Genomic DNA, 227,955 nt, shown 5'->3' on the forward strand with positions numbered 1-227,955 from the left:
CCGTGGCGGCCGATCACGCCCGGCTCGAAGCACTCGCCGTTCACGGTGGACGACAAGGCGCAGGGACACGCCCCGTTCTCGGTGGTGGAGTCGGCCGGCGGCGCGCTGGTCGGCACCGCAGCCCTGTGGGGCATCGACGACCACAACCGGTCCGCGCACATCGGGCTCGGGCTGCTGCCTTCCTCCCGCGGCAAGGGCTACGGCACCGACGTGGTCGCGGTGCTGTGCCACTACGGATTCGTCGTGCGCGGCCTGCGCCGGCTCCAGATCGAGACGCTGTCGGACAACACCGCGATGCTGCGTTCCGCCGAACGCAACGGCTTCGTGCGCGAGGGGGTGCTGCGTTCCTCGGCCTGGGTGATGGGCGAGTTCCTGGACGAGGTGCTGCTCGGCCTCCTGGTCCAGGACTGGAACCCGGACCAGCCCGGCCGGACCACACCCGACGCCGGCACCGGCGGCGGCGCCGACCTCGGGTGAACCATGACAGCGACACAGGACGGATCCGCGCCCGACGTCCCGCGGCGCCACGTCCCCTTGTCTCTGGAGGAGGCGGCGTGGCTCCATGGAGCCGGGCAGGGGCGTCCTGAAGACCTGCCGATGACCGCCGCCGAGGCGCTCGCAGCCGGGTGGGACACCCCGGCACTCCGTGAACTCGCCGGCCTGCCGCGCACAGCGGACTCTCGGTACATCGGCGAGGTGTTCGAGCAGGCGCTGTCGGAAGCGGGAATCGCCCTGCCGGATCACAACCTGGCCCGGCGTCACTTGCTCCGCAGGCTCGCCGTGGGATTCCTCGCCGGGGAGGTGGATCTCGCCGGACTGGCGTCGGACGACTGGTGGGAGACGGAGGCGGAGACCGCGCAGGAGCGTGCCCTCATGGCGCTGCTGCCGTACTGCGCGTGCTGCATCCCCCGCACGCCGGACCTCGACCAGGAGGCCTGGGAGAGACAGCTGCGAAGCGCTGCGCTCGCCCTGGCCTCCTGTCCCGCGATCGGGCCGGGTGCCTGAGCCGGGACGCCCGGCCGACGCCTCACCGAGGCCGTCCGTCCGCCTGTCTGTGTGCCGTCGGCAGCGGAGCACTCGCGTCTCGCCGCGCCGGGAACCGCCTTCACCGGCGTGTCCGCGGCTGCCGGCGGACTCCGGGGCGGCGCGGAGGCCGAACCGGACATCAGGACCGCGCGGCGGTGGTCGGGCCGTGCGTGTGTGGGGAGGTTGCGCGGGAGCGGGCAGGGAGTTGCACGGGCTGCCCCACTGGCTCGCGGAGGCGCACGGGCGTCTGAGGTCGGCCGGGACGCCGCCGGGCGCCGTCTCGGGTGGGATGGCGGGCCGTACGTTCGAAGCGCACCCTTCGCCCACCGGGGGCGGGGACGTGGTGTGGTGGCCGGTGGAGAACACCGAGCTCCGCCTGGCCGAGAAGGCGCTGCACGGTGAACGTGAGCGGGCCGCGCTGCTGGCGGAGATCTCCGGGCGCTGTTGTCGTCGTTGAACGTGGACCGGTGCACGGAAGTGACGGCACGGATGGCTGCTGATCATCTCGCTGAAGCGGCGGTCATCGTGGCTCCCGGCCAGGGACGCCGCCATTCGCTGACCCATGCGCAGGTGGGCGGCGAGGTCACCCAGACCGTGGTCCCGATCGACGCGGGTTCCGTACCCGGGCTTGCCGAGGCGCTCCAGGGGTTCCCGCCGGTCCCCACCCGGTGGATCGACCCGGACGACCTGCCGGGCTGGGTGGTCCCCCCGGGCTTCGACCGTCCGATCGGGTCGGTGATCGTCACGCCGCTGCCCGGTCACGGCATGCCGGCCGGAGTGCTACCGCCGTGCAGTCCCTGGGCATCCCCGTCATGGTCGGCGGCGCCGCCTTCGGCCCGGACGGCCGCCATGCCCGCCTCATCCAGGCGGACGCCTGGGCCCCCGACGCGCGCGCCGCCGCGGACCTCCTGGAACGCGGCCTGACCACGCACCGGGCGCAGCAACGGCAGCAGATCGACGACCTGCCCCATCTCGCCGATCAGGAGTACACCTTCATCAGACGGAGCCGCACCGTCCTGGTCCGGCAGTCGCTGGCCGTCATGGAGGAACGCTGGCCGGCCATGCGGTCGTACAGCACGGCGCAGCGCGAACGCACCGCCGAGGACGTCGCCCACATCGTGGATTTTCTCGCCACCACCCTCTACGTCGACGACGCGGCCCTGTTCACGACGTTCATCACCTGGACAGCCGACATCCTCACCGCCCGCCAGGTGCCCGCGTTGAGCCTGCGCCTGGGGCTGGACATCCTGGCCGGGCAACTGCACGACCACCCCCGCGCCCTCACCTTCCTCGCGGCCGCGGCCGGCGCCCTGCCCTCGACGCCGACTCGCCCCGGTCCGGGAATCACCGCGTGAGAACCCGTCTGCCGGCCGAGTTCTCCGTGACCGTCCAGCCGGCAGGCGCCGGCCCGGGTCGGCCGGCCGCGGCGATCCGCGCCGTTCATGTTCATCCGGCGTTGAAGCGGTAGGACCCCGCCCGGGCCCGGTAGACCTTGTAGGCGGCGCCGCCTGACGTGTCGTCGCGGACGAAGGCCACACCCCGGGGCGCGGTGACGGGCTTGTCCTGGGTGGGAACCCAGATCTCGGCGTCCGTGTTGTACGGGACGGTGACCGCGAAGTCGATCCGGCCGTCAGCGCGGCGGCGCCACTGCGAGGACACCCTGCCGCGCACCGTGTCGATCGAGGCGCTGACGTGGTCGAGGGTCGCCGGTGACAGGTCGGTGTCCTCGGTGTTGTCCGGGACGCGGCTGTTGACCGCGGCCGAGGGGATGCGGGGGCGGATGCGCAGCGTCTCGTAGGCGGCCGAGGTCGGTCTGATACCGGCCAGTGACTGGTAGAACCAGGTGGCCACGTTGGAGCGGTAGTGGTGGTCGACGGAGAGCCGGTCGGTCCACTGCTCCCACAGCGAGGTCGCGCCCTTGGCGATCTGGTGGACGTAGCCGGGGACACCGGTCCGGGTGACGGCCTTGAGGGCGATGTCCGTGTAGCCGTGGTCGCTGAGGATGTTGAACTCGTAGCGCGAGCCGTACATGTCGTTCTGGATGTGCTGGTCCGCGGCCACGATGCGATCGGCGAGCAGCTTGGCGAGGGCCTTCCTGTTCTCCGCGAGGGATCCGGTGCCGGCGAGGTGGCGGGGGTCGCCGGCGCCGAGGTCCGAGCCGGGGACCAGGTCGAAGGCGATGGCCAGGGCGTTCTCGTTGGAGATGCTGCCCCGGGTGAAGCAGCCCTTGTCCGTGTCCCAGTAGTGCGCGATGAACGCCCGGCGGAGTGTGCCCGCCAACCGCGCGTAGTGGGCGGCGCGTTCGGTACGGCCCAGACCGCGGCCCACCTCGTCCATGTAGTCGCAGAAGTGGATGTAGAAGGCGAGGCTGATGACGGCGTTGCTGCCGGGCGCCTCGGCTCCGGAGTAGGCACCGAGCGAGGCTTCGAACGTGTAGTCGTTCTCGGGGGTGAACAGTGTCTCGTAGTACTTCAGGAGCGTGTCCTGGTGGTCGTACAGCTCGGCGAACAGGCTGCTGTTGCCGTAGTACGTGTACAGCTCTCTCGGAATGACGAAGTACGCCGAGTCCCAGGCCGGCACCGCCTTCCACGCGGCGTTCCAGCCGGGGGTGCGGTCGTAGCCGTAACCGCCCTTGGCTACGGGGACGAACATGGGCAGCTGGCCGGTGGAGATCTGGGTGTCGGGGAAGTGGCGCAGGTAGGTGGTGAGGACGCCGTTGACGTCCCAGGTGAGGGACTCGGACTCGGAGCTGGCCATGGCGTCGCCGGTCCAGCCGTTCTTCTCCCGGGACGGCGTGTCGGTGGGCTTTTGCACCAGGTTGTTCCGCTCGGCCCACTCCAGATTGCGCTGGAGACGGTTGAGGAGGGCGTTGTCCGTGGTGAAGGTGCCGGTGCGGGTGAAGCCGGTGCGGGCGACGCCGACGGTCAGCAGATCGGCGTCCCGCTCCGGGTCGGGCTCGCGGCCCAGGACCGCTTCGAGGTTCATGACCTCCAGGTAGCGGAAGCCGAAGTGACTGAACTGCTGCTCCCAGGTCTGCGCCGACTGCGCGCCGAGGGTGTAGTAGTGCGTCTGGAGGTTGGCGTCGTGCTGGAAGTTCTCCTCCTCGACGGAGAGCGGGGAGCCGGCCGAGCCGTCGCCTGCGACGATCCGGTTGCCGCCGCGGACGCGCAGGGTGACGCCGGCTGCGCCGGGGCGTATGCCGGTCAGCCGGAGCCGGACGAGGCCCGTCAGGATCTGGCCGTAGTCCAGGACCCAGGTTCCCGAGCCGGGAGCCGACTCGGTGATCGAGACCGGGCGGAGCGTCCGGTCCACGAGCACCGGTTCCGCCTCGTGGGCCCGCAGCACGGCGGGTTCGAAGCCCTCGGGGATCGTCGTGGCGGGAAGCGCGCCGTGGTACTTCGGCGCGGGGCCGGAGCAACTGCCCGGCGGGATCAGCACGGTGGCGGGGCGCCAGTCGCGGCCGGTCGTGCGGTAGCCGGCCGAGCGCCACTCCCCCAGTTCCTCCGCGCGCCGGGCGTCGTACTTCTCGCCGGAGTACACGGAGTCGAACGTGGTGGGGCCGTCCGCAGCGAGCCAGTCCTCGTCGGTGACCAATGTGATGACCGAGCCGTCGGCGCAGGTCACGACGAGCTTGGCGCGCAGACGGGGCTGGCCCGCGTAGGGGGCGAGCTGCCAGTACCACTCCTGGGGTGTCGTCACCCCGTACCAGCCGCGTCCCAGTTCGGCGGCCAGCACGTTCTGCCCGCCGGCCCGCAGCAGCGCGGTGACGTCGAAGGTGTCGTAGAGGACCGTGCGGTCGTAGGTGCTCTGGTCGGTGAGCAGCCGGGGCACGTTGGTGCGGCCGCGGTCGGCCCGCTTGCCGTCGACGGTGAGCGCATCGCCGTTGACGGTGAAGGTGACGTTGCCCGCGGCGCTCAGGTGCAACCGGGCCCTGGCGATGCGGCGCCCGCGGGGCAGAGTGAACGCGCGGCGCAGCACCGGGGCCGGGTTGGCGATCGGCAGCACACTGTTCTTGGACGGGATGAAGGGGTTCTTCGGCGGGAAGGTCAGGCCGGCGAGGGTGCCGATGCCGTTCTCGAACGGGTTGGCGCCCTTGGTCAGGTCGGCGGAGAAGTCCCGGGCGCCGGTGCCGGTCACCTTCACGCTGCGGACGGTGGCGGAGGTGCCGCCGCCGAACCCGAAGCTGCCGTGCCGTCGTATCTGGTCGCCGGTGAGCGTACGGCTGTCCACCTGGACGCCGTTGACGGTGGTGGTCACGGTGAGCCCGCTGACGGCGACCGCCACCGTGTGGTCGCGGCCGGCCCAGGTGTCCTTGGTCAGCCCGGTGGAGGCGGGCAGGGTGACCGTTCCGACCGGGACGCTGCGGGTGCCGGCGACGGTGGGGTTGGTCTCGCTCTGGGGGTCGTAGTGGTCGACGCCCCAGTCGGGTTCGGATGTGCCGTCGTCCACCCAGGTGTTGCCGGCGTAGTGGCTGGTCCTCATGACCAGCTGCATGTCGTCGCCGCTCTGCCGGACGGTCCAGTTGAGGCCCTCGCCCCAGGTCTTGCCGATGGGTTCGGCGCGCAGGAGCAGGGACAGGCCGCCCGCGGTGTCGGAACCGCCGCGGAAGACGACGGTCGCGGTGAGGTCCTTCCAGTCGTGGTCCTGTGCGTCACGGCCGCCGATCCACCGCGCGCCCGACCAGTCCTTCTCCCCTTTCAGCAGCCCGGTCTCCCATGTCGCGGGCTCGCTCCAAGCGCCGAGTGCGCCCTTTTCGTCCCAGGTCCGCACCCGCCAGAAGTACGCCTGTTCCGACCGCAGCGCACTGCCCCGGTAGGCCACCTCGGTGCTGTTCGAACCGGCCACCCTGCCGCTGCGCCAGACGTCAGCCGCGTCGGGCGCCGTGCCGACCTGGATCTCGTACGCGGTCTGCCTGGCCACCGGAGGAACCCAGCTGAACGCCGGCGCGGTCTGCGTGCCCAGGGGCGCGATGCGGGAGTTGACCTGCGGGTCCACGGGCGCGGTACCCCGCCTGTCTGGCGCTGCCGCGCTCGCCGCCGCGGCGTTCGGGGCGGCGCTCAGCGGCAGCGACGCCCCGGCTGCCGCGGCCGTCATGATGCCGAGCAGGTGTCGGCGGCTCAACGCACTTCTGTGATCCTCGGCCACGGTTCGGATTCCTTTCGTGAGCGCACACGCGCTGGAACAGGGGTGTCCCTCCCCCGCAAGGCGTTGAATCGTTTCAATACCTTCCAAGTGGAAAGCTTACGAACACCATCGGCCGAAACACAATGATTCTGAGCCGACGACGCTCACGCCGTACGCCTCACCGGCCCTGCACCTCACCGGCCGGCCGCCGAAGACCCCGGCCGCCCGGGGCAGTTCGCGCGCATCGACCACGGACGCCACCTCCGGCCCGCCACCCCGGGCCTTAGCATTCGATCCGGTGCGCGAGAAGCGAACAAATTACTACCATATGGTATGTTTTTGGGCTCAGCTGCTGCGCAGAACCGTGCCGTACCGGCATCTACGAGGAGAGTGAGCGCACCGTGGCTGAGCCAAAGGCGCGGGGGCCGTACGCCAAGACAGCAGCCCGCAAGGCCGAGATCGTACGAGCGGCACGCGACAGCTTCGCCGAGAACGGCTACGCCAATGCCTCCCTGCGAGACATCGCCGAGCGAGCCGGCATCACGCACGCCGGCCTCCTGCACCACTTCCGCAACAAGGACGAACTCCTCACCGAGGTGCTCGCCCGCCGTGACGCGGAGGAATGGCGGCAGGGCCTGGAGGAGGTGGAAGGACCGCACCAGCTCGCCCCCTATCTCGGCGGTCTCATGCGCCACCACCAGCAGGCGCCGGAGCTGATGCGCCTGTGGATCGAGCTCGCCGCGGCCGCCTCACGCCCGGATCATCCCGCCCACACCTACTTCGTCGAGCGCTACGAGCGCGGGCGCATCCAGTTCGCCGACGGCCTCGACGACGAGACCGCCCGCGGCAGTCTGCGGGAAAGCATCAGCCCCGAGAGCGCGGCGGTCCTCTTCCACGCCGTACTCAACGGGCTCCAGTTGCAGTGGGTTCTCGACCAGGACCTCGACATCGTCGGGCCCGTCACCGACTTCGTACGCCTGCTCTTCGACGACGGCCACGCCGACGAGTGAGCGCATGCCACCGTGCAGGACGGGCCGCCTGCCCAGGTGAACAGCGGTGCCCCTCCCGCCGTATACGACGAGGTGAACGCCCGTGACCTCCACCCGCCGGCTCGTCCGCGACGAACGGCCGGACCGCCCGAGGCGCTCGGCGCGCGGCGTGACCTCGCTGACCGGGCGTCGTCGACGGCCGGGCGTACGGCGCCCGGCCTACGGGGGATGATGGGCGACCGTGCCACCTGATCACCCGCGCGGACACCGGAAACATGCCGGAGCAGACCGGCCCGGCCGCACGGGAGCGTGCGCGCGGGCCGGTCTGTTCGCCGTGCTCGGCACCGTGCTCGCCGTTTTCGGCCACCACGCGGTCGCCGAAGGCACGGTGCCCTGGCGACTGGTGACCGTCCTGGTCGTGGCGCAGTTCGCGGCGGTCCGGCCGCTCGCACGACGCCGTTACGGCCCGGCGGCGACCGTCGGGACCACGCTGGCGATGCAAGGGGTGCTGCACCTCGCGCTGGCCTGCGCCGACGGCGACACCCCGAGGGGCGCCTCCCCCGGGCCCACCATGCATGCCGGGCACATGGCCGCGACGACCGGGGACGGCCACGCCTGGCATCACGCCGGCGCGGCGATGACCACGCTGCACACGACCGCCGCTGTGGTCGTGGCCTGGCTGCTGCACCGGGCGGACACACGGATGACGGCGGCGCTCGACGCGCTGCGCACACTCGCCAGGGCCGCCGCGGCCGCTCTGGTCCAGTTGCCGCCGTCGACGAGCGCCGCTCACGACCCGGTGACGGGCCGGCTGCCTCGCCGGTGGACCGGCGTGTTCCTCGAAGCGGTCGCGCAGGCACGGCAGGAGGCACTGGAGCACGCGGTGGTGCGCAGGGGACCGCCGCGACGGGAGCACTCTTCGGTCCTTCACCGGCCCCGGTGTCCGCGGGGCCGGATTCTCCCGTATCCGCAAGGAGTTGCCCTGTGTCCACGCCCACCCGTCCGTCGGCGCGTACCGGCCGTCGTCTCGTCCTCGCCGCCGCCGTCGCGCTGACGGCCGGCCTCGCCCTGGCCACCCCGGCCGCCGCGCACGCCGAGGTCGAGGCCGACAAGCCCCAGGCCCTGGCCGAGAACGTCACCCTGAGCTTCGTGTCCGAGGCCGAGTCCGAGGCCGCCGGCTTCACCGAACTGCGCGTCGTCCTGCCCGAGGGGATCGTCCCCGCGGACGTCACCCTCGGCGAGGGCCCCAAGGGCTGGAAGTTCACAGCCACCAAGGACGGCTACACCGTCGCCGGCCCGGCGCTGAAGGCCGGTGTCGACGCCGAGCACAAGATCAGGATCCGGCAGCTGCCGGACGCCGAGGAGCTAGCGTTCAAGACCGTCGAGACCTACAGCGACGGGGAGATCTCCCGCTGGATCGAACTGCCCGCGGACGGCAAGGAGGCCGAGCAGCCTGCGCCGCTTCTGAAGCTGAAGGCCGCGGCCCCCGGCGCCAAGGCGGTCGGTCCCAGCCCCACGGCGGCGCAGAGCGCGACAGCCGGTGCGGCCGCCCCCACTCCCTCCGCCGCCGCTCCCTCCGCCGCCGCGAGCGCGGCGGACACCTCGTCGGCTGCCGCTGACACTGCCTCCGACGAGGAGAGCGGCATGTCGTCCGCCACCCTGGTCACCGGCATCGTCGTCGTCCTGCTCGTGCTCGGCGGCGGAGCCTGGTGGCTGCTCAGGCGCCGGACCGCCTCCTCCGGCGAGAGCTGACGTACGCCGTAGGCGCCCGGGGCGGCACGGCCGCTGCCCCGGGCGCCTACGGGCACACCGAGAACGTGCGAGCGCCGTCCGGGAAACACGGCGCACTCCCGGCGCCCCCGGACGGGCGCTCCCGGAGCCCCGGACGCGGGGAGCCGGCCGTCCGGTCAGTCCTGGCTTCACTTCTCGGCGCGCGCGACCGCCTCCGCGAGGAGGGCGGCGACCACGTCGGTACGGGACGGGTGCGGTGAGTACCCGGGCTGCTGGCGATGCCCGGCCGGGCCGGGCAGATGTACCCGCGTGGCCACCGCGCCGACGGACCGCTCACGCCGCGCACCCACGGGGCGGCCCGCACCCCTCGAAAGGTGCGGGCCGCGTCCGCCAGTGCCCCGGTTCTGCGCGCGATCCTCGGATCGGCGCCGTGCCCGGACCGGTGCTCAGTGCCCGGATCCGTGCCGGCCGCCCAGCTGGTCGCGGTGGCGCGGGTCGCCCAGGAAGGTGTCCGGGTCGAAGACGGGTGCCGACTTGGCCTGCGCCTTCGTCCGGGACAGCTGCACGATGCGGGTGTCGTGGTCGATGCCCATGACGGCGTCCGACGCGATCACCACGTCCTTGCCCACGACCCACGGACCGGTGTGTACGACCAGGAACCGCGGTCCGAGGTCCCTGGAGTACTTGCTGACCTTGCCGACGTGACCGTCCGTGGCGTCCACCTGGTAGCCGGTCAGGTCGTCGTCCGGGGTGTGGCCGGCGGTCGGCACGTGCTGTGCGGAGTGTCGGGTCACGATGTCCTCCCTGTCGTCCTGTTCCTGCGGGTGCCCGCTGAGGCGCACGGCAGACATGCGAGAGACAACGCGGCAGACAACGCGGCAGACATCCGACCGGCGTGCGGGCCCGTCGGCGCCCGGGTCGACGGCTACGCCGATGACACCCGTTCCGCGGGGTCGACGACGTCGCGACCCATGGGCGGCAGGTCGCCCGTCGCGTCGCTGCGCCGGGCGCCGTCGGGCCTCACGAACGGCGCGCGGCACCCGTGCGCAGGACTCGACCCGCGCCTCACCGCGCGGCACCGCCGTACCCTCGTCACACCGTCCACTCCCACAACATCCGAGGTCAGCGCGGTGCAGCGGTCCTCACCAGGGAGTTCGTCCAAGTCTCTGCGCGCGGTCCCACGCCCGCATAACGTGCGCTCACCCGAACAGTTGAACCGCTCTCCCATTTTCGCCCGGTCCGCACCTGGGGCCCACGACCCGGTAGGAGACCTTGGGATGTCCTCCGACAGCTCGGAGTTATACCCGGCGCGGCACCGGCCCGGACGCCACGCCTCCCCTGCCGCGCCTCCGCGGTGGGCCGTCCCCCAGGACGATGCCCGCCCTCCGACCAGCGACCGGTCCTGGACCGGCACACCTCGCGACCTGCGCCGTCTGCGCCGGGCCAGCCGCTGGCAGCGGCGCGTCGCCACGTTCGCCGCGCTCGGCTACTTCGCCGTCTTCCTGATCCTCACCGTCGAAGCGCCCGCCGTCATGACCCGCCCCGCACCGGGCGGCCTTCCCACCGGCCTCCTTCTGGCCCTGGTGCAACTGCCCGTCACCTGGCTGGCCGTGATCCTCTACGAGTACACCGCGCGCCGCTACGTCGACCCGCTGGCCCGGCGTGTGCACCGCCGGCCCGACCCCGCCCCGCACGAGGAGCCACGGCCGTGACGGACTTCGACGGCACCGCGCAGTCCTGGTCCCTGGTGGCGTTCTGCAGTGTCGTGACCCTGACGCTCATGCTGTGCGTGCTCACCGGTCCCGACCGCGACGACCTCGACGAGTTCTACACCGGCTACCGCTCCCTGTCGCCCCTGCGCAACGGCCTGGCCATCGCCGGCGACTACATCTCAGCCGCCACCGTCCTCACCATCGGCGGAGTCATCGCGCTGTGCGGCTACGACGGGGTCGTACTGGCCCTGAGCACCGTCCTGTCCCTGCTGCTCCTGATGGTGCTGCTGGCCGAACCCCTGCATCACACCGGCCGGTTCACCATGGCCGACGCACTCGGCAGACGGCTGCCCGGCCGCGCGGTGCGCATCACCGCGTGCCTGGTCACCCTCGCCTCGCTGGTGCCGATGATGGTCGTGCAACTGGCCGGCGTGGGCCAGTTGCTGGCGTACGTCCTCGGGTTCCCCGACGGCGCCATGCGGACCGGCTGCGTCATCGGGGCCGGCACCCTGATGATCAGCTATGCGGCCATCGGGGGCATGAGGGGCACCGCGCTGATCCAGATCCTCAAGACGGTCATCCTGCTCGGGTCGGGTCTGGTCGTCGCCGGCCTCATCCTGCACACCTTCGGATGGAGCCCGCGTACCCTGTTCCGGGCCGCCGCCCACGGCAGCGGCGCCGAGGACGACTTCCTGCACTACGGCCTGCAGTTCGCCAGCGGGCCGCACCGCGGACTCGACATGGTGAGCACCCAGTGCGCCATCGTGCTGGGCGGCGCCTGTCTGCCCCACGTCACCATGCGCATGTACACCGCGGGCAGCGCTCCACAGGTGCGCCGCGCGATGTCCTGGGCGATCTCGACGGTCACCCTCTTCATCGCCGTGATCACCGTGATCGGTGTGGGCGCCACGGCTCTCATCGGGCGGGCGGGCGTCGCCGGCGCCGACGCCCGCGGCAACACCGCCTACCTGCTCGGCTCGCGAGCCGCCTTCGGCATGCATCTCTCCCGTCCGGAGAGCCTGCTGTTCGCCACCGTCACGACGGCGATCTTCCTGACGCTGCTGGCGTCCGTGGCCAGCATGACGCTGGCCTGCGCCAACTCGCTGGCCCACGACATCGCCGCCGCGCGCCCGAACGTCTCGCCGCTGCGCGAGATGGCCCTGGCGCGGGTGGCCGCCCTGGCCGTGGGCCTCCCGGTCATCGCACTGGCCGTCCTCGCCCAGCACCGCAGCCTCCAGCCGCTCGCCACCGTCTCCTTCTGCCTGGGCGCCTCGGCCATCGCCCCGGCGCTCGTCTACAGCCTCTTCTGGCGGCGCTTCACACGCGCCGGTCTGCTGTGCACCCTCATCGGCGGAACCGTCAGCGTCCTCGTCCTCATGACCGGCACCAACCTCGTCTCCGGTTCTCCGGGATCGGCCTTCCCGGAAGCCGACTTCAACTGGTTCCCCTTCACCACCACCGCGCTCGTCTCGGTGCCGGCGGGCTTCCTGTGCGGTCTGCTCGGCACCGTCCTGTCCGGCAGGAAGGCGATCGCCCGCGAACGCGAACGCTATGCGGCCATCGAACCCGTCCTCCTCGCCGGCCCGCCCCGCCCCGAGCGGCGGTGAACCCGCGCACCGGCCCGACACGGTCCGGGCATGGCCTGCCGGGCCACGCAATGGGCTCGGGCGGCCCTCGCGTGGTGAACACGGGGGCCGCCCGGAGCGACGTGGCCATGGACGAGCAAAGCGAGGGAGAGCTCAGCCGGAGCCGGACTGCCGCGCCTCGTCCGCGACCTGCCTGCCCGATGCGCGGGCCTGATCGGTCACCCGCGTGGCCTGGTCGCGTGCCTCGTCCTGCGTGGTGCGCACCGCTTCCGCGGCGGTGTCCTTCACCTCCTGCGCCGCGTCCTGCGTCGCCTCCTTGGCGCCTTCCTTCAGGGTCTGCGCGGATTCGAGGGCGGCCTCCTTCACCGGCTCCAGCGCCTCGCCGCCGCGTCCCATCAGCTCGCTCGCCTTCTCCTGTTCGACCTCGGTGGCCGGCAGCAGCGACGAGGCCAGCAGGCCGGCGCCGAACGCGATCAGACCGGCGGCCAGCGGGTTGCCCTGGGTCTGTCGCAGTGCCTGGTCGGGCGCCTGCCGTATCGCTTCGCCCGCCTCGCCGGCCGCGTCGCGTGCCGTGCCGGCCGCTTGCTGGGTGCTCACTTGCAGGGACCCGGCCGCCGAGCGGGCGCCGCCCGTGACGCCATGGGCGGTGTCCGAGGCCGTTCCCATGACCCGCTCACGCACTCCCGAGACGGCTCCGCGCATCCTTCGGGTGCGCCGCCGGACCACCCGTCGGGGGCTGGCCCGGTCCGCGAGCCGGTCCACGTCGGCGGACAGCCGGCTGCGAGTGGCGTCGATCTCGGCCTTCATCCGGTCGGGTGACGTGCCCATTGCGCATTCTCCTTCATCGTCTCGAGGGTCTGTTCCGGCTTGGGTTCCACCGTGCGCATGCGGGTCCTGCCCCGCTGGTACAGGACGGCTGCGACCACGGCCCACACGGCGGCCACGATCAGCGCGGCCCAGCCCCCGTCGATCACGTTGGCCAGTCCGAGCACGGCGGCCAGGGACAGGAAGAGGAGAACCATGTAGCCGGCGAACCCCGCGCCGCCGTACATGCCGGCGGCCTTGCCTGCCTTGGCCGCTTCCTGCCGGACCTCGGTCTTGGCCAGCTCGACCTCCTGACGGAACAGGGTCTGAACGTCCGACGTCACGACGGACAGCAGCTCGCCCAGCGATCGGTCCTCACCGACGGGCGTCGCCGACGGGCGGGAAAGGAAGGAGGTCATCGCTCACACCCCCGACCCCGGCCGACCCGGCGCATCACCCGAGGTCCTGCCGGCGGACGGCGGGAACTGCGGCGGAGCGGGCGACACCGCCGGCATCGGCTCCCGTGCGACGCCCGCCGAAGGAGTGGACGGGAGCGCGGGGGACGGTGGCTCGTACCGCCCCGCCCCTTCGGGGTCCCCGACCGCTTCCTGCTGTTGCGTCCCGGAAGACGTCTGAGCCTTGGCCCCCACCTTCACCAGCCGTCCGACGGCGAACCCCGCCAGCAGGGCGCCGCCCAGGAAGGCCGCGGGACGACGGCGGGCGAAGCTCTGCACATCGGAGAGGACTCCGTCGACTCCCTGCTTCTCCAGATAGTCGGCCGCCCGGTGCCCGCCGTCGGCCGCCTGGGCCGCCAGACTCCGCGCGGGTGAGTCGCTCCGCGCGTTCTCGGCCAGTCCCGCCAGGTCGTCCGCCCACTCGTGCAGCGTCCCGGCGGCCCGCCTGGTCTGTCCCTCGGCCTCCTCCATGACACGGCCTCGCAGGTCGTCGGCGACCACGCCCACCTGCTGCCGCGCCTCTCCCGCAACGGACTTGGCCTGGTCCGTGGCGGTACCCGCCACCTGTCCCGCGGCCTGCTGGGCCTGACCGGCCGTGGCCGATGCCTCCGCCCTGGCCGTCTCACCGGTCTGTTGCAACCTCGTGCTGTCGCCCTGCGCTGCCTCACTCATCAGCCACTCCTCCTCTTCATCTCCGTGCGTTGCTTGCCGGTATGTACACAAGTGGCCGTTTCGTCACCTTTTACACCCGTCGAGGGACGGCATCGTGGTTCGCTCTCGACTCCTTCCGGCGAACGCGGGCGCGGGACCGCACGCGCGCTGACCGGCTGAGGGGGGCGCGCGAGTCACTGCATCGCGCGACCGTTCACGCCGGTGCCCGGAAGGGCCGCAGGCCGGGGTGACAGGGGCGCACAGGCGCGCAGGGCGCCGTCGAGGACGAGCCGAGGGGCCGCCTATAGAGTCCACCGACATGACCGTCGCTCGTTCCGTCGCCCTGTTCGCCGTCGCCGCCCTCTTCGAGATCGGCGGTGCCTGGCTCGTGTGGCAGGGCGTCCGCGAGCACAAGGGGTGGCTCTGGACCGGCGCCGGATTCATCGCCCTCGGTGTCTACGGTGTGGTGGCCACCTGGCAGAACGACGACGACTTCGGGCGCATCCTGGCCGCCTACGGCGGAGTCTTCGTGGCCGGGTCGATCGCCTGGGGCATGGTCGCGGACGGCTACCGGCCGGACCGCTACGACGTGACCGGCGCGCTGATCTGCCTCGCCGGGATGGCCGTGATCATGTACGCACCCCGCCGGCACTGAACTTCCCCGGTTCCCCGGGTGCGAGACGCCCGGAACCGAGGGCCCGGCCGCGACGAGCCGGCCTCGACGCGGCACCGGGCCTGCGCCCCCGGTCCTGGACGTCCGCGGTCCTGCGGTCGTCCTACGGTCGAGCCGGACTGTCGAGGGAAGCCGTGACGTCGGCGGTCTCCGTGCGGTTCACGGCCAGCCGCAGCGTCACGGCAGCGGCAACTCCCGACAGCAGGCCCCAGGTCAGCGCGGCCGGGACGCCGTCGCCGACAGCGGCGGACAGGTACATCAGGCCGTAGCGCAGGCCCGTGCCGTCCGTCGTGACCCGCAGCAACTGGCTCGCCAGCAGGCCGAGAACGGTCGCACAGACCGCACCGACGGCCATCGCCGGGACAGAGGTCCGGGTGAGCAGGCCGGGCAACCACCGCAGTGCGCACCACACCACGGCGAGCAGCAGCACGTCGGCGGCCCGGTACAGGAGCCAGTCACCCAACGGCGAGCTCGCCGGGCCGGTCCAGGCTCCCAGCAGCAGCCACTGGCGCAGCAGATCGCCCGGTTCGCCGAACAACCCGTCGCCGGTGAAGGCCGTCTGGAGATCGGCGGCGACCGACTGGTACGACAGGACCACCAGAGACAGGGCGACGACCGCGGTCCCGGCGGAGGCGGCCAGACGTGCGGCACGCGCCGGTACGTCCTCTCGCGGCAGCGGACCGGCGCTCTTGGCGGTGACCCGTGCCGCGAGCACCGTCGCGACCGCCGCGAGCAGCGCGGTCATCACCACGATCTGCCGCCCGGTGGAGATCACGCTCGCGAGCTGCGGCAGGAAGCGGTAACTGCCGTGCCCCTGCGAGGCGATCAGCCAGGGCGCCGAGACGGTCACCGCGAGAGTTCCGGCCACCAGGCCCCAGGCCCATACCGCGAGCAGCGCGGCGGGCGCCCGGCCGTGCACCGGCGGCAGCCTGCGGATCAGGAGCAGCGCCCCGGGCACGAAGAAGACGAAGACGGCGGCGAAGCGGATCTGGAGCGCGGTCGCGTACAGATCGAGGTAGCGCCTGCCGTCGCCACCGGCCGCGTCCCCGGTCCGGCCGGACGCCCCGGCGCCGAAGCCGACCGAGGCCGGGGGGTCGTACGACCAGGGGGTGAGCCAGTGCTGGAGATCGGCCGCGGCCCGGCCGCCGAGCACGTCGGCGGTGCCCGGCAGGTGCAGCGCCTGCGCACTCGCCCCCGCCCACCACAGGAGCGCCGTGAGCAGCAGCCCTCCGATCAGTGCCGGTATCGCCGCACGCCCGTACCCCATGTGTCGCCCCCGTGTCGGTCGCGTGTTCCGCGAATCCCCTTGATCCGGTGGAGACTACGGGGAGCGGATCACATACGGATCACGGGCCTGCGCCTGCCGGTCCGAGGCCCTGACGAGGAGCGGCCGGGCGCGCTCCGCGAGCGTGGGCCCGTGATCCTGTGGCGCCTGGTCCTGCGCGAGCCGGACGGTGGAGCCCCGGGGCCGCTATGTCTCCTGTCCCTGCGGGCCCCGTGCGTAGCCGATCCGCAGGAGCTGCCTCAGCAGGTCGGCGCGGCGCAGCAGTGGTTCGACCACTTCCTGTGTGACGTGTACGGGTTCGCCGGTGGGCTGCGGGCTCCCGGGGGGAGCCTCGCCGTACGGACGGGAGCGCGCCCGGAATCCCCGTGGACCGTCACGACGTGCGGCCATCCCCTACCTCCTCGCAGAACGGCCCGTCGCGGCTCTCCCGCGCCGGCCGTCTGCCGACGGGGCGGGGGACGCAAGACCAGTGGTTGTCCTCTACTCCTGGGGCACCTGGTGCCCGTAAGGGAGACAGTCGACTCCACCCGGAGGTTGCGCTGTCCAGCCGATCGTCATCGGACGTCCGCGGCATCCGCTCCGCACGGAGTGGAACTCCTCACCGGCACACAGAGGTCACCGACACAGCGACCGCCCGCGGGAGGCGTCGCCCTGGTCCGGGAACCGCACGGCACCACATCCCGAGGACAGGGGAAGTCGGGCACGGCGGTACGGCGCGGCCTCCGGCTGCCGGGGCCTTCGGGACCTGCGGGGCGTCGGTACAGGCGCCTCGCAGGTCCTGCCGCGGTGATGCTCCGGGGGCTCACCCAGCGTCGGCCCCTTGCACGCCGGAGCGGACCACCGGTTCCGGCGAAGCGGAGCGAGGGATTCATTCGATTGTGCGATCATGCGCCCGTGAAAGCACCGTCCAGCCCTTCCACGGGCGCATCCTCCCCCGAGCGCGACGCCAAGTCGCCTGGTTTCGCTGCCGAGTTCAAGGACGCCGTCACACTCCGGGCCTTCGGGCTCGTGCTCGGCGGCCTGCTCGTCCAGCTCGCCTTCGTCGTCTCCTACGTCGGAGCCTTCCACTCGCCCGTACCGCACCGGATACCGGTGGCGGTCGCCGCTCCGCAGCAGGTGTCGGCCAAGATCGTCGCCCAGCTCGACGCCCTCGACGGCGACCCGGTCGACGCGACTGCGGCACCGAGCACCGCGGCGGCCCGCCAGTGGGTCCTGACGAGAAAGGCGGACGCCGCCTTCCTCTTCGACCCGACCGGCACCGAGGACACCCTCCTGGTCGCCTCGGCGGGCGGCCCGTCGGTGTCGCAGACCGCCACACAGATCGCCCAGAAGATCGAGACGGCGCAGAAGCGCCGGATCACCGTCACGGACATCCGGCCCCCGAACGCCGGGGACGGACGCGGCATGACGTCCTTCTACCTGGTGCTGGGCTGGGTCATCGGCGGCTATCTGACCGCGACGATCATGGGCATGGCGGCTGGTTCCCGCCCCGCCAACCGGCAGCGCACCTTGATCCGACTCGCCGTACTCGTGCTGTACGCGGTCGTGTCGGGAATCGCCGGGGCCGTCGTCGTGGGTCCGGTGTACGGCGCACTCGGCGGTCATTTCTGGACCCTGAGCGGCATCGGCGCCCTGGTCGTGCTCGCCTCGGCGGCGACCGCGCTCGCCTTGCAGACCCTGCTGGGTCTCCTGGGCACCGGCCTCGTCATCCTGCTCTTCGTGGTGCTGGGCAATCCGAGTTCGGGCGGCGTCTACCCGGCGCCGCTGCTGCCGTCGTTCTGGAGCGCGGTCGGACAGATTCTGCCACCGGGGGCCGGTACCACCCTGGTCCGCAACACGATGTACTTCTCGGGTCATGCCATCACGTCGGCGCTCTGGGTTCTCGGCGCCTACGCGGTGGGGGGCGCGGTGCTCGCCTGGGCGGCTTCGTGGCGAAACGAGGGCCGCCGCTCGGACACTCCCGTCACGGAATCCGGTACGCCCGCACGGGCCGCCGACGCCTCCTGACGCGATATCCGGACGCGCCGGAGTCCGCGCCCGGCCCCGCCCGGCGCACCGCCGTCACGGTCCGGCCCGGCCCCGTGCCACGCAGGGTCCGGCGCGGCTCCAGCGCCCTCGGCCCGGCTCCTGCGTCGTGGTCATGCGTCATGCACGCCGGAGGTCTCCCGGTCGCCCGGTTTCCGTCCGTTCCTCGCGGAGGCCGTAGGCCGAGGCCGGTTCCGGCACCTGCGGCTCCTCTGCCATCCCGACCGAAGCCCGTGGGACCTTCCGCGGACCGACCGGAGCCCTGAGGCCGGCCCGGAAGGCGAAACGGCCTTGGTGTGTCAGGGCCGGTCTTCGCCCTCGGGCCGCCCCTCGGTCTTCCGCAACAGTCCCAGCAGCGCCTCGCGCTCCGTCTCCGACAGACCCTCGAAGCACTCCGCGAGGACGGAGTCCGCCACCTCGTGACCCGCCTTCAGCACCCGCTGCCCCTCGGCGGTGAGGTGGTGCTCGATGCGCCGGCCGTACCCGGGGCGCCGGTCGACCAGCCCCTGCGCCACCAGTCGCCCGGCGAGCGTGCCGAACGCCTGCTCGCTCTGGAACGTCCCCGCCGCCAGTTCCCGCGCGCTGGCCCCCGGCGATCGACCGATCGCACGGAGCGCGTCCCACTGCGCGAGCGTGCTGCCGATCGCCGCGAGGCGGCTGTCGAGCGAGCGGTGCTGACGGTACTGGGCGGCCTTCACGGCCCGTCCGAGGATCTGCAGTTCAACGGCCATGCCCACCAGGCTAACATTCGAACTAAACTTGCTTATCTAAACATGCTTAGTTAGAGTCGGATCATGACTTCGCAACCGACACTCATCGAATCCGGCCCCGCCGCCGGCCGCCCCGTCCTCGTCCTGCACGGCGGAGGCGGCCCCTTCACCGTCGCCCCGATCGCCGAGCACTTCGCCTCGGCCGCGCACACCCTGCTGCCGACCCATCCGGGCTGGAACGGCACCCCCCGGCCCGACCACCTCACCACCGTGGCCGACCTCGCCGCCCTGTACCTGCGCCTGCTGCGCGAGCGCGACCTGTCCGACGTCCTGGTCATCGGCTCCTCGCTGGGCGGCTGGATCGGCGCCGAGCTGGCAGCCGCCGACACCGAGGGCAGGATCAGCGGGACGGCCCTGCTGAACTCGGTCGGCATCGAGGTCGACGGCGAACCCGTCCGCGACTTCTTCAGCCTCGACGCGCGGGGCGTCGCCGAGTACGCGTACCACGACTCCGAGCGCTTCTACGTCGACCCGGCGACCTTCCCGGCCGAGCGACGCGCTCTCATCCAGGCCAACATGGCGGCCCTGCGGGTCTTTTCAGGCGGCCCCGCCATGAACGATCCCGCACTGCGCCCCCGCCTCGCGACCGTCACCGTCCCCACCCTCGTACTGTGGGGCGAGAGCGACCGCATCGCGACCCCGGCCTACGGCAAGGAGTACGCCGCGTCGCTGGGGAACGCCCGCTTCGAGCTGGTACCGGAGGCGGGCCACCTGCCCCATCTCGAGCAGCCCGCGCACACCTTCGCGCTACTCGACGCCTTCGCCGCGGAGACCGCGCGCGACTAGGGGTGGCACTCACCGCGTCCGAAGCCACCGCTCGCGAGCGGCCGACCGGTCGGGAACCGGGCTCGGAGCGGGAGTTCGAGGTGGGGGACAGCAGTGCCCGCAGGGCGCGGATCCTGGATGAGCAGACTCCTCCGGACACGAGACGAGTGGCGACCGGCGGACGGGCCACGGGCGGCGCAGCGCGCGAAGTGGCGGGTGCCACCGGCCGGCTGCCGAGCACCTCCGGGTTGGTTCCTCGCCGCTCGATACAGGATGACGGGAATCCCGCAGCGATCGTCAATACCTTCCGCAGCATTCGGATCCACACGCCCTCATGGATGCGCCTCTTCCGGCCATCGAACCCCGCCAGGACCGACAGCCCTGGGCGGCAGCCCTCCTGGTCTGCACCAAAGCGGACGCATCATCGACTCCGGTCCGAAACATTTCGACGCCATCAACGAATGATGCGAGAGGGATTGACGCCCCGTCAGGGACTCCTATGATCCGAGGACGTTCATAGAGTCAATCGGCGTTCGAAATACGGAACGAAGCCATATCCGTACGCACCCCGACGCAGGGGCGGATCTCCATGACCAAGGGCGGGTTCTCATGACGAACGATGAGCTCGAACTGCCCCCTCACGCCTGCCCGACCGGACCGCCGCACCCCTGCGCCGCAGACGAGCCCCGCCCCACCCGCTGACCCCCGGCAGCCGGTCGCACCCCCGCTCGCGCGGTGGACGGCCACCGCCGACCCGTCGTCCGCAGGACGCGGTCCGCGTTGCCCGCTCCCACGAGCGGTCCGGCTGTCCCGCACCGTTTCACCGCTCGTCCCACCCGCACTCGTCCGTACGAGGAGAGAATCATGAACCCTCTCAAGAGAGTCGGCCGGCGCCGGAACCGAGGCTTGGGCCTCATGGTCGCCGGCGCCCTGCTGGCCACCGGGACGGCCGCCGGCACGCAGGCGGCCTCCGCGGAGCCCGCCCCGCCCGCTGCGGCTGCCGCGACCACCCTCGGCGCCCAAGCGGCCCAGTCGGGGCGCTACTTCGGGGCGGCGGTTGCCGCAGGAAAGCTCGGCGACGGGACATACACCGGTGTCCTCGACCGCGAGTTCAACGCGGTCACGCCGGAGAACGAGATGAAGTGGGACGCCACGGAACGCTCGCGCGGCTCGTTCACGTTCGGTCCCGCCGACCAGATCGCCAACCGCGCCCAGAGCCACGGTCAGCGCCTGCGCGGCCACACCCTCGTGTGGCACTCGCAACTGCCCTCCTGGGTCCGTGGTATCGGCGACGCGGCCACCCTGCGCAGCGTGATGAACAACCACATCACCACGCTCATGTCGCGCTACCGCGGCAAGATCTACGCCTGGGACGTGGTCAACGAGGCCTTCGCCGACGGCGGCAGCGGCCAGCACCGCGCCTCGGTGTTCCAGAACGTGCTGGGCAACGGCTTCATCGAGGAGGCGTTCCGCACCGCGCGCTCCGCCGACCCGTCGGCCAAGCTCTGCTACAACGACTACAGCATCGAGAACTGGAGCGACGCCAAGACCCAGGGCGTCTACCGCATGGTCAAGGACTTCAAGGCGCGCGGTGTCCCCCTCGACTGCGTCGGCTTCCAGGCCCACTTCGGCGCAGGGGGCCCGCCGGCCAGCTTCCAGACGACGCTGTCCGGTTTCGCCGCGCTGGGCGTCGACGTACAGATCACCGAACTGGACATCGCCCAGGCGTCGCCCTCGGCCTACGCGAGCAGCGTGCGAGCGTGTATGAACGTCGCACGCTGCAAGGGGGTCACGGTGTGGGGCATCCGGGACAGCGACTCCTGGCGCGGCGGCGAGAATCCGCTGCTGTTCGACAACAACGGCAACAAGAAGGCCGCCTACCAGGCCGTGCTGTCCGCCCTGGGCGGCACAACGGCGACCCGGTCGGCCGGCGCCGCGGAGCAGGGACCGGCCGGAGCGCATGACGCGGCGGGCGGCCCGGCCACTCGGTCACAGCCGCAGGCGGGGGCGGCAGCGGCGCTGCCCTCCTCATTCCGCTGGAGCTCCAGCGGTGCGCTGATCGCGCCGAAGCCGGACGCGACCCACGCCATCGCCGGGATCAAGGACCCGACGGTCGTCTACCACAACGGCAGGTGGCACGTCTTCGCCAGCACCGCTCAGGCGTCCGGCTACAACCTGGTCTATCTGAGCTTCTCCGACTGGTCGCAGGCCGGTTCGGCCACGCACCACTACCTGGACCGCACCGCCATCGGCTCCGGTTACCGGGCGGCGCCGCAGGTGTTCTACAACGCGCCGCAGGGCCTGTGGTACCTCGTCTACCAGACGGGCAACGCCTCGTACTCGACGAACCCCGACATCAGCAACCCCAACGGGTGGAGCGCGCCGCGCAACTTCTACTCGTCGATGCCGGACATCATCCGGCAGAACATCGGCAACGGTTACTGGGTCGACATGTGGGTGATCTGCGACAGCGCCAACTGCTATCTGTTCTCGTCCGACGACAACGGTCACCTGTACCGCTCGCAAACGACCGTCGGGCAGTTCCCCAACGGCTTCACGAACACCGTCATCGCGCTTCGGGACTCCAAAAACGCGTTGTTCGAGGCGAGCAACGTCTACAAGGTGCAGGGCAGCAACCAGTACCTGCTCCTCGTCGAGGCCATCGGATCCGACGGCCGGCGCTACTTCCGTTCCTGGACCGCCACCAGTCTCACCGGTTCCTGGACGCAACTCGCCGCGTCCGAGGGCAACCCCTTCGCCCGGGCGAACAACGTCACCTTCCCCGCGGGCGCCTGGACCCGGGACATCAGCCACGGCGAGATGATCCGCGCGGGCAACGACCAGACACTGACGATCAACTCATGCCGTCCGCAGTATCTGTACCAGGGGCTCAACCCGAACGCGAGCGGCGACTACAACAGTCTGCCGTGGCGGCTCGGCCTGCTCACCCAGACGAACTCGACCTGCTGACGTCCCCGCGGGCCGTCACCCGTGCGGGGCCCGCACCCTCGCCCGCCCGCCCCCGAATTCGCCCCTGCACGAGCGCGACGGCCGGTTCGTGAGCGCGTCCCCGCGTGCGCCCGTACGCCGCGACGCTCAGGCGCCGCGGCGTGCGGGTGGTGGTGCGGGTGGGTGGTCGTGCGGGTGGGTCAGTCGGTCATCGCGTCGCGGACGAGCGCGGTGTCGACGAACTGCTCGAAGCGGACGATGAGTCCGCCGCGTACGACGAAGTGGTGGGCGACACGCACGTCGATCGGCTTGCCGGTGGCCTTGTTGACGGCCGTGTAGCGGGCGAGGACGACGACGTTCTCGCCGTCGACGACGTAGGTGTCGTCGTGAGCGGCCCAGCCGTCCCAGTCCTGGCCGAGCTTCTCCATCACGTTCGCGGTGACGCCGTCGGGGGTGCGGTAGGTGCCGGCCAGGGGGAAGCCGGCCATCTCGGTCCACTCCACGTCGGGAGCGAGGGTGGCCCGGAGCGCTTCCAGGTCACCGGCCGCGGACGCCAGGTACTGGCGGCGTACGACGTCGGCGGGGGCGGTGGAGGTCGCGAACTCGCTCATGGTCAGCCCCACTTCATCTCGCCCTTGGCGACCTTCGCACCGATCTGGGCGGCGATCAGCATGCCGTTGCCGGGGTAGCGCTTGACGAGCGCCTCGGTCAGCGCGGCCCCGTCGGCGGCCCGGTCGAGCTCCTCCTCGAAGGCGACCAGGTAGTCGCGGGTGGCGGCGATGGCGGACGCGTCCGCCGCCGTGCCGGGCAGGCGGTGCCCGGGGACGACCAACTCCGGCTCCAGGGCGGCCATCTCGTCGAGCAGGCCGATCCAGGCGGCGCGGTCGCCGGGGGTGGGGGTGTCGGCGACCCAGACGTGCTCCTGCTGGAAGAGCAGGACGCCGCCGAGGAGGGCGCGATGCCCGGCCTGCCACAGGTAGTGGCGGTCGGGCAGCGCGGCCGGGCCGCCCTTGAGTTCGAAGGTGTGGCCTTCCAGGGTGAGATCGCCGGTGAGCGGGGTGAGATCGACCAGGCGGGTGGGGAGGTTGGGGCCGAGGGCCGCCCAGGCCTTGAGCTTGCCCTCGTAGGAGTGCTGGATGTGCTCGATGACGAGCGGGGTCGCGACGAACTCCGCCTCCGGGAAGGCGTCGGCGAGGACCTCCGCGCCGAAGTAGAAGTCGGGGTCGGCGTGGCTGACGAAGACGGTGGTCAGCTTCTTGCCGGAGTCGAGGACCGCGGCGGCGAGGCGGTGGCCGTCGGCGCGGGTGAAGGCGGCGTCGACCAGCAGCGCCTCGTTCTCGCCGGTGACGAGGGTGGCGGTCTTGTTCTTGCTGCCGGCCGGGAAGTCCAGGTCGAGGACCGTGAAGTCGAGCGTGCTCATGGTGGTTCCTTCCAAGGGGGTGGTCGGGGTCAGGAGGTGGGCGTGGAGGCGAACGCCGCGAGACGCGACGTCACGTCGTCAGCGCCGGCCCGGCCGCGCGCCAGGACGTCGGCGCGGCCGCCGTCCACGGCGAGGAGCGTAGGGAAGGCGTTGACACCCAGCTCGGCGGCGCGTGCGAAGTCGGCTTCGGCCGCGGCTCGCGTCTCGGGCGCTTCGAAGGCGGCGGTGACGGCGTCCGCGTCCAGACCGGTCCGCTCGGCGACCTTCCGGTAGGTCGTGGGTTCGGACAGGCTGAGACCGTCGACGTAGAAGGCGTGCTGGAGCGCCACGGCCAGTTCCACCGCCCGCTCGGGGGCGGTCCTGCGCAGGGCGGCGAGTCCACGTGCGGCGGCGTCCGAGTCCATGACGAACGAACCGTCGGCGATCAGCCGCCCGTACGCCTCGCCGAACTCGGCGCCGGTCAGCTCGGCGATCTGGGCGTTGGCGCCCTGGACGTATCCGAACTCGCGGATCGGCACCTTGCGCGATCCGGTGAACAGGCCTCCGGAGACCACGTCCACTGCGAGCCCCGGATGCCGCGCGGTCACCTCTCGCAGCGTCGGGGAGAAGCCGTGCGACCAACCGCAGTAGGCGTCGAAAACGTAGATCAGCTTCATCGGGGACCTCGGCAGAAAGGGTGCGGCGCCCGCCCGGTGCGAACGGTTCACCGGCCCAACAATACCTGATTAGTCAGATATTCCTCCGCCGACGCGAAGATCGTCACGCACCCGCCTCCGTTTGCCTTCGCACACACTTCTCGCACGTTTCGCGCACCGCGTCGAGCATCGGCCCGCCGCCACGCGCCGGCCCCGGCGGGCGACCTCCGCCGCCACGGTGCGGCCGCCGGGACCATCGACACCGGCGCTTCACGGCGGCTTCCGAGACACGCCCGGCCGCCGCACCGAGGGGGCGCCGATCCCGCGGCAGCCCGGAGGCGCTCCGAGAGGTTCACCTTCCCGACACCGGAGGGTCGGCCGAAGCCGGCCGCCTGGACCGGACCACAGGGTCAAATTTCGATCTCCCCCGACCGAGCCGGCGACAAATCAGCGTTACCAGCGGTAAGTTCCCGCTGCCCCTCCCCACTTCACAGGAGTGCCGCTTCATGCGCCGTCTTCTCACCTGCCTCACGGCCGCAGCCGTCACCTGCGGCGGCTTCATCGCGACCGCGTCCCCCGCGGCCGCCGCCGCGGACCCGGTTTCCGGGTCCTTCAGCACCCTCACCTACAACGTCGCGGGCCTGCCGGCGATCCTCTCCAGCGCCTCCACACCCCGCGACACCAGCACCACCACCATCGGCCAGCGCATCGCGCCGTACGACATCGTGCACGTCGAGGAGGACTTCAACTACCACTCCTACCTCTACGCCGCGGACACCGCGCACGCCTACCGCACCCCCACCAGCGGCGGCGCGGGCATCGGCAGCGGACTGAACACGCTCGCGAAACTCCCTTACGACAGCGACGACTTCGAGCGGGTGCACTGGAACTCCTGCCAGCTCGACTCCGGCGACTGCCTGACGCCCAAGGGCTTCAGCTTCATGCGGGAGCGGCTGGCGGAAGGCGTCTACGTCGACCTCTACAACCTGCACACCAACGCAGGCACCAACGACGGCGACCTGGCCTCGCGCGCCGACAACCTCGCTCAGCTGACGGCCTTCATCAAGACCCACTCGGCCGGCAACGCCGTCGTGGTCATGGGTGACACCAACACCCGCTACACCCGCAGCGGCGACACCATCGCCGAGTTCGCAGCAGCCAACGGCCTCACCGACCCCTGGGTGAAGCTCGTCCGCGGCGGCACCCCGCCCGTCAAGGGCAGCGACGCCCTCGTCTGCGACCAGAGCGGGCCCACCGTGCCCAACACCTGCGAGGTCGTCGACAAGGTCCTCTACCGTGGCAGCAAGCTCGTGTCGCTCGACGCCACGTCCTACACCAACGAGCACGCCAAGTTCCTCACCGACGGCGGTCTCATGCTGTCCGACCACGACCCGATCGCGGTCGGCTTCTCCTGGTCGCGCAACGCGGACTTCCAGCTCAGCGACCAGTACGGCGGGCCGCACGGCGACTACTACACCGACATCGACGCGGTACCGGCGGGCGCCCGCCCGGTCAGCCTCTCGCTGCGCAGCGGCTCGCGCGTCGACGGCGTCGGCCTGACCCTCGACAACGGCAAGGTCCTCACGCACGGCGGAACCGGTGGCACGGCGTCCTCCCTCACCCTGGGCAGCGGGGAGTACGTCACCTCCGCCCAACTGTGCCAGGGCGCGAAGGACGGCCACACGCGGATCTTCTACGCCAAGTTCAGCACCAACCTCGGCCGGAGCCTGTCCGGCGGAACCACCACGTCGGACTGCGTGACCCGTACCGCGCCCTCGGGCTGGCAGCTCGCCGGGTTCCACGGACGCGCTGCCGCCGAGGTCGACAAGCTCGGCTTCATCTTCACGAAGCGCTGACCCGCTCCCGCGCACCGGACCCGCGTCGGCGGCCTCAGGGCCGTCGCCGCCCGGTGCCCTTCGGCCACCTCAAACCGCTCGCGGCCGTCCTTGCGACCGTGATCTACTTCCGGCACCGCGTCGATCGACAAGAAGCCGAGATCATGAACCACCACTGCTGCGAGGCGATGAGCAGCCGCGTGAACCCGCGGTGCGACCGCCACGAGGACCTCTTCGCCTGCCCGGACGCACTGATCCACTTCAGTGCCAGGTTCCAGGAGTACGGGCTGATCGTCCACGACGGCGGCACATCGAGCATCACGATCGGGTTCTGTCCCTGGTGCGGACGGCGTCTGCCCGCTTCGCAGCGGGACCGCTGGTTCGACGAACTGGAGCAACGCGGCGTCGATCCGTGGGAGGACGAGATTCCGGCCGAGTTCCAGGACGGCCGCTGGCTCGCCGCAGCGCCTCGGGACTGACGGACGCGCAGCCCCCCGGCCGCTACCGGGAGGGCCGCCCGACGGTCGCGGGGGTCGGTCACGGCTGCCCTCGCACCGCACCACCAGCCCGATCGGCGCAGGCGCGGCGCGCCTCGACCGTGGGCGCGGCAGCCGGTGGAGGATCGATGGGCGGCGGCCCCGGGACGGCCGCCCGGCACCGCCCCAGCGCTTGAAGAGGTCCGGCCATGACACTGTTCGACGACCCGCTGCTCCAGCCCCCGGCCGACCGGCCACCGCAGATCGTCGCGGACGACGCCCCCGGCACCGCGCCGGCCACGACATGAGCACCGCTGCGAGCGACGGCGCACCAGGGGGCGACGCGCCGGACGGTGGACGCTACGGCGAGGCCGTCTTCCGGCCGGAGCAGCCGGGCGAGGGCGAGCGCATCGACTTCGGTGCCCTCGCGTACGACGACACCACCGTGGCGCGACTACGGGCGCTCGGGGCCGGCCCGGGATGGCACTGCCTCGACGTGGGGGCGGGAACGGGCACGGTCTCTCGTCGTCTGCTGAGCGAGGCCGGGGTCTCCCGTGTGCTGGCCGTGGACCGGGACGTACGTTTCCTCGGCGCGCGGCCCGTGCCCGGACTCGACGTACTGGAGGCCGACATCACCGCCCCGGAGGCGATCCCCGGCCGGTTCTCGCTCGTCCACGCCCGCTTCGTGCTGATGCACCTGCCCGAGCGCGACCGCGTGATCAGGGCGCTGGCCGACATGGTCGCGCCCGGCGGCGTGCTGGTGCTCAGCGACGCGGTCGACCTGACGGGCGGCCGGACACCCGACACGCCGTACAGCGCGGCGATGCGGGCGATGTGGGAAGGGCTGCGGGACACCATCGGGACCGATGTCTCCTGGGTACCGTCGTACCCGCAGCTGCTGCGTGAGGCGGGGCTGCTGTCCGTGGGCGCCGAGGTCCATGTCCCGCCGCTGCTGCCCGGCAGTCCCATCAGCCGCTTCTGGGCGGACACGTGGGAGCGGAGCAGGACCGCGATGCTCGCCACCGGCCTGGTCGACGACCCCGCCGTGGACGCGGCGATCCGCTACCTGGGCTCCGAGGACTGCGCCGCGCTGTCGGCCGGCATGCTCACCGCCTGGGGCCGGAAACCCGCGCGGGCATGACCGCACGGGGTGCCCGAGAGGGCGGAGGAGGTCGCGAGGGGTGTGGCGGCCGCGTGCGACGTCGTCCCACTGGCCGCGGGACGCAGGCCGCAGGCCGCAGGGCCTCGTCGTCGTCGCTCGGCCGAGCGGCTCGGCCGGAGGGGGGCGAAGTTGCCGCGGAGCGGACGGTCCCGTGTCCGCCGGGTGGCCGCGCGGGCGCGGTCGCGTCCACGCGGCCCGTGGGCCACTCGCCACGGCGTCCCCGAGGGAGAGGACGCCGGACATGCACCGCTCACGGTCCCGCGGCGGCGAGATGCTTCGAGCCCTTCGCCGACGCGGGAGTGGCTCAGCCCTGCGTGCGGGCCGGAAGCCGCCATCCCGGGCGCGGGAAGTGGCAGGTGTAACCCTCGGGGTACCGCTCGAGGTAGTCCTGGTGCTCGGGCTCGGCCTCCCAGAAGGGGCCGACGGGCTCGACCTCGGTGACGGCCACGCCCGGCCAGAGTCCAGAGGCGTTCACGTCCGCGATGGTGTCCTCGGCGATCCGCTTCTGCTCGTCGTCCACGTAGTAGATCGCCGAGCGGTAGCTGAGGCCGATGTCGTTGCCCTGCCGGTTCTTGGTGCTCGGGTCGTGGATCTGGAAGAAGAACTCCAGGATCGCGCGGAAGTCGGTCTTCTCGGGATCGAAGAGGATCTCGATGGCCTCCGCGTGGGTGCCGTGGTTGCGGTACGTGGCGTTCGGCACGTCACCCCCGGTGTATCCGACGCGGGTCGCCGTCACGCCCGGGAGCCGGCGGATCAGGTCCTGCATCCCCCAGAAGCATCCGCCCGCAAGCACGGCCCTCTGCGTCTGCGCTGCCATGTCGGCACCTTTCTGTCTGTCGCCTCGGCGACTTCCACTACTCGCTCGCACACCGTCGGCGTCGCCGCCTCCGTGCCTACAAGAGCACGTGAGAGGCCCGAACAATTCCTCGCCCCCGCCGGCCTGGTTCCGCCGTCGCCGGCCGGTCGACATCGTGAGACCCGCGCCGTGTTTCCTCCCTGCCGGCCGAGGAGTTCGGGGCGCGTGCCGAGCCGGTCTGCCCGACGAGCCGGTGCCGCATCCGGTACCTGCCGTGCTCGGCGCGGGAGAGCGTCTCCTCGACGGCCTCGCCGGACCGACCAGGACGCCGACCGACGTGATCAGTTCGCCGACTGTCACGCGGCTGCGCCATCGGATCGCACGGCAGGGGTGACCTGCCCGCAGGTCACCCCTGCCGTGGGTAGACCTGCCCACAGGACGAAGTCCCCGGCGCTCCGGCGCGCCTGCCGCCCGCGGGTGCACCCGTCGAGTCAGTTCCCCGGCGTGATCGGGCTGCCTTCTCGGGTCTGCTCGGAGCCGGTGAACATGTCGATCAGGCTGTGGGGCGCGTTGTCGCCGTACAGCAGCTCGTGCAGGTGGGCGCCGTCGGTGGCGGCCGCGGCGCTGCGGGGGAACATGGCCTGCTCGTACTCGGTGAGCGCGGTCTCGATGTCGTCGGGGTGCGCGGCTATGGCCTTGCCGAGTTCGGCGCCGTCGTACAGGGCCAGGTTGGCGCCTTCGCCGTTCGGGATCGACAGGTGGGCGGCGTCGCCGAGCAGGGTCACCCCCGGTACGCGATCCCACCGGTGCGCGAGGGGCAGGGCGTGCAGGGGGCGCAGGACCGGTGCGGTCTCACCGTCGGTGATCAGCGCGGTGAGTTCGGGGGCCCAGCCGTCGAACTCCCGCGCGATCCGCGTGGTGGCCGCGGTGGAGTCGGTGAAGTCGATGCCGGAGAACCAGGCCGGCGACCCGGTGAGCATCACGTAGGTGTGCAGGGTGCCGCCGCTCTCCCGGTGAGCCAGCAATCCCCTTCCGGGCAGCAGAGCGAACAGTGCCCCGCCGCCGACCGCCTTCGCGGTGGCCGGGTGACGGTTGTCGGCGTCGAACAGGTAGGTCTCCACGCACGACATACCGACGTACGCGGGTGCCGCCTCGGAGAGCAGGGGGCGGACCCGTGACCACGCGCCGTCGGCGCCGACCAGCAGGTCGCTGACGACGGTGGCGCCGTCGTCGAAGGTCACCTCGTGCCGGCCGGCACCGAGGGCGCGGACGGCGCTCACCTTGCTCCCCCAGCGGACGGTGCCGGGCGGGAGCGAGTCGAGCAGGAGTCGGCGCAGCTCACCGCGCTGCACCTCGGGGCGGCCACCCGTGCCGTCGTCCCCCTGGTCGAAGAGGACGGCTCCGTCCCGGTCGAGGACCCGTATCGCCTGGCGGCCCTCCAGGACCAGGTCGCGGAACTCGTCGATCAGGCCGGCCGCCCGCAGAGCGGGCTGGCCGTTGTAGTCGTGGATGTCGAGCATCCCGCCCTGCGAACGCGCCGTCGGGGACGCCTCCGCCTCGTAGACCGTCGACGGGACGCCGTGGACGTGGAGAACGCGGGCGAGGGTGAGCCCTCCGAGCCCTGCGCCGATGATCGTGACGTGACTGGTCATGGTGGTTCCTCTGGGATCGCGCGTCCATCGGGTGGGCCACCCGGCGGAACATTTCTGGAATGCCGTTCCAGAAGCAGACTGGAGCGCCGTTCCAGAGATGTCAAGCTGGAACGGCATTCCAGGCTGTGCCAGGATGTGCGCATGGCAACCAGGAGTCGTCGTACCGAGCGACGTGAGGAACCGCTCTCACGGGACCGGATCGTCGAGGCCGCGATCGGGATTCTCGACACGGCGGGCGAGAGCGGACTCACGTTCCGCGCACTGGCCGGGCGTCTCGCCACCGGGCCCGGCGCGATCTACTGGCATGTCACGGGCAAGGACGAACTGCTCCACGCCGCCACGGACGCCGTCGTCACCGCCACGATGACCGTCGGCGCCGCCGGGTCGACACCGCAGGAAACGATCCGCGTCCTCGCCCTCGGCGTGTTCGACGCGATCGACGCCCACCCGTGGATCGGCACCCAACTCGCCCGCGTCCCCTCGCAGTCACCGATGCTGCGCGTCTTCGAACACCTCGGGCGCCAGGTGCAGGCGCTCGGCGTGCCGCACCACGCCCGGTTCACCGCGGCCTCCGCGCTGCTGAACTACATCCTCGGAGTGGGCGGACAGAACGCGGCCAACGCCCGCGTCGTCCAGCCGGACACGGACCGGACCGAGTTCCTGCGCCGTACGGCCGCCGCCTGGGCCGACCTCGATGCCGACGAGTACGCCTTCACCCGCGACGTCGCGGACCAACTGCGCGACCACGACGACCGGACGGAGTTCCTCGCCGGCATCGACCTCATCCTCGCCGGAATCACCGCCGGCCTGTAGCGCTGTCCGCCCCGGGCCGGCCGCTCCGGCGCGTCCACCGGGCTGCGGCCCGCCCCGCGGGGCGTCACTCGCCGGTCGTCCTGTCCACCAGCGCCGCATACGCCAGTTGCAGGGCGTCCGCACCGGCCAGGGCGGTGAAGGCGCCCATGGCGGTGCGGGTGGCGCGGGGCCAGAGCAGCTGGCCCGCGGTCAGGGTGGAGACCACCCACACGCTCGTGCAGAACGGACAGGTCACCAGCTCTGCGAGGGTGTCCTTGCCGTCGTCGGTCCGCGCCTCCTCGTGCAGTTCCGCCGGGCCCTGCGGGCCGACGTAGCGGGTGAACGGGGCCCGGAGCGGACTGGTCACCGACGCCTTGCTCAGCAGCCGGCTGATCCGGAAGGCGGCCACCGCCGTCAGCACCACGTCCGAGGGAGCGGGCCGGTCGGGCAGCGGGCGCCCGCGCAGGCGCACCGCCGACGCCCAGGCCGCCGTGTACGCCCCGAACCCGATCATGGCCGCCGCGTAACCCTCCAGGGGCCGCTCGGGCTCCGCGGAGTACGCGCGCTTGGTGCTGCGGAGAAATCCGTGCAGCCGCCGCGCGAAGCGGTTGTCAACTGCCGTGCCCATGCACCGCTCCCGTCCCGCTCGTCCACCGGTCAGTCCCGTCACCGCTCTCCTGTTCCGCCTCGTCCCGGCCGGGCAGACGCACCTCGACACGTCCGTCCACGATCCGCGTCTCGAAGGCCGGTTGGGGCGCTGTCGCGGGGCCGCGGACGTTCCAGCCGTCCGAGAGCCGGAAGACGCTGCCGTGCCAGGGACACTCGACACAGCCGTCCGAGACCGTCCCCTCGGAGAGGGGTCCCGCGAGATGGCTGCACCGGTCGGCCAGCGCGTGGATCGTCCCGCCCGGTTCCCGCACCACCACGAGCGGCACATCGTCCACGCTGCGCCGTACGGCCTCGCCGACCGGGAAGTCGGCCACGCTGCCGATACGGTGCCAGCCCTCGGTGACGACGTGCGGGACCTCTTCCGCGTGGTTGGCCCCGGCAGCCTGCCGGTAGGCCATGTGGCCGCCCAGCATGCCGCCGGCCCCGACCACCGTCAGTCCCAGGAACCCGAGCGTGCGGCCCGCTGCCGTACGCCCCTTGATCCGGCAGGCCAGCGAGGCCGCGTAGAGGCCGACGGCCGCCGTGTTGGCCAGGGCGTGCACCAGCCCCACGCGTTGCTGCTCGTGGTGCAGTTCCGCCCAGTCGACCGCCCCGGTCAGCGCCGCCGGGGCCGCTGCGGCCAGCCCCACGCCGACCAGGAGGCCCGCCTCACGCGAGCGGCCGGGAAGCGCGTCGAGCACCGCCGCGGACAGCCAGCTGCCGATCGGGACCTGCACCAACAGCGGGTGCACCGGGTGTCCCAGCCACCTGCCGTGCAGGACGTCCCGGCCGCGTCCCAGCGGCAGGGACCGTACGCCCGTGCTGAGCGTGTCGATCACTTTGTCCGCCCGCGGCTCCCGCTCGAGGCGATCGAGCAGCCACAGGGCCCGGTTCTGCTTCGTCCGGCGACGAGGAGACGTTGTACTCATGCGCAGCCGGGTCCCCACCAGGACGGCACGGCAAACGGACGGGCGGTCGCCCGCGGCGGTCTCTCCTCCGCACCCCGGTGTCGAGTCGGGAGCCGCGAAACATGACGCCGGGCCGGTCGCCGCGCTCATGGACCGCACCGAGGACGCCGTCCGCAAGGCGAGGGGCGAGGACCGCTGACAAAAGCGGAAGGAACCGGACAGAAGGCACCGGCGGGCGGACGGCGGCCGGCCACCTACCGGCCGGACCGCCGTCCGCTCACGGGTTCTCGCGGGTTCCCGCGGGTTCAGCGTCGCACCACCCGCAGCGTCCGCAGGGACGGGTCGGCCGCGTCCGGGATCAGGACGCCGTGCTCGACGCCGCTGCGCAGATAGTCGAGGACCTCGTCGGTGATCACCTCTCCCGGGGCGATCACCGGCACTCCGGGCGGGTACGGGCTGATCATCTCCGCGGCGATCCGGCCCGCCGCGCGTTCGGCGGGTACGTGGTCGGCCTCGGCGAAGAACGCCTCGCGCGGCAGCATGGCCTGTTCCAGCTCCAGGGTGGAGGGCGCCGGCAGGTGGACCGGCGTCTGCCGTTCGATGGAGTCGGCGCCCTCGACGAGGGCACGCAGGGCGTCCAGCAGGACCTTCTCGGTCTCGTCGTCGTCGGCGCACGTGATGGAGGCGCTGATGCGGCAGCTGTCGGAGCCTCCGAGGTCGACGTGCCGATGGGCGCGCAGCCACTCGGCCGCCTGCATACCGGTGATGCCGAGTCCGCGTACGTCGATCACGATCTTCAGGGGGTCGAAGGACGCGGCGAAACCCTCGTCGACGATCTCCTGGCCCATCGGCCTGAGGCCGGACAGCTCGTCGGCCGCGGTACGGATCCGTTCCGCGCGGTGCAGCGCCTCCTCCAGGAGGCCGTACCCCTGTTCGACCATCTGCCGGCGCCAGCCGTCCATCGTCGCGTACACGAGGGACGAGGCGCTGGTGGTGCCGAGCAGGTCCTCCCGCTGTTTGAGGACCTCGGGCGACACCCGGTCGTACTGGAGGTGGAAGACGGAGCTCTGCTCGACGGCGCCACCCATTTTGTGGACGCTGGTGACCACCAGGTCGGCCTCGGCGTCCATGCCCCAGGGAGGCAATCGGGGATGGAACGGCAGCACCGCGCCCCACGCCTCGTCGACGATCAGGGGGACGTCGTACTCGTGACACACCCGGGCCACGCCCCGGATGTCGGCGCAGGTGCCCCAGTCCGTGGGCGTGATCAGCAGCATGCCCTTGGCGTCCGGGTGCTCCCGCAGCCGCCGGCGCACGTCGTCGGGCTCCGGCGGGTGGGCGATGTGCCGCTCGGTGTCGAACTTGGGATGCACCCAGATCGGTTCTACGCCGTTGACGATGACGGCCGCGATGACCGTCTTGTGCGCGTTGCGGGACAGCAGCAGCTTCTCGCCGGGGCCGGCCACCGCCAGCATGGCCGTCTTCACCGACAGGGAGCTGCCGCAGGTCGAGAAGAACGCGTGCTCGGCGCCGACGGCGTCCGCCATCAGCTCCTGGGCCTGGCTCAGCACGCCCTGGGACTGGCGGCGGTCGTCCAGCCCGTTGAGGGAGAGGACGTCCGAGCGGAACACGTCCATCCCGACGATCTCCGCGACCCTCGGGTCCGCACCGCGGCCCTGCTTGTGCCCGGGCGGACCGTAGGCGATGTCGCCACGGCGCCGGAACTCCTGCAACGCCTCCAACACGGGTACCCGTGAGTGATCCATCGTCTTCTCCCCAGTAAGCCCCCGGGAACGGCGGCGCATGCCTGCTTCGAACGCGGACCGGGTGCACCGCCGACGGACGGCGAAACTCCGGGGCGGGCAGGGGACCCCGGGTGGGACGGGGTGCCGTGTCGCCTGCCGTGCCGGTCACGGACAGGCCCCTGCCGGTCACCGGCAGGGGACCGTGAGGAGTCGGGTCAGGCGGTCAGGTGGCGTTGCAGCCAGTCCGCGGCGGCCCGGCGGAACAGCCGCCGGTTGTCCGCGCGCAGGAAGTCGTGGCCTTCGTCGCGCAGGGTGAGCAGCTCCGCCGGGATGCCGCGGTCGCGGGCCGCCCGTACGAACTGCTCGGACTCCCCCGGCGGCACGTTGGTGTCGTGTTCGCCGTGGACGGCGAGCAGGGGGACGCGCAGGGCGTCGATGCGGGTCATCGGCGAGAGCGCGCGCAGCAGTTCCCGGTCGCGCTCGGGGTGGCCGTACTTGTGGGCCGCCGACTCCGCGAGCCAGGGCTCCGTGCCGGCGAAGAAGGTCGCGAAGTCCGACATGCCGCAGACGGCGACGCCGGTGCGGAACAGGTCCGGGTGGTGCACGAGGGAGGCGAAGGTCAGGTAGCCGCCGTACGAGCGCCCCATGACCGCCAGCCGGGTCGGGTCGGCGGGTCCCGCGGCCACCGCGTGCGCGGCGCAGTCGGCGACGTCGTCCAGCGCTGCGAAGCGGCCTGTACCCAGGTCGGCGTCGACGAACGACCTGCCGTGCCCCGAGGAGCCTCGGACGTCGGGGGCGAAGACGTCCAGTCCGCGCCCGGTCAGCTCGTGGTACAGCGGGCTGAAGATCGGGCGTTCCTGCTCCTCCGGACCACCGTGCAGGTGGATCACACAGGGTGCCGGGGCACCGGGGGGCCGGCCCGGGGCCCTGTAGTACCAGCCGCTCAGGGGCAGCCCGTCCCGCGCCGTCAGGCGCAGGAGGACGGGGCGCACGGGCGGGCGGCCCGGTCCGACGGCGTCCTCGTCGCGGGACGACCAGGGGGTGCGCCGCAGGGACACGCCGTCGAAGGCGGACCAGACTCCGGGCCGGCGCTGGGAACCGGACAGCGCCGACAGCAGTCCCCGCGGTCCGGCCGCCTCGACGCGGGTGACGACCTCGTGGGGCAGACGCACGTGTGTCGTCGGCAGCGGCCCGTGGGGTGCCCGGCGGGCGGGCGGGATCTCGGCGAGTTCCAGCCGGCTCGCGCCCCGTTCGTTCCAGGACAGGGCGGCGGTGTGGCCGTCGCGCGAGAACGCGAGGAGGTCGAGGTCGCTGTCCTGCCGTTCCGTCACGACGGACCGGCCGTGCGGTCGGCCGTCGGCGCCGAGGGCGACGGCCACGAGCGCCGCGTACTCGCGGTCGGCGTCGCTGCGCAGCCAGAGCGTCCGCCCGTCGGGCGAGAACCGGCCGATCCACGGGTCGCCGTCGGCGACCGGCAGGGTGCACGTCGTCGCCGAGTCGGCGGTGCGGCGGACGACCGCCTCCCGCCGTCCGCGCGGCCCCCGGCGCAGCAGGACGAGCCGGCCGTCGCGACTGATGTCGCACACCCGGAGGGTGGCGGCGTGCGTCTCCGTGGCCAGCAGTACGGGGGACGCCGGACCGTCCGGATCGATCAGGTACGCCGACAGGCCGCCGTCGGACCGGACCGACGGCACCTCGGGTGCCAGGGCGTCGACCGAGGTCACGGCCCGTCCCGACGTCTTCACGCTCTCGTACGGGATCCCGCCCAGGAGCGTCGCCCGGCCGCCCCGGTCGGCCCAGTTGACGGGCGGGGCGGTGTCGGCGCGCGCCGGCCCCGCACCGTCGGTGAGCGGGCGGGCGGGCGGAGCGGCGAGCGTGACGGCGACGGCCGAGCCGTCGTGCGCCCAGCAGCCCAGGTAGGCGGTATGGCCCGGGTCGGCGCCGGCCAGGACGCGGCGGCCGGTGCCGTCGGGTCGTACGCACATCACCCGGGTGTGCTCGCCGCCGCCCGGCGCCGTGGTGTAGGCGATCCAGCGGCCGTCCGGTGACCAGGACACCTCTTTCACCGGGTCCGGCAGGGAGTCGAGGAGGTGCACCTCGTCCCCGTCCACGGGTCCGGCCCACAGCTGGGGGACACCTCCCCGGTCGCAGATGAAGGCCGCCTCGGTGCCGTCGGCACTGGCTGAGGGATACCAGCAGCCGTGGGAGCGCAGTCGCGTCACGGCGTCCCGCGGACCGCTCGCCTCGGGCAGGAGGACGGGGGCCGGGGCGGCGGCCGGAGCGGCGCCCCGCCCCTCCGCCGGGCGCCCGTCCGCCGGCCTGCCCTCCGGGGCCGCAGGGGCGACCGGCGCACCGGCTGTCCCGGTGCGGGCGACGACGGACGGCGAGCCGAAGACCGCGCCGGTCAGGGCCCCCGGCGTGCTTTCCTCGGTCACGTGATTCCGTGCGTCTGAAGCCATATCTCCAGCAACGCTACCTGCCACAGGGCGTTCGCTCCGCGTTTGGTGCGGTGCTCGTCGGGCGCCTCGAGGAGCTCGGTCACGTAGGACTCCTGGAAGAGGCCGCGCTGCCTCGCCTCGGGCGCTTCGAGCGCCTCGCTCACCCGCTTCAGGACGGGGCCCGCCATGTGCCTGATCGCCGGGACCGGGAAGTAGCCCTTCCGGCGGTCGACGACGTCCAGGGGCAGCAGCTGACGGCCCGCCGCCTTCAGCACGCCCTTGCCGCCGTCGGCCAGTTTGAGTTCCGGCGGACAGGCCGCGGCCAGTTCGACGAGTTCGTGGTCGAGGAACGGCACCCGGGCCTCCAGCCCCCAGGCCATGGTCATGTTGTCGACCCGCTTGACCGGGTCGTCGACGAGCATGACGTGCGTGTCCAGGCGCAGCGCCGCGTCCAGGGCCGTCTCGGCGCCCGGGACCGCCATGTGGTCCCGGACGAAGCGGCCCGAGACGTCTTCGTGGGGCAGCATCCCCGGGTCCAGGACCCGGGCCAGGTCGGCGTGCGGCCGGTCGAAGTAGGTGTCGGCGTAGCGCTCGGCCGCGTCGGCGCGGGCGACCTCGGCGAGCTGCGGGTACCAGTGGTACCCGGCGAGCACCTCGTCGGCGCCCTGTCCGCTCTGGACGACCTTGACCTCCTTGGACACCTGCTCGGACAGCAGATAGAAGGCGACCACGTCGTGGCTGGTCATCGGCTCGCTCATCGCCTCGACGGCACCGTCCAGGGCTGTCGACACCTGGTCGGAGGGAACCATCAGGCGACGGTGGTCGGTGCCGAACTCCCGGGCCACCAGATCCGAGTAGCGGAACTCGTCGCCCGCCTCTCCGCCCTCGGACTCGAACCCCACGCTGAACGTCATCAGGTCCCGCTGCCCCTCCTGGGCCAGCAGCGCGACGATCAGACTGGAGTCCAGGCCGCCGGAGAGCAGGACGCCGACCTGGACGTCGGAGACCATCCGCCGGCGTACGGCGGTGCGCAGCGCCCCCTGCATCGCGTCCCGCCAGTCGTGCGCGTCCATGTCCGTGTGCTCGGCCCTGCGCGTGTACGACGGCTGCCAGTAGTGGTGGTCGCGGTGGGTGCCGTCCGGTTCGACGACCCGCACGGTGGCCGGCGGCAGCTTGCGCACACCGTTCAGGACGGTGCGCGGGGCGGCGACCGTGGCGTGCCAGCTCATGTACTGGTGGACGGCCACCGGATCCAGTGAGGTGTCCACGTCGCCGGCGGCGAGGAGTGCGGGCAGGGTGGACGCGAACCGGAGCCGGCCCGGCGTCCGGGCCAGGTACAGGGGCTTGATGCCGAGCCGGTCACGCCCCAGCACGACCCGCCCGGTCCGGTGCTCGACGAGGGCGAAGGCGAACATGCCGTGGAAGTGCTCCACACAGGCGGTACCCCACTGCTGGTAGGCCTTCAGCACGACCTCGGTGTCGGAGGTCGAGGCGAACCGGTGACCCAGGGCCCGCAGCTCCTCACGCAGCTCCTGGTAGTTGTACACACAGCCGTTGAAGACTCCGGTGATCCCCGCGCGGGAGTCCGTCATCGGCTGAGCGCCGAGGTCCGACAGGTCGATGATCTTCAGGCGCCGGTGCCCCAGCGCCACCGCCCCGCGCGTCCAGATGCCCTCACCGTCGGGGCCGCGGGCGGCGAGCCGCTCGCTCATGCGCTCGACGGCCGCGAGGTCGGGTCGGCCACCGTCGAAGCGGATCTCACCGCTCAGACCACACATGTCGTGCCGCCTCCTTTTCGTTCGTCGTGGGCCGGGCACCGGGGCGTGGGTGCCGGGTCACCGGCGTGGGTGCAGTGGGGGTCGTCGGTGTGCATCGCGAGTCACCTGGAGGTCAGCGGCCGTGCGGGCAGGGGGGACGGGCCTGTCACGTCGGGGGCGCAGAGGTCGGTGCCGCGGGTGTCCGGCGCCCTGCGGGCGAGGCGTTCGCCCCGGGTCTCGGCGATCAGCATGTCGACACAGGCCAGCAGGTCCTCGTCCTGGGCGATACGGCGCATGCGGTCGGCCGCGCTGCCGTCGGCGAGGGCCTGGTCCGCCAGCTCGCGGACGGTGCGACAGTCGCCGTGCGCCTCCAGGGCGGGGCGCAGCCGGGCGAGCAGCTTGCGCACCACCTGCGCGGCGGGCACCTCGCGGTGGGTGTCGGGGTCGACCAGGCTGCCTTCGAGTCCGCACCGTGCGGCCCGCCAGGAGGCGCCGCGCAGCCACTCGTGCCGGCCCCCGCACTCCGGGGCGCTTCCCGAGCCGAGCCGTTCGCAGGCCTGGGTCACCAGGGCCCGGAACAGTCCGGCTACCAGCACGACGGTCTCGACGCGGGGGCAGGAGTCGCAGACGCGCAGTTCGAGCGTCTGAAGATGCGCCGAGGGGCGCATGTCGTAGTAGATCATCCCCGCGTCGCTGATGATCCCGGCCTGGACGAGGTCGCGGACGGTGGCGTCGTACTCGGCCGCGCTCGCGAAGCAGCCGACCGGGCCCGCGGTGGGCCAGCGGTGCCACAGCATGGTGCGCCAGCTCGCGTAGCCGGTGTCGGTCCCCTGCCAGAACGGCGAACTGGCGGAGAGCGCCAGCAGTACGGGGAGCCAGGGCGAGACCTCGCACATGACCCGCACCGCCGTGTCACGGTCGGGGACGTCCACATGCACCTGGGCCCCGCAGATGAGCTGTTCGTCGGCGACCGTGCGGTAGTCCTCGACCATGTGGCGGTAGCGCGCTCCCGCGGTGGGGTGCGCGGACGCGGCCGGCGCGAGTGGCGCCGTGCCGGCCGCCACCACCGCGAGACCCAGCGAGGAGGCCGCCGCGTCGAGCCGGCGTCTCGTCCCGGCGAGGTCGGTGTACAGGTCGCTGAGGGAGGTGTGCACCTCGCTGTTCGATTCCACGGTGGACTGATGCAGCTCGGTCGTGAATGTGCGCCGTGGGAGGCGTCGCAGAAGCGGATCGGCCCGCGGCACGAGCAGCCCGCTCTCCACCTCCAGGACGTGGAACTCCTCTTCCACTCCGATACGAACGCTCACGGTCACTCCTCGGGGCGGTGAACTGCGGCCCGCCGCAGGCGAGTGAGGCGCCTCACCGGCGGACACGACGGCATGTGCGATCTTCGAGTCACCAGAACGCCGTTTTGTAAGCCCGCGGAGCCCATGTGACGCAGGCAACCCTCGGATGAGCGGAAAGTTCACTCACCCCCGCGGGAGCCGGGGCGTTCTGGTCGGCCGGTGTCGCGGTCGCCTTCGGCGCGGAGGCGGATCGGACCGGGTCCGCACGCGATCCCGGACGCGGGCCGGGCAACGGCTGCCACACGGGCAGGTTCCTGACAACAGCACCGGAGCGGAGGAGGCCGGCCCGCGTGCCGATGGGGCATCGGGCGGACGCTGCGGCAGACCGTACGGGCGGTTCGACCCCGGGCCCCGTGTTCATGGGCAGCCACCACCTCACCGACCGGCCGCCGCCTGGTCGGGCGGCGAGGCGGCCTCTCCCGAGAGTAGGGACGACCGGGGCCGCTCGCATCCGGATCGGGATTCGGACTCGATCACATGTTCGATCACGTGCGCACTCGCGGTGCCGCTCACACGACGCGCGCGGCGCACGCGACGCACACGGACGCGAGGGCCCGCGCGTCACCCCACGTGCGGGACCCCGTGCCGGTGACAGCGCAGGTTCCCGCACCGGTGACACTTGCGGAAGTCCGGCAATGCCGAGCAGGCCCCGTCACGCACTGTGGAGCCGGCCTCCCGTCGTGGTCTCCGCGTGGCCGCAAGAGGGCCGCCCACCTCCGGGCGCGGCGCGGCTCCCCCGAGGGGCGGGAACACCGCCGCGCCGCCGCCGTCATCGGCCGCCGGCGACACCCGCCCCCGGCTGCCGGTACGGCCGCAGCGCGCGGCGCGCTATGGCGAACCGGTGCGTCTCCGAAGGGCCGTCGTAGATCCGGAAGGGCCGCACCTCCCTGAACAGCCGGGCCAGCGGTGCGTCGGCGGCCGAGATACCGAGGGCTCCGCAGATCTGCACCGCCCGGTCGACCACCCGGTTCACCGCCTCCGCCACGAACGTCTTCGACACCGAGGTGAGCTGCGAGGCGGCGGCGGATCCGGTGTCCAGCTCCCAGGCGGTGCGCAGGATCAGGGCCCGGCTCGCCTCGATGTCGATCTCGGAGTCGGCCAGCATCTGCTGGACCATCCCGAGGTCCCCCAGCGTCGAGCCGAACGCCGTCCGGCTGCCCGCCCGTTCCAGCGCGACCTCCTGGGCGCGGCGGGCCGCGCCCAGCCAGCGCATGCAGTGGGTCATCCGGGCGGGACCGAGCCGGACCTGCGCGCCTTCGAAACCGCGGTCCACCGCGCCGAGCACCTGCTCCTCCCCCACCACGCACCCGTCGAAGACGATCTCGCTGTGCCCGGCGAAGAGCGACTCGTCCAGGGTCTCGATGGTCCGCACGAGACGCATGCCGGGGTTGGCGGAGTCGACCAGGAACATGGTGGCGCCGCCCGGGTCTCCGGGGCTGCCGGAGGTCCGGGCCATGACGATCGCGAAACCGGCTCCGTCGGCGCCGGTGATGAACCACTTGCGTCCGTCGATGCGCCAGCCGCCGGGGACCCGGGTCGCGGTGGTCCGCAGGGAGCGCGGATCGGCGCCCGCCCCCGGAGCCGGTTCGGTCATGGCGAAGCAGGACCGGATCTCACCCGCGGCGAGCGGGCGCAGGTACTTCTGCTTCTGCTCCTCGGTGGCCACCTTCTCCAGCAGGTGCATGTTGCCCTCGTCCGGGGCCGCGCAGTTCAGCGCCAGCGGTCCGAGCAGCGAATAGCCCGCCGCTTCGAACACCGCCGCCTGGCCGCGCAGGTCGAGACCGTGTCCGCCCCACCTCGCCGGGACGTGCGGGGCGAACACACCCGCCTCCCGGGCGGCCTTCTGGAGCATCTCGCGCAGCGCTTCCGGGGCGTCGTGCACCGACCCGCGGCACTCACGCTCGGCCGGGACGACCACCTCGCGCACGAACGCGGCCGTCGCAGCCGTCAGTTGGGAGACAGTCGGATCGACATCGAACTGGATGGGCACGGGACCTCCCGGCGACGGGCGCACGGGCATCGGCTCCCGTCGCGTTCTAGAAACTGTATAGCGTCTTTAGTATCTTGCCGGGAAGCACCGGGGAGCACCCGGCGACGGGAAGACGACAGGAGAAACACCCATGAGCCTCCCCGTGAGCACCGAACCGGTCCGGATCGTCCGCCACCCCGACGGGGTCGTCGAACTCCTGCTGGACGACCCCGGGCGGGGAAACGCCCTCGACCTGAGGACGGCCGAAGCCCTGCGGGACAGGGTCGGTGAGGTGGCCGCGGACCCGGGCGGCGCGGTGCTGGTGCGCACGACGGGCGGCAGTTTCTGCGTGGGCGGTGACCTGCGCGCATTCGCCGGCCTCGGCACGGAGACCGGCGCCTACGTGCACGCCGTGGCGACCGCGGCGCACGCCGCGGTGCAGACGCTTTACGCACTTCCGGTGCCGCTGGTGACCGCCGTGCGCGGCGCCGCGGCGGGCGGCGGGATCGGGTTGGCGCTGGTGGGCGACATCGCCCTGGCCGCCCGCTCCGCGCGGTTCCGACTGGCGTACACCGCGATCGGGCTCACGCCGGACTGCGGTGCGTCCTGGTTCCTGCCGAGGCTGGTCGGCCCCCGCAGGGCGGCGGAGCTGATCCTCACCGATCGGATCCTGACCGGCGAGGACGCCGAGCGGTGGGGCCTGGTCACCCGCTGCGTGGACGACGGGGAACTGGACGAGGCGGCACACCGGACCGCGGCCGGTCTGGCCGCCGGTGCCACCGGCGCGCTGCGCGCCGCGAAGGGCCTGCTGCGCGCCGGTGACGGCGACGGACTGCGCCACCACCTCGCGGAGGAGGCACGGTCCATCGCCGACCTGGCCGACGGCCCGGAGGCCCAGGACCGCATGGCGTCGTTCCTGGCCTCGCGGGGGCGCCGGAAGACCGGTGACGGCCGGACGAAGGCCAGGGAAGCGGAAAGTGTTTCTTGAGTCCCTCTTCACTAACCAGCCCGTCGGGGCGTAACCTCCGGGCAACACAGAACCAAGGAACCGGTCACCACAGAACCGGGGAAAAGGTGTGGCGATGCAATCTGCTGCCGTGGACCTCCCGGACGCACACGACGAGCCGCTCACGGACGCCGCCGTCGACCTCGTTCTGCGCGGTATGTGGCGCGGTCGGCCGGAGTCCGAGCACCGCCCGCTGGTCGACGCCGGGCTGGCGATGGTGAAGGGGCCGGTGGTCCTGCCCACCGAACGCGCCAAGGCCGCCGCCGCGCGCATCCTGCGGGTCCCCGCCGGCTCCGAGCAGGAGGAGCGGATCACCGCGGTGTACGAGGCGTTCCTCCCGGTCAACCGGAAGATCCGCGATGTGTGCACGGCATGGCAGTGCCGTCCCGACGGCACGGCCAACGACCACTCCGACGACGTCTACGACGCCGGGGTGCGCGAGTCGCTGGAGGACGTGCACGAGGCCATCCAGCCCGTGCTGCGCCGGCTGGACCGGGTGCTCGCGGGCAGCGGGCAGTACCTGACCGCCCTGGAGGAGGCCCTCGACCAGTTCGACGACGGCGCGCCGGCGTGGCTGGCCTCGCCGTTGTGCGACTCGTACCACACCGTGTGGATGCGGCTGCACCAGGAGCTGCTGCTCGTGCTGGGAATCAGCCGGGCCGAGGACGAGGCCCGTGAAGAGGAGCTGGTCAGGAGGGACCGGGGTTGAGCGTCACCGACCGCGGGGCGGGTCCGCTCGCCCAGTCCGGCGGGCCCCTCGCGCCCGCCGCCGCCCCCGGGACCCCCGTCGCCCCGGAAGCCCGCGTTGTCTCAGCGGCCTCAGCGGCCTCAGCGCCCCCCGGACGCATCCTGGTGCCCTACGGGCAGGGACGGAGCCGGGGCCTCGACGCCGACGAGCTGGGCACGCACGGCGCGGCGATGGACCGGCTGGTCGCCCTCGGCCTGCCGGTCGTGCCCGGGCTCACCGTGCCGGCCGGCGCGGCCGCTTCGCTGTGCGCGACCGACACCGCCGAGGCCGCCGTGGAACTGGTCGAACAGCTCGCGGGGCGGCACATCGGGGACCCGGCCCGGCCGCTGCTGCTGCGCCTGTCGGCGAGCGCGCCGACCGAGATCGCCGGACTGCCCCCGGACCTGCCCTGTCTCGGAGCCGCCCCGGCGCGTGCCGACGACCTGTGCGCCGTCATCGGGCGCGAGGACGCGCTGTACGACGTGTGGGCCGCCACCGTGCGCATGATCGCCGAGTACGCGCTCGACGTGCCCGGCGACCTGCTCGACGACGCCCTCCTGGACACTCCCGGAGCACGGGCACGGGTGGAGGTGCTGCTGTCCCTGGTGGCCGAGCACGGCTCCCGGCCCTTCCCCGACGACCCCGCGCAGCAGCTCGCGCTGGCCGCCCGCGCCCTCCTCGCCCGGTGGGACTCACCGCGCGCGAGGAGGTCCCGCAGGGCCCAGCGCCTGCCCGCCGAACTGGCCGTCGCCCTGCATGTGCAGGCCCTGCGCATCGGCCCGGCGGACCACTCGGGTTACGGCACGGCCGTCAGCCGCGACCCGGAGACCGGACGTCTCTCCCCGCGCGGCTCCTTCTTCCGCGGAGTGCGCCGCAGCGCCCCGCCGCCGCACGCGGGCGAGCCACTGGACCGGCTCGCGGGCGGCACCGCGCTGCTCGAGCACTCCCTGCTCACCCTGGAGCGGCATCTGCGCGCACCCGTGTCGGTCGACTTCGAGGTGCGCGACGACGAGATCTCCCTGCTCGCGGCCTCGGCGCAGCCGCGCCCGCCGCTTCGGGCGTCGGTCTGTCTGGCGGCGGACCTGGCCCGGGACGGGGCACTCGGCCGCGAGGAGGCCGTAGGGCGGATCACCCCCGCGCAGGTGCAGGAACTCCTGCACCCCCAGCTCCGGCTGACCGGCGGTGAGGAGCTCCTGGTGCAGGGGCTTCCGGCGTCGCCGGGGGCGGCGGCCGGAGCGGTCGTGCTGTCCAGTGAACGCGCCCTCGAACTGGCCGCCGAGGGCACTCGCGTCGTGCTCGTGGCCGCCGAGACGACGCCGGCGGACGTCCCCGGGATGCTGGCCTCCGCCGCCGTGCTGACCGGCAGCGGAGGCATCGCCTCGCACGCCGCCGTGGTGGCGCGGGGCGCGGGCAGGCCCGCGGTGTGCGGTGCCGAGGGGCTGCGGGTGGACCGGGCCACGGGGACGGTCCACTTCGGCGAGCGCATCGTGCGTGAGGGCGACCCGGTCTCGCTCGACGGCCGTACCGGCGCCGTCTACGCGGGGACGCTGAGCGTCAGTGTGGCCGGACCACCGCCCGAGCTGTCCACCCTGCTGGGATGGGCCGACGGCGTGCGCCGGCTGGGCGTGCGGGTCAACGCCGACACGGCCGCCGAGGTGGAGACGGCCCTCGCGCTGGGCGCGGAGGGAGTCGGGCTGTGCCGTACGGAACACCAGTTCCTCGGCGAACGGTTGCCGCTGATCCGCCGGGTGCTCCTGGCTGCCGACCCGGCCGCCCGTGAGGACGCGCTGCGGGCGCTGGAGCACGCCCAGCACGAGGACTTCACGGCACTGCTGACCGCCGTGGGCGACCGCCCGGTGACCGTGCGCCTGCTCGACGCCCCGCTGCACGAGTTCCTGCCTGCCCCCGGGCAGGCCCTGGACGCGGCCGAGGAGCAGCGGGCCGAATCGCTTCGCGAGGCGAACCCGATGCTCGGGCTGCGCGGGGTGCGGCTGGCGCTGCTGCACGAGCGCCTCTACCCGGCGCAGGCCGAGGCGCTGTTCACCGCGTGGGCCGAGGTCGCCGCCACCGGCCCGCGGCCGGAGCTCGAGGTGATGATCCCGCTCGTCAGCCTGCCGGAGGAACTGGCGGCCGCGGCCGCCTACGTCCGCGCTGCCGCGGAAGCCGTCGCCGCCCGCACGGGTGTGGAGGTGCCGTACCGGCTCGGCACGATGATCGAGACCCCGAGGGCCGCGCTGCTGGCCGGCGAACTCGCCGAGCACGCCGAGTTCTTCTCCTTCGGCACCAACGACCTCACCCAGCTGACCTACGGGTTCTCCCGGGACGACGTCGAGCGCCAGGTGCTCGCCGCCTACCAGGAGCGCGGGTTCCTGACCGCCAGTCCGTTCGCCCGGCTCGACCCGCACGGGGTCGGCGCCCTGGTCGCCCTGGCGGCCGGGCGGGCCCGGGAGGTACGGCCCGGCATCAAGCTGGGCGTGTGCGGTGAGCACGGCGGGGATCCCGAGTCCATCGCGTTCTGCGACGGCCTCGGCCTCGACTACGTGTCCTGTTCCGCGCACCGGGTGCCGGTGGCGCGGATGGCGGCCGCGCACAGTGCCCTGCGGGTACGGCGGGATGAGGGCGGGGAGCGGCACGACGACGGCGGGAGCGCACCATGACGAGCACCGTGACCGACGGCACGGCTCTTTCGGAGACCGAGCTGGAGGATGTGCGCGAGACGGTTCGGTCGGTGTGCGCGGACGCGGGCGGCACCGCCGCGGTGCGCCGGCTGCGCGAGGAGGCCCCCGGCGTCGACGCCGCGCTGTGGGACGCCCTCGGCCGGCAGGTCGGTCTCGCGGCCCTGGGCCTGCCCGGGTCGGCGGGAGGCATGGGCGGCCTCGCCGGGATCGCCGTCGTCTGTGAGGAGCTCGGCAGGACCCTGGCCCCCGTGCCCCTGCTGTCCTCCACCGTGCTGGCCGGTCAGGTGCTGGCCGGCTGCGGTACGGCCGACAAGGCGCTGGCCGCACTGGCCGCGGGCACTGTGCACGCGCTGGCTGCCGTCGCACCCGACGGCGTCTGGCGGGCCGACGCCGTGCCCGTGGCCGTCTCCTGGCAGGGCAGTGTCCCGCTGCTGGACGGCACGGCGCCGTTCGTCCTCGACGGCGCGGACGCCGAGGCGCTGGTGGTGGCCGCGGCCGGCGCCGACGGTGTGGACCTCTTTCTGGCCGACCCGCGCGGGCCGGGCGTGACGGTGCGCCGGGTGCCCACCCTGGACCTCAGCCGGGGCCAGGCGGTGGTCGCCTTCCACGGCGCCCGGGTGCGGGCACTGACCGCCGGCGGCGAAGGGGCCGAGGTCGTCTCCCGCGCCCTGGACGTGGCCCTGGTGGCACTGGCGGCCGAGCAACTGGGCGGAGCGCAGGCCGCGTTGGACATGACGGTGGCCCATGTGCGCGACCGTACCCAGTTCGGCCGGGCCATCGGCGGCTTCCAGGCGGTCAAGCACGCCTGCGCGGACATGCTGCTCCAGGTGGAGGCCGCACGGTCGGCCGTGGTGCGCGCGGTCCGGGCCGACGGGTCGCCGCAAGCGCTGGCCGAGGCGGCGGCGGTGGCGCAGGCGTGGTGCTGCGAGGCGTTCGTCTCCGTCGCCGCCGAGTGCGTGCAGCTGCACGGCGGGATGGGCTTCACCTGGGAGCACGACGCGCACCTGTTCTTCCGGCGCGCCCAGTCCGACGCGGTGCTGCTCGGCGGTGCCGCACACCATCGGGAACGGCTGGCCGGCCTGCTCGGCTGGTGACGCGGATGAAGGGAGGGCCCATGACCACCAGACTGATCGACGAGTCGCTGTTCGAGAACCGGGAGCACCGCGGCGAGGGGTTCGCCGACGGGGATCCACCGCGGCTCGCGGGCGCCCGCTGTTCCGGGTGCGCCACCGTCGTCTTCCCCCGGCAGGACTCCTGCCCCAGGTGCCCGGACGGGACCATGGCCGCACACGTGCTGCCGGTGAGCGGGCGGCTGTGGTCGTGGACCCTCCAGGCGTTCCCGCCGAAACCGCCGTACCGGGCCCCGGAGGGCGGACACCGGCCGTACCACGTGGGCTATGTGGACCTCGGCGAGGTGCTGGTCGAGGCTCGGCTGGCGGTGCCCCGCGCCCAGATCCGGATCGGTCTGCCGGTGCGGCTGACCACGGTGCCCGCGTACCGGGACGAGGACGGGACCGACGTGGTGACCTTCGCGTTCCGCCCGGAACGGGACGGGGAGCGATGAGCCGGCCCGACGATGTGTACGTGGTCGGATGCGGGATGCATCCCTTCGGCCGCGACGAGAGCGTCACCGGCATGGACATGGCCGAGCGGGCGATACGCGCGGCCCTGGCCGACGCCGGCGTCGCCTGGGAGGACATCGGCTACGCGGCCGGCGGCTCCGACGTGTCCGGCAAGCCGGACACCCTGGTGGGCAGGATGGGTCTGACCGGAGTGCCGTTCGTCAATGTGCAGAACGGCTGCGCCACCGGTGCCTCCACCGTGCTCGCGGTGGCCAACGCGCTGCGCGCGGGCGAGGCGTCCCTGGGACTGGCGGTGGGCTTCGACAAGCACGAGCGGGGCGCGTTCCACGTCTCCGCGGCCCGCTACGGTCTGGGCGACTGGTACGCCGAGACCGGCATGATGCTGACGACCCAGTTCTTCGCGCTCAAGACCCGGCGCTACCTGTACGAGCACGGGATCTCGGAACGCGCGCTGGCGACGGTCGCCGCGCGGGCCTTCCGCAACGGCTCGCACCATCCCCTGGCCTGGCGGCGCAAACCGCTGACGGAGCAGGAGATCCTGGATTCCGCCGAGGTCAGCCCTCCGCTCACCCAGTACATGTTCTGCTCTCCCGGACAGGGCGCGGCGGCCCTGGTGCTCGCGCTCGGCGACCGTGCGTTCGATCTGTGCGAACGACCGGTCAGGCTGGCGTCGCTGGCCTTCCGCACCCGGCGCTTCGGCTCGTTCGAGGTGTTCTCGCCCTGGCTGCCGCCCGGACCGCACCACAGCCCCAGCGTCGACGCCGCGAAGGCCGCCTTCCGCACGGCGGGGGTGGGGCCGGCGGACGTGCGGGTCGCCCAGTTGCAGGACACCGACAGCGGCTCGGAGCTCATCCACCTCGCGGAGACCGGGCTGTGCGGCCACGGCGAGCAGGAGGAGCTGCTGGCCGCCGGGGCCACCGATCCCACGGGCCGGATACCGGTCAACACCGATGGCGGCTGTCTGGCCGGCGGTGAGCCCGTCGGCGCCTCCGGACTGCGCCAGTTCCACGAGGTGGTACGGCAGTTGCAGGGCCGGGCGCCCGGCGTGCAGGTACCCGGGGCTCCCCGGGTCGGCTTCACCCACGTGTACGGGGCGCCGGGGATCAGCGCGTGCTCCGTGCTGACGGTGTGAGAGGCGGCGGGCGGCCGTGCGGCACGAGAAGAGAACCGCGCTGGTGACGGGCGGGGCGCGCGGGATCGGCCTGGAGATCGGCAGACAGCTTGCGGATCTGGGGCTGCGGGTGCTGGTCGGGGCGCGACGGGCGTCGGCGGCCGAGGAGGGCTGCCGTGCCATCGGTCCGGCGGCGTTCCCGCTGGCGCTGGACGTGACCTCCGCGGCGAGCGTCGCCGAAGCGGTGCGGCGGGCACGGGACCTGACCGGCGGGATCGACGTCCTGGTCAACAACGCGGGAGTGTCGCTGGACGGGGAGCTGCGGCCCCCGTACGTCGACGAGGACGTCCTGCGCGCGACCCTGGACACGAACCTCACGGGCGCCTGGCGTGTCGTGGAGGCCGTCGTCCCGGGCATGGTGGAAGCGGGCTACGGCCGGGTCGTGAACGTCACCAGCTCGTACGGTTCGCTGTCGCTGATGGATTCCGGCCGGCACCCCGCCTACCGGATCTCCAAGGCGGCGCTCAACGCCCTGACCCGTATGCTCGCGGCTGAGCTGGCGGGTACGGGCGTCCTGGTCAATGCCGCCGACCCGGGCTGGACCCGCAGCGCGATGGGCGGCCCGTCCGCCCCGCGCGGCCCGAGGGAAGGCGCGGACACCCCGGTCTGGCTGGCGACCCTTCCCGAGGACGACGGGACGACGGGCGGGCTGTTCGCCGACCGCAGGCCACTGCCCTGGTGAAACGGCTCAGGTCCGTGACGCGGCCGGTTCCACCGGCTGCGCGGGCCCGGCCTGGCGCTGTTCGGCGGCGACGATGCGCAGCGCCAGCTCCCTGACCGCCTCGAGCACCGACCGGGAGGGCAGCTGGGACAGCGGTCCGCCCTCTGCCCGCAACGCGGTCACCAGCATGGTCGTACTGATCAGCGTGCGCACGGCGAGGGCCTGGGCCGCGTGCCGGGCCTTGGCCGCCCGGGGGCCACGTGTGGTGCCCTCGGGCAGGTAGTCGTAGCCACGCTGGATGTGCCGCTGCTCGAACTCGTCCCGCAGCACCTTGACGCTGCCGTTGGCGGAGGCGACCTGCACCTGGTAGAGCCGGGCCTCGTCGGGGTTGCGCTCCACCCACTCCCACACGGCGTCGATGACGCGGACCAGACCTTCGGCGTCGCCCGGCTCGGACTCCGGCCGGGCCGCCTCCACGACCGCGTTCAGCTGGTCGAAGACCCGGCGCATGGCGAGCTCCAGCAGCTCCTCCTTGCCGTCGAAGTGGTAGTAGACGGCCGTGGGGACCACCTGTGCCTCGTCGGCGATGTCCTGGATGCTGCTCTCGGCGAATCCGTTGCGCCCGAACACCCGCACGGCGGCGGTGATGATGTGCTGCCGCCGCGAAGGCCGGTGGGCGGGCTGCTTGCCGTTCTTCGTGGTGGCCATCATGCTCCCTGCCGACTGCCCGGTACCCGCGTTCACGGGCCCTGCGTACTGACCAGTGTATCGAGTAACTCCGACCCTTGGCCCGCGGAATTGCCGCTGCGCGTTGGCCTCCGGGGCGCCGGGGTCCCGGCATACTTGACATCATGACGACATCCGGAGCCCGCGCCGCCCACCGCCCCTCGCGCAAGCAGTGGGTGATCGAGGCGGCCACGGAGTTGTTCGCGACGCAGCCGCCGGACGAGGTGACGGTCGCCGACATCGCCGCGCGGGCCGAGATGACATCGGCCGCGGTGTACTACCACTTCTCCTCCAAGGACCAGGTCCTGGCGGAGGCCATGCGGGCGTTCGCCGCCTCGCTGCGCGAGCAGTTGCAGACGATCACCGAGGCCCACGGGCCCGGCTCGGACCTCGGAGCGGCGGTCACCGTGCTGCTGGCCTGGATGGGCGAACACCGGTCCGCCGCCACCGTGTTCTTCGTGTCGTCGGCCGGCATGAGCCAGGATGCGGAGGCGCTGCGCCAGGAGAGCCGTACGGAGCTGCTGGAGGAGCTGGTGCGGCTGATCCGCAAGGCCCGCGCGTCCGTCACCGACGCCGAGGCGGCGGTGATCGGCCTGGGCCTGCTGGCGCTGCTGGAGACCGCGGCGATCTCGCAGGTCCGGGGCGACGACGTGTACCGCTCGCTCGGGCACCGCTCCTTCGTCCGCGAGGTCGGCGAGCTCGCCGAGCGGATCGCCGACCCGGCCGCGTAGGGCTCCGCTCACACCAGCAGACGCAGGGGCCTGCTCAGCAACTCGCCGACCGTGCGCAGGTATTCGGCGGCGGGCGCCCCGTCGACGGCCCGGTGGTCGAAGGTGAGGCTCAGGGTGAGGACCCGCGTCCGCAGCGGTCTGTCCTCCCGCCACTCGACACCGTCCCTGAGCCTGCCCGCCCCGAGGATCGCGACATTGCCGGGGTTGATCACCGGGGTGAAGAAGTCGACGCCGTATCCGCCGAGCGAGGTGACGGTGAAGGTCGCCCCGTCCAGCTGTGCGGGGGAGATCCGGCCCTCGCGCGCGGCCTGGGCCAGGGCTTTCGACCGGCGGGCGATCTCGGGCAGCGGCAGGGCCGCCGCGTCCTCGATCACGGGGACCATGAGGCCGCCGGGAACGGCCACCGCGAAGCCCAGGTGGATGGCGTCGAGCAGATGGATGCCGTCCTCCCGCACGGTCGCGTTGAGCAGCGGGTGCTCGCGCAGGGCCAGGGCGGCCGCCTTCAGCAGGAAGTCGTTGAGGCTCGGCACCGGCAGTTCGCCGTCGGCCCACTCCTCCTTGAGCCGGTCGCGCAGGGACACCACGGCGTCCATCCGCACCTCGTAGCCGTGCGTCAGCTGGGCCATCTCCTGGAGGCTGGCGTGCATCCTGCGGGCGATGGTGCCGCGCATCCCGGTGAGCGGGAGGACGTCGCCGGGCTGCGGGACGGTGGTGCGGCGGACCGGCGCGGGGGTGACGGCGTCCAGGTCGGACCGGCGGATCCGGCCGCCCGGGCCGGTGCCGTTCACGCCGGCGAGGTCGATGCCCCGTTCCTTCGCCAGCTTGCGCACGAGCGGCGAGGAGGAGGTCCCGCTCGGCGGGACCGTTGCGACGAGGCCCTCGGGGAGGGCGGCGAGGACGTCCTCCACGTCCTCGGAGACGATCCGGCCGCCCGGCCCGGTGCCGCGTACGCCGGTGAGGTCGACGTCGGCGGCCGAGGCGACCCGCCGGGCGTTCGGCGAGGACAGGAGCCGGCCGGTGGCGCCGTCGACGGCGAGCGGCGTGGTGGCACCGCCGGAGCGGGCCGCACCGGTGCCGGTGAATGCCGGTGCGGCGCCCGCGCCGGCCAGGCCGCCGGGGGGCGGCATGGCGGCCGTACCCGCGGCGCCGCCCGGAGCAGGCGCGGCGGGCGCGTCCGCCGCCCGCGGTGGCTGCTCGCCCTCGGCCAGCAGCCAGCCGATGAGTGCTCCGGCGGGCACGGTGGCCCCGGCCGGGACCAGCGGGTGGAACAGCCCCCCGGCCTCCGCCTCGACGTCCACGTCGACCTTGTCGGTGGCCAGGCGCAGCAGCGAGTCGCCCTCGGCGACGGCCGCGCCGGTGGGCACCAGCCATTCGTCGATCGTGCCTTCCTGCATGGTCAGGCCGATCTTCGGCAGCAGAACCTCGACCGCCACGTCGGTCACGACCTTTCGAGGAGACGCCGGCAGCCCTGGGCGATGCGGGCGCGGTCGGGTACGTACGCCTTCTCCAGGACCGGGGAGAAGGGCACCGGGGAGAAGGGGGCGCCGATCCGCAGGACCGGCGCGTCCAGGTAGTCGAAGACCACGTCCTGGATCTGGGCGGCGATCTCCGCGCCGAGCCCGCCGAAGGTGACGGCCTCGTGCACCACGAGGACCCGGTTGGTGCGGCGCACGGAGGCGAACATCGTCTCGGTGTCCAGCGGCTGCACGGTCCGCGGGTCGATCACCTCGATCTCCACGCCCTGCGCGGCGAGCTCGTCGGCCGCCGCGAGGGCCTCCCCCACCATGCGGCCGAGGGCGATCACGGTGACGTCGGAGCCCTGCCGGGCGGTGTGCGCCTGGCCCAGCGGGATGCCGTAGATCTCCTCGGGCACCTCGCCCGTGCTGCCGAGGAGGACCTTGTTGAGCATCACGACGACCGGGTTGTCGTCGCGGATGGCCGAGACGGTCAGGCCCTTGGCGGTGTACGCGTCGCTCGGCATCACCACCTTCAGACCGGGCACATGGGCCAGCCATGCCTCGAGGCTCTGGCTGTGCTGGGCGGCGGCGCCGAGGCCCGCTCCGGAGGCGGTGGTGATGGTGAGCGGCACGGACAGCGCGCCGCCGAACATGTACTTCATCTTCGCCGCCTGGTTGACGATCTGGTCGAGGCAGACGCCGATGAAGTCCATGAACATCAGGTCGACGACGGGGCGCAGGCCCCGGGCGGCGGCTCCCACGCCGAGGCCGACGAGGGCGGCTTCGGAGATCGGGGTGTCGATCATGCGGCGGGGGCCGAACTCGTCGAGCAGGTTGTCGAACATGCGGAACACGCCGCCGTATCCGGCCACGTCCTCGCCGGCGACGAAGACGTTCTCGTCCTCGCGCATGGCCTGCGCGAGTCCCTCGTTGAAGGCCTTGACGTAGCTCAGCTTGCGGGAGGAGGCGGCCGGGGCGCCGACCGCGGCTTCGGTGGTGAGGGTCATGGCGGTCATCCTGAATAGACGTTGAGCAGCAGGTCGGCGGGGTCGGGCAGCGGGCTCGCCTCGGCGTACGCGATGGCCTCGGCGATCTCGTCGCGGGTGCGCTGCCATACGTCGTCCAGCTCCGCGCGGGTCGCGGTGCCGTCGGCGACCGCGCGGGCCTCGATCAGGTCGATGGGGTCGCGGGTCTTCCACTCGGCGACCTCCTCGTCCGAGCGGTAGGGGTGTCGCAGACCCTTGACGCCCTGGTGGTCGAAGAAGCGGTAGGTCTTGGCCTCGATCATCATCGGGCCCGCGCCGGACCGGGCCCGTTCGACGGCCTCGGCGGCGGCCCGGTGGACGGCCACGGCGTCCATGCCGTCGACGATCACGCTGGGCATGCCGTAGGCGGCCGCCCGGTCGGCGACGTCGGTGAGCAGCATGTGCCCGGACTGCGGGGTGAACTCGGCGTAGCCGTTGTTCTCGCAGACGAAGACGACGGGCAGGCCCAGGATCGCGGCCATGTTGGCGCCTTCGTGCCAGGCGCCGATGTTGGTGGCGCCGTCGCCGAAGAAGGTCACCGCGACGCTGTCCTCGCCCTTGTACCGGGCGGCGAAGGCGGCGCCCACGGCGATCGGGACACCGGCTCCGACGATGCCGTTGGCGCCGAGCATGCCGCGGGTGAGGTCGTTGATGTGCATGCTGCCGCCGCGACCGAGGCAGGCTCCGGTGACCCGGCCGTACAGCTCGGAGTACATCGCGCGAAAGCCCACGCCCTTGGCCACGGCATGCCCGTGGCCGCGGTGGGTGGAGGTGATCTGGTCGTCGTCGCGCAGGGCCGTCATGACGCCGGCGGCGACGGCTTCCTGGCCGACATACAGGTGCAGGAAGCCGGGCAGTCTGCCCGCCTCCATGAGCTTGCCCGCCTCGGTCTCGAACAGCCGGATGCGCACCATACGCTCGTGCAGGTCCCTGACGACCAGTGGGCTGAGTTCCGTGTTGACCTGCGGGGATTTCTTCGACGCCGTCGACGCTCGTTGAGCCATCGTCCGCCCCTTCGTCCGAGGGAGGTTGCCAAGCAATCGGACTTACTTGTGCCGGTCTACAGTAACCAGCTTGGGGCACCTTACTGAACAGTGTCTCTAATTACTATGCCCCGGACCCGGGTTGCCGCCCCGCGCGTCCACCAGCTCCACGACGTTGCCCTCGGGATCCGCCCAGAAGCTGATCCGCCGACCGCGCGCCAGGACCACCACGGGGTCCGACAACGGCCGGGCACCGGCGGCCGCGAGCGCCGCCACGACCGGGTCCACGTCGTCGAGATGGAAGGTGAGGTACGACAGCCCCGGCCGCCCGGCGGGCGAGGGCACCGCGGACGCCGGCGCCGGGACCGACACCTGGTCCGACCGGGGAAGGATCAGCTTGACACACCCCCCGGACGGCACCCGCAGCCATACGACGTCCAGTTCGCCGCCGAGGCCGGCCGGGCCCCCGACGGACTCCGGCACGCGCGAGCGGTGCTCGGCGCGACAGCCGAGGGCGCCGCAGTAGAAGCGCTCCATCGGCTCCAGGTCCCGCACCACCACGCCGACCTCGAACGGCCGCGTCATGACCATCACACCCACCCCACCGGACACCGAGTGGCGACTTCGACACTTTCTATTGACAGACCACACTAAGTCCTGTTGTCGTTTCGGACACAACCCAGCCGTCGCGTTCCGAAGCCGGTCACCGGCTCGCGGCTGGGAGGATTGTGAGGACATCGTGGTCCAGACCAGTTCGCCGGAGATGCGGGAAACAGGCGCCGAGCGCAGGTCGCCGGTCACGGCCCCCGCCACTCCGTCCGTCACCCCGACCCCCGAGTACGCGTCCTGGATCAGCCAGGACCGGTCCACCGACGCGGCATCCGAGACGATGCGGCGGGAGGCGGCCGAGCTCGTCGAACGGGTGATGGCGCACTACCGCGGCAACACCACGCACGAGGCACAGGACCAGTGGACGGAACCCGTCGCCCACTACCTCGACGCCGACCGCTGGCAGCGTGAGACCGACGCCGTCCACCGGAGCGTCCCGCTGCCCCTCGCCATGTCCTGCGAGCTTCCCGGACCCCACACCTACAAGGCGATCGACGTACTCGGCATCCCGGTGCTGATCACCCGCGACCGCCAGGGCACCGTGCACGCGATGATCAACGCCTGCCGGCACCGGGGGGCCAGGCTCCTCGAAGCCGGCTGCGGAGTGTCGAAGCGGCTCACCTGCCCGTACCACTCCTGGTCCTACGACCTGGCCGGCGAACTGCGCGGTGTCTACGCCGAGAAGACCTTCGGCGAGGTCCCGCGCGAGGGCCGCGGACTCGTCCGGCTTCCGGCCGGAGAGCGCGCGGGGATCGTCTTCGTCTCGCTGGACCCGGCGGCCGAACCCGACCTGGACGGCTGGTTGGGCGACCTGCTGCCGCTGCTGGAGGGCCTGCGGCTGGCCGAGTGCCACCACTACTCCACCGGCGAGCTGACCAGTCCCAACTGGAAGGTCACCCTCGACGGGTATCTGGAGACGTACCACTTCGCCTCGCTGCACCCGAAGACGGTGTTCGAGACGAACCTCTCCAACATGATGGCCCACGACACCTGGGGCCCCCACCAGCGCATCGCACCGGCCCTGCGCCCCATCGCGCGGGCGGTCGAACTACCGCCGGACCAGCGCGACCCCGGCGACTGCGTCGGGCCCATCTACTGGCTCTTCCCGGGACTGGCGATCGCCGGCGGCTGGCGCCAGAAGATCGCCGTCTCCCTGGTGCTCCCCCGCACGGCGACTGAGTCGGTGACCCAGCAGATCATCCTGCTGCGCGAACCGGCGGTGACCGAGGAGGAGCGCCACGCCGCCGACCGGTTCGGCGAGTGGTTCCACGAGGTGGTCCGCGACGAGGACTACGCGACCACCTACGGAGTCCAGCAGGGCCTGAAGGCCCTCGACGGGACCGACTTCGTCTTCGGACGCAACGAGCCCGGGCTCCAGCACTTCCACCGCACCATCCACCAGCACCTGGACAGCGGCGCCACAGCGGCACCCGGAGCCACCAGGTGAGCAACCAACAACACTCGCGGGAGAACACCATGGTGGCTACGGGCAGCCTCGACGGACGTGTCGCGGTGATCACGGGCAGCACGCGCAGCATCGGCCGCGCCATCGCCGAGGCCCTCCTCGCCGACGGCGCCACGGTCGTCGTCAGCGGCCGTTCCGAGATCAAGGGCAAGCAGGCCGTGGAGGAGATGGGCGGCGGCGACCGGGTCGTCTTCCACCCCTGCGACGCCAACAGCCAGGAGGACATCGAGGGCCTCGCCGACTTCGCCGCCGAGCGGTTCGGCAGACTCGACATCTGGGTCAACAACGTGGGCGGCAGCTCCGGCTTCGCCCCGATCCACCTGCTCAGCGACGAGGCCTGGCACGACGCGCTCAACCTGAACATCAACGGCTACTTCTACGGCACCCGCCGGGCGCTGCCGAAGATGCTGGAAGGCGGCTGGGGCCGCATCATCAACATCTCGTCCGTAGAGGGCAAGCAGGCCAACAAGCCCGCGATCAGCCACTACATCACCAACAAGCACGCCATCCACGGCCTGACCAAGGCGACCGCCTTCGAGTACGGCACCCAGGGCATCACCTGCAACGCCATCTGCCCCGGCGCCGTCGACACCGACCTCATGCGGGCCGCGGGCCCCGCCGCGGCGGAGGCCGAGGGCATCAGTTACGAGGAATGGCTGGGCCGGTTCGCCGAGCACGCCGCCACCAAGCAGATCACCACCGTGGAGCAGGTCGCGGCGGTCGCCTCGCTGCTCGCGAGTGACGCCGGGGCGGGTATCACCGGCACGCTGATCAGCGTCGACGGTGGAACGGCACAGTGGTAGGCGGCGGGCGGGCAGGGACGGGCACGGACAGCGGGAGACCTCGGTCATGAAGAGCTGGATCACGGACTGGCAGCGCAGTGAGCGCCTGCCGCACTACACCCGCGCCAACGCGGGCGAGACCCTGCCGGACCCGGCCAGCCCGCTGGGCTGGACCCTGGTCTGGGGGCGGGGCCTGCGGGGCTGGCGGGACGGCTTCGTCGGCTTCGGCATCTACCGCGACGAGGAGGTGGCCGGCCCCCGGCCGCCGTTCGTCGGCATGTTCGGCGGCCACTTCTACCTCAACCTGTCCCACATGCGCCTGTTCGGCATCCGGATGGGCCAGACAGCGGACCAGATCGACGCGGCCTTCGTCGGCCAGCGCTCGGACACGCCCGTGTACGTGGCGCACCCGGACGACCAGGACGAGGAACTGACCGGCAAGGCGGGCGCGACGCTTCAGCGGATGCTCGGCCAGGCCGGCTTCCCGGAAGCCGACGCCGACCGGGACAGGCTGCGCGCCCTGCGCCGCTCGCGCCCCGACCTGACGCAGCTCTCCGACGCCGAACTGGTGGCGCACGCGCGGTCGTTGCTGGACGAGGTGGAGACGACCTTCCGGCGGCACGTCGAGTCGTCGCTGCCCGCCTCCGTCGGACCGGCGATCCTCGGCCCGCTGTGCGCGGGCCTGGACCGTCCCGGCGCCATGCTCGACCTCATCGGCGGTCTCGGCGACGTCGACTCCGCCTCCCCCTCGACCGGCCTGTGGACGCTGTCCCGCCAGGTGGCGGCCTCGCCCGAGCTGACCGCGCTGTTCGACCGGGGTACGGCCGCGGTGGAGCAGGCGCTCGACGCCGCGACCGGGGACCTGAAGGCGTTCCGGGACTCCTTCGAGGAGTTCCTGGCGGAGTCCGGCGACCGCGGCCCCAACGAGTGGGACATCCACGCGCTGTCCTGGGAGGCGGCACCCGTCCAGGTCCTGGCCCTGGTCGACCGGATCCGGCACAGCGCCGACGACGACTCCCCGGCCGCCCGCCGCAGGCGGCTGACCGACGGCCGTGAGCGGACGGCGCGCGAGATCCGGGCCGCGCTGCCCGAGGAGACGCAGCCCCTGTTCGACGCCGGTATGCACGCCTCCCAGGTGTGGATCCCGGCCCGCGAGCGCACCAAGGCGAACTGCGTCACCGTCGTCAACGAGATCCGCATGGCCGTACGGGAACTCGGCCGCCGGGGCGTCGAGGCGGGGATCTTCGCCCGGCCCGAGGACGTGATGATGCTCCTGGACACCGAACTCGACGACTATGTCGCCGCCCCGGAGTCCTTCGGTCCCGTCATCGCGCAGCGGCTCGACGAGTACGCGGGCCTGCACGAGCTGGAGCCGCCGTTCTTCGTCGCCGACGACACGCAGACCGAGATCGACACCTGGCCGCGACGCGCCGAGGAGCGGACCCCCGCGGCCGTCGAGGGCGATGTGCTCGGCGGTGTGGGCGGCAGCCACGGCACCTACAAAGGCACCGTGCGGGTGGTCACCGACCCGGCCTCGTGCGAGGCGCTCGAGCCCGGCGAGGTGCTGGTCGCGCCGATCACGGACGCGGCCTGGACCCCGCTGTTCCTCGTCGCCGGGGCGGCCGTCGTGGACGTGGGCGCGCTCAACAGCCACGCCGTCGTGGTCTGCCGGGAGCTGGGCATCCCGGCGGTGATCTCCGTCGAGGGGGGCACCCGACGGCTGCGGGACGGCATGGTCATCACGGTCGACGGGGAGCGCGGCACGGTCACCGTGGACAGCGTCCCCGCGTCGCCCGGCAGCTGAGACTCCGCGGGCCCGTCGCCTCCCACGCAGGCGCGGCGGGCCCGCGGGCACGACCGTGAAAGGACAAGGCGTGGCTCCCGTGGCCGAGGAAATCATCGTCGCCGGCTGGATGGACTACGAACCCGGCGATCGCAGCACGATGCTCACCGCACTCGTCGAGCTGGGCCGGCGCACGCGGGAGGAAGAACCCGGCTGCCTGGACTACGCCATGACCGCCGACCCCGGCGACGAGCGGCGGATCCGGGTGTTCGAGCACTGGACCTCGCAGCAGGCCCTCGACGAGCACTTCGCCACCCCGCACATCAAGGACTTCCGGGACGCCGTGGCGGGGCTGACCCGGGTCGGGGTCTCCCTGACGGCCCATTCCGTCGCCGCGTCACGGCCCATGCGGTGAGACGGCGCATGCCGTGAAACGGCGCACGCGGTGAAAGGCAGCATGCGCGTGAGCGACCCATGTGCGTGAGCGGGCGGCCCATGTGTGTGAGCGGGCGGCCCATGTGTGTGAGCGGCACATGTGCCACACGCGCGTGAGCCCGACATGCGCTTGAGCCACATGCGTGGGCCCGACATGCGTGTGGGCGACATGCGTGGGCCCGACATGCGTGTGGGCCACATGCGCGGGCCCGACATGCGTGTGGGCCACATGCGCGGGCCCGACATGCGTGTGGGCCACATGCGCGGGCCCGACATGCGTGTGGGCCACATGCGTGTGGGCCACATGCGCGTGAGCCACATGCACATGGACGGCGCCCCCGGCGGGGGCGCCGTACCTTGTTGCGGCGGGTCGTCAGCGGTGGGAGTCGTCCAACCGGACCAGCATCTTGCCGACGTTGCCGCCGCCCAGCAGCGACAGCAGCGCCCCCGCGGCGTTCTCCAGGCCGTCCACCACCGTCTCGCGCGCGGTGATCCGGCCCTCGGCGAGCCAGCCCGCGACCCGCCGCTCGAACTCCGGCCGCAGGTCGTCGTGGTCGCGGACGATGAAACCGCACAGGGTCAGCCGCTTGAGGACCGCCTGGATCAGGTGGTTGATGTCCACGGTCCGCCGGTCGCCGCCGAACTGCGACATCATGCCGCACAGGGCTACCCGGCCACCGGGGCGCAGCGCGTGCAGCGCGGCGGCGAGCTGTTCGCCGCCGACGTTGTCGAAGTACACGTCGACGCCGTCGGGCGCCAGGAGGGCCAGCGCGTCACGGACGGGCCCCGCGCGGTAGTCCGCGGCGGCGTCGTAGCCGAACTCCTTCACCAGCAGGGCGCACTTGTCCGGCCCGCCGGCCGTGCCGACGACGCGTTCGGCGCCCAGCAGACGGGCGAACTGGCCTGCGGCCGTGCCGACGGCGCCGCCCGCGGCGGACACGAGGACGGTGTCGCCCGGACGCATCTCCGCGATCCGGGTCAGGCCCACGTAAGCGGTGAAGCCGGTCTGGCCGAGCAGCCCCAGCCAGGTGGGCAGCGGGGCGAGTCCGGGGTCGATGCGGCCCGCGCCGTCGGTCGCCGCCGCGTCCAGGACGGCCCGTTCACGCCAGCCGAGCTGATGGCGTACGTACGTGCCGGGCGGCACCGAGGCACAGCGGCTCTCCTCCACGACGCCGAGGGCGCGGCCGTCGAGCGGCGAGCCCGGGGTGAAGTTGTGCGTGTAGTGCTTCTCGGTGCTCTCCAGGCGCCCGCGCATGGACGGGTCGACGCTCATGTACAGGTTGCGCACCAGCAGTTGTCCCGCCCCGAGGTGCGGCAGCGGGCGGTCCTCGACGGCGAAGTCACTGAGCATCGGCTCCTTGTCGGGCCGGCGCACCAGACAGACCACCCGGGTCGTACGCGGCGGCGTCACCGGTCAGCGCTCCGGCTGCGGCGGCGTACGCCGCTGGGCGAGTCGGCCGACCCAGCCGGCCATCTGGAGGTCGGCGTGGCGCAGCTCGCCCGACTGCCACCGGGCCTGGAAGTCGAAGACGCCCTGTGCCCCGGTCGCGGGGTCGGTCACCTCGACCAGTCCGTCCTCGGTGAGCCGGTACACATGCCCGGTCAGCGGGTGGATCACTTGCTTGGGCATGGGGGCCTCACTCCTGCACTCGGCGGCGCACGCCGCGTTTGGTCACGGTCACCGGGCCCTCGACCCGGAGCCGGCAGGCGAGCCGGGTCAGGCCGTCCACCGGCCTGCGCAGGGCCTCGATGCCCTCGCGTTCCAGCGGGCCCACCGGGGAACAGTTCTCGGCGCCCTCCTCCACCCGGACGAAGCAGGTGCGGCAGGTGCCCTTGCCGTCGCAGATCGTGGGCCAGCGGTAGCCGAGCCGCCGGGCGGCGCTGAACAGGTCCTCGCCGTCGAGGACTTCGAGCTCCTCGCCCAGGGGCCTGACCGCCACCCGGTGGGTCACTTGTCCATCCACCGGTCGAGTGTCCGGTTGAAGTGACGGATGCGGCTCTCCTGGTAGTTGGCCAGGGTGATGCCCGGCTTGCGCATGGCCTTCAGGCCCTGCTGGACGTAGGGCAGGTTCTCGCAGTCCTGGTCGAAGACGGGTCCGAGCACGCCCAGTTCGGGGATGTCGGCGAAGAGCATGTCCTGCGGCACCCACCGGATCTTCGCGGGGGGCGGTGTCTCGCCGGGCTGCTTGGGGGACGACATGAAGATGATCTCGGCGGTGCAGGAGTCGGGGTCGAGGCCGTTGGGCCGGAACCGGTAGATGATGTTCGACTTGGCTCCGCCCCAGGGATTGAAGTTCGGGAACAGCAAGTAGTTGATGGCGTCGAGCAGTTCGGTGTCCGGGGTCCCGGAGAAGTCCTGTGTCGAGGTGGCCGCCAGCTGTGCGCGCATCCGCTCGGCGAGGACCTGCCGGGCCGTGCCGCCGGGCGGAATCGCCGGCAGTTCGTCGCCCTCCTGGATCACCAGGTCACGGCCTTCGGCCGCGGCGTAGAAGGCACGGGAGTCGTAGAAGGTCTCCAGCACGTCCTCCTCGGTGATCGAGTCCGCCACGTGCGGGCTGGGCGCCCCCTGGATGTTGATCATGCGGCTCCAGTTCGGCTGGTCCGCCATGACGTCGTACTGCGAGTTGGCGTCGGCCAGCCACGGCAGCATCTGCGGGTGCGTGGCGATCACGTGGAAGGACTCGATGAACGCGTCCTGGGCGATCTTCCAGTTGCAGGGCAGCACCTTGCCGATGTGCAGCGACTTGTAGCGGTTCTCCAGCGGCCAGATGTAGTAGTCGTCGAAGGTGCCGCGGTAGCTGTCGAAGGACTCGGCGCAGGGGTCCATGTTGATGAAGACGAAGCCGCGCCAGGTGGCCACACGGGCTTCGGGGAGGGCGAACTTCTCCGGGGTGACGTGCGGGAAGTCCCAGGCGCAGGGCGGGGTCCGCATCGTGCCGTCGAGGTTCCAGGCGAAGCCGTGGAACGAGCAGCGGAACTCGCTGACGTTGCCGCCGCCGGTACGCAGTTTGCGTCCGCGGTGCAGGCAGACGTTGACGAAGGCGCGGATCTCCTCGGGGGCCGTGCGGACGACGATGAGGGAGTCGTCGCCGATCTCGTAGACCTCGTGGTCCCCGACTTCGGGGATCTCGCTCTCCAGGCAGGCGAACTGCCAGACGCGCCGCCAGACCTGCCGCATCTCGCGCTCGGCCCACTCGCGGGAGGTGAAGCGGGCGGTGTCGATGTCCTCGCTGCCGAGGTGGTCGTTCCGCTCGAACCTCAGGGCGGGGGGAACGGGGCGGCTGTCCTGGTCGAGGTAGTCCTGGACGCTGGGCCCGGGGCACCGCGCTGTGGCCGGCTCCGATGTTTCGTCCATCATCTCTCCTCCGGCAGAAACTTTAGAGTGAGTGTAGTTATGGGTTCCGCCCATGAGCAACACTTCCGACGCCGACCGGGCACCACAAAACCCGATGTCGCGAGGGATCAGCGGTGTTCAGCTCGAATTTGTCGCACCTTCCCCCTCCCCAAGCCCGCCGACGCGTGTCACACTCCCTCGCATCTGAGGCTGTAGAGCCTCATAAGTTTCTCTCCGACCGAGGTGGTTTTTGCCCCGGTCGGCCCCAGCGCCGCCCGAGTCCCTCGGCGGCCCGCGCCGTACCCCACGCCGGCGAACCATGAAGGCGCTCGACCAGTCATGCGTGCCGTCCGGCCCGGGCGGCCCAGGACCCGCCTGCGCACCACCGGCCGCCACGGACGCGGGAGCGACGCGGACCGCGGCAGCGGCGCAGGCGCCACACCACGGGAGTACTCAACGATGAGTTCAAGACCCGGACGCGCGGTCCGTCGCGCGCTCACCTCGATCGTCCCCGTCACCGCCCTGCTCGCCCTGGCGGCGTGCGGCACCGACACGACGCCGGCCGCCGACTCCGCCAAAGCGGCGGCCTCGGACTCCCCCGGCCTGATCGCGGCCCGCAAGGCCGTGGAGAAGTACTCCGAGCACCCGGCCCGGATCCCGGTCACCACGCCGGTGGGCAAGAGCATCCCCGGGGACAAGAAGATCGACTTCATCCTGTGCGGCGTGCAGTCGTGCCAGGACCTGGCCAACTTCTTCACCGCGGGAGCCGAGCAGCTCGGCTGGCAGGTCAGGCAGATCGCCACCCAGGGCACGCCGGAGTCCGTGCAGGCCGCCTACGACCAGGCGCTGCGCGACAAGCCGGACGCCGTCGTCAGCTCCGGATTCCCGCGCGCGGTGTACGCCAAGCAGCTGGCGCAGCTGAAGGCGGCCGGCATCCCGGTCGTCCAGTCGAACGCCGACGACGTGGTGGGCGACGGCATCTCCCTGCTGAAGAACGGGCCCGGGGACGTCGCCGTCCAGGGCGAGATGCTGGCCTCGTGGGTGGTGTCCGACAGCGGCGCCCAGGCCGACACCGTCTACTTCGACCTGCCCGCCTACACCATCCTCAAGCCCGTCAAGGACAGCTTCGCGGCCAAGTACAAGGAGTGGTGCGCCGGCTGCGGGCTGGACAGCGTCGACGTGCCGATCACCTCGATCGGCAAGGACATGCCGGACCGGGTGGTGTCGTACCTGCGCTCGCACCCGAAGGTGACCCACGTCGTCTTCTCCCTCGGCCTGCTCAACGTGGGCGTCCCGGCCGCACTGAAGACCGCCGGCATCACCGGCAAGCACATCGCCGTGAACGTGGGCGACGGGCAGAACTACCAGTACATCCAGAGCGGACTCAGCGACGCCGCGATGGCACTGAACTCGCACGAGGCCGCATGGCTCCAGGTCGACGCGCTGGCCCGCCAGTTCACCGGCCAGTCCATGGACGTGGACCAGAAGGCGGTGCTGCCCAACATGCTCGTCACCAAGGACAACCTCCCCAAGGCCCTCGGCGACTTCCCCCTCGTCGAGGACTACCAGGCGCAGTTCAAGGCGCTCTGGGGCCTGAACTGAGCGACCCGCCCGCCGCCGGCGGCATGCCGGCGGCGGCCCACCCCACGGATGGAGCAGCAGTGCACGCTGACACGTCAACGGGGACGACCGAGCCGGCCTTTCCGGTGCGCGGGGCGGCCGGGACCGACCGTCCCGTCCTGCGGGTGTCCGCGCTGTCGAAGCGGTTCGGCGCGACCCAGGCGCTCGAGGACGTCGACCTCGACATCGCCCACGGCGAGATCCACGCCCTCATCGGGCCCAACGGATCCGGCAAGTCCACCCTCATCAAGATCCTCGCCGGGTACCACCACGCCGAGCCCGGAGCGGTAGCCGAACTCGACGGCGAACCCTTCGGCCTGGGGCACGTCACCGGCTCCCGGCACGCCCGGCTCCGCTTCGTCCACCAGGAGCTGGGGCTGGTGAACGAGCTGAACGCCACCGACAACCTCGCGCTCAGCCGAGGCTTCGCCCGCACCGCCCTCGGCAACATCCGCTGGCCGGAGATGGAACGGCGGACGACCGCCCTGGTCGAACGGTTCGGTCTCGGCATCGACGTACGCCGTCCCCTCTCGTCGGCCACTCCCGTCCAGCGGGCGGTGGTCGCCATCGCCGCCGCACTACAGGGCTGGGAGGGCCGGCGCGGGGTGCTCGTGCTCGACGAGCCGACCGCCGTGCTGCCGCCCGGGGAGGTGGCCCGGCTGTTCGACATCGTGCGGGAGATCCGCGACGCCGGCGCCAGCGTCCTGTATGTCTCGCACCGCATGGACGAGATCTTCGCGCTGGCCGACCGGGTCACCGTGATCCGCGGCGGACGCCGGATCGCCACCCGAGCGGTCGCCGGGCTCACCCCGCGCTCGCTCGCCGAACTGATGGCGGGTGAGGAGACGGAGACCGAGCACCGGCCGCGGCCGCCCTCCGGTCCCGCCACGCCCGTTCTGGAGGTCCGTGACCTGTGGGCCGGCTCGCTGCGCGGAGTCGGTTTCACGCTGGCCCGGGGCGAGCGGCTGGGCGTCACCGGCCTCGTCGGCTCCGGCCACGAGGTGCTGCCCTACGCGGTGTGCGGGGCCTACGGCGGTCCGGTGCGCGGCCAGGTGCGGGTGCCGGAGCACTCCCGGCGATGGACCGACGTGAAGGACGCGCGTGAGCTGGGCGTTCCCCTGGTCCCCGCGGACCGGGCCGCCGAGGGGGTGATCGGCGACTTCTCCGTCGGCGAGAACCTGACCCTCCCCCTGCTCGACCGGCTCCGGGCACGGGGCGGACGTCTTCAGCGGCGCCGCGAGTCCTCTCTCGCCGCGGACTGGATCCGACGGGTGGGGGTGCGCACGGCCGGGCCCGGGGCCCGGATCACCACCCTGAGCGGCGGCAACCAGCAGAAGGTCGTCATGGCCCGCTGCCTGGCCCAGCAGCCTGCGGTGCTGGTGCTGTGCGAACCCACCGCGGGCGTCGACATCGCCACCCGCCTCCAGCTGTACGACCTGATCGAGCGTCAGGCCGTCGGCGGTATGGGCGTGATCGTGTCCTCCTCCGACACGGAGGACCTGCTCGCGCTCTGCACCCGCGTCCTGGTGGTACGCGACGGCCGGATCGTACGGGAGATCAACGGCCGGGAGATCACCGAACCCGCGCTGGTCCACGCCATGGAAGGAACCGAGTGAGATGACATCCACCCCGACCCGGGCCGCACGGCTCCGGCCGACCGGCCCCGACGGACCCGCGGCCACCGCCGTGGGGACGCCCGGCGCGCTCGGCCGGCGGGCGGTGGCCGCCCTGTCGTTCCGCAACATCGGCGCCGTCTACGTGTGGCTGCTGATCGCCGTGATCTTCTCCGTGTGGGCGCCGGACACCTTCCCGACCGTCATCACGGTCAAGCAGGTACTGAACGGCAACGCCGTGGCCGGGCTGGTGGCGCTCAGCGTCGTACTGCCGCTGGCCGCCCGTGTCTTCGACCTGTCGGTCGCCTACACCATGTCCCTCACGAGTGTGCTGACCGCCCACTTCCTGGTCTCCACGGGTCTCGGCCCCACCGCCGCGATCACCCTGGCGATGACCGCGGCCCTGCTGGTCGGAGTGGTCAACGCCGTCGTGGTGGTGGTGCTGCGGGTCGACTCGTTCATCGCCACCCTGGCCACCGGTGCGCTGATCCAGTCCCTGATCACCATGGTCACCAACGACAGTTCGATCACCGGTGTGCAACTGCTCGCCAAGCCGTTCGCGGACATCGCCCAGCTGGACGCGGGCGGCATCACCCTGCCGGTGCTGTACCTGCTGCTCGCCGCCCTCGCCATCTGGTTCCTGCTGGAACACACCGCCACGGGGCGCCGGTTGTACGCGACCGGCTTCAACGCCGACGCGGCCCGGCTCCAGGGCGTGCGCACCGACCGGCTGCGCTGTCTGACGCTGGTGGTGTCCGCGCTGCTCTCCGGTTTCGCCGGCGTCGTCTTCGCGTCCTCGGTGGGATCCGGATCGCCCACCGCGGGCACCCCGTACCTGCTCTCGGCCTACGCGGCGGCCTTCGTCGGCGCGACGCAGCTGCGCGCGGGCCGTTTCAACGCCTGGGGCACGGTCATCGCGGTCCTTCTGCTGGGCACCGGCATCACGGGGCTCGGGCTCGCCACCAGCGCGCAGTGGGCCGCGAGCCTGTTCACCGGTTCGGTCCTCATCGTGGCGCTCGTTCTCACCGGAGGGCGGATCGCGCTGCCCGCCGTGCTGCGCCGCCGCACGGGGGCCCGGTCCGACACCACCGCCGACAAGGAGATCCGGGGATGAGGGCCGTTCAGTACCGCAGGGTGGGGCACGCTCCCGAGGTCGTGGAGGTGCCGGTGCCCGAACCCGGCCCGGGTCAGGTGCTGCTGAAGGTGACGGCGGCGGGGATCTGCCACTCGGACCTGGCGGTGATGGGCTGGCCGGAGGAGGTGTTCCCCTATCCGCTGCCGCTGGCGCTCGGTCACGAGGGGGTCGGGACGGTTGCGGCGGTCGGCGTCGGTGTCACCGGCGTGGCGGAGGGTGAGGCGGTGGCGGTGTACGGCCCGTGGGGCTGCGGGCGCTGCCCCAAGTGCGCCGAGGGCAAGGAGAACTGCTGTCCGCACGCCGCCGGGCTCGGCATCATGCCGCCGGGACTCGGCTCCCCCGGCGCGCTCGCGGAGTACATGCTGGTCGACTCGCCCCGTCATCTGGTGCCGCTGCACGGGGTCGACCCCGTGCAGGCCGCGCCGCTCACCGACGCGGGACTGACTCCGTATCACGCGATCCGCAGGTCGCTGCCCAAGCTGCTGCCCGGCAGCACGGCGGTGGTGATCGGCGTCGGCGGTCTGGGGCATCTCGCCGTGCAGCTGTTGCGCGCGCTGACCCCGGCCCGGGTGGTCGCCCTCGACGTGAGCGAGGAGAAGCTGGAGCTGGCCGGCAAGGTCGGCGCCCACGAGACGCTGCTGTCGGACGGCGAGGCCGTGGCGCGGCTGCGGCGCCTCACCGGCGGGACGGGAGCGGAGGTCGTCCTGGACTTCGTCGGGGCCGAGGCGACCCTGGCGATCGCCGCCGGGTCGGTGGCGGTCGAGGGCGATGTCACCGTCGTGGGCCTCGGCGGGGGCACCCTGGCCGTCGGTTTCGGGGGCGGGCTGCCGTTCGAGGTGTCCGCCGCCTTTCCTTACTGGGGCAGCCGGCCGGAGCTCATGGACGTGCTCGAACTGGCGCGGCAGGGGCTCGTGTCGGCCCACGTCGAGACTTTCACCCTGGAGCAGGCGCCCGCGGCGTACGAGCGTCTGCACGCCGGTGACATCCGCGGTCGCGCGGTGGTACTGCCACACGGCTGAGCCGGAGCCGTGGCCCCGGCCACGGGCCGGTGCAGGGCCGGCACCCGAGCCTCGCTCAGGTGCCGGCCCGCTCCTGTGCCCGGTCCCGACCGTCCACCGTGCGCTGCACGCACCGCCGAAGGACCGTCAGGAACTCCGGGGTCCGCCATGGCCCCATGTCGACCTGGCCGGTGTCGTCCACGCCGAGGTCCTGCATGTCGTAACGGCCGCGGCAGTGGCCGAGGGTGAAGTAGCAGACCTCGCCCCGACCGTGCCGCCTGAGGTACAGCACGGGGCGGGGTGCGTCGTCGAGGGCGGCCGTGTCGCCCTCCGCGAAACCGCGGCACGGGCCCGTGTACTCGGCGTGCAGCAGCACCTCGAGCTCTCCGTGCAGCTCGCACACGTACAGCTCGTCGGTGACCGTGAACGGTTCGATCCCGGCGACCAGCGGATGACCGGGCCGGGTGACGCGGACCTCGTACGGCTCGATCGGCGGGTGGGCCAGGAACTGGCTGCCGAGCACCTGTGCCAGCGGCCCGAGGAGCCGTGGTGTCGCGAAGATCCGCGCCCCGTCACTCCTCGACGGCTCGATCACCGAGTTGGTGCCGTGCAGGGCGAGCCAGCGTCCGCCCCGCTCGACGAAGCGGGCCAGCGCGGCCCGCTGGGCCGGGCGCGGCCGGACGTCGCAGGTGTAGGTGACCAGCAGGTCGGCCCGGTCGAGTGCGTCCAGGCAGTCGTAGTCCTGGTGCACGGTGGTGCGGACCCGCGGATGCTCACCGAGCAGTTCCAGCAGCCGCAGCCGCGCATGGTCGAAGTCGTGCCAGCGGCCGCCGCAGACGAGTACGGCGTCCAGGCGGCCGGCCGGGCCCGCCATGGCTCAGTACTGGACGCGGGTGAGCAGCCCGCCGTCCACCACGAGGTTGACCCCGACGCAGAAGGAGCCGGTCCGCCCGAGCAGGAACGCCACTGCCGCGGCCACGTCCTCGGCGGTGCCGTAGCGGCCGACCGGCAGCTTGGCGAGCACCTCCTCGTACACCTCCGGGCGGCTGGTGCGGATGGTCTCCCAGGCGCCGCCGGGGAAGTCGATCGGGCCGGGCGAGACGGTGTTCACGCGGATGCCCCGGGGCGCGAGGGCGTGCGCGAGGGCCGAGGCGTGCTGGACGACGGCCGCCTTGAGCGCGGAGTAGGAGTTCGCGCCGGCCGGGCGCGCCGTGTCGGAGGCGTTGGTGGTGCCGATGGCCACGACGGCTGCCCGGTCGGAGGCGTCCAGGTGCGGAAGGGCCGCCTCGACGAGTCCCGCGAAGGGGATCAGGTCTCCGCGCAGGCTGGCCTCCCAGGACTCGGGGCCCTTCACGTTGCCCGCCGACACGTTGGACACCAGCAGGTCGAGGCCGCCCAGTTCACCGGCCGCCCGCTCCACGAAGCCCGCGAGCGCCGCGGGGTCGGTGACGTCGACCGCTTCCGCGAAGACGGTCGCCCCCTCAGCCCGCAGTTCGGCGGCCGCCTTGGCCAGGTCTTCCTCACCTCTGGCGCACAGGGCCAGCGCGCAGCCCTCCGCCGCCAGCGTTACGGCGACGGCGCGCCCGATGCCCCGGCTCGCGCCGGTCACCAGCGCCTTCGCGCCCGTCAGTCCCAGATCCATGGATGTCACTCCTTCGTGATGGCCGGATGGCCGGATGGCCGGATGGCCGGATGGCCGGATGGCCGGATGGCCGGATGGCCGGGCGGGGTCCTCGGTCGCCGGGCAGGACCTCCGTTGCCGGCGAGAGCCCCGCGTGGCCGGGGCGGGAACTCAGTTGCCGGGTTGCTGAGAGAAGGGCGCACGGTCCGCCCGCGGTTCGGGCGGCAGTTTCAGCACCCGCTCGCCGATCAGGTTGCGCTGGATCTGGTCGGTGCCGCCGGCCAGCCGGTAGCCGGGGGCGCCCAGGAGATGCTGGGTCCAGGCGAAGGCGCCCGGTTCCCCGGTGTCGGCGCTGATGCGCGCCCCCATCAGCTCGGCGGCGACCTGTCCCGTGCGGGTGAGGAGGTCGGAGGCCATGAGTTTGGTGAGTGAGGCCTCGGGACCCGGCCGTCCGCCGGCGGCGCTCGTCCGGGCGACGCGCTCCACGGTGGCCGCGCGCAGGGCGGCCCGTACGTACAGGTCGGCCAGGCGCTGGCGGACCAGTGGGTCCGAAGCGCGGTCGAGGGAGCGGGCGAGTGCCAGCACGTCCGTGAAGGTGCCGCCCTTGCGGCGGTTGCCGCTGCCTGAGGCGGTCCGCTCGAAGGCGAGGGTGGTGGTGGCGACCTCCCAGCCCTGTCCCGGCCGCCCGATCCGCAGCCGGTCCGGGACGCGTACGCCGCTGAGGAAGACCTCGTTGAAGGAGGCGCCGCCGCTCATCTGACGGATGGGCCGCACCTCCACCCCGGGGGCGTCCATGGGGATCAGGAAGGCGGTGATGCCGGCCTGTTTGACCACGTCGGGGTCGGTGCGGGCGAGCAGCAGGCCGTAGTCGGCGAACTGGGCGCCCGAGGTCCACACCTTCTGACCGTCGATCACCCAGTCTCCGCCGCTTCCGGGTTCGCTCGAGCCGGACGTGTCCCCCTGCCCCTCCTGGCGGGCGCGGGTGCGCAGGGCCGCGAGGTCGGATCCGGCGCCGGGTTCGCTGAAGAGCTGGCAGGCGAGCAGGTCGGTGCGCAGGAAGGCGCGGGCCTGGTCCCGGCGCTGCTCGGCCGTCCCGAACAGGGAGACAGCCATCGCGACCAGGCGCACGGTGACGCTGATCAGCTCGGTGGACGGGGGCACCTCGAAGGCCGACTCCTCCTCGGCGAACGCCGCCACGTGGGCGGCGGTCAGGCCCGCCCCGCCCTTGTCCTCGGGCAGGGTCAGCGCCTGGTAGCCGGCGTCGAAGCGGGCCCGCTGGTAGGCGCGGCAGCGCTCCAGCAGCAGGCGTTCCTCGTCCTCGGGGAGGTTGTGGAACACGGCGAGGTCGGGGGTCTCCCCGGCCGAGCCGGGTGTCCTGGCCGGTTCGAGCACGTCGGCCAGCCACTGCCGGACCTGTGTGCGCCATGCGTCCGGATCGGGCTGGGACATGGCTCCTCCTCGGGTACTTACCAGATGACGGATTCAGTAAGGGTGGGTGGGGCGTCGATGCTCATCACCGCTGAACCATGCGGGAACGACTCCTTCCAGGATCAGAGTGTTCCGTACTTTCTTGATAAACGCTACAGTCTCCACATCCCCTCTCCCGTCGAATCGTGAGAGGACCACGGAGCCGCCGGAGGAGCCATGTCGCTGCTGCCACTCGACCGTCGCGCCCAGGAGACACCCGACGAGCCCGCCGTGGTGGACGACCTGGGCGTGCTGTCCTGGGCCGGCCTGACCGACCAGGTCGGACGGGCGGCGGCCCGGCTGCTGGAGTTCGCGCCGGGCCCCGACGACCGGATCGCCGTCCTCGGTGACAACGCGATCCCGACGCTGGTGGCCCACCTGGCGGGACTGCGCGCCGGGGTGGGGACCGTGGCCGCGTCCCGGAACCTCACCTCGGGCGAACTCGTCGACCAGATCATCGACGCGGGCGTGACCGGGATCATCGCCGGACCCGCCGGCGCGGGCGCCGCCCTCGACGCGGCGCGCGAACTGGGCCTGCCGGTCGTGACGCACGGAACCCCGGCGGCCGGGCACGCCTTCGACTGGGACCTGTGGCTGGCGGCCGCGCCCATCGGCCGGCCCCTCCCGGCGGACCGGCCCGCCCGGCCTCCGCTCGTCTACACCTCCGGCACCACCGGACGGGCACGCGGGACCGAGGTGCGCTGGGTGAGCGGTCCGGTGGCCGACAGCACCGCCTACCTCACCGCGATGTCCGCCCGGCCCGGCTTCCCGCCGGGGCCCCACCTGGTGTGCGGCCCCCTCCAGCACAACGCGCCGCTGACCTCGCTGCGGCACCTCGCGGCCGGCCGGCCGGTGGTCGTCCTCGGCAGGTACGACCCGGAGACCTTCCTCAGCCGTGTGCAGAAGTGGCAGGTCTCCTCGACGGTCATGGTGCCCACCCACTTCCAACGGCTGCTCGCCCTCCCGGACGAGGTCCGCGCCCGGTACGACCTCTCCAGCCTGCGTCAGGTCTCCCACACCGGCTCCGCGTGCCCGCCGGACGTGAAGCGGGCCATGATCGAGTGGTTCGGTCCGGTGCTGACGGAGTCGTACGGCGCCAGCGAGGCGGGGACCGTGGCCCGCATCAGCAGCGACGAGTGGCTCGCGCACCCGGGCTCGGTCGGACGCGTCCGGCCTCCGTTCGAGGTCCTGGTCACCGATGACGACGGCACGCAACTGGCGCCCGGAGAACGCGGGTTGCTGGCCTTCCGGGCGCCCGAGGACCAAGGGGTCCGCTACCACGCCGACCCGGACAAGACCAAGGCCGCCTATCTCTCCCCCGGCGTCTTCACGCTCGGCGACATCGGCTACGTCGACGAGAACGGCTACATCTTCATCACCGACCGGGCCGCCGACGTCGTGGTCTCCGGCGGCGTGAACCTCTACCCGGCCGAGAGCGAGGCGGTCCTGCGGCAGCACCCGGCGGTCGTCGAGGTCGCGGTGATCGGCGTGCCCGACCCGGACTTCGGCGAGTCGCTGCGGGCCCTCGTCGTGGCGGCGGGGGACGAACCGCCCGCCGACGAGCTGGACGCCTTCTGCCGCGAGCGCCTCGCCGCCTACAAGTGCCCGAAGTCGTACGAGTTCGTTCCCGAGCTCCTGCGCAACGCCATGGGCAAGCTCGACAAACGCGCGATGCGCCGCCCCTACTGGAGCTCGGAACGCACCATCGCCGGCTGAGCCTTCCCGACCGTTCCCCTGTGCACCCAAGGATCGTCATGACCGAACTCCTCCTCATCCGGCACGGACTCCCCGTGGCAGGCGTGTTCGACCCCGGGCTGTCGCCGGAGGGCGCCGCCCAGGCCGAACGCCTCGCCGCCTGGCTCACCCACGAGGACCTCGACGCCCTCTACTCCAGCCCGTTCCTGCGGGCCAGGGAGACCGTGGCCCCCCTGGAGCGCCTCACGGGTATGACCGCCACCGTCCTGGACGACCTGCGCGAGTGGGACACGGACGTGTCCCAGCCCTACACCCCACCGGAGCAGATCGGCGCGGACGATCCCCGGGCGGCGGCGCTCGCCGAGGGACGCTTCGAGGACTTCGTGCCCGACCTCGACCGGGACGCCTTCCGCGGGCGGGCCGTGCGGGCCATGGACGCCATCTTCGACGCGCATCCCGGCGGGCGGGTCGCGGCCGTGTGCCACGGCGGCATCACCAACACCTTTCTGGCGGCGGTGCTCGGCCTGCCCGCGATGTTCTGGTTCCACCCCGGCTACACGTCCGTCAGCCGGGTGCGGCGCATGCCCGGCGGCCGCATCGTTCTGCACTCGGTCAACGAGACGGCCCACATGATCGCCGAACGCACCGTCGACGCGGTCGCCTGACCCGTCCCACACCCCAGGAGGTTTCGGTCATGCCCGGATCCGTCATCGTCGCCGGAGCGAGGACACCCATCGGCAGGCTGACGGGCGCCCTCAGCACCCTGTCCGCGGTCGACCTCGGCGCCCGCGCCATCGGCTCGGCACTGGACGCCGTCCGGCTGGAGCCGGCCGCCGTGGAAGCCGTCGTCATGGGCCATGTCGTGCAGGCCGCGGCCGGCCCCAATCCGGCACGGCAGGCCGCGATCCGGGCCGGCATCCCGTTCTCCGTGCCCGCGAGCACCGTCAACAAGCTCTGCCTGTCCGGTCTGCACGCCATCGCCCTGGCCGACCTGCTGATCGCCTCCGGCCGCCACGAGGTGGTCGTCGCGGGCGGGATGGAGTCGATGTCGGGCGCCCCGCACCTGCTGCGCGGATCACGCACCGGGTGGAAGTACGGCCCGGCCGCGGTGGAGGACGCCCTCGACCGCGACGCCCTGACCTGTGCCTTCGACGGCGTCTCCATGGGCGCGGCCACCGAGCGCTACCAGCAGCCGTTCGCCCTGACCCGGGAGGAACAGGACGAGTACAGCGCGCTCTCCCATCAAAGGGCCGCCCGAGCCCAGGAGTCGGGCGTGCTGGCGGAGGAGATCACCCCGGTCACGGTGACCGGACGCGGCGGCGAGACCGTGGTCGACGCCGACGAGGGCGTACGGCCGGGGAGCAGCGCCGAGAGCCTGGGCCGTCTCAGGCCCGCCTTCTCCGGCTCGGGCACCATCACCGCGGGGAACTCCTCACAGCTCTCCGACGGCGCCGCGGCGGTCGTCGTGATGAGCGCGGAGCGGGCACGGCGGGAGGGGCTGACCCCGCTCGCCGAGATCGGCGCCTACGGCACGGTCGCCGGGCCCGACCCCTCGCTGCTCGTCCAGCCGGCCGGCGCCGTCCGTGACGCCCTCGTCCGGGACGGCCGGCTGAAGGCCGCGGACCTGGACCTGTTCGAGATCAACGAGGCGTTCGCCGGAGTGGCCCTGGCCTCCGTACGGGAGCTGGACATCCCGCTGGACAGGGTGAACGTCAACGGCGGAGCGATCGCGCTCGGGCACCCGGTCGGCATGACCGGAGCCCGCCTGGTGCTGACCCTCGCGGCGGAACTGCGACGGCGCGGAGGCGGCAGCGGAGCCGCCGCCCTGTGCGGGGGCGGCGGCCAGGGCGACGCACTGTTGCTGCACGTGCCCGCGCGGGCCTGAACACGGGAGCCGAACCATCATGGACACCCCACCTCCCCCGGTCGACACGACCCTCGCCGTGGCCGCCCGCACCCGGGCCGCCGACGGCGTCGTCTCCCTCACCCTGCGCCGCCCCGACGGCGGTCCGCTTCCGCCCTGGACGCCGGGCGCCCACATCGACGTGTTCCTGAACGGCGGGAACGGCAGCGGCGGTGAGCTGATCCGCCAGTACTCCCTGTGCGGGCATCCGGCGGCACGCGACGCGTGGCAGATCGCCGTGCTGCGCGAGCCGCAGAGCCGCGGCGGTTCCGCCCACGTCCACGACCACCTGCGCGAAGGCGCCACCGTCCGCGTGCGCGGACCGCGGAACAACTTTCCGCTGCGGCCCGCCGCACGTCACCTGTTCGTCGCGGGCGGCGTCGGCATCACGCCCATCCTGCCCATGGTCGAGGCCGCGGAGGCCGCGGGGGACGACTGGCGTCTGCTGTACGGCGGCCGTACCCGCACCTCCATGGCGTTCCTGGACCGTCTCGCCCGGCACGGGGACCGGGTGACGGTCCGTCCTCAGGACGAGTACGGCCTGCTGGACCTCGCCGCCCACCTCGGCTCGCCCGAGGAAGGCACCCTCGTACACGCCTGCGGTCCCGAGCCGCTGCTCCGGGCGGTGGAGGAGCAGTGCGCGGGGTGGCCGCCCGGCACCCTGGGCGTGGAGCGGTTCGCCCCCGCGCGAACGGCCGGCTCCGGCTCCGGCGAGACCTTCGAGGTGGAACTCGCCCGCTCCGGGCTCACCCTGACGGTGCCGGCGGACCGCTCGGTGCTGGAAACCCTGGAGGGGGCGGGCGTCGCGGTGGACTTCTCCTGCCGCGAGGGCACGTGCGGCACCTGCGAGACCGACGTCCTGGACGGCAGGCCCGACCACCGCGACTCGCTGCTGAGCGAGGAGGAGCGGGCGGCCGGGGACACCATGCTCATCTGCGTCTCCCGCTCGTGCGGCCCCCGCCTGGTCCTCGACCTGTAGGGGCCCTCGGGGAGCGCGCGGCCCAAGCCCCGGATTCCGTCCGCACCGCGCACGCCCGAAGCCCTTCCCGAAGCCCTTCCTGAAATCAGACATAAGTGATTAAGATGCTCGGAACCTCTGCCGGAGCTGCGGCGCCGACGTGCGCCGTGGCTGTCACTCGCCCTGCCTTCAGGCGGCTTTGTGGGAGGTGCACCATGACCGGCTCAGGTTGCGAACACCCGGAAACCCCCGACTGGCGCGATCAGGCCGCGTGCGTCGGAGAGGACCCGGAGATCTTCTTCCCTCTGTCGGATCTCGCGGCTCCCGGTACGGAAGCCGCACTGGCCAGAGCGGTGTGCCGCCGCTGCGCCGTGCTCGTCGCCTGCCGGGACTGGGCGCTCGAGCACGGCGAGGACGACGGGATCTGGGGCGCCACGACGGCTGCTCAGCGCCGCACCATACGACGAGCGACGATCGAGCCGGCCCCCGCGTCCGGGCGCCGCGGTGACCGGGCGGGACAGGTCGGCGACGGCGCCCTGCCCGGCTGAGGTGTGAAGCGGAGCGTGAACCGGCCGGCCGTTCGTCCGGCCGGCCCGGGCACCGCCCTTCCGGTCAGGCGTAGGTCTCGAACTCGGCCACCTTCGGGGTGGCGCTGGAACCCGTGATCTCGAAGGTGACCTTCTTCAGCGAGGTGGACGCGAAGGAGACGGCGCCCGCTCCGCTGCCCGAGGTCAGCAGCGCCCCGGTGTCGGCGTTCAGCAGGCGCCAGGAGCCGATGTTGCCGGTGGCGCCGGAGGCCTCACGGATGGTGATCCTGGAGAGGGTGGTCGCCGAGCCCCACTTGACGGAGATGGAGCCGGTCGAGCCGCTCGGCGACCAGTAGGTGGCCGTGTCGCCGTCACGGACGTTGCCGTAGCTGGTGCCGGCCGCCTTGCTGGAGCCGTCGGCGTCGGCGCCGAGACTCAGGTTGTTCCCGGTCGGCGGCGTCGGCGAAGCGGTGGCCGGCGGTGTCGCGGTGGCGGTCGGCGTGGGCGTCGAGGTGGCGGTCGCGGTGGGTGTCGTCGCCGCGCAGTTCCCGTCCGACACCTTCAGGCCGTTGTTGGCGCCCGCCGTCGCGGTCACGATCGACGGCACACAGGACGCGGCGTCCAGAGCGTAGGAGTAGGGGATGCTCACGGTCGTGTTCGACGTCGGGTCCGGCCCGGCGGGGTTGTTCTCCGCGCCCGGCGCCGACCACGTCACGTTGTCGAAGACATTGCCGCTGACCTGCCAGTATCCGGGCAGGTCGGTGTAGAAGGTGCCGAGGACGTCCTTGGAGTCCTTGAAGTAGTTGTTGTCGACCTTCGCCTTGCCGCCGGCCCTCGGGTTGATGCCCGATTCGTGCAGACCGACGTAGTAGTTGTCGTAGATGTGGGCGGTGGCGCCGCGCAGCAGGGGCGTACGGGAGTCGATGTTCTCGTACCGGTTGTGGTGGAAGGTGACCGGCCCGTTGGCGAGGTCGCTGTCGCCGGAGCCGACGAGCCCGCCGCGGCCGGAGTTGCGCAGGATGCTGTAGGACAGGGTCACGTACCGGGTGTTGTCCTTCATGTCGAACAGGGCGTCGAAGCCCTCCGACTCCCCGCCGGAGGCGATCAGGGTGGCGTGGTCCACCCAGACGTTGTGCACATCGCTCTCCATGCCGATGGCGTCTCCGCCGTTGGAGGTGGGCGATCCCGATTTCTTCACGTTCTGGACGGTCACGTTCTGGACGACGATGTTGCTCGACTGGCGGATGTGGATGCCGATCTGGTCGAACACGGCCCCGCCGCCGACGCCGACCAGGGTGACGTTGCTGATGCCCTTCAACTCGATCACGCCGGCGGCGGTGTTGCAGCCGGCGCCCGACACCTTCGCGGTGTTGCCGACGGTGATGGTCCCCTCGACCTGGATGGTGATCGGGGTGCTGGTGGCGGCCCGGCCGCACAGGGCCTGGTGGATCTGGGTGCCGGTGGTGGCTCTGACCGTCGTCCCGCCGGCGCCGCCGGTGGTGCCGCCGTTCTGGGTGGCGAACCCGGTCGCACCGGCGGCGGCCGCCGACGCGGTGGGCATGGACAGGACCACGCCCGTCGCCGCCGCCAGGGCCAGGGTGCCGAGTGCCGCGGAGAGTCGCAGAGCGACTGGCTTTGTCATTCTCGCCTCGTCTTTCGTCATCGCGTACGGGGTGCCGCGCACGTCCGGACCCGGATCAGGGCCGGCCAGGTCGCACACCCATGCCATGTACATGCCATGTTTTGGGCAGGAGCAGCCCCTGCCGGCCCGGTAAGGACGCCGTTCGGGCCCTCAGCCGGAAGGGACGGTGGTGCCGATGCGGTGCGGGCGGTAACTGTGGTGCGGGCGGTGCGGATGCCGCGCGGGCGACGGTGCGACGGGTGCCGTCTCCAGGTGCACGCATGCCGGGGCGACGCGGGTGGCAACGCCACGGGGAGCGAGACGACGTCCTGGAGTGCCGGGCGTCGGCGCCTTCATGCGGTCAGTCCGGGGCCGGCCCCACGCCGGATCGGTTGCGGCGTGGGGGGTGCCCCGAGGCCGACACCGCGGGCCGCTTTCCCCGGCAGGGTCGTCAGGCACCCGGGAAAGCGCTTTCTCCACTTCTCCACGCGAGAATAGGTCCGGCACCGAGGGCTGACAAGTATGTGAACGCCGATCGCCTCCGCGGGTTCGCGTCAGCGCCCGATCCCTGCCGAGCGACCCCACGCAGCCTCGCGACCGTGCCCCTCCTTGCCAGGCAGGCCATGTCGCCTCATTCGCATACATGAACGCGCCGGACGCCCCACCGTGGCGTTCACTTGCCATCCATTGCAACGAATCCATCACGCTTGTTGCGTTAACGACAAGCCCATTGCAACGATTTGACGTCATCCACCTGCGTCTATGACATTACTGCGCAATAATTCCGTTGCACGACCCATGAACGCAACGTAGCGTTTCCGATGCAGGAAACGAGTGGCTGCGTCGGGACGAGAGGGGCGCGTCCGAGCAGTGACCGATCACAGGGGGCGGATCATGAAAACAGCGCGCAGAGCGCGGCAGCCGTTACCCGCAGCCCTCGTCGCCTTCGCCCGCTTCGTGCTCTGTGGCGGCGCGGTGGGAGTCGCGTCCAGCTTCGCCGTGGCCGCCCTCGGCACCCTGATTCCCTGGGTCCTGGCCAACGCGGCGGTCACCGTGGCCTCCACTCTCCTCGCCACCGAGCTGCACGCCCGCTTCACCTTCGGCGCGGGCGGACGCGCGACCGGCCGACAGCATGCGCAGTCGGCCGGGTCCGCGGCCGCCGCGTTCGCGGTGACGGGCGCGGCGATGCTCGTCCTTCAGTCGCTGGCGGCGGCGCCCGGACCCGTGCTCGAACAGATCGTCTACCTGTCCGCCTCCGCGGCCGCCGGCGCCGCCCGGTTCGTGGTGCTGCGCCTCGTCGTCTTCGCACGCGACCGCTCGCAGGTCACGCCCGCTGTCCGCGCGGCCCGTCCGGTGCCCGCCACCGCGGCCCAGGTCCCGACGCCCGCCCGTCCGACGGTGCTCTGCCGCGCCGCCTGACCGTTGCGCAGGGAACCGGCTCCCCCAGGGACGTCGGGCCGTCGGGACCGCGCACGAAGGCGCACCGGACGGCGGCCACGTCCCGACGGCACGCCCGGGAGTCCGCCGTCCTGCCGGACGCCCGCAGGGAAGCGTCGTGCGGGAGCCCTTCAGCGGCTCCCGCGCTTTCGCCCTCCGGCACCTCCACGACCGCCGATCTCGTCGAAGGGCGGTCAGATGTATTCGGTCGCCGCGTCGAGCAGCCAGTCCGCCAGATAGCCCGCGAAGGACGACCGGACCAGGATCCAGAAGCCGGCTCGGGTCTCGTCGCGGGAGACCAGGACGATCTGGGTGCGGGCCAGGGTGGTCTGGGCGCAGCGTCCGGGGCCGAAGGCGCGCGGATGCAGGTCCAGCGCGCACCCGTGGGCGAGGAGGTCGCGGGCGCGGGGACCCGTCACGAGGAGCGTGGTGCGCTGGGCGGAGACGTCGGTGACGGACACGGGCTCGTCCCCGGCGGCCGCCCGGATCCGGCGCTCCGCATCATGCGAGCTGCCGGGCGGGCCCACCAGCAGCCATTCGTCCGGACCGAGCCAGAGCGCCGTCGACTCCCCCGCGCGTACGACGGTGTCGGCGTCGAGGGGGAGCGGAAGGCCCAGCGCCAGCCCGACGGCGTCCGCCGCCGCTCCCTTGGCGTCGAGGCGCACGTTCAGCTGCGTCAGGAAGGGGAGTTCGGCCAGCCGGACCGCGCCCCCGGAGGCGCGGGTCGCGCCCGCCAGGCGATCGGCGACGTGCGCCAGAGGGCTGCGAGGTGGGGAGGAAAGGGCGGTGTCAGCCATCGCGACGGGCTCCCTCGGGGTCGTAGAGGACGGGGCTTGCGACGGTCACCGCGACCATCCGGTCGCCCACCGGGGCGTACAGCCGCTCACCGACACGCTCCCGGCCGCCCTTGATCAGGGCCAGCGCGAAGGTCCGGCCCAGGGCGGCGCTGCGGTAGCTGGAGGTGACGTGGCCGAGCATCGGGACGGGCGGCGCGGGCAGCACGCTGTCGGCGATCAGCTGGGTGCCCTCCGGGAGGAAGGCGCCGGAGTCCTCCGGGAGCAGCCCGACCAGGTGCTTGCGGTCGGCACGCGCGGTGTCCGCACGCGCGTGGGAGCGCTTGCCGATGAAGTCGGGCTTCTTCTTCGACACCACCCAGCTCATGCCGAGGTCCTGCGGGGTGACGGTGCCGTCGGTGTCCTGGCCGATGATCGGGTACCCCTTCTCCGCCCTCAGGACGTGCATGGTCTCGGTGCCGTACGGGGTGATGCCGTACGGGGCGCCGACCTCGTACAGCGCTTCCCAGAGGGCGAGGGCCTCCCACGGTGACACGTTGATCTCGTAGGCCAGTTCACCGGAGAAGCTGATCCGGCACACCCTGGCCGCGATGCCCGCGACCTGCGTGTCACGCCACGCCATGAACGGGAAGTCCTCGTTGGCCACGGCGAGTTGCGGGGCGAGCGTGCCCAGGACCTCGCGGGAGCGCGGCCCGACCAGGGCGACCGTGGCCCACTGCTCGGTCACGGAGGTGCAGTGGACGTCCAGTTCGGGCCACTCCGTCTGGAGCCACTCCTCCATCCAGTCCAGTACGGCCGCCGCGTTGCCGGTCGTGGTGGTGACGAGGAAGCGGTTCTGGGCGACGCGGATGACCGTGCCGTCGTCGAAGATCATGCCGTCCGGCCGGCACATGACGCCGTAGCGGATCATGCCGACCTTCAGGGTGCTCATCATGTTGGTGTAGAGCCGGTCGAGGAAGACGCCGGCGTCCGCGCCCTGTACGTCGATCTTGCCGAGGGTGGAGGCGTCCATGAAGGCGACGCCCTCGCGCGCGGCGGCGCACTCGCGCAGCACGGCGGTTTCCATGTCCTCGCCGTCGTGCGGGTAGTACCAGGGGCGCTTCCACTGGCCAACGTTCTCGAACAGGGCGCCGTGTCCGGTGTGCCAGTCGTGCAGGGCGGTCACCCGGACCGGGTCGTGCAGCGCTCCCCGGTCGCGGCCGGCGAGCGTGGCGAAGGAGACGGGTGTGTAGGGCGGCCGGAACGTGGTGGTGCCGAGGGCCGACACGTCCACGCCGAGCAGTTCGGCGACGACGCCGCCCGCCAGGACGCCGGATGTCTTGCCCTGGTCGTTCGCGGTGCCGGCCGTGGTGTAGCGCTTGGTGTGCTCGACCGAGCGCATACCGGCGCCGGTCGCCCGGGCCAGATCGTCGACGGTGACGTCGCGCTGGAGGTCGACGAAGCGGCGGGGGCCGGAGGTGCCGGAGACCACGTAGACGTGCATGGGTGGTGTGTGCGGCTGTGCGGCCACCTCCGGGAGGCGCGGCGGCTCGCAGGTGTAGCCCTCGGCCTCGATCGCGCGCGCACCGGCCGCCGCGCCCTGGGCCAGGACGCGGCTCAGGTCCAGGACACCGCTCGCGCTGCCCGCGACCTCGACCGCCTGACGGCAGGCGTCGGGGACGAAGGAGCCCAGCGCCTCGTCGTAGCGCAGCCTGCCGCCTGCCTGGCTGAACAGATGCGTCACCGGGTTCCAGCCGCCGGAGACCAGCAACAGGTCGGCGGCGAACTCCCGTCGGACCCCGGCCTTTCCGTACGGGGCGACGGTCACAGCGGCGAGGCGGGTGCCGCCTTCCGTGCCGGTGACGGCATGTCCGCCGAACACCTCGATGCCGGCGGTCCGGGCACGCTCGGCCCACTCCCCCGGCTCGGAGCGGGTGTCGACGATCGCCGCGATGTCCACGCCCGCCGCGGCGAGGTCCAGCGCCGTCGCGTAGGCGCTGTCGTTGGTGGTGAAGACGACCGCGTGCCGACCGGGCAGCACGCCGTACCGATGGACATACGTCCGGGCCGAGGCGGCCAGCATCACGCCGGGGCGGTCGTTGTCCGCGAAGACCAGCGAACGTTCGTGGGCGCCGGTGGCGAGAACCACGCGACGGGCCCGGATGCGCCAGACGCGCTCGCGGGACATGGCCGCCGGGGCGTCCGCGCCGAGGTGGTTCGTGCGGCGTTCCACCGCGAGGAGATGGTTGTCGTCGTAGTAGCCGAAGACGGTGGTGCGGCGCAGGACGCGCACCTCCGGTTCGGCTTCGAGCAGTCCGGTGACCCCCTCCACCCAGTCGAGGTGTTCGCCCGAGCCCAGCAGACTGCCGCCCGGCTCCGGCCGGTCGTCGGCGAGGACGACGCGCGCGCCGCTCCTGGCTGCCGCCGCCGCGGCCGCGAGGCCGGCCGGGCCCGCGCCGACGACCAGCAGGTCGCAGTGCGCGTGCACGGCGTCGTAGCGGGCGGGGTCCGGTGCGGTGGAGAGGCGGCCCTGACCGGGCAGGCTGCTCGCGACCAGGCCGTCGTACAGCTCGACCGTTGTCGCGGGGAGCATCGGTTCGGGGAAGGGGGCCTCGATCTGAACGACCGCGTTGGGCTCCTCGGGACCCGCGGAGAAGATGCCGCGCGGGCGGCCGAGCTTGATGCTGGTGCCGGCCTGGACGACTCCGTTGGCGAGGAGGGCCGAGGCGAGGGTGTCGCCGCGGTGGCCCTGGTACTCGATTCCGTCGAAGATGAAGGTGAGGGTCGCCTCGCGGCGGATGCGGCCCCGGGTGGGGTGGCGGAACGGTTGGCCTGTGGCCGGGCCGCCGGCGGCTGTCACGTCCCCGCCGCTCCTGACCGTCCCGTCCTGAAGGGGCGCCGGCCCTTCGGCCCCGCCGGGGATTGCACCGGACCCGCGCTGCGGCCCCGCGAGGGCCTCGTCCGCGAACGCCGGACGGGCTGAAGTCACCGACCGTGGCTCGGTCCCGGTCGCCGGACGGGCCTCGGCCGCCGCCGGACGGGCCGGCACGGCGGGCCTCGGCGCGACAGCCGCCGGGCGTGTCTCACCCGTCCGGTAGACCGTCAGGATCTCGTTCGTCGAGGTGTCGCGGACCGCGTTGAACCAGCGGCGGCAGCCCGCCGCGTGGCTCCAGCGCTCGGCGAAGGGGCCCTTCGGGTTGTCGCGGAAGAACAAGTACCGGGCCCAGTCCTCGTCGCTGACGGCCGACGGGTCCTCGGGGTACGGCACGTGCGCCTGGCCGCCGTAGTGGAACTCGGCCTCGTCGCGGGGCCCGCACCACGGGCAGGGGATGAGCAGCATGGATCGGCTCCCTAGTGGGCCACCGCGGCCGCGCCGTGCTCGTCGACGAGCGCGCCGGTGGTGAAACGGTCGAGCGAGAAGGGGGCGTTGAGGGGGTGAGGGGTGTCGTGGGCGATGGTGTGGGCGTAGACCCAGCCGACGCCCGGGGTGGCCTTGAAACCGCCGGTTCCCCAGCCGCAGTTGAGGTAGAGGTTGTCCACCGGTGTGAGGCCGACGATCGGCGAGGCGTCGGGACTGACGTCGACGATGCCGCCCCAGGTGCGCAGCACATGGGCGCGGGCGAAGACGGGGAACAGCTCCAGCGCCGCCGCCATCTGCTCTTCGATGATGTGGAAAGCGCCGCGCTGCGTGTAGGAGTTGTACGAGTCGATGCCCGCGCCCATCACCAGCTCGCCCTTGTGGGCCTGGCTGACGTACACATGGACCGCGTTGGACATCACGACCGTCGGGTGCACCGGCTCCAGCAGTTCCGACACCAGCGCCTGCAACGGGTGGCTCTGCAGCGGGAGTTCGATGCCGGCCATGGCCGCGAGGACCGAGGTGTGACCGGCCGAGCAGAGTGCCACCTTGCCTGCCGCGATCGGGCCCAGGGTGGTCTGTACGCCGACGACCCGGCCGTCGACCACGTCCAGGCCGGTGACCTCGCAGTTCTGGATGATGTCGATCCCGGCGGCGTCGGCGGAGCGGGCCAGTCCCCAGGCGACGTGGTCGTGCTTGGCGATGCCGGCCCGGGGCTGGTAGGTGGCGCCCAGGACCGGATAGCGCACGTCCGGCGAGATGTTGACGATCGGGCAGACCTCTTTGACCTGCTCGGCGCCCAGCCATTCGGCGTCGACGCCGTTGAGCCGGTTCGCCTCGACCCGGCGCACGCTGTCACGGACGTCCTGGAGGCTGTGGGCGAGGTTCAGCACACCACGCTGCGAGAAGAGGATCGGGTAGTCGAGTTCCTCCGCCAGCCCCTCCCACAGCTTGAGCGCGTGCTCGTAGATGCCGGCGCTCTCGTCCCACAGGTAGTTGGAGCGGATGATGGTGGTGTTGCGGGCCATGTTGCCGCCCGCCAGCCAGCCCTTCTCCAGCACCGCGACGTCGGTGATGCCGTGGTTCTTCGCCAGGTAGTGGGCGGTGGCGAGGCCGTGACCGCCGCCGCCGACGATCACCACGTCGTACGACCGCTTCGGCTCCGGTGTGCGCCACAGCCGGTCGGGGTGCTCGGGGAGCTCGGAGCCGGGGGTGCGGGGGCTCATCGGACGTCTCCGTCTTCTGCGAGGGTCGGGTGATCAGGGGTCCGCGCGTGGGTCACCGGCGGTGCCCCTTCCCCGGGGTCAGCCACGGAGGCGGGACATGGTCGGGTCGAACAGGGGCTCCTCGGCGACGACGGCTTCGACGCGCCGGTCGAAGTAGCCGATGTGCAGGGTGGTGCCGGGGGTGGCGAGGGCGGCCGGGAGCCAGGCGTAGGCGATGCCCTTGCCGACGGTGTATCCGTAGGAGGCGCTGGTGACGTAGCCCACCGCGCGGTCGCCGTCGAGGACGGGTTCCTTGCCCAGGACGACCGATCGCGGATCGTCGATGGTCAGGCAGGTCAGCTTGCGCCGCACGTCGGCCTTGCGACGCTCCGACGCCGCCTTCCCGATGAAGTCGTCCTTGTCGGACTTGACGGCGAAGCCGACGCCCGCCTCGTAGGGGTCGTGCTCGTAGGTCATGTCGGTCCCGAAGGAGCGGTAGCCCTTCTCCAGGCGCAGGCTGTTGAAGGCGCCCCGGCCCGCCATGATGCCGCCGAGCGGTTCGGCGGCCTGCCAGAGCGTGTCCCACAGCTTCTGGCCCTGGTCGGCGGTGGTGTACAGCTCCCAGCCGAGTTCACCGACGTACGACAGGCGCATGGCGGTGACGGGCACCGATCCGATGTAGGCGCTCCTGGCGCGGAAGTACTTCAGGCCGTCGGCCGAGAAGTCCTCCGTCGTGAGCGGCTGGAGGACCTTGCGGGCCAGCGGGCCCCACAGGCCGACGCAGCAGGTGCCCGGGGTGATGTCACGGACCTGGACCGTGCCGTCGGCGGGGAGGTGCCGGGTGAACCAGTCCAGGTCCACGTTGCCGTTGGCGCCGACCTGGAAGAGGTCACGGCCGAGGCGGGCGACGGTGATGTCGCTGCGGATGCCGCCGTCGTGGTCGAGCAGCAGGGTGTACGTCACCGAGCCGACGGACTTGGCGACCTTACCGGTGCACAGGCGCTCCAGGAGGTCGGCGGCGCCGGGGCCGGCCACCTCCAGCCGCTTGAGGGCCGTCATGTCGTACATCGCGACGGTCTCGCGGGTGACCTGGGCCTCGGCGCCGACGATCGGCGACCAGAACCGCGCCGCCCAGTCGTCGGGGGTGGGGATGCTGCGGCCCTCGACGAGTCCCGCGTTGGCCTCGTACCACTGCGGGCGCTCCCAGCCGTTGGCCTCCAGGAAGAACGCGCCGTGTTCCTGCTGGCGGGCGTGGAAGGGGCTGGTGCGGATCGGGCGCGGGTGACCCGACGGCTGGAGCGGGTGGAGGATGTCGTACACCTCGACGAAGTTCTGGCAGTCGCGGGCCAGGACGTACTCCGGTGACAGCTGGTGCGGCTCGAAGCGGTTCACGTCGCACTCGTGCAGGTCGAAGGAGGAGCAGTGGCCGTCGACCAGCCATTCGGCTACGGCCCGTCCGACGCCCGCCGAGTGGGTGACCCAGACGGCCTCGGCGACCCAGAAGCCCTTGACGGCCGGGGATTCGCCGAGCAGCGGGAAGTTGTCGGTGGTGAAGGAGAACAGGCCGTTGATGCCCTCCTCGACCTTGGCGTCCTGCGTCGCGGGAAGCAGGGAGCGGGTCTCGGTCCAGGCGTCGGCGAAGTCGTCCTCGGTGAACTGCATGACCGACGGCATCCCGCCGGCCGCGTCGACGGAGAGGATGTCGTCGGCGGTGATGGGCATCGGGCGGTGGCCGTAGGAGCCGATGCCGATGGCGTCGAAGCGGTCGCGGTAGTAGAGGTCGGCGTCCTGGTGCCGCAGGATCGGGCGCACCGCCTCCTCGGTCTGGCCCGCGAGCGCCGGTACCGGGCCGGTCCAGGCGAGCTGGTGGGCGAGCGGGGTGAGCGGCAGATTCATGCCGACCATGCGGGCGATCCTCGGCCCCCAGATGCCGGCGCAGCACACGACGATGTCGGCCGGGATCTCGCCCTGGTCGGTGAGGACGCCGGTCACGCGGCCGTCGGTCTGCCGGACGTCCAGCACCTCGTGGCGGGCGAGGAAGGCGACGCCGCGCTCGGTGGCCCGGCGGATCTGCGCCTCGACGGCGAGCACCGCCTTGGCGAGGCCGTCGGTGGGGACGAGGAGGCCGCCGAGGACCCGGTCGGGGTTCAACAGCGGGTGCTGCTCGACGCACTCCTCGGGGCTCAGCAGCCGGGACTCGATGCCCCAGGCGGTGATCCAGCCGTGGCGGCGGTGGAGTTCGGTGAGGCGCTCGGGGGTGGTGGCCACCTCGAGTCCGCCGACCTGAAGGAAGCAGGGCTTGCCGTCGACGTCGAGGGAGCAGAACTTCTCGACGGTGTAGCGGGCCAGCTCCGTCATGGTCTTGGAGGAGTTCGTCTGGAAGACCAGGCCCGGGGCGTGTGACGAGGAGCCCCCGGTGGCGGGCAGCGGGCCCTGGTCGACCACGGTCACTTCGGTCCAGCCGCGCGCGGAGATCTCGTCCGCGAGTGCCGCTCCCACGACACCCGCTCCGATGATCACCACTCGGGGTCCCGCCATCGCCGCACCTCCGAATTCAGAACCGATCCGGTTGCTGTCTACGCAACATGCTTCAGGTTGCGCAACTCAATGTGCCTGTCGCGGGGAGGGGGTGTCAAGGGGTCCGTGACGCCGGATACCGGCCCGGAACACGGCTCTCGCAGGGGCCCTGAACACGGCGATGCCCGGTGGGCGGTGCGCACCTGCGCGCACCGCCCACCGGGCATGTCCGACCGCGGTCGGCTCACCGTCACTTGAGCCAGGCGTCGACCTTGTCCTTGTTGGCGTCGACCCACTTCTTGGCCGCCGCGTCGGGCGTCATCTTGTCCACCGCGATGTACTTGGCCACGGTGTTCTGGTCGTCGTTGGTCCAGTTGAACTTCTTCACCAGGTCATAGGCGGGGCTCCCCGACTTGGCGAACTTCGCGCTGACGATCTTGTCCAGGTCGTAGACGGGATAGTCACAGGCGACCTTGGCCGCGTCGGCGTCACAACCCGTCTTGTACGCGGGCAGGTTCACCTTCACCAGCGGCACCTCGGAGAGGAACCACTGCGGCTCGTAGAAGTAGCCGATCACCCATTCCTTGTTCTTCTCGGCCTTGCGGTACGCCTGGATGAGGGCGGTCTCACTGCCCGCGTACACCACCTTGAAGTCCAGCTTCAGGTTCTTCACCAGGGCCTCGTCGTTGGTGACGTACGAGGGGTCGCCGTCGAGGAGCTGGCCCTTGCCGCCCGACTCCGAGGTCTTGAACTCGGCGGCGTACTTGTTCAGGTTCTTCCAGTCGGTGATGTCCGGGTGCGCCTTCGCCAGCCACGGCGGCACGTACCAGCCGATGATGCCCTTGTTGCCGGTCGAGCCGGCCTCGACGCCGGTCTTCTGCTCGGTGATGTACTTCTTCTTCAGGTCGTCATGGCCCCAGTTCTCCAGGACGGCGTCCACCTCGCCCGTGCCGAAGCCCTGCCAGGCGATCTCCTCCTTGAGGTCCTTCTTGGTGACCTTGCAGCCGAGTTCCTGCTGGGCGACGTACGCGACGACCGCCGCGTCCGCCTCGTAGCCCACCCACGGGTTGACGGCGAGGTTGAAGGTCCCGCACTTGTCCGAACTGCCTGAGCTGCCCGAGCCGGCGGTGTCGTCGCCGACCTTCGCGCCACCGCAGGCGGTGAGGGCGAGCCCCATGACGGTGACGACCGCCGTGCCGGCGGCGCCGACTCTCCACTGTCTTGCTTGCCTTGCCATGGTCAGTGCTCCTTATGCGCTCGTACGTCGCGCCGCTGCCTGAGTGATCCGGTCGAACATGACGCCGAGAAGGACGATGGCGAGACCCGCCGCGAGTCCCTTCCCGTACAGCTGTCCCTGCGAGAATCCGGCCACGACGTCGTAGCCGAGGGCGCCGGCTCCCACCAGGCCGCCCACCACAACCATCGACAGCACGTAGATCAGGCCCTGGTTGGTCGCGAGCGTCAGGGCACTGCGTGACATCGGCAGTTGAACCTTGGTGATGATCTGCCAGGTGGTGCATCCGGCGGACGTGGCCGCCTCCACCGTGGCCGCGGGCACGGCCCGCACACCGTCCGCGATGATCTTTATCGCGACGGGCACCGCGTAGACGACGGCCGCGACGATCGCCGTGAAGCGCGTCGCGCCGAACAGCGCGAGGAACGGCACCAGATAGACGAACGGCGGCATGACCTGCGCCGCGTCCAGGGAGGGCCGCAGCACCCGGTCCACCAGCATGCTGCGCCCCATCCACACGCCGAAGACGATGCCCAGCACCATGACCAGCACGGTCGCCACGACCGTCGACGCGAGCGTCGTCATGGCGTCCGACCACAGACCCGTGCCGACCAGCAGCCCCGCACACACGGCGGTGGTGACCCCGGCCTTCCAGCCGCCGAGCACCACCGCGAGCGCGATCAGCGCCGCGCCGACGAGCCACCACGGAGAGTCGGTGAGCAGCGACTGGAACGGGTTGAGCAGGCCGTTGGTGAGGGCGTCACGGAAGCCGTTCGTCAGACCCGACAGGTTGTCCTGCGCCCAGGTCGTCACCTCGTCCGCCGCGCTCGCGATGCTGCTGCCGGTGCCGCCCTCGCCGGGGAACTCCGCCGCCCACAGATAGGTGTGCGAGAGGTAGACGAGCACCACGGCGACCACCGCGCCGGCCGCCAGCAGCGGCCGCCGCGACCGGGCGAAGCGGTTGTCCGAGCGCCGGGCGGCTTCCTGCCGCACACTCGCCGCGGTCGTCACGCGGTCGAGGACGATGGCCATGACGACGATGGCGAGGCCCGCGTTGAAGGCCGTACCGACGTCGAGGGACTGAAGGGCCTGCATGACGGTCTTGCCGAGGCCGGGGGCGTCGATCAGGGCCGCGATGGTCACCATCGCCAGAGCGGCCATGATGGTCTGGTTGACGCCCATCACCACCGTCCGCTTGGACATGGGCAGCAGGACCTTCAGGAGCGACTGACTGCGCGTCGCGCCCAGGGAGTCGGCCGCCTCGACGGTCGTCCCCGGTACGGAACGGATGGCGTGCGCGGTGATCCGGATCGCGGGCGGAGCCGCGTAGATCACGGTGGCGATGGTCGCGGAGGCCCCGCCGATGAGGAAGATCAGGGTCAGTGGCGCCAGGTAGACGAAGGTCGGCATCGTCTGCATCAGGTCCAGGAAGGGCGTCAGGATCCGGTTGAACCGGTCGGACAGCCCCGCCAGCACGCCCAGCGGTATCGCGAACAGCAGCGCCACGAAGACCGCGCACAGGACGAGCGCCAGGGTGTCCATGCTCTCCTGCCACAGGCCCTGGAGCCCGAAGAAGGTGAAGCCGGCCACGGCCAGCAGCGCCACCCGCCAGTTGCCCACCGCCCAGGAGACGTAGCCGGTGAGTCCGACGACGCCGAGCCAGCCGATCTGCGGCAGCGGGCGGTCGCCGGACGGCTGCGAGATCAGGTCCTGGACGAAGGTCACCAGGTTGTCGATGACCAGCCGGATCTCGTTGAAGAAGTACAGGAAGAGCGGATTGGAGTTGCGGTTCGCGCCGACGGAGTCCCTGATGTCGTTGAGCCACCGGTGCAGGTCGGTGAGGTCGGCCGCCGCCAGGGACAGGGTCTGCTTGCCGCGCAGCACGGCGAACAGCACCAGCCAGACGACCAGGATCGCCGCCAGCAGCACGGAACGGCTGATCCTGCGCTCACCCGCGACGGGTTCGGCCGTCTCCACCGCGCCCGTCCGCTCGGGCTTCTCCATGACGACGGTCATCGCACGTCGCCTTCCCGCCCGGCGACCACCGCGAGGATCTCCTCGTCGCCGACGATGCCGAGCAGTTTGCCGTTCTCGACGACCTTGACGGGCTTGTCCGCCGCCAGCACGGCCCGGGTGGCCTCCCGCACCACGACGTCCGGGCCCAGCTCCGGGCCGTCCAGGGCGTCGTCGTCCTCCGGAGGCCGCATGATCCACCGCAGGGTGAGCACGTCACCGCGCGGCACGTCCTTGACGAACTCGCGTACGTAGTCGTCGGCCGGGGCGCCCACCAGCTCGTCGCCGGTCCCGCACTGGACCATCTTGCCGTCGCGCATGATGAGGATGCGGTCGCCCAGCTTGAGCGCCTCGGAGAGGTCGTGGGTGATGAACACCATGGTCTTGCCGACCTCGTGGTGCAGCCGGATGACCTCGTTCTGCATGTCCCGGCGGATCAGCGGGTCGAGCGCGGAGAACGGCTCGTCGAAGAAGAGGACGTCCGGATCGCCGGCCAGCGCCCGGGCGAGCCCGACGCGCTGCTGCATACCGCCGGACAGCTGGTCCGGGTAGGACTTCTCGTAGCCGGCGAGGCCGACCAGTTCGACGACCTCCATCGCCCGCCTGGTGCGCTCGGCCCTGCTCATGCCGCGGATCTCCAGGCCGAATCCCACGTTGTCCACCACCCTGCGGTGGGGCAGCAGCCCGAAGTGCTGGAAGACCATGGAGAACTTGCGCCGGCGCAGCTCGCGCAGGCGTCTGCTGTCCGCGTCGCGGATGTCCTCGCCCTCGAAGACGACCTCACCGGCGGTCGGTTCGATCAGCCGGGTCAGACATCGCACCAGTGTGGACTTGCCCGAGCCGGACAGGCCCATGACGACGAAGACCTCGCCCGGCGAGACGTCGAAGTGCACGTCGCGTACGGCGGCGGTGCATCCGGTGCGGTCCATGAGTTCGCGGCGGGTGAGACCGCACAGCTCCTCGGAGTCCGGTACCCGGTCGGCCTTCGGCCCGAACACCTTCCACAGATTGCGCACGGATATGACCGGAGTGCCCTCCGAGTCCTGGGGCGTGCCGCGCCGCTGCGCCACCTCGGTCTGTGTGGGGGTCACGATCGACCTCATTTCGGCGTTCAGCCGCGGAACCAGTGCTGCGGCCGGGGTTGGATGTTCTGCCAGATGTGCTTGGGCTCTCGGTACTCGTCCAGGCCGGTCGGTCCCAGCTCCCTGCCCACGCCCGAGTGCCCGAAGCCACCCCATTCCGCCTGCGGCACATAGGGGTGGTAGTCATTGATCCACACCGTGCCGTGACGCAGCCGGCGGGCGACCCGCTGGGCCTTGCCGGCGTCCTGCGTCCACACGGCTCCGGCGAGTCCGTACTCGGTGTCGTTGGCGATGCGTACGGCGTCGTCCTCGTCGGTGAACCGTTCGACGGTCAGCACCGGTCCGAAGGACTCCTCGTGCACCACCCGCATCTCCTGGGTGCACTCGTCGAGCACGGTCGGCGGGTAGTAGTGGCCGTCCGCGAGGGCGGGATCGCCGGGGCGTTCCCCGCCGCAGCGCAGTACGGCGCCCTCGGCGAGGCCCGCGGCGACGTACGCCTCGACCTTCTCGCGGTGCAGGGCGGAGATCAGCGCGCCTGTCTCGGCCTCGGGGTCGAAGGGCCCGCCCAGGCGGATCTGCCGGGCGCGGCGGACGACCTCGTCGACGAAGCGGTCGTGCAGCGAGTCCTCGACGATCAGCCGGGCGCCGGCCGAGCAGACCTGCCCCGAGTGCAGGAAGACGGCGGTGAGGGCGAAGTCCACGGCCGTCTCGAAGTCGGCGTCGGCGAAGACGACATTGGGGTTCTTGCCGCCGAGCTCCAGCGCGACCTTCTTCACCGTCGCCGCGGCGGTGGCCATGATGCGCCTGCCGGTGTCGAGGCCTCCCGTGAAGGAGACCATGTCGACGGCGGGGTCCTCGGAGAGGGGGGCGCCCACCTCGGGTCCCGCGCCCAGGACGAGGTTCGCCGCGCCGGCCGGCAGTCCGGCCTCCTCCAGCGCCCTCATCAGCAGCACGGAGGTGGAGGGGGTCAGTTCGCTGGGCTTCAGGACGATCGTGTTGCCCGCGGCGAGGGCCGGGGCCACCTTCCAGGAGGCCTGCAACAGGGGGTAGTTCCACGGCGTGATGAGGCCGCACACGCCGATCGGCTCGTACTCGACGCGGCTGACGGCGTCGTCCCGGCCGGTGTCGATCACGCGCCCGGCGTCGGTGCCGGCGATTCCTCCGTAGTAGCGGAAGCAGGAGACCACGTCGGCGATGTCGTACTCGCTCTCCACCAGCCGCTTGCCGGTGTCCAGCGATTCGGCGCGGGCGAAGTCCTTGGCGTCCCGCTCGATGAGGTCGGCGGTGCGCAGCAGCAGGGCGCCGCGCTCCCGCTCGGGGGTGCGGGGCCAGGGGCCCTCGTCGAAGGCGCGGCGGGCTGCGGTGATCGCCGCCTCGGTGTCGCGACGGGTCCCCTCCGACACGGTCGCCGCGAGGGTGCCGTCGGCGGGACAGCGGATTTCCCGTAGGCCGCCGGCCACCGGTTCCCGCCATTCACCGTCCACATACAGATCTGCCACGCGCCATGCCCTTCGACCGAAATGCGTTGCGCATTGTGCATTCAATTGCTTGTGGTGGAACACCCTGGCGAATGTGCAGACATACGTCAAGAGGTTGGCGGATGACGATTTCACCATGCGGGCAGTTGCCGTGCCGCCCTTGACCACGGGCGGCACCGAGCCGACCATGTTGCGTATCGCTCATCCAGTTGTGCAATACGCACCGATGGAGGCCGCTTATGTCCCCTCGACCGCAACCCGGCCGTGAGTATGTCCTCACTCTCTCGTGTCCCGACAGCGCGGGACTGGTCCACGCCGTGAGCGGCTTTCTCGTCAGGAACTCCGGCAACATCCTGGAGAGCCAGCAGTTCGACGACCGGCTCCAGGGCCGTTTCTTCATGAGGGTCCACTTCGATGTTTCCGATCCAACCGCGGACCTGGAAAATCTGCGTTACCGATTCGGTCCGGTGGCGGAGGCCTATCGCATCTCCTGGACCCTGAGAGACGCCTCGACGCCGACCCGGACGCTGATCATGGTGTCCAGGTTCGGGCACTGTCTGAACGACCTGCTCTTCCGCCGGCGCACCGGTGCGCTGAACATCGAGATCCCGGCGATCGTCTCCAACCACCGGGACTTCGAGAGGCTGGCGCAGACCTACGACATCCCCTTCCACCACATCCCCGTGACCAGGGAGACCAAGCCGGAGGCCGAGGCGCGGCTGCTGGAGCTGGTGCGCGAGCTGGACGTCGACCTGGTGGTGCTGGCCCGCTACATGCAGGTCCTCTCGGACGACCTGTGCAAGCAGCTGGAGGGTCGCGCGATCAACATCCACCACTCCTTCCTGCCCAGCTTCAAGGGCGCCCGACCGTATGTACAGGCCTACGACCGCGGGGTGAAGCTCGTCGGCGCGACGGCGCACTACGTGACATCGGACCTGGACGAGGGGCAGATCATCGAACAGGACGTGGTCAGGGTGGACCACTCGCTCGACCCCGGGGAGCTGGTCACGGTCGGCCGCGACGTCGAGGCGCAGGTCCTCGCCCACGCGGTGAAGTGGCACAGCGAGAGCAGGGTGATGGTGGACGGCAACCGCACGGTCGTCTTCCGCTGAGAACCTCTGCACCCGGCCGCGTGCCGTATACGGCTGCACGCGGCCGCCCACGGGAGGCACACGGACGCCGGACGGGCGGATCTGCCCGTCCGGCGTCTCGTCGCTCCCGGCCCGAGCCGCCCTCGCCCGAGCCGCCCTCGCCCGCCGAGTCCGTCCTCGGCCCGCGGTCGATCTCAGCCCGTCGTCGCCCTCAGCCCGTCGTCGCCCTCGGCCCCCGGTCGCCCTCTGCCCGCGGTCGGCTTCCGCCCCCGAGTCGCTCCAGCAGGGCCCTCCGCCACTTCTCCGTCTCGGCGATCTGGTTGAAGGTGAACAGGTGCAGCCCCGCCACCCCCGCCGCAGGCGCGGTGAGCGCCTTCTCGGCGCGGGCCAGCAGCCCCTCGGGCGCGTAGCCGCCGGGCGTCGCGAACCGCAGGAACCATGACGGGTGCCGTGTGAGGAAGCGAGTCGACTCCCCGACGCCGATCTTCGTGGCCATGGACAGCAGCTTCGCGCGCTGCACCGGCCCCGCGACGCCCACATGGAGGGGCAGGGTGATCTCCCGGCGCCGTATCCGGGCGATCCACTCCCCCAGCACCCGCGCGTCGAAGCAGAGGTTGCTCACGAGGTACGTGGCGTGCTCGCGCTTGTCCCACATGGCCTGGACGGTGAGGTCGTCGTGGATGAGCGGATGGCTCTCCGGATACCCCGTGACGCCGACCCGGGCGAACGGCCGGCCCAGCCCGCTCAGCGCCCGCAGCACCGGCAGGGCCCCGTCGTAGACCCCGGCCGGCGGGTCGGCGTCGCCGGCGGGGAGGAAGACGTCGTCCACCCCCGCCGCGCGGAGCCGGTCGACGACCTCCTTGAGGTGCACCTCGTCGCGCAGCAGACGCGCGGGCACGTGCGGGACGACGCGGTATCCGTGCGCCGACAGGCGGGTGGCGAGGCCGAGAGTCGGCTCCAGGCCCTTGACCGGCGACGCCGTCACGGTGACGACGGCGTCGCGCGGAAGGTGGGCCAGGACTTTCTCCTCGGTCGCCCTCGCGGGCAGCACCTCGTAGCGGACGCTGTGCAGCAGCGCCCCGAGCCCGGTGGCTTCCAACGTCTACCCGGCCTGCTTCTGGGCGTCCTGGTGCCGGTAGTAGGCGGCCTTGGACGGTGCGAGCGGTTCCCTGCCGAGGATCAGGTCGGCGGCCTTCTCGGCGACCATCATCACCGGGGCGTAGATGTTGCCGTTCGTGACGTAGGGCATCACCGACGCGTCCACCACCCGCAGGCCCTCGACGCCGTGCACGCGCATGCTGGCGGGGTCGACGACGGCCATCTCGTCGGTGCCCATCTTGCACGTGCAGGACGGGTGCAGAGCGGTCTCGCCCTCCTTGGCGACCCAGGCGAGGATCTCCTCGTCGCTGTCCACGGAGGGCCCGGGCGAGACCTCTCCGTCGTTGTAGGGAGCCAGCGCGGGCTGGCTGAGCAGCTTGCGGGCCACCCGGATCGCCTCCACCCACTCACGGCGGTCCTGCTCGGTGGAGAGGTAGTTGAAGCGCAGCGCCGGGTGCTCGCGCGGGTCCCTGCTCCTGATCTTCACCGAGCCGATGGCGTCGGAGTACATGGGCCCCACGTGCACCTGGTAGCCATGACCGCCGGCAGGCGAGGAGCCGTCGTAGCGGACCGCGATGGGCAGGAAGTGGAACATCAGGTTGGGGTACGCGACGTCCTCGTTGCTGCGGGCGAACCCGCCGGCCTCGAAGTGGTTCGTGGCGGCCGGGCCCTTGCGGAACAGCCACTGGAGCCCGATGAAGGGGGCGCGCCACTTCGCCATGTACGGCTGCATGGAGACGGGCTGTTTGCAGGCGTACTGGACGTAGACCTCGAGGTGGTCCTGGAGGTTCTCGCCGACGCCCGGCAGATCGTGGACGACGTCGATGCCGAGGGCGCTCAGCTCCTCGGCGTTGCCGACCCCGGAGAGCTGGAGCAGCTGCGGGGAGTTGATCGCGCCACCGCAGAGGATGACCTCCTTGGCGCGGACCTGCTGGAGCGCGCCCTTGCCGCGCCGGTACTCGACACCGACGGCCCGCTTGCCCTCGAACAGCACCCGGGTGACGAGTGCGCGGGTCCTGATCGTGAGGTTGGGCCGCTTCCTGACCGGCTTGAGGTAGGCCTTCGAGGCCGACAGACGCCGTCCGCGGTGGACGTTGCGGTCGAACTTGGCGAAGCCTTCCTGCCGGTAGCCGTTGACGTCGTCCGTGGGCGCGTAGCCCGCTTCCCGGGTGGCCTCGAGGAAGGCGCCGAAGAGGGGGTTGGTCGCGGGGCCCCGTTCGAGGACGAGGGGTCCGTCGTGGCCGCGGAACTCGTCGTCCGGGTCGGCCGCGAGACAGTTCTCCATGCGCCGGAAGTACGGCAGGCAGTGCGCGTAGTCCCAGGTCTCCATGCCGGGATCGGCGGCCCAGCGCTCGTAGTCCAGGGGGTTGCCGCGCTGGAAGATCATGCCGTTGATGCTGCTGGAACCGCCCAGCACCTTGCCGCGAGCGTGGTAGACGCGCCGGCCGCCCATGTGGGGCTCGGGCTCCGACTCGTACTTCCAGTCGTAGAACCGGCTGCCGATCGGGTAGGTCAGCGCCGCGGGCATGTGGATGAAGACGTCCCAGGGGTAGTCCGGCCGGCCGGCCTCCAGGACCAGTACCCGGTTGGCGGGATCGGCGGAGAGCCTGTTCGCCAGTGCGCTGCCGGCCGAACCGCCGCCGACGATGACGAAGTCGTAGTGCAGGGAAGCCATGATGCCTCGTCTCGCTCGCGCCGTAGAGTACGCGAGGCATGGTAGTACCGGCAGCGTCATACGCACCAGGTTGCGAACGACGCAACTTGCCAGAACTTCGTTTCGCGGCTGTTACTTGCAGTGGTGTTGTTTACTACGCGTATAGTTTTGTTGTGAGCAACCACAGCCAAGACACCGAAACGTCAAATTCGCAGGCCGGCGGAGTGCAGTCGGTCGACCGAGCCATCAGCGTCCTCGAGATCCTGGCCCAGCGTGGCGAGGCGGGCGTCAGCGAGGTGGCCGCCGAGATAGACGTTCACAAGTCCACCGCGTTCCGCCTGCTCGGCGCGCTGGAGTCGCGCGGTCTGGTGGAACAGGCGGGCGAGCGCGGCAAGTACCGGCTCGGGTTCGGCATCGTCCGACTGGCCGGTGCGGTGACGGGACGGATCGACATCACCCAGCAGGGCCGCCCGGTCTGCGAGCGCCTCGCCGAGGAGATCGGCGAGACCGTCAACATCGCCGTGATGCAGGAGCACTACGCGATCAACCTCTACGAGGTGCGCGGCCCCGGCGCCGTCACCGCGCACAACTGGGTCGGCGAGCTGACCCCGCTGCACGCCACCTCCAGCGGCAAGGTCCTGCTGGCGCACCTGCCCGCCAAGGAGCGCGCCGCGCTGCTGACCGAGGCCGGGATGAAGAAGGTCACCCCGCACACCATCACCGCGAAGACGAAGCTCGAGAAGAACCTCGCCGAGGCCCGGGAGCGCGGCTACGCGTGGACGCTCGAGGAGCTGGAGGTGGGACTGCACGCCATGGCCGCGCCGGTCCGCAACCGCGAAGGAGAGGTCATCGCCGCGCTCAGCGCCTCCGGCCCCGCGTACCGCTTCACCGAGCAGCGCCTGCACGAGCTCTCCCCGGTGCTGCTCAAGGGCGCCGAGGAGATCAGTCACCGGATGGGCTTCCTGGGCTGACCGCCCTACTGCGGACGGCTGCCCAGGCGGTCGTTCACCCAGTCGTGGAACGCGCCTATGTGGTGCTCGCTGGGCACCAGCACACCGCCCTTGGCGTACATGCGTGAGCTCATCCCGGGCTGCGTGCGCTCGCACGCGTCGAAGTCCTGGCGGTTGACCCGGTCGAAGAGTTCCACGGAGCGGCTGACGTCCTTCCCGCTCTCGACGACGTGCGGGAGGTAGAGCCAGTCGCACTCGACGATCGTGCGGTCGACGGCCACCGGGTACATCCGGTGGAAGATCACGTGGTCGGGTACGAGGTTGATGAACACCTGCGGCTTGACGGTGATCGCGTAGTAGCGGCGGTCCTGGTCCTGGGCCACCCCGGGGATCCGGTCCAGGCCCTCGGAGCCGTCGACGGTGAAGCCCTGCACCCCTTCACCGAACTCGGCGCCGTGGCCGACGTAGTACTGGGCGGCGTAGCCGTCGGCGAACTCGGGGAGCACCTCGGTGAGTTCGGGGTGAATGGTGGCGCAGTGGTAGCACTCCATGAAGTTCTCGATGATGAGCTTCCAGTTCGCCTTCACGTCATAGGTGATCCGTCGGCCGACAGCGAGACCGTCGATGCCGTACCGCTCGATCGACTCGACGTCCCCGAGGCGGGCGACCACCTCACCGATGACGTCCTCGTCGAAGGAGGGCGGGTTCTCCGCGAGGCACACCCAGACGTAGCCGAGCCACTCCCGGGTGGCCACGCTCACCAGGCCGAACTCGGTCCGGCCCACGTCGGGCATCTTGGTGAGGTTGGGCGCCGCGACGAGCTTGCCGTTCAGGTCGTACGTCCAGGCGTGGTAGGGGCACTGGAAGGCCCTCTTGACCTCGCCGGTCTCCTCCGTGCAGAGCTTGGCGCCGCGGTGCCGGCACACGTTGAAATAGGCACGGACGGAGTTGTCACGAGCGCGGGTGACCAGGATGCTCTCACGGCCCACGTCGACGGTGCGGAAGGCGCCGGGCTTCGCCAGTTCCGAGGCGCGCGCCACGCAGAACCACATGGTCTCGAAGATGCGCTCCTGCTCCTGGGCGAAGACCGCCGGATCCGTGTAGGAGGAGCCGGGAAGGGTGGCGATCAGGCTGTCCGGCAGACTGGTCGAGGTCACGGTGCACTCCTCGGAGGACGTCGTGGAGGGGCAACAACGCTGCGGGTCACGGGCGTGCGCAGCAGGATTCGGGGGGCGCCCCGCAGGGTGCGGGGCTGCTTCTACGTGCGGCTCCGCCGCGTGGGCGCGACCGGCCGCAACGGCGGTACGGAGGAGGCAACGACCCGTCGCGGCGCTCACAGCGGAGCGCTGAGCTGCTTGCGCCAGCGGGTGAACAGCCGGGGCTGGTTCATCCCGAGCACGGCGACCGGCCTACCGGCGCGCCGGTAGACGGCGAGGACGTCGCGGTCGTCAGCGGCGCCTTCCTCCACGGTCACGCTGTCGGCGCCGGCCGCGTGCCCGGCGAACTGGATCTTCACGCCGTACTGGTCGGACCAGAAGTACGGCGGCCGGGGCACGCCGGGTTCCACCGCACCGCCCGCCAGCAGCGTGGCCACGGCGGCATCGGGCCGCTCCCGTGCTCCGGTCCAGTGCTCGACGCGGCGGTGGGTACCGGTGCGGGGGTCGTACCAGTTGGCGCAGTCACCGACCGCGACCACCGCGGCCAGGCTGGTGCGGCCGTCGGCGCCGCAGGTCACGCCGTTGTCGAGCTCGACCCCTGAACCCCGCAGCCACTCGACGCACGGCCGTGCCCCCACGCCGACGACCACGATGTCGGCCGGGATGCTGCGACCGTCCTCGAGCAGGACGGCGTCCACCCTGCTCTCCCCGCTCAGCCCCTTGACGCCCACGCCGCACAGCAGCCGTACGCCGTGGTCGGCGTGCAGGGCGGAGACGACGGCGCCCATCGTCACGCCGAGCGGTCCGGCGAGCGGCGTCGGGGCCACCTCGACCACCGTCACGTCGAGCCCGAGGGCGCAGGCGGTGGAAGCCACCTCGGCGCCGATGAATCCGCCGCCGATCACCACCAGCCGTCCGCCCGCGGCCAGTTCGTCGCGCAGGGTGCGGGCGTCGTCCAGGGTGCGCAGCCGGTGCACTCCCGCGAGGCCCTCGGCACCCGGGAGCGTGCGCGCGGCGGCGCCCGTCGCGATGACGAGGCCGTCGGTGCGGACCTCGCGTCCGTCGGCGAGCCGTACGGCGCGCTCGGCTCGGTCGAGGCCGGTGGCGCGGACGCCGAGCAGCCACTCCGCCCCCAGGTCCTCGTCGTCCGTCTCCAGCGAGAGATCCGCTTCGCCTAGCGTGCCCGCCAGGAACTCCTTGGACAGCGGGGGCCTGTCGTACGGGCGGTGGGTCTCGTCGCCGATGACGACAAGCCGACCGTCGTAGCCCTGCTTGCGCAGCGAGCGCGCCGCCGACAGCCCTGCCAGCGAGGCGCCCACGACGGCGACGGTTCTCACGCGGGACCCCCGGCGAGCCGGGACGCGACGCACGGAGGCAGGTTGGGGGCGTCCGTGGACACCCGGAGGTAGATCATGCCGTCCTCCACCAGGACCCCGTGGGTGCGGACCGGGCGCTTGGCCGGCGGGGCGTCGACGGCGCCGGTCCGCAGGTCGAACTTCGAGGCGTGCAGCGGGCATTCCACCTCGCAGCCCTCCAGCCAGCCGTCGGCGAGCGAGGCGTCCTGGTGGGTGCAGGTGTCGTCGATGGCGAAGACCTCGCCGTCATCGGTGTGGAACACCGACACCGGCGGGTCGATGTCGAGCCGGAAGGCCTCACCTCGCGGGAGGTCCGCGAGACGGCACACGGGAATCATCATGACACCTCGGTGCGTATAACGAAACGGATTGCGGTAAGCGCAACATCAGTCTGAAGTCGGCCCGAATCCTTGTCAAGGAGTTCACGGGCCGGACGACCTGACCTTGCGGAGTTGCTCGTTATGCAACTTCCTGCGCAATAGGCAACAGGGGACCGAGTGCGGCCCCTTCTCTCCCCGAGCGGCGGAGAACAGGGAGGCGGCCCGTCTCCCCGCCCCGCGAAGGACCGACGGACGGGCGCGCGGCCCGGCGCGTACCGGGTGCTCAAAAGCCCCGGTCGATCCACTCCTGGAGGTGCGGAGCCTCGGCCGCGACGGTGGTCGTGTCCCCGTGCCCGGTGTGCACGACCGTGTCGCCCGGCAAGGTCAGCAGCCGCTCGCGGATCGAGTCGACCAGGGTCGGGAAGTCGCTCCACGACCTCCCCGTCGCGCCCGGTCCACCCGCGAAGAGGGTGTCGCCGCCGAAGAGGGCCGACAGGGCCGGTGCGTACAGACAGACCGCGCCGGGGGCGTGGCCCGGTGTGTGCAGCACGCTCAGTTCGACGCCCGCGACCGCCAGCACCCAGCCGTCGGCCAGTTCGCCGTCGGGTGTGCGGTCCGGGTGGGTCTGCTTCCACAGCGGGAGGTCGTCCGGGTGGAGGAGGATCGGCGCTCCGGTGCGCGCCGCGAGTTCGGGCGCGGCGTCGATGTGGTCGTTGTGGGCGTGGGTGCACACGATGGCGCGCAGTGTGCGCCCGCCGACGGCGTCGGCGATGGCCCCGGCGTCGTGTGCCGCGTCGACGACGATGACCTCGTGGTCGTCGCCGATGATCCACACGTTGTTGTCGACGTCCCAGGCGCCCCCGTCCAGCGAGAACGTTCCCGAGGTGACCAGGTGCTCGATGCGGGCGGCCATCAGAGGACCACCACCGAGCGCAGGACGTCGCCGCCGTGCATCCGCTCGAACGCCTTCTCCACCTCGTCCAGCGCGATGGTCTCCGTGACGAAGGCGTCCAGTTCCAGCCGCCCCTGGAGGTAGAGGTCGATGAGCACGGGGAAGTCGCGGGAGGGAAGGCAGTCGCCGTACCAGGAGGACTTCAGCGAGCCGCCGCGCCCGAAGACGTCGAGCAGCGGCAGTTCGAGCTTCATCTCCGGGGTGGGGACGCCGACGAGGACGACCGTGCCGGCGAGGTCGCGGGCGTAGAAGGCCTGCTTGTAGGTCTCGGGGCGGCCGACCGCCTCGATGACGACGTCGGCGCCGAAGCCGCCGGTCAGCTCACGGATCGCCTCGACCGGGTCGGTCTCCTTGGAGTTGACCGTGTGGGTGGCCCCCATGGTGCGGGCCTTCGCCAGCTTCCGGTCGTCGACGTCGACCGCGATGATCCTCGCCGCGCCCGCCAGGTTCGCCCCGACGACCGCCGCGTCCCCCACTCCGCCGCAGCCGATGACGGCGACGGTGTCGCCGCGGCCGACGTTGCCGGTGTTGATGGCGGCCCCGATCCCGGCCATCACACCGCACCCCAGCAGCCCGGCGACCGCCGCCGGGGCGGCCGGGTCGACCTTCGTGCACTGGCCCGCCGCCACCAGCGTCTTCTCCGCGAACGCGCCGATGCCCAGCGCCGGGGACAGCTCGGTGCCGTCGAGCAGGGTCATCTTCTGCCGGGCGTTGTGGGTGCTGAAGCAGTACCAGGGTCGCCCGCGCAGACAGGCCCGGCACTGCCCGCAGACCGCACGCCAGTTGAGGATGACGAAGTCTCCGGGGGCGACATCGGTGACCCCCTCACCCACCGACTCCACGACACCCGCCGCCTCATGGCCCAGCAGGAACGGGAAGTCGTCGCTGATGCCGCCCTCCCGGTAGTGCAGATCGGTGTGGCAGACCCCGCAGGCCTCGATCCTGACCAGCGCCTCACCCGGGCCGGGGTCGGGCACGATGATCGTTTCCAGGCTGACGGGGGCGCCCTTCCCCCGTGCGACGACAGCGCGGACCTGGTGAGTCATGGCACTCCTCGACTGGTACGACCTGAATGAATGTTGCCCATGGCGGCACGTTTTTCATGTGCCGCAACAAAGCATCGTGGAGTGCCGACCGACGGTCAAGGATCGGGGAGGTCCGCACCGCACCGGTCCTGCCGTGCTCCAGGGACGCGTCCTGACAGACATCCCGGGACGCAAAAGCGCCTGACCGGCGAAGATGCCGGTCAGGCGCCGTGGTCGGCAGGCGGCGGTGGGACAGGCCGCGGGCCGTCTGCCGTGCTCCGCTAGTCGATGCTCACCCGGAAGATCTTGTCCGAGCCGTCCGCCGCCCCTCCGTTGTTGTCACAGTTGGTCGTGGACAGCCAGAGCTGATCGGCTCCCGGCACCTTGGTGACGGTCCGCAGCCGGCCGTAGGTCCCCACGTAGTACGCCGTCGCCGTGCCGACGTTCTCGGTGTCGCCGTTGATCGGGATCCGCCACAGCCGCTCACCGCGCAGCGACGCCATGTAGACGGTGTTGCGGACGATGGCGATACCGCTCGGCGAGGCCTCGGACACGTTCCATGTCTTCTTCGGGTTGGTCATTCCGGAGACGTCACAGGTGCCCTCGCAGGTCGGCCAGCCGTAGTTGGCGCCCGGCTTGATCAGGTTCAGCTCGTCCTTCGAACTGTTGCCGAACTCCGCCTCCCACAGTCGCCCGTTGCGGTCGAACGCCAGGCCCTGCGGATTGCGGTGGCCGTAGCTGTAGACGTAGGTGCCGAACGGGTTGCCGGGGGCGGCCTTGCCGTCCGTCGTCATACGCAGGATCTTGCCGTTCAGGGAGTTCTTGTCCTGCGCCAGATCGGGCGTCTGGGCCTCACCGGTCGAGACGTAGAGGTAGCCGTCCGGGCCGAAGGCCAGCCGTCCGCCGTTGTGGTAGCGGTTCTTCTTGATGCCCTGGAGGAGGACCGTGTAGCCGGTCAGGGAGCTGCCGTCGTACGTCATGCGGACGACCCGGTTGCCCTCGGACGCCGTGTGCATGAAGTACACATGGTGGTTGGAGGCCCACTTGGGGTCGACGGCGACGCCGAGCAGTCCGCCCTCGCCGTTGGTGGTGACGGCGTTCGGCACCGTGCCCACCTGGGTCCTCGCCCCGTCCTTGGTCGCCTTCCAGACCCGGAAGTCGTCCCGCTCGGTCACCAGGGCGCTCTGTCCGTCGGGCAGCCACTGGATGCCCCACGGGATGGTCCACCCGCCGGAGACGGTGGCGACCGACGACGGGACTCCGCCGTCACCCGCACACGCCTTGGTGGTGAAGGTGACCGTGTTGCTCTGCCGGGAGACATTGCCGGCCGCGTCCTTCGCGACCACGTTCAGCGTGTACGGGCTGTCGCAGGCGAGTCCGGTGAGGGTGGTCGACGTGCCGGTGACCGTCTTGTACACGGTGTCGCCGCTGCGCACGTCGTAGCCCGTGACGCCCTTGTCGTCGGTGGAGGCGCCCCACTTCAGGTCGGCACCGGTCGCCGTGACGTTCGTGGCCCCGAGCGTTCCCGGAGTGCTCGGCGCCGTCGTGTCGGAGCTGGGTGTGGTCGTACAGTCGACGACCGGACTGGCCTGCGAGGTGTTGCCGGCCGCGTCCCGTGCGACGACGGTCAGGTCGTAGGTGGTGTTCGGGCTCAGCCCGGTCAGCGCCTTCGAGGTGGCGCCGCCCGCCGCTTCGCCCAGCTTGTTGCCGTGTTCGTACAGGTCGTACGCCGTCACGCCCACGTCGTCGGTCGAGGCGCCCCAGGCGAGGGTGAGCCGGTCCTCGCCGATCGCGGAGCAGCTCGGCTGCCCCGGCCGGGTCGGCGCCTGGCTGTCGGCCACCGCGCCGACGCCGATCCGGTCGAGGTTGGGGCCGCCGTTCGCCGTGGTGGCGGTCGCGCGGATCGTGTTGGTGCCCGCCGCGAGCGGCACGCCGACCGTCCTGGTCGCCCAGGTGTCCCAGTCGGCGGTGGCCGGGAACGCGACGCCCGGGGCGACGACCGTCCCGCCGACCGAGATGTCCATGGGCCGGTCGACGGACGTTCCGTTGGAGTACCGCAGGGTGACGGACGCGGTCCCCGCCGCGGCCGCGGAGACCGTGAACTCGACGGTGGAGCCCTTGATGTTGGTGTAGTCGACGAAACCGGTGCCGGTGTACCCGGTGTGATTCGTGGCGACGGCGGCCTGTGTGAGGGTGGCGTCCTCGGCCTGGTAGTCGGTCGCCGCGTGTGCCGCGCCGGCGGTCAGACCGGCCAGCGGCAGCGCCACGACCAGGGCGAGGCCGTACGGGAGTGCTCTGATGCGTTTCACGGATGTTCCCCTCAGCCCGTGTACTGGGCGAAGACCTTCAGGAAGTCGTACGGCTGCTGCGACACGCCGCTACAGGCGTCGCCGTCGGTACCGGAACCGCAGGCGCGGTCGCGGTTCACGGCCCAGTAGGTGAGACGCCCGATGTGGTGCTGCTGCGCGTAGGCGAGCATCGCCTTGAAATCGGCGACCCGGACCCGTTCGCCGGTGTCGTCGGTCCTGCCGTTCATCGACGACAGCCCGATGCGGGCGTAGGCGGTGGCGTCGCTGTAGCCGTACGCCGACTTGACCCGGGCCTTGAGTCCCTCCATCGCCTGGGTGGTGAGGGCGCCCATGTTCGTGCTGCCGCCGCCGAAGTCGAACGGCATGATGCACCAGACGTCGTTCGCCAGGCCGGAGCCGGCCGCCCGCCTGATCATGTCGACTCCGGTCGCGTCCGGTCCCGAGGTCGTGGTGCCGAAGGTGATGACGGTCTTCAGTCCCGCGTTGTTCGCCTTGACGATCTTCAGCGCGTCGACGACCCGCTGGCGGACGGTGGCGTCGGACCACTCGGTGTTCTCGATGTCGATGTCGATGGCCTTGAGGCCGTACGCGTTGATCACCTTCTGGTAGGCGCCCGCGAGGGCGGAGGCACTGGAGCACTTCTCTCCGAGTTTCGCTCCGCTCCAGCCGCCGACGGACACCATCACGTCCCCGCCGGCCGCCCGGATCGCCTTGATCTTCGCCTGGTCGTTTCCACCGGTCAGTGGGCGTGAACCGTCCCACTTCGGGTTGCAGCCGCCGTCGGAGAGGATGAACGCGAGCGTGAACCACCTGACGCCGGTCGCGGACATCACCGAGGCGGGGTCGGGCGGGCTGCCCCAGCCGAGGTACTCGTAGGGGGCGACGGCCATCCCCGGGGCGACGGCCGCCTTGAGGGAGCCGACCGGCTTCACCCTGATCAGCCGGGTCTCCCCCGGGCGCAGGGTCGCGCTGTAGGAGTCCGCGATCACGCCCTTGTGGGAGCCGGACCACAGGTCGGTGACATCGCCGGAACCGGTGAAGCCGACCTGCGACCAGTCGACGCTCACCGAAGTGCTGCCGGAGGTACCGGTGTTGAAGAGGGCGACGACGTACTGTCCGTCGCTCTCCTTCTTGCTCCACACCTGCCGGACCCCGCTGTTGACGATCCGTGATGCGGCCACTCCGTCCTGGTCCACGCCGATCAGCCGGTCATTGGTCAGCATCGCCCTGTCGACGGAGTCGAGTTGGGTGAGATCGGTGCCGAGCAGCAGCGGCGAGGCCGCCATCGCCCAGAGAGTGAAGTGGGAACGGCGTTGGTCGGCGGTGAGGCCCACCCGGTCGCCGTTGCCGAGCTCCAGTGAGTCCAGGTCGTTCCAGCCGCCCGGCCCCGCGTGCGGCTGCCAGGAGGCGGCCGAGTTGAAGCGGCCCAGGACGTGCGACCAGTCGGTCAGCGGGTAGCCGCTGCCGTTCGAGCCCGGCCCGCAGTAGCACTCGACGTCGCCCTGGGTCCGCCAGCTGTTCGACAGCCGGCGCCAGGTGGCGGCGTCGGCGATGGGCAGGTTGTTGGAGAGCGCGAAGTTGATGGGCCGTCCGGTGGCCCGCAGCGCCTTGTCCCAAGCCTGCACGTCGGGGATGTCCGCGGCGCCCACCCCGTCGATCTTCAGGTAATCGACTCCCCACGAGGCGAACTGCCGGGCCCACGAGTTCACGAACTCCTGTGCGCCGGGCTTGGAGTAGTCGATGTAGTACATGTTCTTGCAGTTGTAGTTCTTCTCGGTCTTCGAGGTGTCCGCGATGTCCTTCGCGTGGTACGAGGTCCCCTCGATCGGGGTGTTCCTGGTGACGGCGTTCTTGGCGATGCCGGGGGTGACGTAGAAGCCGAACTTCAGGCCCTTGGAGTGGATGTAGTCGGCCAGTGCCTTGATACCGCCCGGGAACTTGGCCGTGTCCACGCTCCAGCGGCCGTAGGAGTCGACGACGAAGCCGTTGTCGTCGCACTTCTGCCAGAAGTCGTCGAGGTTGACGTACACGAAGCCGTGGTCCTTGAGGCCGGTCGACACCAGGGCGTCGGCCTGCGCCTTGATCTTCGCCTCGGTCGGCGTGCGGCGCACGAAGCTCCAGCTGCTCCAGCCCATGGCGGGACGCACCGACTGGCCGTTGTCGGAGGCGGCGGCCGGGCGGGCGGTGGCAAGGAGCGGGATCGCCGAGGCGAGCAGAAGCCCGACCAGGGTCACGACCAGTGCTCTGACGCGGGTGATGCCGTTCATGACTGTGCCCCCTTCACCGCGGTCGCGTAGGAGGCGCCGATCCACGCCTCGTCGATCCGCAGCCGTTTGTAGCGGGTGGTGTCGGTGGACGCGGCCCAGGTGGAGTCCACTTCGAGGCGGACGTACCGGGCGTTCACGGCCGTGAGGTCGATTCCCTGTATGCCGCGACGACTCGGCAGCTGTCCCGTCTTCACGGCGCTGCCCCAGGCCGAACCGTCCTGGCTGACGAACACCTTGTAGTCCTTGATCCGCGCCGACTGCTCGGTGTCCGAGCGGGCGTACGCGACGGAGTCCTCGCGCTGGTTCAGGCCGATGTACTGCGCCTTCCTGGCCGAGCCGAGGTCGAAGGTGAGGCTGACGGGCAGGGTCTTGTCGCTGTCCCAGTAGGTGCCGTAGTCGGCGTCTCCCGCCGCCGCGCCGCCGTGACCGCCCGCCGACGCGCTCGCGCTCACCCTGACGCCGGCCAGGATGCCCTGCCGGCCGGCCGTGGTGACCTTGAAGACGGTGTCGTACGGATCCCAGCCGCCGAGGCCGCTCAGGGTCAGCACCCCGCCCGACTGCGACCAGGAGACAGCCGCTCCGGTGCGCAGGTCGGTGACGGCGGCGATGCGGTAGCCGTTGTCCCGGATGCGCAGCACGTCGGTGCTGGGCGGGGTCAGGACGTGCACGTACTGACGGTTCGGGTCGGTCCTGGCGATGGTGGTGACGCCGTGCGCCCCGTCGTTCCAGAAGCCGGGCTTCAGACCGCCGTACATGTATCCGCCGCCCTCGGTGCCGTGCAGGGACTCCCAGATGGGGTCGAGGTAGGAGTCGGCGAAAGTGTTGAAGGCTGCCTGGTTGGCCGGGAACTTGCCGTTGACCTGAGCGGTCTCGGCCATCAGCGCCTTCACGGAGGAGCCGGCGTTGGTGACGAGCCGGCCGAGGGTGAGCATGCGGTCGACGGCGGGGTCGGAGCCGCCGTACCACCAGGCGCCGGTCGAGGGGAGCTTGAAGTCGGCCTCGGTCAGGCGGGGTTGCGCGGTGTACACGGCCTGTGGGTAGTCATAGGCGGGCGACATCCCGGTCTTCTGCTCATTGCTGATCATGTCCATGATCGGCGTGTCCTCGTTGTTGTTGCTGAGCGTGTAGCCCGGTCGCTTCCGCTGGATCTGCGCGTAGAGGTCGTGGCTCTCCCAGTACGCGTTGTCGTTGTCGATCCAGAAGCCGCCGAGGTCGGGATAGCGGTCCATGACCTCGAAGAAGTTGTCGTAACCGAACTGTCCGAAGCCGTCCCGGGTGGTCAGGTCGACGTTCGTGCCCTTGTACGCCGAGTACGCGGACGAGTCGAGCCACTCGTGGCCCCCCTCGGCGTGCCACTGGGGATCGTCGGTCATGTACAGGATGACCTTCAGGCCCTTCGCCTTGGCTGCGGTGATCAGCTCTCCGACGAAGTCCCGCTCGGTGGAACAGGAACCGGGGATTTTGGACGGCCAGGGGCGGGCGTAGCCGAGACGGCTGTGGAAGGTGGCGAGGACGAGGTACTGCGTGTGCAGTTTCTGCGCCTCCTTCACCCAGTAGCCGGGGGTCCAGCCGCCGTCGGTGACGTCCTTCTCCCAGGCGGAGCAGCTGGTGTGGGCGGGTGCCGTGCGCAGGCCCCAGTGCAGGAAGAGTCCGCCGACGGAGACCCGCAGGAAGTCCTGACGGGGGTTGTCGGCGCGCAGGGCGGGCTGCGCGGCGGGGGCCGGGGTCGCGAGGGCCGCGGGCTGGGTGAGTCCAAGGACGACGGCGAGGACGAACAGGAGGATCGCCGCCGCCCTGCGCCAGGCAGGGATGGGGGGTTTCATGGCAGGGCTCCTCACCCGAGTTGGTAGCCGCGCAGGCCGGTGAGCAGGAGGTAGGTGTCCATCAGGGACCCCGAGGTGTCGCCGAGGGAGCGGTAGATGCCCCACTTGGGGCGCACCCGGTCGGCCAGGAAGGTGTCGACGCCGGTCTTCGACGCGTCGATGACGGTCGAGCCACCGCTCTTGAGGATCCAGCGGACCGAACCCGCCGAGCCGTTCCCGACCTTGATCTGGAAGTCGACGTCGGTCCATGTGTCGTGCAGCGGGTCCAGGGGGGTGCGGCCGATGAGGATGTCGTCGATGGCGAGCTTCAGCTCGATGGTCTGCTTGCCGTTCACCCGGCGCAGCGACTGCACGACGATCGGGGAGCTGCCGCTGCCCGGCTGCTTCATCTGCATGATGTGGGTGAAGGTGGTGGTCGCCTTCAGGGAGCTCGGGATGTACATCGAGTACGTGACCCGCCAGGTCTGGCCCGAGGTCCATTTGAGGTAGTTGCTGCCGCTGCCGTTGCGCAGTCCGGTGACCTCCTGGCGCTGCCGGTCGGTGGAGGTGTCCCGGTCGGCCATGTGCATGTTGAAGCGCCAGTTGTTTCCCGAGGTGAAGATGTGCGGCTGACCCGATGTGTGGGAGTCCGCGCGGTCGTCCTCGACGGTCTCGAAGGCGCCGAGGCCCGCGCTGCTCGCCGACGGCGCCCACTTCTGCTGCCAGGAGGCCGCGTGCGCGGTGCCTGGCAGGCCGGCGGTCGAGGCCGCCGCGGCGCCGGCGACCGCCGCGCCGAGCAGGGTCCTGCGGGATGTGCTCATGACTGACTCACCTCGTTCTGCGTGGGGGTTGCCGCGCGGTTCCCGGCGCGTGGAGAGACGGCCGGGGCGCGGGGGGACGAGCGGTGGGTCGCCCGTTGCCGGAGTCACCCGCTGCCGGGCGGACGCACCGTCCTGAGCTGCTCGTTCATGATCAGGAAGGCGCCGAGACCGTGGAAGTCATTGGTCTCCCGGGGTCGTGCGACATAGAAGTCGTAGTCGCCGACGTTGGTGCCGATGGAGATGCCCGTGAGGTCGGTGCGGCCGTCGGGCCCGAGGGAGATCCTCGCGAGGACTCCCTCGTAGCCGCTCCGTGCGACGGACTGGTAGTGCGCGTCGATGTAGCCCTGCTGGGCTCCGCGCGAGAGGGCGTAGGTGAACATGCTGGAGCACGAGGTCTCGGTCCAGTTGCCGCTCCGGCTCCCCTTGTCGATCACCTGGAACCAGCGCCCGCTCACCGGATCCTGGTACCGCTCCAGCCCGGCGGCCAGATTCCGGAGTATGCCGAGAAGTTGAGGGCGGCGGGCGTGCCGCGCGGGGAGCGCGTCGAGCACGTCGACGATCGCCATCGAGTACCAGCCCACCGCCCGGCACCAGGACTCGGGGGCCAGCCCGGTCTGCGGATCGGCCCAGCTCACGGTCTTCGACTCGTCGTAGGCGTGCCGCAGCAGTCCGTTCGGCACCTGGAGACGGCGCCCGTAGACGGAGAGCTGCCTGGCAGCCTCGTCGTTCGCGTAGGCCGTGTCGCCGAACTCCGCGCCGTACTCGACGAGGAAGGGATTCACCATGTAGACGCCGTCCGACCAGAGCTGGTGGGCGCGGCTGCTGGTGTCGGCGTGCCAGAAGCCGCCGTCGGAGGTGCGCGGATAGCTGTTCAGCCGGTCACGGATCTTCCTGGCCGCCTTGCGGTAGCGGTCCTGGCCGGTCTCGTGGTGGAGGATCACCAGCAGCCGGCCGGCCTGCATGCTGTCGAGGCTGTTGAAGTTCTGGTCGATGGTTCCGTCGTCGTGCACGAAACGGTCGACGTAGCTCTTGATGTACGCGAGGTAGCGCGGCTCGTGGGTGCGCCGGTAGGTGAGGTACTGGCCGTAGAGATACAGCCCGACGGGGTACGACCAGCCGCCGATGGTGCTCGGTGTGAGGCGGGCCGTGGTCGAGTCGACCAGGGCCACGGACCAGTCGGTGGCGGCGGCCGGGCGGGTGACCGGCGCGGTGGGCCGATCCGCCGGCGGGGCCGCGGCGGAGACCGTCAGGAGACCTGCGGTAGCGAGCGCGCAGGCCGTCAGCAAGGCACCGAGACGCCTCATGATGCCGCCGCCTTCACGGCCGGGTCCTCCGATGTCTGCTGAATACTCCGTTCCGCAAGCTGGGCTGCTGACGGTTCCTCACTCATGAGGTGGGCTCGCTTTCCTGGGGGCTCTGGGCGCGTGGAGTGCGCGGATACGCAGGAGGGACACCCGTTGTTCACATACATGCACCAGGTTCATGCAGTGGGTTGTGGGGGCGTGCAACAGAGTTGCGGTCGGACCAGACATGGTCAATGGTCCGGACCGATAAGGTCGGATCCATTTCCGGCCAATCTCCGGTTTACGCACAGGGGTTGACGCCACGGGTGAGGACGCGTCACTTTGTACGGCACCCCGTCAGGAAACTTTCCTAACAGAAGGGTCCCCCACAGTGCGCTCTCGAACACTGACCCTCACCGCGGCCGCGGGCGCCGCCCTCCTCGCCACCGCCGTCCTCCCCGCGAACGCCTCCGGGCTCACCCGGGGCTCCGGCGCGGACGCCACCGGTCCCGCCTCGGTGCAGGAGGGCTCGGTCAGCGCTGCCGATCTGCTCGCCAAGGTGACGTCCTGCTCGCAGATATCGAGCGGCAAGTACAAGACCGACGACGAGACGTCGGCCACCGTCCCGGTGTGCGGCAAGAACGGCGCGGTCTTCTGGAAGGCCGACATGGACATCGACTGCGACGGCCAGCGGACCGCCAAGTGCAGCGAGGACACCGACCCCTGGTATCAGGACGACACGGCGTTCCACCAGTCCAACGGCAAGCCGCTGCGCGCCGACACACTCCCCTACGTCGTCGTGCCCAGCTCCAGCTCGATCTGGAACTACGGCTCCGCCGGCATCAAGGGCGGCGGGGTCGTCGCCGTGATCTACCAGAACAAGGTGGAGTACGCGGTCGTCGGCGACACCGGTCCCACGAAGATCATCGGCGAGGCCTCGTACGCGACGGCCAAGGCACTCGGCATCGACCCCGACCCGGAGAACGGCGGCACCGACTCGGGCGTCACCTACATCCTCTTCAAGAACTCCCAGGTGTCCCCCATCGAGAGCCACAGCGCTGCGGTCACCCTCGGTGATCGGCTGGCCCAGACGTTCCTCCGCAACAACTAGGCCGCGACGTTCGTCCACCGGGCCGGTACGTCGGGACCGGCACCGGAAGTCCGCGCCGGTCCCCGTGCCCGGCACACCCGAACCGGTCCGGTCCGACGGGCGCACACCACACCCGTCGGGCCGGACCGGTTCGGCGCCGCACCTGTGCCGGCCGGGTCAGTGTGCGGCCGGCTCGTAGTCGAACCAGTCGAAGTGGACGGACCCGGCGCCGGCGAACATGCCGATCACCCGGCCGGTGAAGCCGCCGGCGACCTCCGTGGAGAGGTACTTCCCGTCCAGCGAGGCCAGCTCGACGAGCGTGCCGTCCGGCTCCTCGATCCCGAACGTGACGGTGTCCGGGCCGGTGCGTGCGTCGTTCAGCGCGGACACGGCGGCCACCTCGACCCGCAGGACGACAGGCCCGGAGGGCGCCGGCCGGGTGGCGACGACCGTGTTCGAAGGGCCGATCCGGGCCCGCACCCGCACCTCGCCGGACGAGACCTCGATGTCGTAGTGGTGCTGCTCGTCGAGGCGGACGGCCAGCCCGCCGCGACCGTCGCCGACGTCGGCCAGGGCCCGCACCCGGCACGACAGGTGCTGCTGCCGCCGGCCGAGGAACGTGACGTCGGTCTCGTCGAGCGATCCGCCGCGGGCCCGCAGGGTCAGCCAGCCGGCCCTCTCCTTCGTGGTGCACGCCTCCGGCGGCCGGTGCCGCAACGAGACCCAGTGCGGGGCCGGCTCGCTCAGGTCGAAGTCGTCCCGGACCGGCACCGCGGGCCGCGGTCGCAGCGGCCAGCCGGGCGCAGGCATCGAGACCGACAGTTCGCCGACGACCGGCCAGCCGTCGGCCCATTCGACCGGGACGAGGAAGGTCTCCCTGCCCAGTACGTGCCACCCCGGTGTGCCGCCGCCCGGCCGCACACCGAGCAGCACCATCCACCACGAGTCGTCGGGCGCCTGCACCAGATCCGCGTGGCCGGTGTTCTGGATGGGGTGGTCGGTGCCCCGGTGGGTCAGGATCGGGTTGGCCGGGCACGGCTCGAACGGACCGTCGGGCGTGCGGCCGCGGGCGATCGAGACGCCGTGGCAGCGCTCGGTGCCGCCCTCGGCGATGAGCAGGTACCAGTAGTCGCCGATCCGGTAGAGGTGGGGGGCTTCCGGGGCCTTGGCCCCGGCGGCGCCGGACCAGAGCCGGCGTGACGGACCGAACGTCTCCCCGGTGCGGGGATCGATGCGGATCTGGCCGACTCCGGCGGTGGTGCACCAGCAGGTGCCGTCCTCGTCCCAGGCGAGGTCCGGGTCGATGCCCTGCACTCCGGGCAGGCGGACGGGATCGGACCAGGGACCGGCCGGGTCGGTGGCCGTGAACAGCAGGTTGCCGTCCCCGCTCACGTTGGTGACGATCAGCCAGAAGCGGCCGTCGTGGTGGCGCAGTGTGGGCGCGTAGATGCCGCCCGAGGACGGCGAGTCCAGCGGCAGGCGCAACTGGCCCGGCCGGTCGAGCGCGTTCCCGATCTGGGTCCAGTGGACCAGGTCCCGGCTGTGGAAGATCGGCACCCCGGGGAAGTACTCGAAGCTGGAGCAGGCGAGGTAGTAGTCCTCGCCCACCCGGCAGACGGACGGGTCGGGATGGAAGCCGGGGATCACCGGATTGTCGACGGTGCTGCCCTTCTCGGAGATGCTCGGCGTACTCGACACCCTGATCGGGTCCTTTCACTGGGGTGCGCGCGGGGAGCGATTCCGGCGGAGCCGGGACGGCGTTCATGGTCCGCGGGGTCGCGGAGGCCTACCGGTCTCCGGTCGGAGCGAAAGTTTCGCGATATCGGACAGATACTTTCCTGGGAGGCTAGCGAGGGGCGCGACCATGGTCAACGGTCGTGTCGCCCTTTCCTCCGCGGAACGCCCGGACACAACGAGACGCCCGCTGCCGGGCGCTGTCGGCAGCAGGCGTCGTCGCCGCTGAGGGGTGAAGCAGTCCCTGGGCAGTCGCTGGGGATCAGCCCCTGGGCGGGGCCGTGCTCGATCGGACCGTGAGAGTCGTCGCGATCTCCAGCCCGACCTGGGGCGCCGCTTCACCCCGCCCGAGCGTCAGTGCCAGCTCGGTCGCGGCCGCGGCCATCTCGGTCAGGGGCTGGTGGACCGTGGTCAGCGGCGGATCGACCCAGGCCACCACCGGCAGATCGTCGAAGCCCACGACGCTCAGATCGTCCGGGATCCGCAGCCCCGCCTCGCGCGCGGCCTGGTACACGCCCAGCGCCTGGAGGTCGTTGGCGGCGAAGACGGCCGTGGGGGGCTCGGGCAGGGCGAGCAGGAGGCGGGCCGCCGTGCAGCCGTCCTCACGGGTGAGGGGCGCGTGCACGACGAGTTCCGGTTCGACCGTCAGACCGGCGGCCTGCATGGCCGAGCGGTAGCCGTCCAGCCGGGCGAGGCAGTACAGCTGGTCCTGAGGGCCGGCGATCATGGCGATCCGGCGGTGCCCCAGCTCGGTGAGGTGACGGGTGGCGGCCCGGCCTCCGGACCAGTTGGTGGCGCCCACGAACGGGACGTCGTCGGGCAGTTCCGTGGCGGGGTCGAAGACGACGAACGGGATCCCCTTCGCCTTGAGTTGCTCACGCTCGGCCTCGGAGAGCTGGGCCACCGACAGGACGCAGTTGGGACGCCTGGCGACGGTGTCGTCCCAGGAGGGCTCGGCGGTGTCGTGCAGCCCGAACTCGGAGACCATGAGGCCGACGCGGTGGCGGCGTGCCACCCGCTCGACGCCCCGGATGATCTCGATCGCCCACATGTGCTCGAGCTCGCGGAACACGAGCTCCACGACGTTGTTCCGGTTGGCCCCCGACGGTTTGCGGTATCCGTACTCGTTGACCAGTGCCTCGACGCGGGCACGGGTGTCCGCGGAGACGCCCGACTTTCCGTTGATCACCTTGGACACGGTCGGGACCGAGACGCCCGCCGACTCGGCGATGAAGGCGATGGTCACCGGGCGGGACGTGTCGCCCCGGCCGTCGTCCCCGCCCGCCGGATCCACCGGCCCGTCCGCTGCGTTGTCCGCCAAGGTCGCCTTCCCGATCGTCGAACGCTCTCCCGGCGAAAGCCTGACGCGAAAGCCGGGTGAACAGCGTCGTGAGGATGTGCGCGGCCATTCTGGCATCTCCGGCCGGCGAACCTGTGGCCTTGGGCACGGAGGCATGTTAGTTTCTCCGCCGCGTACAGCGAAAGTTTCCTTTCTCCGGTCACCCTCACGGCCGGCCCGCGCCCCGACTCGCACGTGTCGAACGCGTCCGGCCGACCGCGCCGGATCCGCACCGCCCACCCCCTGACGGCAGGTGCACGTGATGACGAGGAGACCCGCACTGTTCCCGCGACGACGACCACGGCTGTCGCGGCCGCGACAGTGCCGTCGGCCGGGACTGGCGGCCCTTCTCCTGGCGATCGTCCTGCTCCGGCTGGTGCCCGCGACGGCCCGGGCCGACGATCCGCCCGTCCCCCCGCCGAGCGCCCCGGCCGCCCGCAGCGCGGTGGCGGCCATGCAGCCCGGCTGGAACCTCGGCAACACCTACGACGCCATCCCCGACGAGACGTCCTGGGGCAACCCGCCCGTGACCCGGGCGCTGCTGAAGAAGGTCAGGTCACAGGGGTTCAAGAGCATCCGGCTGCCCGTCACCTGGGGCGTCCACCAGGGCGCCGCGCCCGACTACACGATCGACCCGGCCTGGACGGCGAAGGTCCGGCAGGTCGCCCTCCTGGATCAGCGGATGGTGGTGGCGGCGGCGGACCGCCGTGTCGGCGGCCCCCGTGTCAGCAGGCCGCCGTTTCAGCGGATGGTCGTGCCGTCGGGCTGGTCGAACAGGCCGAGTTCGTCCTGTGTCGGGAGGCCCTCCCAGTCGCCGCGGGTGGCGACGGCGAAGGCCGCGGTGGTCACGGCCCGGTGCAGACGGGCCCGGACGTCCGCTCCGGTGAGCAGTCCGGACAGATAGCCGGCCACGAAGGCGTCGCCCGCGCCGACCAGGTCGACCGCCTCGACCTCTCGCGCCGCGCAGTCGACCGCCCCGTCCGCGGTGAAGCTGGTCGCGCCGCGTGCGCCACGCTTGACGACCACCTCGCCGACGCCTTCGGCCAGCACGCCGCGCACCGCCTCGGTCTCGTCCGCGCCGGGCTCCTCCAGCACGAGCGGCAGCTCGTCCTCGGAGGCGACGAGCAGGTCGGTGCGGGCCAGCAGCGGCCGGAGCGCTGCGCGGGCGCGGTCGGCGGTCCACAGCCGGGAGCGGTGGTTGACGTCGAGGCACACGGTGATGCCCGCTTCGCGGGCGGCGGTGGCGGCGGCTAGGACGGCCTCGGCCGCCGACGCGCCGAGCGCCGGTGTGATGCCGGTCAGATGAAGGATGCGTGATCCGGCGGACAGCGCGGGCAGTACGTCCGCCGGTGACACGGCCGACCCTGCGGAACCGGCGCGGTAGTAGCTGACGCGTGTGAGCGTGCCGAGGCGGGGTTCGGTCAGCAGCAGTCCGGTCGGCCTGCCGGTGTCGTCGGTGACCGCGTGGCCGATGTCGACGCCCTCCGCGCGCAGGGTGCGCAGGACCAGCGCGCCGATTTCGTCGGCGCCGACCCGGCCGGCCCAGCGCACCCGGTGGCCGAGCCGGGCCAGGCCGATGGCGACGTTGGACTCGGCTCCCGCGACGGACAGGCCGAGGCTGCCGCCGAGCCGCAGCGCGCCGTGTGCCCGCAGCGCCGCCATGGTCTCGCCGAAGGTCACCACCTCGGGCGGGGCCTGGGGGGCCGGGGCCGTCACGGTGCCTCCCCCGCGGCCACCAGGCGGAACTCGGCCGCACGGGCGCGGAGCCGGTCCAGGTCGCCGCCGTCTGCCGCGTCCCCGACGAGGGGTGAGCCGACGCCGACGGCGAGAGCGCCACGGTCCAGGTAGTCGCGAGCGGCCTGCGCGTCCACACCCCCGACGGGAACGAACGGCACCTCGGGGAAGGGGTCGCGCAGCGCCCGCAGATAGCCGGGGCCGCCGAGAGCACCGGGGAAGAGCTTGATCGCGGCGGCGCCCCGGGCGAGGGCGGTCTCGATCTCGGTCGGCGTCAGGGCTCCCATCAGCACGGGCACACCGTAGGGCGCGAGCCCGTCGACCAGTGCCGGGGTGACGAGGTACGAGGCGCCGGCGTCCACGGCGCGGGCCGCGTCCTGCGCCGAGCGAACGGTTCCGGCGCCGAGGACCGCGTCGGGGCCGAGGTCGGCGCGGGCCCGTCTGATCACGGTGAGGGCGTCGGCGGTGGTGAGGGAGACCTCGACGGCGGCGATGCCCTCTTCGGTGAGGGTGCGTATGGTGCGCAGGGCCGCGGCGGGATCCTTGCCGCGGACGATCGCCAGCAGGCGGTGGGTTCGGAGGGATTCCACCAGGTTCATGGGAGCGGGCTCTCCTTGGGCGTGGCCGGGGCGTGGGGTTCTGGAGCGGGACCGGCGGTGGTCACCATTCGGTGAACGCCCCGTCGGGGCCGCGCCATACGGGGTTGCGCCAGCGGTGTCCGGTCTCGGCGGCGTGGCGTACCGCCTTCTCGTCGATCTCGACGCCGAGGCCCGGACGGGAACTTGCCACGGCGTAGCCGTCCCGGAAGCGGAAGGGCTCGGGGTCCATCACGTACTCGAGCAGGTCGCAATGCTGGTTGTAGTGGATGCCCATGCTCTGTTCCTGGACGAGGAAGTTCGGCACGGAGAAGGCGATCTGGAGACTCGCGGCCAGGGCGATCGGGCCGAGGGGGCAGTGGGGGGCCAGGGCGACGTCGTAGGTCTCGGCCATGGCCGCGATGCGGCGCACCTCGGAGATGCCGCCGGCGTGCGACAGATCGGGCTGGGCGACGGCGATGCCGCTGCTCATGACCTCGCGGAAGTCCCAGCGGGAGTACAGGCGTTCGCCGGTCGCGAGCGGGATGCCCGTCGACTCCACCAGGCTGCGCAGGTGGCCCGAGTGTTCCGGTGCGACGGGTTCCTCGACGAACAGCGGGTGCAGCGGTTCCAGCAGGGGCAGCAGGCGCCGTGACATGGCGGTGGAGGCCCGGCCGTGGAAGTCGACGGCGACGTCCCGCTCGTCGCCCAGTACCTCGCGGACGGCCGCGACGCGCTCGACGACCTCTGCGGTGCGCGCCGGGGTGTCGATGGACGCGAGTTCGGCGGAGGCGTTCATCTTCACGGCGGTGAAGCCCGCCTTCATCTGCTCCTCGGCGAGCTCCGCGACATCCCTGGGCCGGTCTCCGCCGATCCAGGCGTACATGCGGACTCGGTCGCGTACGGGGCCGCCGAGGAGGCGGTGCACCGGGACGCCGTAGGTCTTGCCCGCGATGTCCCACAGGGCCTGGTCGATGCCTGCGACGGCGCTGGAGAGGATGGGGCCGCCCCGGTAGAAGCCGCCCTTGGTGAGCACCTGCCAGTGGTCCTCGATGCGCAGCGGGTCCCGGCCGACGAGGTAGTCGGCCAGTTCGTGGACCGCGGCGCGTACGGTCTCGGCGCGGCCCTCGATCACGGGCTCGCCCCAGCCGGTGACGCCCTCGTCGGTGGCGACACGCAGGAACAGCCAGCGCGGAGCCACCAGGAACGTCTCAAGTCCGGTTATTTTCAATGAGCTTCCTCGGGGAGCGGGTCGGTCGCGACGTCATCGGGGTCTTCGCCGGCCTGTACGGCCGCCAGGTCGTGGGACGCCTGCGCCAGCAGTGAGCCGACGGCGGCCACCGCCGCGTCGGGATCACCGGCCTCGACCGCCGCCAGCAGTTCCTGGTGCACGGGGATGGAGTCGGAGAAGTGCCGGGCGCCGTGCACGATCCGGTCGCGCACGCGCAGGCCGGCCTCGATGACGACCTCCATCCGGCTGAGCAGTTCGTTGTGCGCGGCGTCCAGGAGGGCGCGGTGGAAGGCCAGGTCCGCCTCGACCATCGCGTCGGCGTCGGTCCCCGCCGCCGCCATGGCGTCGAGCGCTTGCCGCATCGCGGCCAGGTCGGACGCGGTGCGACGGGCTGCGGCGAGCCGGGCTCCGGCGGGCTCCACCAGCGCGCGGACCTCGGCGAGGTCCTCCAGGAAGCCGTCGGTGGGAGCGCTGCTCCCCTGCCAGCGCAGCAGGTCGCTGTCGAGCAGGTTCCAGTCGGCGCGAGGCCGGATGGTCGTACCGCGTTTCTGCCGCGACTCGAGGAGGCCCTTGGCCGCCAGCACGCGCAGCGCCTCGCGCACGACGGTCTTGCTGACGCCGAGCTCGGTCTCGAACCTGACCGGGTCCACCACGGAGCCGGGAGGGTAGTCGCCGCGGACGATGCGCCGGCCCAGTTCCTCCACCGCCTGGCCGTACAGCCCCCTGCCGGGTTGGGTCACCACGTTCTCCGTTTCCGTTCGGTTCCTGTTCGCGGTCGCCGTGCAGGGCTTGTCGCCCGGTGCGCGCCGCTCATGAGGATTCCTTCATGACGCTCCATCCTCCGTCGGCCACCAGGCTCGCTCCGGTCACGCAGGAGGGGTCCGCTGACGCCACGACGGCTGCGGCCCGGGCCATCTCCTCCGGCCGCCCGAACCTCCTGGGCGCGGGGGCCGCCACGCTGCGCGTCCTCGGACTCCGGGATCCCCTCCCGGGCGGCGGTGAGGATGGGGCGGGCAGCACCGTGTCGACCCGGATGTCCGGCCCGGCCCCGACGGCGGCGGCGAGCGTCCTGCCCGCCTCGTCGTCCACGTCCGTGACCATGACCGCAGCGCCGTGGCCGCAGCGATTCCGTGCGCGGCTCCGGTGATCACCGGCACCGCCCCGCCCTCCTGTGGCACTCCGTCATCGTGTGCGTCTCCCGTCCGATGCCTGCTGACGACACCCACCATAGCTGTTTCAATTAATTATGAATATATCTTGACTGCATGGCGATGCCGCTCCAAGACTGACCGGCATGCAACAGGCACCTTCAGTACCGATCGACGCCCGCCGGCGTCTGCGCCCGGCCGGGATCGCCTTCGGAGGCGACTACAACCCCGAGCAGTGGCCCGAGGAGGTGTGGGCCGAGGACGTCGCGCTGATGAAAGAGGCGGGCGTCACCCTGGTGACGGCCGGGATCTTCTCCTGGGCCAAGGTGGAACCGAGGCCCGGGGAGTACGACTTCGGCTGGTTCGACCGGGTCATGGACAACCTCGCCGGGGCGGGTGTAGCCGTATGTCTGGCCACCATGACGGCGTCCCCGCCGCCGTGGCTGTCCCGGCTCCACCCCGAGATCCTCCCCGAGACCTCCGACGGCCGCCGGATGTGGCCCGGCGGACGCCAGCACTACTGCCCCTCCAGTCCCGTGTACCGCAGGTACGCCGCACGCCTGGTCGAGCGACTGGCCACCCGCTACGCGCACCATCCCGCGCTGGAGATGTGGCACATCGGCAACGAGTACGGCTGCCACACGCCGCAGTGCTGGTGCGACGAGTCGGCCGCGGACTTCCGGCGCTGGCTCTCCGAACGGTACGGCGACGTCGAGGCACTCAACGACGCATGGTCGACGGCCTTCTGGTCGCAGCGCTACGACTCCTTCGACGAGGTGCTGCCACCGCGGCTCGCGCCGACCTTCCCCAACCCGGCCCAGCAGCTGGACTTCGCCCGGTTCTCCGACGACGCGCTGCTCCAGTGCTTTCTGACCGAGAAGGCGGTGCTGCGGCGGATCACCCCGGACGTACCCGTCACGACCAACTTCATCGGCGTGCACAAGCCCGTCGACGCCTTCCGCTGGGCGGCCGAGGAGGACGCCGTCTCGGTCGACGTCTACCAGGACCCGCACGGCGACGACACACATGTCCAGGCCGCCTTCATCTTCGACGTCACCCGCTCCGCACGCGCCGGTCAGCCGTGGCTGCTGCTGGAACAGGCGCCCGGCGCGGTGAACTGGCGTGAGCGCAACGGGCCCAAGCCGCCGGGGCGGATGCGGCTGTGGAGCTGGCAGGCGGTCGCCCAGGGCGCGGACGCGGTGCTGTACTTCCAGTGGCGCCAGTCCCGGGGCGGCGCCGAGAAGTACCACTCGGCGATGGTCCCGCACGGCGGCACCGACACCCGAATCTTCCGTGAAGTGCGCGAACTGGGACGCGAGTTGGCCTCCGTGCCGCAGATCGCCGGCACCCGCTCCACCGCCGAGGTCGCCCTCGTGCTGGACTGGAACAGCTGGTGGGCCCTGGAACTGGACTCCCACCCCTCCACCGCGCTGAACCAGATGGACATCGCGCTCGCCCACTACCGGCCACTGTTCGAGGCCGGGATCGCCTGCGACGTCGTACCGCCCGACCGGGATCTCTCCGGCTACCGCCTCGTCGTCGCGCCCAACCTGTATCTGCTGAAGGAACGGGACGCCGAAGCCCTCACCGGGTTCGTACGCGGCGGCGGCCGGCTGCTGGTGTCGTTCTTCTCCGGCATCGTCGACGACTGCGACCGCGTCCACCCGGGCGGATACCCCGCACCGCTGCGCGAGGCGCTCGGCCTGCGCGTCGAGGAGTTCTGGCCGTCGGCGGAGAACGAGTCGGTCGACGTCCGGCACCCGGACGGCACGGTCAGCAGCGCCGACCTGTGGTCGGAGATCGTCGTGCCCGAAGGGGCCCGGGTCGTGGCCGAGTTCGGCTCCGGACACCTCGCCGGCCGGCCGGCCGTCACCCGGCACTCCTTCGGCGACGGAGACGCGTGGTACCTCGCCACGCGCCTCGCACCGCAGGCCATGCGGGCCCTGATCGACGACGTCTGCCGTACGGCCTCCGTCGCCCCGGTGCTCCCCGGACTCCCCGAGCACGTCCAGACGACGGTGCGCGAGGGCGAGGGCGGACGGTTCGTCTTCCTGCTGAACCACGGCCGGGAGGAGGCCGAGATCAGGCTGCCCCGGCCGATGACCGACGCCCTGGCACCGGGAACGGCACCCGCCGGCCGCATCACGCTGCCCGCTGCCGGAGTGGCCGTACTGACCGAGCCGTAGCCGACCGATCGAGCCGCAGAAGAAGTCATAAGGGACACATCACTGATGAACAGCTCACCACCCTCCCGGAGGTCGGTGCTCCGGTGGGGGGCCGGAGCGGCCGGGGCACTCGCCGCACTGCCCGCCCTCACCGCCTGCGGCCAGACCGTCGGAGCCGCCCGCACGACCCGGCAGGCGTCCACCCGCCCCGGCCAGAAGGTGAACCTCGTCTTCTGGACCTGGGTGCCGATGCAGAAGACCGTCGACCTGTGGAACCGGACGCATCCCGACATCCATGTGGAGATGCAGACCATCCCGGCGAGCACGCAGGGCGGGTACCAGAAGATGTACTCCGCGCTGACGGCCGGCAACCCGCCGGACCTGGCGCAGGTGGAGTACCAGGACCTTCCCGCCTTCATGCTGGTCAACGGGCTGACGGATCTGAGCGGTTACGGGGCCGACGAGCTGCGCGACAGCTATGTTCCGTGGCAGTGGAACCAGGGCGTGTTCGGCGGGCGCGTCCACACCATCCCCCAGGCGTCCGGCCCGATGGGGCTTTTCTACCGCCGGGACCTCCTGGCGAAGTGGGGCATCGAGACACCCGCCACCTGGGCCGACTTCGAGAAGGCCGCCCGTGTGGCCAAGGCCCGCGGCGGCGGTGCCCGGCTCTCCGCGTTCAACCCCAACTCACCCGCCTGGTTCGCCGCGATGTGCTGGCAGCGCGGCTCCCACTGGATACGCACCCAGGGCGACACCTGGGTCGTCGGCATGAACGACGACCTCTCCCGCGAGGTGGCGGAATACTGGCAGAGACTGGTCCGCGACGACCTCGTCCATGTCGAACCCGACATGTCCAGCGCCTGGTACCGGCAGGTGCAGACCGGGCAGGTCGCCTCGTGGATCGGACCGCAGTGGGGTGACGCCCTGCTGCGCGGCCAGGCACCCGGCACCCAGGGCAAGTGGCGGGTCGCACCGCTCCCCCAGTGGACGGCGGGACAGAACGCCTCCGCCAACTGGGGCGGAGCGTCCACCGCCGTCGACTCCGTCGCCGGGTTCGCCCGCCTCCGCGGTGTCCCCGCCGTCCTCGGTGAAGGCGTCGTCGGATACACCCCGCTCCTGACGCGCTTCGAGGAGGACGCCGTCGGCAAGGACATCGCGGAGTTCGTCGTCGACCGCTGCCTCGCCGCGGGCTTCTGGGGCGTCGTGCCGCTCCAACGCGGCCCCGCACCACCCCATGTGGCACACCGACCGGGACTGGATACGAAAGGTCAACGCCCGGGTCACCGCGCACCCCCGCGTCGCCTCCGAGCGGTGACCGACGACGGGGCGGGGGGCGGACGACGACCGCGCGTCAGGGCGGGAGCCGCCCGGCCGGCTGCGGAGCCCCTACCCGCTCCGGCCCGCGATGCCGGGGCCGACGGGGCCGGGGCCGCCGGGGCCGGGGCCGCCGGGGCCGCACGGTCGGCGTGCGGCCGCGGATCCGGAGGCATGGTGCGCTCAAGCGGGCAGCAGAGCAGGAGCGCCTCGCCGTCGCGGTGTCCGGGCAGCGCCCGCCGTCAGGGCCTTCGGGGCTTCACCTTCCGGTCGGCGCCGTTCACCCGCACGGTGACGTCCTTCCGGGTCGGCGCCCGGTCGGCCACGATCTCGTAGGACGTCACCTTCCCGTTCCGCCACTCGCAGCTGACCTCGTAACCGCCCCGCGCGCGGAGCCCGGTGAAGGACCCCTCGGCCTTCCAGCCGTCCGGCAGGGCCGGCAGCAGGTGGACGACGCCCTCGTGGCTCTGGAGGAGCATCTCCGCCACGGCGCCCGAGATGCCGAAGTTGCCGTCCATCTGGAAGGGCGGATGGTTGCAGAAGAGATTGGGCAGCGTGTTGTAGGCCAGCAGTCCGCGCAGCATGATCCCGGCGCGCTCCCCGTCGCCGAGCCGGGCGAAGAGGGCGGCCCGCCACGGCCAGGTCCATGAGCGGCGGCTGTCCCCCGACACCGTCGCGGCCGTGAACGGGACGCCTTCCTTCTCGCCGCACCGCGCCTTGAGCGAGACGAGGGCGGCGGCCGCGAGGCCGGGCGTCGCCGGGGTGATCTGGCGGCCCGGGTAGACCGCGAAGAGGTGCGAGGTGTGGCGGTGGATGTCCTGGGGGTCGTCGATGTCCTCCTGCCATTCCTGGAGCTGACCCCACCCGCCGATCCTGTTGGGCGCGAGACGCGCCTGCATGTCCGCGACCTTGGCCCGGTAGGCGGGATCCGACGTGAGCACCGCCTCGCAGTCGAGGTAGTTCTGGAACAGGTCCCAGATGATCTGCTGGTCGTACATGACGCCGTCCTCGCGCGGCCCGTGCTCGGGGGACCAGCCGTCGGGCGCGACGAGGAGGCCGTCCTCGCGCTCCCGGAGCCGGTCCTCCCAGAACTCGCAGATCTCCTTGATCATCGGATGGGCGACGGTGCGGAGGTAGTCCAGGTCCTGGGTGAACGCCCAGTGTTCGTAGAGGTGTTGCGCATACCAGGCGCTGGCGACGGTGTTCCATTCCCAGGCGTTGCCGCCGAAGATGCTCTGGCTGGTGCGGGCGGTCCAGCCGCGGACGTCCCGGCCGAAGGCGTTGCGGGTCGCCACGCGGCTGGGCACGGCCACCTGCCGGATGAACGCGACGAGTGCCTCGTGGCACTCCGACAGGTTCGTCGTCTCGGCTCCCCAGTAGTTCATCTGGATGTTGATGTTGGTGTGGTAGTCGGCGGCCCACGCCGGCTGGTTGCTGTCGTTCCACAGGCCCTGGAGGTTGGCGGGCAGGCCGCCGGGGCGCGAGGAACTGATCAGCAGGTAGCGGCCGTAGTCGAACATCGACTGCTCGAGTGTCGGGTCCGCCGCACCCGCCGCGTAGCGCGCCAGCCGTACGTCGGTCGGCAGCGCCAGGACGGCGGGGGCGGTGCCGCCCCAGCGGACCGAGACGCGGTCCATGAGGTTGCGGGTGTCGGCGATGTGCCTGTCGCGGAGCTTGCCGTAGGGCTGAGAGGCCGCCTTGCCGAGCGCCTTGTCGATGGCAGCCTGCGGGTCGGCTCCGCGCCACCCGGCGGCGGCGTCGAGCCGGTAGTCGGTGCGGGCGTCCAGAAGCAGGGTGAGGGTCGTGCAGCCGCTGAACCGGAGCATCGTGCCGTCGGCGGCGAAGTCGCCGTCGGTGTGCACGGCCCGGACGGTGCACGCGTGCTTGAGGCCGTTGCCCATGACACCGCTGAAGGCGATCCGGCGGGCGCCGGCGTCGACGGTCGTCGGGGCCTGGTCCTGCGCCGACGTCAGCGCGATCGCTCCGGAGAGGCCCTGGGCGCTGTCCGAGGTGTACCGCAGGACCATGACGTCCGCGGACCGGCTCGCGAAGGCCTCCCGCAGGACACGCTGCCCCGGCGGGCCGAAGCGGGTGACGTGGAGACCTCGGCCGAAGTCGAGGGTGCGCCGGTAGTCGACGACCGTGCGCCCGGTGCGGGTGTCGAAGTCCCTGCCTTCCAGTGCGATCTCCGCGAGCTGGAGGCCGGTGGCGTTCGCGCCGGGAGTCAGGGTGAGCCGGTAGACGCGGTAGGCCGTGCCGCCGGTGAGGGGGAAGGTGCGGGACTCGCCGCGGCCCGCGAAGGGCGCCCCGGGGTTCTGCGTGTCGAGGGTGACCCAGGCCGCCCCGTCCTGCGACGCCTCGAGCGTCCACTGCCGGGGGTCGTCCCGCGGGCGGTCCGGGGCCGCCGTCAGCGTGTACGAGGTGACGGCGGCCGCACGGGGAAGGTCGGCCTGCCAGACGACCGCGCGCGTGGCGCCGTCGACCCGCCAGACGGTGGCCGGATCGCGGTCCGCGCAACGGGAGATGCCCCGGTGCTTCGATCCGGTGCCGGTCCCGGATCCCTCGGAGTGCCCGCTCGGCGACGACAGGTACACGGAACCGACCGCGCCCAGCTCGACGCCGGCCAGCCCGATCTCGCTCACCTGGAAGTGGCTGACTCCTGCCTCGGGCACGAAGTCGAACCGGTAGAAGCGGTAGGCCGCGGGGGCGGCGCAGGTGAACTCCTTGGTCTGGAACCGGCTTTCGAAGGGCGTCGCCAGGGTGCGGCTGTCCAGCGCGGTCCAGGTGGCGCCGTCGGCGGAACCGAGGAGCGTCCACTGCCGGGGGTCGCGCTGCGGCACGTCGTCGGCGCTCGTCAGCCGGTACGAGGCGACGCTGACGGCGTCGGGGAGCTCGACCTGCCACTGCACCTTCGAACCGGGGCCCTCGATGCACCACTTGGTGCTCGACTCTCCGTCGTAGCTCTTGTCGACGCCCTCCGACGAGGAGGAGCTGTACGGTCCTCCCGGTGCGGTGACCGCGGCCTTCGGGCGGGAGGCGAAGGTGACGACGAGGTCACCGAAGTCGCGGTACGAGCCGAAGCCGGTCATTCCGGTGTCGAAATCGCTGTCCGGCTTGCCGGCGAGCGCGTTGTCGTAGTTGTCGACGCCGCCCCACAGGCTCTGCTCGTTGAACTGGACGCGTTCCTCGTCGGGACCGGCGAAGAGCATGGCGCCGAGCCGGCCGTTGCCGATCGGCAGGGCCTGGGACTGCCAGTCGGCGGCGGGGACGGAGTACTTCAGCTCCTTGCGGGACAAGGTGCTCCTTTCGACGCCCGCCGACGCGTTCTTCGCCGCGGCGGCGGCCCGTCCGGTGGGCGTCGTGCCCGTCAGCTGCGTGACCAGGGGTGCGAGGGCCAGAGCACCGCCGAGCTTGAGGACGTTTCGTCTCAGCGGTTGCGATTCATCGGTCACCGTAAGATCTCCCGGCCGGTCATCGGCTCTTTCCCTGAGGAAAGGGCGGCCCATCGGCTTCTTCCGGGGCCTTGGTCATCCTTGTCGGAGCATTGATCGGATGTCTAGTGGCGCGCGCATCCCTGACCGGCGCACGGACCCGGCTCAGTCGCCGGCTGACGGGCCGTCGGCTGACGAGCCGTCGGCTGACGAGCCGTCGGCGTCGGCGTCGGCGTCGGCGTCGGCGTCGAGGAGGCTGCCCGCGAGCCAGTTCTCCACGGCGGCCACATGCACCGTCGCCGCGGAGACGGCCAGCAGAGCGTCACGCGCCCGGAGCGCCCGCAGGATCTCGTCGTGTTCCGCGTGCGCGCGCTGAACGGCGCGCTGCGTGCGCGTTCCTCGCACGATACGGACCCGCTGGGTACGGGTGGACAGGACGCGCAACAGCATGGACAGCACCGGATTGCCGACGGCTTCGACGATGCGCAGATGGAAGGCGATGTCATGGGCGACGAACTCCTCGACCGTGGCGGCGGCCCGGGACCGCTCGAGGATGGCCCCGAGTTCCTCCAGGTCCCGCGAGGTCAGCAGGGCAGCCGCCAGCCCGGTCGCCGGCGGTTCCATCAGCCTGCGCACCTGGAGGAGTTGCAGAGCGGTCCGCCCGTGGGAGACGTCGGCGGCGAAGGACAGCGTCTCGAGCAGCAGGTGCGGCTCCAGGCTGGAGACATAGGTGCCGTCGCCCTGCCTGGTGACCAGGATGCGCATGGCGGTCAGCGCCCGGACCGCCTCGCGCAGCGAACTCCGGGACAGACCGAGCTGACAGGCGAGAACGTCCTCCTTGGGCAGGCGGGAGCCGGGCGCGAGCTCACCCGCGACGATCATCGCCTTGATGTTCTCCATCGCCTCGTCTGTCAGTGCCACGAGGGTGCCTCTCTGTCCTCGGAACGTGCGACGGGACGTCACGCGGACCGCGACGAGCGGGCGCGCGCGATGCTCCCGCGTCCTGCCGCCGCTCCCGCGCCCGCGCCTACTCCTGCTTCTCGCCGGAGGCGAAGCGGGAGATGATCAGAGCGACGATGATGATCGCGCCGTTGAGGAACTGGTTCCACAGGGGCGGTACGCCCGCCAGCGTCATGACGTTGACGACGAGCTGGAGGGTCAGCACACCGGTGAGGGCCCCGAACACCGAGCCCTTGCCGCCGTTGAGGCTTACCCCGCCGATGACCGTCGCGGCGAAGACCTGGAAGATCCAGCCGCTGCCCTGGGTCGCGGAGATGGATCCGTAGTGACCGCTGTAGAGGATGCCGGCGAACGCGGCGAGCAGGCTGCCGATGATCAGGACGACCCACACGATCCGGTCGACGCGGATACCGGCGGTCCGGGCGGCCTCCGCGTTGCCGCCGATGGCGTAGAGCGCCCGCCCGTGCCGCAGCCAGGCCAGGGCGCTGCCGCCGGCGGCGAACAGCACCGCGCAGATCCAGATCGCGGCCGGGACGCCCAGCCAGGACGCCTTGCCCAGATAGGTGAAGGAGGAGGGCAGCTCCACGATGGACTGGCCCTCGGACAGGGCCACTTGGAGACCGCGCAGCATGGTCAGGCCGCCGAGCGTGACGATGAACCCGTTGAGGCGCAGCTTCAGGATGAGGAAGCCGTTGAAGGCGCCGATCGCCACCCCGACCAGGAGGCAGAGCGGGATCGCCGTCCACTCGGGAAACAGTCCCAGTCCGTTGAACCGGCCGCCGCTGGTGGGCAGCACGAGCCATACGGCGATGACGGGGGCCACCCCGATGGTGGACTCCAGGGACAGGTCCATCCGCCCGACGATCAGGATCAGCGCGGTGGCCAGCACGAGCAGGCTGAGCTCGGTGGACTGCTGGGCCACGCCGATGAGGTTGTCGGACGTGAGGAAGGCCGGGGAGACGATGAACCCGATCAGGCCGAGCACGAGGATGGCCGGCACGAGGGACAGTTCACGGAAGCGGCCGAGATCGAGTCCGCGCCGTGAGGTCCCCGCGGCGGGCGGCTGCGTCACTTTCGCCGCGGGGTCGGTGACATCTGAGGTGGCGGACATGACTACCTTCCGTGCTCTTCGGTGTCGGGTGCTGCGGGGGTGGTGGCGACGCCCTCCATGGCGGCGACCATCTGTTCGTCCTTCCAGCCGCGGTCGAACTCCGCGACCACCCGCCCGTGGAACATGACGACGACCCGGTCGCACGCCCTGAGGTCGTCCAGTTCGTCGGAGACGATCAGTGCCGCCTTCCCGCTCTCGGCGACCCCGCGGATCCTGGCGAGCAGGAACTCCTTGGACTTGACGTCCACTCCGTTGGTGGGCCGGATGGCGACCAGGACATGGGGGTCGGTCGCCAGCGCACGGGCCACCACCACCTTCTGCTGGTTGCCGCCGGAGAGCGCGGAGACCAGGGTTCCCGCGCCCGGCGTCTTGATGTCGAGGTCGCGGATCATGCGCTGGGCGAAGGTCCTCGTGCGGGCGGGGAGGACGGTGCCGAAGGGGCCCAGCTGGTCGGTGACGGTCAGCGTCGCGTTCTCCGCCACGCTGCGGTTGCTGACGAGCCCCTGGAGATGGCGGTCCTCGGGCACGAGGCCGACGCCCGCGGTGAGGGAGGCCGGGACACTGCCCGTCCGGATCGCCCGGCCGCCGACCGCGATCCTGCCCTCCTCGGCCCGGTGGAGTCCGGCGACGGCCTCGCCGACCTGGACGCTTCCGCTGGCCGTCGCGCCGGCGAGGCCGACCACCTCCCCGGTGTGGACGGTGAGGGACAGATTCCGGCAGATGCCGGACAGGCTCAGACCCTCGACGGTCAGGAGCGCCTCGGAGCCGATCCGGGAGTCCGTACCCGTGTCGTGGGCGTCGGACGGGGTGGCGGATTCGCCGGTCATGGCCTCGACCAGCTCGTGTTTGCCGAGTCCGGCCACCGGCGCGGTACGGATGTGGGCCGCGTCGCGGTAGACGGTGACCGTGGTGCACAGGTCGTACACCTCTTGCAGGTGGTGGGAGATGAAGAGGAAGGCGACGCCCTGCCGCTGGAGGTCCCGGAGCTTGTCGAAGAGGCGGTCGATGCCACGGGCGTCCAGCTTGGCGGTCGGCTCGTCCAGGATGATGAACCGCGCGCCGAAGGACAGGGCGCGTGCGATCTCGACGAACTGCCGCTGCTCCACGGTGAGGTCCCTGGACCGGGCCATGGGGTCGACGTCCACCCCGTACTCCGCGAGGAGCTGGTCGGCGCGCCGGCGCAGATCCTTCCAGCGGATGGGGCGCAGGGCGGCGAGGCTCTGCCGGTTGAGGAAGAGGTTCTCGGCGACGGTCAGCTCACCGATGATCGTGGACCGCTGGTAGACGCAGGCCACCTTGGACCGCCAGGCGTCGATGTCGCCGAAGGCGGGCGCCGGTTCGCCGGAGAAGTGCAGGGTGCCGGTGTCGGGCTGCTGGAGCCCGGTGAGGATCGACACGAGGGTCGACTTGCCGGCGCCGTTGCGTCCGACCAGGGCGTGCGACTCGCCCTCGGCGATGGTGATGCGGGCGTCGCGCAGCGCGACGGTGGCGCCGAACCGTTTGCTGATCCCGGTCGCCTCGGCCACCGGGGCGCGGCTCACGGTGCCGGTCGCCGGGGCGGTCGCGGAGTCCGCCATCGTGAATACCGTCCTTCTGGTCCGGATGCGGGGGCAGGCGAGGTGGAGGGCCGGGGCGGAGGGGCCGGGTGTGCCGGTCCCCCCGCGTGCCGGCCGGTCGTCACTGGCCGACGGTGTTGCCCCACAGGGTCTTGTCGTCGACGTTGGCCTTGGTCACCAGCGGTGCAGGCAGCTGGTCCTCGAGGCCGTTCGGGATCTCGATGATCGTGGAGTCGTGGTCGGTCGGGCCCGCCTTGAAGGTCTTGCCGTCGGCCGCGGCCTGCGCGTAGTACAGGGCGTACTTGGCGTAGAGGTCGGCAGGCTGGGAGACGGTCGCGTCGATCTGGCCCTTGCGGATCGCGTCGAACTCCTGCGGGATGCCGTCGTTGGAGATGATCGAGATGTGCCCCTTCTGACCGGCCGGCTTGAGCAGGCCCTTCTGCTGAAGCAGGGCCAGGGTCGGCTGGAGGAACACACCGCCGGCCTGCATGTAGACGCCGTTGAGGTCGGGGTGCTGGGCGAGCAGGCTCTGGAGCTTGGCGGAGGCGACGTCGCCCTTCCAGTCGGTGGGCAGCTCGAACACCTTGATGCTCGGGAACTTCTCCTTCATGCAGGCCGCGAAGGCCTCGGAGCGGTCGCGTCCGTTGATGGAGTCGAGGGCTCCCTGGAGTTCGGCGACCTTGCCCGTGCCACCGAGCTGCTTGCCCAGGAACTCGCACGCCTTCGTGCCGTACGCCTTGTTGTCGGCGCGTACGACCATGTAGACGTCACCCTTGTCGGGGCGGGTGTCGACGCTGACCACGGGGATCTTCTTCGACGCGAGGGTCTCCAGCGTGGAGGCGATGGCGCCGGTGTCCTGGGGTGCCATGACGACCGCCTTGGCGCCCGTGTTCTCGAACACCTGCACGTTGGCGACCAGCTTGGTGACGTCGTTCTGCGAGTTGCTCAGCGGCAGCGCTTTGATGCCGTCGGCCTTGACGTCCTTCTTGAGGTAGTCGGCGTATGAGTTCCAGAAGTCCGAGTCGGAGCGTGGCAGGTCGATGCCGATGGCGGGCTTGCTCCCGCTGCCCGAACCATCCGAGCTGGTGCTTTCGCGGTTGCACGCGGTGACGAGGGCGAGAGCCACGAGGACGGTACCGGCGGCTGCGGCGGCGGAGCGTGTGCGAGCGAGCTTCATGGCCGTGTGTTTCTCCTTAGCCAGGGCGGGGCGGGGCGGGGCGGTGCGCGGCGGCGGCAGAGACACCCGCGCCCGGTGGGCGAGGCGAGGACTCGGACCGTGAAGGCGGCCGCCGCCGAGGGCGTGCGCGGACCGTGCCGGCGGGGACGGTGTGCGGGTCGGGCGAGAGCCGGGAAGGCGGACTTGAACAGCCAGGACGAGACAGTGAAGTCGATTCCTCCGATGTATTCGGGACGACGTGGACGTTACGACGGCGTCGCCAGCGTTGACAAGAGGCCGTTCCCCAACGATTTCCGCGACATCGCCCCGCGTATGGCCGCGAGTCGGCCCGATGACCGCGGCGGCCTCGGTGCGAGCGGGTCCGAACTGCGGTTATCCTCCGCGATCCGTCCGACCGGCGACAGCGAGCCGGGTTCCCGATTCGGCACAGCACGGGTCGCCGGAACGACCCGCTGGGCGTCACGCACGCCCCCCTTCGCACCCGTCTCGTCCGATCGGACGAGATGCGGCGGGAGTTGGCCGCCTCCGCATCGCGGAGGCGACCGAGCCGCCGCGAGCCGCACCCGGAGGACATTCCTCCGACGGGCCACGCGAGGCCCGCGCGGATGCCCCCATGAATGCGGACATGTTTCCTCCCACTGCCGGGGCGACCGGCGAGACACGATGAATACATCCGAGGAATGCATTGCCGAGACGCTCGTCCGCCTTTACAGTCACGGAGTCGTCATTCCTCCGATGAATGCGGGTCGTCCGAACCGTGCGCCCGGTCCGGCCAGGACGGACGCGGTCGGAGCGGCACGGTTCGCCCGGCGGCGCCTCGCCGCACGGGCACCGCACCCGCGGACGAAGCACCCATGGCTAGGGAGTTGCTCAGTGAAACTGCTACGCGTCGGGCCTCCGGGAGAGGAGCGGCCCGCGGTCCGCACCGATGACGGCCGGCTGCTGGACCTGTCCTCCGTGACCTCCGAGATCGACGGCGCCTTCCTCTCCTCGGGCGGTGTCGACCGGGCGCGCGCGGCGATCGCGGCCGGCGGACTCCCGGAGCTCGACGCGGACGGTGCGCGCGTCGGCGCACCCGTCGCCCGGCCGGGGAAGATCGTCTGCGTCGGTCTGAACTACCGTGACCACGCCGCCGAGACCGGGGCCGCGATCCCGGCCCGTCCGGTGGTCTTCATGAAGGACCCGGGCACCGTCGTCGGCCCGCACGACGAGGTGCTGGTGCCGCGCGGCTCCCGCAGGACCGACTGGGAGGTCGAACTCGCGGTCGTCATCGGACGCCGTGCCCGCTATCTGGCGGGTCCCGAGGAGGCGTCGGAGGTCATCGCGGGGTACGCGGTCAGCCATGACGTCTCCGAGCGCGAGTTCCAGCTCGAGTACTCGTCGCAGTGGGATCTCGGCAAGTCCTGCGAGACCTTCAACCCGCTCGGCCCGTGGCTGGTCACCGCCGACGAGATCGCCGACCCGCAGGACCTGGGGCTGCGGCTGGCCGTCAACGGCGTCAAGCGCCAGCACGGCCACACCCGCGACATGATCTTCCCGGTCCACCACATCGTGTCGTACCTGACTCAGTACATGGTTCTGGAGCCGGGTGACCTGATCAACACCGGTACGCCCGCGGGCGTGGCCCTCGGCCTGCCCGGCACCCCCTACCTCCGTCCCGGCGACGTCGTCGAGCTCGAGATCGACGGGCTCGGCGGCCAGCGGCAGACCTTCGGTCAAGCGTGAAAGGCACCCCCTTGTCTGCAACCCCCGCCCGGATCATCTCGGTCGACACCCACGACATCCGTTTCCCGACTTCCCGGGAGCTGGACGGCTCCGACGCGATGAACCCGGACCCCGACTACTCGGCCGCCTACGTGGTGCTGCGCACCGACGCCGGCGACGGGCTCGAGGGCCATGGCTTCACCTTCACCATCGGACGCGGGAACGACGTCCAGGTCGCGGCGATCGGCGCCCTTCGCCCGCACCTTCTGGGCCGCTCCGTCGAGGAGCTGTGCGCCGATCCGGGGTCGCTCAACCGCGATCTGATCGGCGACAGCCAGCTGCGCTGGCTCGGCCCCGAGAAGGGCGTGATGCACATGGCGATCGGCGCCGTGGTGAACGCCGTGTGGGACCTCACCGCCAAGCGGGCCGGGCAGCCGTTGTGGCGCCTGCTCGCCCATGCCGACCCCGAGTGGCTGGTCTCCCAGGTCGACTTCCGCTACATCGCCGACGCGCTCACCCCCGAGGACGCCCTCGCCCTGCTGCGGGACGGACGCGCCGGGCTCGCCGAGCGCGAGGCGGACCTCCTGGCGCGCGGCTACCCCGGTTACACCACCTCACCCGGCTGGCTCGGCTACTCCGACGAGAAGCTCACCCGGCTCGCCAAGGAAGCGGTCGCCGACGGCTTCACCCAGATCAAGCTGAAGGTCGGCGCCGACCTCGGCGACGACATCCGGCGGCTGCGCACCGCCCGCGCCGCCGTCGGTGGCGGGGTGCGCATCGCCATCGACGCCAACCAGCGCTGGAACATCGGTGAGGCGGTCGAGTGGGTCCGGGCCCTCACGGAGTTCGACCCGTACTGGATCGAGGAGCCCACCAGCCCCGACGACATCCTCGGCCACGCGGCGGTCCGCGAGGGCGTCGCGCCGGTGAAGGTCGCCACCGGCGAGCACGTCCAGAACCGTATCGTCTTCAAGCAGCTGCTCCAGGCCGGCGCCCTCGACGTCCTCCAGATCGACGCGGCCCGGGTGGGCGGCGTCAACGAGAACCTCGCGATCCTGCTGCTGGCCGCGAAGTTCGGGGTGCCGGTGTGCCCGCACGCCGGCGGAGTGGGCCTGTGCGAACTCGTGCAGCACCTGTCGATGTTCGACTACCTCGCCCTGTCCGGGACCACCGAGAACCGGGTCATCGAGTACGTCGACCACCTCCACGAACACTTCACCGCGCCGGTGGTGATCCGCGACGGGCACTACACCGCCCCGCTGACCCCCGGCTTCTCCGCGGCCATGCACCCCGGTTCCCTCACCGAGTACCGCTACCCGGACGGCTCCTTCTGGGTCGCCGACCTCGCCGCGGGGAGCCAGGGCTCATGAGCGGTCTCTCAGGTCTCACGGCCGTCGTGACCGGCGGCGCGTCCGGCATCGGGCTGGCCACGGCCACCCTGCTCGCCGCGCGGGGCGCCCACGTCGCGGTACTCGACCTCGACCCCGGCGCAGTGCCGCGGCCGCTGCTCGCGCTCAAGGCCGACGTCACGGACGACGCCTCGGTACGGGCCGCGGTCGAGGAGACCGCGGAGCGGTTCGGCGGACTGGACATCGTCGTCAACAACGCGGGGATCGGCGCCGTGGGAACCGTCGAGGACAACACCGACGCACAGTGGCACCGCGTCCTCGACGTCAATGTGGTCGGCATGGTGCGGGTGACCCGCGCGGCCCTGCCGTATCTGCGGCGCTCGTCCCACGCGGCCGTGGTCAACACCTGCTCCATCGCCGCCACGGCCGGCCTGCCCCAGCGTGCCCTGTACTCCGCGGCCAAGGGCGCCGTGCTGTCGCTGACCCTGGCCATGGCCGCCGACCACGTCCGCGAGGGCATCCGCGTCAACTGTGTCAACCCGGGCACCGCCGACACCCCCTGGGTGTCCCGGCTGCTGGACGCCGCCGACGACCCCGGGGCCGAACGCGCGGCCCTGGCCGCCCGCCAGCCCATGGGCCGCCTGGTCACCGCGGCGGAGGTCGCCGCCGCCGTCGTCTACCTCGCCGGTCCGGACGCCGCCAGTGTCACCGGCACCGCGCTCGCCGTCGACGGCGGTATGCAGGGGCTCCGTCTGCGGCCGGCGACCGGGTCGTGAGAACCGCCCGCCCGGGTGGCGCCCGCGCCCGGGTGCCGGAGGCGGCGTCCGGTACCGCGTGGGCAGGGGTCCGAGCGAGCCAACGGTACGGCCGCGGTGCGTGATCGTGGATGGCGGGGCAATGGGACAGGGAGCGATCGCACGACGAGGGAGCGAACCCCATGGGCACGGCCGTCCACGTCCCCCAGACCCGGGACATGATCGGAGAGGAACTCTCCGGAGACGAGGCGTTCACCGCGCTGCGCCACTACGGAGGGCTGAGGCTGCTGACCGACTCCGTCGCCCGGTTCCGGTACGCGGACGGGTTCACCAACGCACGCGCCCTGGCCTTCCAGGTCGTGCTGGGCCTGGTGCCGTGCACCGTGGCACTCGTCGGGCTGGCCACCTCCGTGCACACGGAGGGCGTGGGCCGCGTCATCGAACTGACCCTCGGCCGGATCGTGCCGGGTGCCAGCGCCGGCATCGTCGAGGACGCCTTCGACGGCACCCGGCGCACTGCCCGCGGCAGCGTGTGGAGCGCGCTCGCCCTCTGGCTCGGTCTGGCCTTCGCACTGCTGAACCTCGCCTCGGCCATGGGGCAGATCGAGCGGGGCGCCAACCGCATCTACGGCATCGAGCGCGACCGCCCCTTTCCGCGCAAGTACGCCAGGGCGCTGGTCCTGGCGCTGTCCGCGGGTCTGCCGCTGGTGCTGGGCTTCGTGGCCCTCGTCGCCGGTGAGGCCGTCGGGGACGCGGTGGCGGACACCGCGGGGTGGGAGGGGGGCGGTCCGCGCTGGTGGAGCGTGCTCGACATCCCCGTGGGGCTCGCGCTGGCCTGGGTGGCCTCCGCCGTGATCTTCCGGTGGTCACCGCGTCGCGTACAGCCCGGCTACACCTGGCTGGCCTTCGGCTCCGCGGTCCATCTGCTCCTGTGGATCGCGGCCACCTGGCTGCTCGCCCTCTACGTCGAGCGGAGCGGAGCCTTCGGAGCCCTGTACGGGCCTCTCACCGCGTTCATCGCCCTGCTGCTGTGGGCCAACCTGACGGCCGTCGCGCTCTTCCTCGGCATCGCGTTCGCCGCTCAGCTCGAAGCGGCCCGCGCGGGCGTCGAATCGGCCGTGCACCCGGACCCCGGCCCAGGTGCCTGACGCCTCGCTCCCCGCCCTTCACCCGGGGCGGCCGCCCGCCCCGCCCCCGCTTCCCCGGGTGGGGCCGGTGCGTCACCGCCCCCCGGCCGCGGCCGTGACCGTGGCGGGATCGACGCCGGTCAGTTCCACGATGCGGTGCGGCGGCACGCCGACGGCCAGAGCCCGCCCGATCAGATCGTCCCTGCCGTCGGCGCAGTCGCGGTAGGCGAGCAGTTCCTCCTCGACCCCGGCATGCGCCGGGGCCATGTGGTGGCGCACCCGTCCCAGTTCCTCCTCGCTCAGCGGGACCGGCAGCCGCTCCGCGCCCTCGGGAACGGCCCCCCGCTCCTCCGGCGGAACCAGTCGCAGCCGGGGGGACGACACCGCGCTTCCCTGGGCGTCCAGCCAGGCGCGTACGGCCGGAGTATCCATGCAGGCGAGGTCACCGACGGCGGCCGGAGCCACGCCGAGCACCGTGGTGGCGTCGTCAAGCAGAAACAGGTAAGCGTCGTCGGTCATCCTCGGCTCCTTCTCGACGGGAGGGACCCCGGCCACCGCGGTGCGCGGCCGGTCGACGTCCCTCTACCCCACCGCATCGGAATTACCGTGCCCGTCCGGGACGTCACCCCCGGCCCGTCGGCCGGTGCACCACCAGGCTCTGCACCTCGTACGACAACTCGTCGGTGAGGTCGTCGGGAGGCGGGTGGTAACGGCCCGCGCAGACGGAGAGGTTGACGATGAGATAGGCGTGCCAGGAGGACCCGACACCCCGTCCGTCGGCGAACACCCGCTCGCCGTTCAGCGACCAGGCCACGCTGCGCCTGCCGAAGGTCACGCTCAGATCGACGACGCCCCCGGGGCGGACGGCTTCGTCACGCACGTAACTGTGCCCCTCGCGTACATGGTTGCTGAGCTCCAGGAGGTCCGGGTTGTCCGGGTGGTACTCGAACACGTCCACCTCGTTGCCTCCGTCCCGCCAGGTCCAGATCGCCGGCCAGGCGCCCGGCCCGGTGGGCAGCCGCACCCGGGCGTCCAGACGGTCACCGGTACGGACCATGAAGCCCTCGGCGCTCTCCTCGGTGGTCAGCAGGCCCGCGTCCCAGAGGCCGTCGGTTCTGCGCGTGGCGCGGAACGTGCCGGTCCGGGAGTACGAGGGGTCGGAGGTGAGGTGGTCCAGTTTGTTGTCGCCGGGATTGGTGGGGCCGCCGTCGGGATAGGCCCAGGAACGCCCTGCCACCCACTGGTGTTCGGAGGAGAAATCAGCTGTGAAGACGACTGCGCTCACCCGCGGTCCCCCTTTGTCGCCGGGTACGGCATCGCATACCGGATTTCTCCCCAGGGGCCTGGAGGCCATGCGGTGCCCCGGCGGCCACGGCCCGTGATTCACCCGTTCGGCGTAGAGGACGCGCGGAGCGCCCGAGCGGGACGCGGACGGAGGAGGGCGGAAGCAGGTGGAGGACGGGAACGGCCCGCGGGCGGGGACGGGCGGAGCGTGCCGGCGGGCGGCCCCTCCCCCGGGCGCTGCCGGGTCGCAGTGAGCCCGCGTGCGCGGGTGCGGCGAAGGGCAGACGCTGGTCCCATGCCCCTTGTGCAGCCCGTAGTGATCTATCCGCCCGCCGCGGACGGCGGGCGACGCGTCCGCGCCGGTGATCATTTCCTCGGCATGGCGTACGGGCTGCTGGACGTCGCCGAGTTCCTCCGGGAGGCCGGGATGGACGATGCCGACGAGGCGTTCGTCGAGTCGTCCGCGCTGATCGAGTGGCGGGGCGGCGGACCGGGGACATGGGAGCACGGGCCGGAGCGCCGTTGACTCCCTCGGACGCCGACGTGCTCCGGCGCCCTCACATGTGTGCCACGCGTCCGGTCGGCGGAAGGTCCCTCGCACACACGCGTCGGACCACCGCGAGGGCCGGGCGGCTCATTTCTCGGGGTCGTGACCCCAGTTCATCAGGGAGTAGCGCCAGCGGGTTTCGGTGACGTCGCCGCCGGGCCGCTGTTCGACGTGTCGGTGGACGTAGCCGACGACCTTGCGCATGTGGGTGAGGTCGTCGTCGGTGAGGTCGGCCTTCTTGGTGTGCAGCAGCTCGACGATGCGCCGCCCGGAGGCATGTCCGACGCTCTCGCCGCCGTCACTCTGCCCGACGCCGCGGGACGCGTCGGTGTCCAGCCACTTCTCCAGTTGGCCGGCGGTCATGTTGACCGCCTCGTGGAACGCGCCGACGGTCTCGTCGCGGTCGGCGACCTGCTTCGCCGCCATCAGGACCGGGAGCCCTTCCTGCGCAGGGCGCCGGGCCTGTGCACGGCGGAGCGGCCCGACCTGTCGCTCTCCACCTCGTACTGCGGCTCCTCACCCGAGGCGTCGACCTTGCGGCCGGCCGCTTCCGTACGGTCGGTGATCTTCTTCTTCACCTTCCCGGTCACGTTGTGGCCGTGACTCTTCCACGAGACCTTGTCGCCCTTGCTCAGGTCGTCCTTCTTCGGCACGGCACTCCTCCTCGGACGATCAGCCCCCTCGCGGGGGGGGACGAGTGGATCAGACATACCTTCCAGACTCACGCCGACGGCCCGTTCACGCATCCGCTGACCGGACCGGGGCAACCTCCCGGGCGCGCGTCGGGCGCGGGGCGGCGCGCCCCGGACGCCGGCGGTGCTCGAAGGCCGGCGCGCGGCACGTCACCGCACCGTGGGGATTCCGCCGCCCTCGACGCGCGTCACCTCGACACCCGGCAGGCCGGTGGCCCACCGGCCGGCGAGGTCGGCGAGCCGCTCGGCGCCGGGCGGCGTCTGCCCGAGCCCGATGACGTAGCGCGCGCCGGCGGGTCCCGCCGTGGACGCCGGGGCGGGCTCGACGGGTCGCGGCCAGGCATGCGCGTCGGTCACGCCCGCGTCCTCCAGCGCCCCGAGCAGCGCGCGCAGACGTCCGCGCACCCGCCCGTTGATCTCGTCGAAGTCCTCCGCCCTGCGGGGCAGGACCGTCACCACGGCCCAGGCGGCGTGCCGCCGGTGCAGGGGCGGCGCGGACAGCAGATCGGGCCACGGATCCCCACCCGACCCGGCCGCGGCCTCCACCGTCTCCCATGCCTGGTAGAGCTCCTGGGTCAGCAGATCGCGGCCGGCCACGCCGACCTGTTCGGTGCAGGACCGCACGGGCGCGCTGGGCGTCAGCACGGTCAGGTTCCGCGTGCTCTCGGCAGCGTCGTGGGTGAGGCCGACGGGCTCGCGCCAGTCCCACGCCGCCCAGGTACCGAAGAAGCGGCGCAGCAGTTCACCGGGGTCCGTGAGGTCCGGCGACCGGCGGACCGTGCGGGCCGCGAGCACCGCCCAGGCCACTCCGGGCAGACCGCCGAACGGCGCCGCGTCCAGACCGCGCGCCCGTGCCCACGCCTTCACCCCGCGGGCCAGCACCGCGAACCGCGCCCTGCCCGCCGCGCCCACGGCCCCCAGCACCGCGTCCGCGTCGGACACGGAGCTCAACGCGACGGCAGCGGCCTCGCCCAGCTCCGCCCGCCGGGCCGTCGCGTCCGCCACCGGGATCGCACCGGTGGCGACGACCACCAGGTCCACGTCGAGCCCTTCGACGCGGAACCGCAGGCCGGGCACACGCGCGCCGACGACCTCCCGCATCCGCTCGGCGTCCGGCAGCGCGGCCTCGACCCGCGCCCGCACCTGCGCGAGGTCCACCGTGCCGGGCAGCGCCGCGACGAGGTCCAGGTCGGATCCGGCGAGGGCGCAGCCCATACGCCGTGACCCCGCGAGGTGGACGACCCCCTCACCGAGCGCCTGCCTCAGGCGTCGCACCGTCTGCTCGGCGGCGTCGTCGTCCGTGGCGGGCAGGACGGCCACGTCGGGAGAGGGCGCGGCCCACTCGTCCCGTCCCCCGTCGGGACGGCCCAGGGCGGGCTCGGCCGTCCACCGCACCTCGCCGGTGCCGAGGGCGACCGTGGCCCGCGGCCGCATGGGTTCGTCGCCCCGCCGGGACAGCAGGAGCAGTTCGCCCACGCGCGCGGTCATCGGGGAGAGACGTGCCGCGCAGTCGGCGGCGACGGCGTGCGGGTCGTCGCCGCGGCCGAGGCTCAGGTGCGGGGTGAATGCGTCGTGGCGTCCCCGGCAGCGCGGGAAGGGCCGCACGAGCGCCTGCCACAGCTGCGCCCACGGCGTCCCGTCGTCGGCCGCGGGGTCCAGCCACACGGTGGCGTCGTGCCGGTGGCCGAAGGTGTGCACTCCGTCCAGCCGTGCCGTGAACGGGACCGCCTGCGCGGCCGCAGCGGCGAGCAGCGGCGCCGCCCGCTCGAAGTCCGACTCGGGGACGAATCCGAACAGCACGTTGACGTGGGGCGGCCAGCGCCGGATCTGGACGTCGTGGTCCCGGCGCACGTCCTGGAGCGCCGGCCACAGTTCGCGCGGCGGGACCCAGGCGAGCGCGGTACGCGGTGTCGGCGCGACGTCGAGCTCGTCGACGGGCGTGCCGGTGCCGCAGTACAGGTCGGCGGCGACCCCGTAGTGGTCGGAGACGTACAGCCCTTCCGGAGTGGGCGTCGTGCCGAGCAGCCGTGCCCCGGTCGCCCGTGCGCCGGCGGCGGGGCGGACGAGGACGCGGTCGAGGCGGGAGACGCGGCCCGACAGGGACGAGACGGCGGCCAGCGGGTTGCCCACGGGGTCGAAGGTGGGCGAGTCGTCGTGCGGTCCGTGGGTCTCGGTCCAGGCGTCGAGCATGCCGAGGGTGCGCGCCGGTCCCGGGCCGCCGTCGTTGAAGTCGCCGACCAGGACCAGGTTGCCCTCGGTGCCGGCCAACCCTTCGGCCAGCGCGGTCAGTTCGGCGTCGCGCCGGGTCGGCCCGTTCTCGGAGTGGTCGCTCGTCAGATGGGTGGCGGCCACGGTCAGCGGGCCGGACGCGGTGTCCACGACGACGGCGGTGACGGCCTTGTGGCGGCCCAGGACGTGCAGGGCCGACTCCCGTACCGGGAGCCGGCTGAGCAGGAGCAGACCGCAGTCGTCGACGTCCTTGCCGCGGGGGTCGGTGCCGATGGTGTAGTCAGCCCGTACCCATGGCGCGTCGAGCAGCATGACCAGCAGCCCCCGCTCGGCCTCCTGGAGGGCGATGACGTCCGCGTCGGCGCGTTCCAGCTCGTCCAGCAGCAGCGGACGGCGCCGGGCGGTGTCGATGCGGTGGCTGTCGTAGCGGTCCCAGAGGGTGTTCCAGGTCAGTACCCGTACCCGGTCGCGGACCGTCTCGCCCGGGGCGTGCGCCGCGGGGGTCCACCGCCCGGTGGCGGCGTCGAAGGCGTGCGGCGTGCGCGCCGTGAAGAAGGGCGCCCGCAGCCGCCGCGCCTCGCGTACCCGGCCGGCACCGGACGCGTCGACGCGGTCCACTCCGGTGGCACGGTCCCACACGACCTCGCCGTCCGCCTCGACGAACAGGACCCGGTGCCACGGGATCTCGCCGCCCGGCACGAACGTCGGCAACGGCACCCGCTTGGGCGCGGCGTTGCGCTGGTGGATGCCGAACACGAACCGCGCGGGGTCGAAACGCGCGTCCCAGCGCACCCGGTGGTAGATCTCCTCGCTGGTGCGCATCAGGCGTCCTCCCCGTCCAGTGTGCCGTCGCGGTCCTGGACGGTCCCGTCCGCGCCCACGTACCAGGTGCGGTGCGCCTGGCCGGGGTACGGCGGAACGAACCGGCGCAGCTGCCCCGTCAGCACGTCTGCCGGCACGGGATGCGCGCGCGTGGCGTTGCGCCGCACGAGTTCGTCCTCGTCGGTGACGACCACGGCGTGGGTGAGCAGCGCGTCGCGCCGACGCGCCACGGCGTGCACCAGGGACCGCTGGTGCGGGTTGAGCGACGTGGCGTCCCACACCACCGTGCCGCCGGCCGCGAGTGCCCGGTCCAAGCGCTCCAGCCCTTCCCGCAGCACCTCCCCGTTGGCCCGCTGGTCCGTCCGCGCCCCGCGCGCCGTGCGCAGCGCGTCCAGCTCCACGCGTGCCGAGACGCCCTCCAGCCGGGCCGCGAAGGCGCTCTTTCCGCTGCCGGACGGTCCCACGAGATGCACCAGCCGGGGGAGATCCGCGCCGCGCCACCGCCAGGTCGCCGCGACGGCCTGCTCCACGGTGCCTGCCCGCCCCTGCGCGTACGACTCGCGTGCCTGCGCCCAGCAGCGGTCCGCCGCCTCGCCGACGATCCCGTCCCGCTCCAGGGCCTCGCGCAGTCCGGTCCGCAGCGGCCCGAGCGGCGCTTCGCCCATCAGCCCGGCCTCCTCCGCGTGCAGGGCGGACCACTCCACCTGCTCGCGCGCCTGCCCGTCTCCCGCCACCGCCCCCGCGACGGCGTGCAGGACCCCCAGGTCGGCCGCGAACGACATCCGCACGAGCCCGGCCCGCCGGTCCGTGTCGGGGTACGGCCGGTGCAGCGCCGCGTGCAGACCCACCAGGTCGGCGATGCGCCTTGCCAGCGGCATGCCCAGGGGCCCGGCGGCCCGGCTCATCAGCCACGCCCGCCGGGTGCGGTGCAGGAGCGCGGCGAACACCCCGGCGAGCCGTGCGTCCCCGCTACGCCCGAGCGCGTCCAGCCGCGCGCCCGCCTCGGCTGCCGCGTCCGCGTCCGCCTCTGCGTCCGTCATGCCCAGGTGCCCGGCCAGTGCCTCGGGGTCCGCCGCCGCTCCCGACCGCACCGCCCACAGCGCGGCGGCCGGGCCGAGCCCGTTCGGCACGACGGCCGTGTGCATCCAGTGCGTTCCCGTCGTCACGTGTCCCGGCCGCACCCACTTGGCGATCCGCCCGGCGAAGTCCTCCCGGCCGAATCCCTCGACAGTGCGGACGACGTAGCCCTCCTGCCGCCCGGTCTCCACCCGCAGCCGGCGCAGCGCCCGCTCGTCGAACGTCCCCCGCCACAGCACCGGCGGCGTGGGCACGCCCAGACCCCGCAGGAAGCGAACGGTCCGGTCCCAGTCCAGGCAACGGTCGTAGGCGTCCCACACGGAGAACCCGTAGAAGTAGCCGTCCAGGGTGTCGTACGGGATCGAGTGGCGCGCGTACATGTTCTCCCCGCACACCCGCCACCCCGCGGGTATCCGCGCCCCCACCCGCCCGTGCAGCGCCTTGACCCACGCCCGCGACGGATGGTGCGCGGAATCGACGGACCGGGCATGCAGCCCGTCCGCGTACAGCGTCGTGTTCTCCCCGTCGAGTTTCTCGGTGACGACGACCTCCCGCCCGGTGAACCCGTCCAGTCCCGCGGCGCGCACGTCGTCCGCGGACATACCCGGTGACCAGGGCAGATGAGGGGTTCGGGGGTAGGGGGTAGGCATGCGGGCCACTATAGGAGCGGGGAAACGGCGCCTCCATCGGATTTCGGGTGCCGGGAACTGCCCCAGGAGCTGCCGCTCAGGAGGCCGCCGTCGCGTCGGCCGGTTCCCGGGACTCACCGAGGTCGTGGTGGGCGAGAGTCCAGTCCCGATCGGTGAGTGCTCCCGGACGCTCCGGCACTCACAGCCCGAACAGCTCCGCCGCGTTGTCGTGACACACCGCCCGCAGCCACTCGTCCCCGAGGTCCAGCCGTTCCAGGGCGCGGAGTTGATGCATGTACGGGTAGGGGATGTTGGGGAAGTCGGAACCGAGCAGGACGCGGTCGCCGAGACCGGCCAGCCGGGGCAGGGCCCGGCCGGGGAACGGGCTGAGCTGTTCGGCGAAGTCGGTGAACGCCATGGTGGTGTCGAGACGCACCTCCCCGTACCGCTCGGCGAGGCCCAGGAACTCCTCGTACTCGGGCATCCCCAGATGCGCGACGATCAGCCGCAGCCGGGGGTGGCGCGCCAGTACCCGCGCGATCGGGTCGGGGCCGGTGTGCTTGCCGGGTGCGGGCCCTGAGCCGCAGTGGATGACCACGGGGATGCGTGCCTCGGCCAGCAAACCCCAGGCGCTGTCGAGGAGTTCGTCCGCCGGGTCGTAGGCCCCGACCTGCACATGTGCCTTGAAGACACGTGCGCCCGCCTCGACCGCCTCCCGGACACAGGTGTCGACGCCCGGCTCGGGGAAGAGGGTGGCGGTGTGCAGACAGTCGGGAGTGCGGCCGGCGAAGTCGGCCGCCCAGTCGTTCAGCCACCGGGCCATGCCCGGCTTGTGCGGGTAGAGCATCGCGGTGAAGGCCCGTACGCCGAACTCCCGCAGCACGGTCGTCCGTTCCGCCTCCTGCTGCCGGTAGGTGATCGGCCAGGAGAGCCCACCGGTCAGCGGTCCGAGCGCGTCGAAGTACTCCCAGACCTTGCGCAGGACGCGCTCGGGCATGAAGTGCGTGTGGACGTCGACCAGGCCCGGCAGACCCAGTCCCTGCCAGAAGCGCCGGATCTCACCGGCCTCCTCATCCGCCGACAGCCCCTCGCTCGTCGCTTCCCGGGGTTCGCCGGGTGTCACACGGTGATCGTCCATGTCGCCCACGATCGGCCCGGTCCGGCCGTCGGTCCACTTCCGTGCGCGAGAAAGCCATGAGGGATCCGTCACCCCTGGGAACGGTCCGGCGGCTTCGGGGGGCGGCGCGCGGCGCAGCGGCCCGGAACGCGATCGGGTCCCGGAGCGGATGTCGCTCCGGGACCCGAGTCGGCGTGCGGGATCAGGCGGGCGTGATGTTCTCCGCCTGGGGGCCCTTCTGGCCCTGCGTGATCTCGAAGGTGACCGCCTGGCCCTCCTGGAGCTCACGGAACCCGGTCGCGTTGATGTTGGAGTAGTGCGCGAAGACGTCCGGTCCGCCGCCGTCCTGGGCGATGAAGCCGAAGCCCTTTTCGGCGTTGAACCACTTGACGGTTCCGCTGGCCATGCTGGTGCCTCTCAGTCGCTGTCGGGAACCGCACCGCGCGGAACCCGGAGGTGATCGCCCTGGTCCGGCACTGGACAGCAAAACACCCGCGCACAGCGCGGGCGGGTACTGCGAACCAACCACGACATCTGACAGCGACGCTACACGGCGAAACCGGCCCCCACCAGACGGCGACGGCCGTGTTTCGCCGAACCGTTGGGGAGTTCCTCGCAGATCGCCCGCGCGTCGGGACGCGGGCTGCGGCACACCGGAGGAGAAACATTCATGCCTCTTGTCCGTACTATCTCTCCAGCAGGGCCACGCACATGTGCCTGTCACCGCGCGCCCGACGGGCGTCACCGCCGCGGCGCGGACGCAGTTCGTCATGTGCCGCCACCGCACCGAGGGAAGGTCGTGCCCGTCATGTCCGAGAGTGTTTCCGCCACCGAACTCGCCTCGCAGTACACCGCGCAGGTGAATGCCGACCTTGAACGCAACACCAAGGAGCAGGAACGGGTCGGCGCGGAAATCGCCTCCCTTCAGGAGCAGTTGGCCGCCCTCGAGCACAATCACTCCGTGCTCGTCAGTATCCAGCAGGCCATCCAGGCGGCACCGGTGCCCGCACCGGCGGCGGCCCAGCCGGCCGAGAGTGTCGCGGTGCCCGCCCCCCGCACCAAGAAGTCCGCCGCGTCCGGCACGGGCAAGCGGACACCGGCCAAGCCGAAGAAGTCCGCGCCGCGCGTCACCCGCAAGGCTGAAAAGCCGGCGGTCTCCCAGCGCAAGAACACGACCGGGCCCGCCGACGACGCGGCGCAGCAGACCCTGGTCGACCTGGTCCGCCGCCACCTCTCCCAGCAGAGCGAACCCCGTTCGGCGGCGGAGATCACCACCGCTCTCGGCGCGGCACACCCCGAACGCAGCATCAAGACCACCGTCGTACGGACCACCCTGGAAGGCCTCGTCGCCAAGACCCAGGCTCAGCGTTCCAAGCAGGGCTCGTCCGTCTTCTACACCACCGCCGACGCGGGAGACTCGAGCGCCTCGGCGCCGGCCGAAGAAGAGGCGCCGCTCGCCACGGCATGACACATGCCGGACCGGCGTCCGACGGGCGCGCGCCTCATGGGCGGCCGGCGGATGTCGGCAGCCGCCGGCCCGCCGGTGGGTCTTCCCGCAGGCGACACCTGACCGAGGCCCGGTCCGCTCCACGACGACCGCCGCCGGCGGACCGGCCGGTCCCACCGGCCACCCCTTGTGTGCCTCCGCCCAGAACAGGTGGAGTCCGCACTTCCGGATATGGTTTTTGCATATGAAATCTCGTCCGGTGGGGAGGTCGCACGGTGAACGCCCCCCAGACGCCCGCGGGCCGGTCGCCCGATCAGCCCGTGACAGCCGTCGGGTACGCGGGTGTGCTGCGGGAGCTGCTGCCGATCGCCCTGTGGCGGGAGGACGCGGACGGCCGCGTCGTGGAGTGGTCGCTGGCCGCCCAGGATCTGCTCGGTCACCGGCCGCAGGACGTGCTCGACCGGCCCGCGTCCGCCCTGCTGGTTCCCGAGGGCAACCGTGAGCTCGCGGACCAGCTCACCCGCCGCGTCCAGGGCGGGGAGACCGTCGTCGGCACGCTGTCGGTGCGCCACCGCGACGGCCATCAGGTCACGATGGAGATGTGGATCGTCCCGGCCGCCGACGCACGGGGGCGGCCCGGGGCTCTGCTGATCGCCGTGGAGACCTCACAGGTCCTGCGCATGCGCGACTCCCTGGCGGCGCTGGAGAGTCTCTTCAGTCAGTCACCCATCGGCCTGGCGACCCTGGGTGTCGACCTGCGCTTCCTGCGGGTCAACGACGCGCTCGCCCGGATGAACGGCGTCTCGGCCGCCGAACACCTGGGCAGACGGTTGACGGAGGTCGTACCGGGCGTCAACGCCTTGGCGCTGGAGTCGACGATGCGGGAGGTGCTCGACGGGGGAAAGGCCGTCGTGGACGTCCGACGCAGCGGGCGGACCCCGGCGGACCCCGAGCACGAACGGACGTGGTCGTGCTCCTACGCCCCGCTGGTGGACGGCGCAGGCCGGACGCTGGGCCTGATCGCCTCCCTCATCGACATCACGGAGAGCCAGCAGGCGGAGCGTGACGCCCAGCGCGCGCGGCGCCGCTTCGCCCTGCTCGCGGAGGCGGGGACCCGTATCGGCACCACCCTGGACCTGCGGCAGACCTCGGAGGAGATCGTGCGGATGCTGGTGCCCCAGCTCGCCGACTCCGCCGACGTGCAGCTCCTGGAAGAAGTCATCGCCCCCGACGAGTCCACCGCGGCCACCCGCGGCGTGGTACGGCGCATGGCCGCCCACTTCCCCGACCCGTCCGCCCCGACGGCCAGGCTGCTGCCGGGCATGACGTCCCGGCTCGCGCGCGGCTCCCTCTACGAACGGGTCATCGCCGACGGCCGTCCCACCGACCTCTTCCGGGCGGACGTCCCCGCGCTGGTCACCGACCCCCGGGCCGACGAGTTGCGCTCCTACCTGATGGGCCTGGGTGCCGCGAGGCTGGTCCCGCTGGTGGCCCGCGGCAAGGTGCTCGGCGCGGTCGTGGTGACGCGGCTGCGCAGCCGTGAGCCCTTCGACGAGCAGGACAGTGTGCTCATCGACGAGCTGGCGGCGCGCGCGGCCCTGAACATCGACAACGCGCTCATGTACACGCGGCAGCGTACGGCGGCCCTGACCCTGCAACGCAGCCTGACCAACAGCGCCCTGCCCGCCGTCCCCGGCCTCGAACTCACGGGACGCTATCTCCCGGCCAGTGAGCACGACGTCGGCGGCGACTGGTTCGACGTCATCACGTTGCCCCACCGCCGCACCGGGCTCGTCATCGGGGACGTGATGGGCCACGGCGTGCACTCCGCGGCGCTCATGGGCCAGCTCCGTACGGCGGTGCGTGCGCTCGCCCGGCACGACATCGACCCGGCCCGCATGCTGCGCTCACTGGACGCCGTCGTGGCCGACATGGGCGAGGACCAGATGGCGACCTGTGTCTACGCCGTCCACGATCCCGCCTCCGGCGGATGCCTGGTGGCCAGGGCGGGTCACCCGCCGCCGGCCGTGGTGACGCCCGGCGGTTCGCTCGCGTTTCTCGACGGCTCGCCCGGCACTCCCCTGGGGACGGGCGGCCAGCAGTTCCGGACCGAGGAGGTCCCGCTGCCGCCGGGCAGTCTGCTCGTTCTGTACACCGACGGGCTCATCGAAGCCCGGGACGCGGACCTCGACCACGGCCTCGGCCGGCTCGCGGACGCCCTGCGCTCCCCCGGACAGCCGCTCGCAGCGCTCTGTGACATCGTCCTGGAGCAGATGCTGCCGCAGCCCGCCCAGGACGATGTCGCGGTACTTATGGCCCGACCGCAGTGACCCGTGGCCCGTGACCGGCACGGCACGGCTGCGCTCCCGGCCGGTACTCCTGCCGTGCCCGCGTGACCATGAGTGCGCCGGGCCCGCTTCATGGGCTGTCCACCGGTCCGACGCCGTCGGCGGGCCCGGTTCCGTCGGCCCTCCGTGCCCGTCGGCGCGGGCAGTGCGACGTGCGCGAATGACATCGGGGACGCGAACACGGGTACACGCATCTGCGGAGGTTCGTCAATGATCGAGGCAAGCGATATCCGTGAATGGCGTGGCCACGACGTGGTCGACCCGCAGGGGCATCGGATCGGTGTCCTGGAGTCGGTCTACGTGGACACCGGGACCGACCTGCCCTCCTTCGCCACGGTGACCGTGGGTCTGCCCACCCGGCGCCGTCTGGTGTTCGTGCCGCTCGGCGGGGCGACGGTCGGCCCGGGCTATCTGAAGGTCGCCCACGACAAGAACGCGGTGAAGAAGGCTCCGTCGATCGATGTCGACGGCGAACTGCTCGCCCCGGACGAACCCGAGGTCTTCGCACACTACGAACTGGACTATGCGCCGGGCGTCGGCGGCGAGCGACGCCTCGCCCGTCGCTGACACGCCGAGGCCGGGAGAGCCAATGAGCCTGTTTCTGTTCCTGATCCTCGTAGCCCTGGTCCTGGGCATCATCGGATTCGCCGCCCACGGGCTGTTCTACCTGCTGATCATCGGCGTCGCCGTGCTGGTCGCCGATCTCTGCTACGCGGCGGTGCGGTTCCGCCGCGGCGGTCGCAGGCACCGTATCGCGCGCTGACCGGCGGCCCCTGGGCGGATCCCCGGGGCCGCGGGCGGACCCATGGCCCCGGGAACGACGGTGTTCCGGGACCGGCCACGGGGCCCGGTCCGCCCAGGCACACACCCACGACCGGCTGGCACCGATGCGGACAGGGGGCAGGGCGTCAACGCGCGGCGATCGCCGCCTCGGCCGCCGCCTTGATACGGGCGCCGAAAGCGCCGGCGTCCTTGCGGGCGGCGCCGAGCGCCAGGCCGACGAGCAGCTTGCCCAGCCCATGGCCTTCCAGGACGTTGAAGATGCGGACCCTGGTCCTGCCGTCGGACAGCCGCTCCAGGTCGTACCCGCCTTCACGGACCGTCACGGAGTTCTTCGACGCCTCGGTCCACCGGATCTTCGCCGGGGCTTCGAGAGCGGTGATGCGGAACTCCCTGGCCGTCTTCATCCCGGCGTCCTTGACCGTGCTCCGGAAGACGGTTCCCACCTCGGTCGGCGTCCCGGGGATCCGGTCGATCCTGAGCACCCGGGGACTGAACTGCGGATCGTTGCGTCCGTCGGCGAGGTAGGCGAACACCTCCTCGACAGCCCGATCGACCTCCACCGTCGCTTCGAACTGTCCTGACATGGCCACCCCTCGTCCGTCGTGTCGCACGCGCGCGAGCCACGCCGTGCCGCCCGTGCCGCCACTGCGGCACCGCGACCCCATGGGATCACCGAACGCCCCGTGCGGCAACGGCAGTCGGACCACGGGCGGGGCCCGTGGACGCGGACGGACGCCGACGCCGTTCGGTGCTGTGGGGGACGACTCGGGCCCGCCGCACAGGCGGCGGGCCCGGTTCGACGGCCGGGGCGGTATACGGCCCCGTGGCCTCGGGTCAGTGCTCAGGCATTGACGTGGCGGCCCGTGACCGTCCTTCGCGGAGCGGCATGGTGCACCGACCTGCCCTCACCCGCGGTCTGCTGACGCCACAGCCACCACGACGTCACGGACAGCAGGCCGGTGAACACCACCAGGAACAGCACCGACACCCACATCTGCCGGCTTCCGGGTTCGTCCCACCCCGTCCAGGCGGCCGATGCCGCCCAGAGGAGCGCACCGCCCGCGTAGACAGGGCGGATGCGCCGCAACTGCCGCACGGCACGCACGGATTCGACGTGATCATTTTTCTGTGCCATGGAGGCCTGGTACCCCGATCCGCGCCATCCATCGGCCGTCGCGGGGACGCGGTTCGAAAAGTGACCGGGAACCCGTGTTCACGCGGTCGGCGCCGTGATCTCCCGCTTGAGGATCTTTCCGCTGGGGCCGGTCGGCAGGGTGTCCACGAGCCAGACCTCCCGCGGGTACTTGTAGGCCGCCACCCGGCTCTTCACGAACTCCCTCAGCTCGTCGGGGGTGGCCCGGGCGCCCGGGCGCAGCACGACGGCGGCCGCGATCTCCTCGCCCAGACGGGTGTGCGGCACGCCCACCACGGCGGCCAGGGCGACGGCCGGGTGCTCGTGCAGGACCTCCTCCATCTCGCGCGGGTAGACGTTGTAACCACCGCGGATGATCATGTCTTTCTTGCGGTCGACGATGTAGAGGTAGCCGTCCTCGTCCTGGCGCGCGAGGTCGCCGGTGCGCAGCCAGCCGTCCGGAACGGCGGCCGCCGTCTCCTCGGGGCGGTTCCAGTAGCCCTTCATCACGTTGGGACCGCGCACGACCAGCTCGCCGATCTCACCGGGAGCCACTTCGTGGCCCTTGGCGTCGAGCAGCCGCACCTCCACATCGCGGATGGGGGTGCCGATGGACCCCGCCTTGCGCGGGCGGTCGGGGTGGTTGAACGTGACCACGGGGCTGGTCTCGGACATGCCGAAGCCCTCCAGCACCGCACAGCCGAAGCGCCGCTCGAAGCCGTGCAACACCTCCACGGGCAGCGACGCGCCGCCCGAGATGCACAGCCGCAGCGTCGGCAGGTCGACCTGCGACGGGTGCTGGAGCAGGGCCGCGTACATCGTGGGAACGCCCTCGAAGACCGTGGCACGGTCGCGGACGACGGCGTCCAGGACGGCCTGCGGTTCGAAGCGGGGGATCAGGGTGAGGGAGGCGCCCGCCCGGACGGCCGCACTCATGGTGCAGATCTGGCCGAAGATGTGGAACAGCGGCAGACAGCCCACCACCACGTCCTGCGGGGTGATGCGCTGGACGTGCACCGCGTTGACCTCGGTGTTGTGCCGCAGCCCGGCGTGGGTGAGCGTGGCGCCCTTGGGGCGGCCGGTGGTGCCGGAGGTGTAGAGCAGCACGGCCACGTCGTCGGCGCCGCTGCCGGTCACCTCGGTCAGGGGCCGGTGCCCGGCCAGCAGTGCGGCGAACGCGGCGGGTTCGACGGACAGGTGCCGTACTCCGGCGGCGGCCGCGCCCTGCGCGCCCTCGCCCGGCGCCCGGTGCCACTCGAACAGCAGCACGGCCCCGGAGTCGTCGAGGTGGTACGCGCTCTCGCGCGTCTTCAGCAGCGGGTTCATCGGTACGACGATCCCGCCGGCGCGCAGGATGCCGTAGTACAGGACGACGAACTCGGGGACGTTGGGCAGCATCAGGGCGACGCGGTCACCGGGGCGCACACCCTCGGCCCTGAGCAGCGCGGCGGCGCGGGCACTGCGGTCGTCCAGCTCCGCGTAGCTGATGACCTGCTCGCCCAGGCGCAGCGCAGGGCTTCCCGGTCTCCGCTGTGCCGTCTCCACCAGGAACTGCGCCAGATTGGCCATGACCCGCCTCCACGAACGTCACCGTCGAAATCCGCTGTTCATCTCGACGACATGGTGCTGCCGCCCAGGTCGACGGCCTATGGGCGGCAGGACAGCGCCGCCTCTCCCCGCTTGTCCCCGGGGACAAAACCATGGCGTTAGGCTGCGGGAATGGAGATCTCGGGCGTGGCCGCGGCGTTGCACTCCAGGCTGCCGGAACTGGGTGAGCGCATCGCGCAGCGCATCCGCTCGGACGTGGACGCCTACGACGAGGAGTCGCTCATCCCCTTCGACTCCCTGCGCCACTCGTGCACCGCCAACGCGGACCTGGTGCTGAGCCATCTGGGGCACGCCGACGCCCCGGACCCGAGCCCGGCCCGCGAGACCGGACGGGTGCGCGCCGAGCAGGGCGTGCCACTGGCGGACACCCTGCACGCGTACCGGGTCGGCTTCGAGCTCCTGTGGACGGAGATCCTGGTCGAGTCGCGTACCCATCCCGAGGTCTCCGACGACCAGCTGGTGTCCCAGTCGGCGGAGATCTGGGCGTTGTTCGGCCTGTACGCGGAGGCGGTGGCGACGGCCTACCGGGAGACCTCCACGAGGTTGACCTCTCAGCGCCTTGCCCGGCGCTCGGCACTGGTGGAGGCCCTGTTCACCGGTGTCATCGCCGACCGGACCACGCTGTGGGAGGCCGCCCGTGAGCTGGGCCTGCCCGAGCACGGCCCCTACGCGGTCGCCGCGGCCGCGGCCGGCACTCCCGGCCAGGAGCCGCCGACCGGAGTCGAAGCCGCTCTGCACCAGGCCCAGCTTCCGTCGGCCTGGCGGCTGTTGTCCGACCATCAGATCGGCCTGATCGCGCTGCCCACGCCGGGCGCGGAGAGCACCTGTCTGCGCGTCTTGCGCCGCACGCAGGCCCGTGTCGGCGTCAGCCCCTGCTTCCACTCCCTGCGGGAAACCCCCCAGGCCCTGCGTTTCGCTCGGCTGGCCCTGGCCGGACTGCGGGGGACCGGGAGCGGCGTCGCCCGATTCGACGACAACCCGCTGGCCATGGTGGTGGCCGCCGCGCCGGCCGAGGCGGCGCATCTCGTCGATGTGGTTCTGCGGCCCGTCGTCGGCCTCCCGGTCGTGGAGCGCGCCCGTCTGCTGGAGACCCTGGAACACTGGTTCGACGCGGCGGGTTCGGCCACCGACGCGGCCCGCCGCCTGTTCGTCCACCCCAACACCGTCCGTTACCGGCTGCGCCGGATCGAGGAGCTGACGGGCCGCTCCCTCTCCGATCCGCGAGCGGTGGCGGACATCGGCGCGGCGCTCCTGGCCGTCCGCAACCATGGCGTCGGCCCGGGCGAGCCACCGCCGGCCCCGGCGGACTGAAGTGATCACGGCGTCACCCGGACCCCCTCCGCCGCAAGGGTGCTCCGGCTCGCGGCCATGGGTCTGACCGGTCCGTAGCGCCCGCCGCCCCCGGAGCGCCCGCCGCCCGCGCTCCGCCGGGGCCGACCGACGGCGGCGACGGCCGGACGAGCGTCGTACGGCAGCTGCGCGCCCGCCGGCGGGCTGCCCGGCCTCCCCGGCTTCCGGCAGCCGACCGGCCTGTCCACGTCCGGGATCGCGGCAGCGTGTCCCCGGCTCGGGCGAGGGACCAGGTCCGGGTCCGGGTACGCGGTTCACGGGCCCCGTCGCGATCTCCCTTCTATCGTGGAACGGCACAGTGACGCTCGGCACCGAGACAGGCGGCAGGCCATGAGAACACCGCAGATCGACTATGTGGCGGTCTTTCGAGCCCTGCCCGGCATGGTGGCCCTGCTGACCCCCGACCTGGTCTACGCCGACGCCAACGACGACTTCCTGCGGCTGGCCGGACGGACCCGCGAGCAGCTGCTCGGCCGGTACATCTTCGACGTCTTCCCCGAGAACCCGAACGACCCGGCCGCGGCCGGCATGCGGGAGACCCGGGATTCGATGCTGCGGGTGGTGGCCACCGGCGAGCGGGACACCATGGCGCTGCTGCGCTACGACATCGAGGACGCCCAGCGGCCCGGCGTATGGCGCGAGCACTACTGGAGCCCGGTGAACGCACCCGTCCACGACCCCGACGGGCAGGTGGCGCTGGTCGTGCACCGGGTCGAGGAGGTCACCGAGCTCATCCACGCCCGCGGCGGCACCGAGGGCGGCTCCCGGGCCCGGGTGCTGGAGGCCGAGCTGTACACCCGGGCCCGCGAGTTGCAGGAGATCAACGAACGGCTGCGCCAGGCGCACGCCCACGAGCGGGAGGTCGCGCTGGCCCTCCAGGCGGCGATGCTGCCCGCCCCCGGTCCGACCGGGCCGCACGCGACGGCCGTGCGCTACCGGCCGGCGATCGGCGCGCTGAACGTGTGCGGCGACTGGTACGACCTGGTCGACCTGCCCGGCGACAACCTCGCCGTCGCCGTCGGCGACGTCGTGGGGCACGGTCTGGCGGCGGCCTGCGCCATGGGACAGCTGCGCAGCGCGCTGAGCGCCGCCTGCCGGGTGGCCGACGGCCCGGCGCAGGCGCTGGAGGCCCTCGGTCTGTACGCCCGGTTCGTCGAGGGCGCCGAGGCGACCACCGTGGTGACGACCTTCATCGACTGGGACAGGCGGACCATCAGCTACAGCTCCGCAGGCCACCCGCCGCCCGCCCTCGTGCACACCGACGGCACGGTCACCTTCCTCGACCGGGCGACCGATCCCCCGCTCGCCGCCCGCCCGGAGCACCTCCCCCGCCCCCAGGCCCACACCGGCTTCACGAAGGGCGACACCCTGGTCCTGTACACGGACGGTCTGATCGAGCGCCGCAGCGAGGACATCTACGCGGGCCTGGCCCGGCTCGCCGCTTCTCTCACCCACCACCGGCACTCGTCCCCCGAAGCCCTGGCGGACGCCCTGCTGAGCGATCTCCTGCCCACCACGGGCAACACCGACGACACGGCCCTGATCGTCCTGCGTCTGTGAGCCACGACGTCCCTGCCGTCGTCGGCACACCGGCCCGCGCCGGCCCGTGGAGAGCGCTGCCGCGCCCGCTCGAAAGGAGCGGGCGGCGACCGTGCGCTCAGTCGAAGGGGGCGGTCGGGGTGCGGGTGCCGGGGCTGGCGGGCCGCGCCGTGTGGTCGGGATGGTTGCGCGTGCGGCGGGCCTCCTTCATCTCCGCCTCGAACAGGTGGTCACGCCCGGCGGCCAGCTGTTCCACCGCCTCCTGCTCCAACTGCCGGAACGCCCGGTAGTACGTCCCGTCGTAGGCCTCGACGATCTGGAACGTCCAGTGGCCCGGGATGACATTGCGCCCCAGGATCTCCGTCTCGACGCGTTCGGCCCACGCCTCGTGGCCCGCCCCGCGCAGCAGCTCGACCGCGCGATCCAGTTCCAGGTCCGCGGTGCCGGTGAGCTGGTGGAACGCATAGAGGTGCCCGCGGGCCCGCTCGACCGTCTCCAACGCCTTGGACAGAGAGCCGAGGGCTTCCACCGTCTCGTCGCTGACGCCCTCGGGGCGCCGGTGCTCGTCGTCCGGGCCTTGTGGGTCACTCATGGTCGCCACCACTCCTTTCAGCGGGCGGTCGGGCAGGGGCCCCGGTCCGCCGCAGTCCCCTTCTGTCCCGCAAAGCACAGCACAACCCGGGCGGCGCCACTGTCCGTGCCGCCGCCGGACGCGCGCTCACCGGACCCGATCGGGCCGGTTCAGCGCACGACGTCGACGAGATGGGGCACCACGCGGGTCAGGCGCAGCACACTCCACAGCAGGAGGAGCACGCCCATCGCCTCGGGGAGCAGCCACCAGCCCGTGCGGATGCTCTCGTCGAACAGGACGACGCCCAGCAGGAGGCTCACGGCCGCGTCACCGATGGTCAGCGCGGGCTGTGAGGCGACCAGGGGGCCGGCTTGCAGGGAGTTCTCCAGCAGCAGGAGTGCCAGCACTCCGGTGAGCGCGAATCCGTAGGTCTGCCAGGCCGTGAGGAAGGCGGGCAGGCCCGCGTCGGCGAGGCGTCCGGTGGCCGACTTCAGCAGCGCGGCGGTCAGGGCGTTGCCGACCGCCGCGGCCGAGGCCAGCGCGGCGGCACGGAACAACGGCGAGGAGGCGGAGCGCGCGAGGAGGAACGCCACGGTCATCGCTCCCAGAGTGAGCATCAGGACCGGGATCCAGCGCGCCATGGATGCCTGTTGCCGGGAGCCGGAGGGGGCGGCCGCCGCCAGCATCAGGGCGAGTCCGGCCACCACTGCGCCGACCGCCCGCCAGCCGTCGGCCGACAGCCGGCGGTGCATCAGGGGCATCGCCAGCAGCAGCGCGAAGGGGAGTTCGAGGATGAACAGGGGCTGGACCAGCGCCATGGGGCCGTTGACGAGGGCCAGCGCCTGGAACAGGGCGGCGCCCACCACGCCCGCGATACCGACGGACCACGCGGGCCGGCGCACGAGGGCCCGCAGGAGCCGTACTCCGCCGCCCTGTTCCACCGTGGAGGCGGCCTTGCGCTGGAACGCCGTGCCCACCGCGTTGCTGACGGCGCCGAGAACGGCGAAGACCACCGCGAGCACCATCATGACTCCACCTCGCCCGGCCGGACGCGGGCGGCGGCCGAAGGTCCTCGGCCGTCATGTCCGCACTGCCCGGCGGGCTGATCGCCGTGGCCGCAGTCTCACACCCGGCGGCCCCATCCGCAGGTCGGCGAAGGGCGCCGCCCGCCCGGTGGGCCGGCGGCGCCCGTGTCGCCGTGGGGCGCCCGCGAGGGCGCCCGACCGTGGACGCTACTTCCTGCCGCGGCGCAGCAGCAGGTAGGCGAGGACGACCGCGGTGGCGGCGCCGATGAGGGCGCCGCGGCGGTCACGCACCTGCTGGGGCGCCTTTTCCTGCCACAGCTGTCCGGCCTGTTCCGCCTTGGCCCTGACCTGGCCGGCGGCCGCGGCCGCCGTGTCCTTGACCGGAGCGGGGACCTTCTCCTCCAGCAGGTGGGCCGCCTCGGCCGCCTTCGTCCTGGCCTGCTCTGACAGGTGGGCGGCGGTGGTTCCGGCCTGCTCCTTCAGCGCGGTCGCCTTCTCCTGGGCACGGGCCTTGACGTCCGTCTTCGCCGCCAGCGCCTCGACCGTCTCGCCGAGTTCATGACGGGTCTGCTCGACCTGCCGGCGCAGTTCCTCGGGGCCGGCGGCGGTGGGCTCGTCCTGGGGGGGCTGGGTCATCGTCGTGCACTCTCCTTGATCTCCGACACATCGGCTTTCACGCTGTCGACGGTGCGCTCGGGCACCGGTGGGGCGGCCGCACCGACCTGCTTCTTGCCGATCAGTGCCAGCACGGCGGTGATCACCGCCAGTACGGCCGTGACGATCAGGGCGGCGGCCCACACCGGCAGCGGCACCGCGATCGCCGCGATCGCGGTGGCGACCAGCGCCTGAAGGGTGAGGAAACCGAAGAGTCCGGCCCCGCCGAACAGTCCACCGCCCTTGCCGTAGCGCTTGCCCTTCTCGACCATCTCCGCCCGCGCGAGTTGCATCTCGCCGCGCACCAGTTCGGTCAGCTGCTGCGAAGCGCGCTGCACGAGCCGGCCGACGGGCTCGTCGCCGTCGGCGGTCCGCGTGCCCCGCTCGCCGTCCGTGCCGTACCGTCCTGCTTCAGCCATCGCCCTCACCCCTTCCTCTCGGTGCCGCACCGGGTACCCGGTGACCGGCGGGAAAGACATTCCTTTCTGCGGCCGGCCCCGGTCAGGCCCGTGCCCGCATCTCCCCCGCTCCGGCCCTGTCGGAAAGCCCGTGCGGTTCGCCGACCGGCAGCACGGACCTCCCTCTCCTCCGGTCCTCCGGCTTCTCCCGGCGCGCCTCTCGGCATCTTCCGCCTTCGCGGCGGTCGCGGCATCGCAGGACGTCCTGCCGTGTCGGCGCAGAACACACCACCGGCGGGCCCGGCACGGGGGCCGGCCACCCGGATGGCCGCTCGCCTCGCGCGACGGCGCCGGTCGTTGCCTAGCGTCGAAGCGACGGCCCTTGTCGCTAGGAGACGCCCATGCCGCACCGCGCCATCGTCACGGGCACAGTCGTGACGATCCTGACCCTCGCCCCGCTGACCGGAGTCGCCCACGCGCAGGATCTCGACTGCCGCGACTTCACCTACCAGGAGGACGCCCAGGCGGTGTTCGACCAGGACCCCAGCGACCCCAACCGGCTCGACGAGGACCGGGGAACGGACGACGGCATAGCCTGCGAGGTCCTCCCCCACCGTTCGCTGCCCACCCTCGTACCGGCCACGAGCATCCCCGCACCGGTCCCGACCGGCACCGCGGCCCCGGTCAGCCCCGCCGCGCTGCCCAGCCTCGGTGTGCGCGGCGGCCTCGGGGGCGCCACGACCGACGGACCGTCCCGCTGGGACATCGGCCTCGGCGTCGGCCTGGCCACCGCGGGTCTGCTGGCCGCGGCCGGCTGCGTGAGGCGGCGTCGGCGCCGGGTCTGACCGCGCCCGGCCGGGGCTCGCCGGCAGTGCGGTGCGGCCGCCCTCTACGGGGCGGCCGCACCGCACTTCAGGAGTCCGCGCCGCCGGGATGCCGGCCGGGTCCCTGGGTCCGGTTCGCCAGTGGCGTCGGCGACAGGGCGGTGTCCTCCTCGCCGGGCTCCAGGAGGGTGGCGGCGGCCCCGACGACGAGTGGATCCGGACTGCCGACGGCCTCCGCGTCCTTGGCCGTGTAGTCGATGCGGTGCAGCAGGCTGCGCATGGCTTCGAGGCGGCCCCGTCGTTTGTCGTTGCTCTTGACGACCGTCCAGGGGGCGTGCGCGGTGTCGGTGGCGCGGAACATCTCGACCTTGGCGGTGGTGTACTCGTCCCAGCGGTCGAGCGAGTCGATGTCGGTGGGCGACAGCTTCCACTGGCGTACCGGGTCGACCTGGCGGATCGCGAACCGCGTGCGCTGCTCGGCGCGGGAGACCGAGAACCAGAACTTCACCAGGATGACGCCGTCGTCGACCAGCATCTCCTCGAAGAGCGGACACTGCTTGAGGAACAGGTCATAGGCGTGCTGGGTGCAGAAGCCCATGACCCGTTCGACTCCGGCCCGGTTGTACCAGGAGCGGTCGAAGAAGACGATCTCGCCCGGCGCCGGGAGGTGGTCGACGTACCGCTGGAAGTACCACTGACCCTTCTCCCGGTCCGTGGGCTTGCCCAGAGCCACGATCTTGGCCCCACGGGGATTGAGGCGCTCGGTGAAGCGCTGGATGGTGCCGCCCTTGCCCGCCGCGTCCCGTCCCTCGCAGATCACCACCACGCGAGCCCCGGTGTCACCGACCCAGCGCTGGAGTTTGAGCAGCTCGATCTGGAGGACGCGCTTGGTGCGCTCGTACTCCTTGCGGCTCACCTTGCGGTCGTAGGGATAGTTCTCGCGCCACGTCGTGATGGGCCGACGGGAGCCGTCGAGCAGCACCGGCTGTTCGGGGCGACGGTCGTCCACCGTCAGCCCGTCGAGCAGCCGGGCCTCGGTCTCGTCACGATCCATGGGTCACGCGCCTCCTCGGAATGTGTCACCCGCGACTGCTGGGTTCCGTGCCGGTGCCCGCCCCAAACGCGGGTACGCACGCACCAGCCGCTCTGCACGGCGTCGAGGACGGCGACCGCCGCGGCCCCTGACGACCTGCCGAAAAGCCGTTTGGCGCGGCCCGTCCCGGAAACCCCTGTCTTCCGAACGGAAGTCACCACGGGGCTCACCCCGTCGCTGTGCGCGTGCGCGGTCCTGCGGGCCGTGGAAGCGTGTCGGACAAAACCGTGTCCAGCTCCTATTCCGGTATGAATCGAAGGACTGTCATTCCATGAGCGAGAGCAACCCCCTCAAGCGGGCGGCCCAGAAGATCACCGACGGTCTCCAGGGCGGCGACAAGGGGCCGGAGGAGGGCGTTCCCGGTAAGCCGGGTCCGGAGTCCCCGTCCCTCGCGGAGCCGGTGGCGCCGCGCGAGCCGCTGCCGCCGAAGCCGGATCAGAGCGGCCCCGACACCGTGTCACCGACCGGGCAGCCCACGGGTGCCGACCAAGCGCGGATGGCGCAGTCCGGGAGCCACCTCACGACCGCCCAGGGGACCCGGCTCCCCGACACCGACCACTCGCTCAAGGCGGGACCCAGGGGGCCGGTGCTGCTCCAGGACCACCATCTGCGCGAGAAGGTCATGCACTTCGACCACGAGCGCATCCCGGAGCGCGTGGTCCACGCCCGGGGAGCCGCCGCGCACGGCGTGTTCCAGAGCTACGGCACGGCGGCGTCCGTGACCAAGGCGGCGTTCCTGTCGGAGGACGAGGAGACGCCGGTGTTCGTGCGCTTCTCCACGGTGCTGGGATCGCGGGGCTCGTCCGACACCGTCCGGGACACCCGGGGTTTCGCGACGAAGTTCTACACCAGCGAGGGCGTCTTCGACCTGGTCGGGAACAACATCCCCGTCTTCTTCATCCAGGACGCCATCAAGTTCCCCGACGTCATCCACGCCGGCAAGCCGCACCCGGACCGCGAGATCCCGCAGGCGCAGAGCGCGCACGACACCTTCTGGGACTTCGTCACCCTGCACACCGAGGCCACCCACCACACGCTGTGGAACATGTCCGACCGGGGCATCCCGCGCTCCTACCGGACGATGGAGGGCTTCGGCGTCCACACCTTCCGCCTGGTGAACGCGGCGGGTGAGACGACGCTGGTGAAGTTCCACTGGAAGCCGAAGCTGGGTGTGCACTCGCTGGTGTGGGAGGAGGCGCAGATCATCAACGGCGTCGACCCCGACTTCCACCGCCGTGACCTCGCGGACGCCATCGAGGCGGGCGCCTACCCGCAGTGGGAGCTGGGCATCCAGACGTTCCCCGACACCGCGGACCAGATGTTCGAGGGCATCGATCTGCTGGACCCGACGAACCTGGTGCCCGAGGAGCTCGCTCCGGTGCAGCCGGTCGGGCTGCTGACCCTGAACCGCAACCCGTCGAACTACTTCGCCGAGACCGAGCAGGTGGCGTTCCACGTCGGTCATCTCGTCCCGGGCGTCGACGTCACCGACGACCCGCTGCTCGCGGGCCGGCTGTTCTCCTACCTCGACACCCAGATCACCCGGCTGGGCGGCCCCAACTTCCCGCAGCTGCCCATCAACCGCCCCCACGCACCCGTCAACGACATGCTGCGCGACGGCTTCCACCAGACGGCCGTGCACCGGGGGGTCGCCCCCTACCGGCCGAACTCCCTCGACGGCGGCTGCCCGTTCACCGCGGGCGCGGACACCGGAGCGTTCATCGAGACGCCGGTGCGCGTGCCGGAGGGAACCAAGGTGCGGGAGGCGCCCGAGTCGTTCGCCGACCACTTCTCCCAGCCCCGCCGGTTCTGGCTCAGCATGTCCCCGGTGGAACGCGAGCACATCATCGGCGCGTACACCTTCGAACTCGGCAAGTGCTATGAACAGGCCGTCAAGGAACGGGCGTTGCAGGTCCTGGCCAACATCGACGCGGAGCTCTGCGGCGAGGTGGCGAAGGGCCTCGGGCTGCCGGCGCCCGCGCCCACCGTGCCTCTGGCCGACGTCGAGCCCAGCCCTGTCCTGTCGCAGCTCGGCCACAGCTGGCCCACCGACGGCCGCATCATCGGCATCGTCGTCGGTCCGGACGGGGATGTGGACGGCGTACGCGCCGTGCGCGAGGCGGTCCTGGAGGGCGGCATGGTCCCGTTGGTCGTCGCCCCGGTCGGCGGCGTCCTCGGCTCCGGCGAGGACGCGGTGACGGTTCAGCGCACCTACGCCACCGCACGGTCGGTCGAGTTCGACGCGCTGCTGCTGGCCGGGCTGCCCGGGGTGGGCGGTGACGCCTACGGCGCCCGTGACGCCAAGGCGTTCCCCGCTGCCGCGCAACCGCTGACCGGCGATCCCCGCGTCACCCTGCTGGTGTCCGAGGCGTTCCGGCACGGCAAGGCCGTGGGCGCCTGGGCGGGCGGCGAGGCCGTCCTCGAAGGGGCCGGAGTACCCACGGGCGCCCCGGGCGTGGTGGTCGGTGACAGCGGTACGGCCGCTCTGGAACAGCTCGTGACCCTGTTGGGCGAGCACCGGGTGTGGGACCGCTTCACCACCGCCACTGCCTAGCAGGTCCGCCCCCGGCAGGTTCACCCCTGCCCGGCGGGTGGGAGCGGTGCACGCCGCCGGAGCGTTGCGCGGTCCCCGGCCGACACCGCCCCGGACGGCACCGGCCGGGGCGGTGTCGGCCACCGGCGCACCGCCCCGGACGGTCCATGATCTCGCCCGTCCACGGGAACACCGGCACCCGGGCCCCGCGGGGCTCCGGCTGCGCTCGCGCAGTTGTGGAAACGCTTCCGGCATGCGGGGGTTGGACCATGCAGACCTTTCTGCCCTACCCGGAATTCACCGCGTCGGCCGCCGCCCTGGACGCTCGCCGGCTGGGCAAGCAGCGCGTCGAGGCGCTCCAGGTGCTGCGCGGTCTGACGATCCCGGGCTACGGATGGCGTCACCACCCGGCGGTGCGCATGTGGACCGGGTACGAGGAGGCGCTGGTGCGCTACGGCCTCGACATCTGCGGTGTGTGGAAGGCGACCGGCCGCGCGGACACCTGTGCTGCCTCGCTGACGTCAGGCTTCACCGGGAACCCGGACGGCGTCCGCACGCAGGAGCGGCTCGCCGAGGCGGGCGAGCTGCCGCCGTGGCTGGGCGATCCCGCGTTCCACCTCAGCCACCGCTCGGCGCTCGTGCGCAAGGATCCGGAGTTCTACGCCGCTCTCTTCCCGGACGTCCCCGACGATCTGCCGTACGTCTGGCCGGCGTCCGACCGGCCCGCGCCGCGCGGGGACTGAGCCCGGGGCCGGTCGGAGACGGCGCCGCGGCCCCGTGCCCGACCTCGGCGGCACCCGCCCTGTGCCCGGCCGGCGGTCGCCTCCCCGTGGCCGCGCCCCCCGCCGCGCCCGTCAGGACGCCGGAGAGGATGCGCCCGGCTGTTCCACCACCTGGAGCAGGTCGTCCCGTCCGGCCAGCGCCTCGAGGGACAGCGTGCGGTAGCCGGCCTGGTCGAACAGCACGGTGATGCGGTCGCCGTCCACGCTCAGCACCGTCCCGTCGAGCCACTCGACGTGCCTCACCTGGGTGCCGACCGGGTAGTCGGACACCGCGGGATGGGCCGGTCGCTGCGCCTCGGGCGCGTCCCCACGGGCCGACTCGCAGCCGTCGCAGGCGTCGCAGGGCGTCTGGTACTCCTCCCCGAAGTATCCGAGCAGGAACCGCCGGCGGCAGCCCGTCACCTCGGCGTAGGCGCGGACCATGTCGACCCGGGAGCGGTCGGTGCGGCGGTGCGCCTCGGCCGCCTCGACGGCGCGTTCCGCCGCGGTGGCGGGCTCGGTGCCGGGAGCGGGACGCAGCTCGCCGTCCTCGGTCGTGGCGACGGTGCCGGTCTCCTCGAGGAGGTTGACGGCCGCGGTGAGCCGGTTGCGCGACAGGCCGGTGTCCTCGCGCAGCTCGTCCAGGCCGGCGGGGTCGGCACGGCGGGCGTGGATGGCGTCGGCCACCTCGGTGAGGACGTCGTGGCCGGGTGCGCGGCCGGCGAAGTACGTCTGTATGCCGGTGTCCTGCGGGCGGTGGTGGAGCACGGCGAGGGCCGGTTTCCCGTCCCTGCCGCCCCGGCCGATCTCCTGGTAGTAGGCGTCCAGGGAGCCCGGCAGCGCGGCGTGCAGGACGAACCGCACGTCCTCCTTGTCGATGCCCATGCCGAATGCCGAGGTCGCCACGACGACGTCGGCCTCGCCGCTGAGGAAGGCGTCGTGGATCCTGGCACGCTCCGAGGCCCGCAGTCCCGCGTGGTAGGCCTCGGCCGCGAGACCCAGCGAGGCCAGTTCACCGGCGTAGAACTCGGTGTCCTTGCGGGTGGCGGCGTAGACGATGCCCGGCTTGTGTTCGGCGGCGGCCCGCTCGATCACCGCGCGGCGCCGGTCGTCCTCGTCCTGGAAGCGCCGGGCCTCCAGTCTGATGTTCGGGCGGTCGAAGCCGGCCACGGTCACCTCGGGCTCGCGCATGCCGAGCCGTTCGACGATCTCCCTGCGCACCGGCGGCGCCGCGGTCGCGGTCAGGGCGAGGACCGGCGGCCGTCCCAGGCGCCGTACCGCCTGGTCGAGTCGGAGGTAGTCGGGGCGGAAGTCGTGGCCCCAGGACGCCACGCACTGGGCCTCGTCCACCACGAACAGGGCGGGTCCCGTCTCCGCGAGCCGTTCGACGACCTCGTCCTTGGCCAGCTGCTCCGGCGACAGGTACACGAACCGGGCGTCGCCCCGGCGCACGGCCTCCCAGGCTGTCTCGGTCTGCGCGGCCGTCAGGTCCGAGTTCAGGGCGACGCCGTCGGGCGCGCGGTCGCCTTCGGGCAGCCCGGCGATCTGGTCGCGCTGAAGGGCGAGCAGCGGCGAGACGACGAGGACCGGCCCGGGCAGCAGCATGCCGGGGACCTGATAGACGGCGGACTTGCCGGATCCGGTCGGCATGACGACGAGGGTGTCCCGCCCCTCCAGGACGGATTCCATCGCCGTGAGCTGTTCGGGCAGGAGGGTGTCCCACCCGAACACCTCCGCTGCCGTGTTTCGAAGTCGTGCCGCCTGCCGTTGCGCCATGAAGGGCTCCTTTCGCAACCGCCCGGGTACCCCGGCGGGCCGTGGTCTCCCTGCCGGGGTGCGGCCGGTCGCGTTCAGGTGCAGTCGAGCGCCGTGAGGTCCACCGCGTCGGCCATCGCCTGCATGCCCTTGTCGTTGGGGTGCAGGTGGTCGCCGCCGTCGAAGACGGGCAGGATCCGCTCGGGGTCGTAGGGGCTGCGCAGGATCCCGTCGAAGTCGGTGACGGCGTCGAACCCCCCGCTGCTCCGGATGAACGTGTTGACGTCCTGGCGCACGGACTCGGCGGCCGGGTCCCACTCCGCCCAGCCCTTGAAGGGGGCCACGGTGGCGCCGACGACGCATTTGCCCGCCGCGTGGGCACGGCGGACGATCTCCCGGTATCCGGTGACGAGGTTTTGGGCGCTCACCCCGGTGTGGGCCTTGATGTCGTTCACTCCCTCGAAGAGGAACACCGTGCGGGTGCCCGGCTGCGACAGCACGTCGCGCTGGAGCCGGTTCAGGGCGCTCCGGCCGAGTCCGTCCGCCAGGACCTTGTTGCCGGAGATCCCCGCGTTGGCGACGCCCTTGAGTGCCGTGTCCGCCCGGCGCAGCCGGCGGGCGAGGTAGTCGGGCCAGCGGCGGTCGAGGTCGAAGGACGACTGCCAGCCGTCCGTGATGGAGTCGCCGAGCGCGACCACCGCGCCGGTCGGCGCGTTCGCGCGGACGGAGACGGCGTCGAGGTAGAACCATGAGCCGGTGGTCTCGCTCCACCGGTCGGCGCCCTCCTCGGCCGTGTGGTCGCCCTGGGTGAGGTACGACGTCCGCATGGCCATCCCGTGGCCGCTCGCCGGGCCCTGCGCGTCCGGCGAGTGCAGGCTGACCACCAGGGCGGTCGCCGCGGGCAGCCGGCCGGGCAGCGCGTCGCTCAGCGCGGTACCGCCGGCCGGGATCGTGACGGAGTGCGCGCCGCCGAAGCTGAGCCGCCGGTTGCTGCCGGCCACCAGGGCCGCGCCCTGCCGCTGGACTCCCGTGTAGACGCTGTCGAAGGTCACCGGCCGGTCGCCGAACGCGTTGGTGAGCCGGATCCGCAGGTCGCTGCCGCCGACGCTGGTGCGCACGACGAGCCGGTAGCCGCGGTCGGGGACGCCCTCGCCCAGGCGGTCGGCGGACGCCGCCCAGGTGACGACGTCGTGCCGGGTGTCCGCCGGGCGAGCGGCCGCCGGGAGGGCCTGCGGCAAGGCGAGGGCGAGCAGGGCGGCGGTGAGGACCCGGACCGGTGTGCGGCGGGCCGTCATCGGGTGAGGCCCTTCAGGGTGACGGACTCGCCCGGCCGCAGGGCCACCGTCCTGGACGTCCCGCCGTGTGCGACCGTCGTGGTCCGGCCGCCGGTGCTGTGCAGCCGCACCGAGGTGGGTCTGCCGTCGCGCCACCGCAGGTCGACGACGAACCCGCCGCGCGCGGGCAGTCCGGTGACGTACCCGGAGGCAGCCCAGGCGTCGGGAAGGGCGGGCAGGAGTTCGAGGTGCCCGGGGCGGGAGTACAGGAGCATCTCGGTCATCGCCGCCGGGGTGCCGAAGTTGGCGTCGATCTGGAAGATGCCGCGGCCCTGTTCGACCTCGTAGATGTCGAACAGGTTGAAGGCGGTGCCGTTGCCGCCGCCGGTCGACGGGCGCAGATTGGTCATGACCAGTTCGTACGCGTTCTCCGCGTTCTTCAGGCGGGCCCAGCACAGGGCGCGCCAGGCGTTCGCCCAGCCGAAGCTGTTCATGCCGCGCGCGGCGAGGAGGGCGGTGGCGCCGTCGACGGTCTCCTTCGGGGTGGAGCCGTCGGGGCGGATGCGGTCGCCGGGGAACAGGCCGACGAGCGGGGAGAGGTGCCGGTGGGTGGTCTCGCCCAGGTTGTCGGGCGACATCCACTCCTCCAGCCAGCCGGTCTTCGGGCTCACCTGCGGCAGGTACAGCCGTTCACGCAGGCCGGCGACGGTGTCCGCGTAGGCGGCGTCCCTGCCCAACTCCCTGGCGGCGGACCCGTAGTGGCCGAACAGTTCCCACACCGACTCCTGGGCGTAGGTGATGCCACGGGCGTCGAGCGGACCGTGTTCGGGGGACCAGTCGCTGTCGGCGACCAGGACCTCCCGCGTGCCGCCGGGGAGCGTCGTGGGCAGCAGCCGTGCCTCCCAGAACTCGCAGGCGCCTTTGAGCAGCGGGTAGATCTTCGCCAGATGTGCGCGGGAGCCGGTGAACTCGTAGTGCTCGAAGAGGGTGTTCGCCAGCCAGGCGTTGCCGGCGGGATGCCACCACCAGCCCATGCCGCCGTGCGGGTTGGTGGAGATCGCGACGGTCCAACCAGCGCTCTTGCCGGTGGAGTTGCGGTAGCGGTTGCGCGGGTCGTCGAACAGGGTGCGGGTGAGGGCCGTCCAGGAGGGCAGTTGCGCCAGGCAGTAGTCGGTGAGGGCGTCGAAGCACTGGGACAGACCGGCACGGTCGGCCATCCAGTAGTTCATCTGGAGGTTGATGTCGGTGTGGTAGTCGCCCATCCAGTCCGGGTCGTTGCCGTCGAGCCACAGCCCCTGGAGGTTGAGCGGGAGGCTTCCGCGGGAGCCGGAGATCATCAGGTAGCGGCCGAACTGGAGGTAGGCCGCCTCGAGTTCGGGGTCGGGGGTCCTGTCGCGGGCGCGGGCGGCGAGGCGTTCCCAGGTGTCCAGGGAGCGCTGGCCGGCGGTCGAGGCTCCGAGCGAGAGGTCCAGTCGGCCGTAGAGGGAGCGGTAGTCGGCGACGTGCGTGCGCACCAGCGTTGCGGCCGGGTGGGCGGCGGCCGCGCGGACCTTCGTCCGGGCCAGTTTCTCGGGGTCGAGGGACGGGTCGCGGTACTTCGTCCGGGCGTCGGGGGCGTAGTTGGTGCCGCCGCTGACGATCACGGTGAGGTCGGTGCAGCCGGAGAAGTCGATCCGCGCGCCGTCGACCCTGACCCGGCCGCCGGTGCCGTGGGCGGTCAGGGCAGCGCCGTAGCGCAGGCCGCCCGGGAAGGACCCGCCGAAGGACTCCGCTCCCGCGCCGGTCTCGCCGTGGGTGCCGTCCAGGGTCACGGACCCGGTGTACCGGCCGCCGCCGCTCTGGGTGAAGTGCAGGACGATCACGTCGTCGGGCCGGCTCGCGAAGATCTGCCGCCGGTAGGTCACTGCGGAGCGGACGTAGGTGGTCGTGAGCAGCGCCCGGGAGAGGTCGAGGGTGCGCCGGTAGCCGTCGACGGCCGACAGGTCGTGGTCGGGGATCTCCACGGTGAGCCGGGCGAGCAGGGTGAAGGAGCCGAAGTCGGCCCGCCCGTAGGGGAACTGGCCGTCGGCGTCCAGCTGGTCGTTGAGGCCGCCGGTCCACATGGTGGCGTCGGTGATGAGGAGGAGTTCGCGGCCGGGGTCGTTGCCCGCCAGGGCGCCGAGGCGGCCGTTGCCGACGGGCAGCCCCTGTTCGATCATGGAGTGGTCGTCGGCGGGGGCCTGCCACCACAGCCGGTGGCGGGCGGCGTCGGCGGGGGACGGGGAGTCGGAGCCGGTGGGTCTCACCGGTGCGGCGGAGGCGGTGAAGGCGGGCAGGCCGGCGAGGGCGGCGGAGGTGAGACCGGCGGCGAGGAGGGTGCGTCTGCCGGGGTCCGTGGGGCGGGGGTTCATGGCGGCTCCGGAGTCCGAGAGGCGGAAGGCCGAGGGAGAGGTGCCGGCGCCCCGGGGGCCGGGTGCGCGGCCGGCCCCCGGGGTGTCGTGGTCAGGCGGTCTTCGGTACGTCGATCCGGTCGATGTCCGGCGCGTATCCCGCACCGCTGTCGAAGGTGATCGTGTTCGCGCCGGCCTTCAGCGTCACCGGCACATGGACACGGGCGACGGTCCCCCAGTCACCGGTGGCGGGGAACGTGTGGCGGGTGGCGCCGCCGGCGTTGGCGAAGACGCTCGCGGACCGTGCGTCGCCGCTGATGTAGGCGACCTCGATCTGGTAGGTGCCGGGCTTGTCGACGACCACGCCGGTGAAGGTCAGCTTGCCGCCGAGGTAGAGGTTGCCGACCTTGCGGTCACCGGAGCAGGCGGAGCAGTCGGCGGCGGAGGCGTTGCCGGCGAGGGTGTTGGCCGGCGCCTCGGCCTCGTAGGCGGTGCGTTCGAGCGCGCTGCCGCGCGGGGTGACGGTGAAGAGGCGGGAGCCGTGGGCGGGCAGCGCCTCGGTGATCCTGTTCTTGTGCGTGCCGAGGTTCTCGTGGTTCCACAGGTCGCGGACGGCCGCCTTGCCGGTGAAGCCGAGCGTCGTCCAGTCGGCGGTCACCGAGGCCGGTGCGTCGGCGAGGTTGAACAGGGCGACGGTGTAGGTGCCGTCGGGGTTCTTCGCGGCCCAGACCCGCTGCGGGCCGGACGCGGTGACCGGGTGCGCTGGCAGTGCGCCGCCCTGGTTGACGGCGATGACCTCGCGGTTGGTCAGCAGGGACAGTCCGTAGGAGTCGAGGCGGGTGAGGTCGTCGCCGGTGTAGAGCGGGGATTTGGCGATGGCCCAAAGGGTGGCGTAGGTCTGCCGCTCGGCCTTGGTGAGGCCGTCCATCGCGCCGTTGCCCACGTCGAGCGAGTCGAGGTCGTTCCAGCCTCCGGGTCCGGCGTGCCGGGTCCAGGCCGGGAGGTCGTCGAAGCGGTCGTCGACGGAGTTCTCCCAGGAGACCAGGGTGTTGCAGTAGCACTCGACGTCGGTGTCGATGCGCCAGCCGTCGGAGTGCTTCTTCCAGTCGGCGGCACGGCCGATGTCGAGCGACCAGGACACCTCCAGGTGGATCGGGCGTCCGGTGGCGGCGATCGCCTGGTGCCAGGCGGCGACATCGGCAACGTTGTCGTAGTGGTCGCCGCTCTTGCCGGAGCCCGGGCCGACGCCGTCCAGCTTGAGGAAGTCGTATCCCCAGTCGGCGAACAGGCGCGCCTGGGAGTCGATGTACTTCAGGGCGCAGGGGTCCGAGAAGTCGATCTTGTAGGCGCTGTCCCAGCCGTTGGTGGTGCGCAGGTCGTCGTACACGATGTCGGCCGTGGTGCAGCCCTCGGCGTTCCAGACCGGGGCCCTGCCGTCTGCGTACGCCTCCTTCTCCAGTCCGACCGGCAGGTAGATCCCCGCCTTGAGGCCCTTGGCGTGCACGTGGTCGGCGACGGCCTTCATGCCCCTGGGGAAGCGCTGCGGGTCGGCCTTCTGACGGGCGTACTGGTCGAACTGCGGCTTCCATGCCTTGTCGCGCCACCAGCCGGCGTCGATGTTGACGTACTCGTAGCCGTACGGCTTCAGCTTCGCGGCCAGGGCGTCGGTCTGCTTCAGGACGTTGGCCTCGGTGAGGTAGCTGTAGTCGCCGTCGGGGTTGAGGCCCGGGTACTTGGAGGACTGCATGCTCCAGCTCGACCAGCCCATGTACGGCGCGGCCGCCACGGTGGTCCCGGCGTGGGAGGCGGGGGCGGGCCCTGTCGTCCCGGCACGGGCGGCGGGGACGACGGTGACGGTGCCGAGGGCCAGCGCCGTGACGACGACGGCTCTCAGGGCGCGTGCGGGCAGGACGGGGTGCGCGGGTGACCGCATGGGTCGGACCTCCTGAGGTGGGGATCGGCGGGACGGCCAGGGGCAGCCCGGTCGCGGCCCGCACCGTGGGAGGGGCCGTGGGCGACCTGGCGCTCGAGCGTGGAACGGACGCTGTCGTACGGTCAGCCGGGCTCGGTGATGAAGGACTGGATGGCGGTGGCCGCGGCGCCGCGCGCCCACTCCTCGAAGGGCAACGGGCGGGTCTGGAGGTCGCACTGCGCGGCCGAGCCGAACGCGGCCGCCGCGAAGGCGCTGCGGATCTGGTCGGCGAACAGGTCGTAGGCGGCCAGGCCCTCGCCGGAGATGACGACGCGCTCCGGGCCGAGCAGGTTGGCCACGGTGGCGATGCCCCGGCCGATCGCCTCCCCCGCCCGCGCGTACGCGTCACGGGCGTGGGCGTCGCCCCGGCGGGCGAGTTCGACGGCCTGGGCGGTGTCGGTGACCTCGACGCCGGCGCCTTCGCGGATGCGGGTGAGGATCGCGTGGTCCGAGGCGATCGCCTCGACGCAGCCGCGGTTGCCGCAGTGGCAGAGCGGACCGTTCGGGTCGACGGTGACATGGCCGATCTCGCCGGCCACGCCATGTGCTCCGGCGACCACCCTGCCGTGCACGACGAGCCCGCAGCCGACTCCCGCGCCCACGGTCACCACGGCGAAGTCGGACAGACCCACTCCGGCGCCGAACCACTGCTCGGCGACGGTGAGGGCCCGTACGTCGTTGTCGACCGTCGACGGCAGACCCGTGACCGTCGAGGCGAGTTCGGCGAGCGGCACGTCACGCCACTCCAGGAACGGCGAGTAACGCACCACGCCGTCGGCACGGTCCACGTCGCCGGAGAGGGCGACGCCCAGGCCCATGACGTGCACGCCGTAGCCGTCCGCCCCGGTGAGCAACTCCCGCACGACGTCCGCCATCGTGGCCAGAACCGCTTGGGGGGCACGGTCGGCCAGCGGGACGTGCCGCGCGAGCAGGAGCCGGCAGCGCAGGTCGGTGAGCACCGCGTAGATGGCGTCGCCGGTGAGTTTGAGTCCGAGGAACAAGGCGCGGCCCCCGTCCACCCGCACCAGGCTCGCGGGCCGGCCGAGCGCCGGGCGGGCCTCCGTGTCGGCGTCCTCCACCAGGTATCCCGACTCGATGAGGGGCCTGACCGCCTTCGTGACGGCCGCCGCCGACAGACCGGCCCGCCGGGCCAGTTCCAGACGGGTGAGCGCGCCCCGGGACAGCAGGGTGGTGAAGATCTGCGAAGCCGCCGGGGTTCCGGCGGGGAACCTCTCGGCGGCGTGCGCGGTGAAGGGCGAGGGCATGCCCGGAACCTAGGGTCCTTATTTTCCGCTGTCAATGAAAGAAGCAGGAATAGCCTGAACGTCTGCTGTGAGCCAGCTGATCCTTGCAACACCCCTATGGTGCAGCGGTATTGACATGTGATCAAAGACGGCCGCCCCGGGGCGGCCGTCGCACCATCAGCGTCGCGTGCGCAGGCGGGCCAGCAGGCCGCGCGCCTGGGCACGGCGGCGCGGGTCCGCCGCCGCTCGTCGCGCCTGCTCCATCGTGCGCCGCCCCTGGGGGCTCCTGGCGAACTCCTTTATGCGCTGGATGACGGTCATCGCTCTCCTCCCGCTGCCTGCTGTCGCCTGCCTGCCGCCTGCCGCTGTGCGGCGCCCGGTCCCTTCTGGCCGTCCGGCTACCCCCGAACCGGCCGATCAGACCGGCCCGTCCGGCCACGTGGGGGAAACTCCCCCACCGTCCGCACCGCGGCCCGCCGGACGTCCGCTCGCGGTGGACCTCCTGTCACGCCGCCCGGCGCCTCGCCTCCGGCGCCGTCCGCACGGGACCGGTCGTGGAGCGGGCGCCCGCGGCCTGGGCGCGGGCCGGGCGGACCCGGTAGGTGGTCTTCGTCGGATCCGTGACGGGCTCGCCGACCGTGATCCGTCCGGCCGCGTACAGCTCGTCGCACTCGGCGGCGGGCAGGGCGACATAGCAGCCGCCCCGGCCGCTTTCGGCGTCCAGCGGCCGCCAGTAGCCGTACACCCGGCGCCCGCCGGCGTGCTCGGTGACGAACACGGGGGTGCGCGGGTCCGAGACGATGCGCAGCACGTCGGCCCCCGCACGGCCCGGGGATCCGCCCGGCCGGGACGAGGCGGCCGCCCGGGACGAGGCCGCGGGGCGCGGCGAGGGGGCGGGGCGGGACGAGGGGGCGGGGCGGGACGAGGGGGCCGGCCGCGCATCCTGGGCCGCGCCGCCGGGGAGGCCCGGGCGCCGCGCGGGTCGCACCGCCTCCTGGCGGCTGTCCGGCAGCGGGCCGCGGGGCCGCGGCACGCCGGCCGCGCCGACGACCGAGCCCGCCGCGCCGAGCAACACCTCGTACCCGCGCTGCCGACGGGGAGCGTCGGAACGTACGTCGAGGACCTGCGGCTGGACGGCGGTGGGCGGCATCATCGGTGACCTTTCCTCGGCGGGGACATGAGACCGACTACCCGGCTGAGCCGAAGTTGATCTCATGTGGGGGCATCCTTCATCACGCCACTGACAGCGGGCCCCACGAGACGCCCCGCACAGGGGGGCCACGCGTCGGTGATCACGGCTCGGCACGGGGTAGACGGTGCACCATGACAGAGGTGATCCAAGCAGGCGGCTGGGGACTGGTGGCCGGCTCCGCGCTGCTGCTGGGAGCGGCCTTCGGCTACGGAGTGCGCGTGCCGCAGAAGGTCATCGCCCTGGTGATGGCCTTCGGCGCCGGCGTACTGCTCTCGGCGGTGTCGTTCGAGCTGGTCGGCGAGGCCTACGACGAAGGCGGGCTCGGCCCGGCGGTCATCGGGACGCTGGCCGGGGCGCTCGCCTACACGGCGGGCAACCTGTGGCTGGCGCGCCGCGGCGCCCGCCATCGCAAGCGGTCCGGCCACCACCCGGCCCAGGCCCAGCCCTCCGAGGAGCAGCAGAGCGGATCGGGTCTGGCCCTGGCGCTCGGCGCGCTGCTCGACGGCATCCCGGAGTCCGCGGTCATCGGGATCGGCCTGCTCGACGGAGGCGCGGTCAGCGCGGTCACCGTGGCGGCGGTGTTCATCAGCAACATCCCTGAAGGGCTGTCCAGTTCCGCCGGGATGAGGAAGGCGGGACGCGGCAAGGCGTACGTCTTCGGCGTGTGGGGCGCCATCGCGGCCGCGAGCACCGCCTCGGCGGTGCTCGGCTACACGGTGGTCGGCGGCTTCTCCACGGCGGTGATCGCCGCGGTGACGGCCGTGGCCGCGGGCGCGATCCTGGCCATGATCGCCGACACGATGATCCCCGAGGCGTTCGAAGAGGCCCATCTCGCGATCGGGCTGGTCACCGTCAGCGGCTTCCTGGTCTCGTTCGCCCTGTCCCACGTGTGAGGGGCGACCGTGACACCGCCGTGTACGTCCGAGCCCCGGCGGGAGCGGCACGCGCGGGCCGCCTGGCTCGACGGCGACGGACCGGGGAAGGGCCTGCTAGACCTCCCCAGGCGTCACCGCCCTTCCCCGGTCGGCAGCCACCGGCTACCCGGATACCCCTGGCTCATGCCCAGGCGGGCGACGAGTGACGCAGACCACTCGGGCGGTGCTCCCCGCACACCAGTTGATCCCGTTCGTCCCACGATTCGACACCCGTGAAGCCGAATCCTTCGCAGAGGGAGGCGGCGTCGACGACGGCCTCGGATCGCTGTCCGGTCACCGCGCCGGCGTCACAGAGTCCGCACCAGAGGCCGGGACCGGCCGAGTTCATGTCCGATATGCCCTTAATGAACGTATATAGAACGTAAAGCCGGATACCCGTGAGGCATGGTACGGACATTGAAACGGCACGGACGGCACGCCGAGCGCGTCGCGGACGAACGCGAGCGCGCGCGTGAGAGCACCAGCGCAATCGAAAGGGAGGACGCGCGGGCCCCGGGCACCGCGGGGCCCGATGACGAAGTGGAACGGCGGGCCCCGGACAGCCCCACCGACCTGCCCAAAGCCTCCTGGAAAGCGGTGTTGAAGGGGACGCTCAAGGAGTTCAAGAAGGACGAGCTCACCGACCGGGCCGCGGCCCTGACCTACTACGGGATCCTGGCCCTCTTCCCCGCCCTGCTCGCACTCGTGTCGCTGCTGGGCATCCTCGGCAGATCGGCGACGCAGCAGGTACTCGACAACATCCAGAAGCTCGCCCCCGGCGCCGCCCAGGACGTCCTGCGCAACGCGGTGACGCAGATGCAGGGCAACGGCGGACTGGGTTCCCTCATGGCGATCGTGGGCCTGGTGCTCGCGGTGTGGTCCGCGTCCGGTTATGTCGCCGCGTTCATCCGCAGCGCGAACGCGGTCTACGACCTCCCCGAGGGCCGTCCGGTGTGGAAAGTGCTGCCGGTGCGGGTCGGTGTGACCGTGGTGCTGATGGTGATGGCCGTGATCAGCGCGCTGATCGTGGTGTTCACCGGCGGACTCGCCCGGCAGGCGGGCACGGCGCTGGGAGTCGGCGACGCGGGGCTGACGGCATGGTCGATCGCAAAGTGGCCGGTGCTGGTGATCCTGGTGACGATCATGATCGCGCTGCTGTACTGGGCCACCCCCAATGCCAGGGTCCGCGGCTTCCGCTGGGTGACACCGGGCAGCTTCCTCGCGCTGCTGATCTGGATGGCCGCCTCCGCCGGCTTCGCGTTCTACGTGGCGAACTTCGCCTCGTACAACAAGACGTACGGGACGCTCGCCGGAGTGATCGTGTTCCTGGTGTGGCTGTGGATCACCAACCTGGCGATCCTCCTCGGCCTGGAGTTCGACGCGGAAATGGTGCGCCAGCGCGCCGTCGCCGGAGGTCACGCGGCCGACGACGAGCCGTACGTCCGGCCGCGCGACACCCGCAAGTGGGACGAGGAGGACCGCCGTCGCCTCGGGACCTGACACGGATCACGGATCGGGCGCCCGCACGTCAGGACTCCGCGCGGGCGCCCGTGGGCCGTGGGCGTCACCGGGTCACCCCACGGGGTCCGTCGGGGACGCGGCGGGCCGCCGGGTCGCTGCCGCGGAGTCACGCCGGCCCGGTGCCGGACCTCGTCCGGGTAGTCGCCGGACGCCCTTCGGCCGTGTCGGTAAGCCGTCCCGTGGAACCCGTTTCCCTGCGAGCCGCGCGAACTCCAGGGAGGCCCCGTGCACGAGACGCCCGACGACACCTGCCGTCGCATCCACGAGGCGGTCACCGACCGGGCCGACGGACTCTGGCAGGTCGCGTCCGCGCTGCACGCCGATCCGGAGTACGCCTTCGCCGAGGAGCGGGCGGCCACGCTCCTCACGGACGAGCTGCGCGGGGCCGGCTTCGACGTCCGGCGGGGCGTCGCGGGCATGCCCACGGCGTTCACCGCCCGCTACGGCGAGGGCCGCCCCGCTGTGGCGCTCCTGCTGGAGTACGACGCCCTGCCGGGCCTCGGGCATGCCTGTGGGCACAATCTGATCGCCGCCGCCGGGCTCGGAGCGGCGCTGGCCGCGCGGGCCGTGCTGGAGCCGGGCGCGGGGGCCGTCCTCGCGGTGGGCTCCCCGGCCGAGGAGGGAGGCGGCGGCAAGGTCCTGGAGGTGGAGGCCGGGGTCTTCGACGACGTCGACGCCGCGCTCATGTTCCATCCGGGCGTGTACGACTGGGCGCGGGCGCCGCTCACGGCCCAGGAGCAGTACCGGATCGGCTTCCACGGCCGGGCGGCCCACCCGACGGGCAACCCCACGGAGGGCGTCGACGCACTCGCCGCGCTCGTGCAGCTGTTCAACGTGCTGGCGGCGCTGGGACCGCGTCTGCCGGAGGCCTCCCACGTCCAGGGCATCGTCACGCACGGGGGCACGGCCACCAACATCGTGCCGCCGTACGCCGAGGGACTGTTCGGTCTGCGCGCGGCCACCACGGGCGCCCTGGACGAGCTGGCCGCACGGCTGCGCTCCTGCGCCGCGGGGGTGGCAGAGGCGACCGGCACCACCGTCTCCGTCGAGCGGGCCGGTGTGCGCTACGAGCACTTCGTCGACAGTGCCCCGCTGTCCGGGCGCTTCGCCGCCCACCTGGGCCGTACGGGGATCACCCTCACGCCGCCGACACCGGGTGTGTACCTGGGCTCCTCGGACATCGGCAACGTGAGCACGCGGGTACCGGCCGTCCATCCCTTCGTGGCCATCATGGACGAGGACGGGTCCGACCACACGCCCGAGTTCGCCTCCGCCGCCGCGTCCGAACGGGCCCGCCGCGTCCTGCCGGCCGTCACGGAGGCCCTCGCCCGCACGGCGCTGGACGTGCTGCACGACTCCGCCCTGCGCGGCGAGGCGTGGACGGCACACCGCGCCGCCACCGCCGGCGCCCCCGCCCGCTGACCGCGGCGCGCCGGAACGGGGCCGGGGACCGACGTGGTTGACCACGAGCAGGAGGGGCACTTGGCGAACACGTGTCGGCGACTGCGGGAGGTACACGGTGGCGGTGCGACATCGGTTGATCAAAGCGAGTCCGCGCACGGTGTGGTCCGTCCTGGCCGACGGCGACCGCTACGCGGAGTGGGTGGTGGGCCCGTCGTCGTCCCAGCAGATGGAGGGCGACTGGCCTCAGGTCGGCGCGACGATCGCCTACGAGATCCGGCTGGGACCCGTCCGTCTGACCAACGAGACGGTCGTACGGCGGTGCCAGGAGCCCGAGGCCCTGGAGCTGGAGGCACGGGCGGGCGTGCTGGGCACGGCACGCATCGCTTTCGAGCTGCGGCCGTGGGGCCGGCACTGTCTGGTGATCCTGGACGAGCATCCGTTGCAGGGCGTCGGCGGGCTGCTGCACAACGCCGGTGTCGAGGTGGTGACCCAGATCCGTCACCGGGCCCTGCTCGGCCGACTGGCCAAGGTCTGCGAGTCGCAGGCCCGCGCCGGGCGGTCCGACGACGGCCGGCGGGAAACACCGGCGGCGGCCCGGGTCCAGGCCGAGGGAGGCGCCGGTGCCTGACGCCGTGGTGATCGGCGCCGGTCCCAACGGGCTGGTGGCGGCGAACCTGCTGGCGGACGCCGGCTGGAGCGTCGAGGTGCTCGAGGAGCAGCCCGAGCCCGGCGGCGCGGTGCGGCACGACCGGTCCGTGGATCCCGACTTCGTCAACGACCTGTTCAGCTCCTTCTACCCGCTGGCGGTCTCCTCCCCCGTCCTGTCCGCCCTGCGGCTGCACGAACACGGTCTGCGCTGGAGCCACGCTCCCAGCGTCCTGGCGCATCCCCTCACGGACGGCAGGTGTGCGCTCCTCGACCGCAGGATCGACGTGACCGCCGGCTCCCTCGACGCCTTCCATTCCGGGGACGGAGACGCCTGGCGCCGGCTGCACGAGATCTGGGAGCAGCTCCGCCCGGGCATCCTCGGCGCGCTGTTCACCCCGTTCCCGCCCGTGCGGGCCACGGCCCGGCTGGCGGCCAGGCTGCGCGCCGCCGGCGGCCTGCGGATGGCCAGAACGCTGGTGCTGCCGGTGCGGCGGATGGGCGAGGAGGAGTTCCGGGGCGAGGGCGGCCGGCTGCTCCTGGCCGGCAACGCCCTGCACGCCGATCTCGCCCCCGAGGCCGCGGGCAGTGGCGGTTTCGGCTGGCTGATGTCGATGCTGGGCCAGTCCTACGGCTTTCCGGTGCCGGCCGGCGGCTCCGGCGCCCTCGTCGAGGCGCTGGTCCGGCGGCTGCGCGCCCACGGCGGCACCCTGCGCTGCGGGCAGCGGGTCAGCCGGATCGAGGTCCGTGACGGGCGCGCCCTGGGGGTACGCACGCAGGACGGGGAACTGGTCGCCGGGCATCGCGCCGTACTGGCCGACGTGTCCGTGCCCGCCCTGTACGGCGCGCTCCTGGAGCCGGAGCATCTGCCGTCCCAGGTGCTGGCCGACCTGGAGCGTTTCCAGTGGGACTTCGCGACCTTCAAGGTCGACTGGGCCCTGGACGGGAAGGTGCCCTGGCAGGCCGAGGCGGCGAAGCGCGCCGGGACCGTGCATCTGGCGGACGGCATGGACGAGCTCACCCGGTTCGCGTCCCAGATCGCCATGCACCAGGTCCCGGACCGCCCCTTCAGCCTCTTCGGCCAGATGACCACCTCCGACCCCGGGCGCTCCCCCGTGGGCACCGAGTCGGCCTGGGCGTACACCCATGTGCCGCAACGGGTCGGGGGCGACGCCGGGGGCGAGGGGATCACCGGCGTCTGGGACGCGAGCGAGCAGGAGCGGATGGCCGACCGGGTCGAGCGACAGGTCGAGCGGTTCGCTCCCGGCTTCCGGTCCCTGGTCAGGGCCCGCCGCATCCTCGCGCCGCCGACCCTTCAGTCCCTCGACGCCAACCTGCACGGCGGCGCCATCAACGGTGGTACGGCCGCGCTCCACCAGCAGCTGTTCTTCCGGCCCCTGCCCGGCAGCGGGCGTCCGGAGACCCCCGTGCGCGGACTGTTCCTGGCCTCGGCCGGCGCTCATCCCGGCGGTGGCGTCCACGGCGCGCCGGGCGCCAACGCCGCACGCGCGGCACTGCGCCGGCACCGGCCGACCGGCGGCACGTACGTGCAGCGGGTGCTCGCCCGCCGGGATCGCACGGGGGCCAGGAAGCCGTCCACGGGCTGACCCGCGCCGCTTCCCCGGCGCGGCGCCCCGAGGAGCCGCCTGCGCCGGCGCCAGGACCGTCGAGGCCTCGTCGAGGACCATCGAGGAACGGAGCAGGCCGTGCAGGACAGTCCACTGGAGGACCGCACCGTCGTGGTCACGGGAGCCGCCCGCGGGGTGGGAGCGGCGCTGGCCCGGGAGCTCGCACGGCGCGGGGCGCGCCTGGCCCTGATCGGCCACGAGCTGGGCGCCCTGGAGTCGCTGGCCGCCTCGCTGCCCACTCCGGCGCTGGCCGTCGGGGCCGACGTCACCGACGGCGACGCGCTGGAGCGGGCGGCCGTACTCGTCCGCTCGCGGCTCGGGCCGCCCTCGGTCGTCGTCGCGAACGCCGGCATAGCGCAGGGCGGACCGTTCGCGCTGACGGACATGGCGTCCTGGCGGCGGGTGATCGACGTCAACGTCACCGGCAGCGCCCTGACGGCGAGCGCGTTCCTCCCGGACCTGGTGCGGACCTCGGGATACCACCTTCAGATCGCCTCACTGGCCTCGATCGCGGCCGCTCCCCTGATGAGCGCCTACTGCGCCTCGAAGGCCGGCGTGGAGGCCTTCGCGCACGCACTGCGGGCCGAGGTCGCCCACCAGGGCGTGGCCGTCGGCATCGCCTACCTGAACTGGACCGACACCGACATGATCCGGGACGCCGACCGGCATGCCGTGCTGCGCGCACTGCGCGCCCGGATGCCGCCGCCGGTCAGGAGCGTGCTGCCGCCCGAGCTCGTCGCGACGCGGCTCGCCACGGCCGTGGAGCGCCGGCGCACCGCCGTCTACGTCCCCGCCTCGCTGCGCCTGGTCCAGGCGACCCGTGCCGCGCTGCCGGCCGTGATCATGCGCCGGTCCCGCCGCGCCCTGCCCCGGCTGGAGGCCGCGGGACAGCTGACTCCCACCGGGCTGCTCGGCGCCGGCGGCCTGGCCGACGACGTGGAGGCGCGGCGGCGCGACCTGCCGGACGGCGGGTGAGCGCACGGCTCCCCCGCGGGCGCGCCGGTCGGCGGCGGTGGCCCCCCGTCTGCCTCACGCGTGGACGGGCTCGCACCCCGAGGACGACGCGTCCCGTGCCCCGCGGGCCCACTTCTCGACGACCGGCACGCACGCCTCGGCGAAGTACGCGTAGTCGTCGGGGGTGTTGTGGACGTGCGCCGACAGCCGGAGGTAGCCGAGTCCGTCGAAGCTGGTGAACGCGGCCTCCACGCCCAGTTCGGCGGACGCGCGGTCGCGCAGCGCGTCCGCCGCGAGCCTGGTCGTTCCCAGGCCCTCGGGCAGCCTGACCAGCCGCATCCCGGGGACGGGCATCCCGACGTCCACGGGATCGGCCGGGGTTCCCGACCGTGCGAAGGCCGCCGCGACGACCTGGGCGCCGTGGTCCGCCAGCTCGTCCATGTACCGGCGGGCCGTGTCCCAGCCCCAGGTGTCGTCGATGAAGTCCCATGCGGCGGGAGCGGCCAGCCAGCCGGTGGCGTCGAGCGTGCCCTGCTGGTCGAAGCGGTCCGGGAAGGGTTCTCCGGCGGCCCACGAGTCGATCAGGGGGTGAAGGTCCGCCCGCAAGGGGCCGCGGGCCACGAGCGCCGCCGTGCCCCGCGGGGCGCAGCCCCACTTGTGGAGGTTGCCGACCCAGGCGTCGCAGACGAGGCCGTCCAGGGGCGCGGCGAGCAGACCGGGGGCGTGCGCGCCGTCGACGAGCAGAGTGATCCCTCGCCGTGCGGCTTCGGCGCCGACGCGTTCGACCGGCATCAGCCGGGCGGTCGCGGAGGTGATCTGGTCCAGGACGATGAGGGCGACGCCGTCGTCCACCTCCGCCATCACCGCCCGGTACGCCTGTTCGGCGTCGGCCGCCAGCGGTACCCGGGCCGTGCGGACGCCGGTCCCCCAGCGGTCGGCCAGCCGTCGCGCGCCCATGGTGACGGCGCCGTAGCCGTGGTCGGTCACCACGATGTCCCCGCCGGGCCGGGCGGCCAGCGCGGCGTGGACGACGGCGGCCCCGGCACTGGCGTTCGGGACGAACGCCAGGTCCTTCCCGTCGGTCCGCAGCCGGTCGGCGACGGCTGCGCGGGCCGCGGCGATCCGGCCGGGCAGCGCCGGGAACCAGGCGACCGGTGCGCGTTCCATCTCCGCCCGCAGTGCGCTCTGCCGCTCCTGCGCGATCCTCGGGACCGCGCCGAACGAACCGTGGTTGAGGTGCCGCAGCCGGGGATCCAGCGTCCAGGCCTCCTTGGCCGGGCGCCCGTCGGGCAGCGTCAGCGGTCGGGGCGCGGTGGCGGCTTCGCCCTCGTTCACGGATCTCCTCGGATCGTCCCCGGCCGGGTGCCCCGGCGACGCCGGGCGGGCCCACGCTACCGAAGGCGTGTCCGTATTCCGGACGGATCGGTTCAGGAGAAGAACCCTCGCGGCGCGGGCAGGCCGGGGGTGAAGGAGGAGGGGGCGCTCATGACGCGGTCGAGGTCCCGCTTGATGCGTTCGGCCTCGCCTCGCACCTGAGCGGGGATGTCGCCCCGTTCGGTGATGAGGCGGTGGTAGATCGGGGTGTCTTCGAAGACGGGGATCACCGAGGTGGCTCTGCTTTCGTGGACGGTCGGGCAGGCCGACGCGGCAGGACTTGCTTCGGACACAACCGGCGATCCGACGGGGCGAACCGGCGTTTTCGTGACGTCTCCTGACGGTTCGACAGCGCAACCGCCCGTGGTGACGTCATCGTATTGTCCCCGATGGGCCGGGCGCGGGTGACCGCGGGGGCGCGGAAGGGGCGGCGGGGGGCCGCGGCCCTGCTTCGTCGGCGTGCCGCGTCCACCGCCCGCGCGCCCCTTCGCCACCGCGATCCGCGCTGTCCGGCGTCACCACGGCAGCGGGCCGTCCGCGGCGCACGCCTCACCGGCGAGTCCTTCCAGGACCGGTCCGGGGCACAGCAGCCGGGCGACGATCGAGGCGGTGGCGCGGTGCCAGTCGGAGCCGCGCCGGAGCATGGCGTGGTCTCCCCGGCGGACGAGGACGAGGCCCGCCTGCGCCGCGACCTGCCGGGCCCGTCGGACGTAGTCCGCGGACTCCCCGGCATCCGTCACCCGGTCGCGGTCACCGTGCAGCACGACGATCCTCGTCCCGCCGAGGTGGTCGACGGGTTCGCCGGGCGGGCACCACGGCGCCAGGGCGAGCACACCGCTCACCGCGGGGTCGGCCGCAGCCCGGAGCGCCGCCCGGGCGCCCATCGAGTGGCCCACCAGGATCACCGGCACCTCGCCCACCGTCCGGCGCAGTTCGTCGAGGGCCCGCTCGGTGTCGAGGACGGGGTCGGCGGTCGCGTTCCAGCCCCGGTACCGGTATCGCACCTCGCCGAACAGCACGTCCTGACGGTCCGTCGCGGCCATGGCCGCCCGCAGGACGGGACGCATGCGCAGCGCGGCGGGATGCCAGCCCCGTGACGCCTCCCGGCCGTGTTCGCGGCCACCGTGCAGGACGACGACCGCGGCGCCCGGCGGGCCGGCCGGCCGGCGCCGTACCACCAGCGCGGAAGCACCCGCGGCGCGAACTCCCCCGCGACCGCCCGCTTCCCCTTCCCCCGCCCGGTCGTCTCCCGCCCGGTGATCCCGGCCCTCTTCGCGCACCGCCCCGCCGCCTCTCTCGCCTCGCCACGAATCCGCCGACGACCACCGTTCAGGCCGCGACGAACTCCTGCTCCCACGGCCTCGGTCCCGCTCCGACCTGCCACTGCCAGAGGTCCTGGCCGTCCACGCACACGATGCCGCATTGCTGCGCGTACTCGACGGCGGGCGCTGTGAAGTCGCCGGTCGTGACGACGACCGCGACCTCGGCCCCGTGCACGGTGTAACACGTGCCGCCGAAGCGCTGCATGTCCTGGGACCCGACGCGGTTGCTGTCGCTGTACCGCTTGCACTGGACGACCAGCAGGCGCCCGTCCGGCGTCCTCGCCACGACATCGGCGCCGAGATCGCCGGCCCCTCCGACGACCTCCACCTCCGTGCAGCCGTCACGCCGGCACAGGTCGGCTATCGCCTGCTCGAACTCGTCGGGATCCAGTTCCTCGTAGACGATCGCCTCGGTCTCGGCGGGCACCGCGTCGAGGGGCGGATCGAGGACTTGGCCGAGGGGCTCGGTGAGCTGGACCGTCGGGGCCATGTCGTGCCGTCCGCCGGACGGTGGAGCCGGTGGCGTGGTCTCGAGAGCCTCCACCACCGTCTCCGTGGCCACCTCGAGGGACCTCGCGGCGCGGCGGGCGACCCCTGCCGCCGAGAACCTGCGCCACCGGTGGCCGGCGACGAGACCGGCCGCACCGACGAGAACGAGCGCGACGGCCCAGGCGGGGCGGTGCTCGGCCGCGGCCGCGACGGTACGGGCGACCATGACCAGCAGGGTCAGGAGGATGGCGAGGAGCACGAAGTACACGGCCGTGGACCGGAGTTCGAAGCGACGCGGAGGGCGCACGGCCTGTGGAGCGGTTGGGGGTACGGTCATGGCGGTGCTTCCTCCCGGGTCCGGCAACGAAGATCATCGAGCGTGTGCCCAGGTCCCGGAGGTTCTACCAGGAGGAGCCGCGCCGGTGCGAGGAGCAGGAGGAGTTCGGGCCCGAGGCCATGGCGACACGCTCCCTGCCGGGCGCGCCGCCGCTGAAGCCGAGACCAACCGCCGTCCGGTCGACGGGTGTTCAGCCCGGCGTCTCCTCGTCCGCCGGGTTCTTCACCGGGGCGGAGGCGGTCGGCGCCGCTGGTACGGATCGTGCCTCGGCAGGGTCGCGGAGGGTGCGCACCTGAGGGGAGAGGAGGGCCATGGCGGTGGCCAGGATCACGAGCGCCGCGCAGCCGGCCAGTGCGTGACCGGTCCCGACGGCGGCCGCCAGGGGTCCGGCGGCGAGCAGCCCCAGCGGCGCGAGGGCGAGCGAGCCGAACCAGTCGTAGGAGCTGACGCGCGAGAGGACTTCCTCGGGAATCCGGCGCTGGACGGTGGTGGCCCAGAGGACCCCGAAGACGTCACTGGAGACGCCGGCGCCGAACATGGCCACGGCGATCAGCCACACCGGGGCCCGGACGGCAAGCAGGGAGATCGGCAGAGCCGCGGGGAAGGTGGCCAGCACGGCGACCAGAATCGGCCGTTCCACCCGCACGCGGGCGGCGAGACCCGCGCCGGCGATGGTCCCCAGGGCCTGTGCGGCCACGATGAGCGACCACGCCGGTGCCCCGCCGAGGTGCTGTTCGGCGGTCAGCGGGCCGAGGACCCCGACGTTGGCGTTGACGGCGGCGATCACGATCGCGTACTGGAGGACCACCACCCACAGCCACTGCCGGGAGGAGAACTCGTGCCAGCCTTCGCGCAGGTCGGCCCAGCCGGACGACTTCCTCGGCGGCCGCGCCGCGGTCCGCAGCCCGGCCGTCAGCACTGCGCTCACCACGAAGGAAGCGGCGTTCAGTGCCAGCGCCCAGCCCGCTCCGACCAGCGCCACGGTCACGCCCGACATCGCCAGGCCCAACAGCATCGAGCTGTTGGTGCCGACCCGCAGCAGGCCGTTGGCCCGTTGCAGCCGTTCGGCGGGCACAACCAGCGGGAGGACGCCGTCCATCGCCGGAGCGAAGAGGGCCGTCGCCGTGCCGGCCGCGACGGCCAGCACGCACATCCCCACCAGGGGCGCATGACCCGTCAGCACCATCGCGGCCAGCCCGGCGTACGCGCCCGCCCCCAGCACATCGGCGACCACCATCAGCCGGGACCTGGACATCCGGTCCGCGATCACCCCGCCGACCAGGACGAGCACGAGCTGCGGCACCGCCTGGCAGGCCACCACCAGCGACAGTCGGCCCGGACCGGCTCCGGGGAGGGCCAGTACCGCGAACGCCAGCGCCACCCGCGCGAAGCCGTTGCCCAGCACGGAGATCATCCGTGCGGAGCCGAGCAGAAGGAACGGCCGGTCACGCCGGAGCGGCGACCAGGTCGACGAGACAGTCACGGCCGGGCACTCTATGCGGTCCGGGCCGTCCGCCGGGAGACGGGCGGACCGAACCGGCCGGACACCTCCCGTTCGGCGGCCGCCGGCCCTTGTGCCCGGGCCCGGCGGCCCGGGCGGGTCACGGCTTGCGCCCCACTCCGCAGTAGGCGTCCACGGCAAGGTCGAAATTGGCCGGATCCTCGGGGTCCGCACGCCACTTCGTCACCTGGACGATTCCGGGTTCGACCAGTTCCAGCCCGTCGAAGAAGCCGCCGATCTCCTCGACGGAGCGCACGTGGTACGGCACGGCGCCGCTCGCGTTGTACGCCCGGGACGCGGCGATCATGCCCTCACTGGTAGCCGTACTGTCGCTGATCACGAGATGGCTGCCCGAGGCAAGCCCCGCCATGAGCCTGCGGACCAGGTCACTCGCCTGTTCGTGGTCGGCGACATGGCCGAGCGTGTTCAGGATCATCAGGGCGACCGGCCGCGAGAGGTCGAGCGTTCCCGCGGCGGCCCGCAGCACGGCTTCCGGCTCGTACAGGTCCGCGTCGAGATAGGCGGTCCGGCCCTCCGGCGTGCTCGTCAGCAGGGCGTTCGCGTGGGCGAGGACGACGGGGTCGTTGTCGACATACACGATCCTGGCGTCCGGGGCCACTCGCTGCGCCACCTGGTGGGTGTTGTCCGCGGTGGGCAGACCCGTGCCCACGTCCAGGAACTGGCGGATGCCCCGCTCGTCGGCCAGGTGACGCACCGCCCGCCCCAGGAAGTGCCGGCTGGTGACCGCCACGTCCACCAGGCCGGGGAAGATCTCCTTGATCTGGTCGCCTATCTGCCGGTCGACCTCGTAGTTGTCCTTGCCGCCGACGAAGTAGTTCCAGAACCGGGCCGAGTGCGGCGTGGACGTGTCGATCCGGGCGGGCGCCCGGGCGGTCACGGCGGTCTGGGCGGTCGGGTCCGACACGGTATGGCCTCCTGCACGGATACGTCGGTGATCAGGAACCAACGTAGGCGAACTGGCTTTCCACGCAGGGCTGTTGAGAGCGCTTACGGTCTCTCGCCGCGTTGTTTCGGCCAATCCGCGTCCCCACACGGCACGTTGCTCCAGAAAACGATTTCCTCCGGTGGTACCCGCATGGGCACACTCCGCGGGCCGTGACGGTGCCGGGCGCTCAGTGGTTCAGGTCGCGGTGTAACCGAGTTGGCGCCTCATGTACGGGGTCATGAGGGTCTTCGCCTTGGCCAGCACGGAGGTGCGGCTGCCCAGCACGGCGCTCTCGCCGCCCGGCACGGGCAGCACCGTCAGTCCGTCGGCGGCGCCGAGGGGCACGACGATCGGGGTGCGTCGGATCGGCCGGTAGAGGCGGGTCTCGCCGCGGTGCCGGCCGGGACTGCGCAGATGGACCCGGATGTTGTGGGCGGCGAGATCGGCCTGCGCGAGCGCGGCGGGGGTGATCTTGAGCTCGCTGGCGTCGTTCACGTCGCCGACCGCGAAGACCTCCGGGTGTCCCTCCACCCTGAGCCGCCGGTCGACCTTGATGTGCCCGGCCGCGTTCAGCCAGTCACCGTGTCCGCCGAGTCGCAGCCAGAGGGTGTTGGGTGTGGTGCCCGTCGCCCAGAAGGAGAGGTCCGCGTCGATGACGTTGCCGTGGGCGTCCCGGTAGGTCCCGAAGTCGTTGCCGGGAGACATGAACGAGTCGAGGCGCACCTCCACGTCGTGGGACTCCAGCCAGGCCAGTGCCCTGCGTCCGGCCCGCTCGCTGCCGGCGGAGCTCAGCAGCGCCGTCCCCGCGTGGGCGAGTGTGACCCGTGCGTCCGGCCGGGCGAGGCGTATCTCCGCGCTGAGCTCGACGCCGGAGGGGCCGCCGCCGACGACCAGGACGTGTTCGGCGGTGGCGACCTTGCGCTGGTGACCGGCGAGGGACTTGAGCGTCTCGTCGGGCGTGGTGCCGGTGAAGCGGGCCGGTTCGGGGTAGTCGGCGCCGGTGGCGATCACGAGGACGTCGTAGGGGAGCCGTTCGCCGCTCGCCAGGACGACCTCTCGTGCGGCGGTGTCGATACGGACCGCCTTCCCCACGACCACACGGCCGTCGCGCAGCAGCCGGTCGTACGGGATGAAGGGGGTGACCGACCACTCCGGACGGACGCCGGCGCGCAGGGCGGCGATGCGGTGGAAGAAGACCTCCTTGCGGTCCACCAGCGTGATGCGTGCCGTCGTGTCCAGCCGTTTCGCCAGTCGGACGCCCGCGTAGCCGCCGCCGATCACCACTATGTCGTCGCGCACGCGCGTCTCCTGTGCATGGGGGGGCGAGCGGCGCGCCGTGGGGGCTTCCTCGCCGCTCGAACTGCCGACGAGCGTAGCGCTTGAACTTTTAAGCTCCCGTGGAGCCGTGTGGAGCTGTGTGAACGTTCGGTGAAGCTCCGCGGGGTTCAGCGAGGCAGATCCGTGGCGGTGGCGGCCGCGACCACACGGTCCCGTTCGGCCGTCGTGAACAGGCCTGCGGTCATGGCCCAGCACGGTACCCGCAGCCTCCGGTCCAGCGCGCCGCTGCCCTCACGGAACGTCAGGGTGCGGACGCCCTCCGCCGGGTAGGCGCTCGTCTGCTCGATGACGAGCCCCCGCTCCGGCCGGCGAAGGGTCGAGGCGAGGTAGAGGTTGACGTACACCGTGTCACCGGCGGCGGAGCGGAAGTAGACGAAGTCCTGGTACTCGGTGTGGTTCGCTCCTCGTGGGTCAAGTCCCCGAACACGGTCTTCCAGCGGTCCGACGCGAACGGCGTCTACGGCCCCGGTCACAACGGCTTCTTCAAGTCGCCCGACGGGACCGAGGACTGGATAGTCCACCACGCCGACAACTCCGCCGGAGGCGGCTGCGACATGAACCGGACGACCAGGGCCCAGAAGTTCACCTGGAACGCCGACGGCACGCCGGACTTCGGCACCCCGGTGCCACTCGGCGTCACCCTCACCGCGCCGTCGGGCGAGTAACCGGAGCGGCCGTCCGCGGGGCCGTCGACGCGCCGGCCCCGCGGACGGCCATGAGCACGGGGACGGGCGCTCACACCGCGGTGTCCCCCAACAGCTCCTCACGAGGCGCCGACCGGGAAAGCGAGGGGGTGGCGGGTACGGGCTTGCGGATCAGCAGGAGCGCCGCGTCGTCGTGCAGCCGGCCGCCGACGTGCGCCAGCAGTTCCTCGTGGATCGCGCCGACCGTGTGCGCCGGATCGTCGCGGAGATGGCGCGCCAGACCCTCGGCGAGCGGGTAGAACTCCCGGTCGTGGTCCCGGGCCTCGATCACGCCGTCCGTGTACAGCAGCAGTTGGTCGCCGTCGTCGAAGGACAGCACCTGAAGGCTCGGCGTCTGGTCGGTGAGGGCGCGCAGGCCGAGGGGCGGGGTGGGGTGGGCGGGCTCGACCGCCGTGATCCCGGTGGAGGCGCCCACGAGGAGCGGTGGCGCGTGTCCGCAGTTCACCACTTCCAGCTGCCCGGACCGCGGGTATCCGGCGACCACGGCGGTGACGAAGTCGTCGCTGCCGAGGTTGCGGGCGAGACTGCGTTCGATCCTGTCGACGACGGCGAGGAGATCGGGTTCGTCGTAGGCGGCCTCCCGGAAGACACCGAGGACGAGTGCGGCGGTCCCCACGGCCGGCAGCCCCTTGCCCCGCACATCGCCGACGATCAGCCGTACACCGTACGGGGTGGGCACCAGCGCGTAGAGATCTCCTCCGATACGGGCCTCCGCGGCCGCGGCGCTGTACCGGACGGCCACCTCGAAGGGGCCGACGGTTGCGGGCACCGGCCTGAGCAGCGCGTGCTGGGCGGCCTCCGCGACCGACCGGACGGCCGCGAGGACCCGCTCACGGCGACTGCGCAGCGCACTGGCCAAGGCACTCGCCAGTGTGACGGCCACCAGTGCGGCCAGCACGGCCGCCACCTCACGGCCGGGAGCACCGACCCGGGCGCCGAGCGTGGCGCCGACCGCCGCGGCGAGGAGCCCGACGCACAAGACACCGCGCGGGCCGTTCGTGGTGGCGGCCAGCGCGGGCCCCGCCGCCAGCAGGGGCAGCCAGATCATCCCCGCCTCGCCGAAGAGGCCGACGAGCATGATGGCGACAAGGATCAGGACGGGCAGCAACGGACCCGCCACCCGGTGTCTGAGCGCTCCGGACAACTGGGTGGGGCAGTGGTCGCCACCATGGTTGCGCGTATGACTCATGCTTCGTCCGCAGTCCTCACCTGTGGGTGCGCCGGGGCACTTCGGAAATGTCCGTTTCTCATAGGAAACGGGACTGCGTGCATCGCATACAAGGATCAGGTTTTCAGATAGTGAACGATCACCTGGTGAGGGAAAGGCCCCTGGTCACGCGGCTCGCGGTGGGGAGCAGCCGCTCCCGTACCTGATCGATCCGGTGCAGCCGGTCGGCCGGCAGCGAGACGCCGAGCGAGCCGAGGGTGTCGCCGCTGTAGACCGGTACGGCGACGCAGACCGTCCCGAGGGTGTACTCCTCGAGATCGGTGACGGCGGGCGCCACGGGCGAGGAGTCCAGTTGCCGGAGCAGTTCGGGGGCGCTGGTGATGGTCCGGGGTGTGAGATCGGCGAGGTGGTGGCGGGAGAGGTACTCCTTGCGGGCTTCGTCGTCCAGCTCCCGCAGCACCGACTTGCCGAGGGCGGTGGCGTGCCCGGCGTCCTCGAAACCGACCCACAGGTCCACCCGGGGCGCCCGGGGGCCGTCGACGATCTCGGCGACCCGGATCTCCCCGTCCTCGTAGAAGGTGAGGTAGGCGGCGGTGGCGAATTCGTCGCGCAGCGCGGCGAGGGCGGGGCGGACCCGGCTGAGAAGCGCCTGTCCACGCCCGGCGGTGTGCAGCGTCTGGATCCGGTCCCCGAGGACGAACCCGCCGTCGGCAAGTTTCCGCAGGTAGCCGTCGTTGACGAGGGTGCGCAGAAGGTGGTAGGCGGTGGCCAGGGGCAGCCCCGTCTCACGCGCCAGCTGTTTCGCCGGCGCGCCGTTCTCGTGCGCGCTCGCCGCCTCCAGCAGTCGGAACGCGCGCTGCACGGAGGTGATGAGCGTGGGGCCGTCCCGCGCACCCATGGACCCAGCGTGCGCCACGGACCTGGTCCCGGCAAGGCGCGCGGGCCGGGGAGGCTGCCCGGGTGCGGGTTCGGCGGTTACGCCGCCGGCGGGAGTGCGCAGTCGGCGCAGGATCCGGTGGGCCGGCCGGCCGGCGCGTCGGTCGCGGGCCGCGGCGAGCGGCTCAGCACCCCGGCCGCTTGACGTGGCCATAGGGCGGATACGCCTTGAAGCTGATCATCACCTCCAGGGGGTGACCGCCGCCGGGCGGCTGCGCCAGTGCGGGGAGCGCCGTCATCAGCACCGGGTAGCCCTTCTCGACGTCCTTGTGCGTCGGGCCCCGGCCCGCCGCCTCGGCGAGCTCCGCGGCCGTCTCGGCGAACACGTCCCGGCTGCCGAACAGGAAGAACGTCCGTGCGTGGGTGGCGTGCCGCAGCCCGTCGCGGAAGTCGGTCCGCCGCGAGCGCCCACTCCAGGAGGCCGCGTCCCGGGCGGTGCGTGACTCGTCGGTGCCGACGGTCAGCGGCGTGCCGTGCACCAACCTGCGCCGCAGCCCGGGCCACTTGCTCGCGCGCAGGCCGAGGCTGTGGTGGGCCAGGACGAGGTCCACCGGCTCGCCGATGGCGTCCTCGCACGGGAGGCCGTCACGCAGCGGCACGTGGACGATCGTGTGCCGCGAGTAGGCGGCGAAGGAGAACAGGCCCGCGAGCCGGTTCAGCCCGTCGTGGTCGCCGAGCAGCAGGCCGATGGGCTCGGGGGCACTCAGCGAGGTGTGCAGAAGGGGGTGCCGCGGCTGTACGACACGGTGCTCGTGCGGCCCGGTCCGGGGTCTGAACTGCCGCAGCCTCAGCTGCATACGGGATTCCTCATGGCGTCGAGGATCGCGGGTGGCCGCCCCGCTCGGCAACGGAGATTCCCGCGTCGCGCGCGTGTGCCCACGGTCCGCCGCCGTACGAACGGCTCTCCTCCGCGCGACCGGGACCGCTGCCGCGGCGGAGGGCTCCGGCTGCCCGCCGTACCCGGAAACGGGCGGCCTCGCGCGGCCGTCACATACCGGCGGGTCCCGACGTCGTACCCAGCAGGGCGGACAGTTGCGGAGAGTACGTGGCGTGCAGGACGAGTGCCGCGCTGCCCACCACCGCCGCGTCCGTGCCGAGCCACGACGCCGCGACCTCGACGACCCGGACGTGCCGGGACAGCGGCCGGTTCGCCAGGGCGGCGGCGACGACCTCGACGTACCGCGACTCGACGTGCTGGATGCCGTGTCCGCCGAGGACGATCAGGTCCACGTCGATGAAGTTCACGATGTCGACGGCGACCGAGGCGACGTGCTCCGCGGTCTCGTCGATGACCGCCGCCGCGACCGGGTCGCCGGCCGCCGCCGCCACGCCGATGGCGGCGTGGTCGACCGCCTCGGGATTCGCGGCGAACAGCCGGGCCAGCGCACTGCCCGGGTGCGGGCCGGCGGCGAGCCTGCGGTGCACCTCGGTGACGATCGCCGTGGGGTTGACGAGCCGTTCCAGACAGCCCCGGTTGCCGCAGTAGCACTCTGGTCCCTCGGGCAGCACGGAGGAGTGCCCGAACTCCCCCGCGTTCAGTGAACCGCCCCTGTACACCTGGTGGTTGAGGATGAGACCGCCGCCGACGCCGGTGCCGAAGAAGAAGTAGGCGAAGTCCGCGACGCCCCGGCCGGCACCGGACCAGCGCTCACCGACCGCGGCGGCGGTGGCGTCGTTGTCGAGGGTCACCGGGAGGCCGGTCGCCTCGCCGAGCATGCGCTGCACCGGCACCCGTGTCCACCGGGCGAGCTGGGGCGCGCCGACGATCGCGCCCGCCTCGAGGTCGATCGGCCCGGGAGTGGCGAGGCCGAGGCCGAGGACCTTGCCGCGGTCGACGCCCGTCCCGGCCAGCACGTCGGCGACCAGTTCCGCCATGTCCTTCACGACCTGGGCGGGGTCGGTCGCGGGGTCCGTGGGGCGTTTCCTGACCACCAGGGGCCGGCCGAGCAGGTCGACCACGGTGCAGCTCAGTTCGACGGGATCGAAGTGCAGGCCGACCGCGCTGCCCGCGTCGGCGTTGATCCGCAGGGTGGTGCGGGGTTTCCCCCCGCTGGACACCCTGCTCGCGCCGTCCTCGCGCACGATGCCCTCGTCGAGCAGGCGGCGCACGATGCCCGAGACCGTCTGCGGGGTGAGGCCTGTGTGCTGGGCGATCTCGACCCGGCTGACGCCGTCGGCGAGCTGGATCTGGTCCAGCACGACGGCCCGGTTGTACCGCCCGACCCTGGGAAGGTTCGTTCCTGCCTGGCGCACGCGCGGTCCCCTCTCGTTTCCCCACGCCAACCTATCCCCCACAGCCCATTGACTTAGTAAAACAAATGGATTTAGTGTCCGGACCCGCAGTCGAAATACCGGACACGAAGGCACAGGGCAGTGCCATCGGAGGCAAGTTGATGTCCTTGAAATGCCGCACGCCCGAAGGCTCGGGTACGCCTCGGCGCGTCACCGGCGGTGGGGAGCACCGCTCATGACGCCCACTGCCCCGACCCTGCTCGAGATGCGGTCGATCACCAAGACCTTTCCCGGCGTCACCGCGCTCGCCGACGTCAGCCTCCTCGTGCGGGAGGGCGAGATCCACGCGATCTGCGGCGAGAACGGCGCCGGTAAATCCACCCTCATGAAGGTGCTCAGCGGGGTGCACCCGCACGGCAGCTACACCGGTGACATCGTCTACCGGGGTGAGCAGGTCCGGTTCCACGACATCCGGGCCAGCGAGCGGGCCGGCATCGCGATCATCCACCAGGAACTGGCCCTGGTGCCCGGCATGTCGATCACCGAGAACCTGTTCCTCGGCAACGAACCGCGCCGCCGCGGGGGCATCGACTGGAAGGCGGCCCAGCGCCGGGCCGTGCAGCTGATGGAGCAGGTCGGGCTCCGTGAGGACCCCGACACCCTCATCCGGGACATCGGCGTCGGCAAGCAGCAACTCGTCGAGATCGCCAAGGCGTTCGCGAAGGACGTGAAGCTGCTGATCCTCGACGAGCCGACCGCCGCTCTGAACGAGGACGACTCGCGGCACCTGCTCGACCTGCTGCGCGGCTTCCGCGAGCGGGGCGTCACCTCGATCATCATCTCGCACAAGCTGAACGAGATCGAGGCGGTCGCCGACACCATCACGATCCTGCGCGACGGCCGCACCATCGAGAGCCTCGACGTGCGGGCCGACGGCGTCAACGAGGACCGCATCGTGCGGGGCATGGTCGGCCGGGCGCTCGACAGCCGCTTCCCCGACCGCACGCCCGACATCGGCGACGTCTTCTTCGAGGTCCGCGACTGGACGGTGCGTCACCCCGGTTCCGACGAACGCATGGTGTGCAAGGGCTCGACGTTCCATGTGCGCCGCGGGGAGATCGTCGGCTTCGCGGGACTCATGGGCGCGGGCCGCACCGAACTCGCGATGAGCCTCTTCGGCCGCTCCTACGGCACGTGGCTGTCCGGGCGGGTCTTCAAGGACGGCGAGGAGATCCGGCTGAACACGGTGTCGGACGCCATCCGGCACGGACTGGCCTATGTCAGCGAGGACCGCAAGTCGATCGGCCTCAACCTCCTGGACGACATCAAGACGTCGATGGTCGCCGCCAAGCTGTCGAAGATCGCCCGGCGTCGCGTCATCGACCCGGTGCGCGAGCACCGGATCGCCGAGGAGTACCGCCAGAGCCTGCGGATCAAGACGCCAAGCGTCGACGAGGGCGTCGTCAAGCTGTCCGGCGGCAACCAGCAGAAGGTCGTCCTGGCGAAGTGGATGTTCACCGACCCGGACCTGCTGATCCTCGACGAGCCGACCCGCGGCATCGACGTGGGCGCCAAGTTCGAGATCTACGGGATCATCCAGCGGCTCGTCGCCCAGGGCAAGGGGGTCGTCCTGATCTCCTCCGAGCTGCCCGAGCTGATCGGCCTGTGCGACCGCATCTACACGGTGTTCGAGGGCGCCATCACCGGTGACGTGGCGCGCGCCGACGCCGATCCGGAAGTCCTGATGAAGCAGATGACCGCTACCAAGAAAAGCCTCACTCCATGAGCCGTGTGACCGACCTTCAGAAGAACCTCTTCGGAGGCACGACCTCCAACGCCCGTCAGTTCGGCATGATCTCCACCCTGGTGGCGATCGTCCTGCTGTTCCAGATCTGGACCGGCGGCCTGACGCTCACGTCCGGCAACCTCATCGCCGTCGTCAGCCAGTACTCCTACATCCTGATCCTGGCCATCGGAATGCTGATGGTGATCGTGGCCGGGCACATCGACCTGTCGGTCGGCTCCGTCGCCGCGTTCACCGGCATCGTCGTCGCCAAGGCGATGCAGGAGTACGACCTCCCGTGGCCCGTCGGCATCCTGCTCGGCCTGCTCGTCGGCGCGGCGATCGGCGCCTGGCAGGGCTTCTGGGTCGCCTACATCGGCGTGCCCGCCTTCATCGTGACCCTCGCCGGGATGCTGCTGTTCCGCGGCGGCAACCAGTACATCGGCAATGCCGACACGGTCCCGGTGCCCGAGGGCTTCCGCAAGATCGGCGCGGGTTTCCTGCCCGAGGTCGGGCCGGACACCGGGTACAACAACCTGACGCTGCTGCTGGGCGCGGCCGCGTGCGCGGGCGTGGCCTGGCGCGAGTGGCAGGCGCGCCGGACCCGTCGCGAGATGAACGCCGACGTGGCGCCGCTGTGGGTCACCGGCATCCGTCTGGCCGTCATGGTCGTCGTCATCGTCTTCGCGACGCTCCGCTTCGCCGGCGGGCGGATCGGCACCAGCCTGCCGATCTCCGGCATCATCCTGATCGTCCTGGTCCTGGCCTACTCGCACTACACCCGCAACACCATCGGCGGCCGGCACATCTACGCCGTCGGCGGCAACGCTCGCGCGGCAGAGCTGTCCGGCGTGAAGCTCAAGCGGGTCAACTTCCTGGTCATGACGAACATGTCGGTGCTGGCCGCGCTCGCCGGCATGATCTTCGTGGCGAGGTCCGCGGCTTCCGGCCCGCAGGACGGCCTGAGCTGGGAACTGGACGCCATCGCGGCCGTGTTCATCGGCGGCGCGGCGGTCTCCGGAGGCCTGGGCACCGTCAGCGGCTCGATCGTCGGCGGTCTGGTCATGGCACTGCTCAACAACGGCCTCCAACTGGAGGGCGTCGGCTCCGACATGGTCCAGATGATCAAGGGGCTGGTCCTCCTGCTCGCCGTCGCCTTCGACGTCTACAACAAGAGCCGGGGACGCTTCTCGATCATCGGGACGCTGACCGGCCGGTTCCGGCGGGACGACCCGGCGGCCCCGACTCCCCCGCCGGCCCCGGACTCCGACGCCGACAAGGCCAGGGTCGCGGGCTGACCGCAGCACCCGTAACGCCTCCGTCGCGTTCGGCGGCACATCACACTCCGGCAACCAGCACCGCACGAAGGGCACACTCCACCATGCGCACACTCGTCATCAGAAGCATCGCCGCCGTCGGCGCCGCCGCCCTGCTCACTCTGGGCACGGCCTGCTCCAACGAACGCGAGGGCGCCGCCGACACCGACGGCGCCGGCGCCGGCGCCAAGGGCTTCGCAGAGAACTCCCTGATCGGCGTCGCCCTGCCGTCCAAGACCTCGGAGAACTGGGTGCTCGCCGGCGACCTGTTCACCGACGGTCTCAAGAACGCGGGCTTCAAGGCAGACGTCCAGTACGCGGGCGCCTCGACCACCGTCGCCGACCAGCAGGCGCAGATCTCCTCCATGGTCACCAAGGGCGCGAAGGTCATCGTCATCGGCGCGACCGACGCCTCCCAGCTCGCCACCCAGGTGAAGCAGGCCAAGGAGGAGGGGGCCACCGTCATCGCCTACGACCGGCTCATCACCAACACCCCGGACGTCGACTACTACATCGCCTTCGACAACTACAAGGTCGGTCAGCTCCAGGGCCAGGCCCTGATCGACGGCATGAAGGCGAAGAAGCCGAAGGGTCCCTGGACGATCGAGTTGTTCTCCGGATCGCCGGACGACAACAACTCCAAGGTCTTCTTCGACGGCGCGATGAGCGTGCTGAAGCCCTTGGTCGACAAGGGCGACATCGTTGTCGGCTCCGGTCAGACCGACATCAAGCAGACCGCCGTGCAGGGCTGGAAGGCGGAGAACGCCCAGCAGCGCATGGACTCCCTGCTGACGTCGGCCTACGGCAGCGGCAAGACGCTCGACGGTGTCCTGTCCCCCAACGACACCCTCGCCCGGGCGATCCTCACCTCGGTCAAGGGGGCCGGCAAGCCGGTCCCGGTCGTGACGGGCCAGGACTCCGAGGTCGAGTCGGTCAAGTCGATCATGGCCGGTGGGCAGTACTCGACCATCAACAAGGACACCCGCAAGCTCGTCACGGAGACCGTCAAGATGGTCACGGCCCTCCAGAAGGGCGGCAAGCCGACCGTCAACGACACCAAGTCGTACGACAACGGCGTCAAGGTCGTCCCGTCCTACCTCCTTCCGCCCGTCATCGTGACGAAGAAGAACGCGGCCGAGGCATACGCCAACGACCCCAAGCTGGCACCGCTGACCAAGTAACACGAGCCGCCGTCCGCGCCCGCCCCGAAAACTCTCCGGGGCGGGCGCGGACGGTCACGTGGCGGGCCCCGGATGAGCGGGGGCGCACATCGTGGCTCCGACCTCGCGGGCGGCTGCGAGGTAGGCGAGCACCAGGGGCCGTGCGTCCTCCCGGGCGGCCGCCACCGCCAGCCGGGAGGGGGAGAGCCCCCGGACAGGGAGGGCGACGACCTCGTCCCGGACGACCAGCGGCGCGTTGCCGGCGGCCAGCAGCACGACCCCCTGGCCGCCGGCGACCGCCTCGTGGGTCTCCTCCGCGCCGGCCACCACCGCGCCGATCCGCGGCGGGCGGCCTTCGCGGGCATCGAGCGCGAGCCAGTGGTCCCGCAGCGGGCCGGCCTCCGCCGGGAGGGCGAGAAACGGCTCGTCCAGCAGGTCGGCGAAGTCCACCATTCCCTCGGGGTCGGACGCGGCCCGTGCCGCCAGGGGGTGCCCGTCCGGCAGCGCGACCAGCCGGGGCTCGCGGGCCACCACCTCGTAGCGGTAGCGCTTCTCGTCCGGCAGCGGCAGCCAGACGAAGGCGACGTCGCTGGATCCGTCCGCCAACCCGGCACTGGGGTCGGCCCAGTTGACCTGGCGCAGGACGGGTTGCGCGTCCGGGTGCCGCGAGACGAGGCGGGTCCGCAGGGCGGGCAGCAGCCCCCGGCCCGGGCTGGTGGACATACCGATCACCAGCGTGCTCCGCTCGGCGGCCCTGGCCTCCCGCACCGCCGCCTCCGCGGTCTCCCAGGCGGCCAGCACCTCGCGGGCCCGGGGCAACAGGGCCTCGCCCACCGCGGTCAACCGCACGGTCCGCCGGTCGCGTTCGAACAGGACCACGTCCAGTTGCTTCTCCAGCATCCGTATCTGCTTGCTCAGCGCGGGCTGGGAGACGAACAGCCGCTCGGCGGCCCGGGTGAAGCTCAACTCCTCGGCGACCGCGGTGAAGTAGCGCAGATCACGCCCGTGGATGTCCATGCCCCATGGCTATCACAGCGGGTCTTGGACGCCGTCCCGGTGCCGGGCGAAGGATGGGACCTGTCGACGGGGAGGACCCGGACGGCAGTAGACGAGGGAGACGAGGATGCGCGAGAACGCCAAGGTATGGCTGGTCACCGGCGCGAGCAGCGGCTTCGGGCGGGCCGTCGCGGAGGCCGCGGTCGCCGCCGGCGACACGGTGATCGGCGCGGCCCGGCGGACCGGGGCGCTGGACGACCTGGTGGCCGCCCACCCGGACCGGGTGGAGGCGATCGCCCTCGACGTCACCGACGGCGAGCGGATCGACGCCGTGGCCGCGGACGTCCTGGCCCGCTACGGCCGGGTGGACGTGCTGGTGAACAACGCGGGCCGCACCCAGGTCGGGGCCTTCGAGGAGACCACCGACCGGGAGCTGCGCGACCTGTTCGAGCTGCATGTGTTCGGCCCCGCGCGGCTGACCCGGGCGCTGCTGCCTCACATGAGGGAGCGGGGCAGCGGATCGATCGTCAACATCAGCAGCTTCGGCGGCCAGTTGTCCTTCGCCGGGTTCTCCGCCTACAGCGCGACCAAGGCGGCTCTGGAGCAGCTGTCGGAGGGCCTGGCCGACGAGGTGTCTCCCTTCGGCGTCAAGGTGCTGATCGTGGAGCCGGGCGCGTTCCGCACCAACCTGTTCGGCAAGGGTGCGGCGTACTTCTCCGAGGAGAACCCGGCGTACGCGGAGAAGGTCGGGGCGACCCGGCGGCTGGTGCAGGGCGGTGACGGCAGCCAGCCCGGCGATCCGGCCAAGGCCGCCGCGGCGATCCTGCTGGCCCTCGAAGCCGAGAGGACCCCGCTCCGGCTCGCCCTCGGCGGCGACGCCGTCGACTTCCTGACCGGACACCTGGACTCCGTGCGCGACGAGCTCGTCGCCTGGGAGAAGGTCTCCCGGGGGACGGACTTCGACGCCGAGTGAGGACCGGGCGCGCGGCAGGGGCCGGTGCCCCTGCCGCGCGCCCGGCTCGAAAGCCGTTCACCTCACGGGTAGTTCACCAGGTTCGCCACGTTGGTGGCGGAGTCCGACGGCCCGCCCCGGTCGTTGATGACGTGCCGGATGGTCCCGGTGCCACCGAGCGAGACCGTCACCATGTTCCGGAACCGCACGTTCGGGCCGGCCGGGGCCTCGAAGGCGTGTTCGGCGGTGACGCCCGGGGCGACGTTGAAGTAGCAGTAGCTGCCCAGTCCGTAGGCCTGGTGGCTGGTCACCGAGTTCGCGACCTTGTAGGCGGCGTAGCCCTGGGTGGGCCCGTTCATCCAGGCGGCCTGGTTCGGGGGGTCGTAGGGCATCTCGTTCTGGTAGAAGTACGTCCGGCCGCCGTTGCCGTTCCACAGGGTCTGGTGCTTCTGGTAGTGCTCGACGAACAGGCCGTACATGGTGACGTCGTCGCCGTTGACGACGAGTCCGGTGTCCGCCGTGTTGGTGTTCCAGCCGACACCGGTGCCGTGGTCCGCCCGCCAGATCCACATGTGGTCGCCGATGACGTCGTCGCTGTTCACGACGAGGCTGGTGGTGGCCCTGCCCACGGCGGCCCCGCCGACCCGGAAGTACACGTCGTGCAGGGAGGTGGGGTTCGCGGCGTGGTCCGCGGCGGCCCCGGCCGGGCCGATCTCCACGAGGGTCTGCGAGTTGGCGGTACCGGCGTCGAAGAGCACGCCTGCCACCTTCACCCCGTCGACGTCGGCGACCGTCATGGCGGTGACGCCGTTGTCCGGGACGAACGTGGCGAGGCCGAGTCCGAGCACCACGGTGTCGGGGCGCGTCACACGCAGGGTCTGGTCGAGGTGATACACGCCGGGCGTGACCAGCAGGTTCTTGCCCGCGGCGAGGGCGGCGTTGATCTGTGCGGCGGTCGCGCCCGGTGTGACGACGAAGAACTGGTCGATGCCCAGGGAACTGCCGGCGGCGGTTCCGTTCGCCCAGGTGGTGGCGGATGAGTTCGTGCGCACGGACGGCACGAACACCTTGTAGGCGCCGGCGCCGTCCACGTACAGGAAGGGCTTCTCCCGCACGGTGGGCGTCTGGTCGACCGTCGTGTAGGGCGGGTTGGGGAAGCTGTTCCCGGGCACCCCGTGGCTGCCGACGAAGACCATGTTCCAGTTGGAGCCGGTCCAGCTGCCGAGCTGTGAGTTGCGGGTCAGCCACTGCTGCTGGGTGCCGGACCGCACCTGGCCGTCGATCCTGCTGTCGGCCATGAACCCGCCGCTGGACCAACCGCCGTCACTCAGCTCCAGGTTGCCACGCACATGCATACGCCGGTATCCGGACGCCTGGGACACCGCCCACCGGTCCGTCCCGCCCGTGGGGTTGACCGAGAGGTTCTCGGCGCCGCGCCAGAAGTTCTGGGTGGCGTTCTGCGGCGGGAACCAGTCGGCCTCCACGTGCACGGCGCCGTTGACGGTGACCGAGTCGGGCGACAGCCCGAGGCCCAGGACCTGGGTGTAGAAGCCGACGTTGACGTCGTTGCTGTACGTACCGGGCTTGAACAGGACCGCGTAGCGCTGGGAGCCGAACTGGTTGGTCTCCTGCTGCTGGAAGATCGAGTTCAGTCGGCTCTGGATCGTGGACGAGGGCATCGAGGGGTCGAAGACGACGACGTTGGGGCCGAGGTCGACGTCTCCCGGCGTGGTGCCGACGGGTGCGACCTGGAAGCGCTGGGCGACGGTGCCGTTGCAGGTGTACTGCACCAGCTGGACGCTGTCCGCGGTCGAGGCGGAGGGGACGTCGAGGCACTTGCCGCTGTTGCGGTTGACGAACCGGTACGCGCCGCCGCCCTCGTCCACCGCCTGCCACTGCTGGTTGGCGCCGCCGCCGTACGTCCACAGGTGCACGGCCGCGTTGTCGGCCGTGGACACGTCGCTGACGTCCACGACCTGCTGGGCGTTGTTGCGGTTGCCGATGCGTACGAACCCGTCGCCGGTCGCGGTGAAACTCCACTGCTGGGCGGTGCTGTTGTTGCAGGCGTACTGCTGGACGACGGTGCCGTTCGCGGTCGCGGCCGCCCGGGCGTCCAGGCACTTGCCGCTGCCGGAGTTCACCACCGTGGACCAGCCGGTGGGGAGGGCGGCGGCCTGGGGGGCGGCCCGGGACGCCTGGACTCCGGTCACCGGCGGGACGGGTCCGGTGGCCGCCGCGGCACCGTTCGCCGGTGTTCCGCTCAGTCCGGTGAGCAGGGCGGCGACGGCCGCCGTGCCCAGAACGCCGCGTACCGCGCGTCGGTGTGCGAACCTCGTGGTCATCGGGTCACCGTCCACTTCTGGTTGGCGGCTCCGGTGCAGGTCCAGATCTGCAGCCTGGTGCCGTCGGCGGAGCTGTTGCCGGTGGCGTCCAGGCACTTTCCCGCCTGCGGGTTGACGATGTCCCGGGCAGCGGTGACCGTCCACTGCTGGGCGGCGGAACCGTTGCAGTCCCACAGCTGAGTCCGCGTTCCGTCGGCCGTGCCTCCCGAGTCCACGTCCAGGCACTTGCCGAGGGCGCGGATCGTGCCGTCACCGCCCACGGTCCACTGCTGGGCGCCGGTGCCGTTGCAGTCGTACAACTGCACGGCCGTGCCGTTGGCCGTGTCGGCTCCTGCCACGTCCACGCACTTGCCGCCGACGCCGGTGACGGGGCCGCTGCCGCCCGGCTGGGCGGTGCTGACGCGCACGTAGTCGACCAGGAGCTGCTGGGGGAAGGCCGTGCTGCCGTCGGGGTCCCCGGGCCAGTAGCCGCCGACCGCGAGATTGAGGATGAGGAAGAAGGGCTTGTCGAAGACCCACTGTCGGCCGCCGAGGTCGGCGGGCGTGCGCCGCTGGTAGACGGTGCCGTCGACGGACCAGGTGATCGTGTTCGGGCTCCAGTCGACCGCGAAGGTGTGGAACGCGTCGGCGAACGCCTGACCGCCGGGCAGGGTGTACCCGGCGCCGATGCCCGCGGAGCCCGAGTATCCGGGGCCGTGCAGGGTACCGTGGACCGTGGCCGGCTCGAAGCCCACGTTCTCCATGACGTCGATCTCGCCCGAGGCGGGCCAGCCCACCTGGCCGATGTCGTTGCCCAGCATCCAGAACGCGGGCCACATGCCCTGACCGCGCGGGACCTTCATCCGCGCTTCGACCCGGCCGTACGTCGTGGTGAAGCGGCCCGCCGTGTTCAGCCGGGCCGAGGTGTACTCGCACCGTCCGTACCAGCACTGGTAGTTGCCCGGGTTCTCCCGGCGGGCCGTGATCACCAGATGGCCCTGGCCGTCCAGAGCGGCGTTGCGGTTGCCCGCCGTGTAGTACTGCCGCTCGTGGTTGCTGACGTTGTCACCGGTCTCGGTCTGCCATCGGGCGCCGTTAACGGCCGAACCGGCGGGACCGTCGAACTCGTCGGAGAACGCGACGGCGGCCGCCGCGGACGTTGCGGCGGCGCGTGCCGGGGGGTCCGCGGCGAGCGCGGACGCGCCCTGCGCCGGCCCGGTGGACAGTGACGCGAAGGCCAGGATCGAGGCCAGCGGCAGGAGCAGGCGCCGAGGCAGGCGTGGAGAGGCCATGACTCTCCCTTCCTGATGAAGACGGACCATCAAGGCATGCTCATGACAGTCCGGGGCGCGGGAAGGCGTATCGCCCATGACCGCGCCGATTGGGTGGGGGGCGAACCAGCCCTGACGGGGGCTTAGTTCACTACGTGATTTAAGAAGTGAGTAATGACCCTGTCAAGAGTTTGGTATGGACCGGATACGTGGTGACGCGGAGCGTTCCCGAGCCGTGGCCCGCGCCGACGGGGGTGACGGCGCGGACCGCCGGGGGCGGTCCGGCGCCCGCGGGTCCCGAGGGGCAGGATGGAAGCATGAGCGTAGTCAAGATCAACGTACTGACCGTCCCGGCGGAGCAGCGGGAGACCCTCGAGAAGCGGTTCGCCGCACGAGCCCATGCCGTCGAGAACTCCGACGGATTCGAGTGGTTCGAGCTCCTTCGGCCCGTCGAGGGCACCGACACCTACCTCGTCTACACGCGGTGGCGTGACGAGGAGTCGTTCCAGGCGTGGAGGGACGGTCCGATGAAGTCCGCGCACCAGGGCGCCGGCGCGACGGAGGGCGAGCGGCCCAAGCCCGCGGCGTCGGGATCCGCCCTCTGGTCCTTCGAGGTGGTGCAGCAGGCGGTGCCGAAGGCCGAGTAGGCGGCACCTGCCCCACGCCGAGCGCCGAGGCGGCGAGGACGCCGGCGGGGGACCCGTGCGCGGATCCCCCGGTTCCTGCCCTCACCGGCTCCGCGCTCGGCCACCTGCGGCGTGCACGCCTCGCCGCGGCCGTACCGGCGGGCCCTGTCCGCGGCTGCTCACACGATCGGCCGGCCGAGATCGACGTCCTGAGATCCGAAAGTCCGGAAGGCCCGGGAGCCCCGGGGACCGGAGGCCTCACGTCCGGGGATCCCGAGGTCCCGCGGCCCCGGAGGTCTCGAGGTCCGCGGTCCGCAGGCCGCGAGGTCCCCAGGGTCGTGCGGCGACAACTGGGTTTCGCACCCGCGAACTTGACGCGCCATCATATAGTTGCGGCGGCTCGCGGCATCCCCTGTCCCCCGCCGCGCGGCCGACCCCACCGGAAAGGCACGACCCTGCGGAACGAACCGCGCAGCCGCACCCACGACGCGTCCCCCGCCCTGGCCTCGCCCCGCCGGTCGGTGTTCTCCCCCGCGGCGGACGTCATCGGGTCGGAACTCGATCTGCGGATGACCGGCAGCCACGTCGTGCACGCGCTGACCCCCGAGTTCTGTGACGCGGCCGCCGTGTACCTGCTGGAGCGGTGGCGCGTGGAGGAGAACGGGCGCGCCGGCGCGGACGCGCCCGGGATCGAGGCGCGCAGGATGGCGCTGCGCGTCGGACCGGGCGCGCTGGAGGACTGGGAGGGCGGGCTGCCGGTCGGCGAGGTGATCGCCTTCCCCCGGGAGACGCCGTACGCCCGTGCGCTCGCCGCCGGGCAGGCGCAGGTGCTCGACGCCGTGGACCCGCACACGTCCGAGCGGCTCGTCGCCGCCGGAGACGGTGAGGCGCGCGTCAGCGACCTGCTGCGTGTGGCGTCCTTCCTCGTCGTGCCCCTGCGGCTGCGGGACGTGCCGATCGGCTTCGTCACCTGCACACGGGGGCCGGGCCGTGCGCCGTTCGGCGCGGCCGACGTGGCCGCCGTGGAGGCACTGGCCGCGCGGGCCGCCGTAGCGCTGGACAACGGGCGCCGGTACGAGCGTGAGCGGCGGACCTCGCTGGCCATCCGCAACAGTCTGCCGCCGGGAACGGGCCAGGAGTTCGGGGGCTGCCGCACCGCGCACGGCTGGCTGCCCGCCGGGCGGGGCAACCTCGTCGGCGGTGACTGGTCCGACGTGCTGAGACGGCCTGGCGACCGGGCCGGCCTGATCGTCGGGGACGCCATGGGGCACGGCCCGGAGTCCGCCGTCGCGATGATCCAGCTGCGCACCGCCGTGCGTACCCTGGCGGGCCTCGACATCCCCGCGGCCGACCTCATAGGACGGCTCGACACGCTCGCCGGGGACTCCCCCGGCGTGTCGTTCGCGACCTGCATATACGCCGAGTGGGATGCCCGGCGGGGCACCTGCACCCTGGTGGGGGCCGGCCACCCGCCCCCGCTGCTGCGCGGACCGGACGGCCGCACCGCCCCGGTCAGGCTGGCCGGGACGGGTCTGCCGCTCGGGCTGGGTGCCGGCAGCTACGAGGAGACCGTGCTGAGCGTGCCGGATCCGGCCCTGCTGGTGCTCTACAGCGACGGTCTGGTCGAGTCCCGCGACGCCGACATCGACCAGGAGATCACCCGCCTCGCGCGGACCGTGGACGCGGTGACGGCCGCCGAGCCCATGGACGGCGCCGGGGCGGGCGCACTGCCTGCGCTGTGCCGCCGACTCCTGCACACCCCCTCCGGCGCGGCCGGGGCCGACGACCGCACCCTGCTGCTGGCCGAACTGACCCCGGCCCGCCGCTGATCCGCCGGGACCGACGCGTCTTCGGCCTCCGTGCGGGGGGTTTCGGTTCCTGCGGTTCCGCGCCGCGTCACTCAGTGTTCGCGGGCGGGAAGGCTGTCGAGGCCCGTGTCGCGCATGATGCGCCCGACGGTCCGCGTGAGTGTGCTGTCGGCGCCGATGACGGTCTCGGCGCCACCCGGCAGCAGATCGAGGTCCCGGTACCAGGCACGCAGGTCCGCCTCGGCGACCTCGTGGGCGATCGGCTTGGTGGCATGGCGTACGAGGGTCTCGGCGAGCGGCACATGGAGGTAGTAGCCGTGGGTCGGGCCGCGGTGGTCCGCGCGCAGCCGCTCGAGCATGGCCCCGTACCGGTCGGCGTACAGGATGCCTTCCAGGACGACGTGGTACCCGGCGTCCAGGGCGTAGCGGGCGACGGCCTCGATCAGCCCGATGTTCGCTCCGCCGGGGCGGTCGTGCTCGCGCAGCACGACCCGGCGGAGGTTGTCCTGCCCGACTATGGCCAGGCCCCGGCCGAAGCTGTCGCGAAGGCCTGCCGCCACCGCCGACTTCCCCGAGGCGCTGTTGCCCCGCAGCACGATCAGCCGGGTCTCCCGGGTGCCCACCATCACGGCGGTCAACGCTACCGGCACCGGCGCGGGTACCGGTACCGAGGCCGACGGCCCGGACGCGCGCCGGCCCCAGGACGACTCGGGCAGACCGCGTCTGACGGGGCCTCGGGCACCGGATCCTTCCGTGCGCGGGTTGTTCGAATCCATCGAAAATGTGAACGGGTGTACGTAACAGGGTCGTTGGGACGTAGGTTGTGGCTCGAACTGCTCACGCCTCGGCTGAAAGACGGACGCCCCTCATGACCGACCATGTGACCTCGCCCGGACCAGCGGCCCATCAGAAGATCGACACATCGGTGCCTCACTCGGCCCGTATCTGGAACTACTGGCTGGGGGGTAAGGACAACTACCCCGTCGACGAGCAGGCCGGTGACGCCTACACCGCCGTGTTCCCCGGCATCGTCACCATCGCACGGAGCAGTCGTGCGTTCCTGCGCCGCAACATCACGTATCTGGTCTCCGAGGCGGGCATACGCCAGTTCCTGGATGTCGGTACCGGCCTGCCGACCGCCGAGAACACCCACGAGGTCGCCCAGCGGATCGCGCCCGAGACCCGGATCGTGTACGTCGACAACGACCCGATGGTCCTGGCCCACGCCCGCGCGCTGCTGTACTCCACCGCGGAGGGCGCGACCTCCTACGTCGACGCCAATGTGCTGGAGCCGGAGCGCATTCTGGCGGCCGCCGCCGAGACGTTGGACTTCTCCCGCCCCACCGCGCTCATCCTCAGCAACATCCTGGGCCATGTCGCCGACTACGACCGGGCCCGTTCCATCGTCACGACGCTGATGGCGGCACTGCCGTCCGGCAGCTACCTCTCCGTCAACGACGGTTCACGGGGGATCGATCCGGTCTTCGAGGAGGCCCAGGACGCCTACAACGAAAGCGGCGCCGTCCCTTACAACCTGCGCTCCGTCGACGAGATCACGGGGTACTTCGAGGGACTGGAGCTGCTGGAGCCCGGAGTCGTCTCGGTCCCCCTCTGGCGCCCGGAGGTCACCTCCCCCGCCCCGGACGTCATCGGCGAGCACGGGGGCCTCGCCCGTAAGCCCTGACACGCGCCGAGGCCGCCGTTCCCGCCGGACGGCCGGACAACCGGACGTCGAGCGCTGAGGTCCGTCCCGCCGCACCGGCCACCAGGCCGGTGCGGCGGAGCCGTTCGGCTCCCCTGCTCGCCGGGCTCCGGGGCAGGCACCGCGCGTCCCGGTCACACCAGACGCCGGATGTCACCGCGGACCCGGTAGAAACCGCCGGCCGCCGTGTGCAGGGAGTCCACGACGTAGCGCGCCCCGGGTTCGCGTATCTCGCGCGGGAACTGGACGTTCAGGGACGAGTCGTAGCCGTCGGACACCACGTGCACCCGGATGCGGCCGGCCTCTTGGACGCACTCGACGACGACCGCTCCGGAGGGAGCCCGGGTCACGGTGGCCACCGTCGCCGCCGCCGTGGCGGGCGCGTAGGTCGGCAGGGCCTCGGCGAGCTTGACGTCCCTGGCCACCGGCACCGTGCCCTGCTGGGCCGCGGCGATGGCCGTCTCGCTCGCGTCCACGCACACCAGCGAGCCGTCCGTGGTCACCAGGTACAGCCGTTCGTCGCGGTACTGCATGGACAGCGCCGAACCGCCGCCCGTGCCCAGCTTCCACAGGCGCGTGCCGTCCCGGTCGAAGCAGTAGACCGACGACGACGCGTCACCGGCGAACACGAACCGCCCGCTGGGCGAGGTGGCGCACGAGTACACCGCGCTGTCGCAGCCGTAGGTGGCCTCGACCGCGCCGGTCGCCTTCGACAGACGCTGCACCACCTTGTGGGCGGTCCCCGCGTACACGGCGTCCTCCTCCTGCCAGCCGAACAGGACGCCACCGCGGGTGGGCGTGTGCCAGAGTTCACCGCCGCCGTCGGGCGCGTAGGCGGTGACTCCCCGGTGGTGACCGTGGTAGACGGCCCGGTCGTCCGCGCGGACCATCCAGGCGTGTTCGCCCTGGCTGCGCCGCGCCCACTGGTGCTCGTCCTCGTGGTCGATGACGGTGAGCCGGCCGTCGCGGTCCGAGACGTTCAGCAGGCCCTCGTGGATGTCCAGCCAGAAGATGTCGACGTCCGCCGTGATGTCGTACGCCGCGAACGGCAGCTTCGAGGAGAGGTCGTAGACCTTGCCGTCGTCGCACCCCGCGTAGATCCAGAAGTCGTCGGCCACCAGGCACTTCACGCCGTCCGGGAGACTGAAGCGGGCCAGGACCCCACCGTCGTGGTCCAGGGTGTAGACGTCGCCCGACTGGTTGCCGACCCAGCAGCGGTCGTCGTCCACATGGATGCCGAACGCCGAGGAACCGGTGCGGAAACGCCACAGCACCGGTGCCACGGCGCGCGCGGTCGACGGCGCCGAGGTCACCTGACGGCGGGTCACCGCGCGTGGGGGACGCTGTCCGGCGACGGCGGGGGCGTACCCCTTGCGCACCTTCTCGCCGACTTTCCGCGCCGCCGCGGCCCGGGCCTTCTCGGCGGTGGGGAAGGTCGTGGTCTGCACCTGCCCGGAGGCACCGATCCGCCCGTAGCGCACCGTCACCACCACGCCGTCCACGGCCACTTCGTAGAACTTGTGCGCGCCGCCGCTGTCCTGCGAGAGCTCCAGATACGTCGTCGACACGGTGCTGGACCCGGTAGCCATGACAAACCCCTCCCCAGGGTGGACCCGCGGCTGTTCCAGCAGGTCCCACTCCCAGAACCGTAGGCGCAGGCACTGACAATCACGCCCCGACGCCCTCGCACACGGGCCGCCGTCAGCCGTCCCCGTCACGCCGGGCCGGTGGCCTCACCCGGGGGCGGTGCGCCGGGCCTGGTTCGCGCCCGCCCCGGGGACGCCGGCTCACCCGGCCCACCCTGAGGTCCCCGGCCCTCCCCGGCGGGGCGCCGGCACGGCCCCCGGGCCCCTGCCGCCCGCGGAGCGCCATGATTGCGGCCGCGCTTCCGCCGCCCAAGCGGAGTCCAGGATCGAGACCGATTCTTGAGGTGTGCTCCCGTGGTGGGGGCGCCGCCGTGTTGCGGCCCTGCCGGCGGCCGGGCGAGCGCCCCCGTGCCCGGGGGGCTCAGCCGCCCAGTGCGGCGTCGACGACGTCCCTGGCCTCCTCCTGGACCCGGCGCAGGTGGTCGGGGCCGTGGAAGGACTCGGCGTAGATCTTGTAGACGTCCTCGGTGCCCGAGGGGCGGGCCGCGAACCAGGCGTTGTCGGTGGTCACCTTGATGCCCCCGATGGACGCGCCGTTGCCCGGGGCCTCGGTGAGTACGCCGGTGACCGGTTCCCCGGCGAGGGTGTCGGCGGTGACCTGCGCGGGCGAGAGCCTGCCGAGGAGTGCCTTCTCCTCCCGGGTGGCCGGGGCGTCGATGCGGGCGTAGGCGGGGGCGCCGAAACGGTCCGTCAGGGCGGCGTAGTGCTCGGAGGGGGTCTTCCCGGTGACCGCCGTGATCTCGGAGGCCAGCAGCGCGAGGATGATGCCGTCCTTGTCCGTGGTCCAGACGGAGCCGTCACGGCGCAGGAAGGACGCGCCGGCCGACTCCTCCCCGCCGAAGCCGAGCGTGCCGTCGACCAGTCCGTCCACGAACCACTTGAATCCGACGGGCACCTCGACCAGCCGGCGTCCGAGATCGGCGGCGACCCGGTCGATCATCGAGGAGGACACCAGGGTCTTGCCCACGCCCGCGGCAGCGGGCCACTGCTCGCGGTGCGCGTAGAGGTAGGCGATGGCGGCGGCCAGGTAGTGGTTGGGGTTCATCAGGCCGGCGTCGGGCGTGACGATGCCGTGCCGGTCGGCGTCGGCGTCGTTGCCGGTGGCGATCCCGAAGCGGTCCCGCTGCTCGATGAGCGAGGCCATCGCGTACGGCGACGAGCAGTCCATGCGGATCTTGCCGTCCCAGTCGAGTGTCATGAAACGCCAGGTGGGGTCGGTCAGCGGGTTCACGACGGTCAGGTCGAGCCGGTGCTGTTCGGCGATGCGCCCCCAGTAGGCGACGGACGCCCCGCCGAGCGGGTCGGCGCCGATGCGGATACCGGCGGTGCGGATCGCGTCCAGGTCCAGAACGCTCGGGAGGTCGGCGACGTACGTGCCGAGGAAGTCGTAGCGGGCGGTCGTCGGAGCGGCGAGGGCCTGCGTCCAGGGAATCCGCCGTACGTCCTTCAGGCCGGACGCGATGATCTCGTTGGCCCGGTTCTGGATCCAGGAGGTGGCGTCGGAGCCGGCGGGGCCGCCGCTCGGCGGGTTGTACTTGAAGCCTCCGTCGGCGGGCGGGTTGTGCGAGGGGGTGACGACCACACCGTCGGCGACGGCGGCGGTGCGGCCGCGGTTGTGGGTGAGGATCGCGTGGGAGACGGCGGGCGTCGGTGTGTAGCCGTCTTCGCTGTCGACGAGCACCGTGACTCCGTTGGCCGCGAACACCTCCAGGGCGGTGACCTTGGCGGGCTCGGACAGGGCGTGGCTGTCGGCCCCGAGGAAGAGGGGGCCGTCGGTGCCCTGGGCCGCCCGGTACTCGCAGATGGCCTGGCTGGTCGCGGCGATGTGGTCCTCGTTGAACGCCGTGTTCAGCGAGGACCCACGGTGCCCCGAGGTGCCGAACGCCACGCGCTGCACCGGGTCGGCCGGGTCGGGGTGCAGCGCGTAGTACGCCGTGACCAGCCGGGCGACGTCGACGAGGTCCTCGGGGCCGGCCTTCCTGCCCGCTCGCTCGTGCTGCATGTGCCCGCTCCTCCACATCGGTCGATCATGGCTTGCGCCATCCATCTTCCCTTGTGGTGGCGGTCGTCCGCGAGTACGGGTCGGATTCCGCCCGAAGCGCTCAGCGCCGGCGGCCGCGTACCGACCAGCCGCTGCCGATGCCGGCGACGTGCAGGGCGAGCACGGTCAGGCCGAGGAGCATGAGGTTGGTGGAGGTGAAGGTGTCGTTGGTGGATATCTCCGCCGCGTTGATCAGGAAGGCGATGAAGAACAGCACTGCCGAGATGATGGCGAGCAAGGGGTCCGTCCCTTCGGGGTGTGGCTCGTTCGGTGTCTTGTTCTGCACATGCCCCCGACCGGGCGGTGAACACCGGCACCCCTGCTCCCTGAATCGAACGCGGTCTCGACAAGGTCTGCGTGGCCGGCCGGGCCGCCCCGGGGCACGGGAGCGGCACCGGTCGGCCTGCGCCGGCGGGCGCCGGCTCAGTCCGGCAGACCCCACGGCTTCGCTTCTCCGACGGCCGGCACATCACGCGGATCCAGGTCCGGGTGGGTGCCGCGCGGGAGGACGACGGCCGTCTCGCCCCGGCCGAGCGGGATCTCGACGCGCTGTGCTCCTGTCTCGCGGTGGCGCAGCCGCCGCCCGCGCGGGTCCCTGACGTCGACGGCGCCGTCGATGCCGTGCTCCAGGACGAGCGGAGCGCCGGCCTCGCTGTGGACGCGCACCCATCGGGTCCGGCCCTGCGAACGGTCCGCGTCGACGAGGAAAGCGCCCTGGGTGCGCAGGCCCTGGACCGAGAGGTCGGGCCATCGCCGTGACACGGAGGGAAAGACCCGTACGACGCCGCCGTGGCTCTGCACGGCCATGTCGAGTACCGACCGGGCCGCCGTCAGCGGGCTCTCGACGGCCAGGTTGCCGCCCTCCACGTACATGGTGTTCGCGGTCATCCACGCGTTCTTGATGAGGTTGCCGTCGGTGAAGAAGGTCAGGAAGTCCAGGGCCTCCTCCGGCCGTTCCATGAGGGAGGCCATCGAGGACGCGGCGGCGTAGCTGTAACCGGCCCACAGGCTGCGGTCCTTGATCCAGTGGTCGAAGGTCGTCCGCATGGTGTCCCGGTCGGAGGGCCGGTCCCAGTCCAGTTCGTGCAGCGGGAACAGCCACAGCAGGTGCGAGAAGTGCCGGTGGGACTCGGTGAGGGGTTTGCCGGCGCCGATGTTGACGCCGGTCGCGTCACGCGGGTAGTCCACCAGGCGCTGGAGGATTTCGCGCCAGCGTCGGGCGCGTGGATGGTCCGTGCGGAGAATGCGCAGACAGTCGAGGAGGGTGGCGCAGCCCCAGCGGACCAGGGAGAGGTCGTAGGTGCAGTCGGTGGCGTCCGCCCACTCGGGCGACCGGGTGAGCGGCAGGTGCAGCCTTCCGTCGCCGCCCTCGTACAGGAAGTGGTCGTAGAAGTTCACCGCCTTGACGAGGATCGGGTAGAGGACGTCACGCACGATCGACACGTCCATGGTGTGGCGGTAGCTGAGCCAGACGTTGTGCATGGCCCAGACGAGGTTGCCGTTGTTGTCGGTCTTGGTGGAGGTGCCGGGGACACCGACGGTCTTGGCGCCGGGGCGCAGCATCCAGTCCGAGGGGTGGGCCAGCGCGTAGGTGTCGCCGTCCTGGTACTCGGGCGGGACGGAGAGCGGCAGGTTCTTCTCGAAGTTCTTGAAGGTGGACGTGACGGAGTCGAGTTCCAGGTGCCCCGACCCCTGGATCAGCCAGGTGGCGATCTGCACGTTGAGGTTCCACCAGACCGCGCTCCAGCTGCCGCCGGTCTCCGGGTACCACGGCCCCCACTCGGACATCGAGGGCCCGCCCGCCCGGGTGGCGCAGGCGGCCTTGTAGAGCTGGATCCAGTAGAAGTCCTGGATGCGTTTGTCCGGTACGGACAACAGGCTGCGCCGGTAGAAGCGGTGCCACCAGCCGCGGTGGCCGCGCACCAGCTCGTCCGGGTCCGCGGACAGGGTGCGCGCCACTTCGGCGACGGCCAGCTCCGTGGTGCGCGACAGGCCCCCGGGGTAGCGGTACACGAGGTGCGCGGCCAGCAGCCTGCCGCTGCCGACCCGCCGCTCGCGCCAGGCGGTGGTCCACCCGCCGCCCGCGATCAGCGGCTGTTCGACGTAGTGGGCGGCTCCGGCGGATCCGGTGCGGGGATCGGGGTTGCCCGTGTAGTCCGCCGGTTTGTCCTTTTCACGTGGAGAGATAGCGGACAGCCATGTGAACGACCAGGTCGCGGTCTCCTCACCGGCGCTGGGCCGGGTGGAGATCAGCAGCGCGCTACGGGCGTTGTGCACCACCATCGAGAAGCGGACACTGCCCCGGGTGGTGGTGACGGCACCGCGCAGCTCGGCGTCCCAGAGATCCAGCGTCCAGTCGACACCGGTGACCTCACCGGCGAGCGTGAGGTCGAAATGACCCACGGGCAAGCGGGAGAATCCGTACGGCGCGCGCCATTGGGGCCGCTGGTCCTGCACCTGACCGTGGCTGACCATCACTTTCACGGAGTTGGCCGTCGCACCCCGGTAGACCTGCACCCCGAGCAGACCGTTACCGAGGAACGGCCCGTCCTTCCAGTCGCCCGGCATCCGGCGCCACCGTAAGGCGGCGGCCCGGGCCATCCGTTCATACACGTCCGCCGCCTCTGCGGGCGGCCGGGGCGCTGCCCAGGCGGTGCCGGAGCCGGCCGACCAGCTCCCGGCGGCGACCGCGGCGGCCGTGCCGATCACACCTCTTCGCGAGAACCCGTTCCCTGTTGACACGGTCACGTAGACGCCTCCCGTCTCTGCTTGTGAACTCCTGGCATAGTGCAAGCCACGTGAGCAGCAAGGGAAGACCTCCGACGTATGCAAATCAGAGGGAAGCTGAATGACCAGGTCGCGGCAGACCCCTGTCCACGCTCCTCTTACAGAAGCGGAAAGTGGACCGATGTATGCAGACAGCCGCGATCGACCCGCGGCCGGCCCGCCTCTCCGGCGCCGGGCGGCCTCTCCGGCTCCGGGCGGCCGTGACGCCGGCGCCCGGGCGGGGGCGTCGGCGTCACGGCCGCCCGGCCTCCTCGGGCGACGGCGCCACCGAGCGGACAGCGCGTCCCGCACCGCAGGGGTCGCCGACAAGGCCGACAACAATCCCGAGGGGTTCAGGAAGTCACCAGATGCCCGAAACGCGACAAAAGGAGATAATTGGGACACGCGGCGACGCGTGACCGACTCCTCAACTGATCACGAACAGGCAGGTCGGACCATGTCGAAGAAACCACGTTCGTCCGAGCCCCCGCACGGCAAGGGCCCGAGCCGTCACGAGGGCGCCGGGCAGCACGGCTGGTCACCCGACGTGGACGAGACCCGCCAGCAGGACAACCCGAGCGCCCCCCGCTCCTTCCGCACGGCTGAACACGCCGACGACAAGGGCCGGGGCCGCACCAGGTCCGCCGAGGAGTCGAAGTCCGTTCCGGGCGACACGGTCAAGAGCCGGAGCCGACGGGGCGAGGACTACGGCGACGCGGACGAGAAGGGCCGTCAGGACACCGGACGCAGAGGCCGCTCCCAGCGCCCCAGCGGCACCAAGGACGCCTCCGCGGTGACCGGCGTCGACCCGCAGGAGCCCCAGGACCAGCAACCCGGGGCCTGACAGCGCGGCACGGCAGGGCCACCGCCGGATGCGCCCGCTTCAGCAGATCCGGGGCAGCTGTTCCCCGATCGGCAGATCGACCACCCGGGTTCCGCCCAGGCCCGTCCTCGCCACGACCATTCCGGGATGCGCCTCGACGGCCTCACCGATGATCACGGCGTCCGCGCCCAGGGGGTGGGCGCGCATCGCGTCGAGGACGGCGTCGGCGTGCTCGCGCGGGACGAACGCCACCAACTTGCCCTCGTTGGCGATGTACATGGGGTCCAGACCGAGGATGGCGCAGGCATTGGCCACGGCGGGCGGGACCGGGACGTCGCGTTCCCGGACGACCACCCCCGTCCCCGAGGCCGCGGCGATCTCGTTGAGCGCCGCCGCCAGTCCGCCCCGGGTGGGATCGCGCAGCGCGTGCAGATCCGGGGTCACGGCGAGCATGGCGTCGACGAGGCCGCCGAGTGGCGCGCAGTCGCTCGTGATCTCCACGCCGAACTCCAGGCCCTCGCGCACGCTCATGACCGCCACCCCGTGGAGCCCGATGGCGCCGCTGACGATCACGACGTCGCCGGGGACGACCCGTTGGGGCCGCAGGTCGACGCCCGGGGGGACGAGCCCGATCCCCGCGGTGTTGACGTAGATCCCGTCGCCGTGTCCGGCCTCCACCACCTTGGTGTCGCCGGTGGCCACCTCCACACCGGCGGTGCGCGCGGCCCTGCCCAGCGCCTCGGACACCCGCCTCACGACGTCCAGTTCGACGCCTTCCTCGAGGATGAAACCGCAGGAGAGGTAGGCGGCCCGGGCGCCGCTCATGGCGAGGTCGTTGACGGTGCCGTTGACCGCGAGGTCGCCGATGCTGCCGCCGGGGAAGAACAGCGGCCGCACCACGTAGGAGTCGGTGGAGAACGCCAGCCGGGTCCCGCCCAGGGGGACGACGGCGGCGTCCCCCAACTGGGCGAGCACCTCCCCGCCGAAGGCGGGCGCGAAGATCTGCTGGACGAGTTCGGCGGAGAGGACCCCGCCGCCGCCGTGCCCCATGACGACCCGCGGCCGGTCACGCACCGGCGCAGGGCACGTCCATCCTTCGAGGTCCAGGGCGGGGACGGGGACATCGGCGCCGGGGGCACCGGTGCCGGGGCGACCGGTGCCGGGGCGACCGGAGGTGGGAAGGCCGGTGGTCGGGAGGCCGGTGGTGTCAGACAACGGGGCTCGCCTCCCGGGCCTTGCCGGCCGGCAGGTCCAGACGCCGGTAGAGGTAGTAGGCGGCGCAGGCGCCCTCACTGGAGACCATGGTGGCTCCCAGGGGGGTGCGCGGAGTGCACAGCGTCCCGAATGCCTCGCACTCGTGCGGTTTGAGCAGCCCCTGAAGGACCTCTCCGCTGCGGCACTGAGCGGGTTCCTCCGTCCGGATCCCGCCGACCGAGAAGCGGTGCTCGGCGTCGTGGTCACGGTACTTCGGCGACAGCCGCCAGCCGCTGTCCGGGATCACGCCGATGCCGCGCCAGGCCCGGTCGGTGACCTCGAAGACGTCCTCCAGCATGGCGCGGGCGGCCGGGTTGCCCTCCGGGCGGACGGCACGGGCGTAGGCGTTGTCCACGGTGTGCTCACCGCGTTCCAGCTGACGCACGGCGCGGCGCACCCCTTCGAGGATGTCCAGGGGCTCGAAGCCGGTCACGACGATCGGGACCCGGAAGCGTTCCGCCAGTTCCGGGTACTCCTCCACGCCCATCACGCTGCACACGTGCCCGGCCGCGAGGAAGCCCTGTACCCGGCAGCTCGGCGACGACATGATCGCCTCGATGGCGGGCGGTACGCGGACGTGCGACACCAGCATGCTGAAGTTGGGGATGCCCAGCTTGCGGGCCTGATGGACCGTCATGGCGTTGGGGGGCGCCGTCGTCTCGAAGCCGATGCCGAAGAACACCACTTCGCGGTCCGGGTTCTGCTGTGCGATCCGCAGCGCGTCGAGCGGCGAGTAGACGACCCGTACGTCGCCGCCTTCGCCGCGGACCTGGAACAGGTCCCGTCCGGTGCCGGGGACGCGGAGCATGTCGCCGAAGGAGCAGAAGATCACGCCCGGCCGGGAGGCGATCTCCAGCGCCTTGTCGATGACCTCCAGCGGGGTCACACACACCGGACAGCCAGGCCCGTGGATCAACTCCACCTTGTCCGGCAGGAGTTGGTCCAGGCCGTGCCGGATGATGCTGTGCGTCTGCCCTCCGCACACCTCCATCAGGGCCCACGGCCTGGTCACCGTGGCGTGGATGTCGTCGAGGAGCCGGCGCGCCAGCTCCGGGTCCTGGAACTCGTCGATGTACTTCACTGGTTGCGCACCTCTTCCACCGGGACCGTGCCCGCCTCTTGCGCCGCCATCTCCCAGGCGTCGCCGAACTCCTCCTGCAACATGCCGAGTTCAGCGAAGAGTTCGAGCGTCTGCCGCGCCGACTCCTCGTCCAGCCGTTGCAGGGCGAAGCCGACGTGGACGATGGCGTACTCGCCGACCTCGAGGTCGGGCAGGTACTCCAGGCACACCTCCTTCACGACGCCGCCGAAGTCGACGGTGGCCATCCGGGTGCCGTCCCGGTCCTCGATGTCCAGCACTCTGCCGGGTACCGCCAGGCACATGAGCCTCTCCTCGCTGTGGGTCGCGCGTTGCTCAGTCGGTGGGGGTGGCCCGTGCGGCCACCATCAGCTGGCCCAGTGCCAGGCCGCCGTCGCCCGGTGGCACCAGCCGGTGCCGCAGGACCGTGAAGCCGTCCTCACGCAGGGCGGCGGCACAGGCGCAGGACAGCAGCGTGTTGGCGAACACACCGCCGGTCAGGGCGACCGTGTCCAGTCCGTGCCGCTCCCGGGCCCGCGTGCAGATCCGGTGCACCAGGCCGGTCACCGCCCGGTGGAAGCGAGCGGCGATCAGGGCCGGCGCGACGCCCGCCCGCAGGTCGGCGACGACCGCCGCCAGGACCGGCGCCGGATCGGCCCGTACGGCTGCGCCGCCGTTCTCCTGCGCCGTGCGCAGGGCGAAGGCGTAGGCGGTGGTGTCCCCGGCGGGTGCGCGCAGTGCGGCGCCCTCCAGCTCGACGGCCGCCTGCGCCTCGTACCCGGCGCGATGGCACACCCCGGCGAGAGAGGACACGGCGTCGAACAGACGGCCCATGCTGGATGTGGGGACACAGTGCAGGCCCCGCTCCAACTGCTTTTCCAGTACGCGCAGTTCGTCGGGCGGGCAGGCGGCCGTACAGGGCAGGTCGGCAGACCGGTCGATCCCGGCCGCCCGCAGGTGGGCCAGCGCCATGCGGTACGGCCGGCGCACCGCGGCGTCGCCGCCGGGCAGCGGGACGTACGCGAGGTGCCCGAACCGGGTGAAGCGGTCGTAGTCCGCGAGCAGGAACTCCCCGCCCCAGACGGCCCCGTCGTCGCCGTGTCCCGTGCCGTCGAAGGCGACGCCGATCACCGCCCGGGTGCCGTCGAGACCGTGCTCGGCCATCGCGGCGGCGATGTGCGCGTGATGGTGCTGGACGCGTACGACGGGCCGGTCCGCCGCGTTGCGGTCGGCCCACCCGGCGGACCGGTAGCCGGGATGCCGGTCGGCGGCCAGCGCCTCGGGCCGCACCCCGGTGAGGGACTCCAGCTGTGCCACCGCGCGCTCGAAGGCCCGCTGCGTGCCGACGTCGTCCATGTCTCCGATGTGCGCCGACAGCCAGGCCCGACGGCCCGCCCCCAGGCAGAACACGTTCTTCAGGTCGCCGCCGACGGCGAGCGCCGGCCGCACGGGCAACGGGAGCGGGACCGGCAGCGGGGCGTAGCCGCGGGAACGGCGGATCACCAGCGGTTCCCCGTCACAGACGCGGACCACGGAGTCGTCGCACGGGACCTGGATCGGCCGGTCGTGCGTGAGCCAGGCGTCGGCCAGGTGTGCGAGCCGCTCCAGCGCCTCCGTGTCGTCGGTGACGATCGGTTCACCGGACACGTTGCCGCTGGTCATGACGAGCAGCCGGGGGCCTTCCGGGTCGCCGGGCAGGCCGAGCAGCAGATGGTGCAGGGGCGTGTAGGGCAGCAGCACGCCGAGGTCGGGGCTGCCGGGCGCGACGGCCTCGGCGGGCCGCGGTTCCCCGGCCGTGCACGCCGGATGCGGCCGCCGTCTCAGCAGGACGACCGGCCTGGCCCGCCCTTCGAGCAGGGTCCGCTCCTCGGGACCGAGCCGGACGAGGTGACGGACGTCGTCGGCGGTTCTGGCCATGACGGCGAACGGTTTGTCCCCGCGCGCCTTGCGCTCCCGCAGGAGGGCGACCGCAGTCGGGTTCGTGGCGTCGCAGGCCAGGTGGTAGCCGCCCAGGCCCTTCACGGCCAGGACGGCGCCCCGGGTCAGCAGTGCCCGCGCACGCGTGACCGGGTCCGCCTCCTCCACGCTCGCGGGACCCCGCTCCCGGGCGACGAGCAGCCTCAGCCGGGGCCCGCAGGCCGGGCAGGCGACCGGCTGCGCGTGGAAACGCCGGTCGGCCGGGTCGGCGTACTCGCGGGCGCAGTCTGGACACATCGCGAAGCCGGCCATGGTGGTGTGGGCCCGGTCGTACGGCACGCCGGTGACGATCGTGAAGCGCGGGCCGCAGTGTGTGCAGTTGACGAACGGGTGACGGTGGCGCCGGTCCGCCGGGTCGGCCAGCTCGGCGAGGCAGTCGGCGCAGGTCGCGGAGTCCGGGGAGACCAGGGTGCGGGCCGGTCCTTCGGCACGGGAGGCGAGGATGGTGAAGGCCGTGCCGCCGGCGGGAGGCAGCTCCCGGTGGTCCACCGACTCGACGTGGGCCAGCGGGGGTGCCTGGGCGGCGATCCGGTCGCAGAACAGGGCCACGGCCGAGGCGCTGCCCTCGACCTCCACGACGACGCCCTCCACCGTGTTGGTCACATGTCCGGCCAGGGCGAGTTCGGTGGCGAGGCCGTACAGGTAGGGGCGGAATCCCACGCCCTGCACCACGCCCCGGACGATGACCCGGCGGCGCAGCGGACGGTTCTCGGCGACGGCCGGCGGCGGAGCGCTCACGGGCGGGTGGGTGCCAGACCACCGGCGTCGCTCTCACCGGCATGGATGTGCGGGTGGCCGTGCCCCACGTCCGGCCGGCCGGCCATCACCGGCGCGTGCAGCGGCGCGCCCTCCGCTGCGGCGAGTGCGCGGTCGAGCAGCGCGCCCACGCCCTTGCCCCGGCGGGCCGAGGTCATGACCACCTCGACACCGGGGTTGACCTGCTGCACGTTGGCGCGGAAGGTGATCTCGTCGAACTCCACGGCCTCCGCGATGTCGGTCTTGGTGACCACCACCAGGTGGGCGAGACCGAACGCGGTGGGGTACTTGAGCGGCTTGTCCTCGCCCTCGGCGACCGAGGCGAGGACGACCCTGAGGGTCTCTCCGAGGTCGTAGGAGGCGGGACAGACCAGGTTGCCCACGTTCTCCACGAAGAGCAGACGGGTGCCGTCGGGGAGCCACCCGTCCAGGTGTCCGGCGAGCATCCCCGCCTCCAGATGACACAGTCCGTCGGTGAGCACCTGCTTGACGGGGGCGCCCGACCGGGCCAGCCGGGTCGCGTCGTTCTCGGTGGCGAGATCGGCGGTCAGCGCGGCGACGGGCACCGCGCGCTCGCGTGCCCGCAGCAGCTCGCTCTCCAGCAGGGCGGTCTTGCCGCTGCCCGGACTGGACAGCAGATTGACCACGGTCGTGCCGTGTGCCGCGAGACGGGTGCGCAGCGCTTGGGCACTCGTGTCGTTCTTGGCGAGCACGGCCTGCCGCAGGTCGACGACACGGCACATGGTTCAGCACTCCTCGGGAATCGGTCGGCGGGTGGAGGCGGGCGCTCGGTCGCCGGTCTCCCACTGCACGGCGGTGATCCGCAGCTCTCGGCCCGCGAGCAGCTCGGTGTTCGTCCCGTCGCAGACGGGGCAGGTCAGCCGGGGCGGCATGCCGACGGCCCATTCGTGTGCGCAGGGCGTGCACCGGGCCTGTCCCGGCACCTGCTCGGTGATCAGTTCGGCGCCTTCCAGCAGCGTTCCGGCGCAGGCCAGTTCGAAGCTGAAGGCGAGGGCGTCGGGTACGACGCCGGCCAGCTCGCCGACCTGGAGCCGTACCGATCGCACCGCGGTGACCTCGCCGGCCCGCTCGGCGGCCTCTGCCACCTGGTCGACGACGGCCAGGGCGACGGACATCTCGTGCATGGGTCCCCGTCCTCGTGTGGCGGCCTGGCTCCGGTCGGGCTTCATTGAAGGCGCGGGCCGCCGGGTCGCGGGGCCCGGCACGCCGTCACGGGCCGGCGGGTACGCCGTTCGACGCAACCGCGGCCCGTCGGCGGCGCCCGTGGTTCACATCCGTCGGATGCGCAGGTAGCGCCTGAGGTCGGGAAGCACCCCTACGCCGAGGGCGACCACGGCCGCCAGGGCCGCTCCACAGAGGACGATCTTCTTCATGTGTCTCTCCTCACTCCTCATGTCGGGATCCCACCGGCCGCGGCCCGTGGGGCGGGCGCGTCCGGTTCCCCGTCGGTCAGCAGTTCCTCGATCAGCCGGACGGCCTCCGGCACGGCCGCGGACACCGGCGCGCTGAGGCCGATGCCCTCCTCCACCGAGGCCGGTTCGCATCCGACGACCAGGACGCGGCGGGGCGGCTCGCCGCCGGTCCCGGCGCACAGGGTGCCCAGCAGCGCGAGCACGGCGTCCGGGGTCATCCGGTGGCCGTCCAGCGCGGGCGTGCCGGCCGGCGGGCTCCCGCCACCGGCCTCGTGTTCGATGACGTACAGGGTGCCGGGGGCCGCGCCGCGTGCCGTGGCGTCCACCAGGACGAGCGTGTCGAAGCCGTCCAGGAGCCGGTAGGCGAGATGCACTCCGCGCACGCCGACGTCCACGACCTCGACGGATGCGGGCAGTTCGCGTCCGGCGAGCAGCCGGGCGGTCTCCACGCCGAAGGCGTCGTCCCCGAGGAAGATGTTGCCGATGCCCGCGACGAGCGTCCTCGGTCCTGCCGGGGGGGACGGGTTCATGCGCCGTCCTCCAGCGGGGTGATCTCGTCGGGCTGGAAGTACAGGAACCGCCCCTGTTCGCGGCGGATGTCGGCGCCCGGGTCGCCCTCGACCGTGACCGCCAGGTGCACGCCGCCGTCGACGTCGTGCAGCACCGCCTCGACCTTCGCGGTGCGGCCGCGCAGGAAGATGTCCTGCGCGTCGGTGCGGCGCAGGCCCGGGCGCAGTTCGACGCGGCTGCCCTTGGCGACCGTCCGCCCGTCCACGACCACGTGGTCCCGCGCCGGGTCGAAGCCCGCCTCGCTCGCGGGGTCCCACCAGGGGGTGTCCGGCCGCTGCACCCCGTACTCGTCGGGGAAGCCGCCGTCCGGGGCGGCGGCGATGCCGGGGCCGGTCACCTCGCGCAGGCTGCGCACCGCTCCGTGCAGGCGCTCCAGCACCTCGGCCGGCATCGAGTCCGCCAGGTCGATCACGGCGGCCGCGCGGTCGTCGGTACCCCGGGCCTCGCGTTTCTCCTCGTCGGTGAGGGCCGCGGTGCGCAGCGCGAGGATCTCGTCGATCTCGGTGGCGTCGTAGAGCGCCCCGGGGCTCTCCGGTGCGATGGCCGGATGGTCCTCCAGGATGATCGGCGAGGACAGCACGAGGTCGGCGCTGCCGGGCTCGCCGGCCAGTACGGGCCAGGTGTGCAGGTTGCGGCAGGCGGCGACCGCGCCCCTGGCCCACTCGGGGGGATCGGTCATCGACAGGAAGGATCCGGCGCTGAGGGCCATGAGGAGGTGGGTGGCGACCAGGGAGTGGGGCAGCGCCGCGTCCCGGCCGGCGTCACGGCCGTCGGACGGTGTCCAGGCGCTGGTGTTCTCCACGACGGCGGTCAGCCGCACGGTCCGGTAGGGACCGTCGAGTTCGCGGGCGGACAGCCGGATCGTCCCGCTGATCTCCTCGCACCGCCGCTGGAGCCGGCCGACGGTGCGTCCGGCCGCGTCCAGGACGGGTGCGGTGTCCTGGCGGGCGGGGAGCCGGAAGGGACGGGTGACACCCTCGCCGAGGAGCTCGTCCATGGCGGCGACCACCTCGACGCGCTCCTCGTTCCCCTCGTCCCAGGGCACCAGCACCCGGTCGTCGAGGCGGAGTTCGGGCACGGTCTCGAAGCCGCCGTCCGGGCGGACCCGCTGCACCGTGCGCCGCCGGGCGTGCAGGAACCGCACCTCGACCGAGAGCGTCGCGTCCGCCTTCGGTTCCATCAGGAGTTCGGTGTGCTGGAAGTCGTGCTCCTCGCAGTCGGCGCCCCAGCCGGGCGGCACCAGCACCCCGAACTGCCAGCGCAGCCTGTTCTTGGCGGCCGAGGCACGGTAGGGGTAGAGCACATAGCCCTCGAAGAGGACGGCGTCGGCCACCTGCCGGGCGAGGGCGAACCGCTCCTCCGTCTCGGAGGCGAACGCGGTCACGGTCACGGATCCGTCCTTCCGGTGGTACCGGTGAGCGCGCGCAGCGGATCGGCCCGGGGCGGGTCCGCGGCGGCGCCGTCGTCGAGCAGGGACCGGACGGTCGCCTCCCAGGAGGGCAGCGCGCGCCGGGAGCGGTAGGCGAGGAGGGCTTCCATGGTGTCGCGGGGCAGCCGGATCCAGCCGCATCCGGGGAAGTGCTGCTCGACCATCTCCCGCCAGGTGGCGACCGGCATCCGGTAGGCCGCCTCCCGGTCCCACGGCACCGGCTCCACCTGGAAACCGCCGTCCCCGGTGAAGGCGGTCCCCGAGAACAGCATCAGCAGCGGGACTTCGCCGTCGGTGAGGGCGTCGAGGTAGCGGGTCGCCGCGACGTCCATGTCGTAGGTGCAGGGCACGACGAGGTCGGCCTCGGTCTCGCCCGTGAAGCCGGGAACCATCAGTGAGACCTGGGCGAACTGAACCGGCTTGAGGGTGCTGCCCCAGCGGGAGCGTTCGCCGAAGAGGTCCGCGAGCCCGTCGGCCTCGGCGCTCGCGTAGCCGCGGCGGGCGGGTTCGACACGGATCTGGCAGCGCAGGGCGAGTGCGTGCACGCGGGCGCCGTCGGCGGCGGTGACGCGCAGCCGGAAGACGAGCGTCGGTCCGGCGGCGTAGCGGTCGGCGCGGACGCCGGTGCAGGCGAACGACAACTCCGTCACGACCGCACCGCCCCTTCCACGGGCCGGCCGCGTCGTGAGACGTCCGCGAAGACCGCGTCCAGGGCCGCCCGGGCTTCGGCCCCGCCGTCGAAGCCCTGCCACAGCAGGCGCATCCGGCCGACGAGTTCGTAGCAGACGTCGATCGGTACGAGGTGGCACTCGAAGTGGCCGTCGGTACGGCGCAGCAGCAGGGCCTCCACGTCGGGTTCGAGCAGTTCGGCGAGACGGCTGCCGCCGAGGGCCGCCGTCCAGGTCGCCGGATCGAGTTCGCTCTCGGTGGCTCCGGCCGGGCTCGGGTAGAGGGCGACCAGCCGGTCGAGCGCCGCGTTGCGGAAGAGGAAGGCGACGCCGACGGGGATCTGCAACGCCTCCCACGCGCTCTCGTCGAGGCGGTGGCCGGGGTCGGTGAGGTAGCGGGCGGGGACCGTGCGGAAGCGGCCCGCGGCGGCTCCCGGCTGTTCCATCAGCAGCGCGCAGGGGGTGCACGCGCAGACCAGGGCGCGCTTGTCGGTGTCGACGAGATGCCGGTGGTCCGCCTCCACCGGCGCCGCGCACAGTTCGCACCGCTCGGGCCGCGCGGGCCGCTCGGCGAGGAACCTGCGCAGGCCGGGCGGGCGCGTCGCCGGGGACGCCGTCATCGGGCCCCCGTCGGTGCGGTGCCGATCTGGAGCAGCGTGGGACCCGCGGGGGTCGTCTCCACGTCGACGGTCCTGACCTCCGGCGCGAAGCAGGCGAGGGCTGCCTGCGCGGCCTCCCGGGCGCCCGGCCCGGAACCGCATCCGCAGCCGCCGCTCTCCTGGGCCCGCAGCGTCAGGGCGCCGCTCTCCTCGTCGAAGCCGACGACTTCGAGGGCATGTTGGCGGACGCTGTCGAGGGCCCGGGCGATACGGGTGTCGCGGTCCTCGGGGTGCAGATCGTGCAGGACCAGGAGGCTCGCGACCAGTTCGTCGCCGGCGAGGCCCGCCACCGGGTCGCCGGGGGCGTCGGACAGCAGGTCGAGGAGGCGGGCCAGGCCGGCGCCGTAGAAGTCCATGAGGGCGCGGACCAGTTCCTCGGCCGCCTCCGCGGCACCCGGGCCGCCGCCGGTGGCCAGCCGGTCCAGCACTTCCTCGACCCGGCGTCCGGTCCGTTCCGCGTCGACGGGGCGCGCGGCCGCGGGGGCGCTCATCCGCCCAGTCCGCTCAGGCCGGTGGGCACGTGCATCGACTTCACCGTCTTGCCGCCGCCGACGTACATGTGGACGCCGCAGGGCAGACAGGGGTCGAAGCTGCGGACGGCGCGCATGATGTCGATGCCCTTGAAGTTCTCCGGGGTGTTCTCCTCGAAGATCGGCGTGTTCTGCACGGCGTCCTCGTAGGGGCCGGGCGTGCCGAAGCTGTCCCTGGTGCTGGCGTTCCAGGGGGTGGGCGGATAGGGGTGGTAGTTGGCGATCTTGCCGTCGCGGATCACCATGTGGTGGGAGAGGACACCGCGGACCGCCTCGGTGAAGCCGACGCCGAGCCCTTCGTCGGGGACCTCGAACTTCTCCCAGGTCTGGGTGCGTCCGGCGCGGACCTCCTCGAGGCCCTTCTCCGCGAAGTGCAGGGCGACGGCGGCGGCGTACGCCTGGAAGTAGGTGCGCGCCCGGTTGCGCTCCAGCGCGTTGGACCACTTCGGGATCTTCCACTCGAAGCTGGTCTCGGGCTTGGTCATGGTGCGGGGCAGGTTGATGACCACGCTGTGGCCGGTGGCCTTGACGTACCCGATGTCGACGAGCCCGGACAGCGCGGTCGACCACAGGCGGGCGATGGGGCCGCCCCCGGTGTCCAGGGCGAGGTGGTCCTTGCCGTCGAACCAGCGCGGGGACATCACCCAGCTGTACTTGTCGTCGAAGTTCCGCTTCTGCGGGGCGGGGATGGTGTGCTGGTTCCACGGGTGGCGCGGGTCCACGGGGTTGCCGAGGGGGTCGTGGGTGACGAACTGCTCCTGGCCCTGCCAGTCCTCGTAGTAGGAGCTGCCCAGCAGGATGCGGATGCCGAGGTTGATCTCGGTGAGGTCGTTGGTGACGAGCTTGCCGTCGACGACGATGCCGGGCGTGACGAACATCCGCCGGCCCCAGTCGGTCATGTTGGCGTAGGTGAAGTCGCAGTACTCCGGGTCGTTGAGCGCACCCCAGCAGCCGAGCAGGACCCGGCGGCGGCCGACCTCCTCGTAGCCGGGCAGCGCCTCGTAGAAGAAGTCGAACAGGTCGTCGTGCAGGGGAACGACCCGCTTCATGAACTCGACGTAGCGCATCAGGCGGCTCAGGTAGTCCGTGAACAGCTGCACGGAGGCGATGGTGCCGACGCCGCCCGGGTAGAGCGTGGAGGGGTGCACATGGCGGCCCTCCATCAGACAGAACATCTCGCGGGTGTAGCGGCTGACCTGGAGGGCCTCGCGGTAGAACTCCCCTTCGAGGGGGTTCAGCGAGCGCATGATGTCGGCGATGGTGCGGTAGCCGTGCTCGGCCGCGTGCGGGGCCTCGGTGCGCTCGGCGAGTTCGAGGACGCCGGGGTTGGTCTCCCGGACCATCTTTTCGCAGTAGTCGACCCCCACCAGGTTCTCCTGGAAGATGTTGTGGTCGAACATGTACTCCGCGGACTCGCCCAGGTTGATGATCCACTCGCCGAGGTGCGGCGGCTTCACCCCGTAGGCCATGTTCTGCGCGTACACCGAGCAGGTGGCGTGGTTGTCGCCGCAGATCCCGCAGATGCGGCTGGTGATGAAGTGCGCGTCACGGGGGTCCTTCCCCCGCATGAAGACGCTGTAGCCGCGGAAGACCGACGACGTGCTGTAGCACTCCGCGACCCGCTTCTGCTTGAAGTCGATCTTCGTGTGGATGCCCAGGCTGCCCACGATCCGGGTGATCGGGTCCCAGGCCATCTCCACCAGGCCGCTGCCGTCTCCGGCCGCCTTCGTCGTTGCCATCGTCTTTGCCGTGCCCTTCGTCGCGCGGGGTTGGGGTGTGGGGGGTGCACGAAGCAGAAGCGGGTCACTCGTGGCGGAAGGTCACCAGGGAGGCCGGTAGCCGGTGGTGATCTTCTCTCCGGTACGGCGCCACCTGGGCTCCTTGTCCACCGTCTTCGCCGTGATCGAACGCAGCTTGCGGACCACGGCGCCGTAGGCGCCGCTGGCGCCGCTCGACACCTTGGCGCCGGGGGGCTCGTCCATGAACGGCATGAACTTGTCGGGGAAGCCCGGCATGGTGCAGGCGATGCAGATGCCGCCGACGTTGGGGCAGCCTCCGATGCCGTTCATCCAGCCGCGCTTGGGCACGTTGCACTTGACGACCGGTCCCCAGCAGCCGAGCTTGACCAGGCACGTCGGCGAGTCGTACGACAGGGCGAACTGGCCCTGTTCGTAGTAGCCCGCGCGGTCGCAGCCCTCGTGGACGGTGGCCCCGAACAGCCAGCTCGGGCGCAGCTTGTCGTCCAGCGGGATCATCGGGGCGGCGCCGGACGCCTGGTAGAGCAGGTAGGTGAGCGTCTCGGAGAAGTTGTCGGGCTGGATCGGACAGCCGGGGACGCACACGATGGGGATGCCGGCGTGGGACTTCCAGTCCCAGCCCAGGTAGTCGGGCACGCCCATGGCGCCGGTCGGGTTGCCCGCCATGGCGTGGATGCCGCCGTAGGTCGCACAGGTGCCGATGGCGACGACCGCGAGGGCCTTCGGCGCGAGCCGGTCGATCCACTCGCTGGTGGTGATCGGCTGGCCGGTCTCCGGGTTGTCGCCGAAGCCGCACCAGTAGCCCTCGGGCTTGATCGCCTCGTTGGGGATGGAGCCCTCGACGACCAGCACGAAGGGGTCGATCTCGCCCCGTTCCCCCTTGAAGAACCACTCGATGAACGTGTCGGAGCCGCCGACCGGACCGCATTCGAAGTCGATGAGCGGCCAGTGGACGGCGATCTTCGGCAGACCTGGCAGTACACCGAGCACGATCTCCTCGATGCTGGGCTGCATGGCCGCCGTCAACGAGACCGAGTCGCCGTCGCAGCTCAGCCCCGCGTTGATCCAGAGAATGTGGATCGTGGGTGTCTCGTCGGCGGGCACGCTGCCGGCTTGCGCGGCGCGGACCGTGTCCGGCGTGGCCTCAGTCATGGGACCGCCTCCTGGGGAGGTAAGGGATGAAGGCCCGCAAATAGACCCTCGGAGATCTTCGTATCAGTCGTCGGGCCGGGACGGGACGACAAACAGGGCCAATCAGGTGACGTCGGCGTGAGTGGGGATCCGGCCCGGTTGCGCAACCGCTGCCGTGCCGAGGTGCGGCGGGGTGCCCGACGGCCGCTCCTTGTGGACGAAGGAACGGCGCAGCGCGTGGTACGGGGCGCCGGGGTCGTCGAACGTCCGGCGCATCCTGGTGAGCTCCCGCTCGCGGAAGCCGGCCAGCGGCGTCGCGCTCTCCAGCCGGTCCAGCTCCGTCTTCTTCGCGGTGATCCGCGCCGCCGTCGCCGGCAGCGCCGCCAGCATGGCCGCGAGGCCGGCGACCTTCCCCGCGAACCTCTCGGGCCCGCTCTCGACCACCCGGTCGACGAGCCCGAGGCGCAGCGCGCCCGCCGCGCTCACCGGGAGGGCCTCACGCATGAGCCGTTCGGCACTCTCGTGGCCCACCCGGCGCGGCAGGGTGTGGGTCCAGTACTCCGAACCGTGCAGCCCCATCAGACGGTAGTGCGGGTTCAGCACGGCGCCCGAGCGGCACCACACCTCGTCGGCCGCCAGGGCGAACATCACGCCGCCCGCCGCCGCGTTGCCCGCGAGCGCGCAGACCACCAGCCGGTCCG

The 227,955-nt window shown here is 72.0% G+C and carries 196 protein-coding genes and 3 pseudogenes (2 of these 199 running past the window's edge); 74 read left to right on the top strand and 125 right to left on the bottom strand.

Features of this window, described 5'->3' with window-relative positions; genetic code table 11:
* From OHS71_RS02975 to OHS71_RS02985, 3 genes are all read left to right on the top strand, one after another.
* Positions 1–477 carry the 3' portion of a GNAT family N-acetyltransferase gene (locus OHS71_RS02975; protein WP_328476463.1) on the top strand. The gene continues 111 nt to the left of window position 1, outside the view, so the window shows 477 of its 588 coding nt (coding positions 112–588); its start codon lies beyond the left edge, outside the window; its stop codon occupies positions 475–477.
* A 3-nt stretch (positions 478–480) separates the two neighbouring features.
* Entirely contained in the window at positions 481–1,005 is a 525-nt protein-coding gene (locus OHS71_RS02980; protein ID WP_328476465.1) for a hypothetical protein, read from the top strand.
* Positions 1,006–1,814: 809 nt separating this feature from the next.
* Positions 1,815–2,381: a hypothetical protein gene (locus OHS71_RS02985; protein WP_328476467.1), complete on the top strand. Its 567-nt coding sequence runs from the start codon at positions 1,815–1,817 to the stop codon at positions 2,379–2,381.
* 91 nt (positions 2,382–2,472) lie between these two features.
* Here the strand turns inward: OHS71_RS02985 and OHS71_RS02990 are convergent, their stop codons facing one another.
* Entirely contained in the window at positions 2,473–6,147 is a 3,675-nt protein-coding gene (locus tag OHS71_RS02990) for a family 78 glycoside hydrolase catalytic domain (RefSeq protein ID WP_328476469.1), read from the bottom strand.
* A 404-nt stretch (positions 6,148–6,551) separates the two neighbouring features.
* On the opposite strand from OHS71_RS02990, the gene OHS71_RS02995 reads away from it, so the two are divergent.
* From OHS71_RS02995 to OHS71_RS03005, 3 genes are all read left to right on the top strand, one after another.
* Positions 6,552–7,160, top strand: coding sequence for a TetR/AcrR family transcriptional regulator (locus tag OHS71_RS02995; RefSeq protein WP_328476471.1), 609 nt, complete (start codon positions 6,552–6,554; stop codon positions 7,158–7,160).
* A gap of 313 nt (positions 7,161–7,473) precedes the next feature.
* A complete protein-coding gene (locus OHS71_RS03000; RefSeq protein WP_328476473.1) occupies positions 7,474–8,193 on the top strand; it encodes a hypothetical protein in 720 nt (239 codons plus the stop codon).
* Positions 8,124–8,891, top strand: coding sequence for a DUF1775 domain-containing protein (locus tag OHS71_RS03005; protein ID WP_328476475.1), 768 nt, complete (start codon positions 8,124–8,126; stop codon positions 8,889–8,891). Before OHS71_RS03000 ends, OHS71_RS03005 begins: the two co-directional genes overlap by 70 nt.
* Before the next feature lie 167 nt (positions 8,892–9,058).
* Here OHS71_RS03005 and OHS71_RS03010 read toward each other — a convergent pair whose 3' ends face one another.
* Together OHS71_RS03010 and OHS71_RS03015 are read right to left on the bottom strand one after the other, a co-directional pair.
* A complete protein-coding gene (locus OHS71_RS03010) occupies positions 9,059–9,220 on the bottom strand; it encodes a hypothetical protein (protein WP_328476477.1) in 162 nt (53 codons plus the stop codon).
* A 96-nt stretch (positions 9,221–9,316) separates the two neighbouring features.
* Positions 9,317–9,664, bottom strand: a complete 348-nt coding sequence (locus OHS71_RS03015; RefSeq protein ID WP_328476479.1) for a PRC-barrel domain containing protein — start codon at positions 9,662–9,664, stop codon at positions 9,317–9,319.
* 483 nt (positions 9,665–10,147) lie between these two features.
* Here OHS71_RS03015 and OHS71_RS03020 point away from each other — a divergent pair, with 483 nt between their 5' ends.
* Positions 10,148–10,582 carry a DUF485 domain-containing protein gene (locus OHS71_RS03020; protein ID WP_328476481.1) on the top strand — a complete coding sequence of 145 codons (435 nt, stop codon included), beginning with the start codon at positions 10,148–10,150 and terminating at the stop codon, positions 10,580–10,582.
* Positions 10,579–12,189, top strand: coding sequence for a sodium/solute symporter (locus OHS71_RS03025; RefSeq protein WP_328476483.1), 1,611 nt, complete (start codon positions 10,579–10,581; stop codon positions 12,187–12,189). Before OHS71_RS03020 ends, OHS71_RS03025 begins: the two co-directional genes overlap by 4 nt.
* Before the next feature lie 132 nt (positions 12,190–12,321).
* Here the strand turns inward: OHS71_RS03025 and OHS71_RS03030 are convergent, their stop codons facing one another.
* The 3 genes from OHS71_RS03030 to OHS71_RS03040 are packed head-to-tail and all read right to left on the bottom strand — an operon-like array spanning position 12,322 to position 14,099.
* Positions 12,322–12,996 carry a DUF3618 domain-containing protein gene (locus OHS71_RS03030; RefSeq protein WP_328476485.1) on the bottom strand — a complete coding sequence of 225 codons (675 nt, stop codon included), beginning with the start codon at positions 12,994–12,996 and terminating at the stop codon, positions 12,322–12,324.
* Positions 12,972–13,391, bottom strand: coding sequence for a phage holin family protein (locus OHS71_RS03035; RefSeq protein ID WP_328476487.1), 420 nt, complete (start codon positions 13,389–13,391; stop codon positions 12,972–12,974). Before OHS71_RS03035 ends, OHS71_RS03030 begins: the two co-directional genes overlap by 25 nt.
* 3 nt (positions 13,392–13,394) lie before the next feature.
* Positions 13,395–14,099: a hypothetical protein gene (locus tag OHS71_RS03040; protein ID WP_328476489.1), complete on the bottom strand. Its 705-nt coding sequence runs from the start codon at positions 14,097–14,099 to the stop codon at positions 13,395–13,397.
* Between the two features lie 298 nt (positions 14,100–14,397).
* Here OHS71_RS03040 and OHS71_RS03045 point away from each other — a divergent pair, with 298 nt between their 5' ends.
* On the top strand, positions 14,398–14,733 hold the full coding sequence (locus OHS71_RS03045; RefSeq protein WP_328476491.1) for a YnfA family protein: 336 nt from the start codon (positions 14,398–14,400) through the stop codon (positions 14,731–14,733).
* 121 nt (positions 14,734–14,854) lie between these two features.
* Here the strand turns inward: OHS71_RS03045 and OHS71_RS03050 are convergent, their stop codons facing one another.
* Both OHS71_RS03050 and OHS71_RS03055 read right to left on the bottom strand, forming a co-directional pair.
* Complete coding sequence (locus OHS71_RS03050) at positions 14,855–16,018, bottom strand: hypothetical protein (protein ID WP_328476493.1); 1,164 nt, start codon at positions 16,016–16,018, stop codon at positions 14,855–14,857.
* Between the two features lie 204 nt (positions 16,019–16,222).
* Entirely contained in the window at positions 16,223–16,426 is a 204-nt protein-coding gene (locus OHS71_RS03055; protein WP_328476495.1) for a hypothetical protein, read from the bottom strand.
* Between the two features lie 504 nt (positions 16,427–16,930).
* On the opposite strand from OHS71_RS03055, the gene OHS71_RS03060 reads away from it, so the two are divergent.
* The gene (locus tag OHS71_RS03060) at positions 16,931–18,043 is read left to right on the top strand and encodes a DUF3533 domain-containing protein (protein WP_328476497.1); all 1,113 of its coding nucleotides are present in this window, start codon (positions 16,931–16,933) and stop codon (positions 18,041–18,043) included.
* Between the two features lie 317 nt (positions 18,044–18,360).
* On the opposite strand, the gene OHS71_RS03065 is transcribed toward OHS71_RS03060, so the two are convergent.
* Positions 18,361–18,792 (bottom strand): MarR family winged helix-turn-helix transcriptional regulator, encoded by a 432-nt coding sequence (locus OHS71_RS03065; RefSeq protein ID WP_328476499.1) that lies wholly within the window; start codon positions 18,790–18,792, stop codon positions 18,361–18,363.
* 63 nt (positions 18,793–18,855) lie between these two features.
* On the opposite strand from OHS71_RS03065, the gene OHS71_RS03070 reads away from it, so the two are divergent.
* Both OHS71_RS03070 and OHS71_RS03075 read left to right on the top strand, forming a co-directional pair.
* The gene (locus tag OHS71_RS03070) at positions 18,856–19,617 is read left to right on the top strand and encodes an alpha/beta fold hydrolase (RefSeq protein ID WP_328476501.1); all 762 of its coding nucleotides are present in this window, start codon (positions 18,856–18,858) and stop codon (positions 19,615–19,617) included.
* A gap of 843 nt (positions 19,618–20,460) precedes the next feature.
* Positions 20,461–22,566 carry a non-reducing end alpha-L-arabinofuranosidase family hydrolase gene (locus tag OHS71_RS03075; RefSeq protein ID WP_328476503.1) on the top strand — a complete coding sequence of 702 codons (2,106 nt, stop codon included), beginning with the start codon at positions 20,461–20,463 and terminating at the stop codon, positions 22,564–22,566.
* A 179-nt stretch (positions 22,567–22,745) separates the two neighbouring features.
* On the opposite strand, the gene OHS71_RS03080 is transcribed toward OHS71_RS03075, so the two are convergent.
* Genes OHS71_RS03080 through OHS71_RS03090 form a run of 3 tightly spaced genes read right to left on the bottom strand, consistent with a single transcriptional unit; the run spans position 22,746 to position 24,621 of the window.
* Positions 22,746–23,156 (bottom strand): nuclear transport factor 2 family protein, encoded by a 411-nt coding sequence (locus OHS71_RS03080; RefSeq protein ID WP_328476505.1) that lies wholly within the window; start codon positions 23,154–23,156, stop codon positions 22,746–22,748.
* Positions 23,157–23,158: 2 nt separating this feature from the next.
* The gene (locus OHS71_RS03085; protein WP_328476507.1) at positions 23,159–23,965 is read right to left on the bottom strand and encodes an MBL fold metallo-hydrolase; all 807 of its coding nucleotides are present in this window, start codon (positions 23,963–23,965) and stop codon (positions 23,159–23,161) included.
* Between the two features lie 29 nt (positions 23,966–23,994).
* Positions 23,995–24,621 (bottom strand): DsbA family protein, encoded by a 627-nt coding sequence (locus OHS71_RS03090; RefSeq protein ID WP_328484375.1) that lies wholly within the window; start codon positions 24,619–24,621, stop codon positions 23,995–23,997.
* A 485-nt stretch (positions 24,622–25,106) separates the two neighbouring features.
* On the opposite strand from OHS71_RS03090, the gene OHS71_RS03095 reads away from it, so the two are divergent.
* The 3 genes from OHS71_RS03095 (at position 25,107) to OHS71_RS03105 (ending at position 28,052) form a co-directional block, all read left to right on the top strand.
* The gene (locus OHS71_RS03095; protein ID WP_328476509.1) at positions 25,107–26,456 is read left to right on the top strand and encodes a jacalin-like lectin; all 1,350 of its coding nucleotides are present in this window, start codon (positions 25,107–25,109) and stop codon (positions 26,454–26,456) included.
* Between the two features lie 143 nt (positions 26,457–26,599).
* Positions 26,600–26,914 (top strand): DUF6980 family protein, encoded by a 315-nt coding sequence (locus OHS71_RS03100; protein WP_328476511.1) that lies wholly within the window; start codon positions 26,600–26,602, stop codon positions 26,912–26,914.
* A gap of 301 nt (positions 26,915–27,215) precedes the next feature.
* Positions 27,216–28,052: a class I SAM-dependent methyltransferase gene (locus tag OHS71_RS03105; protein WP_328476513.1), complete on the top strand. Its 837-nt coding sequence runs from the start codon at positions 27,216–27,218 to the stop codon at positions 28,050–28,052.
* Between the two features lie 325 nt (positions 28,053–28,377).
* Here OHS71_RS03105 and msrA read toward each other — a convergent pair whose 3' ends face one another.
* The gene (gene msrA / locus OHS71_RS03110) at positions 28,378–28,890 is read right to left on the bottom strand and encodes a peptide-methionine (S)-S-oxide reductase MsrA (RefSeq protein ID WP_328476515.1); all 513 of its coding nucleotides are present in this window, start codon (positions 28,888–28,890) and stop codon (positions 28,378–28,380) included.
* Between the two features lie 470 nt (positions 28,891–29,360).
* Complete coding sequence (locus tag OHS71_RS03115) at positions 29,361–30,521, bottom strand: FAD-dependent oxidoreductase (protein WP_328476517.1); 1,161 nt, start codon at positions 30,519–30,521, stop codon at positions 29,361–29,363.
* 141 nt (positions 30,522–30,662) lie between these two features.
* On the opposite strand from OHS71_RS03115, the gene OHS71_RS03120 reads away from it, so the two are divergent.
* Complete coding sequence (locus OHS71_RS03120; RefSeq protein ID WP_328476519.1) at positions 30,663–31,334, top strand: TetR/AcrR family transcriptional regulator; 672 nt, start codon at positions 30,663–30,665, stop codon at positions 31,332–31,334.
* A 64-nt stretch (positions 31,335–31,398) separates the two neighbouring features.
* Here the strand turns inward: OHS71_RS03120 and OHS71_RS03125 are convergent, their stop codons facing one another.
* Together OHS71_RS03125 and OHS71_RS03130 are read right to left on the bottom strand one after the other, a co-directional pair.
* Positions 31,399–31,941 (bottom strand): DUF1360 domain-containing protein, encoded by a 543-nt coding sequence (locus OHS71_RS03125; protein WP_328476521.1) that lies wholly within the window; start codon positions 31,939–31,941, stop codon positions 31,399–31,401.
* Positions 31,925–32,890 (bottom strand): Rieske (2Fe-2S) protein, encoded by a 966-nt coding sequence (locus OHS71_RS03130; protein ID WP_328476523.1) that lies wholly within the window; start codon positions 32,888–32,890, stop codon positions 31,925–31,927. The genes OHS71_RS03125 and OHS71_RS03130 overlap by 17 nt, the downstream gene beginning before the upstream one ends.
* Here OHS71_RS03130 and OHS71_RS03135 point away from each other — a divergent pair.
* On the top strand, positions 32,889–33,068 hold the full coding sequence (locus OHS71_RS03135; protein WP_328476525.1) for a hypothetical protein: 180 nt from the start codon (positions 32,889–32,891) through the stop codon (positions 33,066–33,068). The genes OHS71_RS03130 and OHS71_RS03135 overlap by 2 nt on opposite strands.
* 106 nt (positions 33,069–33,174) lie before the next feature.
* On the opposite strand, the gene OHS71_RS03140 is transcribed toward OHS71_RS03135, so the two are convergent.
* From OHS71_RS03140 to OHS71_RS03160, 5 genes are all read right to left on the bottom strand, one after another.
* Positions 33,175–34,635: an aminotransferase class I/II-fold pyridoxal phosphate-dependent enzyme gene (locus OHS71_RS03140; protein ID WP_328476527.1), complete on the bottom strand. Its 1,461-nt coding sequence runs from the start codon at positions 34,633–34,635 to the stop codon at positions 33,175–33,177.
* A gap of 194 nt (positions 34,636–34,829) precedes the next feature.
* Entirely contained in the window at positions 34,830–37,073 is a 2,244-nt protein-coding gene (locus OHS71_RS03145; protein ID WP_443046840.1) for a S9 family peptidase, read from the bottom strand.
* Positions 37,046–38,830: an N-acetylglutaminylglutamine amidotransferase gene (locus OHS71_RS03150; protein WP_328476531.1), complete on the bottom strand. Its 1,785-nt coding sequence runs from the start codon at positions 38,828–38,830 to the stop codon at positions 37,046–37,048. Before OHS71_RS03150 ends, OHS71_RS03145 begins: the two co-directional genes overlap by 28 nt.
* A 101-nt stretch (positions 38,831–38,931) precedes the next feature.
* On the bottom strand, positions 38,932–40,116 hold the full coding sequence (locus OHS71_RS03155) for a carboxylate-amine ligase (protein WP_328476533.1): 1,185 nt from the start codon (positions 40,114–40,116) through the stop codon (positions 38,932–38,934).
* A gap of 808 nt (positions 40,117–40,924) precedes the next feature.
* Positions 40,925–42,145, bottom strand: coding sequence for an acyl-CoA dehydrogenase family protein (locus OHS71_RS03160; protein WP_328476535.1), 1,221 nt, complete (start codon positions 42,143–42,145; stop codon positions 40,925–40,927).
* A gap of 130 nt (positions 42,146–42,275) precedes the next feature.
* Between OHS71_RS03160 and OHS71_RS03165 the strand changes: the two genes are divergently transcribed.
* The 7 genes from OHS71_RS03165 (at position 42,276) to OHS71_RS03195 (ending at position 49,971) form a co-directional block, all read left to right on the top strand.
* Positions 42,276–43,112, top strand: coding sequence for an enoyl-CoA hydratase/isomerase family protein (locus OHS71_RS03165; protein ID WP_328476537.1), 837 nt, complete (start codon positions 42,276–42,278; stop codon positions 43,110–43,112).
* Between the two features lie 94 nt (positions 43,113–43,206).
* The gene (locus tag OHS71_RS03170; RefSeq protein ID WP_328476539.1) at positions 43,207–43,839 is read left to right on the top strand and encodes a hypothetical protein; all 633 of its coding nucleotides are present in this window, start codon (positions 43,207–43,209) and stop codon (positions 43,837–43,839) included.
* The gene (locus OHS71_RS03175; RefSeq protein ID WP_328476541.1) at positions 43,836–46,514 is read left to right on the top strand and encodes a putative PEP-binding protein; all 2,679 of its coding nucleotides are present in this window, start codon (positions 43,836–43,838) and stop codon (positions 46,512–46,514) included. Before OHS71_RS03170 ends, OHS71_RS03175 begins: the two co-directional genes overlap by 4 nt.
* Complete coding sequence (locus OHS71_RS03180) at positions 46,511–47,629, top strand: acyl-CoA dehydrogenase family protein (protein ID WP_328476543.1); 1,119 nt, start codon at positions 46,511–46,513, stop codon at positions 47,627–47,629. Before OHS71_RS03175 ends, OHS71_RS03180 begins: the two co-directional genes overlap by 4 nt.
* Positions 47,630–47,649: 20 nt before the next feature.
* Positions 47,650–48,099, top strand: coding sequence for a Zn-ribbon domain-containing OB-fold protein (locus tag OHS71_RS03185; RefSeq protein ID WP_328476545.1), 450 nt, complete (start codon positions 47,650–47,652; stop codon positions 48,097–48,099).
* A complete protein-coding gene (locus OHS71_RS03190; RefSeq protein WP_328476547.1) occupies positions 48,096–49,250 on the top strand; it encodes a thiolase family protein in 1,155 nt (384 codons plus the stop codon). Before OHS71_RS03185 ends, OHS71_RS03190 begins: the two co-directional genes overlap by 4 nt.
* A gap of 16 nt (positions 49,251–49,266) precedes the next feature.
* A complete protein-coding gene (locus OHS71_RS03195) occupies positions 49,267–49,971 on the top strand; it encodes an SDR family NAD(P)-dependent oxidoreductase (RefSeq protein ID WP_328476549.1) in 705 nt (234 codons plus the stop codon).
* Between the two features lie 6 nt (positions 49,972–49,977).
* Here the strand turns inward: OHS71_RS03195 and OHS71_RS03200 are convergent, their stop codons facing one another.
* A complete protein-coding gene (locus OHS71_RS03200; RefSeq protein WP_328476551.1) occupies positions 49,978–50,694 on the bottom strand; it encodes a TetR/AcrR family transcriptional regulator in 717 nt (238 codons plus the stop codon).
* 107 nt (positions 50,695–50,801) lie between these two features.
* On the opposite strand from OHS71_RS03200, the gene OHS71_RS03205 reads away from it, so the two are divergent.
* On the top strand, positions 50,802–51,407 hold the full coding sequence (locus OHS71_RS03205) for a TetR/AcrR family transcriptional regulator (protein ID WP_328476553.1): 606 nt from the start codon (positions 50,802–50,804) through the stop codon (positions 51,405–51,407).
* 8 nt (positions 51,408–51,415) lie between these two features.
* Here the strand turns inward: OHS71_RS03205 and OHS71_RS03210 are convergent, their stop codons facing one another.
* From OHS71_RS03210 to OHS71_RS03225, 4 genes are all read right to left on the bottom strand, one after another.
* Positions 51,416–52,849 carry a 2-oxo acid dehydrogenase subunit E2 gene (locus OHS71_RS03210; protein WP_328476555.1) on the bottom strand — a complete coding sequence of 478 codons (1,434 nt, stop codon included), beginning with the start codon at positions 52,847–52,849 and terminating at the stop codon, positions 51,416–51,418.
* On the bottom strand, positions 52,846–53,871 hold the full coding sequence (locus tag OHS71_RS03215; protein ID WP_328476557.1) for an alpha-ketoacid dehydrogenase subunit beta: 1,026 nt from the start codon (positions 53,869–53,871) through the stop codon (positions 52,846–52,848). Before OHS71_RS03215 ends, OHS71_RS03210 begins: the two co-directional genes overlap by 4 nt.
* Positions 53,872–53,876: 5 nt before the next feature.
* Positions 53,877–54,893, bottom strand: a complete 1,017-nt coding sequence (locus OHS71_RS03220) for a thiamine pyrophosphate-dependent dehydrogenase E1 component subunit alpha (RefSeq protein ID WP_328476559.1) — start codon at positions 54,891–54,893, stop codon at positions 53,877–53,879.
* 96 nt (positions 54,894–54,989) lie between these two features.
* Positions 54,990–55,457: a VOC family protein gene (locus tag OHS71_RS03225; protein ID WP_328476561.1), complete on the bottom strand. Its 468-nt coding sequence runs from the start codon at positions 55,455–55,457 to the stop codon at positions 54,990–54,992.
* A gap of 154 nt (positions 55,458–55,611) precedes the next feature.
* Here OHS71_RS03225 and OHS71_RS03230 point away from each other — a divergent pair, with 154 nt between their 5' ends.
* The 4 genes from OHS71_RS03230 (at position 55,612) to OHS71_RS03245 (ending at position 59,926) form a co-directional block, all read left to right on the top strand.
* Positions 55,612–56,928 (top strand): aromatic ring-hydroxylating oxygenase subunit alpha, encoded by a 1,317-nt coding sequence (locus tag OHS71_RS03230; protein ID WP_328476564.1) that lies wholly within the window; start codon positions 55,612–55,614, stop codon positions 56,926–56,928.
* Positions 56,925–57,749: an SDR family NAD(P)-dependent oxidoreductase gene (locus tag OHS71_RS03235; RefSeq protein ID WP_328476566.1), complete on the top strand. Its 825-nt coding sequence runs from the start codon at positions 56,925–56,927 to the stop codon at positions 57,747–57,749. Before OHS71_RS03230 ends, OHS71_RS03235 begins: the two co-directional genes overlap by 4 nt.
* Positions 57,750–57,795: 46 nt before the next feature.
* Complete coding sequence (locus tag OHS71_RS03240) at positions 57,796–59,532, top strand: PEP-utilizing enzyme (protein ID WP_328476568.1); 1,737 nt, start codon at positions 57,796–57,798, stop codon at positions 59,530–59,532.
* Positions 59,533–59,602: 70 nt separating this feature from the next.
* Positions 59,603–59,926 (top strand): putative quinol monooxygenase, encoded by a 324-nt coding sequence (locus tag OHS71_RS03245; protein WP_328476570.1) that lies wholly within the window; start codon positions 59,603–59,605, stop codon positions 59,924–59,926.
* A 393-nt stretch (positions 59,927–60,319) separates the two neighbouring features.
* Here OHS71_RS03245 and OHS71_RS03250 read toward each other — a convergent pair whose 3' ends face one another.
* The 4 genes from OHS71_RS03250 to OHS71_RS03265 are packed head-to-tail and all read right to left on the bottom strand — an operon-like array spanning position 60,320 to position 63,304.
* Positions 60,320–61,357, bottom strand: coding sequence for an NADP-dependent oxidoreductase (locus tag OHS71_RS03250; protein ID WP_328476572.1), 1,038 nt, complete (start codon positions 61,355–61,357; stop codon positions 60,320–60,322).
* Between the two features lie 3 nt (positions 61,358–61,360).
* Positions 61,361–61,576, bottom strand: a complete 216-nt coding sequence (locus tag OHS71_RS03255) for a transposase (RefSeq protein ID WP_328476574.1) — start codon at positions 61,574–61,576, stop codon at positions 61,361–61,363.
* A gap of 7 nt (positions 61,577–61,583) precedes the next feature.
* Positions 61,584–61,910: a 2Fe-2S iron-sulfur cluster binding domain-containing protein gene (locus tag OHS71_RS03260; protein ID WP_328476576.1), complete on the bottom strand. Its 327-nt coding sequence runs from the start codon at positions 61,908–61,910 to the stop codon at positions 61,584–61,586.
* Complete coding sequence (locus OHS71_RS03265; protein WP_328476578.1) at positions 61,895–63,304, bottom strand: aromatic ring-hydroxylating oxygenase subunit alpha; 1,410 nt, start codon at positions 63,302–63,304, stop codon at positions 61,895–61,897. The genes OHS71_RS03260 and OHS71_RS03265 overlap by 16 nt, the downstream gene beginning before the upstream one ends.
* A gap of 435 nt (positions 63,305–63,739) precedes the next feature.
* Between OHS71_RS03265 and OHS71_RS03270 the strand changes: the two genes are divergently transcribed.
* From OHS71_RS03270 to OHS71_RS03285, 4 genes are read left to right on the top strand one after another with little or no spacing between them, the layout of a single operon-like run.
* A complete protein-coding gene (locus OHS71_RS03270) occupies positions 63,740–64,882 on the top strand; it encodes a substrate-binding domain-containing protein (RefSeq protein ID WP_328476580.1) in 1,143 nt (380 codons plus the stop codon).
* Positions 64,883–64,941: 59 nt separating this feature from the next.
* Positions 64,942–66,516: a sugar ABC transporter ATP-binding protein gene (locus tag OHS71_RS03275; protein WP_328476582.1), complete on the top strand. Its 1,575-nt coding sequence runs from the start codon at positions 64,942–64,944 to the stop codon at positions 66,514–66,516.
* Position 66,517: 1 nt separating this feature from the next.
* Positions 66,518–67,627, top strand: coding sequence for an ABC transporter permease (locus OHS71_RS03280; RefSeq protein WP_328476584.1), 1,110 nt, complete (start codon positions 66,518–66,520; stop codon positions 67,625–67,627).
* Positions 67,624–68,667, top strand: coding sequence for an NAD(P)-dependent alcohol dehydrogenase (locus OHS71_RS03285; RefSeq protein WP_328476586.1), 1,044 nt, complete (start codon positions 67,624–67,626; stop codon positions 68,665–68,667). The genes OHS71_RS03280 and OHS71_RS03285 overlap by 4 nt, the downstream gene beginning before the upstream one ends.
* A gap of 55 nt (positions 68,668–68,722) precedes the next feature.
* Here OHS71_RS03285 and OHS71_RS03290 read toward each other — a convergent pair whose 3' ends face one another.
* The 3 genes from OHS71_RS03290 to OHS71_RS03300 all read right to left on the bottom strand — a co-directional run bounded on the left by OHS71_RS03290 (position 68,723) and on the right by OHS71_RS03300 (position 71,716).
* Positions 68,723–69,520, bottom strand: coding sequence for a ThuA domain-containing protein (locus OHS71_RS03290; protein ID WP_328476588.1), 798 nt, complete (start codon positions 69,518–69,520; stop codon positions 68,723–68,725).
* 3 nt (positions 69,521–69,523) lie between these two features.
* Positions 69,524–70,288 (bottom strand): SDR family NAD(P)-dependent oxidoreductase, encoded by a 765-nt coding sequence (locus OHS71_RS03295; protein ID WP_328476590.1) that lies wholly within the window; start codon positions 70,286–70,288, stop codon positions 69,524–69,526.
* Between the two features lie 150 nt (positions 70,289–70,438).
* Complete coding sequence (locus OHS71_RS03300) at positions 70,439–71,716, bottom strand: acyl-CoA dehydrogenase family protein (protein ID WP_328476592.1); 1,278 nt, start codon at positions 71,714–71,716, stop codon at positions 70,439–70,441.
* 195 nt (positions 71,717–71,911) lie between these two features.
* On the opposite strand from OHS71_RS03300, the gene OHS71_RS03305 reads away from it, so the two are divergent.
* From OHS71_RS03305 to OHS71_RS03325, 5 genes are all read left to right on the top strand, one after another.
* Entirely contained in the window at positions 71,912–73,450 is a 1,539-nt protein-coding gene (locus OHS71_RS03305) for an AMP-binding protein (protein ID WP_328476595.1), read from the top strand.
* Between the two features lie 38 nt (positions 73,451–73,488).
* Entirely contained in the window at positions 73,489–74,094 is a 606-nt protein-coding gene (locus tag OHS71_RS03310; protein WP_328476597.1) for a histidine phosphatase family protein, read from the top strand.
* Positions 74,095–74,123: 29 nt separating this feature from the next.
* Positions 74,124–75,314, top strand: coding sequence for an acetyl-CoA C-acyltransferase (locus tag OHS71_RS03315; RefSeq protein WP_328476599.1), 1,191 nt, complete (start codon positions 74,124–74,126; stop codon positions 75,312–75,314).
* A 19-nt stretch (positions 75,315–75,333) separates the two neighbouring features.
* Complete coding sequence (locus OHS71_RS03320) at positions 75,334–76,311, top strand: PDR/VanB family oxidoreductase (protein ID WP_328476601.1); 978 nt, start codon at positions 75,334–75,336, stop codon at positions 76,309–76,311.
* A 194-nt stretch (positions 76,312–76,505) separates the two neighbouring features.
* Positions 76,506–76,838, top strand: a complete 333-nt coding sequence (locus OHS71_RS03325) for a WhiB family transcriptional regulator (protein WP_328476603.1) — start codon at positions 76,506–76,508, stop codon at positions 76,836–76,838.
* A 64-nt stretch (positions 76,839–76,902) separates the two neighbouring features.
* Here the strand turns inward: OHS71_RS03325 and OHS71_RS03330 are convergent, their stop codons facing one another.
* Positions 76,903–78,459 carry a pectate lyase family protein gene (locus OHS71_RS03330; RefSeq protein ID WP_328476605.1) on the bottom strand — a complete coding sequence of 519 codons (1,557 nt, stop codon included), beginning with the start codon at positions 78,457–78,459 and terminating at the stop codon, positions 76,903–76,905.
* A gap of 873 nt (positions 78,460–79,332) precedes the next feature.
* Between OHS71_RS03330 and OHS71_RS03335 the strand changes: the two genes are divergently transcribed.
* Positions 79,333–79,857 carry a hypothetical protein gene (locus OHS71_RS03335; RefSeq protein WP_328476607.1) on the top strand — a complete coding sequence of 175 codons (525 nt, stop codon included), beginning with the start codon at positions 79,333–79,335 and terminating at the stop codon, positions 79,855–79,857.
* A 212-nt stretch (positions 79,858–80,069) separates the two neighbouring features.
* Here the strand turns inward: OHS71_RS03335 and OHS71_RS03340 are convergent, their stop codons facing one another.
* From OHS71_RS03340 to OHS71_RS03375, 8 genes are all read right to left on the bottom strand, one after another.
* Positions 80,070–80,672 carry a sarcosine oxidase subunit gamma gene (locus OHS71_RS03340; protein WP_328476609.1) on the bottom strand — a complete coding sequence of 201 codons (603 nt, stop codon included), beginning with the start codon at positions 80,670–80,672 and terminating at the stop codon, positions 80,070–80,072.
* Entirely contained in the window at positions 80,665–83,988 is a 3,324-nt protein-coding gene (locus OHS71_RS03345) for a sarcosine oxidase subunit delta family protein (protein ID WP_328476611.1), read from the bottom strand. The genes OHS71_RS03340 and OHS71_RS03345 overlap by 8 nt, the downstream gene beginning before the upstream one ends.
* Before the next feature lie 11 nt (positions 83,989–83,999).
* Positions 84,000–85,232 (bottom strand): sarcosine oxidase subunit beta family protein, encoded by a 1,233-nt coding sequence (locus OHS71_RS03350; RefSeq protein WP_328476613.1) that lies wholly within the window; start codon positions 85,230–85,232, stop codon positions 84,000–84,002.
* A 78-nt stretch (positions 85,233–85,310) separates the two neighbouring features.
* Positions 85,311–87,749: a GcvT family protein gene (locus OHS71_RS03355; RefSeq protein WP_328476615.1), complete on the bottom strand. Its 2,439-nt coding sequence runs from the start codon at positions 87,747–87,749 to the stop codon at positions 85,311–85,313.
* A gap of 229 nt (positions 87,750–87,978) precedes the next feature.
* Positions 87,979–88,965, bottom strand: coding sequence for an ABC transporter substrate-binding protein (locus OHS71_RS03360; RefSeq protein ID WP_328476617.1), 987 nt, complete (start codon positions 88,963–88,965; stop codon positions 87,979–87,981).
* Positions 88,966–88,977: 12 nt separating this feature from the next.
* A complete protein-coding gene (locus OHS71_RS03365) occupies positions 88,978–90,978 on the bottom strand; it encodes an ABC transporter permease (RefSeq protein ID WP_328476619.1) in 2,001 nt (666 codons plus the stop codon).
* A complete protein-coding gene (locus OHS71_RS03370; protein ID WP_328476621.1) occupies positions 90,975–92,066 on the bottom strand; it encodes a quaternary amine ABC transporter ATP-binding protein in 1,092 nt (363 codons plus the stop codon). Before OHS71_RS03370 ends, OHS71_RS03365 begins: the two co-directional genes overlap by 4 nt.
* A gap of 20 nt (positions 92,067–92,086) precedes the next feature.
* Complete coding sequence (locus OHS71_RS03375) at positions 92,087–93,556, bottom strand: aldehyde dehydrogenase family protein (RefSeq protein ID WP_328476623.1); 1,470 nt, start codon at positions 93,554–93,556, stop codon at positions 92,087–92,089.
* A gap of 218 nt (positions 93,557–93,774) precedes the next feature.
* On the opposite strand from OHS71_RS03375, the gene purU reads away from it, so the two are divergent.
* Positions 93,775–94,647 carry a formyltetrahydrofolate deformylase gene (purU, locus tag OHS71_RS03380; RefSeq protein WP_328476625.1) on the top strand — a complete coding sequence of 291 codons (873 nt, stop codon included), beginning with the start codon at positions 93,775–93,777 and terminating at the stop codon, positions 94,645–94,647.
* 190 nt (positions 94,648–94,837) lie between these two features.
* Here purU and OHS71_RS03385 read toward each other — a convergent pair whose 3' ends face one another.
* Positions 94,838–95,725, bottom strand: coding sequence for a 5,10-methylenetetrahydrofolate reductase (locus OHS71_RS03385; RefSeq protein ID WP_328476627.1), 888 nt, complete (start codon positions 95,723–95,725; stop codon positions 94,838–94,840).
* Positions 95,726–95,728: 3 nt separating this feature from the next.
* A complete protein-coding gene (gene betA, locus OHS71_RS03390) occupies positions 95,729–97,399 on the bottom strand; it encodes a choline dehydrogenase (RefSeq protein WP_328476629.1) in 1,671 nt (556 codons plus the stop codon).
* Between the two features lie 203 nt (positions 97,400–97,602).
* Here betA and OHS71_RS03395 point away from each other — a divergent pair, with 203 nt between their 5' ends.
* Positions 97,603–98,349: an IclR family transcriptional regulator gene (locus tag OHS71_RS03395; protein ID WP_328484376.1), complete on the top strand. Its 747-nt coding sequence runs from the start codon at positions 97,603–97,605 to the stop codon at positions 98,347–98,349.
* Between the two features lie 5 nt (positions 98,350–98,354).
* Here OHS71_RS03395 and OHS71_RS03400 read toward each other — a convergent pair whose 3' ends face one another.
* From OHS71_RS03400 to OHS71_RS03445, 10 genes are all read right to left on the bottom strand, one after another.
* Entirely contained in the window at positions 98,355–99,485 is a 1,131-nt protein-coding gene (locus tag OHS71_RS03400; protein ID WP_328476631.1) for an aromatic ring-hydroxylating oxygenase subunit alpha, read from the bottom strand.
* 176 nt (positions 99,486–99,661) lie between these two features.
* Positions 99,662–100,822, bottom strand: coding sequence for an NAD(P)/FAD-dependent oxidoreductase (locus OHS71_RS03405; protein WP_328476633.1), 1,161 nt, complete (start codon positions 100,820–100,822; stop codon positions 99,662–99,664).
* Complete coding sequence (locus OHS71_RS03410) at positions 100,819–101,181, bottom strand: bifunctional 3-phenylpropionate/cinnamic acid dioxygenase ferredoxin subunit (RefSeq protein ID WP_328476635.1); 363 nt, start codon at positions 101,179–101,181, stop codon at positions 100,819–100,821. Before OHS71_RS03410 ends, OHS71_RS03405 begins: the two co-directional genes overlap by 4 nt.
* A 262-nt stretch (positions 101,182–101,443) precedes the next feature.
* Positions 101,444–102,073, bottom strand: a complete 630-nt coding sequence (locus tag OHS71_RS03415; RefSeq protein ID WP_328476637.1) for an MBL fold metallo-hydrolase — start codon at positions 102,071–102,073, stop codon at positions 101,444–101,446.
* Positions 102,073–103,158 carry an S-(hydroxymethyl)mycothiol dehydrogenase gene (locus tag OHS71_RS03420; RefSeq protein WP_328476640.1) on the bottom strand — a complete coding sequence of 362 codons (1,086 nt, stop codon included), beginning with the start codon at positions 103,156–103,158 and terminating at the stop codon, positions 102,073–102,075. The genes OHS71_RS03415 and OHS71_RS03420 overlap by 1 nt, the downstream gene beginning before the upstream one ends.
* Before the next feature lie 260 nt (positions 103,159–103,418).
* On the bottom strand, positions 103,419–105,446 hold the full coding sequence (locus OHS71_RS03425; RefSeq protein ID WP_328476642.1) for a PQQ-dependent sugar dehydrogenase: 2,028 nt from the start codon (positions 105,444–105,446) through the stop codon (positions 103,419–103,421).
* An 11-nt stretch (positions 105,447–105,457) separates the two neighbouring features.
* Complete coding sequence (locus OHS71_RS03430) at positions 105,458–107,713, bottom strand: alpha-galactosidase (RefSeq protein WP_328476644.1); 2,256 nt, start codon at positions 107,711–107,713, stop codon at positions 105,458–105,460.
* Entirely contained in the window at positions 107,710–109,536 is a 1,827-nt protein-coding gene (locus OHS71_RS03435; RefSeq protein ID WP_328476646.1) for a discoidin domain-containing protein, read from the bottom strand. The genes OHS71_RS03430 and OHS71_RS03435 overlap by 4 nt, the downstream gene beginning before the upstream one ends.
* A gap of 11 nt (positions 109,537–109,547) precedes the next feature.
* Positions 109,548–110,336 carry a Tat pathway signal sequence domain protein gene (locus OHS71_RS03440; protein WP_328476648.1) on the bottom strand — a complete coding sequence of 263 codons (789 nt, stop codon included), beginning with the start codon at positions 110,334–110,336 and terminating at the stop codon, positions 109,548–109,550.
* A 104-nt stretch (positions 110,337–110,440) separates the two neighbouring features.
* Positions 110,441–111,640, bottom strand: a complete 1,200-nt coding sequence (locus OHS71_RS03445; protein WP_328476650.1) for a glycoside hydrolase family 88/105 protein — start codon at positions 111,638–111,640, stop codon at positions 110,441–110,443.
* A 370-nt stretch (positions 111,641–112,010) separates the two neighbouring features.
* Here OHS71_RS03445 and OHS71_RS03450 point away from each other — a divergent pair, with 370 nt between their 5' ends.
* On the top strand, positions 112,011–112,730 hold the full coding sequence (locus tag OHS71_RS03450; protein ID WP_328476652.1) for a glycoside hydrolase family 75 protein: 720 nt from the start codon (positions 112,011–112,013) through the stop codon (positions 112,728–112,730).
* A gap of 156 nt (positions 112,731–112,886) precedes the next feature.
* Here OHS71_RS03450 and OHS71_RS03455 read toward each other — a convergent pair whose 3' ends face one another.
* A complete protein-coding gene (locus OHS71_RS03455; RefSeq protein ID WP_328484377.1) occupies positions 112,887–114,413 on the bottom strand; it encodes a glycoside hydrolase family 43 protein in 1,527 nt (508 codons plus the stop codon).
* Between the two features lie 292 nt (positions 114,414–114,705).
* Entirely contained in the window at positions 114,706–115,764 is a 1,059-nt protein-coding gene (locus OHS71_RS03460; protein ID WP_328476654.1) for a LacI family DNA-binding transcriptional regulator, read from the bottom strand.
* Between the two features lie 472 nt (positions 115,765–116,236).
* On the opposite strand from OHS71_RS03460, the pseudogene OHS71_RS03465 reads away from it, so the two are divergent.
* A pseudogene (locus OHS71_RS03465) lies at positions 116,237–116,434 on the top strand (cellulase family glycosylhydrolase); the annotation flags it as partial.
* Positions 116,435–116,523: 89 nt separating this feature from the next.
* Here OHS71_RS03465 and OHS71_RS03470 read toward each other — a convergent pair.
* The 5 genes from OHS71_RS03470 to OHS71_RS03490 form a co-directional block, all read right to left on the bottom strand.
* Positions 116,524–117,444: a sugar kinase gene (locus OHS71_RS03470; RefSeq protein ID WP_443047151.1), complete on the bottom strand. Its 921-nt coding sequence runs from the start codon at positions 117,442–117,444 to the stop codon at positions 116,524–116,526.
* Positions 117,445–117,494: 50 nt separating this feature from the next.
* Positions 117,495–118,115, bottom strand: coding sequence for a bifunctional 4-hydroxy-2-oxoglutarate aldolase/2-dehydro-3-deoxy-phosphogluconate aldolase (locus OHS71_RS03475; RefSeq protein ID WP_328476658.1), 621 nt, complete (start codon positions 118,113–118,115; stop codon positions 117,495–117,497).
* Between the two features lie 61 nt (positions 118,116–118,176).
* Complete coding sequence (dgoD, locus tag OHS71_RS03480; protein WP_328476660.1) at positions 118,177–119,322, bottom strand: galactonate dehydratase; 1,146 nt, start codon at positions 119,320–119,322, stop codon at positions 118,177–118,179.
* Complete coding sequence (locus OHS71_RS03485) at positions 119,319–120,065, bottom strand: FadR/GntR family transcriptional regulator (protein WP_328476662.1); 747 nt, start codon at positions 120,063–120,065, stop codon at positions 119,319–119,321. Before OHS71_RS03485 ends, dgoD begins: the two co-directional genes overlap by 4 nt.
* A 67-nt stretch (positions 120,066–120,132) precedes the next feature.
* Complete coding sequence (locus tag OHS71_RS03490; RefSeq protein WP_328476664.1) at positions 120,133–120,423, bottom strand: SDR family oxidoreductase; 291 nt, start codon at positions 120,421–120,423, stop codon at positions 120,133–120,135.
* Positions 120,424–120,616: 193 nt separating this feature from the next.
* Here OHS71_RS03490 and OHS71_RS03495 point away from each other — a divergent pair, with 193 nt between their 5' ends.
* Positions 120,617–122,656 (top strand): beta-galactosidase, encoded by a 2,040-nt coding sequence (locus OHS71_RS03495; RefSeq protein WP_328476666.1) that lies wholly within the window; start codon positions 120,617–120,619, stop codon positions 122,654–122,656.
* A gap of 45 nt (positions 122,657–122,701) precedes the next feature.
* Positions 122,702–123,950: pseudogene (locus tag OHS71_RS03500) on the top strand (ABC transporter substrate-binding protein).
* Positions 123,951–124,191: 241 nt separating this feature from the next.
* Here the strand turns inward: OHS71_RS03500 and OHS71_RS03505 are convergent.
* From OHS71_RS03505 to OHS71_RS03525, 5 genes are all read right to left on the bottom strand, one after another.
* Positions 124,192–127,401 (bottom strand): glycosyl hydrolase family 95 catalytic domain-containing protein, encoded by a 3,210-nt coding sequence (locus OHS71_RS03505; RefSeq protein WP_328476668.1) that lies wholly within the window; start codon positions 127,399–127,401, stop codon positions 124,192–124,194.
* A gap of 144 nt (positions 127,402–127,545) precedes the next feature.
* Positions 127,546–128,301, bottom strand: a complete 756-nt coding sequence (locus OHS71_RS03510; protein WP_328476670.1) for a FadR/GntR family transcriptional regulator — start codon at positions 128,299–128,301, stop codon at positions 127,546–127,548.
* 106 nt (positions 128,302–128,407) lie between these two features.
* Positions 128,408–129,451, bottom strand: coding sequence for an ABC transporter permease (locus tag OHS71_RS03515; protein ID WP_328476672.1), 1,044 nt, complete (start codon positions 129,449–129,451; stop codon positions 128,408–128,410).
* Positions 129,452–129,453: 2 nt separating this feature from the next.
* Positions 129,454–131,028 (bottom strand): sugar ABC transporter ATP-binding protein, encoded by a 1,575-nt coding sequence (locus tag OHS71_RS03520; RefSeq protein WP_328476674.1) that lies wholly within the window; start codon positions 131,026–131,028, stop codon positions 129,454–129,456.
* Positions 131,029–131,128: 100 nt separating this feature from the next.
* Entirely contained in the window at positions 131,129–132,184 is a 1,056-nt protein-coding gene (locus OHS71_RS03525; RefSeq protein ID WP_328476676.1) for a sugar ABC transporter substrate-binding protein, read from the bottom strand.
* Positions 132,185–133,057: 873 nt separating this feature from the next.
* Here OHS71_RS03525 and OHS71_RS03530 point away from each other — a divergent pair.
* The 4 genes from OHS71_RS03530 to OHS71_RS03545 all read left to right on the top strand — a co-directional run bounded on the left by OHS71_RS03530 (position 133,058) and on the right by OHS71_RS03545 (position 137,140).
* Complete coding sequence (locus OHS71_RS03530; protein WP_328476678.1) at positions 133,058–133,909, top strand: fumarylacetoacetate hydrolase family protein; 852 nt, start codon at positions 133,058–133,060, stop codon at positions 133,907–133,909.
* Positions 133,910–133,920: 11 nt separating this feature from the next.
* On the top strand, positions 133,921–135,258 hold the full coding sequence (locus tag OHS71_RS03535; protein WP_328476680.1) for an L-fuconate dehydratase: 1,338 nt from the start codon (positions 133,921–133,923) through the stop codon (positions 135,256–135,258).
* Positions 135,255–136,013: an SDR family NAD(P)-dependent oxidoreductase gene (locus OHS71_RS03540; RefSeq protein WP_328476682.1), complete on the top strand. Its 759-nt coding sequence runs from the start codon at positions 135,255–135,257 to the stop codon at positions 136,011–136,013. The genes OHS71_RS03535 and OHS71_RS03540 overlap by 4 nt, the downstream gene beginning before the upstream one ends.
* 161 nt (positions 136,014–136,174) lie before the next feature.
* Positions 136,175–137,140 (top strand): YihY/virulence factor BrkB family protein, encoded by a 966-nt coding sequence (locus OHS71_RS03545; RefSeq protein ID WP_328476684.1) that lies wholly within the window; start codon positions 136,175–136,177, stop codon positions 137,138–137,140.
* 72 nt (positions 137,141–137,212) lie between these two features.
* Here the strand turns inward: OHS71_RS03545 and OHS71_RS03550 are convergent, their stop codons facing one another.
* Together OHS71_RS03550 and OHS71_RS03555 are read right to left on the bottom strand one after the other, a co-directional pair.
* Entirely contained in the window at positions 137,213–137,638 is a 426-nt protein-coding gene (locus OHS71_RS03550) for a DUF6003 family protein (protein ID WP_328476686.1), read from the bottom strand.
* Positions 137,639–137,741: 103 nt separating this feature from the next.
* Positions 137,742–138,404 carry a beta-glucanase gene (locus tag OHS71_RS03555; protein ID WP_328476688.1) on the bottom strand — a complete coding sequence of 221 codons (663 nt, stop codon included), beginning with the start codon at positions 138,402–138,404 and terminating at the stop codon, positions 137,742–137,744.
* Between the two features lie 294 nt (positions 138,405–138,698).
* Here OHS71_RS03555 and OHS71_RS03560 point away from each other — a divergent pair, with 294 nt between their 5' ends.
* The gene (locus OHS71_RS03560; RefSeq protein ID WP_328476690.1) at positions 138,699–138,929 is read left to right on the top strand and encodes a hypothetical protein; all 231 of its coding nucleotides are present in this window, start codon (positions 138,699–138,701) and stop codon (positions 138,927–138,929) included.
* Between the two features lie 108 nt (positions 138,930–139,037).
* On the opposite strand, the gene OHS71_RS03565 is transcribed toward OHS71_RS03560, so the two are convergent.
* From OHS71_RS03565 to OHS71_RS03595, 7 genes are all read right to left on the bottom strand, one after another.
* The gene (locus OHS71_RS03565; RefSeq protein ID WP_328476692.1) at positions 139,038–139,376 is read right to left on the bottom strand and encodes a DUF3140 domain-containing protein; all 339 of its coding nucleotides are present in this window, start codon (positions 139,374–139,376) and stop codon (positions 139,038–139,040) included.
* Entirely contained in the window at positions 139,376–139,603 is a 228-nt protein-coding gene (locus OHS71_RS03570) for a DUF2945 domain-containing protein (protein ID WP_328476694.1), read from the bottom strand. The genes OHS71_RS03565 and OHS71_RS03570 overlap by 1 nt, the downstream gene beginning before the upstream one ends.
* A gap of 189 nt (positions 139,604–139,792) precedes the next feature.
* Positions 139,793–142,693, bottom strand: a complete 2,901-nt coding sequence (locus OHS71_RS03575; protein WP_328476696.1) for a poly(A) polymerase — start codon at positions 142,691–142,693, stop codon at positions 139,793–139,795.
* Positions 142,693–144,420, bottom strand: a complete 1,728-nt coding sequence (locus OHS71_RS03580; RefSeq protein WP_328476698.1) for an RNA ligase family protein — start codon at positions 144,418–144,420, stop codon at positions 142,693–142,695. The genes OHS71_RS03575 and OHS71_RS03580 overlap by 1 nt, the downstream gene beginning before the upstream one ends.
* A gap of 178 nt (positions 144,421–144,598) precedes the next feature.
* On the bottom strand, positions 144,599–145,537 hold the full coding sequence (locus OHS71_RS03585) for an amidohydrolase family protein (protein WP_328476700.1): 939 nt from the start codon (positions 145,535–145,537) through the stop codon (positions 144,599–144,601).
* A gap of 181 nt (positions 145,538–145,718) precedes the next feature.
* A complete protein-coding gene (locus tag OHS71_RS03590; protein ID WP_328476702.1) occupies positions 145,719–145,922 on the bottom strand; it encodes a cold-shock protein in 204 nt (67 codons plus the stop codon).
* A gap of 140 nt (positions 145,923–146,062) precedes the next feature.
* Positions 146,063–146,188 carry a hypothetical protein gene (locus tag OHS71_RS03595; RefSeq protein WP_328476704.1) on the bottom strand — a complete coding sequence of 42 codons (126 nt, stop codon included), beginning with the start codon at positions 146,186–146,188 and terminating at the stop codon, positions 146,063–146,065.
* Between the two features lie 136 nt (positions 146,189–146,324).
* Here OHS71_RS03595 and OHS71_RS03600 point away from each other — a divergent pair, with 136 nt between their 5' ends.
* The 4 genes from OHS71_RS03600 (at position 146,325) to OHS71_RS03615 (ending at position 150,074) form a co-directional block, all read left to right on the top strand.
* The gene (locus OHS71_RS03600) at positions 146,325–146,984 is read left to right on the top strand and encodes a hypothetical protein (RefSeq protein WP_328476706.1); all 660 of its coding nucleotides are present in this window, start codon (positions 146,325–146,327) and stop codon (positions 146,982–146,984) included.
* Positions 146,985–147,283: 299 nt separating this feature from the next.
* Positions 147,284–149,293, top strand: coding sequence for a SpoIIE family protein phosphatase (locus OHS71_RS03605; RefSeq protein ID WP_328476708.1), 2,010 nt, complete (start codon positions 147,284–147,286; stop codon positions 149,291–149,293).
* Positions 149,294–149,521: 228 nt separating this feature from the next.
* Positions 149,522–149,878, top strand: coding sequence for a PRC-barrel domain-containing protein (locus tag OHS71_RS03610; protein ID WP_328476710.1), 357 nt, complete (start codon positions 149,522–149,524; stop codon positions 149,876–149,878).
* Positions 149,879–149,900: 22 nt separating this feature from the next.
* On the top strand, positions 149,901–150,074 hold the full coding sequence (locus OHS71_RS03615) for a hypothetical protein (RefSeq protein ID WP_328476712.1): 174 nt from the start codon (positions 149,901–149,903) through the stop codon (positions 150,072–150,074).
* A 145-nt stretch (positions 150,075–150,219) separates the two neighbouring features.
* Here the strand turns inward: OHS71_RS03615 and OHS71_RS03620 are convergent, their stop codons facing one another.
* The 3 genes from OHS71_RS03620 to OHS71_RS03630 all read right to left on the bottom strand — a co-directional run bounded on the left by OHS71_RS03620 (position 150,220) and on the right by OHS71_RS03630 (position 152,795).
* Positions 150,220–150,678 carry an SRPBCC family protein gene (locus OHS71_RS03620; protein WP_328476714.1) on the bottom strand — a complete coding sequence of 153 codons (459 nt, stop codon included), beginning with the start codon at positions 150,676–150,678 and terminating at the stop codon, positions 150,220–150,222.
* A gap of 257 nt (positions 150,679–150,935) precedes the next feature.
* Positions 150,936–151,229, bottom strand: a complete 294-nt coding sequence (locus OHS71_RS03625; protein ID WP_328476716.1) for a hypothetical protein — start codon at positions 151,227–151,229, stop codon at positions 150,936–150,938.
* Between the two features lie 78 nt (positions 151,230–151,307).
* Positions 151,308–152,795, bottom strand: coding sequence for a long-chain-fatty-acid--CoA ligase (locus OHS71_RS03630; RefSeq protein ID WP_328476718.1), 1,488 nt, complete (start codon positions 152,793–152,795; stop codon positions 151,308–151,310).
* Positions 152,796–152,945: 150 nt separating this feature from the next.
* On the opposite strand from OHS71_RS03630, the gene OHS71_RS03635 reads away from it, so the two are divergent.
* Together OHS71_RS03635 and OHS71_RS03640 are read left to right on the top strand one after the other, a co-directional pair.
* A complete protein-coding gene (locus OHS71_RS03635) occupies positions 152,946–154,145 on the top strand; it encodes a PucR family transcriptional regulator (protein WP_443046841.1) in 1,200 nt (399 codons plus the stop codon).
* A gap of 369 nt (positions 154,146–154,514) precedes the next feature.
* Entirely contained in the window at positions 154,515–155,744 is a 1,230-nt protein-coding gene (locus OHS71_RS03640; protein ID WP_328476720.1) for a PP2C family protein-serine/threonine phosphatase, read from the top strand.
* Between the two features lie 97 nt (positions 155,745–155,841).
* Here the strand turns inward: OHS71_RS03640 and OHS71_RS03645 are convergent, their stop codons facing one another.
* The 4 genes from OHS71_RS03645 to OHS71_RS03660 form a co-directional block, all read right to left on the bottom strand.
* A complete protein-coding gene (locus OHS71_RS03645; protein ID WP_328476722.1) occupies positions 155,842–156,315 on the bottom strand; it encodes a hypothetical protein in 474 nt (157 codons plus the stop codon).
* Between the two features lie 149 nt (positions 156,316–156,464).
* A complete protein-coding gene (locus OHS71_RS03650) occupies positions 156,465–157,322 on the bottom strand; it encodes a DMT family transporter (RefSeq protein ID WP_328476724.1) in 858 nt (285 codons plus the stop codon).
* Between the two features lie 204 nt (positions 157,323–157,526).
* On the bottom strand, positions 157,527–157,955 hold the full coding sequence (locus tag OHS71_RS03655) for a DUF3618 domain-containing protein (protein WP_328476726.1): 429 nt from the start codon (positions 157,953–157,955) through the stop codon (positions 157,527–157,529).
* The gene (locus tag OHS71_RS03660; protein ID WP_328476728.1) at positions 157,952–158,392 is read right to left on the bottom strand and encodes a phage holin family protein; all 441 of its coding nucleotides are present in this window, start codon (positions 158,390–158,392) and stop codon (positions 157,952–157,954) included. Before OHS71_RS03660 ends, OHS71_RS03655 begins: the two co-directional genes overlap by 4 nt.
* A gap of 380 nt (positions 158,393–158,772) precedes the next feature.
* Between OHS71_RS03660 and OHS71_RS03665 the strand changes: the two genes are divergently transcribed.
* Positions 158,773–159,216 carry an excalibur calcium-binding protein gene (locus OHS71_RS03665; protein ID WP_328476730.1) on the top strand — a complete coding sequence of 148 codons (444 nt, stop codon included), beginning with the start codon at positions 158,773–158,775 and terminating at the stop codon, positions 159,214–159,216.
* 67 nt (positions 159,217–159,283) lie between these two features.
* On the opposite strand, the gene ppk2 is transcribed toward OHS71_RS03665, so the two are convergent.
* Positions 159,284–160,249: a polyphosphate kinase 2 gene (ppk2, locus tag OHS71_RS03670; protein ID WP_328476732.1), complete on the bottom strand. Its 966-nt coding sequence runs from the start codon at positions 160,247–160,249 to the stop codon at positions 159,284–159,286.
* Positions 160,250–160,559: 310 nt separating this feature from the next.
* On the opposite strand from ppk2, the gene OHS71_RS03675 reads away from it, so the two are divergent.
* Together OHS71_RS03675 and OHS71_RS03680 are read left to right on the top strand one after the other, a co-directional pair.
* Positions 160,560–162,842 (top strand): catalase, encoded by a 2,283-nt coding sequence (locus tag OHS71_RS03675; protein WP_328476734.1) that lies wholly within the window; start codon positions 160,560–160,562, stop codon positions 162,840–162,842.
* A 248-nt stretch (positions 162,843–163,090) separates the two neighbouring features.
* On the top strand, positions 163,091–163,564 hold the full coding sequence (locus OHS71_RS03680) for an MSMEG_6728 family protein (protein ID WP_328476736.1): 474 nt from the start codon (positions 163,091–163,093) through the stop codon (positions 163,562–163,564).
* Positions 163,565–163,675: 111 nt separating this feature from the next.
* On the opposite strand, the gene OHS71_RS03685 is transcribed toward OHS71_RS03680, so the two are convergent.
* The 7 genes from OHS71_RS03685 to OHS71_RS03715 all read right to left on the bottom strand — a co-directional run bounded on the left by OHS71_RS03685 (position 163,676) and on the right by OHS71_RS03715 (position 173,349).
* Complete coding sequence (locus tag OHS71_RS03685; protein WP_328476738.1) at positions 163,676–165,358, bottom strand: RecQ family ATP-dependent DNA helicase; 1,683 nt, start codon at positions 165,356–165,358, stop codon at positions 163,676–163,678.
* 74 nt (positions 165,359–165,432) lie between these two features.
* Complete coding sequence (locus OHS71_RS03690) at positions 165,433–166,632, bottom strand: SGNH/GDSL hydrolase family protein (RefSeq protein WP_328476740.1); 1,200 nt, start codon at positions 166,630–166,632, stop codon at positions 165,433–165,435.
* Positions 166,629–169,001, bottom strand: coding sequence for a glycosyl hydrolase family 95 catalytic domain-containing protein (locus OHS71_RS03695; protein ID WP_328476742.1), 2,373 nt, complete (start codon positions 168,999–169,001; stop codon positions 166,629–166,631). Before OHS71_RS03695 ends, OHS71_RS03690 begins: the two co-directional genes overlap by 4 nt.
* A 91-nt stretch (positions 169,002–169,092) precedes the next feature.
* On the bottom strand, positions 169,093–170,913 hold the full coding sequence (locus OHS71_RS03700; RefSeq protein ID WP_328476744.1) for an alpha-galactosidase D: 1,821 nt from the start codon (positions 170,911–170,913) through the stop codon (positions 169,093–169,095).
* A gap of 122 nt (positions 170,914–171,035) precedes the next feature.
* Positions 171,036–172,217 (bottom strand): ROK family transcriptional regulator, encoded by a 1,182-nt coding sequence (locus tag OHS71_RS03705; protein ID WP_328476746.1) that lies wholly within the window; start codon positions 172,215–172,217, stop codon positions 171,036–171,038.
* A 156-nt stretch (positions 172,218–172,373) separates the two neighbouring features.
* Positions 172,374–172,517 carry a hypothetical protein gene (locus tag OHS71_RS03710; protein ID WP_328476748.1) on the bottom strand — a complete coding sequence of 48 codons (144 nt, stop codon included), beginning with the start codon at positions 172,515–172,517 and terminating at the stop codon, positions 172,374–172,376.
* 184 nt (positions 172,518–172,701) lie between these two features.
* Entirely contained in the window at positions 172,702–173,349 is a 648-nt protein-coding gene (locus tag OHS71_RS03715) for a cell envelope biogenesis protein OmpA (RefSeq protein ID WP_328476750.1), read from the bottom strand.
* 170 nt (positions 173,350–173,519) lie between these two features.
* Here OHS71_RS03715 and OHS71_RS03720 point away from each other — a divergent pair, with 170 nt between their 5' ends.
* The 6 genes from OHS71_RS03720 to OHS71_RS03745 all read left to right on the top strand — a co-directional run bounded on the left by OHS71_RS03720 (position 173,520) and on the right by OHS71_RS03745 (position 180,475).
* Positions 173,520–174,281, top strand: a complete 762-nt coding sequence (locus tag OHS71_RS03720) for a ZIP family metal transporter (RefSeq protein WP_328476751.1) — start codon at positions 173,520–173,522, stop codon at positions 174,279–174,281.
* A gap of 426 nt (positions 174,282–174,707) precedes the next feature.
* Positions 174,708–175,802, top strand: a complete 1,095-nt coding sequence (locus OHS71_RS03725; protein ID WP_328476753.1) for a YihY/virulence factor BrkB family protein — start codon at positions 174,708–174,710, stop codon at positions 175,800–175,802.
* A 246-nt stretch (positions 175,803–176,048) separates the two neighbouring features.
* Positions 176,049–177,245: an amidohydrolase gene (locus tag OHS71_RS03730; protein ID WP_328476755.1), complete on the top strand. Its 1,197-nt coding sequence runs from the start codon at positions 176,049–176,051 to the stop codon at positions 177,243–177,245.
* Positions 177,246–177,342: 97 nt separating this feature from the next.
* Positions 177,343–177,855 carry an SRPBCC family protein gene (locus tag OHS71_RS03735; protein WP_328476757.1) on the top strand — a complete coding sequence of 171 codons (513 nt, stop codon included), beginning with the start codon at positions 177,343–177,345 and terminating at the stop codon, positions 177,853–177,855.
* A complete protein-coding gene (locus OHS71_RS03740) occupies positions 177,848–179,479 on the top strand; it encodes a phytoene desaturase family protein (RefSeq protein WP_328476759.1) in 1,632 nt (543 codons plus the stop codon). The genes OHS71_RS03735 and OHS71_RS03740 overlap by 8 nt, the downstream gene beginning before the upstream one ends.
* A 99-nt stretch (positions 179,480–179,578) precedes the next feature.
* Positions 179,579–180,475 (top strand): SDR family oxidoreductase, encoded by an 897-nt coding sequence (locus tag OHS71_RS03745; protein ID WP_328476761.1) that lies wholly within the window; start codon positions 179,579–179,581, stop codon positions 180,473–180,475.
* 54 nt (positions 180,476–180,529) lie between these two features.
* Here OHS71_RS03745 and OHS71_RS03750 read toward each other — a convergent pair whose 3' ends face one another.
* From OHS71_RS03750 to OHS71_RS03785, 8 genes are all read right to left on the bottom strand, one after another.
* On the bottom strand, positions 180,530–181,789 hold the full coding sequence (locus OHS71_RS03750; RefSeq protein WP_328476763.1) for an aminotransferase class V-fold PLP-dependent enzyme: 1,260 nt from the start codon (positions 181,787–181,789) through the stop codon (positions 180,530–180,532).
* A 92-nt stretch (positions 181,790–181,881) separates the two neighbouring features.
* Positions 181,882–182,058: a hypothetical protein gene (locus OHS71_RS03755; protein ID WP_328484814.1), complete on the bottom strand. Its 177-nt coding sequence runs from the start codon at positions 182,056–182,058 to the stop codon at positions 181,882–181,884.
* A gap of 285 nt (positions 182,059–182,343) precedes the next feature.
* Complete coding sequence (locus tag OHS71_RS03760) at positions 182,344–183,009, bottom strand: alpha/beta hydrolase (protein ID WP_328484379.1); 666 nt, start codon at positions 183,007–183,009, stop codon at positions 182,344–182,346.
* A gap of 148 nt (positions 183,010–183,157) precedes the next feature.
* Positions 183,158–183,976: a restriction endonuclease gene (locus OHS71_RS03765; protein WP_328476765.1), complete on the bottom strand. Its 819-nt coding sequence runs from the start codon at positions 183,974–183,976 to the stop codon at positions 183,158–183,160.
* Between the two features lie 190 nt (positions 183,977–184,166).
* Complete coding sequence (locus OHS71_RS03770; protein WP_328476767.1) at positions 184,167–185,459, bottom strand: MFS transporter; 1,293 nt, start codon at positions 185,457–185,459, stop codon at positions 184,167–184,169.
* A 118-nt stretch (positions 185,460–185,577) separates the two neighbouring features.
* Positions 185,578–186,402 carry an SAM-dependent methyltransferase gene (locus tag OHS71_RS03775; protein WP_328476769.1) on the bottom strand — a complete coding sequence of 275 codons (825 nt, stop codon included), beginning with the start codon at positions 186,400–186,402 and terminating at the stop codon, positions 185,578–185,580.
* A gap of 216 nt (positions 186,403–186,618) precedes the next feature.
* Complete coding sequence (locus tag OHS71_RS03780) at positions 186,619–187,722, bottom strand: NAD(P)/FAD-dependent oxidoreductase (protein WP_328476771.1); 1,104 nt, start codon at positions 187,720–187,722, stop codon at positions 186,619–186,621.
* Positions 187,723–187,868: 146 nt separating this feature from the next.
* Positions 187,869–188,105 (bottom strand): hypothetical protein, encoded by a 237-nt coding sequence (locus OHS71_RS03785; protein WP_328476773.1) that lies wholly within the window; start codon positions 188,103–188,105, stop codon positions 187,869–187,871.
* Between the two features lie 57 nt (positions 188,106–188,162).
* On the opposite strand from OHS71_RS03785, the pseudogene OHS71_RS03790 reads away from it, so the two are divergent.
* Positions 188,163–188,426: pseudogene (locus OHS71_RS03790) on the top strand (family 43 glycosylhydrolase); the annotation flags it as partial.
* A gap of 70 nt (positions 188,427–188,496) precedes the next feature.
* On the opposite strand, the gene OHS71_RS03795 reads toward OHS71_RS03790, so the two are convergent.
* The 4 genes from OHS71_RS03795 to OHS71_RS03810 all read right to left on the bottom strand — a co-directional run bounded on the left by OHS71_RS03795 (position 188,497) and on the right by OHS71_RS03810 (position 192,822).
* Entirely contained in the window at positions 188,497–189,654 is a 1,158-nt protein-coding gene (locus OHS71_RS03795) for a PP2C family protein-serine/threonine phosphatase (protein ID WP_328476775.1), read from the bottom strand.
* 118 nt (positions 189,655–189,772) lie between these two features.
* Complete coding sequence (locus OHS71_RS03800; protein WP_328476777.1) at positions 189,773–190,531, bottom strand: IclR family transcriptional regulator; 759 nt, start codon at positions 190,529–190,531, stop codon at positions 189,773–189,775.
* A gap of 163 nt (positions 190,532–190,694) precedes the next feature.
* Positions 190,695–191,366 (bottom strand): hypothetical protein, encoded by a 672-nt coding sequence (locus tag OHS71_RS03805; protein WP_328476779.1) that lies wholly within the window; start codon positions 191,364–191,366, stop codon positions 190,695–190,697.
* 190 nt (positions 191,367–191,556) lie between these two features.
* On the bottom strand, positions 191,557–192,822 hold the full coding sequence (locus OHS71_RS03810; RefSeq protein ID WP_328476781.1) for an ROK family transcriptional regulator: 1,266 nt from the start codon (positions 192,820–192,822) through the stop codon (positions 191,557–191,559).
* Positions 192,823–193,036: 214 nt separating this feature from the next.
* Between OHS71_RS03810 and mmsA the strand changes: the two genes are divergently transcribed.
* The 3 genes from mmsA to OHS71_RS03825 all read left to right on the top strand — a co-directional run bounded on the left by mmsA (position 193,037) and on the right by OHS71_RS03825 (position 197,081).
* Positions 193,037–194,587: a multiple monosaccharide ABC transporter ATP-binding protein gene (mmsA, locus tag OHS71_RS03815; RefSeq protein WP_328476783.1), complete on the top strand. Its 1,551-nt coding sequence runs from the start codon at positions 193,037–193,039 to the stop codon at positions 194,585–194,587.
* Positions 194,584–195,882 (top strand): multiple monosaccharide ABC transporter permease, encoded by a 1,299-nt coding sequence (gene mmsB / locus OHS71_RS03820; protein WP_328476784.1) that lies wholly within the window; start codon positions 194,584–194,586, stop codon positions 195,880–195,882. Before mmsA ends, mmsB begins: the two co-directional genes overlap by 4 nt.
* An 83-nt stretch (positions 195,883–195,965) precedes the next feature.
* Complete coding sequence (locus tag OHS71_RS03825) at positions 195,966–197,081, top strand: sugar-binding protein (protein ID WP_328476785.1); 1,116 nt, start codon at positions 195,966–195,968, stop codon at positions 197,079–197,081.
* A gap of 54 nt (positions 197,082–197,135) precedes the next feature.
* Here the strand turns inward: OHS71_RS03825 and OHS71_RS03830 are convergent, their stop codons facing one another.
* Positions 197,136–198,077 carry a LysR family transcriptional regulator gene (locus OHS71_RS03830; RefSeq protein ID WP_328476786.1) on the bottom strand — a complete coding sequence of 314 codons (942 nt, stop codon included), beginning with the start codon at positions 198,075–198,077 and terminating at the stop codon, positions 197,136–197,138.
* Positions 198,078–198,183: 106 nt separating this feature from the next.
* Between OHS71_RS03830 and OHS71_RS03835 the strand changes: the two genes are divergently transcribed.
* Entirely contained in the window at positions 198,184–199,029 is an 846-nt protein-coding gene (locus OHS71_RS03835) for an oxidoreductase (protein ID WP_328476787.1), read from the top strand.
* Between the two features lie 62 nt (positions 199,030–199,091).
* On the opposite strand, the gene OHS71_RS03840 is transcribed toward OHS71_RS03835, so the two are convergent.
* Both OHS71_RS03840 and OHS71_RS03845 read right to left on the bottom strand, forming a co-directional pair.
* Positions 199,092–201,350, bottom strand: a complete 2,259-nt coding sequence (locus tag OHS71_RS03840; protein WP_328476790.1) for an RICIN domain-containing protein — start codon at positions 201,348–201,350, stop codon at positions 199,092–199,094.
* The gene (locus tag OHS71_RS03845) at positions 201,347–202,621 is read right to left on the bottom strand and encodes a ricin-type beta-trefoil lectin domain protein (protein WP_328476792.1); all 1,275 of its coding nucleotides are present in this window, start codon (positions 202,619–202,621) and stop codon (positions 201,347–201,349) included. The genes OHS71_RS03840 and OHS71_RS03845 overlap by 4 nt, the downstream gene beginning before the upstream one ends.
* Before the next feature lie 296 nt (positions 202,622–202,917).
* Here OHS71_RS03845 and OHS71_RS03850 point away from each other — a divergent pair, with 296 nt between their 5' ends.
* Both OHS71_RS03850 and OHS71_RS03855 read left to right on the top strand, forming a co-directional pair.
* Positions 202,918–203,247 (top strand): antibiotic biosynthesis monooxygenase family protein, encoded by a 330-nt coding sequence (locus tag OHS71_RS03850; protein WP_328476794.1) that lies wholly within the window; start codon positions 202,918–202,920, stop codon positions 203,245–203,247.
* A 548-nt stretch (positions 203,248–203,795) separates the two neighbouring features.
* Positions 203,796–205,055: a PP2C family protein-serine/threonine phosphatase gene (locus tag OHS71_RS03855; protein ID WP_328476796.1), complete on the top strand. Its 1,260-nt coding sequence runs from the start codon at positions 203,796–203,798 to the stop codon at positions 205,053–205,055.
* Positions 205,056–205,126: 71 nt separating this feature from the next.
* Here the strand turns inward: OHS71_RS03855 and OHS71_RS03860 are convergent, their stop codons facing one another.
* A complete protein-coding gene (locus tag OHS71_RS03860) occupies positions 205,127–205,660 on the bottom strand; it encodes a kinase (protein WP_328484380.1) in 534 nt (177 codons plus the stop codon).
* Positions 205,661–205,902: 242 nt separating this feature from the next.
* Here OHS71_RS03860 and OHS71_RS03865 point away from each other — a divergent pair, with 242 nt between their 5' ends.
* Positions 205,903–206,718 carry an SAM-dependent methyltransferase gene (locus OHS71_RS03865; protein ID WP_328476798.1) on the top strand — a complete coding sequence of 272 codons (816 nt, stop codon included), beginning with the start codon at positions 205,903–205,905 and terminating at the stop codon, positions 206,716–206,718.
* Positions 206,719–206,870: 152 nt separating this feature from the next.
* Here the strand turns inward: OHS71_RS03865 and OHS71_RS03870 are convergent, their stop codons facing one another.
* The 4 genes from OHS71_RS03870 to OHS71_RS03885 all read right to left on the bottom strand — a co-directional run bounded on the left by OHS71_RS03870 (position 206,871) and on the right by OHS71_RS03885 (position 213,171).
* On the bottom strand, positions 206,871–208,325 hold the full coding sequence (locus OHS71_RS03870) for a WGR domain-containing protein (protein WP_328476800.1): 1,455 nt from the start codon (positions 208,323–208,325) through the stop codon (positions 206,871–206,873).
* Positions 208,326–208,743: 418 nt separating this feature from the next.
* The gene (gene pgm / locus OHS71_RS03875) at positions 208,744–210,384 is read right to left on the bottom strand and encodes a phosphoglucomutase (alpha-D-glucose-1,6-bisphosphate-dependent) (protein WP_328476802.1); all 1,641 of its coding nucleotides are present in this window, start codon (positions 210,382–210,384) and stop codon (positions 208,744–208,746) included.
* A gap of 100 nt (positions 210,385–210,484) precedes the next feature.
* Positions 210,485–210,661 carry a hypothetical protein gene (locus OHS71_RS03880; RefSeq protein WP_020126694.1) on the bottom strand — a complete coding sequence of 59 codons (177 nt, stop codon included), beginning with the start codon at positions 210,659–210,661 and terminating at the stop codon, positions 210,485–210,487.
* A gap of 185 nt (positions 210,662–210,846) precedes the next feature.
* Positions 210,847–213,171: a glycosyl hydrolase family 95 catalytic domain-containing protein gene (locus OHS71_RS03885; RefSeq protein WP_328476804.1), complete on the bottom strand. Its 2,325-nt coding sequence runs from the start codon at positions 213,169–213,171 to the stop codon at positions 210,847–210,849.
* Positions 213,172–213,646: 475 nt separating this feature from the next.
* Between OHS71_RS03885 and OHS71_RS03890 the strand changes: the two genes are divergently transcribed.
* Positions 213,647–214,033 (top strand): hypothetical protein, encoded by a 387-nt coding sequence (locus OHS71_RS03890; protein WP_328476806.1) that lies wholly within the window; start codon positions 213,647–213,649, stop codon positions 214,031–214,033.
* A 39-nt stretch (positions 214,034–214,072) separates the two neighbouring features.
* On the opposite strand, the gene hypE is transcribed toward OHS71_RS03890, so the two are convergent.
* The 15 genes from hypE to OHS71_RS03960 all read right to left on the bottom strand — a co-directional run.
* Positions 214,073–215,119, bottom strand: a complete 1,047-nt coding sequence (gene hypE / locus OHS71_RS03895; protein WP_443047152.1) for a hydrogenase expression/formation protein HypE — start codon at positions 215,117–215,119, stop codon at positions 214,073–214,075.
* A 100-nt stretch (positions 215,120–215,219) separates the two neighbouring features.
* A complete protein-coding gene (gene hypD, locus OHS71_RS03900; RefSeq protein ID WP_328476810.1) occupies positions 215,220–216,347 on the bottom strand; it encodes a hydrogenase formation protein HypD in 1,128 nt (375 codons plus the stop codon).
* Positions 216,344–216,649 (bottom strand): HypC/HybG/HupF family hydrogenase formation chaperone, encoded by a 306-nt coding sequence (locus OHS71_RS03905; protein WP_328476812.1) that lies wholly within the window; start codon positions 216,647–216,649, stop codon positions 216,344–216,346. The genes hypD and OHS71_RS03905 overlap by 4 nt, the downstream gene beginning before the upstream one ends.
* Before the next feature lie 31 nt (positions 216,650–216,680).
* The gene (gene hypF / locus OHS71_RS03910) at positions 216,681–219,059 is read right to left on the bottom strand and encodes a carbamoyltransferase HypF (protein ID WP_328476814.1); all 2,379 of its coding nucleotides are present in this window, start codon (positions 219,057–219,059) and stop codon (positions 216,681–216,683) included.
* A complete protein-coding gene (gene hypB / locus OHS71_RS03915) occupies positions 219,056–219,820 on the bottom strand; it encodes a hydrogenase nickel incorporation protein HypB (RefSeq protein WP_328476816.1) in 765 nt (254 codons plus the stop codon). The genes hypF and hypB overlap by 4 nt, the downstream gene beginning before the upstream one ends.
* Positions 219,821–219,823: 3 nt before the next feature.
* Entirely contained in the window at positions 219,824–220,222 is a 399-nt protein-coding gene (locus OHS71_RS03920; protein WP_328476818.1) for a hydrogenase maturation nickel metallochaperone HypA/HybF, read from the bottom strand.
* Between the two features lie 144 nt (positions 220,223–220,366).
* Positions 220,367–220,471 carry a DUF6893 family small protein gene (locus tag OHS71_RS41265; protein ID WP_443046843.1) on the bottom strand — a complete coding sequence of 35 codons (105 nt, stop codon included), beginning with the start codon at positions 220,469–220,471 and terminating at the stop codon, positions 220,367–220,369.
* Between the two features lie 17 nt (positions 220,472–220,488).
* A complete protein-coding gene (locus tag OHS71_RS03925) occupies positions 220,489–221,040 on the bottom strand; it encodes a hydrogenase maturation protease (protein WP_328476820.1) in 552 nt (183 codons plus the stop codon).
* Positions 221,037–222,470, bottom strand: coding sequence for a hypothetical protein (locus OHS71_RS03930; protein ID WP_328476822.1), 1,434 nt, complete (start codon positions 222,468–222,470; stop codon positions 221,037–221,039). Before OHS71_RS03930 ends, OHS71_RS03925 begins: the two co-directional genes overlap by 4 nt.
* Positions 222,467–223,159 (bottom strand): DUF6084 family protein, encoded by a 693-nt coding sequence (locus OHS71_RS03935; protein ID WP_328476824.1) that lies wholly within the window; start codon positions 223,157–223,159, stop codon positions 222,467–222,469. Before OHS71_RS03935 ends, OHS71_RS03930 begins: the two co-directional genes overlap by 4 nt.
* Positions 223,156–223,797, bottom strand: a complete 642-nt coding sequence (locus OHS71_RS03940; protein ID WP_328476826.1) for a DUF5947 family protein — start codon at positions 223,795–223,797, stop codon at positions 223,156–223,158. Before OHS71_RS03940 ends, OHS71_RS03935 begins: the two co-directional genes overlap by 4 nt.
* Entirely contained in the window at positions 223,794–224,327 is a 534-nt protein-coding gene (locus OHS71_RS03945) for a hypothetical protein (protein WP_328476828.1), read from the bottom strand. The genes OHS71_RS03940 and OHS71_RS03945 overlap by 4 nt, the downstream gene beginning before the upstream one ends.
* The gene (locus tag OHS71_RS03950) at positions 224,324–226,105 is read right to left on the bottom strand and encodes a nickel-dependent hydrogenase large subunit (RefSeq protein WP_328476830.1); all 1,782 of its coding nucleotides are present in this window, start codon (positions 226,103–226,105) and stop codon (positions 224,324–224,326) included. Before OHS71_RS03950 ends, OHS71_RS03945 begins: the two co-directional genes overlap by 4 nt.
* An 81-nt stretch (positions 226,106–226,186) precedes the next feature.
* On the bottom strand, positions 226,187–227,275 hold the full coding sequence (locus tag OHS71_RS03955; RefSeq protein WP_328476832.1) for a hydrogenase expression protein HypE: 1,089 nt from the start codon (positions 227,273–227,275) through the stop codon (positions 226,187–226,189).
* 102 nt (positions 227,276–227,377) lie between these two features.
* Positions 227,378–227,955, bottom strand: partial view of a hydrogenase maturation protein gene (locus OHS71_RS03960; RefSeq protein ID WP_328476834.1) — the 3' portion only. The gene runs 1,165 nt beyond the window's last position; the window shows 578 of its 1,743 coding nt (coding positions 1,166–1,743); its start codon lies off the right edge, out of view; it ends in the stop codon at positions 227,378–227,380.

The sequence above is a fragment of the Streptomyces sp. NBC_00377 genome, assembly GCF_036075115.1.
Classification (GTDB): domain Bacteria; phylum Actinomycetota; class Actinomycetes; order Streptomycetales; family Streptomycetaceae; genus Streptomyces.

Bases quoted from the DNA above. Each gene is read 5' to 3' on its own strand.
- OHS71_RS03255 (WP_328476574.1), bottom strand. From the start codon at position 61,576: ATGCCCAAGCAAGTGATCCACCCGCTGACCGGGCATGTGTACCGGCTC.
- OHS71_RS03085 (WP_328476507.1), bottom strand. From the start codon at position 23,965: ATGAGCACGCTCGACTTCACGGTCCTCGACCTGGACTTCCCGGCCGGC.
- OHS71_RS03515 (WP_328476672.1), bottom strand. From the start codon at position 129,451: ATGTCCGCCACCTCAGATGTCACCGACCCCGCGGCGAAAGTGACGCAG.
- OHS71_RS03545 (WP_328476684.1), top strand. From the start codon at position 136,175: ATGGGCACGGCCGTCCACGTCCCCCAGACCCGGGACATGATCGGAGAG.
- OHS71_RS03855 (WP_328476796.1), top strand. From the start codon at position 203,796: ATGACCGGCAGCCACGTCGTGCACGCGCTGACCCCCGAGTTCTGTGAC.
- OHS71_RS03185 (WP_328476545.1), top strand. From the start codon at position 47,650: ATGACCACCAGACTGATCGACGAGTCGCTGTTCGAGAACCGGGAGCAC.
- OHS71_RS03685 (WP_328476738.1), bottom strand. From the start codon at position 165,358: ATGGCGCAACGGCAGGCGGCACGACTTCGAAACACGGCAGCGGAGGTG.
- OHS71_RS03240 (WP_328476568.1), top strand. From the start codon at position 57,796: ATGAAGAGCTGGATCACGGACTGGCAGCGCAGTGAGCGCCTGCCGCAC.
- msrA (WP_328476515.1), bottom strand. From the start codon at position 28,890: ATGGCAGCGCAGACGCAGAGGGCCGTGCTTGCGGGCGGATGCTTCTGG.
- OHS71_RS03300 (WP_328476592.1), bottom strand. From the start codon at position 71,716: ATGTCCCAGCCCGATCCGGACGCATGGCGCACACAGGTCCGGCAGTGG.
- OHS71_RS03710 (WP_328476748.1), bottom strand. From the start codon at position 172,517: ATGACCGTCATCCAGCGCATAAAGGAGTTCGCCAGGAGCCCCCAGGGG.
- OHS71_RS03365 (WP_328476619.1), bottom strand. From the start codon at position 90,978: ATGACCGTCGTCATGGAGAAGCCCGAGCGGACGGGCGCGGTGGAGACG.
- OHS71_RS03830 (WP_328476786.1), bottom strand. From the start codon at position 198,077: ATGGACATCCACGGGCGTGATCTGCGCTACTTCACCGCGGTCGCCGAG.
- OHS71_RS03800 (WP_328476777.1), bottom strand. From the start codon at position 190,531: ATGGGTGCGCGGGACGGCCCCACGCTCATCACCTCCGTGCAGCGCGCG.
- OHS71_RS03410 (WP_328476635.1), bottom strand. From the start codon at position 101,181: ATGATGATTCCCGTGTGCCGTCTCGCGGACCTCCCGCGAGGTGAGGCC.
- OHS71_RS03630 (WP_328476718.1), bottom strand. From the start codon at position 152,795: ATGGCCAATCTGGCGCAGTTCCTGGTGGAGACGGCACAGCGGAGACCG.
- OHS71_RS03040 (WP_328476489.1), bottom strand. From the start codon at position 14,099: ATGAGTGAGGCAGCGCAGGGCGACAGCACGAGGTTGCAACAGACCGGT.
- OHS71_RS03340 (WP_328476609.1), bottom strand. From the start codon at position 80,672: ATGGCTGACACCGCCCTTTCCTCCCCACCTCGCAGCCCTCTGGCGCAC.
- OHS71_RS03265 (WP_328476578.1), bottom strand. From the start codon at position 63,304: ATGATGGACGAAACATCGGAGCCGGCCACAGCGCGGTGCCCCGGGCCC.
- OHS71_RS03920 (WP_328476818.1), bottom strand. From the start codon at position 220,222: ATGCACGAGATGTCCGTCGCCCTGGCCGTCGTCGACCAGGTGGCAGAG.
- OHS71_RS03105 (WP_328476513.1), top strand. From the start codon at position 27,216: ATGAGCACCGCTGCGAGCGACGGCGCACCAGGGGGCGACGCGCCGGAC.
- OHS71_RS03595 (WP_328476704.1), bottom strand. From the start codon at position 146,188: ATGAATGTTTCTCCTCCGGTGTGCCGCAGCCCGCGTCCCGACGCGCGG.
- OHS71_RS03675 (WP_328476734.1), top strand. From the start codon at position 160,560: ATGAGCGAGAGCAACCCCCTCAAGCGGGCGGCCCAGAAGATCACCGAC.
- OHS71_RS03115 (WP_328476517.1), bottom strand. From the start codon at position 30,521: ATGACCAGTCACGTCACGATCATCGGCGCAGGGCTCGGAGGGCTCACC.
- OHS71_RS03270 (WP_328476580.1), top strand. From the start codon at position 63,740: ATGAGTTCAAGACCCGGACGCGCGGTCCGTCGCGCGCTCACCTCGATC.
- OHS71_RS03310 (WP_328476597.1), top strand. From the start codon at position 73,489: ATGACCGAACTCCTCCTCATCCGGCACGGACTCCCCGTGGCAGGCGTG.
- OHS71_RS03475 (WP_328476658.1), bottom strand. From the start codon at position 118,115: ATGAACCTGGTGGAATCCCTCCGAACCCACCGCCTGCTGGCGATCGTC.
- OHS71_RS03540 (WP_328476682.1), top strand. From the start codon at position 135,255: ATGAGCGGTCTCTCAGGTCTCACGGCCGTCGTGACCGGCGGCGCGTCC.
- OHS71_RS03165 (WP_328476537.1), top strand. From the start codon at position 42,276: ATGAGCCTCCCCGTGAGCACCGAACCGGTCCGGATCGTCCGCCACCCC.
- OHS71_RS03665 (WP_328476730.1), top strand. From the start codon at position 158,773: ATGCCGCACCGCGCCATCGTCACGGGCACAGTCGTGACGATCCTGACC.
- OHS71_RS03620 (WP_328476714.1), bottom strand. From the start codon at position 150,678: ATGTCAGGACAGTTCGAAGCGACGGTGGAGGTCGATCGGGCTGTCGAG.
- OHS71_RS03325 (WP_328476603.1), top strand. From the start codon at position 76,506: ATGACCGGCTCAGGTTGCGAACACCCGGAAACCCCCGACTGGCGCGAT.
- OHS71_RS03580 (WP_328476698.1), bottom strand. From the start codon at position 144,420: ATGCCTACCCCCTACCCCCGAACCCCTCATCTGCCCTGGTCACCGGGT.
- OHS71_RS03845 (WP_328476792.1), bottom strand. From the start codon at position 202,621: ATGGCCTCTCCACGCCTGCCTCGGCGCCTGCTCCTGCCGCTGGCCTCG.
- OHS71_RS03330 (WP_328476605.1), bottom strand. From the start codon at position 78,459: ATGACAAAGCCAGTCGCTCTGCGACTCTCCGCGGCACTCGGCACCCTG.
- OHS71_RS03940 (WP_328476826.1), bottom strand. From the start codon at position 223,797: ATGACGGCGTCCCCGGCGACGCGCCCGCCCGGCCTGCGCAGGTTCCTC.
- OHS71_RS03130 (WP_328476523.1), bottom strand. From the start codon at position 32,890: ATGAGTACAACGTCTCCTCGTCGCCGGACGAAGCAGAACCGGGCCCTG.
- OHS71_RS03220 (WP_328476559.1), bottom strand. From the start codon at position 54,893: ATGGCTCAACGAGCGTCGACGGCGTCGAAGAAATCCCCGCAGGTCAAC.
- OHS71_RS03280 (WP_328476584.1), top strand. From the start codon at position 66,518: ATGACATCCACCCCGACCCGGGCCGCACGGCTCCGGCCGACCGGCCCC.
- OHS71_RS03955 (WP_328476832.1), bottom strand. From the start codon at position 227,275: ATGACTGAGGCCACGCCGGACACGGTCCGCGCCGCGCAAGCCGGCAGC.
- OHS71_RS03090 (WP_328484375.1), bottom strand. From the start codon at position 24,621: ATGAAGCTGATCTACGTTTTCGACGCCTACTGCGGTTGGTCGCACGGC.
- OHS71_RS03560 (WP_328476690.1), top strand. From the start codon at position 138,699: ATGCCCCTTGTGCAGCCCGTAGTGATCTATCCGCCCGCCGCGGACGGC.
- OHS71_RS03870 (WP_328476800.1), bottom strand. From the start codon at position 208,325: ATGGCTACCGGGTCCAGCACCGTGTCGACGACGTATCTGGAGCTCTCG.
- OHS71_RS03575 (WP_328476696.1), bottom strand. From the start codon at position 142,693: ATGCGCACCAGCGAGGAGATCTACCACCGGGTGCGCTGGGACGCGCGT.
- OHS71_RS03290 (WP_328476588.1), bottom strand. From the start codon at position 69,520: ATGGCGGGCCCGGCCGGCCGCCTGGACGCCGTACTCGTCTGCGGCGGC.
- OHS71_RS03625 (WP_328476716.1), bottom strand. From the start codon at position 151,229: ATGGCACAGAAAAATGATCACGTCGAATCCGTGCGTGCCGTGCGGCAG.
- OHS71_RS03215 (WP_328476557.1), bottom strand. From the start codon at position 53,871: ATGACCCTCACCACCGAAGCCGCGGTCGGCGCCCCGGCCGCCTCCTCC.
- OHS71_RS03765 (WP_328476765.1), bottom strand. From the start codon at position 183,976: ATGACCGTACCCCCAACCGCTCCACAGGCCGTGCGCCCTCCGCGTCGC.
- OHS71_RS03360 (WP_328476617.1), bottom strand. From the start codon at position 88,965: ATGGCAAGGCAAGCAAGACAGTGGAGAGTCGGCGCCGCCGGCACGGCG.
- OHS71_RS03640 (WP_328476720.1), top strand. From the start codon at position 154,515: ATGAGAACACCGCAGATCGACTATGTGGCGGTCTTTCGAGCCCTGCCC.
- OHS71_RS03890 (WP_328476806.1), top strand. From the start codon at position 213,647: ATGTCGAAGAAACCACGTTCGTCCGAGCCCCCGCACGGCAAGGGCCCG.
- OHS71_RS03835 (WP_328476787.1), top strand. From the start codon at position 198,184: ATGCGCGAGAACGCCAAGGTATGGCTGGTCACCGGCGCGAGCAGCGGC.
- OHS71_RS03565 (WP_328476692.1), bottom strand. From the start codon at position 139,376: ATGGCGGCGAAGCAGGTCGCCGACCGCGACGAGACCGTCGGCGCGTTC.
- OHS71_RS03435 (WP_328476646.1), bottom strand. From the start codon at position 109,536: ATGAAACCCCCCATCCCTGCCTGGCGCAGGGCGGCGGCGATCCTCCTG.
- OHS71_RS03440 (WP_328476648.1), bottom strand. From the start codon at position 110,336: ATGAGCACATCCCGCAGGACCCTGCTCGGCGCGGCGGTCGCCGGCGCC.
- OHS71_RS03120 (WP_328476519.1), top strand. From the start codon at position 30,663: ATGGCAACCAGGAGTCGTCGTACCGAGCGACGTGAGGAACCGCTCTCA.
- OHS71_RS03650 (WP_328476724.1), bottom strand. From the start codon at position 157,322: ATGATGGTGCTCGCGGTGGTCTTCGCCGTTCTCGGCGCCGTCAGCAAC.
- OHS71_RS03825 (WP_328476785.1), top strand. From the start codon at position 195,966: ATGCGCACACTCGTCATCAGAAGCATCGCCGCCGTCGGCGCCGCCGCC.
- OHS71_RS03840 (WP_328476790.1), bottom strand. From the start codon at position 201,350: ATGACCACGAGGTTCGCACACCGACGCGCGGTACGCGGCGTTCTGGGC.
- OHS71_RS03295 (WP_328476590.1), bottom strand. From the start codon at position 70,288: ATGGATCTGGGACTGACGGGCGCGAAGGCGCTGGTGACCGGCGCGAGC.
- OHS71_RS03680 (WP_328476736.1), top strand. From the start codon at position 163,091: ATGCAGACCTTTCTGCCCTACCCGGAATTCACCGCGTCGGCCGCCGCC.
- OHS71_RS03490 (WP_328476664.1), bottom strand. From the start codon at position 120,423: ATGGTCACGGACGTGGACGACGAGGCGGGCAGGACGCTCGCCGCCGCC.
- OHS71_RS03315 (WP_328476599.1), top strand. From the start codon at position 74,124: ATGCCCGGATCCGTCATCGTCGCCGGAGCGAGGACACCCATCGGCAGG.
- OHS71_RS03925 (WP_328476820.1), bottom strand. From the start codon at position 221,040: ATGAACCCGTCCCCCCCGGCAGGACCGAGGACGCTCGTCGCGGGCATC.
- OHS71_RS03320 (WP_328476601.1), top strand. From the start codon at position 75,334: ATGGACACCCCACCTCCCCCGGTCGACACGACCCTCGCCGTGGCCGCC.
- OHS71_RS03205 (WP_328476553.1), top strand. From the start codon at position 50,802: ATGACGACATCCGGAGCCCGCGCCGCCCACCGCCCCTCGCGCAAGCAG.
- OHS71_RS03415 (WP_328476637.1), bottom strand. From the start codon at position 102,073: ATGGCCGCCCGCATCGAGCACCTGGTCACCTCGGGAACGTTCTCGCTG.
- OHS71_RS03345 (WP_328476611.1), bottom strand. From the start codon at position 83,988: ATGCTGCTCATCCCCTGCCCGTGGTGCGGGCCCCGCGACGAGGCCGAG.
- OHS71_RS03050 (WP_328476493.1), bottom strand. From the start codon at position 16,018: ATGGGGTACGGGCGTGCGGCGATACCGGCACTGATCGGAGGGCTGCTG.
- OHS71_RS03180 (WP_328476543.1), top strand. From the start codon at position 46,511: ATGACGAGCACCGTGACCGACGGCACGGCTCTTTCGGAGACCGAGCTG.
- OHS71_RS03805 (WP_328476779.1), bottom strand. From the start codon at position 191,366: ATGCAGCTGAGGCTGCGGCAGTTCAGACCCCGGACCGGGCCGCACGAG.
- OHS71_RS03020 (WP_328476481.1), top strand. From the start codon at position 10,148: ATGTCCTCCGACAGCTCGGAGTTATACCCGGCGCGGCACCGGCCCGGA.
- OHS71_RS03590 (WP_328476702.1), bottom strand. From the start codon at position 145,922: ATGGCCAGCGGAACCGTCAAGTGGTTCAACGCCGAAAAGGGCTTCGGC.
- OHS71_RS03950 (WP_328476830.1), bottom strand. From the start codon at position 226,105: ATGGCAACGACGAAGGCGGCCGGAGACGGCAGCGGCCTGGTGGAGATG.
- OHS71_RS03945 (WP_328476828.1), bottom strand. From the start codon at position 224,327: ATGAGCGCCCCCGCGGCCGCGCGCCCCGTCGACGCGGAACGGACCGGA.
- OHS71_RS03045 (WP_328476491.1), top strand. From the start codon at position 14,398: ATGACCGTCGCTCGTTCCGTCGCCCTGTTCGCCGTCGCCGCCCTCTTC.
- ppk2 (WP_328476732.1), bottom strand. From the start codon at position 160,249: ATGGATCGTGACGAGACCGAGGCCCGGCTGCTCGACGGGCTGACGGTG.
- OHS71_RS03470 (WP_443047151.1), bottom strand. From the start codon at position 117,444: ATGGCGGCGCTGCGGGCACACGGCGCGCTGCGGCTCGGCGGCAGCCTC.
- hypB (WP_328476816.1), bottom strand. From the start codon at position 219,820: ATGTGCCGTGTCGTCGACCTGCGGCAGGCCGTGCTCGCCAAGAACGAC.
- OHS71_RS03030 (WP_328476485.1), bottom strand. From the start codon at position 12,996: ATGGGCACGTCACCCGACCGGATGAAGGCCGAGATCGACGCCACTCGC.
- OHS71_RS03420 (WP_328476640.1), bottom strand. From the start codon at position 103,158: ATGACTCACCAGGTCCGCGCTGTCGTCGCACGGGGGAAGGGCGCCCCC.
- OHS71_RS03635 (WP_443046841.1), top strand. From the start codon at position 152,946: ATGGAGATCTCGGGCGTGGCCGCGGCGTTGCACTCCAGGCTGCCGGAA.
- OHS71_RS41265 (WP_443046843.1), bottom strand. From the start codon at position 220,471: ATGAAGAAGATCGTCCTCTGTGGAGCGGCCCTGGCGGCCGTGGTCGCC.
- OHS71_RS03140 (WP_328476527.1), bottom strand. From the start codon at position 34,635: ATGGATCACTCACGGGTACCCGTGTTGGAGGCGTTGCAGGAGTTCCGG.
- mmsA (WP_328476783.1), top strand. From the start codon at position 193,037: ATGACGCCCACTGCCCCGACCCTGCTCGAGATGCGGTCGATCACCAAG.
- OHS71_RS03145 (WP_443046840.1), bottom strand. From the start codon at position 37,073: ATGGCTTCAGACGCACGGAATCACGTGACCGAGGAAAGCACGCCGGGG.
- OHS71_RS03615 (WP_328476712.1), top strand. From the start codon at position 149,901: ATGAGCCTGTTTCTGTTCCTGATCCTCGTAGCCCTGGTCCTGGGCATC.
- OHS71_RS03525 (WP_328476676.1), bottom strand. From the start codon at position 132,184: ATGAAGCTCGCTCGCACACGCTCCGCCGCCGCAGCCGCCGGTACCGTC.
- OHS71_RS03100 (WP_328476511.1), top strand. From the start codon at position 26,600: ATGAACCACCACTGCTGCGAGGCGATGAGCAGCCGCGTGAACCCGCGG.
- OHS71_RS03225 (WP_328476561.1), bottom strand. From the start codon at position 55,457: ATGACGCGGCCGTTCGAGGTCGGCGTGGTGGTGCGGGACCTGGAGCCG.
- OHS71_RS03135 (WP_328476525.1), top strand. From the start codon at position 32,889: ATGCGCAGCCGGGTCCCCACCAGGACGGCACGGCAAACGGACGGGCGG.
- OHS71_RS03905 (WP_328476812.1), bottom strand. From the start codon at position 216,649: ATGTGCCTGGCGGTACCCGGCAGAGTGCTGGACATCGAGGACCGGGAC.
- OHS71_RS03070 (WP_328476501.1), top strand. From the start codon at position 18,856: ATGACTTCGCAACCGACACTCATCGAATCCGGCCCCGCCGCCGGCCGC.
- OHS71_RS03430 (WP_328476644.1), bottom strand. From the start codon at position 107,713: ATGAACGGCATCACCCGCGTCAGAGCACTGGTCGTGACCCTGGTCGGG.
- OHS71_RS03075 (WP_328476503.1), top strand. From the start codon at position 20,461: ATGAACCCTCTCAAGAGAGTCGGCCGGCGCCGGAACCGAGGCTTGGGC.
- OHS71_RS03095 (WP_328476509.1), top strand. From the start codon at position 25,107: ATGCGCCGTCTTCTCACCTGCCTCACGGCCGCAGCCGTCACCTGCGGC.
- OHS71_RS03125 (WP_328476521.1), bottom strand. From the start codon at position 31,941: ATGGGCACGGCAGTTGACAACCGCTTCGCGCGGCGGCTGCACGGATTT.
- OHS71_RS03585 (WP_328476700.1), bottom strand. From the start codon at position 145,537: ATGGACGATCACCGTGTGACACCCGGCGAACCCCGGGAAGCGACGAGC.
- OHS71_RS03080 (WP_328476505.1), bottom strand. From the start codon at position 23,156: ATGAGCGAGTTCGCGACCTCCACCGCCCCCGCCGACGTCGTACGCCGC.
- OHS71_RS03700 (WP_328476744.1), bottom strand. From the start codon at position 170,913: ATGCGGTCACCCGCGCACCCCGTCCTGCCCGCACGCGCCCTGAGAGCC.
- OHS71_RS03445 (WP_328476650.1), bottom strand. From the start codon at position 111,640: ATGAGGCGTCTCGGTGCCTTGCTGACGGCCTGCGCGCTCGCTACCGCA.
- OHS71_RS03335 (WP_328476607.1), top strand. From the start codon at position 79,333: ATGAAAACAGCGCGCAGAGCGCGGCAGCCGTTACCCGCAGCCCTCGTC.
- OHS71_RS03610 (WP_328476710.1), top strand. From the start codon at position 149,522: ATGATCGAGGCAAGCGATATCCGTGAATGGCGTGGCCACGACGTGGTC.
- OHS71_RS03865 (WP_328476798.1), top strand. From the start codon at position 205,903: ATGACCGACCATGTGACCTCGCCCGGACCAGCGGCCCATCAGAAGATC.
- OHS71_RS03520 (WP_328476674.1), bottom strand. From the start codon at position 131,028: ATGGCGGACTCCGCGACCGCCCCGGCGACCGGCACCGTGAGCCGCGCC.
- OHS71_RS03065 (WP_328476499.1), bottom strand. From the start codon at position 18,792: ATGGCCGTTGAACTGCAGATCCTCGGACGGGCCGTGAAGGCCGCCCAG.
- OHS71_RS03495 (WP_328476666.1), top strand. From the start codon at position 120,617: ATGCAACAGGCACCTTCAGTACCGATCGACGCCCGCCGGCGTCTGCGC.
- OHS71_RS03705 (WP_328476746.1), bottom strand. From the start codon at position 172,217: ATGCCCTCGCCCTTCACCGCGCACGCCGCCGAGAGGTTCCCCGCCGGA.
- OHS71_RS03150 (WP_328476531.1), bottom strand. From the start codon at position 38,830: ATGTGTGGTCTGAGCGGTGAGATCCGCTTCGACGGTGGCCGACCCGAC.
- OHS71_RS03690 (WP_328476740.1), bottom strand. From the start codon at position 166,632: ATGACGGCCCGCCGCACACCGGTCCGGGTCCTCACCGCCGCCCTGCTC.
- OHS71_RS02980 (WP_328476465.1), top strand. From the start codon at position 481: ATGACAGCGACACAGGACGGATCCGCGCCCGACGTCCCGCGGCGCCAC.
- OHS71_RS03850 (WP_328476794.1), top strand. From the start codon at position 202,918: ATGAGCGTAGTCAAGATCAACGTACTGACCGTCCCGGCGGAGCAGCGG.
- OHS71_RS03550 (WP_328476686.1), bottom strand. From the start codon at position 137,638: ATGACCGACGACGCTTACCTGTTTCTGCTTGACGACGCCACCACGGTG.
- OHS71_RS03055 (WP_328476495.1), bottom strand. From the start codon at position 16,426: ATGGCCGCACGTCGTGACGGTCCACGGGGATTCCGGGCGCGCTCCCGT.
- OHS71_RS03695 (WP_328476742.1), bottom strand. From the start codon at position 169,001: ATGAACCCCCGCCCCACGGACCCCGGCAGACGCACCCTCCTCGCCGCC.
- OHS71_RS03600 (WP_328476706.1), top strand. From the start codon at position 146,325: ATGTCCGAGAGTGTTTCCGCCACCGAACTCGCCTCGCAGTACACCGCG.
- mmsB (WP_328476784.1), top strand. From the start codon at position 194,584: ATGAGCCGTGTGACCGACCTTCAGAAGAACCTCTTCGGAGGCACGACC.
- OHS71_RS03655 (WP_328476726.1), bottom strand. From the start codon at position 157,955: ATGACCCAGCCCCCCCAGGACGAGCCCACCGCCGCCGGCCCCGAGGAA.
- pgm (WP_328476802.1), bottom strand. From the start codon at position 210,384: ATGCAGCACGAGCGAGCGGGCAGGAAGGCCGGCCCCGAGGACCTCGTC.
- OHS71_RS03355 (WP_328476615.1), bottom strand. From the start codon at position 87,749: ATGGCGGGACCCCGAGTGGTGATCATCGGAGCGGGTGTCGTGGGAGCG.
- betA (WP_328476629.1), bottom strand. From the start codon at position 97,399: ATGGCTTCCCTGCACTACGACTTCGTCATCGTCGGCGGCGGTTCGGCC.
- OHS71_RS03305 (WP_328476595.1), top strand. From the start codon at position 71,912: ATGTCGCTGCTGCCACTCGACCGTCGCGCCCAGGAGACACCCGACGAG.
- OHS71_RS03285 (WP_328476586.1), top strand. From the start codon at position 67,624: ATGAGGGCCGTTCAGTACCGCAGGGTGGGGCACGCTCCCGAGGTCGTG.
- OHS71_RS03660 (WP_328476728.1), bottom strand. From the start codon at position 158,392: ATGGCTGAAGCAGGACGGTACGGCACGGACGGCGAGCGGGGCACGCGG.
- OHS71_RS03170 (WP_328476539.1), top strand. From the start codon at position 43,207: ATGCAATCTGCTGCCGTGGACCTCCCGGACGCACACGACGAGCCGCTC.
- OHS71_RS03035 (WP_328476487.1), bottom strand. From the start codon at position 13,391: ATGACCTCCTTCCTTTCCCGCCCGTCGGCGACGCCCGTCGGTGAGGAC.
- OHS71_RS03715 (WP_328476750.1), bottom strand. From the start codon at position 173,349: ATGATGCCGCCCACCGCCGTCCAGCCGCAGGTCCTCGACGTACGTTCC.
- purU (WP_328476625.1), top strand. From the start codon at position 93,775: ATGTCCCCTCGACCGCAACCCGGCCGTGAGTATGTCCTCACTCTCTCG.
- OHS71_RS03795 (WP_328476775.1), bottom strand. From the start codon at position 189,654: ATGAGTCATACGCGCAACCATGGTGGCGACCACTGCCCCACCCAGTTG.
- OHS71_RS03645 (WP_328476722.1), bottom strand. From the start codon at position 156,315: ATGAGTGACCCACAAGGCCCGGACGACGAGCACCGGCGCCCCGAGGGC.
- OHS71_RS03350 (WP_328476613.1), bottom strand. From the start codon at position 85,232: ATGAGCCCCCGCACCCCCGGCTCCGAGCTCCCCGAGCACCCCGACCGG.
- OHS71_RS03860 (WP_328484380.1), bottom strand. From the start codon at position 205,660: ATGGTGGGCACCCGGGAGACCCGGCTGATCGTGCTGCGGGGCAACAGC.
- OHS71_RS03720 (WP_328476751.1), top strand. From the start codon at position 173,520: ATGACAGAGGTGATCCAAGCAGGCGGCTGGGGACTGGTGGCCGGCTCC.
- OHS71_RS03190 (WP_328476547.1), top strand. From the start codon at position 48,096: ATGAGCCGGCCCGACGATGTGTACGTGGTCGGATGCGGGATGCATCCC.
- OHS71_RS03725 (WP_328476753.1), top strand. From the start codon at position 174,708: ATGGTACGGACATTGAAACGGCACGGACGGCACGCCGAGCGCGTCGCG.